The sequence below is a fragment of the Streptomyces sp. NPDC093544 genome, from assembly GCF_040683495.1.
GTDB lineage: Bacteria > Actinomycetota > Actinomycetes > Streptomycetales > Streptomycetaceae > Streptomyces.
On record NZ_JBFBEA010000020.1, the window covers coordinates 1 to 195,225 of the forward strand.

A 195,225-nucleotide genomic window follows, 5' to 3' on the forward strand; every position below is an offset into this window, starting at 1 on the left:
AGTCCGGATCTCCCGGATCTTGAAGTCCATCGCATCCCCTGAACTGGGGTGTTGCGACGACCACTAGAACGGAAGAAGAGAGGGGCGGGCCTTCGAGCTGCCCTGCCGTGAAGTGTCCGCGTGTCATGCGGCCCACTTCTGAACGTACGGCCGACGAGGTGAACGTACGGCGGCAGTCCAGCCAACTCCCCGCACGGGCCTGCTCCTTGGGACGCCATGGATCGCATACTCGCTGAGGTTCCTTACGGCACTTCCAGGGAGGCAGACATGGCCCTTACCACCCGTCGCAGAGCCCTCACCACCCTCGGCGCCGCCCTCGCGGGCTCCGTCGCGCTGCCCGCCACGTCCGCACTGGCGGGTGAGCAGAAGCACCGCCCGCGGCCGCTGTGGCGAGCCCACGCGCACAACGACTACGACCACCCGCGCCCCCTCTTCGACGCCCTCGACCACCGCTTCGGCAGCGTCGAGGCCGACATCTACCTCGTGGGCGACCAGCTCCTCGTCGCCCACGACCCCGTCGACCTCGACCCGGCCCGCACCATCGAATCCCTCTACCTCACCCCCCTCGCCGCCCGTGTGAAGGCCAACCATGGCTCGGTGTACCGGGGTTACCGCACGCCCCTGCAACTGCTCATCGACATCAAGACCGAGGGCTCCTCGACATACCTCGAACTCGACCGCCATCTGCGCCGCTACAAGAACCTCTTCACCACGTACAAGCACGGTCGTGTGTACCCCGGCGCGGTCACCGCCGTGATCTCCGGTGACCGTGCCGCCCGTACGCCCATGGAGGCCCAGAGCGTGCGGCGCGCCTTCTACGACGGTCGGCTCGCCGATCTCGGCAGCGCGGCGCCCGCCTCCTTCGTTCCGCTGATCAGCGACAACTGGACGCTCAACTTCACCTGGCTGGGCAACGGACCCTTCCCGGCCGCCGAGCGTGAGAAGCTGCGCGGCATCATCTCCGCGGCGCACGCGCGTCGGCAGAAGGTGCGGTTCTGGGCGACGCCCGATCTGGCGGGCCCGGCTCGTGACGCCCTGTGGACCGAACTCCTCGCCGCCGACGTCGACTACTTCAACACCGACGACCTCGCGGGCCTCGAAGCGTTCCTGGACGCGCGCTAGCTCCCGGCAACGCGCATACCCAAACGCACGCTTGAGCGATCGCACGCCTGGTCGCAGACACCACACGTTCGGGGGACACGTCAGCCGCCCGGACGAACCCTCCGCTACGCGACACTTGCGGCCGAAAGCCGCGATGTCGACGTGGCGGAGGAGGTTGACGATGGCCATTTCCATCTCTGTGGTGGTACTGCTCCTGATCCTCGCGGTGGTCTTCGTGCGCAACGGCGCACTGAAGCTCTCGCACGCCGTGGTCTGCGTGCTGCTCGGCTTCTATCTGGCGAGCACGAGCATGGCGCCGACCATCCATGACGGGCTCACGGCGACGGCGGACATCGTGAGCAGCCTCAAGCCGTGAACCCCCGGCGGTCGATGAGGCGCCCGGTCGGCTGTGGCATCAGGGGCTTGAGAAAACGCCGATGGCGTTCGGTACCGGGCGCTCGGCGCCGCCGCTGGGGTGGTTGACGACGCTGACGGCGCTCGACCCTGGCTGCTCGGCGACCATCGTGGTGGAGCCGCCGCCGTCGAGACTGAAGGCGTCGACGGAACCCAACTTCTGCATGGTCTCCGCGACTTCGGCGATGGTGAGTCCACTTTGGTACTCGGGCGCGCCGTCGAGGGCAAGCAGATACAGGCGCCGCCCGCCGTCCGCGATGCCCACGGCGGTCCGTACGGCCGCGGTCGTGTTGTTGAGACCGGGCAACGGCAGGCCGTCGTCGAGCACCGGATAGCCGCCGAGCGCGAAGCGGTACGGGATCCTGGAGGTGTCCGCCACCAGACGGTGCCCCACCCGGATCGGCAGGCCCGCCGACAGCTTCCGCAACTGCTGGGCGCCCGCCTCGCGGCCTACCAGGACGGTCGTGCCGGCAGCGATGGGCCCGCTGCCGGGTGTGTTGGCCGTCGACACGACCCGTCCGTTGCGGACCGTCACCTCATAGGTGTCCGCACTACAGGGCGCGGCCCGGTCGGTGTCCGTGCCGCAGGTGGCGCGCACCCGGGAGACACTTCCCCAGTCCGAGGTGAACGCGCCGATCGAACCCACCGGCAGCGCGTACTGGTTGAGCCCGCCGAGCGGCCACTTCCCCTCGTAGCTGCGTACGTAGCCGTCGAGAGCCAGACCGTCCAGCCGTGCCTTGCGGTCGACGCCCACACCGAGCACGTCCTCGGTGGTCGTCCCCGGCGGCAGAGCCGGTCCGAAGCGCTGGCCGTCCGGGACCGCCGCTTTCAGGGCGTGTCCGCTCGCGATCATCGGGCCCACGCTCGCGCCCGTCGCCGTGACCCCGGGATGCTGGGTTTCCGTGATGTTGAAGAAGTCGCCGTTGACGCCCGCGACGGCACCTCGGGCGCCGGCCAGCTGGGAGACGGGCGCCCGGGACGCGACGGCTCCGGGGTACAGCAGGTCGACCCGCACATGTGGGTCGCGCATATCGACGGTCAGTACATGTGCGTGCGCCACACCTTTTGCGGCCGGGATGTCCATCTCCGTGTACTGGACGCCGGCTGCGATCCGCGTGCCGCTCGGCGCACCGCTGGCCGGTGCCGCCCCCACAAGGGCAGTACCGGCCAGCGCACTCGATGCCGCGAGAACCGTCAGTACTGTTCTGAAACGTCCACTGCGACGTGTCACCGTGCCCCCTGATGTCTCTGATGTCTCATCAACTGCCGGAGAACTCAAGGGGAGTTCATCAGACGGCGGGTGGCTGTGGCAGTGGCCACCCGCCGACCAGACGGGAACGGGTCAGAAAACGCACTCCTTCGGGTGCTTCCAGCGAGAAGCCGCTGCCTCGGCCCGCCACGACATCGACGATCAGCCGCGTGTGGCTCCACAGCTCGTACTGGCTCGTCGCCATCCAGAACGACACCGGCTCCTCGACTCCATCGACCTCCAACTCGGCGAGCAGGATGTCCGAGCCGCCGGTACGGAACTCGCCCTCCGGATAGCACATGGGCGCACTGCCGTCGCAGCAGCCGCCGGACTGGTGGAACATCAGCGGGCCGTGGATGTCCCGCAGCCGCCGCACCAGTTCGGCGGCCGCGGGGGTCAGCTCCACGCGCGGGGCGGGATCCATCGCAGCGGCTCTAGAAGAAGCCGAGCTTCTGCGGGGAGTAGCTGACCAGCAGGTTCTTGGTCTGCTGGTAGTGGTCCAGCATCATCTTGTGGTTCTCGCGGCCGATGCCGGACTGCTTGTAGCCGCCGAACGCCGCGTGTGCGGGGTAGGCGTGGTAGCAGTTCGTCCAGACGCGGCCCGCCTGGATCGCGCGGCCCGCGCGGTACGCGGTGTTGATGTCCCGCGTCCATACGCCGGCCCCGAGCCCGTACAGCGTGTCGTTGGCGATCTTGATGGCGTCGTCGAAGTCGTCGAACGACGTGACCGAGACGACCGGGCCGAAGATCTCCTCCTGGAAGATCCGCATCCGGTTGTCGCCCTCGAAGATCGTCGGCTGGACGTAGTAACCGCCCTTCAGCTCCCCGTCGTAGTCGACGCGTTCGCCGCCGGTGAGAACCTTGGCGCCCTCCTGCCGACCGATGTCGAGATAGGAGAGGATCTTCTCCAACTGGTCGTTGGAGGCCTGCGCGCCGATCATCGTGTCGGTGTCGAGCGGGTGTCCCGGCTTGATGAGTTCGGTGCGGGCGACCGCCGCCTCCAGGAACTCCCGGTAGTTTCCGCGCTGGATCAGTGCCCGGGACGGACAGGTGCACACCTCGCCCTGGTTGAGCGCGAACATCGTGAAGCCTTCGAGGGCCTTGTCGCGGAAGTCGTCGTTCTTGGCCCAGACGTCGTCGAAGAAGATGTTCGGCGACTTCCCGCCCAGCTCCAGCGTGACCGGCTTGATGTTCTCCGAGGCGTACTGCATGATCAGCCGGCCCGTCGTGGTCTCGCCGGTGAACGCGACCTTCGCCACCCGTGGACTGGACGCCAGCGGCTTGCCCGCCTCCACGCCGAAACCGTTGACGATGTTCACCACACCCGGCGGCAGCAGATCCGCGATCAGGCTCATCCAGTAGTGGATGGAAGCCGGAGTCTGCTCGGCGGGCTTGATGACGACCGCGTTGCCCGCGGCGAGGGCCGGGGCGAGCTTCCAGACCGCCATCAAGATCGGGAAGTTCCACGGGATGATCTGCGCGACGACGCCGAGCGGCTCGTGGAAGTGGTATGCGACGGTGTCGTCGTCCACCTCGCCGACCGAACCCTCCTGAGCGCGGATCGCCCCCGCGAAGTAGCGGAAGTGGTCGATGGCGAGCGGGATGTCGGCGGCCAGGGTCTCGCGCACCGGCTTGCCGTTCTCCCAGCTCTCGGCGACCGCCAGTTTCTCCAGGTTCGCCTCCATCCGGTCGGCGATCTTCAGCAGGATGTCGCCGCGCGCGGAGACCGAGGTGCGCCCCCAGGCGGGCGCGGCCGCGTGCGCCGCGTCGAGCGCGCGCTCCACGTCCTCGGCGGTGCCCCGCGCGATCTCGGTGAACGGCTGCCCGTTCACCGGACTCGGGTTCTCGAAGTACTGCCCACGCGCCGGCGGAACGTACTCTCCGCCGATGAAGTGGTCGTAACGCGCCTGGTAGGAGACGATCGCGCCGTCAGTGCCGGGCGCCGTGTAACGAGTCATGCGGGTCTGCCTCCCGGAGAAGCGCTGCCCGCCGTTGGGCAGCTCTCGCCGCGAGGCTAGAAGCGGCGACGTTGCAAGTACGTTGCGGAGCCTCTCGGGTCCCCCTGGGGTGCCGGCCGCGTCCTCGGCGGGTGCGCCGACGGCGAGGGAGCCGTCGAGTACGAGGGGGCGGCCGATTGTGAGGGAGCCGTCGAGTGCGAAGGGGCGGCCGAATGCGAAGGGGCGGCCGACAGCTCGGATTCCAGCGCGCTCAGGCGCGCCCGTACGGCCGCTGTCGGCCGCACGGCGGCCAGCGCCCGCCATACGTCGAGGTCCTCCTCGCCCCACGGAGCATGGGCCCAGTCCGCCAACAGGTCAGGATCGCGGCGGGCGATGAGCGCCATGCGCAGCCCGTCGGCGAGCCGGCGCCGCAACCGAACCACCGCCGGGGCCCCCGAACCGGGCAGCAATGGACCCGTGTACGCCGACGCGGCAGCCGTCACCGCACCGGTGCCGAGCCGCCGCTCGACGACCGCGACATCGGACTCGACCGGCGTCGTGAGCCGGTAGGGGCGCGAGTCCAGCAGCCCCGGGCCGAGCAGTCGACGCAGCCGGGTGAGCTCGGCGCGCAACGTCACCGGCGACACCGACTCGTCCTCGTACAGCGCGCACAGCAACTCGTCGCCCGTCAGCCCCTCCGGGTGCCGTGCCAGCAGAACCAGGATCTCGCTGTGCCTGCGGCTGAGCCTGACCTTCCGGCCGCCCGCGACCAGTTGAGCCTCGTCGCGGCCCAGCGCGGACAACTCGATGGAGTCGGCGGTGGCCCGCGGCGGTGCGAGCAACGCCAACTGGGACTCCGCGGCCCTCGCCACCGCCTGCACGAAACCGAGGCTGTGCGGATGCGCGAGCCCGTCCCCGCCGGTTATGTCGACGGCACCGAGCATCCGCCCGGTGCGCGGATCGTGCACCGGCGCCGCCGCGCACGTCCAGGGCTGGACGCGGCGGAAGAAGTGCTCGGCCGCGAACACCTGCACCGGCCGGTCCACCGCGACCGCCGTGCCCGGCGCGTTCGTACCGACCGAGGTCTCCGACCAGCGCGCACCGGGCACGAAGTTCATCCGCCCCGCCTGTCGTCGTGTCGCGGGATGGCCCTCGACCCACAGCAGCCTGCCCTGGGCGTCGCACACCGCCAGGAGATGCTCCCCGTCCGCCGCGAACGTCCCCATGAGCTCACGGAACAGCGGCATGACCCGCGCCAGCGGATGCTCTGCCCGGTAGGAGCCGAGATCGCCGTCCGTGAGCTCCACGCTCGCGGTGCCGTCCGGTATAACACCGGCCCGTGCCGAACGCCGCCACGAGTCGGCCACCACCGAACGGACCGGTCGCGGCACCGTGCCCGCCTCGGTGAACACCTTGTGAGCACGGCGCAGGACCCGCACCCGCTCGGCGGGATCGGCGCCCGGTTCCAGAGCCACCCATGGATCGGTCAACTCGGCCTCCCGGAAAGCGATGCGGCTGGCCCCATCGTCACGCCCGGTGCGGGTCCGGACAAGCTCTGTGACCATTCCTTCGGCCGGGCGGACAGCTGACGGGCCGGTGGCTCAGGCGAAGTTGACGAGCCTTATGAAGCGCGTCCAGTCCCAGTTCGGCCCCGGATCGGTGTGGTCGGTGCCCGGCACCTCGTAGTGGCCGATGATGTGCGCGCGGTCCTTGGGGATGCTGTATCTGGTGCAGATCGCCGCGGTGAGCTTGGCGGACTCCTCGTACAGGGCATTGGTGAAGTAGGCGGGCTGGTCCACCCAGCCCTCGTGCTCGATGCCGATGCTGCGCGTGTTGTAGTCCCAGTTCCCCGCCTGCCAGGCGATGTTGCGCTCCCTCACGCACTGCGCCACATGCCCGTCGGCCGATCGCACGAGGTAGTGGGCGGACACCTTCTTCAGCGGGTTCTGGAAGATGGACAGGGTGTCGGAGTAGTTCTCCTGGGTGACATGGATGATCACGTAGTCGAGCGGATAACTTGTCGGCCGACTGGACGCCGTGTAGTTGGACGTGGTCGCCGGAACCCATTCGGCGGGTGGGTAGTCGACGGCCACGGCCTGTGCCGTGGCTCGCGTGTCGGGGAGTAACGCGTAGGGGAGGGCGGCGAGGGCAGCGCCCTTCAGGACGCGTCGTCGGCTGGGGGACGATCTGGCCCGTTCCATGGGGCATCTGCCTTTCTGTGGGGTGGGGCGAACGCCCCGCGGGAGTGCCTTCGGCTCGGCACCGCGACGGAGAGCCGTGGCCTCAGCGCGGGTGAACCGTTGCCCAGTAGCGGAGAGCCATGGTCCAGTGCAGGTGGATCATGACCTCAGTGCCGGTGCACTGTGGCCTCAGTGCCGGAGAGCCGTGGCCTGAGCGCCGTACTGCCCCGTACCTTCAGGGCCGGATCGCCATCGCCTGAGTGCTGGAATGTCATCGCCGGTGTAGGGAAGACGGTCGGCTCACAGCCCGAGTGCCGCGGCCGTCCCGCGCAGCTGCGCGTGCAGCCCACGATGAGTCTCGCGTGCCGGCAGCCATTCCTTGCGGAGCTTGGCGACGCACGTGTAGTTGGTGTCGCAGACGTTGGCGAGCGGCGACTCGACCGCCTGGGTCGCGAACTGGTAGGCGTCCAGCTCGCTGAATCCGTAGTCGCGCACCAGCCATCGCACCAGGTCGAGCTGGGATATCCGGAACGCGTCCTCCAACGGGCGTGCGGAACCGGTCGAGATGATGTGCGTGTCGGATTCGATGCGCGGCCAGGGGGTGGCGATTCCCTTGAGCAGCTCGACGATCACCACTGTGTTCATCGCGCACTCGACGGCGACACCACAGGTCTCGCCCTCACCCTGCCGTGCGTGTCCGTCTCCGAGGCTCAACAGGGCGCCCTCGACGTTCACTCCGAGGAAGCAGGTGACGCCGGCTCGCATCTCCGGAGTGTCCATGTTCCCGCCGTGTGCGTCGGGCACCAGCGCGGAGCGCACCTCCAGGTTCGCGGGCGCCACGCCGACGGTCCCGTGCATCGGATCCATGGGCAGCTCGATCCGGATGTCACTCTCACGCGCGCGGAACAGTGCGGTGCGTCGCTCCCGGTCGAGCTGCCAGATCCACACGGTCTCCGGCAGCGGTGGCTGCAGCGTGGCTGTGGTGTGCGTGGAAGTAAGCGCTCCGAACAGGGGGACCGTCGTCGATGCCGCCCAGTCACGGGCCGGTTCGATCGACACGAAGTGCACCGCGACCGTGTCTCCCGGTTCCGCTCCCTCCACGTGGAAGGGTCCGGTCTGTGGGTTGAGGAAGGGGAACTCACAGACCTCGGACACCAGGTCCTTCTCGGACCGCACGCGCCCGGCGAAGCAGTCCTCCGTGTACAGGTCGAGGACGGTGCCGGGCGCGATCCGCGCGACGGGCGGCGCGCCACCGAACGTCCACGCGAACTCGCCGGGTTCGGGCCGCACGGTCAGGATTCGGGGATCGCTCATGGCTGCACGGCTCCGCTCTGCCGGGATCGGTTGACCGGGACACGCTGCCATCGGTCCGACGGCTGTGCCTCGCGTGAATCACGGTACGGCGCTTGTCGGTTGAGCAGGGGAGACGGCCGTGAATCAGTGGACAGGATCCGTACTGTGGACAACTCGGCCACCCGAACGGGGCGACAGGTGTCCGGCGACGGGCGTCCGGCAACAGGTGTACGGCGACAGATGTCCGGCGACGGGCGTCCTGACGTAAGCCCGCGGCTTGCTGGGGCTGACCTCTGCCGACCGCCCGCTAAGAGCGCCCTGCCACCGCCGCCGGATCATCGAGCACAGCCCGTACCACCGAGTGCGCCGCGCCCAGCAGTGGTCCTTCCGGCCCCAGTTGCGAGACGGACACGGCGCAGGCGGGGCCTGCCGTGCGCCGCGCCAACTCACTCTCCAGCGTCGGCAACAGCCATGGTGCGAGGCCGGACAGCGCTCCGCCCAGCACGACGGTCTCCGGATCCAGCAGATTGACCGCCCCGGTCAGGGCGATGCCGAACGCGGTTCCGGCTTCGCGCAGCGCACGTCGTACGTCCGCGTCACCCTGGGCCGCCCGCTCGGCGAGCAGGCCGACGCGGTCCCCGCCAGGTTCCAGCCCGGCGGCACGCAGGACGGCCTCCTCGCCGGCGTACTGCTCAAGGCAGCCGCGTCCACCGCAGGGGCACTCCGGACCCTCCGGCCGGACCGGCACATGCCCCAACTCGCCAGCGAAACCGCGCGTTCCGCGCAGCAGTCGCCCGTCCACGAGCACTGCCGCTCCGATGCCGATCTCCGCCGACACATGCAGAAAGTCGCGCGGAGTCGCGTCCCCGAGCCAGAGTTCCGCGAGGCCGCCGAAGTTGGCCTCGTTGTCCACGGTCAGCGGCAGCTCGCCCGGCAGCAGTGCGCCGAGGTCGGTGTCGTGCCAGTCGAGGTTGGGGGCGCGGACCACGGTCCGGGCGTCCCGCGCCACCAGACCGGGCACGGCGACCGCGAGGCCCGCGGGCCACAGCCGCTCCCGCTCCGCCTCGGCGATTACCTGACGGACCATCGAGGTCAGTTCCGCGATCACGGGCTCGGGCGCCCGGCCGCGATTCGTACCGTGCCGTACCGCTCGTGCCCGCACCTCACCACGCAGATCGACCGCGCACACCGCGAGATGGTCGACGCCTACTTCCGCGCCGATCCCCGCCGGACCGTGGCCGCTGACGGCAAGCGCCGAGCCGGGCCGCCCGACCCGCCCAGGCCGCTCGGGTCCCAGCTCTTCGAGGAGCCCCGAGCGGATCAACTCGTCCACCAGCGTCGAGACGGCCGCCCGTGTCAGACCGATGTGCGAGGCGACGGCGGCACGTGACAGCGGCCCCTCGGCGCTGACCGTGTGCATGACCCGGGAGAGGTTGCGGCGGCGCATGCCCTGCTGGGTGTCGGGCAGGCGCCGGCCGGAACCGTTCGGATGGGCCTCGTGCAACGGTACGGTCATGCCTCTCTCAGTCCTTGTGCGGCCTGTCCGTTCAGGCGGTCCGCTCTCAGTCCTTGTGCGGCCCGTCAGTTCAGGCGGTCCGCGTCAGTTCCCTTTCGGCTCCCGCTCCAGCAGCGGGGCCGCGTCGGAGAGTACCCCGGCGATCCTCGCGAGCGTCTCCTCGTCCCGCTCCACGGCGTCGAGAACGGGTCCGCGAGCCGTGTTCCAGCGCCGGGCGACCGCGGCCGGGTCCTCGCCGGTCAGTAGACCAGCGGCCTGGGCCGCGGCGCCCAGTGCCACCAGCTCCCTGGCCTCCGGTACTTGAACCGGCCGCCCCGACAGACGACGTACGGTCTGCTGCCAGGCCGCACCCTGGGCGCCCCCTCCGATGAGCAGCAGCGGCGCTGAGCGGTCGGCGTCCGGGTCGAGCACCAGGTCGAGGGCGCCCAGCAAGGAGTGGACGGCACCGTCGTACGCCGCCTGGAGCAGCTGCCCGCCGGTCGTGTCGTGCCGGAGCCCGTGCAGCAGCCCCGAGGCGTGCGGCAGGTTCGGGGTGCGCTCACCGTCCAGGTAGGGGAGGAGCGTCACTCCCGTGCTGGGCTCGACGGCCTCGCGGTCCAGGCCAAGCAGCGCGGCGACGCGGTCGACGGCGAGTGTGCAGTTCAGCGTGCACGCCAGCGGGAGCCAGTCGCCGCGCGCGTCGGCGAAGCCGGCCACCGTGCCGGTCGAGTCGGCGGGGCGCCGCGTAGAAACCGCGTACACCGTGCCCGAAGTGCCGAGGCTCAGCACCGGCGTGCCGGGGCGCAGCCCGAGTCCGAGCGCGGCGGCCGCGTTGTCGCCGGTGCCGGCGGCGACCAGCGTGCCCCTGGAGAAGGGCAGCTCCCCCCTGGCATGCACGGTTCCGGCCACCTCGCCGGGCCGGACCACCCGGGGGAGCAGAGCCGGGTCGAGGCCGACGTGCGCGAGGATCTCGTCGTCGTACGCCTCGCTCCCCGATGCCCACCAGCCCGTACCGGAGGCGTCGCCGCGGTCTGTGGTGCCCTGTCCCGTGAGACGTTCGGTGAGGTAGTCGTGGGGCAGGCGCACGGACGTGGTCGCGCGGACGGCGTCGGGCTCGTTCTCGGCCAGCCAGGCCCACTTCGTGACCGTGAAGGAGGGGCCCGGCACGCTGCCGGTGCGCTCGGCCCAGGCTTTGGGGCCGCCCAGCTCCTCCACCAGCCGACGGGCCTGTGGCGCCGAGCGGACGTCGTTCCACAGCAGGGCCGGGCGTACGGGGTCGCCCTGGGCGTCGAGGGTGACGAGGCCGTGCTGCTGGCCGCCGATCGACACCGCCGCGGCCTCGCGCGCCGCGTCGCCGCACTGGTGCAGCGCCTCGCAGAGCGCGTCCCACCACTGCCTCGGGTCACTCTCGCGGCCCGCTCCGGTGGTGACTGTGTGCGGTGCCTGCCCCCTCGCCACGACCTGTCCGGTCGACGCGTCGACGACCAGGGCCTTGGTGGACTGGGTGGACGAGTCCACCCCGACGACGAGCGGACCCTCGGCTGCTGACATCGCTTCTCCCTCTTCCGCGGCTCCGCGGGGTCGGCCTGTTTTCGGGTGCCCCGGACCACTGTGACCCGGGTTTCGCACCTTGTCCCTGCCCTGAGACAAGCCTGTCGCTGCCTTCAGACTGGTTGTCTCCGCCTTCAGACACCTTGTCTCTTCCCATTGTCTCTTCCCAGGGATGCCTCCGCATACTAATTTGTTAAGCGCCATGACGAAATAGTCGGAGCCAGCAAGGAGCCGCGATATGAACTACCAGCCCACCCCCGAGGACAGGTTCACCTTCGGCCTGTGGACCGTCGGCTGGCAGGGAAGGGACCCGTTCGGCGACGCCACCCGGCGTGCCCTGGACCCGGTCGAGTCGGTGCAGCGCCTGGCCGAGCTCGGCGCCCACGGAGTGACCTTTCACGACGACGACCTGATCCCTTTCGGGTCCTCGGACAGCGAGCGCGAGTCCCACATCAAGCGGTTCAGGCAGGCCCTCGACGCGACCGGCATGAAGGTGCCGATGGCTACCACGAACCTGTTCACGCACCCCGTCTTCAAGGACGGCGCGTTCACCGCCAACGACCGTGACGTACGCCGCTACGCCCTGCGCAAGACGATCCGCAACGTCGACCTGGCGGTCGAGCTGGGCGCCCGGACGTACGTCGCCTGGGGCGGCCGTGAGGGTGCCGAGTCCGGCGCCGCCAAGGACGTACGCGTCGCACTGGACCGCATGAAGGAGGCTTTCGACCTTCTCGGCGAGTATGTGATCTCGCAGGGGTACGACCTGAAGTTCGCGATCGAACCGAAGCCGAACGAGCCGCGCGGCGACATCCTGCTGCCCACGGTCGGCCACGCCCTGGCCTTCATCGAGCGCCTTGAGCGTCCGGAGCTGTACGGCGTCAACCCCGAGGTGGGCCACGAGCAGATGGCCGGGCTGAACTTCACGCACGGCATCGCGCAGGCCCTGTGGGCGGGCAAGCTCTTCCACATCGACCTCAACGGTCAGTCCGGCATCAAGTACGACCAGGACCTGCGCTTCGGGGCGGGCGATCTGCGCTCGGCGTTCTGGCTGGTCGACCTCCTGGAGAGTGCCGGTTACGCCGGGCCGAGGCACTTCGACTTCAAGCCGCCGCGGACCGAGGACCTGGACGGTGTCTGGGCATCGGCGGCGGGGTGCATGCGCAACTACCTGATCCTGCGCGAGCGTTCGGCCGCCTTCCGTGCCGACTCCGAGGTCCAGGACGCGTTGCGTGCCTCGCGTCTGGACGAGCTGGCACAGCCCACCGCCGCGGACGGCCTGAAGGGGCTGCTCGCGGACCGCGCGTCCTTCGAGGACTTCGACGTGGAGGCGGCCGCCGCGCGCGGGATGGCCTTCGAGCGGCTGGACCAGCTGGCCATGGACCACCTGTTGGGTGCGCGAGGCTGATCTGCGGGGAGATTGGGGGCCGGCGCTTGGCGGGTGCGGGCCCTCGCCTCCTTCTGTCTGTCCCTGCTGCTTTCCGCTGCTCTCCGGGCGGAATTCTCCGGAATCGTGCGCTCCATGGCATGGGCCCGTATCAACTTCCCCGCAGGGGTCGCCTCATGACCGGTTCGAGGCGACTCTTGATGGTATGGCCATGCCGCCCTTACCGCCCCAGCCTCCTCGGCCACCGGGAGGAACACCGCCTTCTGGAGGCGGTGGTTTCGGCCCACCATCGTCTGGAGGCTACGGGCCTCCACCACCCGCCGGCTCTGGCGGCTACGGTCCGCCTCCTGGAGGCTCCGGCGGCTACGGTCCACCGTCAGAGGGCGGCAGTTGGCCACCCGGGCAGGGTGGGGGAGGCTGGCAGCCACCGCAACCGCCGGGATCACCAGGTGGACCCGACGGACACCGTGGAGGACGGCGCCGCAGCACGCTGTTCCTTGTGCTCGCCGTACTCGTGGGCCTCGGAGTCATCGTCGTTGTGGCGTTGGTGGCCACCAACGGAGGTGGCGAAAAGGACAAGAAGTCACCCACGGAGAGCAGCGGGAGCACGCGATCGCCCACTCCGTCGTTCAGCATCCCGTCCGAGTTGCCCAGCGGACTGCCGTCCTTGCCCTCAGAATTGCCGAGCGAACTGCCTTCGGAACTGCCCAGCGAGCTACCGTCCCTGCCCTCGGAACTACCGAGCGGCCTGGAATCGCTCTTCCCGACCCTGGCCGACGACGAAGTGCCCTTCTACTTGCTGAGGACGGGCGACTGCTTCGACACGAACGACAGCCGGCCCGGGCAGGCCGCCAAGCGCTCGTGCGGCACCCCGCATGATGCCGAAGTCGTGAAGGTGACGGAACTCAACGGCAGTTACACGACCGACGCAGCCCTCCAGAAGGCCGCGTCGGCCCTGTGCGAAGCCCCTCTGGAACGCAGGGCGGCCCAACAGCCCGCGGGCACGATACGCGGCACACTCGTGCAGTACCCGGACCCCGGAGGCTACGAGGTCGGCATCGACAACGTCGCCTGCAGTCTCGCTGCCGACATCGGCAGCGGTACCCACAAGCTCACCAAGCCGCTGACGTGAACGGCACGCGTGCGTGGCCGATGTTCGAGGCTCACGCGCGCGTGCCGCACGAAGGGGTCCTTGAGGGGGTGGGGTTCAGATACCGCGAGGCAGCCGCACGTACGTGACTGTCGTCTCGATACCGCTGTCCACCAGTCGGCCCTGCGCGTCGAACGCGCCGGTCCCGTCGGTCATTCCGAAGTCGTTGTCGTTGATGAGGGCGAGCGTCCTGTCGTCCACGCGCGCGACGCCCTCGATCTTGCCGGGCACCCCTTCGACCGTGCCCAGGTCCACGACCAGCCGCTTGCGCAGCACCGGTACGCCGGAGGCCGCCGGGTCGTCGAGCTGCTCCAGGGAGGGGGACGTCGTGGCGGTGTCCCACCGGCTGCCGAGGATGTTCGCGCTGCTGGCGAGCTTGACCGACTGAAGGCGCGCCGCCTTGTCGGTGCGCTCCTCCACGAGCAGCTCGTCGCGGCCGACGGCCACCACGGAGGAGATCTTCAGCTCCGAGGTGTCGTCCTCGCTCGGGTCGACCACGTTCACCGGGTCGAAGCGGTACGCGTACTCGGCGGTGACGGCCCGCTTCTTCGGCGAGAAGCGCAGCAGCCGCGTCGTGAGGGAGGCGTCTCCCGCGTCGCCGTCCGGCAGCGAGAGCGGGCTCTGCACCGCGAGCACCAGGTCACCGCCGGGGAGCAGCGCGAGCCCTTCGAAGCCACGGTTGATTTTGCGGTGCAGCAGGACGGAGGGCAGCGCCTCGACCACCGGGTAGTCCGTGCCGGTCAGGTTCAGCCCCTTGGGCACATAGCGCGTGAGCACCTTCCCGCGCGCGGAGACATGGATCAGCGAGGGGCCGTACTCGTCGACGAGCCAGAACGTGCCGTCCGCGGCCCGCACGATGCCCTCGGTGTCGACACCGTTCGGGTTGTACGTGAGCGGGGTCTGAGCGTCATAGGAGTACGGCGCCTCGTCGCGCGCCGCCTGGTCGGGCAGTCCGGTGACGGGCTTTCCGCCGGACGTGGTGATCGGGATCGCGTCGAGCACCTTCACGGTGTCACCGGACACCCGGATCTTCACGATCGCCGGGTCGAAGCCGGGCACCGGGAACGTACGGCGCTTGGTGCCGTCCACCTTGATCTGGCCATTGGGCCCGCGGTCGGTCACCGTCCAGAACTCGCCCTTGCGCCCGGCCGGGTAGATGTCGCTGCCGATACCACCGAGGTCCACGCCTCGGTCGTCGGCCACGGTGCCGGGAAGCAGCGCGTTGCTGAAGGTGCCCAGCGGTATGTCGCCGAGCGTCGCGGTGCCTGTCACCCGCGCCTGCGACGGGTGCCCCTCCGCGCTCGCGGTGCCGGTCACCATGAGGGCGGCCACCACGGCGAGCGGCACGCCCGCGGCGACGGATCGGCGGACGCGGCGCCGGCTGACGGCGTGCGGGGACATCTGGCCTCCTGGGACACAAGTTGACTGACAGCGGCCAGAGTTCGCCCCGGCACCAAACGCAGCATGATCCCTAAGTGAACGTGGCGCGTCAACCACTCGTCGGATCGCCGCTCAGGTCCTCTTCGGCCAGGGCGAGAGCCGTTGCGGGATCCCCGACCGCCGGCCCCGCGGGGCTCCACAGGCCCCGCTCCTTGCGATACGGCCACCACCGGCCGTCGCGCCCCAACCGCAGTTGAGCCGACGCGCCGACCGTGCTCCAACGGTTGTGCGTGGCACGCAACCGCGGCCGCTCGTGCTCGTCCCAGGCCGACTCCAGCGCGGCACGCGCGCGTGCCAGAGAGTCCGGCTCGACGGTCCACTCGTCCTCAAGGACGGACAGCGCGGCCACGCCGCCGTACCGCCAGGCCCGTACGGCGAATTCCAGCTCCTTCGCGTCGCGCCCCGAACCGTCGGCCAGCCGCTGGGCGATCGCGGTCTCCGGGTGGTCGGCAGCAATCCGGACCGCGTCCTGGGCGGGCGTCAACTCGGCCTCGATCGTCCGCTGTCCGTGCCCGGGACGGAGCGCCTCGGCGAGCAGCCGATACGCCTCGCCCGCAGTCGCGGCGGCCAGGAACTCCAGGGCGGCCGGTTCGACTCCGGGCGCCGGAGCGGCCTCCGTGTCCAGGGAAGGCGGCTGTCCCGGCCCCTCGGGCAGCGCCGGAACGGCAGGCAGCGGCGGAAGGATGTCCCCGGCCGCGTAGGCCTCGGCGGCGCTTACGCCCTCCGGGCAGGGGTTCGGCGTTTTCGCCTGCTCCTTTGCGGGTGCGCTGCCACGCGCCTGAAGCTCTTCCAGGAGGGTGCGTTCGTCCCGCCCCCGCATCAGCAGCAGGACGAACGGATCCCGGTCCAGGAGTCGCGCCATCTGATAGCAGAGCGCGGCCGTGTGCCCGCAGTGGTCCCAGGCGTCGCAGTCGCACTCCGCCTCCAGATCGCCGAGTCCGGGCAGGAGTTCGACTCCGGCGGCCGCCGCGTCCTCGACCAGATGCGGAGGCATGTCGCGGTCGAGCAGCGCGGCGATGTGCCCCGCGCGTTCGACGGCCATGACCAGGAAGCGGTCCCACTGTTCCTCGGACAGTTCCTGAAGCAGCACATCCGCCCGGTGCGCGGTGCCGTCGCGGTCCTGTACGACGGCCGTGATGCGCCCCGGACGCACCGAGACGGCACCCACCGCTCCGGCGCGCGCGAGCCTGCGGCCCGCCTTCACCTGCGCGGTGTCCAACGCTGCGTCCTCCAGTGCCTGCAACCAGGCCCGGCCCCACCAGGTCTGCGCGAAACTGCGCCCGGGCGCGGGCGGCAGCGCCGCAAACGTGCGTTCCCTGTCGCGATCCGTCATCGTGCTCCCCCTCGAAGCTCCACCAGGTCGGCCAGCTCGGCATCGGTCAACTCGGTGAGTGCCGCCTCCCCGGCGCCGAGCACCGCGTCCGCCAACTGCTGTTTGCGCCGCAGCATGTCGGCGATCCGGTCCTCGATGGTCCCCTCCGTGATGAACCGGTGCACCTGCACGGGCCGGCTCTGGCCGATGCGGTACGCCCGGTCCGTGGCCTGCGCCTCGACGGCCGGGTTCCACCAGCGGTCGTAGTGCACGACATGCTCGGCCCGCGTCAGGTTCAGCCCCGTGCCGGCCGCCTTCAACGACAACAAGAAGACAGGGATTTCGCCCGCCTGGAAGCGATCCACCATCGCCTCGCGCTCGCTGATGGGCGTCCCCCCGTGCAGGAACTGTGTCGACACACCGCGCGCCGCCAAGTGACTCTCGATGAGGCGCGCCATTCGCACGTACTGCGTGAAGACCAGAACGCTCGCTCCCTCGGAGAGGATGGTGTCGAGCAGTTCGTCCAGCAGCTCAAGCTTCCCGGACCTGCCCGGGATCTTCGGCCGGTCCTCCTTGAGGAACTGCGCAGGATGGTTGCAGATCTGCTTCAGTCCGGTCAGCAGCTTCACGATCAGACCCCGCCGCGCCATGTTGTCGGCGCCCGAGATCTCCGCGAGGGTCTCGCGGACCACGGCCTCGTAGAGCCCGGCCTGCTCTTTGGTGAGCGATACGGCGCGGTCGGTCTCGGTCTTCGGAGGCAGCTCGGGTGCGATGCCCGGGTCCGACTTGCGGCGGCGCAGTAGGAACGGTCGTACGAGCTGGGCGAGCCGTTCCGCCGCCGCCGGATCCTGGCCGCCCTCGACGGCCTGCGCATACCGCGTACGGAAGGTACCGAGCCTGCCGAGCAGCCCGGGAGTCGTCCAGTCGAGGATCGCCCACAGCTCCGAGAGGTTGTTCTCCACCGGCGTGCCGGTGAGCGCCACACGCGCGCGTGAGCCAATTGTGCGCAGAGCTCGTGCCGTCGCCGAGTACGGGTTCTTGACGTGCTGGGCCTCGTCCGCGACGACCATGCCCCAGGTCGCCTCGGCGAGCCGTGGCGCGTCGAGGCGCATCGTGCCGTACGTCGTGAGGACGAACTCCCCGTCGGCCAGGCCCTCCAGGCTGCGCCGGGAGCCGTGGAAACGCCGTACGGGGGTGCCGGGGGCGAACTTCTCGATCTCGCGCTGCCAGTTGCCCATCAGGGAGGCCGGACAGACCACGAGTGTGGGGCCCGCAGCCGACTCGTCCCTCTGTCGGTGCAGATGCAGCGCGATCAGCGTGATGGTCTTGCCCAGGCCCATGTCGTCGGCGAGACAGCCGCCCAGTCCCAGGGAGGTCATGCGGGCGAGCCAGTTGAGTCCCCGAAGCTGGTAGTCCCGCAGCGTCGCGGTGAGGGCGGCGGGCTGCCCGACCGGCTCCTGCGCCTCCGGGTCCGCCAGCCGCTCCCGCAGCGCCGCCAGCCACCCCGTGGGCCGGACGTCGACCGGGAGGCCGTCCACCTCCGTGGAGCCCGTCAGAGCGGCACTCAGCGCGTCGATGGGCGTGACCTTGCGGTCCTGCTGTGCCTGAGCACGTCGTACTTCCTGCGGGTCGACCAGCACCCACTGGTCGCGCAGCCGCACCATGGGCCGGTTCGCTTCGGCGAGCCGGTCCAATTCCTGCCGGGTGAGCTGCTGATCGCCCAGCGCGAACCACCAGTTGAAGGCGAGCAGGGCGTCCGCGGACAGAAACGAGGGCGCGTCCGAAGAGGCGTTGGCCAGGCCTTTCTCGTCGTCCGGCGGACCGATGACCGCGCGTGCGGTCAACTTCTGCGCCAGCTCCTTCGGCCAGTGCACGTCGATGCCCGCCAACGCCAGCGTGCGGGCACCCTCACCGAGGAGTTCCGTGACGTCCTCGTCGGCGAGTTCGACGGCGTCCGGAACGGCTGCCGACAGCAGGGGAGCCAGCGGGTCCCAGGCCCGGACCGCGCGGCGCAGCGAGAGCAGGGCGGCCATCCGCGCGCGCGGGCCGAAGGGCGAGGCGTCGGCCCAGACGGCAGAGGCGTCAGCGACGAGCGTCGGATCGCTCACACTGTGCACCTGCAGCACCGCGTGGAACGGCAGCCGGGTCTCCTCCGACACGGCCGACGCGAGTCCCGGGACCTCGACGCGCAGAGAAATCCGTACGTCCGCGTCGTGCCCTGCGGCGATGTCCGCGACCCAGGCGCGCTGCTCGGGCACGTGCTGCGGCTCCTGCGCCGCGAAGGCGTGACCGCCCGCCGCGATCCCCGCCGCGGGCGAGCGCGGCAGCGCGTCGGCGACCGCGTCGAGGAAGGCACGCAACAGCCGCTCCGGATCGGGCAGCCGCAGCGGTTCATCGCCGTCCACCGGCACCGCGTGCGCATGGGGCGGCATCGCGGCGGCCAGCTCACGGACCCGCTCCAGGTCCTCCGGTCGCAGCGGACCCGCGCGCCAGGTGTCGTGGTCGTCGACGGTCAGTCCGGGCAGCAGCAGTCCGCGCGCGGCGAACTGGAGAGCGAGCACGGCGGCCGCGCCCCAGAACGAGGTCGCCCGGTGCGCCTGCGCGGCGGCACGCGTGCGCGTGAGGACCGGCAGAGCGGCACGCACGGGCAGAAACACGGCGGGTACGGTCACGAGGTCGATGCCCTCGTCCGCGGGCAGGACGACGGTCAGATCCTCTGCGGAACCGGACGCCACCTCGGGAGGAGCGTCGCCGTTCGCGTGCCAGAAGGCGACGCTGCCGGTGCGGGACAGGTCGGCGGGTACGAAAACGGCACAGCAGCGGGCCAGTTCAGCGATCTCGGCGGGAGTTGCCGCAGGAATCCTCTGCACAGCGATGACGCATTCCTCAAATTTGACTACCGGGCGGGTCGCCGAGGGTACAGCACTCCGGCTGACAGGCAAGAACGGCGGAGCCGTTGCGCGGGTCGCCTTCTGCCGGGGGTGACACCGGGCAATGTTCGTCATCCACCGGGACACGGCTTGCGCGCCCAATCGCGGGGCCAGGGAGATGCCCGCCCCGTCTGCGGTCGCCCAGCCTCTGGTGCGCGCGCACTGCCGAGAGTTGGGTATCCACTATACGGATATACGGATGCCTGGGCTCGTCGACTCCTGGCGACAGGCCCTGCGCCACATGCATGAGGGCGGGGAGCCTCTCAGGGTTGGCTAGGGGTCGGGCCTCAGGGTCGTATCAGGGTCTCGGTCCGGAACCGTGGGAGGCGCGGACCCGTTCTCAGGACAGAGAGCGGCATTAGCCGCGAAGGAGGCGACACATGTCGAAGAAAGCGAAGATCGCCGCAGGGGGTGTGGCGGTCGGGCTCATCCTGCTGATCTGGCTGCCCTGGTGGGCCGCCTTCCTGATCGTGCTGGGAGTCCCGGCGGCCGCGTACCTGGCGCTGGACCCCTCGCAGCGGCGCAGGCTGCGCCGCGTCACGCGCAAGGAGATCGGTCGCTGAGGGGCCACCGATCGGTTACGCCTCCGCCCAGCGCGCCGGAGCCGACCACAGCACCGCTCGCGGGCCCGCCATCGGCGCCGTCCGCGAGTGGGGTTGTGCTCCCGGCTGCCACGTGTCGCCGCGCCCGGCGGCAGCCCGGAAACTCAGGGCGCTCATCCCAGGAGGATCGTGTTGTGCGGGTATCGCGTATCGCGGTCGCTCAGCTGGGGCGTACCGCCATTTTGTCGAGGGCGTCCAGGAGGCCGGGCAGCTCCGGACCGCGTCCGACGGGCAGGACTTCTCCGGGCTCCTCGTCGAGGAGGACGAAGGCGATGTCGTCGGTTCTGGCGACCAACGACCAGCCTGGGCCGTCGGCGCGCAGGGTCCGGGCGTCGGTCGTGGCGAAGGCCGAGCGGACGCGGCCGAGCGGAGGTGGCGTGTCCACGTAGGAGCGTGCCTCCGCCAGGACCCTGCGGATACCACTGAGTGGCTCGTCTTCGGTGCTCTCGGTCCGGTCCGAAGGATCCTCAGGGGCTTCTTCGGTCGGCGCCTCGCCGTCCGGCTTCACGAAATCCGCGTCGTCTATCTGCTCTCGCCAGGTCGCCCACTGCAGCGCGATCTCGTCGGCGCCGAGGCGCCGTTGGGCCGGGCCCCAGGTGGTGGTGTCCGGCGGGCGCAGTGGGGGCCGCTCCGTGAGCTCGGGCCCGGGGTCGTGCGGGGCCGGTACCCCTGGGGCGGCGACGGCGACGTCAAGGGGCCAGCCGGGCAGCGCGGAGACGACCGTGCGCTCGTCCGGCGACAGATCGTGTTCCATGCCGCAGTCCCAGGTGGCGATGGCGACGGCGACGAGTGAGACGTCGTCGATGACAACAGTCCACCGCGCGCCCTCGCCGTCCTGGCCGATCACGAGACCGTACCCATCGGCCAGGGGTGCCAGGTCGAGCGCCGCGCAGGCCGCCGGGTAGTCGTCCCCCAGCACGCTGGGGAACTTCGCCGGTGTCAGCAGCACCGCCGTCAGCACAAAAAGCGCGTCGTCGTCCACGGTGGCGATGGCGTCATCGTCCGTCCCGGCCATCCCAGCCTCCCCATCGCCTACGTCCGTCGGCGCACCCTAATGCGATCGGAAGGCGCTTGTCACGAGTGCCAAGCGCAGTCAGAGCTGCGGCTATCAGGCTGGACAAGGCGCAACGACCGTCCGGAGCCCTTGCCCGTCACACGGCGGGCAGTCCGAGCAGTGTCCGGGCCACCGTCTGCGTCGACTCGTCACGCTCCCGTGCCAGGGCGATGACAGCCCGGCAGGCCAGCTCGTTCACGCCGAACGACAGAGCCTCCGGCGACACCCAGGCCGCGGCCTCTTCGATTCGGTCCTGGTCATCCTCCGCGCACGCCGATACGTACGCCGCGGCCGCCTCGAACAGGTTGTGCGTGGCTTTCTGCGGCCGTCGTGCCGCGGGCTGTCCTTCCTCGGACCGCTCGGCCGTCTTCCTGCCCCACGTCTTGCGGAGTCTGCCGAATATTCCGGACATCTGGCCGCCTTCCCCCGTGACGACCCGAGCGGGTCGTCGCTCATCGCTCAACTAATGCTACTCAACGTAGAGTTGGAGCCTCGGCGGCAGAAGAGGGTCGCGCCGGTGAAGCGGCACGACCGACTGGAAGGGCGAGAGCGTTCGCCGAGCCTTCGGAGTGGCCCAGGAGCTGATGGCCACCTGGTACCCGCACCCGTCCGCGCCCGAACTGTGCGCGGCAGACGGTGGGGAGATCAAGGGCTTCGCGGACGGCTGTCGCGTCCCCGAGCCAGGCATACCTCCGGCGCCCGGCATCGCATCACCCGTCTCCCTCGCCGCTCCCGTCGAGTGAGTCGATCGTGTCCCGCAGCCAGGCGAGTTCGGCCCGGCTGGTGGCCCGTGCAATGGTGAGGATGCCGCGCCGGAAAGGATCGTCCAGTTCCTCGGCGCGCAGCGGTCTGTCACCTTCGTAGAAGAAGCTCGCGGGCTCCTCCAGGAAGGCGAGCCTGCGCCGCAGTACGACGGCCTGCGCCGCCGGGTTCTCCAGGTGTCTGAGGAAGGCGAGCACGGTGAACCAGCGGTTCTCGTCGGTGATGTCGCGCCGCGCCGGTTCCGCCAGCCGGTGACGCAGTTCGCGTCCGCCCTCCTCGGTGAGTGTCAGAACGTGACGCGGAGCCGCCACGGATCCGGGCTGCGTCGCCCGGGCCAGCAAGCCGGCCTGCTCCAGTCGCTTGATCGCGGGATACAGGGTGCTCTCCGCCACGGGCTTCACATGGCCTGTCAGCGCGGTGATGCGTTTGCGCAGCTCATAGCCGTGCAGCGGGGCGTCGTACAGGAAACCGAGGATGGCCAGCTCGAGCATGACCACATTCTGCCGCACTCTCGCTGTACATCGCTTCATCTATACATCGTGTCCGATGTATTCTCCTGAAGGCGCGAGAAAATGGTGAAGCGGCACAGAGGAGAGCGTGATGAGACAGGCCGAGTTCGACGGCAAAGGAAGCCAGATCCGCTGGACGGAGACGGCGGGTGCCGAACCGGCGCGCGTGTACGTCCATGGGCTGGGGGCGGCATCGACGGTCTACAACGCGCACATCGCGGCCCGGCCCGAACTGGCAGGCCGCCGCACCCTGTTCGTCGATCTGCCCGGCCACGGCATCAGCGACAGACCCGCGGACTTCGGCTACACGCTGGAGGATCACGCCGATGCACTGGCGGCGGTTCTGGACGCGGGCCGCGTCACCGGGGCGGAGTTCGTCGCGCACAGCATGGGCGGCGCCGTCGCCATCGTGCTCGCCCATCGGCGGCCGGACCTCGTCGCGCGGCTGGTTCTCGCGGAGGCCAACCTCGATCCGTACCCTCCGGCCGTGGCGGGCAGTAGCGGCATCGCCTCGTACGAGGAGGACGACTACGTCGAAAACGGCGGCCACGCGCGCGTGCTCGACAAGGTCGGCGCCTCCTGGGCGGCCACCATGCGCCTCGCCGACCCGCGCGCCCTGCACCGCACGGCAACCGGGCTCGCGCGGGGCACGAAACCCACGATGCGCCACATGCTCCGAGACCTGACGGCGGACCGCGTATATCTCCAGGGCGAGCTGAGTGGCGAACTCCCGGGCAGGGAGGGCCTGGAGGCCGCCGGAGTGCGGGTGGTGACCGTGCCCGACGCAGGGCACAACATCATGTTCGACAACCCCGATGCCTTCGTGGCGGAGGTCGCCGGAAGGGCCTGAGGCGTCAGTGGCGGCATGCGGCCAGCGCGAGGAACCGGCTGTCCTCGTCGACGTATGACGTCATGTCCCAGCCGGAGCCGGCAAGCAGGGGGCGCAGGTTGGCCTCGTCGCGCAGGTCGTCCGGAGTGAGTCGCCGGCCCTGGCGGGCCGCGAGTGCCGCCCGGCCGATCGGGTGGAAGAGCGCCAGGACCCCGCCGGGCCGTACGACTCGTGCCAACTCCCGCAGATTCTCCGCCGGGTTCGGCAAGTGGGCGATAAGGCCTGCCCCGAACACCGCGTCCAGCGACTCGGTACGCAGGGGCAGCCCGGTGACATCGGCGAGCAGTAGCTGCCCCTCGCGGTCCCGTCCGGCCCGCACGGCGGCCTCCAGCATGGCTGGAGTCAGATCGGCCCCCAGGACCACTCCGGAGGGCCCCACGGCCGTTCGCAGTGGCGGCAGGGCGCGCCCCGTGCCGCAGCCCGCGTCGAGCACACGGGCGCCCTCACGCAGCCCCAGTTCGGCGACCGCTGCCGCATACGCGGGACCGTCGTCGGGGAACCGGGTGTCCCAGTCGGCCGCGCGTGCCCCGAAGAACTCCTGGACATGTGTGTGATGGTCGCTCATGTTCCGCATGATCCCTCACCGACACGAAGTACGACCCGACGCACACGTTCGAGCGGGACACGATCGTTCAGTTGCACCTCTCCGTCATATTTCAACACCTTTCGAAATGCGCCCCCTTGGTGCGCCCCTGCCCGGACTAGCGTCCCTGAGCCATGGGACACCTGGACCACGCAGCCTTCGGTTGGCTGACCCCCGTGCTGTCGTACGCGATGGCCTGCATCGGCGCCGCCTTAGGGCTGCGCTGCACCGTCCGCGCGCTCGGTGCCACGGGGCGGTCGCGCCGCAACTGGCTCCTCGCCGCGGCCTCGGCGATCGGCACCGGCATCTGGACGATGCACTTCGTGGCGATGCTGGGCTTCAGCGTCAGCGGGACGGAAATGCGCTACAACGTGCCGTTGACCATCGTCAGCCTGCTCGTCGCCATGGTCGTCGTCGGCGCGGGCGTCTTCGCCGTCGGTTACGGCCGCGACCGCGGTCGAGCCCTTGCCCTCGGCGGGCTCACCACCGGCCTTGGCGTCGCGAGCATGCACTACCTGGGTATGGCCGCGTTGCGGCTGCACGGCGACGTGCACTACGACCCGGCCCTTGTCGGGCTCTCCGTCGTGATCGCCGTGGTCGCCGCCACCGCCGCCCTGTGGGCGGCACTCAACATCAAGTCGCCGGTGGCGGTCGCAGTCGCCTCCCTCGTCATGGGAGGGGCCGTGAGCAGCATGCACTACACCGGAATGATCGCGGTGAGCGTGCGTGTCAGCCCCTCCGGCGAAGCCCTGCCCGGGGCCACGGCGATGCAGTTCATCTTCCCCCTCGCCGTCGGCCTCGGGTCCTATCTCTTCCTGACAGCGGCGTTCGTCGCCCTGTCGCCGACGACCGGTGAGCGCGAGGCGTCCGCGTCGGCCCAGCGGCCGGTCGAGACCATCGCCCGCTAGCGGCGGCCCCCCCCGGGCCGGCAGGCACGACCCGAAACCATCCGAGCGAGGAGGCCATGCGTACACCCCGTAGGACCCCCAAGGCCGGCGCCGAGACGTCGACTCAGCCCCCGGCCCGAGGCCGGCGCGCGCACGCGGGCCCGCCGGCCGACGAGCGCGTGGACGGCGACGAGACCGCCACCGGGCCGCCGCCACAAGCACCCCCGCGCGTGGGTACGTGGCGCATTCGCCCCCGCACCGTACGGGCCAAGATCGTCTGTCTGTTGATGGTGCCGGTCGTCTCGTTGCTCGCGCTGTGGGCGTACGCCACAGTGACGACCGCTCAGGACGTCGCACGGCTACGGCAGTTGCAGAGCGTGGACTCGACGGTCCGCGCACCGGTCGACGCCGCCGTCGCCGCGCTCCAGACCGAGCGCGCGGCCGCCGTCCGGTATGCGACCGCACCCGCCGCCGCGCAGGAGAAAGACCTCAAAGAGCTGGCCAGGCGCACCGACCGCGCGGTCGCGAAGCTCCGACTGGGCGAGCACAACACCGTCGCCGACGGCGCCGACCTGCCCGCCGGAGTGGCCGCGCGCCTCGACGCCTTCGTCACCGGAGCCGAGCGGCTGCGATCCCTGCGCGCCGCCGTACTGGACCGGCGTAAGGGATGGGACGACACGTACAGGACATACACCGGAACCATCTCGACCGCCTACGCCGTGGACGGCGCACTCACCGGCATCCAGGACGCAGAACTGGGCTCCGACGCGCGCGTGCTGCTCGAATTCTCCCGGGCAGGGGAGGCGCTCGCCCAGGAGGACGCGGTGCTGTCCAGCGCCCGGCTGGCCAGGACTCTCGACGGAGAGCGGTTGCGGTTGTTCACGGGGGCCGTCGACACCCGCCGTACGCTGACCGACGCCGCTGCGGCGGATCTCAGCGGGTCCGAACGAGCCGCCTGGGACAACCTCGTGGAGGGGAGCGCGTACGCCGACGTGCGCGCCGCCGAGGACAAGGTGCTCGCGGCCCAACCCGGCGGCAAAGCGATAGCCGCCGCGCCGGAAGCCGACTGGAACACCGCCCACGCGCGCGTGCAGAACGCGATGCGGACGATCGAGGAGAACGCGGCCCGCGGTGTCGCGGACCGGGCCGACCCGTTCACACGCGGAGTACTCACTCCGGCCGGTGCCGCGGTCCTGCTCGGACTCGCCGCGGTCGTCGCGTCGCTCGTCATCTCGGTACGCATCGGACGCGGACTCGTCGTCGAGCTGGTGGGCCTGCGCAACAGCGCCCTTGAGATCGCGCGTCACAAACTCCCGCAGGCCATGCGCAAACTGCGCGCGGGAGAGGAGATCGACGTCCGCGCCGAGGCCCCGCCCGGGCCACCCGCCGAGGACGAGGCCGGACAGGTCGCGGAGGCCCTGGGCACCGTGCACCGAGCCGCCCTCCGCGCCGCCGTCGAACGCGCCGAACTCGCCGGCGGAATCTCCGGGGTCTTCGTCAATCTCGCCCGCCGCAGCCAGGTTCTCGTGCACCGTCAGCTGAACCTGCTGGACAGCATGGAGCGCAGGTCCGATGACCCCAACGAGCTGAGTGACCTTTTCCGGCTGGATCACCTCACCACCCGGATGCGGCGCCACGCGGAGAGCCTGATCATCCTCTCCGGGGCCGCGCCTGGCCGTGCCTGGCGGATGCCGGTCTCGCTGACGAACGTGGTCCGCGCGGCCGTGTCCGAAGTCGAGGACTACGCGCGCGTGGAGGTTCGACAACTTCCCGAGGCACCGGTGGTGGGTGGTGCGGTGGCCGACCTCACCCACCTCCTGGCGGAGATCGTCGAGAACGCCGCCCAGTTCTCACCACCGCACACCCGAGTCCGGGTCAGCGGCGAGCCCGTCGGCAACGGCTACGTCGTGGAGGTGGAGGACCGGGGGCTTGGCATGGGCAAGGAGACGCTCGCCGAGGCCAATCACCGGATCGAGCAGTCCGAGGCGCTCGACCTCTTCGACAGCGATCGGCTCGGCCTCTTCGTGGTGAGCAGGCTCGCGGCCCGGCACGGCATCAAAGTGCACCTGCGGACCTCGCCCTACGGCGGTACCACCGCGGTCGTTCTGCTGCCCACCACCCTGCTGCACGGCGGCGCGGCGGAACGTTCCCCCCGCAGGGCCGGCACGGAAAGGCCCGCGGAACGCGAGTACGCGCGCGTGTCGGCCGCGCCGGAGCCGGACTCCGTCCAGGCCGTCACCGAGCGACCCGCATTGGTGCCGCCCATACAGACCGCCGTGGAAACCCCGGCCAACGGTTCGCCCGAGAACCCGCCGCCAAGAGTCACCACGTTGCGGCTGCACCGGCCTCCGGAGGAGCCCGAAGAGTCCGACGACCTTCCCCGGCGGGTGCGGCAGGCGAGTCTCGCGCCCCAACTGCGCGAACAGCGCTCCGAAGAGCCGCTCGAAGCAGCGGGTGACCGCACCGACGATCAGCGAACTCCCGAACTCGTACGGGATCGCATGTCGGCCTACCGCGACGGTTGGGCGCGCGGCAGCGGCCGGCCACCCGGCCTCCGTGCCACACCCGACCCCGAAGCGGGCAACGACAGCAGTGAAGGAGACCCCGCATGATCCAGGATCCGAACATGAGGGCCGCCCCGCAGTCCGGCGAACTCGACTGGCTGCTGGACGACCTGGTGCTGCGCGTGGCCGAGGTGCGGCACGCCGTGGTGCTGTCGAACGACGGACTCGCGGTGGGCGCGTCCACCGCGCTGGAGCGTGAGGACGCTGAACACCTCGCCGCCGTCGCCTCCGGTTTCCACAGCCTCGCCAAGGGTGCCGGACGGCACTTCGGTGCCGGGGGAGTACGTCAGACCATGGTGGAGATGGACGACGGCTTCCTGTTCGTCGCGGCCGCGGGCGACGGCTCATGCCTTGCTGTCCTCACCGCCGTGACAGCCGACATCGGCCTGGTGGCGTACGAGATGGCGCTGCTGGTCAAGCGGGTCGGCGAGCACCTCTACACGCCGGCGCGCGTCGGCGCACAGCCGCCCGCAGCCGGATGAACGAGGACGGTCGGAGCAGATGACCGAGGACACGTCGGGCGCCCTTCAGCAGGAGGGCAGCCAGTGGTACGACAACGAGGCCGGCCCCCTCGTCCGCCCCTACGCGATGACAGGTGGCCGCACCAAACCCGGCCCTACGGGTGTGCGCTTCGACCTGATCGCCCTTGTCACGCTCGACACGAGCGCACCTGGCGTCGACGACGACACCTCACTGGGACCGGAACACCGGGCCTTGATCGAACTGTGCCGTATCGAGACACAGTCGGTGGCCGAACTCTCCGCCGACGCCGACCTGCCGGTGGGCGTGGTCAGGGTGCTCCTGGGCGATCTACTGGAACTGGGCTGCGTCACGGTGAGCCGCCCGGTGCCTCCCGCCCAACTGCCCGACGAGCGGATCCTCCGCGAGGTGATCGATGGACTGAGGGCGCTCTAGATGAGCCAGGCAAGGAAGAACGAAGTCAGCGACAGCCAAGTAGCCAGTGAACCAAGTCGCCCTGTCTTGCGCCCATTTGCTGGCACATCCGGATACCGGATGAGCGGGAGGCGGCCCCAACGGACTAATAACGGTCCAATCCCTCGTAGGGGGACCGGAGTTGTCATGATGCTGACTTCGCGCACCCGCACAGAGCTACCGACCCGGACCCCGCACGGACGTACCCACGTCGACCGTTGCGGGCACTCCCGAGAGAAGTGATCGATGGTCTCCGAGAACTCCGATGCCTCGGATGGTGACATGACCGCCCTGGCATTGAAGATACTGGTCGCCGGTGGATTCGGCGTGGGCAAGACCACCCTGGTGGGCGCGGTCAGCGAGATCAGGCCGCTACGCACCGAGGAACTGCTGAGCGAGGCGGGACAGTCGGTGGACGACACCGACGGCGTGGACCAGAAGGTCACGACTACCGTCGCCATGGACTTCGGCCGGATCACCATCAGGTCCGGTCTCTCGCTCTATCTCTTCGGAACCCCCGGCCAGGACCGGTTCTGGTTCCTGTGGGACGAGCTCTCACAGGGCGCCCTCGGTGCCGTCGTCCTCGCGGACACCCGGCGGCTCGAGGACTGTTTCCCCGCGGTGGACTACTTCGAGCACCGGCACATCCCGTTCGTGGTGGCCGTCAACTGCTTCACGGGCGCCCGTTCCTACGGCGCTCAGGACGTGTCCCGTGCCCTCGATCTCGATCAGGGCACGCCCGTGGTGCTCTGCGACGCCCGTGACCGCGACTCCGGGAAGGAGGTGCTGATTCGTCTTGTGGAGTACGCCGGGCGGGTTCACACCGCCCGGCTGCTCGACTCCGTCGGCTGAGACACCTCGCGGCCGCTCCGAAGGGCCTTGGCCCGTCCGCGGGCGGATCGCGACTCTCAGTCGGCCACCGCGGCGTAGGCCAGAACCTTGCTGATCCTTACGCGCACGAGGAGTTCACCGGGAGTCCCGTTGCGCTCACCGAATTCCGCGGCCCGCTCCTCGCCCATGTAACGGGCGCCGATCCGGGCGGCCCAGTGCCGCAGTTCGTCGAGATCCTCCGAAAGCTCGGCCCGTCCCTCGATGACGACGAAGTCGAAGGGCGGCCGATCGTCGTCCACACACAACGCGACCCGCCCGTCCCGGGCCAGATTCCGTCCCTTGACGCTCTCCTTCGAGGTGTTGAACAGCAGGTCCTCACCGTCCAGCAGAAACCAGATCGGCGCCACATGCGGTCTTCCGTCGGCTCGGACGGTCGACAGTTTTCCGGTGCGGGTTCCGTGCGAGACGAACGCCCGCCATTGCTCGTCGGTCATCTTCTGTGCCATGCCCCCATCCTCCTTGCCGGGGCAGCGGCTGTGGTGAAGGCTGGCTGGTCAGATCCTCCGGTCAGGGGGAGAGACACCACGGGGAGACCGGATCATGGCGCAGACGGGACTCGGCTGGTTGCTGGACGACCTCACAGAGCGCGTCGCACACGTACGGCACGTGCTGGTGCTCTCCAACGACGGGCTGGTGAGGGGCGCGAGTACGGGACTTCGGCGTGAGGACGCCGAACATCTCGCAGCCGTCTCGTCAGGTCTGCACAGCCTCGCCAAGGGCTCCGGCCGCCACTTCGGTGCGGGTCAGGTGCGCCAGACGATGATCGAGTTCGACGACGCGGTGCTCTTCGTCACCGCGGCGGGCGCCGGCAGCTGTCTGTGTGTTCTCAGCGCCGCGGAGGCCGACATCGGCCAGGTCGCCTACGAGATGACCCTGCTCGTGAACCGTGTCGGCGAGCACCTCGGCGTGGACGAGCGACATCCGGAGAGCGCACCCGTCGAAGACCTCTGACCTGCGCATACGTCGTCACGGCCCGAGTTATCTACAGGCTCGACGCGAGATCCGCCGAACCGGCTACGGTTTTTCCCGAGGCAAGCGCACGCCAGCGCGAGCAACTCGTACGACGGGGGAGAATCGCCATGTCCGGCAACACCATCACGGCCATCACGCAAACCGCCACGTCTGCGGTCGGCACCTCCGTGCCCGCCACTCCTGCCGCAGACCCGGCAGGCACAGGGACACGCCGACCGACCCTCGCGCTCAGCCGTGCCGCGCGAGAACTCGACCTCAAGCGCGGTGAGTTCGACCTAGCGGTACACCTCGGGTGCGTCCGGACCATCCCCGACGAAGGGGGAGGAGGACGCCGAGTCTCCCGCACGGAGATCGACCGGGTGCGCTCCGAGGACGGCTATCCCAAGGCCCTGCGGGATCGCGTCAAGGCCGTGGGCACGACCGAGGGAGCCGCTCTTATGGAGGTGACGACCGCCAGGTTCACGCGTCTCGCGCGGCTGGGTCTGGTGGTTCCGGTGAAGTTCTACCTCAACCGTTACCGGGCGGTCGTGTGGCTGTATCGGGCGGAAGAGCTGCGGCAGTTCGCGGCCGACAAGGACAACGCCAGGCTGCTGAGCGGCCGTACACCCGAAGGGCTCCGGGACCAACTGGACGAAGGCCTGGACCTCCGTCCCCGTAACTGGCGGGGGCGCCACATGGGATTCCTGTTGCGGCAGAGCGAGGATTCCTGGGAGCGGGCCGCGATCGTGGCGTCCCTGCTCGACCCGGTCGACGTCGCCGAGATCGTCAGGGATCCGCACGAGCGCGCCTATGTGAACCGGCTCCGGCCCGAACGCGCCTCCCACGGCACACCCGACTCTCCCGCTGCACAGACCGCTTCACGGATCATGACGGCCGGCGATCCCGACGAGATCAGCTGGCTCCGGGCAGACCTGGGCCAGCTTCTCGCCGAAGCCCGCGATCTTCGCCCTGCTCCGCGCCCTGCGCCAAGGGCTTCACAGCCGACTGCCGCACAGGCGACTCCTTCACCCTCGATGGCCCCGCAGCCGATGCCCTCCCGGCCGGGGCCGATCGCCCCGCCGGACCGCCCCAAGCCCGAGGAACCCGAGGAGCACGAGCGACCGCGGAAGCTGCTCCGCTGGCTGCGCCGCAAGACCCCCTGACCATCAGAGCACCAGAGCACCAGAGCACCAGAGCACCAGAGCACTTCGCTACAGAGCTCTGAAAAGCCCCTCCTGGACAACCGAGACGAGCAATCGGCCCGCCTGGTCATAGATGCGTCCGCGGGCCAGCCCGCGACCGCCCGTCGCGATCGGGGACTCCTGGTCGTACAGGAACCACTCGTCCGCCCGAAACGGCCGGTGGAACCACATGGCGTGGTCCAGCGACGCCATGTCGAAACCTCGCGGACCCCACAGCGGTTCCACCGGAATGCGCACGGCGTCCAAGAGGGTCATGTCGCTCGCGTACGTCAGCGCGCAGGTGTGCACGAGCGGGTCGTCGCCCAGCGGCCCGACGGCGCGCATCCACACCGCGCTACGCGGCTCGGCGTCCTTGATCTCCTCGGGCGTCCAGCGGAGCCGGTCCACATAGCGAATGTCGAAAGGCTGGCGCCGTGCCATGCGCTCCAACGCTTCGGGGAGCGCGCCCAGATGCTCCTTGATCTCCTGCGCCAACGTCGGCAGCGATTCCGGATCCGGGACCTCGCGGGCCGGCGGCAGCTGATGTTCGAAGCTCCCTTCCTCAGGCTTGTGAAAGGAGGCGGTCAGATTGAAGATCGTGCGGCCCTGCTGCACGGCGGTGACGCGACGGGTGGTGAACGACCGCCCGTCCCGGACCCGTTCGACCTGGTACACGATCGGCACGCCCGGGATTCCCGGGCGCAGGAAGTACGCGTGCAGAGAGTTCACCGGCCGGTCGCCTTCCGTGGTGCGCCCGGCGGCGACCAACGCCTGGCCGGCCACCTGGCCGCCGAACACCCGCTGCAGTGACTCCTGCGGGCTGCGGCCACGGAAGATGTTGACCTCGATCTGCTCCAGGTCGAGCAGATCGACAAGGCTCTCGGCTGGATTCGTCATGTGTGGGATTCTCCTGTGCTCACAACTGGCCGACGTCGGTGACCCGGACGACCGCGAGGCCCTCGGCATCGGAGGCCGCGAGATCGACCTCCGCGCTGATGCCCCAGTCATGATCGCCATTGGGGTCGGCGAAGGTCTGCCGGACGCGCCACAGGCCGTTCTGCGGCTCCTCGACAATCGACAGCAGCTTGGGGCCACGGGCGTCGGGGCCGGTGCCGAGGTCCTCGTACTCGTCCCAGTACTTGTCCATCGCCTCCCCCCAGGCATCGGCGTCCCAGCCGGAGTCGGCATCCAGCTCACCGAGCTCGTTCACATGGTCGAGGGCTGCGAGTTCGACGCGCCGGAACATGGCGTTACGGACGAGGACGCGGAAGGCGCGGGCGTTCGCGGTAACCGGCTTGACCTGGTCGGCCTTCTCCTGGGCCTCCTCGGCCGTCATCACCTCGGGGTTGGCGAGCTGCTCCCACTCGTCCAGGAGGCTGGAGTCGACCTGACGCACCATCTCGCCCAGCCAGGCGATCAGGTCCTCCAGGTCATCGGACTTGAGGTCGTCCGGGACGGTGTGCTCAAGGGCCTTGTAAGCACTGGCGAGGTAGCGCAGGACGATGCCCTCGGTACGGGCGAGTTCGTAGTGGGAGACGAACTCCGTGAAGGTCATGGCCCGTTCGTACATGTCACGGATGATGGACTTCGGCGACAGCGGATGGTCACCGACCCACGGATGGCTCGTGCGGTAGACGTTGTAGGCGTGGAAGAGCAGCTCCTCCAGCGGCTTGGGGTACGACACCTCCTGGAGCCGCTCCATGCGCTCCTCGTACTCGACGCCGTCCGCCTTCATCGCCCCCACGGCCTCACCGCGCGCCTTGTTCTGCTGGGCCGCGAGGATCTGCCGCGGATCGTCCAGCGTGGACTCGACGACCGACACCATGTCCAGAGCGTACGAGGGGGATTCGGGCTCCAGGAGCTCGAACGCGGCGAGCGCGAAGGTCGACAGCGGCTGGTTGAGCGCGAAGTCCTGCTGCAGATCGACAGTGAGCCGCACGATGCGGCCCTCGGCGTCCGGCTTGTCGAGCTTCTCGACGACGCCGCCGTCGAGAAGCGAGCGGTAGATGGCGATCGCCCGCCGGATGTGCCGCAGCTGCTGCTTGCGCGGCTCGTGGTTGTCCTCCAGCAGGTGCCGCATCGCCTCGAAGGCGTTCCCGGGCCGGGCGATCACCGAAAGAAGCATCGTGTGGGTGACCCGGAATCGGGAGGTCAGCGGCTCGGGCTCGGAGGTGATGAGCTTCTCGAAGGTGTTGTCCGTCCAGCCGACGAAACCCTCGGGAGCCTTCTTGCGCACCACCTTGCGGCGCTTCTTCGGGTCATCGCCGGCCTTGGCGAGCGACTTCTCGTTCTCGATGACGTGCTCGGGCGCCTGAGCGACGACGAAGCCCGCGGTGTCGTAGCCCGCGCGTCCGGCGCGGCCGGCGATCTGGTGGAACTCGCGGGCACGAAGGGTCCGGACCCGGGTGCCGTCGTACTTCGTCAGCGCCGTGAACAGCACGGTGCGAATGGGGACGTTGACGCCGACGCCGAGGGTGTCCGTACCGCAGATGACCTTCAGGAGACCCGCCTGGGCCAGCTTCTCCACGAGCCGTCGGTACTTGGGCAGCATGCCCGCGTGATGCACGCCGATGCCGTGGCGGACGTAGCGGGAGAGGTTCTGGCCGAACTTGGTGGTGAAGCGGAAATTGCCGATCAGGTCGGCGATCCGGTCCTTCTCCTCACGGGTGCACATGTTGATGCTCATCAGTGCCTGCGCCCGCTCCACGGCCTGCGCCTGTGTGAAGTGCACGATGTAGACGGGAGCCTGCTTGGTCGCCAGCAGCTCGGTGATGGTCTCCGTCAGCGGCGTCAGCACGTATTCGTAGGACAGCGGCACGGGCCGGGTCGCCGAGCGGACCACCGACGTGGGACGGCCGGTGCGCCGAGTGAGGTCCTTCTCGAACATCGAGACGTCGCCGAGTGTCGCCGACATCAGGATGAACTGCGCCTGTGGCAGTTCCAGGATCGGGATCTGCCACGCCCAGCCGCGGTCGGCCTCCGCGTAGAAGTGGAACTCGTCCATCACGACTTGGCCGACGTCGGCGTGCTTGCCGTCGCGCAGCGCGATGGAAGCCAGCACCTCGGCGGTACAGCAGATGATGGGGGCATCGGCGTTCACGGAGGCGTCGCCGGTCAGCATGCCGACGTTCTCGGTGCCGAACATCTTGCACAGCTCGAAGAACTTCTCCGAGACGAGCGCCTTGATCGGCGCGGTGTAGAAGGTGACCTCGTCGCGGGCGAGCGCTGCGAAGTGCGCCCCCGCGGCGATCATGCTCTTGCCCGAGCCGGTGGGTGTCGAGACGATCACATTTGCACCCGAGACCACCTCGATCAGCGCCTCCTCCTGGTGGGGATAGAGGGTGAGACCGCGTTCCCCGACCCACGACTCGAAGGCTTCGTAGAGGGCGTCGGGGTCTGCGGTCTGCGGCAGCTGATCGATAAGGGTCACGCACCCATCTTGCCTGTGAACCCACTCGATGGGGGAATCGGATGCTCGTCCGAAGATCGCGAACGCTACGCTGTGGCGCCGACGCAGCGTCAGCGCATGCGGGCAACTGGACAGCGGCACAAGAGGAATGGGGCGGGGAACGGCCATGATGGGACCAGCACACTCACTGTCGGGAGCCGCGACGTGGCTCGGCGTCGGAGCGGCGGCGGCCGCCGCCGGTCATGCCATGCCCTGGCCGGTCCTCCTGGTCGGCGCGCTGATCTGCGCGGGCGCCGCGCTCGCCCCCGACCTGGACCACAAGGCGGCCACTATCTCGCGCGCCTTCGGACCCCTCTCCAAGTGGATGTGCGAGGTCGTCGACAAGCTTTCGTACGCCGTCTACAAGGGAACACGCAAGCCGGGCGACCCGCGCCGCTCAGGCGGGCATCGAACGCTGACGCACACCTGGCTATGGGCGGTGCTGCTCGGCGCGGGCGGTTCGGTCGCCGCGATCACGGGAGGCCGCTGGGCGGTCCTGGCCATCCTCTTCGTGCACCTGGTGCTCGCCATCGAGGGGCTGCTCTGGCGGGCGACCCGCGGTTCCAGCGCAGATGTCCTGGTGTGGCTGCTGGCCGCGACGAGCGCCTGGATCCTCGCGGGAATCCTGGACAAGCCGGGCAACGGCGCGGACTGGCTGTTCACGGACCCGGGGCAGGAGTACCTGTGGCTCGGGCTGCCGATCGTCCTGGGAGCCCTGGTCCACGACATCGGGGACGCCCTGACGGTCTCGGGCTGCCCGATCCTGTGGCCGATCCCGGTCGGTCGCAGGCGCTGGTACCCGATCGGCCCGCCCAAGATGCTCCGTTTCCGGGCCGGCAGCTGGGTGGAGCTCAAGGTCCTGATGCCGGTGTTCATACTGCTGGGCGGGGTGGGGTGTGCGGCGGCGCTCAACGTTTTCTGAGTGACCGGGGTCTTCTGAGTGACCGGGTCACGCGGTCATGCCGTACCGGCCCCGTTACTGCTCTGGTCCCCGCCCCCGTACCGCCGCTCGAACTGAGCGATCCGCCCCTCCGTGTCCACCGTCCGTGCCTTGCCCGTGTAGAACGGATGGCTCTCCGAGGAGATCTCGACGTCCACGACGGGGTAGGTCTCGCCGTCGTCCCAGTCGATGTTCCTGTCGCTCGTCGCGGTGGAGCGGGTGAGGAAGGCGTAGCCGGCGGCGCGGTCGCGGAAGACGACGGGGTGGTAGTCGGGCTGCTTGTCCTGCTGCATGGTGGATGCTCCTTGCGGGGGAGTGGTGGGGCCCGGTCAGCTCTACGGGGAGTCCTCGTCGACGATGTGCATCGCGGCCTCCTCGGCGGAGGCCGCGGCGCCGTCGATCCCTATGTCCGTGGCGAAGAGCTCGCTCTCCTCGTCCTCGTGAGCTCCTTCGTCGGGGGCCACGAGACGGCCGGAGCGGAGGTCACCCACCTCGTTGTCCAGAGGTTCGCCGTCGGTGTCCTCCAAGTCGCCGATGCCGTCTCCGTCTGGTTCGGCGATGTCGGGGACTTCCTCGGAGAGACGTTCGTCCAGGGTCTCGCCCTGCTGGCGTTCCGCCGCGGTCACCCCGGAGTGCTCCACCGCCCAGGGCCGCTCCGGCGGGGACCAGCCCCGGTCGAGGGGATCACCGACGCCGTCGGAGTCGAGGGTGTCCTCGGCGTCGAGCAGCCCCTCGTCGTCCTGTACCTCGGATCCGTCGGGCTGGTAGACGTCGTCTCCCCATCCGTCGGAGCTGTCCACGGGTACCTCCAGGTGGTGCGGGCCGGGCCCGGTAGCGCCGCGCTCGACGGCGGGCGCGCGGGCCGTTGGACACAGGCGTCGCCCGGCGCGAACCGGGTGGTTTCGGGGGGTTCCCCGGGCCGGTGTCCACATCCAGCCTTCCACCCCCCTTCGGCACCGCGCAACGGCACACGGCCCGACCAGGTGCGCCCATGGGTGTCCACGGGCGCACCTGGACCGGCTCGGCCCGCTCACTCACCCGTGCCAGGACCGCCAGAGCGCCGCGTACGCACCCTCGGCGGCGACCAGCTGGTCGTGGCTGCCGAGTTCGCTGATGCGGCCGTTCTCGACGACAGCGATGATGTCCGCGTCGTGAGCGGTGTGCAGTCGGTGGGCGATGGCGACCACGGTGCGGCCGTCGAGCACGCGGGCCAGGGAGCGTTCCAGGTGACGGGCCGCACGGGGGTCGAGGAGCGAGGTCGCCTCGTCCAGGACCAGTGTGTGCGGATCGGCGAGCACCAGCCGGGCCAGCGCGATCTGCTGGGCCTGGGCCGGAGTCAGCGCCAGCCCACCCGAGCCGACCTCGGTGTCCAGGCCGCCGTCCAGGGCCTGGGCCCAGCCGTCCGCGTCGACCGCGCCGAGTGCCGCCCACAGCTCGGCGTCGACGGCACCCGTCCGGGCGAGCAGCAGGTTGTCGCGCAGGGAGCCCACGAAGACGTGGTGCTCCTGGTTGACCAGGGCCACGTGCGAGCGCACCTCCTCGGCGGGCATCCGCGACAGCTCGGCGCCGCCAAGGGTGATCCTGCCGTCCCGGGGCGCGTAGATCCCGGCGAGCAGGCGGCCCAGCGTGGACTTGCCCGCGCCGGACGGGCCGACCAGGGCGAGCCGGGTGCCGGGCGCGACCGCCAGGGAGACGTCTCGCAGGACGTCCACGCCGGCGCGGTAGCTGAAGTGCACCTGGTCCGCGCGCACGTCACGCCCGTCCGGGGCCACCCCGGGGTCACCCGCGGCGGGCTCGATGTCCCGGACTCCGACCAGCCGGGCCAGCGAGACCTGGGCGACCTGCAGCTCGTCGTACCAACGCAGGATCAGTCCCACGGGGTCGACGAGCATCTGCGCGAGGAGCGCGCCCGTCGTCAGCTGGCCCACGTCGATCCAGCCCCGCAGGACGAACACCCCGCCGATCATCAGGACCGAGCAGAGGACGGTGACATGGGTGACGTTGACGACGGGGAAGAGCACCGAGCGCAGGAAGAGCGTGTAGCGCTCCCAGGCGGTCCACTCCTTGACCCGGCGATCCGACAGGTCGATGCGGCGCTCGCCCAGCCGGTGGGCCTCGATGGTGCGCCCGGCGTCCACGGTCTCGGCGAGGACGCTCGCCACGGCGGCGTAGCCGGCGGCCTCCGAGCGGTAGGCGGACGGTGCGCGCTTGAAGTACCAGCGGCAGCCGACCACCAGGAGCGGTACGGCGACCAGCACGGCGGGGGCGAGCGGCGGTGCCGTCACCGCGAGTCCGCCCAGCAGCAAGGCGACCCACACGACGCCGATGGCCAGCTGCGGCACGGCCTCGCGCATCGCGTTGGCGAGCCGGTCGATGTCCGTGGTGATGCGGGACAGCAGGTCGCCCGTCCCGGCCCGCTCCAGCACGCCGGGCGGCAGTCCCACCGATCGTACGAGGAAGTCCTCGCGCAGGTCGGCCAGCATCCGCTCGCCGAGCATCGCGCCGCGCAGCCGCACCTGACGTACGAACACGGACTGTACGACGAGGGCGAGGACGAACAGCGCGATCGTGCGTTCCAGATGGAGCTCACGCGCCTGGTCCGAGACCCTCTCGACGACCGAGCCCAGCAGGTAGGGCCCGGCCATCGAGGCCACGACGGCCACGGTGTTGACGGTGACGAGCAACAGGAAGGCCCGGCGGTGCCGTTGGAACAGTTCGGCCACGTAGGCGCGTACGGTCGCGGGGGCGCCGACGGGCAGCGTGTTCGCCGTCGTCGGGGCCGCCGGATCGTACGCCGGTGGCGCCAGGCCGATCATGCGGTCTCCTCGATTTCTTCCAGTACGTCTTCGAGCACGTCTGCGTCGATCTCTTCCAGCTCTTCCAGCGCGGCTTCTTTTTTGAGTACGGCTGCCAGGGCGCCGCCCGCGGAGGCCTCCTCGTCGGTCTCCCGGGTCACCACGGCGCGGTACCGCGCCTCACTGTGGAGCAGCTCGCGGTGTATGCCGACCGCCGCGACCTCGCCCTCGTGCACCAGCACGACCCGGTCCGCGTGGTCCAGGAGCAGCGGCGAGGAGGTGAAGACCACTGTGGTGCGGCCGGTGCGCAGGGAGCGGACACCGTCGGCGATCCGTGCCTCGGTGTGCGAGTCGACGGCGGACGTCGGTTCGTCGAGGACGAGCACCTCGGGATCGGTGATCAGCGACCGGGCCAGTGCGAGACGCTGGCGCTGGCCGCCCGAAAGGGAGCGGCCGCGTTCGGTGAGGCGGGCGTCCATCGGATCCTCCGTGTCCAGCGACCCCTCGCCGAGCGCGTCCAGCACGTCGCCGCACTGCGCGGCCGCCAGCGCCTCGATGGCGGTCACCGCGCCCGAGGAGGGCACGTCGAGCAGCTCGCGCAGCGAGCCGGACAGCAGCACCGGGTCCTTGTCCTGGACGAGGACGGCGGTGCGGGCCGAGTCGAGAGGCAGTTCGTCCAGCGGTACTCCGCCGAGGAGCGCCGACGTGCCCTCGACGCCGGGATGTCCGCCCAGCCGCTCGGCGAGCAGGCCCGCCACGTCCGGGTCGCCGCACACCACGGCGGTGAGCTGCCCGGCGGGCGCGAGCAGGCCGGTCGCGGGGTCGTACAGATCCCCGGTCGGCGCCTCTGCCGCTAGTGACCCGTCGCTGTCCATGGCGCGTTCGAGAGACAGCACCCGGGCTGCGCGCTTGGCGGACGGGCGCGAGAAGGAGTACGCCATGGCGATCTCCTCGAAGTGCCGCAGCGGGTAGGTGAGCAGCATGACCGCGCTGTACACGGTGACCAGTTCGCCGACCGTGATCCGGCCGTCGCGGGCCAGACCCACGCCGTGCCAGATGACGGCGATCAGCAGCAGACCGGGCAGCAGCACCTGGATCGCGGAGATCAGCGACCACATCCGGGCACTGCGTACGGCGGCGTGGCGGACTTCCTGGGAGGCGCGGCGGTAGCGGTCGAGGAACAGTTCCTCGCCGCCGATGCCGCGCAGCACCCGCAGGCCCGCGACGGTGTCAGAGGCCAGCTCGGTGGCGCGGCCGGCCTTCTCGCGCTGGAAGTCGGCGCGCCGGGTGGCGCGGGGCAGCAGCGGCAGCACGGCGAGTGCCAGGACGGGCACGCCCACGGCGACGAGCACGCCGAGGGCCGGCTGGTAGACGACCAGACCGATGCAGACCAGCACGATGGTGAGCGCCGCCGCCGTGAACCGGGACACCGCCTCCACGAACCAGCCGATCTTCTCGACGTCACCCGTGGAGACCGCGACGATCTCGCCGGCCGCGACCCGGCGGGTCAGCGCGGAGCCGAGCTGGGCGGTCTTTCGGGCCAGCAACTGCTGGACGCGTGCGGCGGCCAGGATCCAGTTGGTGACCGCGGCGCGGTGCAGCATGGTCTCGCCCAGCGCGATGCCGGCGCCGCACAGCACCATCACCCCGCCGGTCAGCGCCAGCCGTGTGCCGGAGCGATCGACGACGGCCTGGACGGAGAGGCCTACGCAGAACGGCAGCCCGGCGACCGACACGAAGTGCAGCAGCCCCCAGGCGAGGGCCTTGAACTGCCCACCGAGCTGGTTCCGGCCGAGCCACCACAGGAATCGGGGACCCGAGCGCGCGTCAGCCACTCCCGGGTCGGGGTACGGAAGGTCTTGAATCTGCATGACGTCCCAGTGGCTCGTGTCAGGGGGTGGGGGAAACCGTGGCCGTGGAATCCGCAGTCGATCGACCGCGAAGCTCGGCAACTGTTGGCAACAAACCGTGAAAGGTTCGCGTCGGAGCGTGGTCGAAAGCAAACGATTTTTCGCCGCAGGGCAAGGAATCGGCCTCGCTCTACTGCCGCATACCCGATCGGCTTCGTCCTGTTGGGGTGATGGGCGACAAGGGGGATCTGAGGGCCTGCGCGAGGTGGGTGTGAAGGGAGGGGCCATTGCGGTCGGCGCCAACTCCCCGTAGAACACCGCCCATGAGAAGACGGATCATCATGTCCATGCTCTCCGGAGTGACCCTCCTGGCGAGCACGCTCCTCGGGGCGAGCCCGGCGTCCGCCGCCCAATCCGCCGACCCACCCGCCGAATCCGCCACCCAAGCCGCCGACCCGCCCGCCGAGTTCGGCACCGACTGGCACGACCCGCTGACCGCGGCACCGCCCGTCGCCAAGCCCGACACGCGCTCATGTGAAGTCACTGTCGCCCAGGCACAGTTCAAGGACTTCACGCCGTACGAGGGCAACTACGCACCACCCGGCGACTGCGGTGACCGATGGAGCAAGGTCGTGCTGCGGCTCGACGGCAAGGTCAAGGGACGGCAGTACGACCGTCTCGGCTACCTCCACGTCGGCGGCGTCGAGATCTTCCGTACGTCGACTCCCCAGCCCTCGCCCGACGGCATCGAGTGGTCCGTCGAGAAGGACGTCACGCGGTACAGCGACACTCTGCGCGCCGAACAGCCCGTCGAGATGCTCATCGGCAACGTTGTCGACGACACGTACACCGGCGTCATCGACGTCAAGGTCACCCTGACGTTCTACGCCGCCGAAGGCACTCCTAAGCAGGCCACGGCCACGGCCGCGGCTCCCGACCGCGTCCTCACCCTCCAGGACGGCGCCCTCACCACACCGCGCAACAGCGAGCGCATCGTCGCCGAGGTGTACGCGACAGGGTCGGGCGGCGGCTGCGAGGAGTACTGGTATCTGACGGTGCCCGACTCGGCGCCGTACTCCTGCAAGGCCGACAACGGCCCCTACCGGGAAGTGCAGATCAAGGTCGACGGCCAACTCGCCGGTATCGCGGAGCCGTTTCCGACCGTATGGACGGGCGGCTGGTCCAACCCCTTCCTCTGGTACGTGATTCCGGGTCCGCGCGCCTTTGACATCAAGCCCATCGAGTACGACCTGACGCCGTTCGCGGGGCTCCTCAACGACGGTCGCCCGCACCGGATCGATGTCTCCGTCGTGGGTGTCCCCGAGGGGCAGACCGGATGGAGCACACCGGTCAACGTTCTCGTCTGGCAGGACGCGAAGAAGGTACACGTGAGCGGCGCGCTGACAGAGGTCAAGGCGGGCACTCTCGCCAACTCCTCTACGTACACACCCTGTTCGGAACACCGTCTGGACACCCAAGGAAGTCACCGGCTGACGGTCGCCGGGTACGTGGACACCTCGCACGGCCGAGTGAAGACCACGGTGAGCCGCAAGCTGGCGAACACCTCCGTGCACCGCTGGACCGACGGCGAGAACACGGACGGACTCAAGGCCACCTGGAGCGACGATGAGACGGTCACCGTCGACGGACGGGGGCCGGCCACGGTGACCCACACGCAGCGCACCTACACGATGGACGGGACGACCACGCTGGGCGCGGGCGACCGGTTGCGCACCGTTCTGACACTCGGCGACCGGGCGGTGGTCGACGAAAAGCGCGGCGGGCGGCGCACCGCGTGGTCACGGCTAGACGACACCTACGCAGGCGACACGACGTATACGGCGAACGTGCCGCGCGACCAGCGCCACGCGGTCGGTACGACGAGTGAGCGCTACCGGCTGTACGGCTCGGCCGGGTGCTATGACCGCACCCTGGCCACCGTGCAGGGCCTATTGACGGCGGACCGCGGCAACTGCTGAGGCAGCAGAGGCGGCAGAGGCCCCGGGGAGGAAGAGCGTGTCACGTCCATGATTTACGTGGACGTGACACGGAGGTCTCCAGCGGAATCAATCACTCCTCAATAGTGATCACCGCGGAAGCACTTTTCCGCATACCAGAAGTCGTTCGGAGGAGTGCCCCGTGCCGCCGTCAGTACCGTCCCCGCGACGCGTCGCACACATACTGCGTACCTCACTGTTCGCGCAGGTCGCCTGCGCGCTTGTGCTCGGAATCATCGTCGGAAAGCTGTGGCCCGACACGGCCGCGGAACTTCAGCCGCTCGGCGACGGTTTCACCCGGCTCATCAAGACGATCATCTCGCCCTTGGTGTTCTGCGTGGTCGTCGTCGGTATCGCGAAGGCCGGTGACCTCAAGGCGTTCGGCCGGATCGGGCTCAAGGCCCTGCTCTGGTTCGAGGTCGCGAGTACGGCGGCCCTGTTCATCGGTCTCGTCGCCGCCAACGTCGTCCAGCCCGGCTCGGGGATGAACGTCGACCCGTCCACGCTCGACACCTCGGCGGTCGACGCGAAGACGGGTGGCGGTTCACTGCCCTCGACGACAGAGTTCGTCCTCAACGCGCTTCCCACCAGTTTCATCGGCGCCTTCGCCGAGAACGAGCTCCTCCAAGTGCTCATCCTGGCCTGCCTGGTGGGCGCCGCGCTGCTGCACCTGGGTCACAGCAAGGTGCCGCAGGTCCTGCCCGCCATCGAGCAGGCCCAGGAGATCATCTTCGCGGTCGTCGGCTTCATCATGCGGCTCGCCCCGATCGCGGTGTTCGGCGCGATGGCTGTCCTCATCGGTCAGTACGGGCTCGGCGTGATCGAGACGTACGCCAAACTGATCATCCTGTGTTACGCAGCCGCCGCGCTCTTCATCGCGCTGCTCGGAGTCGCGCTCAAGGCGGTCACCGGGCTCAGCCTCTGGAAGTTCGTCCGCTACATCCGTGAGGAGATCCTCCTCGCGCTCGGCACCGCCTCCACCGAGTCGGTCATGCCGCGCGTGATGCAGAAGCTGCGCCGGGCCGGCGCCCGTGACGACGCCGTGGGTCTGGTGCTGCCGACGGGCTACTCCTTCAACCTCGACGGCGCCTCGCTCTACCTGTCCATCGGCACGCTGTTCATCGCGCAGGCCGTCGGTGTGGACCTGAGTCTTGGCCAGCAGATCACCGTGATCCTCGTGCTCATGCTGACCAGCAAGGGCATGGCGGGCATTCCCGGTTCGGCCTTCCTCGCGCTGTCCGCGACCGCGTCCTCCCTGGGGGCCATCCCTGCCGGCGCCGTCGCTCTGCTCCTGGGCGTCGACCGCATCATGGACTCGATGCGCGTCGTGACGAACCTCCTCGGCAACTGCGTCGCCGTCTTCGCCGTGTCCCGCTGGGAGGGTGCGCTGGACGCGGACCGGGCGAAGAAGGTGCTGGACGGGGAGATCGTGTTCGTGGAGGAAGGCGAAGCGGAGGACCCGGAGGCGCCGGTACAGGAGCCTCGGCCGGCCAAGGTCGACGTGCCCGCACAGGCCGCTGAGGCCGACGCACGGGCGGAGGCCGCCGAGGTCGACGTACCGGCACAGGCCGCTGAGGCCGACGTACCTGAACAGGCGGCTGAGGCGGACGCACCCGCTCCGTCGGCCAAGGAGTCCGCAGCCGAGGTCAGCTGACCGAAGGTGGTCCCCGATCGGGCCGCAGCGCCGACTCCAGCACTACGGAGCCGGTGCCGCGGCCCACTGGCGCAGTCCCATTGGTGTGGCCCCACCGTGCGGTGCGGTGTACGGGGACCTCAGCAGCCGTGCCCCCGCGCCGGCACCCCGTCCACCAGCGTGTTCAGCAGTCCGCCGAGCACCTCGCGCTGCTCGTCCGTCAGGGGAGCGAGGATCTCGTCCGCGGCCGATCGGCGCGCGGCGCGCAGCTCGCCCAGTGCCTTGCGCCCCTCGTCCGTGACCTCTATGCGGATCACCCGCCGGTTGGTGGGATCAGGGACCCGGCGCACCATGCCGCTCGCCTCCAGACCGTCGACCAGAGTGGTCACGGCACGGGGCACCACCTCCAGGCGCTCGGCCAGATCAGCCATGCGGGGCGGTGAGCCGTAGTGCGCGAGTGTGCGGAGCAGGCGGGACTGGGCCGGTGTGATGCCCAGCTCGCGATGCTCCAGATGGCGCTTCTGGATGCGGTGCACTCGGCGCGTCAGCCGCAGCAGTTGCTCGGCGAGCAAGCCGTCGACATCGGGGGTGGTCATGTGGGAACAATATCAGGACCTTGTTCATTGTGAGTATAGGTAACAGTGAGCTATGCTCCGCAGGCGTCACAATTTCCGTAAGCCGTGATCACCGATCACCGATCACCGATCACCACAAGTCATCGTCGTCTCACCTCCCGTAGGAGCCCATGCGTCCCGACCGACCCACTTGGACCCCGTCACCTGCCGACAAGGAACAGCCGCGTAAGGGAAAGCCGCGTGCCGGCAATGAGCAGTCGCGTGCCGACAATGAACAGCCGCGGCAGGTGCGGCGCATCCTGAAGCTCTTCCGGCCCTATCGGGGCCGTCTCGCGGTCGTCGGCCTGCTGGTCGGCGCCGCGTCCCTCGTCTCCGTCGCCACGCCCTTCCTGCTGAAGGAAATTCTGGACGTGGCGATCCCGCAGGGCCGCACCGGTCTGCTGAGTCTGCTCGCGCTCGGCATGATCCTCAGCGCGGTCGTCACCAGCATCTTCGGCGTGCTGCAGACCCTGATCTCCACGACCGTCGGCCAGCGCGTCATGCACGACCTGCGTACCGCTGTCTACGGCCGGCTCCAGCACATGTCGCTCGCCTTCTTCACCCGGACCCGCACCGGCGAGGTCCAGTCCCGCATCGCCAACGACATCGGCGGCATGCAGGCGACCGTCACCTCCACCGCCACCTCGCTGGTCTCCAACCTCACCAGCGTCGTCGCCACGATCGTGGCGATGCTCGCGCTGGACTGGCGGCTCACCGCCGTCTCGCTGCTGCTGTTGCCGGTCTTCGTCTGGATAAGCCGCCGGGTCGGCCGCGAGCGCAAGAAGATCGCCACGGAGCGCCAGAAGCAGATGGCCGTGATGGCCGCCACCGTCACCGAGTCGCTCTCCGTCAGCGGCATCCTGCTCGGTCGCACCATGGGCCGCGCCGACTCGCTCACGAAGTCCTTCGGGGACGAATCCGAGAGCCTTGTCGACCTCGAAGTGAGGTCGAACATGGCGGGCCGCTGGCGCATGGCCGTCATCACCATCGTCATGGCCGCCATGCCCGCCGTCATCTACTGGACCGCCGGCATCGCCTTCCAGCTCGGCGGCCCGACCGTGTCGATCGGCACCCTCGTTGCCTTCGTCTCGCTCCAGCAGGGCCTGTTCCGTCCGACGGTCAGCCTGCTGTCCACCGGTGTGCAGATCCAGACCTCGCTCGCGCTCTTCCAGCGCATCTTCGAGTACCTCGACCTCCCTATAGACATCACCGAGCCGGACAACCCGGTACACCTCGACCGTGTCAAGGGCGAGATCCGCTTCGAGGGCGTCGAGTTCCGCTACGACGACACAAGCGGCCCGATCCTCGACGGCATCGACATCACCGTCCCCGCGGGCGGCAGCCTCGCCGTCGTCGGCCCGACCGGTGCCGGCAAGTCCACCCTCAGCTATCTGGTGCCGCGGCTGTACGACGTCACGGGCGGGCGGGTCACGCTCGACGGCGTCGATGTCCGCGACCTGGACTTCGACACGCTCGCGCGCGCGATCGGCGTCGTCGCCCAGGAGACGTACCTCTTCCACGCCTCGGTCGCCGAGAACCTGCGCTTCGCCAAGCCGGACGCCACCGACGAGGAACTGCGGGTGGCGGCGCGGGCCGCCCAGATCCACGACCACATCGCGTCCCTGCCCGACGGGTACGACACGGTCGTGGGCGAGCGCGGCCACCGGTTCTCGGGCGGTGAGAAGCAGCGCCTCGCCATCGCCCGCACCATCCTGCGCGATCCGCCGGTGCTCATCCTCGACGAGGCGACCAGCGCCCTGGACACCCGTACGGAGCATGCCGTGCAGGAGGCCATCGACGCGCTGTCGGCCAACCGGACCACGCTCACCATCGCGCACCGGCTGTCCACCATTCGGGGTGCCGACCAGATCGTGGTCCTCGATGCCGGTCAAGCGGTCGAACGGGGCACGCACGAGGAGCTGTTGGAGCAGGACGGGCGCTATGCCGCCCTCGTCCACCGAGACGCCCAATTGGAGCCGACAAGATGAAGATATGTCGGGTTTATAGGCATTAGCGGGTTACCGTGCCCGCATGCAGATGAACACTCCGCCACGGAGCACGATTCGACTGACGCGTCGGGGCCGGGGCGCCCTCATCGCGACCGGAGCCGTCGTGGCGGCCACCGCCGTGGCGGTGCCGCTGCTGAACACGGGGGGCCAGGAAGCGCCGCCCGCGGCCCTCGTGGTCCCGGAGGGCTGGCGCTCGGGTCAGATCTACGACGCCGTCGACAAGGTTCTCCGGATCCCGCCGGGCACTGCCAAGAAGTCGCTCGGGAAGGCCAACCTGAAACTGCCGAACGACGCGGAGGGCAACCCGGAGGGCTACCTCTTTCCGGCGACGTATCCGATCGACAAGAAGTCGACTCCGGAGTCACTGCTGTCCTTCATGGTCAGCACCGCGAACCAGAAGTTCAACAAGGCCCCGATCGCGGCCGGGGCGCAGCGCAACGCGATGAACGTCTACCAGGCGGTCACCATCGCGAGCATCGTCCAGGCCGAGGCGGCGACCAAGGAGGACATGGGGAAGGTGGCCCGGGTCATCTTCAACCGTCTGGAGAGGGGCATGCCGCTCCAGATGGACTCCACCATCAACTACGCGCTGAATCGTTCCACCCTGAACACGAACCAGAACGACACGAAGATCAACAGCCCCTACAACTCGTACCAGCGCATGGGACTGCCGCCGACACCGATCGCCAACCCCGGCGATGAGGCGATGCGTGCGGCGATCGCTCCGACCCCGGGTGACTGGCTGTACTTCGTCACGGTCAAGCCGGGCGACACCCGCTTCACGGTCAGCTACGAGGAGCACCTGAAGAACGTCGCCGAGTTCAACCAGAACCGGAAGAACACCTCCCCGAGTCCCACCCGCTGAGCTGTCGTACGGGGCATCAGACGGCGACCGGCGCTCCCGCCAGCAGCCGCCTGATGTCCCGGACCGCGGCGCGCCCGGCCCGGTTGGCGCCGATGGTGCTCGCCGAGGGGCCGTACCCGACGAGATGGACTCGCGGATCGGCGACCGCCCGCGTTCCCTCGACACGGATGCCGCCGCCCGGCTCGCGCAGTCGCAGGGGTGCCAGATGGTCGATGGCGGGCCGGAAGCCCGTCGCCCAAAGGATGACGTCGGCGTCCACGTGACGCCCGTCGTCCCACGCGACACCGTCCGGTGTGATCCGGTCGAACATCGGCTGCCGGTCCAGGACACCGTCGTGCAGAGCCTGCCGGATCGCGTCGTTCAGTGGCAGCCCGGTCACCGAGACGACGCTCTGCGGCGGCAGCCCCTGACGGACCCGCTCCTCGACCATCGCCACAGCCTCCCGGCCGAACTCCTCATTGAAGGGCCCCTCACGGAAAACGGGCGGCCGACGCGTCACCCATGTGGTCCCGGCCGCGTACGGGGCGATCTCCATCAGATGCTGCGTGCCGGACGCGCCGCCGCCCACGACGATCACCCGCAGTCCGGCGAACTCCTGAGGGCCCGGGTACTGCGCCGTGTGCAACTGCCGCCCGCGGAAGGTCTCCTGACCGCGATAGCGGGGCCAGAACGGCCGGTCCCAGGTACCCGTGGCATTGATCAGCGCGCGTGCTGACCAGTTCCCGTCCGAAGTTTCCACGAGCAGCCGGTCCCGGGAGTCCTCGCGCACCGCGCGTACGTCGACCGGGCGGCGTACGCGCAGGTCGAAGGCGCGCTCGTACGCGTCGAAGTACTCCGCGATGACCTCGGACGACGGGCGTGCCGGGTCCGCGTCGGCGAGTTCCATGCCGGGCAGGGAGTGCATCCCGTGCACCTTGGCGTACGTCAGCGAGGACCAGCGGAACTGCCAGGCGCCGCCCGGACGCGGCGCGTGATCGAGGACCACGAAGTCCCGCCCGGGCTCGAAGCCGGTGCGCCGCAGGTGATAAGCGCTGGACAGGCCGGCCTGACCGGCGCCTATCACCACGACGTCGACATCGACGTCGACAGCTGTGCCGGTCTCGGCGTCGACTTCGTGTGCTTGTACCCCGGTGTCGTTCACGCTTCTGCTAACCGGACCGGGGTCCGGGATCTTCCCGGAGGACCCAGTCGTGGCTACGACTCCTGTCTGGACGCCGGGCGCGGCGGTGGACGGCGGCAGGTCGCTGTTGAAGCAGGCGTGAGCCCCGGCGTATGAGCGAGGATTGCGGCATGTCCGATGCCTTCACGACCCGAGTCCTGAACGTCGCCACCGGTTCCTCGGAGAGGGTCGTCGACCTCACCCGCGACTGCGAGGCCTTCCTCAGGGAGGCGGCAGCCGGCCGTGACGGCCTCCTGAACGTTTTCGTGCCCCACGCGACCGCCGGCATCGCGATCATCGAAACCGGCGCCGGCAGTGACGACGACCTCCTCATCGCCCTGCACTCCCTGCTCCCCGCGGACGACCGCTGGCAGCACCGCCACGGCAGCCCCGGCCACGGCCGCGACCACGTCCTCCCCGCCATCGTCCCGCCCCACGCGACGCTGCCGGTGCTGCGCGGGAGGCTGGAGCTGGGGACGTGGCAGTCGGTGTGCCTGGTGGATACAAACCGAGACAATTCGGACAGGATGGTCCGGTTGTCTTTCCTTGGATGAGGCCCAGGCTTGACGACTCGAAATGCGGTGCCCGGCCGCTCCGAACGGAGTGCGTCCCCGTGGCTGGTTGTGACAGGGAGGACCCTCCAGGAGTGGCCTTCCGTGTGTCCCCGTCACCGCGGTCCGTCCAGGCGCGCTCGATGTGCGGCAGGGCGATGCCCGAGGTGCCTCCGACGAAAGACTGCGGCCACGCGCGACCACCGTCCGGCCGACCACCGTCCGGCCGACCACCGACCGCCGACCGCCGACCACCGACCACCGACCACCGACCGCCGACCGCCGACCGCCGACCGCCGACCGCCGACCACCGTCCGGCCGAGCGTCGACCGGCCGACCGCCGGCCACACGGTGCGCGGTCGGCCAGTGCATGGGCCGGTCGGGCGACGGCCGACAGCACGGCGGCGCCGGGGGCTGGCGTGGTCACGGTGTTCTCCTCGCTCGTGCCGTCCAGCTCAGTGCGGCGGCTCTGGCCAGGTGAAGGTGTGCGCGTTCCTCGGGAAATCCCGGCCCGCGCATGCGGACGTGGTGGAGATGCAGCAGGTCCGGGAGCAGGTCCTGCGGGGGCAGCGTCCCCGCACCCTCAAGCGCGCTGCGATAGGCGGCCAGCGCGGCGCGGCGTGCGGACCAGCTCGCGATGACGCGCGCGTCCAGCACCGGGGTGCCGGGGGCCCGGTGTGTGACGAGGGCGGTCGTCAGGGCGATGGTCTGGTCGTAGACCGCTCGAGGTGGGGCGCTCCTGTCCGTGTGGGTGTGCCTGACCAGCCAGCGCATCGCCTTCGCGTCGTCCCCGAGCAGGCCGACGGCGATGTCCACCATGCTCGCGGCGGTCACCGCACGAGCGTCGGGAGCGCCCCCAGCGGCCTGCGCGGTCAGCTGGGCGAGGACGGCGGCTGCGTCGGCGGCGAAATACTCCTCGGCCGCTTCCATCGCCGCGGGGCCGCCGAAGCGTGCGGCCTGCGGGTAGTAGGTCTCCAGGCTCGCGTGGGTGATCAGGCCCGCGTGCCGAAGCCGCCGGGTCCACTCGCCGATCTGCCCGACAGCGATGCCGAGTGAACCGGGCGCGCAGGTCAGCCGGAGGCGTAGGTGGTCCTCGGGATCGCGGTGGCGAACGAACCACCAGCGGGGCTCCCCCAACTCCCCGAGCAGGGACGGCAGATGCCGGGTCAGGAGCGGATCCTGACGGTCGCGGTGCCCGTGCAACCTGATGGAGAGCAGGCTGCCGCAGCCAGGCAGAAGGCCGTGCTCCCGACCGACGACGTCGCCCGATCCGCGGACCGGTGCGCAGGTCCGATCCACAGCGGCCAGGGGGATGACGATCTCGTGGGCGTGCCCGCCGGTCCAGCCCAGGTCCCCGGGCTTCGGTGCGGCACGTAGCAGCGCCTTGCCCTCGCGCTCCACGTGGGTACGGAGCAGGGCCCGGTGCGAGGGCTCCGCCAGGTCCAGGTTCATGCGCCGGTCTCCGTCGCCCAGGTACACGTGCTCGGGCAGGAGAACTTCACGACGCCACTCGGCCAGGGCCTCGTCCCACTGCGGCCACGGCGTCCGTGCGTCGGGCAGGTCGTCGATGCCGAGTGTCCAGCGGGCCGGGGACAGCAGGGTGCGCCCGTAGCGCAGTGCGGGGAGGAACGGCAGGCTGGAAACGGCGGCTCCCCACGAGAACCCGGTGCAGGGGACGGCCAGTGCCACCGGTGCCTCGATCAGGAACCGCGCCAGCGGATGGGTGTGGTGGGTCAGATCCACCGCGTTCAGCAGCATCGTGTGCACCGGGCGGCGGCGGGAGACCGAGACCAGGTGCAGTTGCTCGGCATCGGCGGTCACCGCCAGGTCCGTCACGGGCAGCCGGCCCGTGTCCGGGCCGTGGTAGTCGCCGAGGGGGATCACCAGCTCCGCCACCTGCGGGGCGTGCGCGACGTTCACCGAGCGTATGTACAGCGGGGTGGTACTGATCTGCGCGATCAGCGCGTCCTGTTGTACGCCGGGCAGGCGGGCGTACACGTCGGTCATCCGGCGGCGGTCGTCGGCGTCGAACAGGTGGAGAAAGCGCCCGGTGGCCGTTCCGGCCGCGCGGGCCACCCCGACGACGTGCAGCGTGAACTCCCCTTGTTCCAGGGCGGATACGCTCGCGGCGTGGATCCGCACGGTCACCTCGGTGCTCGGCTGCACGGGCCCGCCTGGATCCACCACCGCCAGTTCGTCGATCGCGGCATCATCGAGTCGGACGTGGTGGCGGCGCCGCGTCGCGGCGGTGTACGCGAGCCTCAGCAGCCGGCTGTCGCGGGCGGTCAGCGTCGGGCCCGTCGACGCGGCTGTGGACCCGAGGTAGCCGGATGGGTAGCCGAGGAGGTCGATGGCGTCCAGGACGGGTACCGCCGCTCCCGGACCGTAGTGCTCAAGGAAGCGGCCATGCCAGGCGACCCACTCGGGGCTCAGCGTCGCCCGCGGCGCCAGGCGCGTGAGCACCGCGGCGGCCGACGCCGCCTCCTCGGCCACCGCCTCCGGTATCACCAGGTCCCAGTCCAACCGCAGGTCGAGGGCGAGCGCGGGTCTCGCGGTGGGACAGAGCCGTGTCATCGCGGCCGTCACCCGTGCGCGTTCGGCGCGGGCGCCCGCAGGGGCGGCGGTCGCGTCGTCGTGCCGTGCCAGTCCTGCCGCGACCTCAGACAATGCGGTGGCTTCAACCGCGGGCTGGTGCCGTAACTGTTCGAGCAGGGCGGCGATCGGGTCGGAGGCCGTGACAGCAGGACGCAGACTGGTGATCAGGAATCTCTGTCGTACCAGGTTCGCGAGCAGGTTCTCGATCGCGGTGGGCGAAGCGGCTGGGAAACCGACGGCGAGCGTTTCGGCAAGAACTGCCCACACAACCGGCGCCCGCGCGCCGTCCATGGCCATGCGGACCGGCCCGGTCGCGCGTATCCCCACGTGCACGGGGTCGCCGTCGTTCGCACTGCTTGAGCGGTGCTCGACCATCAGGCGTCCGTCGCGCTCGAACGCGAGACTGGAAGCGAGCAGCGTCAACTGGGGCCGGAGCGCACGGTGTTCCTCCAACCGGTCGACAAGAGCCGCGGTCCATGCCGCGTCCGGTCTGGTGACCGCCCGGTGGCCGGTGCCCGCACGCAGCACAGGAGCGGCCCCTGTGCGGGCGGCCCCGACACCGGCGAACAGGCCGAACGGAGTGGCGCGTGAGCGGGCGCGCAGCAGGTAGCGCACCACTGAAAGCACAGCGCGCCGCACGGCGAGGTCAGGCACCGGCTCGCCGACGCATATCTGGTGCACCCGTCTCGCCAGGTCCGGGCTGGAGAACTCGACCGCGGTGGCGAAGTCGGTTGCCTGCCACATCTGTTGAAGCCACGCCCGCCACGACTCCTTGTGCGCGGACGGGCCGGTCAGGTCCGGCCAGACCATCGGGTGGTCGGGACGCCAAATTGCCGCCCGAACCACGGCCGCATCGACATGGCGGTACAAACGGCCCTCCAGCAGCACAACGGTGTTGTCCTCTATTTTTCTCCAAAACCGCCCGGTGCCGAGGGCGATTATGGGTCATGGTCATTGTGGCGACTGCGGCGCCACTCCGGTGCCGCAGTCGCCATGAGCCGCTGATCTGGCTGAATGTCGTCCAACTAAACGACGACGTATGGGCTGTTGACGCACATGCGGTCTGGCTTAGCGTGGGCGCCACACACGGCAAGCGGCACATTCCCATCACGTTTGCGAAGGGGAGAAAATCATGACTGCTGTATCTCCTGAGAAACTCGCCGATGAGGAATTCGGTGAGCTCGAAGAACTCCAGGTGATCGATTCCAGTGAGCTGAAGCTCGGCGCGGCCTACCACACGTACACCTACATCGCGGCGGAGAACACGGAGGACATCCCCGACTAGGACGTGCGGGAGGCAAGGCAACTCTCCGACGGATGAGACCGGTGAGACGAGGAGGTGGGTCGTGCCGTCCAGCCAGTCGGCGGACCGCACCCGCACCGACGTCCTGTTGATCTTCCCGCCGCAGACCGAGGCCAGGTTCTTCCCGTATCTGAGCCTGCCTTACCTGACCGGCCATCTGCGGCGCCGGGGGCGGCGGGTTCACCAGGCCGACTTGAACATCGCTGTGCTCCACGAACTGCTGGGATGCCCTGCGCTGCTGGACGACGCGGTCCGCGCCCAGGACACGGGCGACGACGATAAGGCCGTGAGCGACTGGTATCGCCGAGCGGTGGCCGACGTCTTCGCCGCGCACATCGGCGAGTTGCGTGCCCACGTCCTGCACAAGGAGCCGGCCGGCGAGCTGGGCCCGGACCGCGCGGTCCGGCTCGCCACTCTTGCCCTCGAACTGCTGGTCCGCGACACCCTCTTGGTACAGACCTGGGAGGACCTCGGCCGGCTCGACGATGCCGTACGCCAGGCCGCGGACCGCCCACCCGCCGCGTCGGGCGTACCGGTCGTAGCGCTGCACCGCCTGGTGACCGGGCTGCTCGGCCGGCATCGCCCCCGGGTGGTCGGCCTGTCCGTGGCGTTCTTCAGCCAGCTCGCACCCGCGCTGCTGATCGCCGCCTGGGTCCGGCGGCTGGCGCCGGAAACCCGGATCTGTCTGGGCGGTCAGCAGGTGATGCTCCGCCACGACAGCCTTGCCCGGCTGCCCGGAGTCCGGGAAACGGTCGACGCCCTGTGCCCGACCGCCGGGGAAGAGCCGCTCGAACGCTGGCTGGACGCGCTGGACGGGACGGTTCCGCTCACCGCCGTGCCCGGCATGACCTGGCTGCCACGTTCCGGGGCCGGGCCGCGCACGGGGCCCGCGGTGACCCTGCGCTTCCGTGACCTCGGACCACCCGACTTCACCGGACTGCCGTTCCGCTCCTATCTCAGCGAAGCCCTGGAGCTCGCGATCGTCTCGTGCGTCGGCTGCTACTGGGGGCGGTGCGCGTTCTGCTCGTACGGCAACCGGTCGCTCCCGCAAGGCGGTTACCAGCAGGGCACCGCGACCCAGATCGCCGACGCCGTGGAGGCCGTGGTCCGTGCCACGGGCACCCGGTACGTGTCGGTCGCGGACGAGAACACCAACCTGCGGCTGATCCAGAAAGCGATGCACGCGGCACGCGAACGCGGCATCCGGGTCCGGTTCGGCGTTCGCAGCCGGCTGGAGGGTGCCCTGACCGACCCGGGGTTCTGCCGCGACCTCGCCTCGGTCGGCTGCGCGATGATCTCGGTCGGCTACGAGGGCACCTCGCAGCGCCTGCTGGACCGGATGGAGCGGGGCGTGCGCGCGGCCGACTACCAGCGGATCCTCGACAACCTCGACGCGGCGGGCATCGCCGTCCGGTTCACCGTGATGGGCCAGGTCCTGGACGAGACGCCCGGCGAGTTCGAGGCATCCCTGCGCTTCCTCGTCGACAACGAGCGGCGGATCGGCATCGACGCGCTGGAGCTGATGGTGGCGGAGCCCGGCAGCAGACTCGTCGGCAGCCCGGAGGACTACGGGCTCGCCCTCGACACCTCGGACCGCCTCGCGGGCAACCCCGAGCTGAGCTACCTGGCCGGCCGGGTCGGCCACCCCCTGTCCGTCCGCGGCGGCCCGACGCGCACCGAGGCACTGGACCGGCTGACACGGATCTTCCGCACCGTCAGACCGGGCCGTGTGAACGCCTCGGAACCCTCGCACCCCGCCCCGAACGGCCATCGCACGCACGCCGTCGCGACCCTGCGCCCCCACACGTGGGTACGCACCGTGCCCGCGTACGCAGACGACCGTACGGCAGACCGCGTCACCCTCGCCGACCTCGTCCGGGAGCGGTTCTACGCGCTCCCCCGCAACGACGTGGAACAGCGCTCCGACGGTCTGCTCACGGCCTGTACCGACCGCGGCAGCCGGCTGCTGGCCCGCCTGGCCGACGCGGCGGCGGGCGCCCCCGACCCGGCACATTCAGCCGACCCGGCCCCCTCAGCCAGGAGCTCGTCATGACGCAACGGCCGCGCACCGCACCCGGCGGCGCCCGAACCGTCACCGAAGCCCCCCGCCGGATGGGCCTGGGGGTACTCATGGACATGCCGTGGGGTGGCGGACGCCTCGGCAGGCGCGGCATCGGATTCCTGGAGAGCGACGACGGCGGCGGAGACATCACCGACCGGGTCCGCGCCTTCCTGCGCCGCCATGGCGGGGACTTCGCCTACTCGGCCCTCGCGTTCCAGCCGCGCTCACGCGCCCGCGTACGGACGGCCGACTACGTGCGCGCGTACGACCGCTTCTTCGAGGCGGTGCCCGCCGGGACGGCCCGCGCCTTCCACCAGACCGAGCTGAACATGGGCACGCCCGAGCGCTACGACCGCCGCCCGGCCGCCGAGTTCACCAACGAACTGGCCGCCCGCTACGGCTTCTCCTGGGTGGTCGAGGACCTGGGCATCTGGAGCCTGCGCGGCATACCGATGCCCTATCCGCTCCCGCCGCCGCTGACCGAGCCGGGCCTGGAGATCGCCACCCGGAACGTGGCCGAGGCGGCCCGGCTGCTCGATCCGCCGCTGCACGTCGAGTTCCCCGGCTTCACAGAGGGCGGCTCGTTCGTCCTGGGGCACATGGACGCCTTCGAGTACTTCGCCCGGCTGGCGGAGGACGCCGACGTGTGGGTGACGCTCGACGTCGGCCATCTGCTCAGTTACCAGTGGCTGAGAGGACGTACCGGAAAGAGCATGTACGACGGGATCGAGGCCCTGCCCCTCACCCGTTGCCGCGAACTGCACCTGTCGGGCTGCCAGATCGTGGGCGGCAAGTTCCGCGACCTGCACCACGGCGTGCTGCTGGACGAGCAGTTGGAGCTCACCGAGTATCTGCTGCCGCGCTGCCCGAACCTCCTCGGGGTGTCCTACGAGGACCCGATGTACCGCGAGGACGGACAGCTGGTCGAGAAGTCCCGGCGGAACTACGCGCGGCTGCGGGACCTGGTCGCCGCCTGGCAGCGCGGGGAGGCGGCATGAGCACGGTGGAGCCGGGCGCGTCGCTGGACGGCGAGCGGCTGACCGACCTGCTCATGCGCCTTCTGCTGGACGCGGACCTGCGGGCCCGACTCGCCGACGAGGGCGCTGAAGCCGTGGCGGCGGATCCCGGCGAGCTGGAGTGCCTGGCCTCCGTCGACCTGGCCGAACTGGACACCACCGCGCGTCGGCTGCGCTCCCAGGTCTGGCGGCCAGGCAGTGGCGGCAGCCTGGCAACCACGTTCCCGCGCAGCCTGCGGCTGCTCCAGGACGCCGGTGCCACGGAGTCCGGCCTGCTCACCGGCTTCCTCGGCTCACCGCACTTCGCCCGGTTCCGGCTGATCCCGTACACCGCTCCCGGGTTGTCGGCGGAGGAGGCGTTCGCGTCCTACCTGCTGGATGCCGCCGGGGCAGGGGCGGTGCGCGACACCGTGACCCACGAGCTGATGATCGCCCTGTTCACCGCGCTGACGTGCGAGCAGCCGCTGTCGTTCGTGATCGAGGCCGAGGGAATCGTCCCCACCGACCGAGGCCACGCCGCCCTGCGTACGTACGTGGCGGCGTCCGTAGCCGCCTGGGGGGCCACCTCACCGGAGCGCCCCGAGGCAACTGAGCACACCGCGAACGCGGAAGCAGTGCACTACGCGTACTTCACCACGTCCGCCGGGCTGGCTCACGGCGTGGTGTCCGGGCGGGTGGCGGCGGCCTTCGAGGCCGAACCGGCGGCCCGGCGCGAGACCGCGCGGCGGGCGCTGGCACGCCGCGGACTGTGGTGACGGGGAGAGGAACCGCCTTGCACATCGTGTTGGTGGACATGCCGTGGTCGTCGCTCGATGCGCCGTCCCTCGCACTCGGCATTCTCAAACGCCGGATCCTCGACGTCTTCCCCGGCGGCGCCGCGGACGTCGAGGTGGTGCACGCCAACCTCGACTTCGCCGACTGGGTGGCCGCTCGTACGGAATACGGCTTCGAGGAGTACGACTTCTGCTCGACCTCGTACTTCTCCGGACACAGCGAGTGGATCTTCTCGGCCGCGCTCAACGATCAACCGCGTTGGCGGGTGGCCGAGTTCACCGAACACTTCGGCGGGAAGATGCCGAAGCACATGCTGGCCAAGGCGCGGGAACTGCACGAACTCGCGCCGCTGTTCGTCCGGGAGACAGCCGCCAAGATCGCCGCCACGGCACCGGACGTGGTCGGCTTCACCACCACGTTCGCGCAGAACGCGGCGACCCTCGCCGCGGCCCGCGTGGTCAAGGAACTGGCACCCGACACCACCACCGTCTTCGGCGGCGCGAACTGCGACGGCCCGCAGGGAGCCGCGCTGCACCGTAACTTCCCCCACGTCGACTTCGTGGTGCGCGGTGAGGGCGAGATCGCGTTCCCGCGGCTGCTCGCCGCGCTCCGCGACGGCGACGCCGACGACCTGGCAGCCATCCCCGGCCTGTGCCGCCGCGACCCGCACGGCCGGTCCGTGGCACATCCCATGAACGCCACCCCGCTGCCCCCGGGGGCACTGGTCACCCCGGACTACGGCGACTACTTCGAGCGGCACGCGCGGTCCACCGCGGGCGGCTGGGTGGAGCCGCGGCTGGTGGTGGAGGGCTCACGCGGCTGCTGGTGGGGCGAGAAGCACCACTGCACCTTCTGCGGCCTCAACGGCTCGTTCATGGAGTTCCGCAGCAAGGACCCGCGGCGGTTCGTGGACGAGATCCTCGGCCTGGTCGAGCGCCACCGCGTACTCGACGTGTGGGTCACCGACAACATCCTCGACATGTCCTACCTCAACTCCATGGCCCCGCTCCTCCAGGAGAGCGGGTACGACCTGCGGCTGTGCTACGAGATCAAGTCGAACCTGCGGCGCGAGCAGCTGGCGACGCTGTACGCGGCCGGAATCAGCTACGTGCAGCCCGGCGTGGAGAGCCTCAGCAGCCGGGTGCTGAAGCTGATGGACAAGGGGGTGACCGGCTGTCAGAACGTACGGCTGCTGCGGGACGCGGAGACCGTCGGGATCAACCTCAGCTGGAACTACCTCTACGGCTTCCCCGGGGAGACGGAACAGGACTACGACGAGATCGTCGACCAGCTGCCCGCGCTGCACCATCTCGGACCACCGGCCAACTCCACCCGCCTGAAGGTCGAGCGGTTCAGCCCCTACTTCGACCGGCCGGAACTGGGCTTCGGTGAGCTGCGCCCCGCCTCGCACTACCACCACATCTACGACCTGCCACAGGACGAACTCGCCGACCTGGTGTACATCTTTGACTCACCGCACCAGGGCATCGCCGGCGCATGCCTGGACCGGCTGCGCACAGCCGTCGCCGACTGGACGCAGGCGTACCCGCGCAGCCGCCTGACCCACTGCGACCTGGGCACGCACATCGTCCTGGTCGACACCCGGCCGGACTTCTCCTGGCGGCTTCTCGACCTCACCGACCCGCTCGAAGTGACGGTGTTCCGGCTGCTCGACACGCCGCACAGCCCGGCGGCGCTGCTGCGCAAGACCGCTGCCCGATATGCGGACGCGCGGGAGTCGGCAGGAGAGGTGACAGAAGAGCGCATCGCCGAGCTGCTGGCGCGCTGGCGCGCCCTCGGCCTGGTCTTCGCCGACGGCGGCCAGTACGTGCAGGTCGCGCCCGCAGTGGCCAACCAGGACCTGCTGCGGCTCGACGGCGCCGGACTGCACGGGGAGGACATGTCGCTCGTCCCCGCCCTGGCGGCCCCGGCCGGGGGAGACACCCGATGAAGCCGGAGCTGACGCTGTGGAGGGACCGCGATCCAGCGGCCATGCGCCTGCCGGGGATGCGTTACGGCACCCTCGAAGGGCCGCCGGACGATCCGGTGAACGCCGTCGCACAACTCGCCTCCGCCGGCGTCCAGTTCGTCCAGGTGCAGGAGCCCGTGGACCTCACCGATCCGGATGGTGCGTCCGCGGTCGCAGTCTTCCTTCTCGTCCGGGAACTCACCAGCCACGGCATCGCGGTGGACTGGACACTGCGCATGGCAGACCCGGCCCAGTGGCGGGCGCTGAGCCATCTGCACCCCCCGGCAGCCGTCTTCCACGGCTCCACGGGACAGGAGAACGAGGAACGCGTGGTCACCGCGTGGCGCGACTCGTTCCACATCGCGAAGTGCGGCTACCGCCGCGGCCCCGGCTTCCTGGAGATCCGCGACCACCGCTGGGGCTCCTTCCGGCGCCTGGTCGTCAACGCCCCTCGGAGCACGGGCTTCCAGGGGCTGCTGGACGGCGTCCCGGCGGTCGCGTCGGCGTCGACGGAGCGGGTCCTGGAGCGTCACCTGCGCGAAAACCTGGTCCATCGCGCCGGGCGCTACTTGTGGTGGACGCCGTACCGCCTACGACGCTGGCCGCTCAGCACGACGATCCCGTAGGAACCTCTCGACCCACCGTTCCGTCAACACGTCGGCCTGACGCCTGATCCCCGGCGCCGGCACCGAGGCGGGCGCGCCGACACCGAGGAAGTCGAGGCAGCCCAGCAGGCCTGCCTCGTAGTCCGCGACCAGGTCCTCGTAGATGACGGTATGCGGGGAGATACCGTGCCGGCCGAAGTAGTCCTCCCAGACCGACGCCTCGCGGTCGAGCAGCCGCAGATGTCGGCAGATCTCCTCATAGCTGTATCGGGGAGCGGCGCGCGTGCTCCCCTCCGGCAGAAAGGTCCCGTCCAGGATCCAGACACCGGTCTGCTCAGCCAGGGTGTACGACACGGCCTGCCGCAACCGGTTCCTGCGTTGGATCCAGATGTACCGGGGTGCCTGGAGGATGTCGTACGGGTCGACCTCCAGGCTCCTGAGGTGCCCCGCGGAGATCCGCAGCCCGAACACGCCGTTGGGGCTGGTCCGGTACGTCATCAGCTGCCGCACATAGCCTGCCGCCAACTCCCGCGGATCACTGGAGTCGAATTCCCACCGCTCCAAGTAGTCCAGCACGAAGGCGTCGGCGAGGTAGTGCTCGGCGAAGCCGGCCAGCTCGGTGTGCCACAGGGCGCGGGCGAGCATGTTGCTGCCGCACCTGGGGGTCGACGCGAGCACGTAACGGACCGGCGGCAGACCGGTGAATGGTGGGAAGTCGAACTCCGGACCGTTGGTCCGATAGCGCAGCACCATGGGAACACCTTCGCACCCGGCACGAATGGTTGTCACCGGCTCCGTAGCGTTGCGGGCGCGGTGCACAACAGCGACCTGGATCGCACCGGCGCCGGACGAGGTGCCTTGATCACACCGAGCGGCCCGCATTCCGGCCGCGCTTCGGTGTTGGCTACTGTCCGCTCTGCGTCCTACGCGCAGAGGTCGGAACGACCTCACATACACGCCCGCTCGGTAATCCCTGAGAAGACCTAACTGCCCGCGGTCACGGCCTTGAGGGCGTCCAGTGCCTCCCGCATCAGCAGCGACAGCTCGCGGTTCTCGTCCGCCGCGATCCAGCGGTGGAAGCCGACTTTGAAGAGGGCGACCCCTGCCTCGGCGGCCAGGCTCGCGTCCGGTTCCGTAACGCCGTGCCGGCGCAGGGTGTCGGCGAGCGCGGCCGAGGTCGAGGCGAGCTTGATCAGGTCGCGCTCCTGGAGCTCGGGGTTCGACATGATCACAGCCTGTCGGGCGCGTACGAAGTCGCGTTGGTCGGCGAGCATCTCGGCGATCGCGTCAAGACCCGCGGCCAGAGCGGCGATCGGCGCCACGGATTTCAGGGCAACGGAGACCGCCCCCACAAACCGGTCCTGAAACTCGCCGGCGGTGGCGAACAGTACCTCGCGCTTGTCGGCGTAGTGGTTGAAGAAGGTCCGCTCCGTGAGCCCGGCGCGTTTGGCGATCTCCGCCACGGTTGTCTGCTCGAATCCGCGCTCGCTGTAGAGCTCCAGCGCCGCTGTCGCCAGGCGCCCGCGTGCGTTCGGCTCCCATCTACCCATGGGCGGATCTTACGCGATTGCAGTAGCTGCAATCGGATGTAGGGTCGATTGCAGTAACTGAAATCAAATCTTGGGGTTTCTCATGCGCATCTTTGTGACCGGCGCGTCCGGCTTCATCGGCTCCGCTGTCGTTCCCGAGCTCATCGGCGCGGGGCACCAGGTCAGCGGGCTCGCCCGCTCCGATTCCTCCGCCGCCGCGCTCACCGCCGCCGGCGTGGAGGTCGTCCGCGGCACCCTCGACGACCTTGAGGTTCTGTCGGACACGGCCGCCAAGTCGGACGGGGTGGTCCACCTCGCCTTCAATGGCGAGCGCGCGTTCACCGGCGATTACCAGGGCGCCGCCGATGCCGATCGCCGCGTCGTCGACACCTTCGGCGATGCGCTCGCCGGCACTGATCGCCCCTTCGTCCTCGCCACCGGCTTCATCGGCTTCCCGAAAGGTCGCGCGGTGACCGAGCAGGATGCGCCCATCCTCGACGGCTCGCCGTATGTGGTTCGGTCGGCCACCGCCCAGGCCGCGCTCGCGTTTGCCTCGCGGGGCGTCCGCTCATCAGCGGTGCGGGTCTCTCCGACCGTCCACGGCGAGGGGGACCACGCCTGGGTGCCGCACCTGGTCGCCACCGCCCGCGCCAAGAACGTCTCCGCCTACATCGGTGACGGCGCCAACCGCTGGCCGGCGGTCCACCGCCTCGACATTGCACGGCTGTTCCGCCTGGCCGTCGAGAAAGCGCCCGCCGGTTCGGCGCTGCACGGCGCCGCGGAGGGTGGCGTCGCCCTCCGCGACATCGCCGAGGCGATCGGCCGCCACCTCGACGTACCGGTGGCCTCCGTGGACCCCGAAGCCGCGGAGGAGCACTTCACCTGGCTGAGCCCCTTCATGAGCCTCGACGTCCCGGTGTCGAACACCTTGACCCGCGAACTGCTCGACTGGCAGCCCACCCACCCCAGCCTGCTCGAAGACCTCGCCAAGGGCCACTACTTCCAGACCCCCGCCACCACCTGACCAGCCCCAAAGACGCCACCTACGTCGTACGCGACCTTGCACACGAGGTCGTGCCTCGACAGCTACGGCAGGGGGGTGGGCGCCGAGGCGAAGTCCTGCGTCCTGGTACTGGTGGGCGTGCGCGCGAAAAGCACCACGGAGCGGAAGGGACCAGGCCAAGTCGGCCTGGTGCGTGGGCACCAGGACACGTGAGCGGCTGGTGCCGGTGCACCAGAGGAAGACAGCGACGGGAGACGATGCCCGGCGCGGCGCCGGAGGGAAGTGTGGGAGGCGCGTGAATCGCGCGCATTCCCCCTTGCCTAACGGCGTCTGGAGTGATCGACAGATGGCGACATTTCTTTACCGGATCGGACGGTGGGCCTTCCTGCGGCGCCGGCTCGTGCTTCGTCTGTGGCTGGGTGTCCTGCTGGTGGCCGTCGCGGCCGCCGCTGTGGCGCCGGCCGGGGAGGAAGAGGACCTCTCCATGCCGGGCACCGAGTCGCAGAAGGCGTTCGACCTGCTGGACGCGCGCTTCCCCCAGAGCAACTCCCAGGGTGCCGAGGCCCGTTTGGTGTTCCAGGCCCCGGATGGGCAGCGGGTGACGGCCAGGGAGAACAAGGCGGCCGTCGAGGACACGCTCGGCTCGCTGGTCGGGGGAGATCAGGTCGCGTCGACCACCGACCCTTACGAGACAGGGGCTGTCAGCGAGGACGGCACCATCGCCTACTCCACGATCACCTACACCGCGGACGCCGTCGACCTGACCGAGCCGACGAAGAGCGCCCTCGGGGACGCCGTTCGCCAGGGCCGGAACGCGGGGCTGACCGTGGAGATCGGCGGCTCGGCCCTGGATTCGGAAGAGGAACCGGGCGGTACGACGGAGATCATCGGCGTGGCGGTGGCGGCGGTCGTGCTGGTGCTCGCCCTCGGGTCGCTGGTCGCGGCCGGATTGTCGCTGTTGACCGCCTTCTTGGGCGTGGCCATAGCCTTCGGCCTGGTCTCCGCGCTGGCCGTTCCCCTGGGTCTGACGTCCACTGTCGCCATCCTGGCGCTGATGCTGGGTCTTGCGGTCGGTATCGACTACGCACTCTTCATCACCTCCCGTTTCCGCGACGAGCTCGCCCAGGGCAGCGAGCCGGAGGAGGCCGCAGGCCGGGCGGTCGGCACGGCCGGATCCGCCGTCGTCTTCGCCGGCGCGACGGTCATCATCGCCCTGGCCGGGCTGGGGGTCGTCGGAATCCCCGAACTCACCAAGATGGGCATGGGCGGCGCGGGCGCGGTAGCCCTTGCCGTACTCGTCGCACTGACCCTGGTCCCCGCGCTGTTCGGCTACTTCGGCCGGCGGGTGCTGTCCCGCCGTGTCCGCAAGGCAACCCAACCGGGAAGCGAGCACCCGCACTTGGTGCCCAACGCGGCCGGCCGATCTGGGCTCGGTACCCGCTGGGCGAGGTTCGTGCTGCGCCGGCCGGTGGCCGTGCTGATGATCGCCGGACTCGGTCTCGGCGCCGTCGCCCTACCGGCGCTGAGCCTCGAACTCGGGTTGCCAGGAGACGAGTCCAAGCCGGTGGAGACCACCCAGCGCCGTGCCTACGACCTGCTGTCAGAAGGCTTCGGCCCCGGCTTCAACGGCCCGTTGACCGTGGTCGTGGACACGGCAGCGTCCTCGGGGTCTGCGGATACCCAGGCCACCACGGACCTCGTCGTCAAGACCGTACGGGGAGTGGACGGGGTCGCGTCGGTCGGTGATCCGGTTCTCAGCCAGACCTTGGACACGGCCGTCCTCACCGCCGTCCCGCAGACCGCGCCGAACAGTGGCGAGACCAAGGACCTGGTGCACGCGATCCGGGATGCGGTCTCCGGCGTCGAGGCCGACACGGGTGCCGGCATCCTGGTGACCGGCACCACCGCGCTGAACATCGACATCTCCGAAGCCATGTCCGACGCCCTCATCCCCTATCTGACCGTGGTCATCGGCCTGGCGGTGCTCCTGCTGCTGGTGGTCTTCCGCTCGGTCCTGGTCCCGGTCAAGGCCGCGCTCGGCTTCCTGCTGTCGGTGGGAGCCGCCTTCGGCGTCCTCGTCGCCGTCTTCCAGTGGGGCTGGGCGGCAGACCTGCTCGGCATCGAGCAGACCGGACCGGTCATGTCGCTGATGCCGATCCTCATCATCGGAATAGTGTTCGGCCTCGCCATGGACTACGAGGTCTTCCTCCTCACCCGGATGCGGGAGGCCTACGTCCATGGCGCGTCCCCCGGCGAGGCAATCGTCAACGGTTTCCGGCACAGCGGACGCGTGGTGGCCGCGGCGGCGATCATCATGATCAGCGTGTTCGCCGGATTCATCGGGCTGAACAGCCCGACCATCCAGACGATGGGCGTCGGCCTGGCCTCCGCCGTCGCCTTCGACGCCTTCGTCGTCCGCATGGCGATCGCACCCGCGGTCCTGGCACTGCTCGGCCACCGGGCCTGGTGGCTGCCCCGTATCCTGAACCGCGTGCTGCCGAATGTGGATATCGAGGGTGAGGCACTGAGCAGGCAAGTCCCGGCCTCCGCGACCGAGTTGGACGCAGCGGTGCCGCGGCTCCCCGTCGGCCGGGACTGAGCCGGGCCATGACGAACACGGGTGGCGGTGGCCCGCGACCACGCGGCACGTGGTGGCGGGAGGGGGCGATCACGGCGACGGCGTTCGCGCTCTGTCTCCTCGGCGGCGTGGTGCAGGACGACGGCAGCACGCTGTCACCGCCGCCTGCCGCCGCCTACTTCATCGCCGTGGTGTCCTGTGCCGTGCTGCCGGTGCGGCACCGGGCGCCCCTGGCCGCCATGGCGGCCACGACCGCGTGCGGCGTGCTGGTGCCGCCCTTGGGCCTCCTGCTGAGCCCGCTCATCGTGGCCCCCGCCGTGATCACCGCCTACTCGCTCGCCGTGCGTACCGAACGGCACGCGGCGAGCGCGGTGGCGCTCACTTCCGCAGCGTTGCTGGTCGCCTTCACCCCCTTGCTCGGGGCTCTCTCGTGGAAGGACGCGAGCCGGATGGGACTGGTGGCGGCGTTCCCGCTGGTGGCCGGTGTACTCGGTCACTCGGTGCAGAACCGACGGGCCTACCTGGCAGCCGTGGAGGAGCGGGCTCGGCGGGCCGAGAAGAGCCGGGACAGCGAGGCGCGCCGGAGAGTGGCCGAGGAACGGGTGCGCATCGCCCGGGAACTGCACGACCTCGTGGCCCATCAGATCACCCTGGCCAACGCGCAGGCCATGGTCGCCGCCCACCTCTTCGACACCCGCCCGGAGCAGACCCGCAAGAGCCTGAAGGAACTCGTCGAGACCACCAGCGACGCCCTCGACGAACTGCGGGCCACGGTCGGTCTGTTGCGTCAGTCCGGGGACGCGGCCGCGCCCGCCGAACCGGCGCCCGGGCTGTCCCGGCTCCCCACGCTCCTCGAGTCCTTCCGCCGCGCGGGTCTGGAGGTGTCGGTGCACCAGGAGGGCACGGTCAGGCCGTTGCCGCCGGGAGTGGACCTCACCGCTTACCGCATAGTCCAGGAGGCCCTGACCAACGTGACCAAGCACGCCGCTACCGGTAGCGCCCGGGTGCGCCTCGCCTGGAACCGCGATCGCGTGACCATCACCGTCGCCGACGGCGGAGGGGGTGCCCGTACGGCGCCGAACGCGTCCACGGGAACGAGTGCGTCCACGGGAACGAGTGCGTCCACTGCGCCGGACCGTCCGCCCGGTTACGGTCTGATCGGGATGCGCGAACGTGCCACCGCGGTCGGGGGACACCTCTCCGCGGGCAGGCGCCCGGAGGGCGGCTTCCTCGTCTCCGCCCAACTGCCCCTCCCGCCCGCCAAGGACACGACGCGGAGAACTGACGGAGCAACAACCATCGAGGGGCGGATGGCCCACGGAGCGACAGGCGACGGACGTACTGCCGACGGAGAGGCCGGGGATGCGCCGTGACGCTCCGGGTACTGCTTGCCGATGATCAGGCCCTGCTGCGCGGTGCCTTCCGGATGCTTCTCGACTCCGCCGACGACATCACCGTGGTCGGCGAGGCCGCCGACGGCAGGGAGGCGGTGAGACTCACCCGGGAGCTGCGCCCGGACGTGGTGGTCATGGACATTCGTATGCCCGAGGTGGACGGACTCACCGCCACGTCGGAAATCTGCGCGGACCCGGAACTGCGTGCCAGCCGCATCCTGATCCTCACCACGTACGAGACCGACGAGTACGTCGCTCAGGCGCTGCGCGCGGGAGCCGGCGGCTTCATCGGCAAGGGCATCGGGGCCGAGGATCTGCTGGACGCCGTGCGTACGATCGCCGACGGCGACACTCTTCTGTCTCCCGCCGCGACCCGCTCCCTGGTCGCCCGTTTCCTGGCCACACCGGACGACGCCCCGCCGCACCACCCCGAACAGCTCGCCGTGCTCACCCCGCGCGAACGCGAGATGGTGGCTCTGGTCGCGACCGGCCTGTCCAACCAGGAGATCGCCGAGCGAATGTTCCTCAGCCCCTTCACCGTCCGCGCCCACGTGCAGCGCGCCATGACGAAGCTACAGGCCCGCGACCGCGCGCAACTCGTCGTCATCGCCTACCGGACGGGCCTGGCCCACACCGCCCCCGACGGCAACACCGACGACCTGTCGTAGTCCGATACCGGGCCCCTCTGCGGCTCCACGCGGCTGGTCGCGCACACCTCGCTGCTGCCCGGCCCGGAGACGTTGGCGAACTCGGTGATCGCCTCGGCGTGGTGGACGATCTGATTGACGCGGCCGACGGGACCCAGCAGCGGAGCGCTGACAGCGTTCCCGTACCGGCCCTGAAACACTCCGGGCCGCTCGCTCACCTCCATGCCGTGGCGCTGCAGCGCCCTCACATGGGCTGTGCCCCTCGGGCGGCTGACTATCAGGTCACAGCATCGGGGCGAATTCGGGCAGCGTAAGGGCTGAGTGGGCCGGTCGTGTTGTTGCGGAGGGCATGGTGACGAGGTCACGCAGCATGGTGTTGCGTTGCTCCAGGGCCCGCGCCGTGGTGGGGAAGAGCGTGGCCGCACCGTTGTCGACCAGTGCCTGATTCACGGCTACGAACTCGCGAACTTCACGTTCGTAGGCGGCGAAGGCCGCAGTGTGGTCCCGGTTCGTGGACAGGGCGTTGGCGAGCATATAAGCACCGACCAGCGCAAGGCTTGAGCCTTGTCCGGTGAGGAACGAGGGTGCGTAGGCGGCGTCGCCGATGAGCGCGACTCGGCCGCTGGACCAGTGGGGCATACGGATCTGACCGGCCGTGTCGAAGAACAGGTCATCCGCGTCGCGCATGGCGTTGACCATGCCGGGGACTTCCCATCCCGCGCCTGCGAAGATCGTGGCGACCAGGTCCCGCTGGGCGTCGGGATTCCGAAGGGCGTCGGATGGCGGTTCTGGTTGGTGAAAGTTCAGGAAGGCGTGCAGCTCGTCGTTGTCCCCGACGGCGTAGAGGGCCGCGGCCTTTCCCGGGGTGTTCCACAACACGACCTCGCGGGAGAGCCCGAAGGTGTTCGGCATGGTGAATATGGCGAAGCAGTAGCCGAGGTAGCGGTGGAACTGTTCTTCTGGGCCGAACAGGGACTCCCGGGTATGTGAGTGCATACCGTCGGCGCCGACCACCAGGTCGAACGTGCGCCGTTGCCCACTGTGGAAAGTAACGTCGACCCCTTGTTCAGACTGGTCGAGGGTGTCGATGGAGTCGTTGAACAGGAATTCCACGTCGTCGCGGACCAACGAATAGAGGCTCGCGGCCAGATCCCCACGACGCACCTCGAGATCCTGTCCCTCGACACCGCCGGCAACGGCGCTCGGGTTGAGCGAGGCCACTTCGCTGCCATCGGCGTTGAGGAACGTGCAGCGACGCGAGTCGATGTGCGCGTCGTGCAGTTTCGGCAGTATCCCCATCCGCCGGACCACCTCTATCGCCGTACCGCGGACGTCAATTGGGTAACCACCGTCGCGCAGCGCGCCTGCCTTCTCCACCACGGTGACCGCGAATCCGGACCGGTGCAGCCAGTAGGCCAGCGCGGGTCCGGAGATGCTGGCCCCGGAGATCAGAACTTTGCGCTTCGCAGTGGTACTCACGTCCATGGACAGACCGGTAGGCGTCATGCCTGAGCTTCTTTCTTCGTGATACGGACAACGAGCAGTGACAATGCGGCTACGAGGCCGGCGATGGCGAAACCTGTGGCGAAGGCCGATTCGGTCGGACGGCCCGTCATCGGGTCGGCCCCGGCGGCGAGGACCGCGCCGCTGACCTGGGCGCCCAGGGCGACGCCGATCACGCGAGTCACCACGAGCAGGCTGGTGGCGATGCCGGTGTCCCTGGTCTCGACGGAGGTGGCGGTGCCGGCAAGCAACGCCGTGGTACCGACGCCCGCGGCGAACGCGGTAAGCACCTTGGCGAGGGCGAGTTGCCATGCCTCGGTGTGCAGGGAAGCCAGGGCGATCATCGTGGCCGCCGTGACGACGGTGCCCACGACGACCACGGCACGCGGACCGAAACGCCGCGCCGCGACCCCGCCGACCGAATCGCTCACCGCCCCGGCGATGGCGCCGGGCAGCAGGAACAGTCCGATCTCGGTGGTGCCGGCTCCGAAGCCGTACCCGTCGGCCGATACCCCGAACAGTTGCGGGAGCAGAAAGACCACCATCCCGAAACTGGTGGTGATGACGAAGGTGAGCACGCACGCATGCCACATTGCAGGCCTTGCCAGCATGCGTAGATCGACCATCGGCGAGGCTGCCCGGCGCTCGACGGCGACCCATCCGGACGCGAGGGCGGCCACGACCACGGCGATGGCACCGACCGCGAGTGGCGGCAGGCCGCCGTCCCTCGTCACCGTCACGAGCCCGAGCATGAACGCGAGCAATGTGCCGCTCAGCAGAACCACACCAGGCCAGTCGATCCTGTTGTCCGACTGGATCGGCGGATCATGCGGCATCAGCCGAGTCACGACCAACGTCGTCGCGATGATCGCGGTCGTCGGCAGCGCGAACATCCAATGCCAGGACAGCCCTTCCGCGAGCGGCCCCGCAAACAACATTCCCACCATGCCGCCGCCCGTGAACAGCGCGACGACCAGGCCGATCGCCACCTGTGACTCTCCTGCCGGGAGGTGTTTGCGCACCAGGATGAAGGAGAGCGGCAGCGCACCCACCATGACGCCCTGCAATACCTGACCGAGCAACAACACCGGCAGGTTCGGCGCCAGGCCGGCCAACAGACCACCGGCCGAGACCACGGCCATCAGCCAGACCAGCACCCGCTTTCCGCCGTAGCGGTCGCCGAGTTTGCCTGCGACGGGTGTCACGACCGCGCCGGTGATGAGTAACGAATTGCCGATCAACGCCCCTTCGGCAGGACTGACCTCCAACTCACGTTGCAGCAGGGGGAGCGCAGGCTCCACCACTGACTGCAGGGCCCCGAGGGCGAGTGCCAAGATGCCGAGGGCACCGATCGACAGTCTCCCGATGCGGACCGGGGAAACCACAGCTTCGGATGTCGCCATCTGTTGATCACTCCAGACGCCGTTAGGCAAGGGGGGATGCGTGAGATTCACGCGTCTCCCACACTTCCCTGCGGCGTCGCGCGGGGCATCGTCTCCCGTCGCTGTCTTCCTGTGGTGCTCCCGGACCAGCCGCTCAGGTCTCCTGGTGCCTACGCACCAGGCCGACTGGGCGGGCGCGCAAAGTGGCCACAGGGTTGGCGATGCCTGGCTCAAACGCCGGGTCAGCCTTGGATTCCTTGACGTGGCCGAGCCCGGATTGGCAAATACCCGATGAGCGGGTGAGTTTGTCCGGTCAGCCCAGTGACGCGCCCGCCGCGCGCAGGTCGTTCAGGGCCGCCAGGGCGTACTCGGCGAGCTCGTCCTGGGTGTCGGGGTCGGCCTCGGACCATTTGGCGTACCCCCGCTTGAAGGCGAGGAGGCCCATTTCGCCCGCGAGAGCCGCGGTCGGATCCGGTGCGCCGCGGGCGACCAGAGCGGTTGTCATGGCGGCCGCGAGGCTGACGCTCTTGAGGGCGTCACGCTCTTGAAGTTCGGTGCTTGCGGCGACGGCCGCCTTCAGGCGAGGGGCGAGCTCGCGATTCATGGAGCCCATCGCGCTGGAGGCGCGCTCGAGACCGGCGGCGACCGCTTCGAGCGGGCTGGCGTCATCGGGCGCCTCGGCGATCCCCTCGGCCAGCAGTCGGCTCAGCGTCTCCTGTCCGGCCACCAGCAGCTCGCGCTTATCGGGGAAGTGCCGGAAGAAGGTGCTTTTGGTGACTCCGGCGCGCTCGGCGATCTGCGCGACCGTCGTGGCGTCGTACCCCTGCTCGGTGAACAGGTCGACGGCAGCCACGACGAGACGTTCGCGTGCTCCTGGTTCCCACCGACCCATGGGTCCATCCTACGTGATGGGACTCTTGTCCCATCACCCTGCTAGTGTGATGGGACAAGGGTCCCATCACGTAGGGAGAGTTCCATGCGCGTCTTTGTCACTGGTGGCACCGGTCTGATCGGTTCCGCCGTCGTCGCCGAACTGCTCGGCAACGGCCACACCGTCCTCGCGCTCGCCCGCTCCGACGCGTCCGCGCAGGTCGCCGAGGCGGCCGGTGCCGAGCCGCTCCGGGGAGGTCTCACCGATCTGGACGTCCTTCGCGCCGGCGCTGCTCAGGCCGACGGGGTGATCCACCTGGCATTCGCCAACGACTTCAGCAGCCCGGACGCCCTCGCAAAGGCGGTCGCCGAGGAAAGCGCCGCCCTTGCGACCCTCGGTGAGGAACTCGTCGGCAGCGACCGCCCCCTCGTCGCCGTCTCTGGTACGCCCTATGCGCCGGGCCGCGCCTCCACCGAGGCCGACCCGGCGGCGACCGAGGGGCCGGTCGGTGGTCGTGGCCTCGCGGTCACGGCGGTCCTGGGCCTGGCCTCGCGCGGGGTCCGGAGTACGGCCGTACGCCTGCCGCGCACGGTTCACAACGAGGGCACGGGTGGGTTCGCCGGTTTGCTGACCGGCATCGCACGCCGGACCGGAGTGTCCGGCTACCCGGGCGACGGCGCACAGCGCTGGCCGGCCGTGCACGCGCTCGACGCGGCAGTCCTCTTCCGGATCGCCCTGGAGCAGGCTCCGGCCGGTACCTCCTGGCATGCCGTGGCCGACGAGGGAGACAAGGTGAGTGACATCGCGGCGGTCATCGGCCGACGGCTGGGCCTGCCGGTCGAGCCGGTGCCATCGGAGACCTACGGTCCTCTCGGCCCGGTCTTCGCGGCCGACCAGCCCTCGTCCAGCACCCACACCCGGCAGACGCTCGGCTGGGAACCGAAGCACCCCAGCCTTCTGGATGACCTGGAGAACATCCAGCCCTGACCAGCGGTCGGGAACCAGCAGGATTCGCGGGTGATCTTCGTGGTCTCGCCCGCCGGGCTCGAGCGCTGCTACCAGGCGCGGGCGGACATGCCGCCCGGCCCCAAGGACATCTCGCTGATGAAGAAGATCATGGCTGACTTCGGCATCGAATCGCAGTTGCCGCCCGAGGTCGCCCGGCCATGAGGATCGCGATCATCGGCGCCGGCGTCGCAGGTCTCGCCACCGGGAAGGTGCTGACCCAGGCCGGCCACGAGGTGCGGGTGTTCGACAAGGCCCCGGACGTCGGCGGTGTGGAGCCGGACTCGGCGCTACCCGGGCGTGACGACGCAGAGCCCGAAGGCGCAGTATTCGCTCTCGGACTTCCCCATGCCCAAGAGCTATCCGGAATGGCCCAGCGGCGCCCAGGTGCAGGCCCATCTCGCCGCGTAGGCCGCAGAGTTCGGCCGCGAATCCGCCCTGTGCCTGAACACCGAGGTGACGGCCGGACTCCCGGTCGGCGACGGCGGCTGGACGCTGGAGACCCGCGACACCGTGGGAGCGGAGTCCGTCGCGGAGTTCGACCGACTCGTCGTCGCGAACGGAGTGTTCTGCGAACCCCTGGTCCCGGCCTACCCGGGCCTGGAGGAGTTCAGCGCGGCGGGCGGGCGGCTGGGCGCTGCCACCGAGTTCGATGACGTAGAAGAGGCCCGCGGCAAGCACGTCCTCGTCGTCGGGTGCGTCAAATCGGCCTGCGACATCGCGGCGGCGCTCAGCGGCGTCGCCGCCGGCACCGATGTGATCGCCCGTCAGCTGCTGTGGAAGGTACCGCGCAAGATCGGCGGTTTCGTCAACTTCAAGCTGCTGCTGCTCACCAGGCTGGGCGAAGGACTCTTCCGCTGTCTGCGACCGCGCGGTTTCGAGAGGTTCCTGCACGGCCCGGGCAACGGCCTGCGCCGCCGGATGATCAACTCAATCGGCTCGGTCTCGGTACGACAGTTCGGCCTCGCGAAGCTCGACCTGGTTCCGGCCGGCCACATGGAGGACATCGTCCGCGGAGCCATCGGGCTGGCGAGCGAGGGCTTCTTCGAGGGCGTCGCGGACGGGAGCATCACCGTCCACCGCGACCGGCTGATCACGCGGCTGCCGGCCGGGCCCGACGGCCCCGCGACCGAGTTGAGCAACGGCAGGACGCACCGCGCCGACCTCGTGCTCAGCGCCACCGGGTTCACCCAGGGTGTGCCGTTCCTGCCCGAGGAGACCCGGCGCCAACTGCTCGACGAGCGCGGGAACTTCATGCTCCACCGGCAGATCCTGCCCCTCGGCGTTCCCGGGCTCTACTTCAACGGGTACAACTCCTCGTTCTTCAGCCCGCTCAACGCCGAGATGGCGGCCCTGTGGATCGCCGCCGACCTCGCGGAGGCGGTGCCGCTGCCCGGCCCCGGGGCCATGCGCAGGACTGTCTTCGAGCAGCTGGCGTTCATGGACGAGGCCACGGACACGCATCACTGCCGCGGCACCAAGATCATTCCGTTCTCGATTCACAACGTCGACGCGGTGCTCGGCGACCTCGATCTGAACATCGGCGCCACGATCCGAGCCTCGCGCTGGCTGGGCGCGGTCGATCCCGCGGCCTATCGGCGGATGACCCCGTTGCTGCTGCGGCGGCTGACACCGAGGGGCCGCGACCTGATCCCGGATCCACCGGCCTGATGCCTGTGGACAGCTTGTCCGGAAACGAAGAGGTGCCCAGCGACCTGCGATGACGGGGTTTCTCCAGGACCACGTCAAGCACCATCGGCAAGGCACTGCCGCGATGTAAGCCTCTGATGCCTCGGTGGCGGTCTCAACCCCCTGTGATCGGCGGGAACGCCTGAGGCGGCCTCATCGCGGGGTGATCGCCGCCTCGGCTGCCGCCTTGATCCGGGTGCCGAAGCCGTCGGCGTCCTTGCGTGCGGCGGCGAGCGCCAGGCCGACGAGGACCTTGCCCAGACCGTGGCCTTCCAGAACGTTGAAGATACGGACCCGGGTTCTGCCGTCGGCCAGCGGCTCCAAGTCGTAGCCGCCCTCGCGTGCCGTCAGGCGGTTCTTCGACACCTCGGCCCAGCGGATCTTCACCGGGGCTTCGAGGGCGGTGATACGGAACTCCCTGGCGCTCTTCATCCCGGCGTCCTTGACCGTGCTCCGGAAGACGGTGTCCACGGTGGTCGGGGCGTCGGGGATCCGCTCGATCTTCAGTACTCGTGGGCTGAACTGCGGATCGTTGCGTCCGTCGGCGAGGTAGGCGAACACTTCCTCGGCGGGCCGGTCGACCTCGATCGTCGCTTCGAACTGTCCTGACATGGGCACTCCTGATGCGTCGAGTCGCAACGCCGCGTGCCCCCTTCGCCCCCTTCGGTAGACGGCCGCTGGATCGCCAGGCTGCGGGGGAGCCGCCTCGCGCGCGCGTAAAGGAACGCGGAGGCCGCGCCGTACCGCCCGTCCTGTCGTAGCGGCATCGCGACCCTACGGGACCCCCGGGCTTCTCGCGCGGCGAGCGGCACGACCCGGGGGGCGATCCCCGACTCGGTCCCGAAGCGGAACCCGACTCGGTCCCACAGCGGAGTCCGCCGCGTCGCGGCGGGGCCTCTGACGTTCTGGGCATGGGCCTCGGTGGCTGTGCGCCGGCGCAGAGCTCGACGGCCGGAAGCCGCGCCGTCGACTCGCTGCCGAGGAGGTAGGTGCGATTGTCACAGTCCGCGCCGATCCCCGCGCGGACGTCATTTTCATTGACACCGAGGCATTGGCGAAGGTACATACCAATCACCCTTGCGAGAGCGCTCTCAAGAGCTAACGGCGCTCACTCAGGCTTGCCAGGCAGCACGTCAGGATCCGCAGGACCCCGCCCTGTTGAGGAGACACCATGCCGAGCAACTCCCCGTGGCTGGCGCATCGGCAGCCAGCACGGCACAAGCCAAGAACCTCGTTTGTCATCGCATTGCTGGTCGCCCTGCTGGCGGCCCTTCTGGTCTCCGTGGCCCAGCCGTCCGCCCACGCGGTCGACACCCTGCTCTCGCAGGGGAAGCCGGCCACCGCCTCGTCCACGGAGGCGGCGGGAACCCCCGCCTCGGCCGCCGTGGACGGTTCCACCACCACAAGGTGGTCGAGCGCGTTCAGTAACCCGCAGTGGCTGCAGGTGGATCTCGGTGCCACAGCCCAGATAAGTCAGGTGGTGCTCAACTGGGAGGCCGCCTACGGGACCGCCTTCCAGATCCAGACCTCCGCCAACGGCACCACGTGGACCTCGATCTACTCCACCACCACCGGCACGGGCGGGGTGCAGACGCTCAATGTCACCGGCTCCGGCCGGTACGTCCGCCTCTACGGCACCGCCCGGGCCACGCCGTACGGCTTCTCGCTCTGGGAGTTCCAGGTCTACGGAACCGGCGGCACGACGCCCCCGCCGGACGCCTTCTGGGGTGACACGAGCGCCATCCCGAACCCCCAGAACGCGGTCACGGTGGCGATCCTCAACCGGACCAACGGCGCCTACCCGGACAGTCAGGTGTACTGGAGCTACAACGGTCAGACGCACTCCATCGCGGAGCAGCGCTACTTCGACATGCCCGCCAACTCGGCCGGCCGGATGTACTTCTACGTCGGCTCACCGACCAGCCAGTACTACGACTTCATCGAATTCACCATCGGCGGCGGCGTGTTCAACGGCAACACCACCCGCGTGGACGCCTACGGCCTGCCTCTCGCGATGCGACTGCACTCCTACGACGGCTACGACGTCCAGGTCGGGGAGACCCAGGCCTTCTTCGCCAAGTCCCGCACCCAGGTCTTCCAGGACTTCATCAACGCCGTGCCGCAGCAGTTCAAGGTGCTGGCGCAGAGCCAGGCCCCGTACCGCATCATCGCCCCGGGCAGTGACGCGAGCTTCAAGCCGGGCGGGGTGAACGCGAACTACTTCACCTCCTACGCCCAGTCGGTCGGCGTCAACGAGACGACGCAGTACATCTTCGGCTGCGCCGGCAGCATGGCCAGCAACCCCAACATGTGCGCGGCGCTCAACCGGCACGTGGCCACACTGCCGTCCTCGGGTCAGTCGGACCCGAACCAGTACTACCTGTCGGCCCCGGCCAACTACTACGCCAAGTTCTGGCACGACAACGCCATCAACAAGCTCGCCTACGGTTTCCCCTACGACGACGTCGCGAGCCAGTCGTCCTTCATCTCCCACGCCAACCCGCAGTGGCTGTCGGTGGCCGTCGGCTTCTGACCGAGACAGTCCGTCCCCGCCCGTACGTTGCTCGCCGCAGCGCACGGGCGGGGACGGGCGCCCGTACGCCATGGGACATGGGACATGGGACATGGAGACCTTCCCGGAGAAATCTCTGAGGCGGTGCGCCGGGCGGCGAGAGACACTCATGCTCATGGATGACACAAGACGCTTCAGCCGGGCGGCAGTTGAGTGGGCGGCCGGAAACGCCCACGCCGCCCCGGCGGCGCAGGAACTGGGCGCCGGCCTGCGCATGGTCGTACTCGTCGAAGGTGTCAGTGATCAGGCCGCGCTTGAGGCGCTGGCTGGGCGTCGCGGCCGGGATCTCGACGCGGAGGGCATCGCGATCGTGCCGCTGGGGGGCGCGACAAGCATCGGAAGATTCCTGAAGCTCTTCGGCCCACAAGGCCTCGGACTGCGGCTGGCGGGCCTCTGCGATGCCGGCGAGGAGCCCTACTTCCGGCGCAGCCTGGAGCAGGCGGGACTTACCTCCAACGCTTTCTACGTCTGCGAAGCGGACCTCGAGGACGAGCTGATCCGCGCTCTCGGCGCCGACTCGGTCCAGCAGGTCGTCGAGGAACAGGGCGAGCTGCGCTCGTTCCGCACCTTCCAGAAGCAGCCGGCCCAGCGCGAGCGCGCCGTGGAGCAACAGCTCCGGCGCTTCCTCGGCACTCACAGCGGCAGGAAGGCACAGTACGCACGCGCGCTCGTGGAGCACCTCGATCCGGCCCGCGTGCCGCGCCCCCTGGAGCTCCTGCTCGCGGATGCCGTCGCCTGATACTTCCGAGGATGCCCCGGCCTTCAGGCCGGAGGGCACCGTCGCTGCCAACTCCGCTTGATACCCACCCGCTCCTCCTGGGCGATGACGACCACCTTCTCCACTGCCCCGGCCAGGTGAAACCCCTGCCCCGCCGAGCCTGAGTGGCTCCGTGCGCGCCCAGCCCATGGATTTTACGGGCGAGAGCCGGCTGGCCCAGTTCACCCACCCCCACGACGCGAAGTTCTACTGGTCTAGGGGCAGCGTTCCGGAGCTGCGCTGTTCCGGTCCCCCGGTACGTTCCTCGCGGGACTTCGTTCGGCCGTTCCGGGGGTGGCGCTCACCCATTGAGCACCAGGGTGGACGTAGGTGCCGACGCGGGTGGGGGCGTACCTGTCGCTGGCCATGGCACTCGTCAACGGCCCAGCCGCTGGCGGGCTTGGCGTTGGCGAAGAGCGCTGCCGCTGGGCCGGAGCAGCGGCAGGCCCGCCGGCCCGGCACACATCCGGTCGAAGACCTGCTGGTAGCCCAGCCGCGGCGAGCGCGGCCTCCATCACCTCTTGCCAGGACTGCGAGGCCGGCGCGGCGGCGACGAAGTCGGACACCCATCCGTGCCGCTCGACGATCTGCGCTCGGGTGAGGCCCTCGGTGGGTGCGCCGAGCGCGTCACCCACCGCATGTCCGATGAGTGCGCCGTAGACGCGTTCGAACGATGAAGTCACTGGCATCTTCCTCGCGCTTCGTGCCTCCGAGGTCATGCAAGACGTTTTGCGCGCCAACTCAAGCTCACGCTCCAAAGGTCGTCAAGAGTCTTGACGTAGCTCGCAGGGAAGCCTGGAAACTACCGCTTAATGCTTGGTTTACCTCTTGACAATGCCAGGTTGGCGGGATGAATGTGACGTCCACGCCACGCCAAACGTTTTGCATGGAGGTCGAGTTGTCTCAGGTCGGCATGACAGAGGTCGCCTCACAGGCCGGGGTGTCGGTCACCACGGTTTCGCACGTGCTCTCCGGACGTCGGCCGGTCGCCGAACGCACTCGCAACCGGGTCCTCGCGGTGATCGAGGAACTCGGATACCAGCCCAACACCCTTGCTCAGGGCCTGCGGACTCGCCGGACCATGACCGTTGGGCTGCTGGTCCCTGATCTGACAAACCCCTTCTATCCGATGGTGATGCGCGGCATGGACGACGCTCTGGTGTCGGCCGGGTACCGCACGCTGGTCGGCAACACGGACGGACACCGCGAGCAGGAACTGGCTTTCCTGCGGGACATGGCGACACGGAATGTCGACGGTGTGGTCATCGCGCCGTTCCAGCTCACCCGCAAGGACCTTCTCGAGCACACCAAGGCCATGCCTCTGGTCCGGCTCGGTGGAGGCCCTTTCGACGCCGATCTCGGCGATCTGGTCCGCAGCGACGACGAGGGCGGCATGGCCCAGGCAGTCCGCTACCTCCTCGAACAGGGGCGCAGCCGGGTCGCGTACGTCGGCGGCACCGCCCACGCCGGCCCCAGCGACCTGCGCGAGAGGGGATTTCGCCGCGCGCTGGGCGAGGCCGACCGGCAGGTGGACGAGGACCTTGTCGTCCGGGGCGACTTCACCCGAGACGCCGGCCGGGAAGCGGCAGAGGTCCTGCTGGACCGGGAGGAGCGGCCGGACGCCATTGCCTGCGCCAACGACCTCATCGCCATCGGGGTACTCGACGCCGCCCGCAAGCGCGGCCTGCGGGTGCCGGACGAGCTCGCTGTCACCGGCTACGACGACATCGACGCTGCGTCCCTGACCATCCCGGAGCTCACCACGGTGGTCAACCCGGCACGCGAGGTGGGGCGCGCCTGCGGCGAGGCCCTCCTGCGGCAGCTGACCGCCGAGGACGCCGAGCCCGCCAGAGAGCTCGTCATCGCCAACACCCTCGTCCGCCGGGAATCGGCGTGAGCGCCGAACCCCCGAAGCCCACATCGCCCATGGACCAAGAGGAGCAGAGAACGGTGCACCACACTCACCAGGCCCACGATCCGCGCGAGCTGCTGCGTTGGGAACTCGCACAGCGCAAGGAGAGCGGATACGCGCTCGGCGACCTCGCCTCGGCCGGGCAGCACGCGGCCGACGGCGCAGACGCCGCCGAGGCCCGTCGGATCCTCGACGCTCTCAACGCGGCAGGCCGCGACGAGACATGGGCCTACGAAGAGCCCGAGGACCTCGGCGCCATTCTCGCGACACTGCCCGACCCCGGTCCGGTGACCGCCATCGGCGACGCCGAGCTCCGTGACCGGGTTATGGGGGCGTGGCTCGGCCGCTGCGCCGGATGCAATCTTGGCAAGCCGGTCGAGAACGGCGACCACTGGACCGCCCAACATCTGCGCAGTTACCTGGAGCTGGCGGACGCCTACCCGCTGCGCGACTACATCCCCGTCCTGGACCCCATGCCTGAGGGCTTCGAGCTGCGTGAGTTCTGGCCGTACACCACACGCGGCCGGATCGCGGAGAGCGCACGCGACGACGACATCGACTACACGATCCTGGGCCTGCACATCCTGGAGGAGTACGGGTTCTCCTTCACCACCGCCGACGTCGCCGCGGAGTGGCTCGACCGGCTCCCGTACACCCAGACCTTCACCGCCGAACGCGTCGCCTACCGCAACCTCGCCATCGGGTACATGCCCGACCGCGCGGGCACGATCGACAACCCCTACCGCGAATGGATAGGCGCCCAGATACGCGCCGACATCTTCGGCTACGTCAACCCGGGCAACCCCCGCGCCGCCGCCGAACTCGCCTACCGCGACGCCACCCTGTCGCACACGGCCAACGGCGTGTACGGCGAGATGTGGTCGGCGGCGCTGGTGGCCGCCGCGTTCACCGGCACCGCACGCCAGGCCGTCGAAACATCCCTCACCTGCGTCCCGCCCGGCAGCCGCCTGGCCGAAGCCGTTCAGTTCGTCCTCGACCGGCACACAGCCGGGGACACCTGGAACGAGGCGTGCACAGCCATCTGGGAGCGCCATGGCCACTACTCCTGGGTCCACACGATCAACAACGCGGCCCTTGTCACCGCCGGACTGCTGTGGGGCGACGGCGACTTCACCGCCACCATCGGACTCACTGTGCAGGGCGGCTGGGACACCGACTCCAACGGCGCCACCGCCGGCAGCGTCGCGGGAATCATCTGCGGCGCCAAGCGGCTGCCGCCCCACTGGGTCGAGCCCTTCCACGACACCGCGCGCAGCGCCATCCGCGGCTTCGACCGTTCCCGCATCTCCGACCTAGCCGAGCGCACCGTCCGGCTGGTGACCAGCAGATGACCGTCCACCGGCCCTTCACCCATCACCGCGGACACCAGAATTCGGAGGCCGCCGCCATGTCTGCACCACTCTCACGCCGCCGGTTCCTGCAGCTCACCGGCATCGCCGCCGCGGGGGCGACGGCGCTGACCGCCTGCGGATCAGGCAGCGGGGCCTCCGCCAACCAGATCACCTTCTGGGATTCGTTCGCGAGCAAGGACATCGAGAAGTACTTCCAGCAGCACTTCGTCGACGGCTACAACAAGTCCGCGGCCGGCCAGAAGGCCCTAAAGGTCCACATGACCGTCAAGCAGGTCGACACCCTCGACCGGCTCACCCAGACCGCCGTCGCCTCCGGCAGCGGCCCCGACCTCATCGCCACGACCGGCCCCGCCCAGACGCTGAACTACGTCGGCAACGGCAACCTCCTGCCCCTGGACGCCTACGCGGAGAAGCTCGGCTGGCAGGACGCCTTCCTCCCGTGGGCCCTGGAGGCCGGCCGCGTCGGCGGCAAGCTGTACTCGGTGCCGGCCCAACTCGAGACCATGAGCGTCTTCTACAACCCGGCCACGCTCAAGGAGCACGGGTGGAAGCCGCCGACCACCCGGGCCGAGTTCGAGGACCTGTGCAAGGACGCCAAGGACAAGGGCATCGTGCCGGTCGGCGCGGGAAACGCGGAGTGGAAGGCGGCAACCGAGTGGCATGTGACCTGGGTCTGGAACACGTTCGCCGGGCCCCAGGCCCTCTACGAGGCGCTCACCGGCAAGCGCAGGTGGACCGACCCGGTCTTCGTCGACGCGATCGACCTGCTCAAGACCTGGTTCGACAAAGGCTGGTTCGGCGGCAGCACCGACCGCTACTTCACCAACAAGTTCACGACCCTCTATGAGCAGCTGGCCAGCGGCAAGGCGGCCCTGGACTTCTCCGGATCCTGGACCTTCAGCGAGATCGGCCCGTACTTCGGCAAGTCGGCCGGCAATGACGCGACCTGGGACTGGGCACCACTTCCCTCCCTGAGCAGCAGCGTGCCCGCAGGAGTGCAGCCGCTGTCGATCGGTACCGCGTACTCCATCAACAAGGACTGCAAGCACCCCGCCCAGGCTGCCGAGGCTCTCGACTACTTCGCCGCCGATCCCGGCCGCCAACTCGGCTACCTCTCTTCGACCGGCATGGCACCCGCCCCCGTCACCATGACGGCCAACGACTTCCCCAAGAGCATCGACCCGCGGATAAAGCGCCAGTACCTTCAGCTCAGTGAGGCCAAGGACATCGGCTACACGACCTGGACCTTCTGGCCGCCCAAGTCGGACACCTACGTCTTCGAACAGATGGAAAAGGTCCTCACCGGCAGCCTCACCCCCAAGGACTACTGCGCCGGCCTGGACAGGCTGTTCCAGCAGGAGCTGAAGGCCGGCAAGCGGCCGCCCCTGCCCGCGCCGAAGGGCGCGTAAGCCATGGCCGTCCTGCAAATCGACCGCCCCAAGGCACCCCCGGCACCACCGCCTCGCAGCGCCCGGCGCGCCAAACTGCGCCGCACCGCCATCGGCTACGCGTTCATGGCGCCGCTGCTCGCGGTGAACGTCCTCGTGATCGCCGTACCCGCCACCTCGTCGATCTGGTACTCCTTCACCGACTGGACCGGCCTCGGCCCGGCACACTTCGTCGGTCTGGACAACTACCAACGCCTGTTCGGCGACGCCGAGTTCCACAACGCGCTGTGGCACAACACCCTGTGGACGGCGTTCTTCCTCACAGTGCCCATGGCCATGGGCCTGTTCGGAGCGTTCCTGCTCACCCGCATCAAGCGGTTCCACATGTTCTTCCGCATCGCCTACTTCATCCCCTACGTCGTCGCCACCGTCGTCTCCGGATCACTCTGGGAGAGCCTGCTCAGCCCTGACTCGGGCATCCCGCACGCCCTGCCCTTCCTCAACGACGTGAACTTCCTCGGCGACCCGCATCTGGCCCTCGGCGCGGTCGCGTTCGTCAACACCTGGCAGTGGTGGGGCTTCCTCGTGGTGATCTTCCTGGCCGCGATGCAGGCGGTGAACCCGTCGCAGTACGAGGCGGCCCGCCTGGACGGCGCGAACCTGTGGCAGGAGTTCTGGCACATCACCCTGCCCGCCATCCGGCCGACGCTGATGTTCCTGGGCCTGATGACCGTCATCTGGTCATTCCTGATCTTCGACTACATCTACATCCTCACGCAGGGCGGCCCCGCCGGCTCCACCGACGTCCTGGGTACCCTGCTCTACCGCAGCGCCTTCGCCAACCAAGAAGCCGGCTACGCCGCATCGATCGGCGTCGTCATGGCTCTGATCAGCGTGATCGCCGTGTCCGGCTTCCTCTACCTGCGCCGCCGGGGGTGGGACATTTGAGCACCACGACATCCCCGCGCACATCCGCCAAAAGCATCACACCCGGCCGGTACGCGGTCTACGGCGTCCTGCTGCTCCTGGCCCTCTTCTCCATCGGCCCGCTGCTGCTGTTCGCCCTCAACGCGCTCAAGACCCGCTCCGGGCTCGCCGCCAGCCCGCTTGGCCTGCCCACGCACCCCCAGTGGCACAACTTCATCGACGCCTGGCAGCAGGCCAACATGGGCATCGGCCTGCGCAACAGCGCCATCGTGGTGATCGCCACCGCGCTCGGCGTGTGCGTCATCGCCAGCTGCGCCGCCTACGCCCTGAGCCGCCTGCGCATACCCGGCAGCAACGCCTTCATCTACTACCTGCTCCTCACCACAGCTCTGCCGCTCCAGCTCTTCCTGGTCCCGCTGTTCTACCTGTGGACCAACCTCGGGCTGTACGACAGCCTGTTCGGCCTGATCATCATCTACTGGGCCGTTTTCAGCCCCTTCGCCACCCTGCTCATCCGCTCCTTCATGGTCGGCCTGCCCAAGGAGTACGAAGAAGCAGCCCGGCTCGACGGAGCGGGCGAATGGCGGGTGTTCGCCCGCGTGGTCCTGCCGATGGCCTGGCCCGGCCTCCTGACGGCCGCACTCGTCGCGGGACTTCAGGCCTACAACGAGTTCCTGCTCGCGGTGACCTTCATCCAGAGCAGCGACAAGATGCCCGTCTCCACCTCGTTCTACAACTTCAAGTCCGGCTACACCCAGGACTACACGCTCGTCAGCGCCGGCGGACTGATCATGGTCGTCCCGGTTCTGATCGCCTTCCTGCTCCTGCAGCGCCGCTTCATCGACGGCTACACCTCGTCGGGCATGACGGGCTGACCACCGACCGCGCCTGAATACACAGTCACGACTCTCCCAGGGACAAGGAGAACGGCATGGCACATTCCAGAATCAGAGCCGCACTCGCCGGATCGCTCGGCCTCGCACTGGTCATACCCCTTACCCTCGCCTCGAGCGAAAGCTCGGCGGAAGCCACCAGCACGAAGGCGCCGACGGCGAAGCCCGCAACCGCCAAGCGCAGCACCGACTTCCAGAACCTGAATGGGTTCATGTGGTACTACAACACGTACTTCGGCTACAAGTACACGGATATCGAGAAGGACCTGGACAACCTCAAGAGCCGCGGAATCCGGGTACTCGGCTTCTTCAGTCCGTACAACGGCGACAAGAACACCTGTGACGGCTGCTCCCCGCTCGACTTCTACTCGGTCTCGCCGCAGAACGGCACCATCCAGGACTGGAAGAAACTGGTCGCCGCGGCCCACCGCAAGGGCATGAAGGTGGTCTCCTACTTCGTCAACATCTACATGGATGAGAAGTCGGAGTACTTCAAGAAGGCTGAGAGGCAGTACGCGGCCGGCGACCGTACCTCGCGCGAAGTCAGCTCCTTCCACTGGACCACGAACCCGAAGGACCCGCTGCCCAGAGTTCAGATGGGCCCGGCCAGCCAGAGCAAGTGGGCGTACAGCAAGACGGCCGGCGCCTACTACTGGAAGCTGTGGTTCGGCCCCGGATTCGACTTCGACCTGCCCACCAACACCGCCGAGGTGAAGCGGATCGAGAAGTTCTGGCTGGACACCGGCATCGACGGATTCATGTGGGACGTCGGCACGCTGGACCCAAGCTGGAAGGACGTCGCGGTCGACCTGCCCAAGTCCTACACCAGTAACGACAAGTGGCTGACCTTCGAGAAGGGCACCCCGTCCCAGGAGGACGATTTCCACAAGTACGGGATCAACTCCTGGTTCAACTACAAGGACAGCGACACAGTCAACGACTACTCCCGGATCATCGACGGCACCGTCGATGCCGACGGACTCGAAGCCGCACTCCACTACACCGACACCGCCCGCAAGATGGGCGCCACCACGTATGCCTGGAGCATCTGGGGAGACGACCCGGAGAAGAACCTCGACCCCCACACCTACCCCACGTATCCCAAGGACGACGTGATGCGGGTCCAGGAAGCCGCACTGCTGGCAGGTGCCGGAATCACCTACGGTTCAGGCATGTATGACCAGTACATCCGCTGGTCGCCCACGTTGAAGTCCCGTTGGGAAAGGGTGCTGCAGACCGTCAACACCAACAAGGCCCTGCTGCCGGCAGCCAGCCGCACGCGAGTCACCGTCGGGGACGACCCGAGGGACGCACCGGACCCGAAGACCTACGCCATGCGGCGAACCAGCGAGGACGGCAAACAGACGGCCCTGCTCGTCTACAACTTCAGCGACACCGCGAAGGAGGTGACCGTGGACTTCAAGGACACGGGCATCGACACTACGCAGACGCCGAAGGACCTCTACAACGGGGGCAACGCTCCCGCCATCACGGACAGGAAGTACACGATCAGCTTGCCGGCCTACGGATTCAAAATCCTCGACGTGACATCTCGCTAACCGGCTGTCCCGGCGACGAGATGGGCGCCTGTCTCGTCTCTGCTGAAGCGGTCACAGGACAACGGCACGTTCGGGGCCGGTACGAGTCGGGCTGACCCTGGAGCCTCCGTCACCACGAGAATGGCGCGGAGTTCGCCGTAGTGAAGCCGAACTTGCGCCAGCGCCTGGGGCCCGTCTGGGATGCTGGCGCGGTGTCGACCACGCCGCGGGTGCCCGAGCCCGTCACCCCGGACGCACCGGTGGTCCTGAAGCGGCCGTTGCTCACCCAGCAGTGGCTGGATCTCGCCTTCATCCACTGGGCGGTCGACCCGGGCGACGTCGCCGGGCTGTTGCCGGGGGGAACCGTACCCGACACGCTCGGCGGGGTGAGCTATGTGGGCCTGGTCGCCTTCCGGATGCACCGGGTGGGCTGGTTGCGGTCGCCGGGAGTGCCGTACTTGGGGACGTTCCCGGAGACGAACGTGCGCCTGTACTCGGTGGACGCACATGGACGGCGCGGTGTGGTGTTCCGGTCGATGGACGCTTCGCGACTCGTGCCAGTGCTGATGGGACGGGCCGGCTTCCGGCTGCCGTACGTGTGGTCCCGCATGGCCGTCCGTACCGCCGACGACATCGTCACCTACACCAGCTCACGACGCTGGCCCGGGCCGCGCGGCGCGTACAGCCGTATCGTCCTGCGCAAAGGTGAACGAGTTTTGGAACCAACCCAGTTGGAGCACTTCCTGACAGCACGTTGGGGTATGCACAACGTCTTCCTCGGCGACACCGGATACCTTCCGAACCAGCATCCGCGCTGGCCGCTGCATCGCGCAAAGCTGATCAGGTGCGAGGAGAACCTCGTCGCGGCCGCCGGAGTGCAGGCGCCGCTGGGCGAGCCGGTCAGCGTGCTGTACTCGCCGGGTGTGCCGGTCCGGCTCGGGCGGCCGGTCCGGCCGGGCGGTATCCCGACCCCTTGAGCCTCGGCAGAGCGGTCGTCCCCATTCAGGACAGGTCGATCGGGCCGGTCCGGTCGATGAAGCGTCCCGAGCCGGCGCCGGGCTCTTCGGTGGCGAGGCTGACGATCGCGTCGGTGCCTTCGGTGACGGACTGAGGGCCGCTGTGACCGTTGAGATCGGTCGCTGTGTAGCCGGGGTCGGCGGCGTTGACGCGAATGTCCTTCAGACCCTTGGCGTACTGAGTGGTCAGCATGGTGAGGGCCGCCTTTGAGGCGGTGTAGAGAGGCGAGACGACGGAGGACTCGATCCGGGACGGGTCGTGGGTGATGGCAAGGGACCCCATCCCGCTGCTGACGTTGATGACGACCGGGTCCGGCGACCGGCGCAGCAGCGGGAGGAAGGCTGTGGTCGTCCGGACCACACCGAAGACGTTGACATCGAAGACGCTCAGAGCGTCCGCGCCGGTCAGATCGCTGGGATCGCCGTGGGGGCCGTGAACTCCGGCGTTGTTGATCAGAACGTCGATCACGCCTTCGTGCGCGGCGACGTCGGTCGCCGCGGCGGCGACAGAGGCGTCGTCGGTGACATCGATACGGACGAAGCGTGCGCCCAGGGTGGTGGCGGCCGCGGCGCCCCGTTCCGGATCGCGGGCTCCCATGATCACGGTGTGGCCGAGGGCGATGAGACGGCGGGCGGCCTCGTAGCCGAGTCCCTTGTTGGCTCCGGTGATGAATGTGGTGGTCATGCGTCGATCGTGCGCGCGGCACCGGTGCTTGGCCAGGGACGCTCCGACCGTAGGAACGGCAGTACCAGGACCGAGAAGGAGTGGGGCAGGATGGAGGACATGGCGACGAAAGAGGACGCTGGACTGGGCGCGACGATCCGCGCCTGGCGAGAGCGGCTGTCCCCGTCGACCGTGGGCTTGCCGTCCGGCCGGGCACGCCGCGCGATGGGCCTGCGCCGTGAGGAACTCGCCGAACGTGCCGGTCTGTCGGTCGATTACCTGGTGCGCCTGGAGCAGGGCCGGTCCACGGCGCCGTCGGCCCAGGTCGTCGCCTCCCTCGCGCACGCCCTGCGACTGACCACCACCGAGCGCGATCACCTCTACCGCATGGCTGGGCTGGTAGCGGCGAACGACGATCCGATCCCCGATCGCATCCCGCCGGGAGTTCACCGCGTACTGAACCGGCTCGGAGACGTCGCCGTCGCCGTGTTCGCCGCGGACTGGCAGATGATCTGGTGGAACCCTGGGTGGGCGGCGCTTCTCGGCGACCCGTCGACCTCGCCACCGGAACTGCGCAACTTCGCTCGCGAGAGATTCCCGGTCGATTCCGACGACGTACGCATCGCCTCGTGGCCTGTGTTCGTACAGAACAGCGAGGACTCAGACCTCGCCATCGTGTCCGACCTGCGCCGCGCCACCGGCCGCTTTCCCCACGACGCACGCCTGGCAGAGCTGGTCCGGGTGCTCACCGCGGGCAATCCGACCTTCGCCCGGCTGTGGGCGAGCGGAACGGTGGCCGCACACCGCGAGGACCGCAAGACGATCGACCATCCCAAGGTCGGGCTCGTCGAAGTGGACTGCGATGTACTGACCGACGGTGATTCCGACCTCAAAATCGTGATCCTGACGGCATTGCCCGGCAGCGCGGACGAGGCGAAGTTGAGGCTCGCCATGGCTGCCGATACCGACCCCCATACAGACACCGACACCGACAGCACACCCGCGCCGACCTTCTGACCGGTCATCTCAGAGTTCCGTACCCCAGTCCCGGTTCTCGATGCTCTCCTTCAGCGAAGCCAGGAAACGGCCGGCATAACCCCCGTCCACGGCCCGGTGGTCGAACGTCAGGGCGAGGTTGCCCACCGGGTGCACGACCACGGCGTACGACCCGTCGGAGGCGGGGATTGCCACCGGTCGTGGCCGTACGGCATCGGTGGCCAGGATGGCCACCTGCGGCTGGTTGATGATCGGCGCGGTGAGGAGGGTGCCGTACGGGCCCGGGTTGCTGATTGTGAAAGTGCCCTCGGCGAAGGCGTCCGGTTCCAGGCGGTGCGCCCGGGCCCGGCCTGCGAGGCCCGAGATCTCGCGGGCCACGGCTCGCAGACGCTTGTCCCCGGCGTCCTTGACGACGGGGACGACAAGTCCGTCGGCGTCCAGGTCCACGGCGATTCCCAGGTTGATGTGGCGGTGCACCAGCAAGGCGTCGTCACCGACGCTGGCGTTCAGGTGGGGGAAGCCGGCCAGTGCGTCCACCACCGCCCTGGCGACGAAGGGAAGATAGGTCAGGCTGAAGCCCTCCGTCTCCCGCCATGTCGCGGCTGCCGCGCGGCGTGTTCGGTCCACGCCGTGGAAATCGACCTCGATGGCCATCAAGGTGTGTGGCGACGTCGCCTTGGAGCGGACCATGTGTTCGGCCGTACGGCGGCGGATGTTGCTGAACGGCACGGTCAGCGGCGTGTGACGGGGCGGCGGGTCGGCGATGGTGGCAGGGGTCAGGCCCTTTGGCGGGCGCGCGATGGCTGGGGTCGGGCTCTTCAGCGGGGACGCGGTGGCCGGGGCCTTCGGCGGGGGTGCGGTGGCCGGGCCCTTCGGCAGGGGTGCGGTGACCGCTGCCGCCGCCATGACATCGGCCCGGGTGATCCGGCCGTGCGGCCCGGTGCCTGACACCTGGTCGGGCGACAGCTTCTTCTCGGCGAGCAGCCGCCGGACCAAGGGCGTGAGTGTGCCGTGCCGGGGTTCGGCGGCGGCCTGGTCGGCCCGCCCGTCGGCGACGTCGGCCCCGGCCTCAATCCCGCCCCCATTCCCGGTCCCGCCCCCGGCTCCGGTCCCGGCTCCGTCAGGGCTCCCGCCCGTGGTTTCGGCAGTGACGATCACGGCGAGCCGTGCGCCCACCGGCACGGTCTCGTCCTCGTTGACGACGATCTCACCGAGCGTTCCGGTGACGGTGGCAGGGATCTCGGTATCCACCTTGTCGGTGGACACCTCGAAGAGGGGTTCTCCCTCGGTCACTTGGTCGCCGGGCTTGCGCAGCCAGCGGGTCACTGTCGCCTCAGCCACCGTCTCGCCGAGCTGGGGCATCGTCACATCCATCGGGTGTGCTCCTTCCGGCCGCGGGTCACCACGACAGGGCGACGTACTTGGACTCGGTGAACTCGAGAAGTCCCTCGTGACCGCCTTCGCGGCCGATGCCGCTCTGCTTCGTCCCTCCGAACGGGGCGGCCGGGTCGGAAACGACCCCGCGGTTCAACCCGACCATGCCGCAGTCGAGTTGCTCGGACACCCGCAGGCCGCGGGCCAGATCGGAGGTGTAGACGTACGAGACCAGGCCGTACTCGGTGGCATTGGCCAGCCCGATCGCCTCGTCCTCGGTACTGAAGCTGACGACCGGAGCGACGGGTCCGAAGATCTCCTCGCGCAGCACCGGGGCGTCCGGTGGTACGTCGGCCAGGACGGTCGGTGGGTAGTAGAAGCCGGGGCGCTCCGGGGGCTTGCCGCCCGTCACGAGCGAGGCGCCGGCCCGTACGGTGTCCGCGACCAGCTGGGCCACCTTGTCGCGGCTCTGCGCGTTGACCAGCGGTCCGAGTTCAACTCCCGCTTCCAGGCCCGGGCCGACCGTGAGGGCTTCCATGGCAGCCGCCAGGCGACGGGTGAACTCGGCGGCCACCGGCTCCTGGACGTAGAAGCGGTTGGCTGCCGTGCAGGCCTCGCCGCCGTTGCGCATTTTCGCGACCATGGCGCCGGCCACGGCCTGGTCGAGGTCGGCGTCCGCGAAGACCAGGAACGGGGCGTTGCCGCCGAGCTCCATCGAGCAGTTGACGACCGTTCTGGACGCGGCCGCAAGCAGCGTGCGGCCGACCTCGGTGGAACCGGTGAAGGAGAGCTTGCGTACGCGCGGGTCGTCCAGCATCGCCGAGACGACGGCGCCGGAGCGGCGGGACGGCAGCACGTTCACCACACCGCCCGGCAGGCCGGCCTCCTCGAAGAGGGCGGCGATGGCAAGGGCCGTGAGCGGTGTTTCGCTCGCGGGTTTGAGTACGACGGTGCAGCCGGCCGCGAGTGCCGGACCGATCTTGCGGGTGGCCATCGCGGCGGGGAAGTTCCACGGGGTGACCAGTACGGACACACCGACCGGTTGGCGCAGTACCAGGATCTTGTTGTTGCCGGACGGGGCGGTCTGCACGCTGCCGAGACCGCGTACGGCCTCCTCGGCGTACCACCGGAAGAACTCGGCGGCGTACGCGACCTCGGCCCGGGCGTCGGCCAGCGTCTTGCCGTTCTCCAGCACGATCAGCTCGGCAAGCTCCTCCGCCTGACGGATCATCAAGTCGAAGACGCGGCTGAGGAGTTCCGCTCGCTTGCGCGGCGCGGTGGCGGACCAGGCGGGAAGCGCGGCCGCCGCCGCGTCGACGGCGGCGAGCGCGTCCTGCGTGGTCGCGTCGGCGGTGTCGGCGATCTTCTCGCCGGTGGCCGGGTCCAGAACGTCGATACGGGAGCCGTCACTGGAAGGCCGCCAGCGGCCGCCGATGAACAGTTCGGTGGGCACCGTCTCGGTCTTCAGCAGCGCCGGTGTCTGCGACAAGTGGGTTGAGGTCACTGGTCCATCGCCTTCTGGACGGTCTCGGCGATGCGGTCGACCGAGGGGATGGCCAGGTCCTCCAGCGCATCGGCGGCGGGCAACGGGATGTGCGGGGTGGTGATGCGTACGGGGGGTGCGTCCAGGTCGAAGAAGTGCTCTTCGACGACGATGGACACCAACTCGGCGCCCCAGCCGCACAGCCGGGGGTTCTCCTCGACGGTGAACAGCTTTCCGGTGGCGGACACTTCACGCAGGATCGTCTGGGTGTCGAGCGGGACCAGGGAGCGTACGTCGACCACCGTGCAGTCGATACCGGCGCCGGCGAGCCGCTCGGCCGCCTCCAGGCTGCGCGGCACCATCGTGCCGAGTGCGACCAGAGTGGCGTCCTGCCCCTTGCGCAGCACCTTGGCGGTGCCCAGCGTGTCGACGATCTCCCCGTCGGGCACCTCGCCGCGCACCGGGTAGAGCGCCTTCTGCTCAAGGAAGATGACGGGGTCGGGGTCGCGGACAGCGGCGGCCAGCAGGCCGACGACGTCCACGGCACTGGAGGGCACGACGACCTTCAGACCCGGCACGGCCATGGCCCAGTTCTCGACGGTCTGCGAGTGCTGGGCACCGAACCGCAGTCCACCGCCGTTCCCCGCGCGGATCACCAGTGGGAAGGTGACCTGGCCGTTGGTCATGTACCGGCTCTTGGCTATCTCGTTGACGACCATGTCCCAGCAGACCGCGAAGAAGTCGCTGAACATGATCTCGGCTATCGGCCGCAGGCCGGTCATCGCGGCGCCCATCGCGGCGCCGAGGATGGCCTGTTCACTGATCGGGGTGTCCCGGACGCGCACCGGCCCGAACTCCTCCAGGAGCCCGACCGTGCTCTTGAAGACGCCGCCGGCCTCGGCCACGTCCTCGCCCAGGAACAGGACGTTGCGATCCCGCCGCATCTCCTGTGCGATGCCGCGCGCGACGGCCTCGCGATAGGTCAGTTCCGCCATGACGATCCTCCGTCCGCCCACACGTCCTTGAACAGCAGCTCGGGACCCGGCACTTCGCCGGCCTTCGCCTCTTCGGTGGCCTTGTCGACAGCCGCCTGTGCCTCCACCTCGATGGCGTCCAGTACGGAGCTGTCGGTGCCGGCGTCGATCAGTCGCGCCCGGTACATCGGCACCGGGTCCCGGGCCAGCCAGGCATCGACCTCCTCCTGGGGTCGGTACTTGGCCGGATCCGCCCGGGAGTGGCCGCCGTGCCGGTAGGTCAGGGCCTCGATCAGGGTCGGTCCGCCGCCGCTCCGCGCCTTCTCCAGAGCGGCTACGGCTGCCTCGTGGACGACGTCGGCGTCGTTGCCGTCGATCAGGATCGGTTCGAGGCCGTAGGCACTGGCGCGGTCCGCTGCCGGCTGCTTCACCGCGGTGATGCTGGTGGTGCGGGTGTACTCCATCCACAGGTTGTTCTCGCAGACGAACACCACCGGCAGCTGCCAGATCACCGCGAAGTTGAGCGCCTCGTGGAAGGCGCCGATGTTGGTCGTGCCGTCGCCGAAGAACACCACGGCGACCTGCCCGGTCTCCTGGTACTGCGCGCTCCAGGCGGCTCCGCACGCGATGGGCAGATGGGCGCCGATGATCGCGTACGAACCCATCACGCCGTGCTCGACGCTGGTGAGGTGCATCGAGCCGCCCTTGCCGGCCATCAACCCGTTGGACCGGCCGAGCAGTTCGGCGAGTACCGGGCCCATGGGGACCCCGCGGGCGAGGGTGTGGGCGTGGCCGCGATAGGTGGCGAAGGTGTAGTCGTCCGCGCGCATCGCGACGCCGAACGCCGCCGCGATGGCCTCCTGGCCGAGGGAGAGGTGGCTGGTGCCCTTGACGAGGCTCTGCAGGAACAGGTCGTAGGCGCGTTGCTCGAAATACCGCAGCTCGACCTGCATTCGGTACAGGGCGAGTCCGGTGGTCGGTTCCATGATCTTCCTCCTCAGTACGGCTCCGTATGACTCGGTACGACTCGGTGCGGCTCCGTATGGCTCGGTCCGACTTGGTGCGATTCGGTACGACTCAGTACGGATTCGCGACGAAGAGTTCCTGCGCCGGGAACCTCGTGAGCACCTGGGGTCCTTCGGCGGTGACCACGACCTCCTCCTCGATGCGCGCGGCGGAGAAACCGTCCGAGGCCGGGCAGTACGTCTCCAGTGCGAAGACCATGCCCTCCTGGATCTCGACGGGGTTGTCCAGGCTGTTGAGCCGGCTGATGATCGGCCGCTCGTGCAGGCCGAGCCCCAGGCCGTGCCCGAACTGCAGCCCGAAGGCGGCCATTTCACTGGCGAAGCCGAACTCCGTCGCGGCCGGCCAGACCCGGGCGACCTGGTCCGTGCCGACACCGGGCTTGACCACTGCGATCGCGGCGTCCATCCACTCGCGTGCCCTGGTGTAGGCGTCGCGCTGGGAGGCCGTCGAGCTGCCGACGCCAAAGGTGCGGTAGTAGCAGGTCCGATAGCCGTTGTACGACTGGATGATGTCGAAGAAGGCCTGGTCGCCGGGGCGGATGATGCGGTCCGAGAAGTTGTGTGGATGCGGGTTGCAACGCTCGCCCGACACCGCGTTGATGGCCTCGACCTGATCCGAACCCATCTCATACAGCCGCTTGTTGGCGAGAGCGACGATCTCGTTCTCCCGTATGCCGGGCTTGAGGGCCTCGACGATGTCCTGGTAGACGCCGTCGACCATGGCCGCGGCCATCGACAGCAGGGCTATCTCGTCCTGGGACTTGATCTGACGGGCGTCGAGCATCAACTGCTGTGCGTCCACGGGCTTCAGGCCCTGGCGCTGCATCTCGAAGAGGAACGGCGGCTCGACGATGTCCACACCTACGGGGAGATCGGCGACGCCCGCGTCCTCCAGCATGCCCTTGATCTCGTGGACCGCCGAGCGCATCAGCCCTGCCTCGGGGGCGATGGCCCCGCGCAGCCCGAGCATGCCGGCTCGCGAGTTCTCCGGCCGCAGCCATGGCGCGTACAGCTGGTGGTGACGGGCGGCGGAACCGAAGTCCCACAGGACGGGTTCGCCGCCGTCGCGGGTCAGCAGGGTGTAGCGGCTCATCTTGTCGCCGAGCGCGCCGCCGATCCAAGTCTGCGTCGTGTAGCGGATGTTGTAGAAGTCGAAGAGCAGGAAGGCCCCGCACTCGCTGGAGTCCAGTGCGGCGCGGGCACGGCTCAGCCGGTAGGAGCGCAGCCGGTCGTAGTTCACGCGCTCCTCGTGGTCGACCGCGCTGTGGCCGTACGCGGGTATCGGGCGCGGGGTCATGACTCGACCGCCAAGCCGTCGTCCACCACCACGTTCTCGGGCTCCAGCGTCACGCCGGACCGCCTGGCCTGCTCCAGGATGAGGGTCGCGAAGTCCTCGTCGGTGTGGCCCGCGCCGATCGCACCGGCCACGAGCTGCGCGGTGGCCGAGGCCAGCGGCATCGGAACTTCGAGAGCGCGGGCCTCGGCCAGGCCCAGGTCGAAGTCCTTGCGCAGCAGGGGCATGGTGAACGTCGGCTTGAAGTCCAGGTTGACCAGCGCGGGCGACTTGTAGCGGGTGAAGACCGAGCCCATCACCGAGTCGTTGAGGAAGGCGAGGAAGGCGGCACGGCTGACGCCGCCCTTCTCCGCGAGCAGGGTGATCTCGGCGAGGGACTGGGTGACCACGCCGAGGAAGATGTTGTGCGCGATCTTGACCAGGCGGGCCACCTCGTCGTCGCCGACGTACGTCACTCCGCGGCCCAGCGTGTTGAGCAGCGGCTCGACCTGGTCGAACACCTCGCGCGGCCCCGAAGCCGCGATGGTCAGCCGGCCGGCCGCGATGACCTTGGGGTTTCCGCTGACCGGGGCGGCCAGCAGCGCCGTGCCGCGCTTGGCGGCCTCGGCGCGTACCTGGGCGGAGGCCTGCGCGGACACCGTGGAGCTGTCGATCAGCACACGGGGGGCCGAGTCCGGGTCGGTGAGCACACCCCCGGGGCCGGTGGTGACCTCCTCCAGGTCGGCCGAGGCCGACACCATCACGAACACGACATCGCGGTCCGCCAGATCCTGGGGCCGGTCGACGACCGTCGCCCCGAGCTCGGCCAGCGGCTCGGCCTTGGCGCGGGTGCGGTTCTGGACGGCGACGTCATAGCCCGCGTCCAGGAGGCGGGCGGCCAGCTGGTAGCCCATCCGACCGATGCCGATCCAACCGATACGGGGCGGGTCCTCGGCGACGTACGTCATCTCTCGTTCCTCATCTCCGGGAGGGGAAACGGCGGGGAAACGGCTTGGTGAAGCAGACGTGGTTGCGCTCGTGCTTGCATTCGATTGCAGCCTTGGATCAAGCGAGATTCACCCGGATGGGCTTCTCGGTGATGCAATCGATTGCCATCATGCTGAGCCCGTCGTACCGGGCCTGTCAAGAGTCGACGTGCGTCGGCGTGTGACCAGTCATGGCGATCGATTGCGATGCGCCTGCCGCGATCCCTACACTTCCCGGGTGAGCAAGCGCCCGACCATGTCCGATGTCGCCCACCTCGCCGGTGTGCACATGGCCACGGCCTCCCGAGCCCTGAACCCGGCCACCAGCGGCCGGGTCAACGCGGCGACGGCCCAGCGGGTCAGGGCGGCGGCGGAGCAGCTGGGGTTCACCCCCAACAGCGCGGCCCGGAGCCTGCGTACCAACCGCTCGTTCACGGTCGGTGTCCTGCTGCCCGACCTCACCAACCCGCTGTTCCCCCCGATGGCGCGCGGGATCGAGGAGGTCCTGAATCGCCGCGGCTACACCGCGCTGCTGGCCAACACCGACAACGACCCGGGCAAGGAGCGGCGCCAGTTCGAGGCGTTGAGGGGACGGCAGGTCGACGGTTTCATCGTCGCCACCGCGCAGCGGGAGCACCCTCTCCTGGAGGAGGCCCACCAGGCGGGGGTGCCGGTCGTCCTGCTCAGCCGCTGTACGGACCGGACGATGTTCCCGTTGGTCGCCGGGGACGACGGCGCCGGGGTCACGCTGGCCGTCGAGCATCTGGTGGCACAGGGGCATCGAGCCCTGGCCCATCTGGCGGGACCGCAACGGCTGTCCACGGGTGTGGCTCGCGCCCGGGCGTTCCGCCATGCCGTCGAGGCCGCCGGGATCCCCGCCGGGCAGGCGCCGGTCGTCGTCAGCGAGGCTTACACGGTGCGGGCGGGCGAGCTCGCCGCCCGTGAACTGCTCGATCAGTACCCGGGTGTCACGGCGATCGTCGCGGGCAATGACCTGATCGCGCTCGGTGCGCTGCATGTTCTGCGGGAGCGGGGCCTGCGCTGCCCGGAGGACGTATCGCTGGTCGGGTTCAACGACATGCAGTTCGCCGACGAGTTCCAGCCGCCGCTGACCACCGTGCACGTGCCGCACCTGGATCTGGGAGCGGAGGCGGCGCGGCTGCTGCTGGAACGGCTGGACCGGCCCGGCGGGTCCGGGGACGGGGCGCCGGTGGCCAAGACGATCCTGCTGCCGGTGGATCTGGTGGTACGGAACTCGACGGCGGCGCCGGTCAGCGAGAGCGCGCGCGGCCGGTCGTGGCCCGTGCCACGAGGGTGACCTCCAGGCTGACCGGCTCCGGCTCGCCGACCGGCAGGCCGTTCTGCGCCGGCAGCAGTTGGTCGACGGCCACGCTGCCCAGTCGGCTCAGCGGGACGGCCATGGTGGTGACGGCCGGAGTGGTGTAACTGGCCAGCTGCGTGCCGCCCCAGCCCACCACGCTGACCTGCTCGGGGACCCGGACGCCGAATTCGAGCAGGCGGGCGGTCAGGCCCAGCGCCATGACGTCGTTGAAGCACACGACGGCCGACGGCAGCGGCGCACGCACCAGCTGCTCGGCCGCCAGCGTGCCGGACTCGAACGTCGGACGGTTCGCGGCGGTGACGTCTATCTGCAGTCCGGTCTCCGCACCGGCCGCCACGATCGCGCTCTGCCGGTCCCGCGCGGCCCATGAGTTGGTCGGCCCCGCGAGATAGAGGGCGCCGGTGTGGCCGAGGTTGCTCAGATACTGGGTGAGCAGCCGCATCCCCTGAAGAGCGTCGACGAGGACGCAGGGGTAGCCCTCGACCCGCCGGTTCACGAAGACCGTCGGGCGCAGACCGCCGGCCGATCCGATCTGCTCGTCCCGCAGCAGGGAAGAGAAGAGAAGCAGCCCGTCCACGTCCTTGGCGAGGGCGTGGATCAGCTTCTCCTCGTCGTCCGCGTCGTCGTCGCTGTCACCCAGCAGGGCCGCCAGATTGTGCCGGCGCGCCTGATGCTGTGCGGCCTTGACCATCTCGGGGAAGAGCGGGTTGGCGAGGTTGGGGACGACGAGGCCGATGTTGCCGGTCCTGCCCGTGGTGAGAGCCGTGGCCGCCTTGCTTGGCACGTAGCGCAGTTGCTCGGCCGCGGCGTACACCTTCAGCCGGGTCTCCTCGCGGAAGAGGTCGGGGGAGGTGAAGACCCTGGAGACGGTCGAGGCGGAGACCCCGGCGACCCGCGCCACATCCCGGATGGTGGACCGGTCAGCCATTGTCTCCAACACCTCTGATGTGCGATTGCGGTGGACAGATCCTATGCGTTTCCCAGCCGTTCCCTATGTCGTCGGCCGACTCCCGGAGGCGCCCTCCGAGGCGGTGGCCACCGGCTGGGCGCCGTCCAGGAATGGGTAGTCGATGTAGCCGCGGTCGTCGCCGCCGTAGTAAGTCGACGGGTCGGCGGTGTTGAACGGGCCCCCCTCGGCCAGGCGGCGCGGCAGATCCGGGTTGGCGAGGAACAGCGCACCGAAAGACACCATGTCCGCGGTGCCGTCCACCACAAGTGCCAGTTGCTCGGGCCCCGTTGTCGACGGTGCGGTGAACGGGTTGAGGACGAACACACCCGACCACAGCCGGCGCAGCTGCCGGGTGAGTTCGCGGTCGGGTCCCTCCGCCACGGCGAGATAGGCGAGGTCGAATCCGTCGAGAGCGCCGACCAGGGCGCCGTACGTCCCGGAGCAGTCGTCCTCGACCATGTCGTTGTACGGGTTGCCGGGGGAGAGTTGGACACCCACCCGGTCCGCGCCGATCGCACCGGCCACCGCCTTGGTCGCCTCGACCGCGAAGCGGATGCGGTTCGTGGTCGAGGCGCCCCATTCGTCGGTGCGCCTGTTGGAGTGGGGGGAGAGGAACTGGTGGATCAGGAAGCCGTTGGCGGCGTGCAGTTCGACGCCGTCGAAGCCGGCGGCCATGGCGTTGCGGGCCGCGGCGGCGAAGTCCCCGATCGTCGCGGTGATCTCTTCCTCGCTGAGCTCGCGGGGCTGTACGCAAGCCTTGGGCCCCTGGCGCGTGAACACCTGGGCGTTCGCGGCGATCGCCGACGGGCCGACGGGTGTCAGGCCGTCCGGCAGCAGGCTGGGATGTCCGATCCTGCCCGCGTGCATCAGCTGCGCGAAGATGGTGCCGTCGGCCTCGTGCACCGCTTCGGTGACGGCACGCCAGGCGTGGACCTGCTCCGGTGAGTAGAGACCGGGCGTCGCGGGATAGCCCTGCGCTATCGCCGACGGCTGGATCCCCTCGGAGACGATCAGGCCGGCCGAGGCGCGCTGGCTGTAGTACTCAGCCGTCGAGGGCCCCGGGCAGGCCCCCGGACCGTACGCCCGGCTTCGGCTCATCGGGGCCATCACGACGCGGTTGGGCAGACGCCGGCCGCCGAGGTCGATCGGATCGAAAGCAGTGGGCATCTCAGTTCTCCTCCTCGGTGGTGTCCGGCTCCGGCCACACCCCCAACTGGCGGACGAGCGCGAGTTCGTCGACGAAGAACCAGGCCTCGGCGATGAGACCGTCCTGGATGCGCCACTGTCCGACTTCGAGGACCTCGACCTTGTGGCCGGTCGCCGGGATCCCGTAGAGGGCGCCGCTGTGCGTGCCCCGGATCAGCCAGGTCGCCCACACCCGGTCACCTTTGGCGATGATGTCGAGAATCTCGTCCTCGCGGTCGGGTATCGAGTCCGCGGTGTAGTTGGGACCGCCTCCGGTCTTGAGTTCGGCCAGGTTGGCCATGCCCATGCGACCCGGACGGAAGTCCTGGACGGTGTACGTGCCGCGTTCCGAGAACGGCAACGCGCGGAACTTGAGCACCAGTTGGATGTTGGAGCGTTCCTGCGGGGTCAGCGTGGGATCGCGCAGCGCCTTGTCGATGGCGGGGAGTGCCACGGAGGCTCCTCTCATGTCAGTGGCCGAGGCTCAGTACGAGCGCTCGGCTTTCGTCGGTGACGGCCACCGCCTGTGCGTGCGATGGGTTCGTCAGCGCCAGGTATTCGCCCTCGCCGACGGTCAGTTGGGAGTCGGGCAGATCGAAGCGGTAGCGGCCGGACAGCACATAGACCGCGGTCGTGGCGGGCTCGGGCGTCCAGCTCGCGCCGGCGCTGTCGCCGTCGCGCAGCAGAATCCGTAGGTCCGTGCGTGTGGTGGTGGAGTCCGCGAGGGTCGCCGTCCGGCCGGAAGCCGGAGCGCCGCCGGGGTGCACGAGTGCGGCCGGTCCCGGGCCCGAGTCGTCCAACAGGCGGGTACGGGCCTGCTCGTTGACCTGTACCCACAGAGGGCCCGGCTCCCCGGGGGTGCCGAAGATCTCGGGCATGCGCCGGAAGACCTCCTCGAAGCCCGCGGGGGCGAACAGGACCAGGGCGCGCGCCTGTCCGTCGAGCACCTCGAACTGATGGGGCGCACCCCGGGGCACCAGCAGGAATCCGCCGGGTTCGAGCTCGTACGAGGCATCGCTCACCGTGAGCCGGTAGGTCCCGTCCAGCACATAGAAGCACTCCACCGCCTCGTCATGGACGTGGCATCCGACCATGGCGCCCTTGGGGCTCTCCGCCTCCGTCAGGCTGAAGGCGCCGCCGGTCGCGGAACCGTCGGCGAGGATCCGGAAGTCATGCCCGGGCACGCTGACGGGGCTGATGTCACGGGCGGCGATCACATGTCCCGAAGCTTCGGGGAAGCCGAAGGTCATGTCAGACGACGGCGCTGGCAGGGGAGGCCGCGTGGGTCTCCTTCTCGACGGTGTACAGCGAGGGAAGGGCGGGGAACTCCTGCCACTGCCGCTGCGACTGCATCCGGCGGAACTCCTCGTCGTGGGCGGCGTCGAACTGCTCGGCCGAGTCCCAGCCGGCGACGTTCACGTACCGCAGACGGGTCGTCGAATCCAGTGAGCGGTGCAGCTTGCGCCACTGGAACCCCGGCTTCTTGAGCATGTAGTCGTCGATCTCCGCCCACAGGGCGAGGAACGCGTCCTCCCGCCCCACGGGGACCTCGAAACAGTTGATGAAGATGATGTCCGTCATCTGTGTGGCTCCTCGGGCTCGCGTCCTTGCGTGTCACCGAAATCGGTATTCAACCGGTTGCACGATGATGTCCAGGGGTGGCTGCCAGTGTCAAGCCGTAGGTCTGCAACAACCGTTGACCCCCTGTATGGCGCGTGGTACCACTCAATGCAACCGCTTTAAAAACTGCAGAAGGAGTCCCTGCCATGCGGTTCTCGATCTACCTGAACCCGCAGACCCGTGGAGCAGAGGAGGACGTACCCATCATCGAGACGACGGTCGAGCAGGCCGTCCGCGCCACCCGGGCAGGTGTTCAGGGCATCGCGCTCACCGAGCACCACTTCTCCGGCTACAACACCTACGGCAACAACTTCATGCTGGCCTCCCACCTGAGTTCCCAGGTGCCCGACAGCACGATGTTCCTGCTGGCCGTGGCCGTCCCCACGCTGCACAACCCGATGCGCCTCGCGCAGAGCTGCAACCTGCTCGACATCATCACCCGCGGCAACCTCATCGTCGGCTTCGCGGCCGGCGGATCTCCCGTCGAGTACGCCGGACTGGGACGCGACCCCTCCGTACGCCACGAGCAGATGATGCACAACCTCGAGATCATGGAGCGGGCGCTCGACAAGAAGCCGGAGGATCCGCCCTACGAGTGGGCCACCGCCTTCGAGAAGGGGTCGCTGCGCACCAGGATCATGCCGGCCGCCTATAACGCCTCCCGGCCGAAGTTCGCACGCGCGACGCAGAACGACGAGGGCGTCCTGTGGACCGGCCGCAAGGGCTGGTACCTGTTCACCGCCCGGGAGACGGCCGACGTCATCGGCCCCCGCCTCAAGCTGTACACCGACGCGCTCGCCGAAGCGGGGCACGACCAGGACTTCATCGAAGAGCGCCTGGACTGGAGCCTCGTACAGAAACAGGTGATCGTCCGCGAGACCGACGAGGAGGCCGTCGCGTTCGCGCGGGCCCGCATGGAGGAGATGGGCGCCCACCAGAAGAAGAGCTTCGCCATGACCGGCGACATCAAGGACAGCGCCCACCTGAAGAGCGTTGTCGGGGTCTCCCCGCAGAACCCGGACGAGTTCCTGCAGCGCGCGATGATCGTCGGCAGTCCCGCGACGGTCGCCGAGCAGATCAACGCCTTCGCCGAGGTGGGGGTCCGGCACATGTCGCTGCTCTTCAACTTCGGCTTCATGACGCCTGCGGAGTCCGGCCGGTCCCTTGATCTCTTCCTGGACGAGGTGCTGCCGCAGTTCGGCGAGGCATCGAACCCATCGGGCAACTGATGGGCACCGCCGCCTCGTTCGGGCTGCTCGAACTCCGCCTCGTCATCGCCGTGATCATGGTTTTCCACGGTACGCAGAAGCTCTTCGGCTGGTGGGACGGCGGCGGCCTCGACCGCGCCGAGAAGTTCTTCGGCGCCCAGGGCTTCCGGCCGCCGCGGCTGATGGCCCTCGTCGCCGGCGTCACCGAGACCACCGGCGCCGTGCTGCTGGGCACGGGCGCGCTGAGCGTCCTGGGCACGGCCATGCTCACCGGCGTACTCACCAACGTCACGGCGCTCCACCTGCGCAACGGGCTCGACGGCAAGAAGCACGGCTTCGAGTTCGAGCTGATGATCCTGGCCGGTGTCGTCGCGGTCGGCTTCTGCGGACCCGGCAAGTGGAGCATCGACCACTGGCTCGACCTGCCCCGCGGCGCGCCCTGGGGTCCGGTCGCCGTGGCCGTGGGGGTGCTGGGCGGCCTGATCGTGGTCGCCACCCGCAAGCCCGTGGACAAGGAAGCGATGGCTACGGTCCCGGCGCGCGGCCGCTGACCCGAACCACCCCCTCGACAGGACAGAGCGCATCACGATCTGAGGAGCGTACGCAGCGCATGGACATCTCTCAGCCCGTCGGCAGCATTCTCGCCTCGCTGGACGGCGAGTTCGAAGGAACGGTGGTACTCCCCTCCGACCCGGCCTACGAGCAGGCGCGCCGTGTCTGGAACGCCACCGTCGACAAGCGTCCCGCCGTGATCGCCTACTGCGAGTCGACCGCCGACGTCGCGCTGGCCGTCCGCGCGGCCCGGACGGCGCAGGTCCCCCTCTCCGTACGCGGCGGAGGACATCAGGTCGCGGGACTCGCCGTCTGCGACGCGGGTGTTGTGGTGGATCTCTCCCGGATGCGATCGGTCGTCGTCGACGACGACGGTACGAGCATCCGGGCGGGCGGCGGCTGCCTGCTCGGCGACGTGGACAAGAAGGCTGCCTCCATCGGCCGTATCGTCCCCGCGGGAGTCGTCTCGCACACCGGACTCGGTGGTCTCGCCCTGGGCGGCGGATTCGGCTGGACTTTCCGCAACTACGGCCTGACCTGCGACAACATCACGGGTGCGGAGGTCGTCACGGCCGACGGAACGGTCGTCCACGCGGGCGAGAAAGCGGACGCCGACCTGCTCTGGGCGCTGCGCGGCGGGGGCGGCAACTTCGGTGTCGTCACCGAGTTCACGCTCGCCACCCACCCCCTCACGGACGTGCTGCTCGGGCAGGCCGTCTTTCTGCTCGACGACCTTCCGCAGGCGCTGGCGCACTACGTCGCCACCATGGAGGCCGCTCCGGACGAGCTGACCGCCATCTGCATCATCTGTGCGGCGCCGCCGATACCCGGCGTACCGCCGGAGGTCGTCGGCCGCCCGGTCGTCATGATCAACGCGGTGTGGTCGGGCGATCTGGACGCCGGGGCCGAGCCGGTAGGGCTGCTTGTCAACAGCGGTGCGCCCGTGGTGAGTTCCGTGGTGCGGATGGCCTACGTCGCCGTGCAGTCCATGCAGGACGACCTCCATCCGCACGGGCGCCGCAACTACAACAAGTCCCGCTACCTCGACCGCGTCGACGAAACCGCGATCAAGGCCCTGCTGGAGGCAGGCCGACGACTGCCCGGACAGCACTCGCAGATCGAGGTGCTCCGCCTCGGCGGAGCCGCGAGCAGGGTGCCCGCGGACGCGACCGCCTTCGCGCACCGCGACGCCGCGTACATCCTCAACGTCGTCGCGGCGTGGACCTACCCGGCAGGCACCGACACCCACATCGGATGGGCCCGCGACACCTACACCGCGATGGACGGCGTCGGTTCCGACGCCGGATACATCAACTTCTTCGACGCCGAGCCGGATCGCGTCCGCAGCGTCTACCCGCCCCGGACCTACGAGCGGCTGCGCCGCATCAAGAGCCGGCTGGACCCCGAAGGGGTCTTCCGCGGCAACGTTCCCATCGAACCGGCGCCCCAGGCGTCTTGATCACGGGCGCCGCCCGTCCCGCTGTTTCCTCCGGTCCGATCACGGGCGTTGCCTATCTCGCGCGGCCGCCCACCCCGCTGTTTCCTCCGGCCTGATCCGCCGGACAGCCCCCCGCCTCTGCCTGCGTTGTCCGCGGCCTCTGTTCGCGGTGTCCGCAGGTGAACCTTCAGCCCTTCCCGACAACCCTTGGATGCGGCATGACCGACACCACGAGCCCACCCGTCGCCGGCAGAGGCCTTCCCGTGGCCACGTTGATCGCCGGCTGTCTCGCCGTCTGCCTCGCTCAGACCGGCCTCGCGATCCCCGCCACGCTCAACGGACTCTTCCAGACCGACCTTGAAACCACCGGGTCGCAGCTGACCTGGATCTCGGACGCAACTCTGTTGCCGGTCGCGGTACTTGGGCTGACCTTCGGCGTGTTCGGCGACCTGTTCGGACGCAAGCGCCTGCTGATCGGCGGGGCGCTGCTGATGGCGGCCGGTGAGGCGGCCTCGGCCGCGGCGAACAGCGTCCACTTCCTGTGGGCCGGCCAGGCGCTGGTCGGCGTCGGAGCCGCGGCGATCTTCCCCAGCTCCCTCGCCATGATTGCCGTCGGTACCCGCACCAACAGGCAGCGCGCCACCGCGATCGCCGCCTGGTCGGCCAGCCTCGCGGGCGGCGGCTTCGTCGCACCACTGCTCGGCGGCATCACGGCCAACTACGGCTCGTGGCGCTGGGCACTCATCATCGTCGCCCTGATCGGGCTGGTCAGCGCGGCGGTGGGCTTCATCGCGCACGACTCGAGCGCGCCGCTCGGCCGCTCGCTCGACGTCAAGGGCCAACTCGCCATAGCCATCGGCCTTTTCGCGCTCCTGTACGCCGTCATCCAGGGCCCGTCCGACGGCTGGGACTCCGCCGGTGTCGTCCTGGGCTTCGTGGTCGCGGCCGTCTTCCTGACTCTGTTCATCGTGGTCGAAATGCGCTCCAGGGCCCCGCTGTTGCAGCTGCACCTGTTCAAGCACCGCGCGTTCGCACTGTCTTCGGTGGTCGCGGTGGTCGGCATGTTCAGCTTCATCGGCACCTGTTACGCGCTCAGCATCCGGCTCGGCCCGATCCAGCACCAGAGCCCCCTGCGTACCTCGGTGGCCTTCCTGCTCACCAACGGACCCACCATGGTGCTGGCTCCGATCACCGCCGTGCTGCTCGCCCGAGTCGCCGCACGGTGGCTGCTGAGCAGCGGCTTCCTGCTGATAGCGGTCGGCGATGTGCTCCTTGCCCGGCTGTCGATCACGGATCGGGCGCTGCCTTCGCTGATCGTGCCGCTGATCCTCGTCGGCATGGGCTTCACCCTCGCCGTCTCGTCGATCACCGCCACCGCCGTGAACACCGTGCCCGTACGCCTCGCGGGCATGGCCAGCGCGACCACCAGCCAACTGCGCGATCTCGGATTCACCCTGGGCCCTGCCGTCATCGGCGCGATCGCCCTCAGCCGTGCCGCGAGTGAGTTCGGCAACTCCCTGGCCACCTCGCAGCTGCCGGAGGGGGTCAAGGCCGCGGCCGGGCAGGTCGCGGCGGCGGGCGGGCCGCTCGCCGTCAACTCGCTGCCGCCCCAGTCGCCACCCGGGGGCGCGGTGCCGCTGGCCCTGGACGCGCTCGGCCACGGTTACTCGGTCGGCTTCGTGGTCTGCGCCTGTGCCGCGCTGGTGTCCTGCCTGCTCGCGGGCCTGGTGCTGCGCGGTGGCCGACCCAAGGTGAACGTCACCGAGTCGGACGTCGAGGACACGGACACCAGCCCCGAACCCGCGGCCGCCTGACCCCATCCTGGCGCAGATCTTGGGGTAACGGCCGCGGCGAGTACGCGATCGCCCGGGCGCGTGTCCGTCCGCCTTTCGGCGGGCGGGCGCGCGCCCTTCGCTGTCCGGCGTCGGCACCTTTTGCCGTCCCGACGCCGGCGCCTCCGGCCTGTCCCAGCCCGTGGCGGAACAGCCGACCGGACCGGTCAGGATTCGAGAAGCGCCGGTCATCGTGCCGGAGCTAGCGTGAAGGTCATGGACATCACGGTTCACGTGAGTTCGTCTCCGGGCCCTTCTCCGGGCCCGACAGTTCCACCGGGTCGATGTGACCCACGACTTCAGGAGTGACCATGACCAGCTCTGCCACCCAGGGGATCAAGACCGTGCTGCATCCCGTGTCCGACCTGACGAAGGCCAAGGCGGTGTACGCCGCCCTGCTCGGCGTAGAGCCGACTACCGACGAGTCCTACTACGTCGGCTTCGAGGCCGAGGGGCAGCACATCGGGCTGGTGCCGGGCGGGGGACCGGAGGGCATGGCCTCACCGGTGGCCTACTGGCACGTGCCGGACATCGAGGCGAAGCTGGCCGAGGTGATCGCCGCGGGTGCCACTGTGAAGGAGCCCGCGCACGATGTCGGTGGCGGCCGCCTGGTGGCCGCGGTTGTCGACCCCGACGGCAACGTCCTCGGGCTGATTCAGGACCAGTGAGGGCCGGCCCTCACTCCCGTGCTCGGCGGCGGCGCGCTGCCGCTTGAGCGGGGTGACCGTTACGTCGCGTACGCCGGTTCGTCCCGCGTACGCCGGTTCGCACAGCATGCGCCAGTTCGCATAGCATGCGCCGGTTCGACCTGCGTGCACCCGCGGGGCCGTACCTCTAATCCGTCCGACGCCTCGGCCGGGTGCCCCACCCCGGCCGACACCGCTGATCAGACAGCCGCCGAACCGTTGCCCGCGACCGCGCCGACGAAGTAGAACCAGACGTACTGCTCGAAGCTGGTCAGATCCGAGCCGGGCGACGGCGGAGACCGCGAAGGCGGGCCGCCCGACAGATGGAGACGCGATAAGCATGGTCACGAAGAAGGACACGCAGTCGCCTGCGCCGCACGTAGCTGCCGACAGCCACGACATGATCCGTGTGCACGGCGCGCGCGTGAACAATCTCAAGGACGTCAGCATCGAGATCCCGAAGCGTCGGCTGACGGTCTTCACCGGCGTCTCCGGCTCGGGCAAGAGCTCGCTGGTCTTCAACACGATCGCGGCGGAGTCGCAGCGGCTGATCAACGAGACCTACAGCGCCTTCTTGCAGGGCTTCATGCCGACGCTGGCGCGGCCCGAGGTCGACGTCCTCGACGGACTGACCACCGTGATCACCGTCGACCAGCAGCGGATGGGCGGCGACCCCCGCTCCACGGTCGGCACCGCCACCGACGCCAACGCGATGCTGCGCATCCTCTTCAGCCGGCTCGGCAAGCCGTACATCGGCCCGCCCAGCGCGTACTCCTTCAACACTGCCTCGGTCCGGGCCAGTGGTGGGATCACCGTCGATCGCGGTGCGGCCAAGACCAAGACGGTGAAGGCGACCTTCAACCGCACCGGCGGCATGTGTACGCGCTGCGAGGGCCGGGGCGCGGTCTCCGACATCGACCTCACGCAGCTCTACGACGACTCCAAGTCGCTCGCCGAGGGCGCCTTCACCATCCCTGGCTGGAAGTCGGACAGTCAGTGGACCGTGCAGGTCTATGCCCAGTCCGGTTTCGTCGACCCGGACAAGCCGATCCGCGAGTACACCAAGAAGGAATTGTGGGACTTCCTCTACGGGGAGCCGGTCAAGGTCAAGGTCAACGGCGTAAACCTCACCTACGAAGGGCTGATCCCCAAGATCCAGAAGTCGTTCCTGTCCAAGGACAAGGCGGCCTTGCAGCCGCACATCAGGGCTTTCGTGGAGCGGGCGGTCACCTTCACCACCTGCCCTGAGTGCGACGGCACCCGGCTCAGCGAGGGGGCCCGGTCGTCGAAGATCAAGCGGATCAGCATCGCCGACGCCTGCGCGATGGAGATCCGCGACCTGGCCAAGTGGATCCGCGGCCTCGACGAGCCGTCGGTGGCGCCACTGCTCGCCGCGCTGCAGCAGACCCTCGACTCGTTCGTGGAGATCGGCCTCGGCTACCTCTCGCTCGACCGGCCGTCCGGCACGCTGTCGGGCGGTGAGGCGCAGCGCGTCAAGATGATCCGCCACCTCGGCTCCTCGCTCACCGATGTCACCTATGTCTTCGACGAGCCCACCATCGGCTTGCACCCCCATGACATCCAGCGGATGAACGACCTGCTGCTACGGCTGCGGGACAAGGGCAACACGGTCCTCGTCGTGGAGCACAAGCCGGAGACGATCGTGATCGCCGACCATGTCGTCGACCTGGGCCCCGGCGCCGGTACGGGGGGCGGCACCGTCTGCTTCGAGGGCACCGTCGACGGGCTGCGGGCCGCCGGCACCATCACAGGCCGCCATTTCGACGACCGGGCCGCCGTCAAGGAGACGGTACGGAAGTCGACCGGGACGCTGGAGATCAGGGGCGCGACGACGCACAACCTGCAGGGCGTCGACGTCGACATCCCGCTCGGGGTGCTGACCGTCGTCACGGGCGTCGCCGGTTCCGGCAAGAGCTCGCTGGTGCACGGGTCGATCCCGGCAGGTGAGGGTGTGGTGTCGGTCGACCAGGGCGCGATCCGCGGCTCGCGGCGGAGCAACCCGGCTACGTACACGGGGCTGCTCGAACCGATCCGCAAGGCGTTCGCCAAGGCCAACGGCGTCAAGCCGGCGCTGTTCAGCGCCAACTCCGAGGGCGCCTGCCCCAGCTGCAACGGCGCCGGCGTGATCTACACCGACCTGGGGATGATGGCCGGCGTCGCCACCACCTGCGAGGACTGCGAGGGGAAGCGGTTCGACGCGTCGGTGCTCGACTACCACTTCGGCGGCCGCGACATCAGCGAGGTGCTCGCGATGTCGGTGACGGAGGCCGAGGAGTTCTTCGGCGCGGGCGAGGCGCGCACGCCGGCCGCCCACGCCATCCTCGGCCGGCTCGCCGACGTCGGCCTCGGCTACCTCAGCCTCGGCCAGCCGCTCACCACGCTGTCCGGCGGCGAGCGGCAACGGCTCAAGCTGGCCACCCACATGGCGGAGAAGGGCGGCGTCTACGTCCTCGACGAGCCGACCGCCGGCCTCCACCTCGCCGACGTCGAGCAGCTGCTCGGCCTCCTCGACCGGCTCGTCGACTCCGGCAAGTCGGTCATCGTCGTCGAGCACCACCAGGCGGTCATGGCACACGCCGACTGGATCATCGACCTCGGCCCCGGCGCAGGCCACGACGGCGGAAAGATCGTCTTCGAGGGCACACCCGCCGACCTCGTCGCCGCCCGCTCCACCCTCACCGGCGAGCACCTCGCGGCGTACGTGGGCGGCTGAGCGGGGGAGGCACAGGGCTTCAGCAGGGCCGAGCACCCTTCTGTTCTCCGTCCCGCGCTCTTTCTGTTCTCCGCTCCGCGCCCTTCCTCCGCCTGCGCCCGGTGTGGGCAACGGCTGCGGGGGAAGGGCGCCGACCGGCTAGTGCCCGCTGGAATCGCGGAGTTGGGACTCGATGGCGCCGGCATCGGAGGCGGCGCCGACGGATGCGCGGTTGCCGTAGAAGTCGGTGCGCCCGGCGGCCGCACCACCGCTGTTGATGGCGGGACTGGTGGGCAGCGGTCGGTAGTCACCCGCGCTGCGGTCGGTGAACTGCGGGTCGGCCAGGATGTCGCCGGTGCCCAGGTCGTCACCCAGGGTGCCCTGGATCACGTTGTGGTCGTGCGGCCAGGCGTAGTCCTTCAGCACGGAGCCGCCGGACATCTGGATGATGTTGCCGGTGATGGTGAGCCACGAGTCCTGCGGCGTGGGGCCGGCCTCGCGGTAGTAGTAGATCGCGAAGAGCCGTGACTTGTCGCCGCGGTCACGGACGATGGTGTTGTGGGCGACCAGGTAGGCGTCCGGGTGGGTGGTGGTGTCGTAGGCCAGGAACTGCTGGTAGTCGTCACTGATGTTGTACGTCAGGTGGACATCGGCGGTGGTGGTCTCGGTGACCTCCGTGAAGCCCTGTGAGCCCAAGGACAGGTTGTGGTCGATGGAGATGTCGTCCTTGGGGTGGTCGAAGCCCTCGATCTCCACTGCGCCGCCGTCGGCTCCGTAAGGGCTGTCGGTGGAGCGGCAGTTGATGAACTCGTTGGCCGTGACCCGGGCGTCACTGTTGTTGATCGAGATGCCGATGGCGCCGTAGGAGGCCTCGGAGCCCGAGTCCATGCCGCGGAAGGCGATCTTGAGGTCGTGGAAACTGTTGTGCGCGATGAGCGTGCCGGTGGCGTAGGTCTTGACACCGAGGCCGACCTGCGTGAACTCGTTGTCGTGGATGTACGCGTCGGTGGCGGCGTCCGTGAGGGCGATCGCGCCGCTCAACTCGTACTTCGGACCGCGGATACCCACGCCGTCGGCGTTGTCGAACACCACCCCGTCGGCGAACTTCAGCTGGTCGACCACGACGTGCGGGGCCGACAGCTGGAGCATGTTCCAGCCGGTCGGGTTGGTGAGAGTGGGCGCGGCGCCGGTGCCGTACGCGGTGACGGTGATCGGTGCGGCTGCGGTACCGGTTCCGTTGATGGTGGCGGTGCCGGTGAAGGTTTCGCCGCGGCGCAGCGCGATGGTGTCGCCGGGCCGGAAGTCGGCGGCGGTGATCCGGGCGAGGGTCTTCCAAGCGGTGGCGGAACTGGTGCCCGCGGCTTGGTCGTTGCCGTTCTCGGCGTCGAGGTAGAAGGTCCGACCGCCCTTGGTGTGCGGGGCGGGGCCGGAGTGCTGTGTCCTTGCGCCGACCGGGGTGCCGGCGACGGTAGCCGTGGCGGTGGCGGTGGCCACGGCGGTGGATGCGGAAGCGGACGAGGATGCGGATGCGGGCGCCGCGGTGACCGTCAGTGCCGCCGCGGTCAGCCCGACGGCGAACAGGACTGCGGCCGCCGGGCGCGTCACAGGAGTGCGCGGTACGGGAGCAGGAGAAGACAAGGGGTGCTCCAATCGAGGTGGTTGAAATGGACTGCCGGCCCGTGAGGTGCCTGTCGGTTGACGCGTGTCAGCGCCGACTGGGTCGTTCTCGCGGTGTCTTCCGGTAGGGCTTGGGGTTGTCGCCTGCCGACGTGGTCCCGCGGTACGCACCCGCTGGCTCGGTCTCGCGTGGGGGACCGGCCAGGAGGGTGGCTAGCGGCTGGACCGCGGGGCTGGGATGCCGTGCGCGGCGGCCGTACCGGCCGAGGTGATGGCGGCCACGGTGATGTCGGCCAGGGACCCGGCCGAGGGAACGCCCGCTGAGGTGACAGTGTTCGGGTAACCGGCCGACGGGCCGCCGCCGTACGGTGTGTCGGCCGATGGAGCAGGCGAAGTGGCCTCAGGGTTCGGTGTGTTGGTCGGTGGGGCAGGTGAAGTGGCCTCAGGGGTGCGTGTGTTGGGCGAGAGGCCGGGCGAAGCACCCTCACCCCACGGCGGGTCGGTCGGGGATCCGTCGCCCATGGGCGACGGCGAGGGCGCGCTGCCGGTCAATTCTTGCTCCCGGTCGTTGCGACCGAAGCGACGAAATAGCGCTGCAGGGCGAGCAGGATGATGGCTGGGATCACGGCGAGGACCGCGGTTTCCGCGAACACCCGGCCGTAGTCCGTACTGAACGCGTTGAAGGTCTTGGCGATGGATACCGGCGCGACGTCGTTGCTGTCACTGGTGGTGACGAGGATCGGCCACAGGTACGCCTGCCACTGGAACAGGAACAGAATCAGTCCGGTGCCGATCAGCGCGGGCCTGGCCAGCGGCAGGTAGATCCGGGTGAAGATGCGGGGCCAGCCGGCTCCGTCGACCCGGGCGGCTTCGGCGAGTTCGGTGGGGACGCCCAGGAAGAACTGGCGCAGCGTGAAGATCGCCAGGCCGTTGCCGAGGCCTGGCAGCACCAGCGCGGGGATGCTGTTGGTGAGGTGCCAGTCGCTGAAGGTGTGGGAGAGCGGGATGGCGATCGCCTCGAAGGGCACCAGGAAGCTGAGGACGACCATGGCGAAGACGAACTTCCGCCCGGGGAAGTCCACAACGGCCAGGGCGAACGCGGCCAGCGCCGAGATGGCGATGCCGAGGACGACGGTGACGGCGGCCACGATCACCGAGTTGGCGAGATTGCGGCCGAAGCCGTTGTCCCAGGCGGCGTCGAGGTTGCGCAGCGTGAAGTCCCGGGGCCACAGCATGTGCCAGTTCAGCGAGGAGTTGCTCGCGAACGTCTCCGTCGAGCTGCGGAACGTGCTGGCGATCAGCCACAGCACGGGCAGCAGGAAGGCCAGCGCCACCAGAACGGCGACCACGCTGAGGACGATCCGGCCGGCCCGGGAGCCGTCGCGGGCACGGCCCTGGGGAGCGGTACGCCGACGGCCGCCGGCGGAAGCGAAGGTGCGGCTCATGGTCACTCACCCTCCGTGCTGCGCAGCAGCCTGAACTGCACCGCGACGATGACGATCATCAACGCCAGCAGGACCAGGAGCTCGGCTGCCGCGGTGTGCGGGTCGGCCAGGTCGAAGCTGTTGTGGAAGATGTCGTACATAAGGAAGTTGGACTTCTGCTCGGGCCCGCCGTTGGTGAGGATCTGCATCGGCGCGAAGAGCACGAAGTTGGAGACGGTGTCGGCGACCAGTACGAACAGCAGCGGTCGGCGAAGCTGCGGCAGGGTCACCGACCAGAACTGCCGCAGTGGCCCGGCGCCGTCCACCTCGGCGGCTTCGTAGTACACCTGCGGGATGTCGTTGAGCCCGGCGATCAGGAAGATCATCCAGTAGCCGACGCCGATCCAGCTGGCGATCAGGATCAGGCTGCCGACTACCTGGTTCGGCCCGGTGAGGAAGGGCTGCTGCGCGATGCCGACGCTGCCGAGCGCCGCGTTGACCGGGCCGTCGGGGCGCAGCGCGATGCCCCAGACGACCGCGGAACCGGTCATCGGTACCGCGGCGGGCAGGAAGATCAGGGTCCGCCATAGGCCGGTGGCGGGCAGGTTGCGGGTGAGCAGCACCGCGAGCGCCAGGGCGACCACGATCTGCAGCGGGTTCACGATCACGTTGAACAGCAGGGTCTGCTGCACCGAGGTCCAGAACTGGTGCGAGTGCCACAGGGCGGTGAAGTTGGCCGCCCCTGCCCAACTCGGTGGCAGGGTGCTGCCGGGCAGGCTGGTGTGGGTGGCGTCGTTGACGGCCTGGATGACCGGCACCAGCCGCAGTACGACGATCAGCGCGAGCGCGGGTGTCAGGAAGAGCGCGGCCGCGGTGAGATTGCCGATGCGGCGACGGCGGTGCAGGGTGCGGGTGGGCGATGCGGGCGGCGGGGTGGCCCGTACGGCGGGCGGTCGAGTGGTCGAAGTCATGTCGGTGGTCCCTCCCGCCGACCCGGGATCGTCCGTCCGGGGCCGGTCGGCGTTGCGGGGAATAGGTGGTGCGGGGGGTGTGCCTTCAGGGCTTGGCAGGACTCGAAGGCTTGGCGGGAAGCGGGGCGTGCGTCGCTCAGCGCGAAATCGGGGAGCGCTAGCGGTACTTGGCCCACGCCGAGTCGATCGTGCTGGTCGCGGAGGCCAGCGCGGACGTCGCCGAAGCACCGTTGGCGATGTCCTCGAAGGTCCGGCCGAGGGTGTCCTCGAACTCCACATAGCCGGCGGTACGGGCCCGCAGCGTCGCGGTATGGGCGAGCTCGTACTTGGTCAGGTCGACCGCGCCGGCCATCCGCGGATCGCTGAACACCGGCTCCCGGTAGAACCGCGCGGTGCCGACGGTGTTGGAGGGGGGTACCGACAGGCTCGGCATGTACTGGGCGAAGCCGCCGTTGTCGAGGGCCATGAACTTCATGAAGATCTCGGCGGCGGCCGCGTGCTTGGTCGCCCGGTTCAGGCCGAGCGACCAGCCGCCGGTCGGGGTGATGGCCTTGCCGCCGGCGAAGTAGGGGTAGGCGGCGACGCCGAACTCCAGCGTCTTCTCACCGGTGAACTGGCCGGCCCACCAGGGACCACCGGGGAAGTACGCGACCTGCCCCGAGGCGAACATTTCCGGCGTCTGGGCGACCGGCACCCCACGCGGCGAGATCTTGTCCTTGAACAGCGAGCCGTACCAGGTCATGGCCTTGGTCCAGCCGGCGTTCTCCAGATCGGGCGTCAGATTGCCCTTGCCGGTGGCGCCGGAGCCGCCGCCCAGGCTCTCGGCCAGTGGCTGGAGCTGGTAGTAGCGGTTGACCTGGTCGAACAGCAGGCCCCACTTGGCCCCCGCGGCCTGCGCCTTCTTGGCGTCGGCGGTCACCTGCTCCCAGGTCATCCGGGCGTCGGCCTGGTCGGACGGGAAGGGGATGCCGGCTTTCCGTAGCAGCGTCTTGTTGTAGTAGAGCAGTTGGCTGGAGGTCTGGTACGGCATCGCGACGAGCTTGCCGTCGCTGGTCGCGGCCTCCAGGGACATCTTGTCCACCTGGCCGGACAGGCCGGGGAACAGCGAGGACAGGTCGGCCAGCCAGCCGCGTACCCGGTAGGCGTCGGTGCGGGGCATGTCGACGTCGAACAGGTCCAGGGTGCTGTCCTGCCGGCTCAGCCTGGTGCTGAGCACGCTGTTGAACTGGTCGAACGGTACGGACTGGTAGTCCACGGTGATGGTGGGGTGCGCCTTGTGGAAGGCGGCGAGGACCGGCTTGATGTCGTCCGCGGAGTAGGCGGAACCGGCGTAGGTGATGGTGACCGGACTCGCCGGATCCTTGAGCTGCCCGGCGGCGGTCAGCCCGGCGGGCTGCGCGGTGGATGTGGTGCCGGAGCCGCAGCCTGCGGCGAGCAGGGCGGTGGCGCCGACGGCCGCCATCGCGGTGAACGACCTACGGGTGAGCGGTTGGTGAGCGAAGTGCTCCGCGGCGTCCGTCACCCGGCCGGTGAACCTCCCGGTGCGGAAGTCGCCCTCGGGGGACCCGGTACGGATCTCGCCGCTGGGGAACCCGGTGCGGAATTCTCCCGCGCGGAGCCTCTTGTCGGGCGGCGGCACCGCACGCGGTCCCGGGACAGGCGCTCTCTGGGAGCGGGAATGCTTCATGACGGTCCTCTCTGACGGTCATGGGAGGCGTGGAGTCACTCGCCGGCGGGGGCACTGGCCACGGCCCCGGTCACCCGGTCGAGGAACAGCCGGCCGAAGCCGGCGACGTCGGTGTCGACCGCCACCGAGGCGTTGGTGGGCCCGGGTGGCGGCGCGAGGGCCAGGCCGCGGTCGGCGATCACCAGGCCGCGGGCGAGTTCGCTGCCCGGGTCGGTGGCGACGTAGGCGCCCTCCCAGGTCAGCAGGGTGGGGTCGATGACCGCGGCGACGACCAGCGGATCGTGGAGGAAACAGGCGTCGCGATGCTCGGCGCGCAGCGGGAACGCCTTGGCGAGGAAGTCGATCCAGGCCAGCGCGCATTCGCCGGCCCAGCGGCCGAAGGCGTCGCCGCCCCGCAGTACGGCGGCGTCGGCGCGGGTGAGCCGTACCCGCGAAGTCTGGTCGATACCGACCATGCGCAGCTTGGCTCCGCTGGTCAGCACCATGGCCAGGGCCTCGGGGTCGACGTAGGCGTTGAAGTCCCCGACGACGGTGATGTTCTGTGCGTAGCCGGTGGCGGAACCCGCCATCATCACGATCTCGGCGACGTTGTCGGCGAAGGCCGGGTCCAGGCGCAGCGCGAGCGCCAGGTTGGTCATGGGTCCGATGGCCACCACGGTGATCTCGCCGGGGTGGGCGGCGGTGATGTCGACGAGGAACTGTGCGGCGCTCTGCGGGCTGGTGGGGCCCCGCCGTTCGGCCGGTGCGGTACGGGCCACGGGCCGGTCGCCGATCACGTCGTCGAACAGCGCCCGGACCGGGGCCATGTCGCGCAGCAGCGGGCGGTCGGCGCCGCGCAGCACCGGCAGATCGGGGTGTCCCATCCGTTCGGTCAGCCGGCGTGCCACGTCGACGCCGGCGTCGACCTCCACGTTGCCGTTGACGACGGTCAGCCCTTCGACCTGGAGTTCCGGCGAGCGCAGCGCCAGGGCGATGGCCAGGCCGTCGTCGATGTCGGAGCCGGGCTCTCCCAGCCCGGGGTCGGTGTCGATAACGATCCTGCGGGCGGCGGTCATGAGGCCACCTCCTGTTCGGGTGCGGCGGATGAGCTTGCGGATGTGGGCGCGGATCCCGTACGGCGCGGTCCGGCGTCGTCGTGGGTGGCGCTTTCATGGCCGGCCGGTACGTCAGCCGTGTCCGCGTGAACGGTCCCGTCACCGACCGGGGGTTCGGCGCCCTCGTCAGTCGTACGTTCCAACGCGACGCGCACCACGTCCGTACGCCGTGCCAGCTCGGCGACGGTGATCCCGTCGAAGCCGCGGACGGCGCTGCGGACCACGCCCCCGGTCGGCGCCACCAGGCGCTCGGGGATCGCGGCGGACCCGTGCAGTGCGCCAAAGACGCTGCCGACGGTCGCCGCGGTGGAGTCGGTGTCGCGGCCGGCCCGTACCGCCAGGGCGATGCTGCGGACGAAGTCGCCCTCGCCCCACAGCAGCGCGGCGCTGATGGTGGCCGCGTTGTGCAGGGTGTGGACCCAGTTGTAGGCGCCGAGGGTCCGCTCGATCCAGGACAGCGCCTCTTCGGCGGTCGCGCCCTGCTCGGCAAGACCCAGCAGTTCCGCCTGACTCGCGTGGAGCCGCGAGCCGACCGGTACCGCGGCCAGCGCGCTGCGCAGAGCGGGAAGTGGACCGTCCGCGGTGAGGGCCGCCGCGACCAGCGCCGCCGCCCACATCGCGCCGTAGATGCCGTTGCCGGTGTGCGACAGGACCGCGTCGGTGAGCGCGAGGCGGGCCGCGGCCCGGGGGCGGCCGGGGTGGATGTAGCCGTAGGCGTCGGTACGGATCAGTGCCCCGATCCACTCCCGGTACGGGTTGTCGACGGTGGCGGTCAGCGGCGGCAGGTGGCCGGTGACGAGGTTGCGGTACGCGGCGCGCTCGGCGGTGAAGGTCTGGGTGAAAGGGATGCGATCCAGCCACTCGCGGGCGATGTCCTCGGTGGTCAGCCGGTGCCCGTAGGTCTCCAGCAGGTGCAGGCCGAGAATCGTCCAGTCCAGGTCGTCGTCGCGCGGGACGGCGTCGAACCGGCCGGCTGCCGCATCCGGCGCGGATTCGTGCAGGTGGCTGACGCCTTCGGGCAGCGTCTCCAGCAGCGGTACGTACCCGGTCTGCGGCCATTGCCCGACCGCCCGCAGGTAGATGCCGACCTCGGTGCCGGTCAGGCCCTCGACGGGCTTGCCCATGGTGTTGCCGACGCAGCGGCCCAGCCAGGCGCCGGCTGTCCGGTCGGGCACGTCGGCCGGAGCCGGTCCTGTCCGGTCGACGGCCGGTTCGGGCGGCAGCGCGGCCCACACGGCGGACGGTTCGGACGGCTCGTCGTAGGGCCAGTCCGCGGCGCGGGGGAGGGCGGCCAGTCGGGTTCGGATCCCCGACAGCGCCGCGTCGTCGGACCGCGCGGCGGCGGCGCGGGCCTCGGCCAGCAGGCCGCTCGCGTCGTAGCCGGAGCCGGCGAGTTGTTCGGCCTCGTCGGGGACGAGGTCGCGGGGATCGAGTACGTCGTGCACGTGCGGGGCTCCTCAGGCTGATTCGCGGATGACGAGGTTGTGCTGGACCAGGACCCTGCGGGCGGTGCCGGCCGGATCGGCTATCCGGGCCAGCAGTTGTTCGCCCGCCACCCGTCCGATCTCCTGTGCCGGTACGCGCACGGTCGTCAGGGACGGGCTGACCAGGCTCGCGGCGTCGATGTCGTCGACGCCGATCACGGCCACGTCGGTGGGGACGGCCAGGCCCAGCGCGCGGGCCGCGTCCAGGGCGCCGATCGCCATCAGGTCGTTCGCGCAGAACACGGCGGTGGGCGGGCGGGGCTGGTCCATCAGGGCGGCCATCCCCTTCGCGCCGGACTCCCGGGTCCAGTCGCCCACGGCCTCGGCGGCCCGCAGCGGCCGCAGCCCGTGGGCGCGCAGCGCCTCTCGGTAGCCGTGCAGACGGCTGGAGCCGGGTGCGGTACGCGGTGGGCCGGAGATGATGCCGAGGTGGCGGTGGCCCTTCTCGTACAGGTACGCCACCGCGTCCGCGGCGATCCTCTCGTCGTCGGAGGACACCACGTCGGTGGAGGTGCCGTGGCGGGGTGCGCCGACGGTGACCACATGGGCCCCGGACGCCCGCAGCGGCTCCAGTTGCCGGTCGGACACGTCGACCGCGGCGACCACGACACCGTCCACTCGGCGTTGCACGGCCTCGCCGAGGAAGGCGTCGACCGGTGGAGCGCCGGTGCCCACGTCGGCCAGCAGGACGACATGGCCGCGTTCGGCGACCGCCTGCTGCAGACCGCGGGCCAGCGCCGGATAGAACGGGTTGGTCAGGTCCTGCACGACCAGGGCGATGGTCCGGCTGCGCCGGCCGGTCAGGCCCGCGGCGAAGAAGTTCTGCTGGAAGCCCAGTTCCTCGATGACCCGGGTGACCTTGCGGTGGGTCGCTTCGGACACCGGGCGTCGGCCGGACAGGACGTGCGAGACGGTGGTCTTGCTGACTCCGGCTCGCTCGGCGACGTCGGAGATCGTGGGCGGTCCCTTGACGGGTTCTCTGGCCGTGCCTTCATGCAACCCGGTTTGCGCACGCCTCCTCTTGGGGGCACTGTCTGCGTCGTTCACGTGCACTCCTTGATTACAAACCGGTTTGCGTGACGTTTCGGTCAGCCTCCGCCATGACTGGGCCGCAGTCAAGACCCTGGGTGGCCGGAATTCATCCCTGCCGTTCGGCGGCACGTTCGGCGGCACCTTCGGCCCGGGACACCGGTCCGCACCACGCCGAGGGCGATTGTTAGCCTTGGTTGTGATCGGTTTCCCTGTACCCGCACCCGGCCCTGGCGCCGTCCCCGGCCAAGGCTCGTGATGAGCGTCGGCGGCTCCTTCCCGCTCGGTGCCGCGACCACGCTCGCCGAACTCGCCCGGGATCCACATCCGCGACTGGCGTTGCTCCGTGCGCGGGAGCCCGTGTCCTGGCTGCCCGAGCTGGACGGCTGGCTGGTGACCCGGCGCGACCTCGCGCTGAGCGTGATGCGGGACGACACGACGTTCACCGTCGACGACCCCCGGTTCTCCACCGCACAGGTCGTCGGCGCGAGCATGCTGTCCCTGGACGGTGACCAGCACGCCCGCCACCGAGAGCCCTTCACCGCACCCTTCCGCCCCCGGGAAGTACGTGACGGCTTCGCCTCGTTCATCGAGCGGGAGACCGACCGGCTCATCACCGCACTGGAACCGGCGGGCGCCGTCGAACTACGACGTGCCTTCGCCGGCCCGCTCGCCGTCGCCGTCGTGACCGAGGCACTCGGACTGGTCGGCACCACCGCGGCCACGGTCCTTGCCTGGTACGACTCGATCGTGCGCGCGGTTTCCGACATCACCGCCGGACACGAGGCGGGGACCGCCGGCGCCGCGGCGTACGCGGAGCTGCGGGCCGCCGTGGAAGCCACCGTCGCGGACCGGGGCGCATCGTCGCTCCTCGGCTCCGCCGCCGGGCAACTGACGGTGCCCGAAGTGGCGTCCAATGCCGCGGTGCTGATGTTCGGAGGCATCGAGACCACCGAGGCGATGATCACCAACGCGCTGCTGCACCTGCTGCAACGCCCCGACCAACTCGCTCTCGTCCAGGCCGACTTCGGCCTGCTGGACGGCGCGATCGAGGAATCCCTGCGCCTCGAACCCGGTGCGGCGGTCGTCGACCGCTACGCCACCTGTGACACCGTCCTCGGCCCCGCCACGATCCGCCGCGGCGACCTGGTCACCGTCTCCCTGACCGGCGCCAACCGCGACCCGGACGTCTTCCCCGACCCCGACCGCTTCGACGTCCGCCGCGAGAACGCGCGTCTCCAACTGGCCTTCGCACACGGCCCTCACTACTGCCTCGCCGCGCACCTCGCCCGCCTGGAGACCCGCATCGCCCTCCAGCGCCTTCTCGAGCGCCTCCCCGCCCTGCGCCTCGACCCGGACCGCCCCACCGCCGCGATCGGCTTGGTCTTCCGCAAGCCCTCCACTCTGCATGTGCTGTGGGACAGTCCTGCCTGAGTGCCCTCCAGGCGTCGCGGCTGATTCCTTCGGAAGCCTAGAGATCGAGCGTCAGTACCGGAGAGTCCGACCGGCTCACGCAGATCATCATCGTTGTGGCGGTGGGACGCTCGGACGGATCGATCACCGTGTCCCGGTGATCGGGAAGTCCGGCTGTCACCCGTGTCTCGCAAGTGCCGCAGTAGCCCTCCTCGCAGGAATAGGGCACGTCCGGCAGTTTCTCCCGGACGACCTCCAGTACCGAGCGGTCGGCGGGCACTGTCATCCGTAGCCCCGAACGAGCGAGCACCACCTCGAACTCACCGCTCTGCAAACCGGATTGATCCAGGGGCCCGGAGGCGGCCGTGGCGAAGCGCTCCAGGTACGGGGTCCGGGGCGGGTCGGCCGCGCGGCACAGGGCCGTCACCGCGTCGAGCATCGGCTGCGGGCCGCAGGCGTAGACGGCGTGGGCGGGCGGGGTGGCGGCGAGCTCGGCCGCCAGGTCCGGCAGCCCCGCCTCGTCCTGGGGCACCAACAGCACCCGGTCCCCGCCCAGTGCCACGAGCTCCGCCGCGTAAGCCAGACGTGACCGGTCGCGGGCGCCCATGACCAGCCGCCAGGGCAGGCCGCGTGCGTTGAGCTCGCGGGCCATCGGCAACAGCGGGGTCACGCCGATGCCGCCGGCCAGCAGCAGGTAGCCCGCCGCGGGTACCAGGGGGAAGCGATTGACCGGCCCGGCAACCTCCAACTCCCGCCCCACGAGCGCGGTGTCGTGGATCTCCCGCGACCCGCCGCGCCCGTCGGGCACCCGATGGACGGCGACCGTCCACGCCTCGCTGTCCGCCGGGTCTCCGCACAGCGAGTAGGACCGCCGCAACCCCGACGGCAGGGCCATCTCCACGTGCGCCCCCGGTGCCCACGACGGCAGGGCGCCGCCGCCGGGCCGGGTCAGCCGTAGCTCCACCACGCCGCGGGCAACCCATCGGGCCTGCCGGACCAGGAGTCGTACGGTGCCCGGCGCGATCACGGGCACTGCGTCGGAACACTCGGCGGGCTCAGAAGACACCGAAGTACTCTCGCTGTTCCCAGTCGGTGACCTCTTGGTCGAAGCGGGCGATTTCGGCGCGCTTGATGCTCGTGAAGTAGGCCACGAAGTCCTTGCCGAGGCGGTCCGCCAGCACCTCGTCCGCCTCCAGCGCGGTGAGGGCCTCGCCCAGTGAGCGGGGCAGCGGCTCCGCCCGGGTGGCGTACGGTTCGTCGGCCGCGGGACCTGGGTCGAGGCCGCCGGCCACTCCGTCGAGCCCGGCGGCGAGCTGGGAGGCGAGGTAGAGGTAGGGATTGGCCGCGGGCTCCCCGATCCGGTTCTCCAGCCGCGTCGATGACGGTCCGTCACCCAGTACACGCACCATCGCCCCGCGGTTGTCGCGCCCCCACACCGCACGGTCGGGGGCCAGCGACAACGAGCGGAAGCGCTTGAAGCCGTTGAGGGTGGGTGTGGAGAACGCGCTCGTGGCCCGCGCGTGCCGCAGCAGTCCGCCGAGGAAGGCGGTTCCGTACGGCGACAGCCGCGGGCCGGATGCGACGCGGTCGCCGGAAGCCTCGGGGGCGAAGCCCTCTACGGATTCTCCGTTGTCCTCCCTGGCGAAGATGCCCGTGCCGTCCCGCAGCATGCTCTGGTGCAGGTGCCATCCGCTGGAGAAGACTCCGGGGAGATGGGGGCGGCACATGAAGGTGGCGTGGTGGCCGTGGCGGGCGGCGACCTGCTTGACGGCGCTGCGCAGCAGCACCATCGCGTCGGCCGTGCCCAGCCCGTCGGCGGGCTGGAGAGTCAGCTCCACCTGGCTCGGGCCGAACTCGACCTCCATGCTGCGCAGCGGCAGCCCCAGGCCCTCGATGTTCGAGCGGAGGATGTCGAGGATGGGGTCGAGTTCGTCGTACCGCAGCTCACTCAGATACTGGTGGCCGTGGTTGAGCATGCCGACCTCGGGCGCGACGCCCGGCTGGCCGAGGTCGCCGGGGCCCAGGCGGGGGTCGGCGAGCCGGAAGAGGTGGAACTCCACTTCCAGGCCGGTGCGGTAGGTCAGGCCGTCGGCCTGGTCGAGGACCGTGCGCAGCAGCCCGCGTGTGCACAGGGGGACCGGCGCTCCGGAGGTGAAGCGCAGGTCGCACAGCAGCCAGCCGGTCCCCGGCGACCAGGGCAGCATCCGGAAGGTTCCCGGGTCGGGCACCATCACCATGTCGGCGGCGCCGCGCAGTTCGGGTAGCCCGAGCGGCGTCTCCTTGGTGAACAGCGGGAACACGGTCCGCCCCGAGGTGTCCTTGGCGAGCAGGGACGAGGCGATGCCGGTGCCCTCGCGCAGCACGTTGGGCAGTTCGCCCACGGTGACGGTCTTGCCGCGCAGCAGCCCGTGCTGGTCGGCGAAGACCACCCGTACCACCGTCATCTCGCCGGATTCGGCGCGAGCGCGTATCTCGCTTGCCGCGGCGGTCTGTTCGGCGGTCCACAGGCCGTGGCGTTCGATGAATCCCACGCCGCTCAGCCGTCCGTTTCCAGAGGGTGCGCCCAACTGCTTTCGGCGCGCTGCTTGGCGGTGGCGGTCGTCCAGTGCTCCTGCCAGCCGTCCGTGGGGCCGATGCCGTCGAGGGTGACCGGGCCCTGGACCCGCGCGGCCTCCTTGGGAGGCAGCACCAGGGGCGGGTCCTCGCCGCGCTCGACGGCGGAGATGGCCTCGCCGAGCATGCGGCGGTACATCACGATGACCTTGTCGGAGCGGCCCAGGTGCTCGCGGGTGCGGTCCTGGATGGCGCCCTGCCCCTCCACCGCCCACTGGTCGTGCACGTTGATGTCGGTGCCGAGACCGGTGTACGTCGTCGTCAGTTGCTCCGCCGGGTCGTAGCCGTAGTTGTTCGCGCGGCCGAAGCGCGGCCGGTAGTCGGGCAGGGTGACCGCGCCGACCCGCTGCCGGCGCATTTCCTCCTGGTCCACCGGACCTCCGACACTGCTGAACAGGGCGTACCAGTAGCAGGAGTTGTCGTCGATGGGCACGTGCCACTGGGTGATCGCCGTCTCCGCGTCGAGCGGGATGTGGAAGGCGTGCGGAAGGACCTGGTGGGTGATGCGGACATGGGTGCGGCTGCCGTCCATCGGCAGGCCCTGGGTGTCGGTGCCGTCGAGGGTGCGCAGAGCGGTGATGCGGATGCCGTACGGGGTACGGGTGGCGCCGATGTCGGGCCTGCCGTACTCGCGCAGGATCTTCGTCATCGGCAGGTCGGTGCCCTGCGAGGCGGCGCGGAACTGCTTGCCATAGCTGTCCTCGGGATCCTCGTCCTGGAAGAAGCGGTGGAGGTAGGAGGCGTGGGCCGGGTCGATGCCGACTTCCAGGGCCTGGAGCCAGTTGCACTCCAACAGGCCCTTCCAGGCGAAGGTGTGGTCGGCGGGCGCCCGGAAGCAGTCCAGGGCGGGCAGTTCGGGCGGTTCGCCGGGGCCGAGGTAGCCCCAGAAGATCCCGTTGATCTCGCGCACCGGGTAACTGCCCAGCCTGACGCGTGACTTGAGGGGACTGTCGGCCGGCTCGGCGGGCGTGTCCAGACAGGAGCCGTCGCGGCCGAAGAGCCAGCCGTGGAAGCAGCAGCGCAGTCCGCCGTCCTCCAGCCGGCCGTGCGCCAGGTCGGCACCGCGGTGCGGGCAGCCGCGGTCGACCAGGCCGAGTTCGCCGCTGTCGTCGCGGAACAGCACCAGGTCCTGACCCATCACCTTGGGCGCCACCAGGGGCCGTACGCCGTCGAGTTCCTCGCTGAGAGCTATGGGTTGCCAGTAGCGGCGCATCCATTCACCGGCCGGGGTGCCGGGGCCGGTTCGGGTGAGCCGCTCGTTCTCTTCCTCGCGCATGGGACGCCTTTCTGTCGATGGGAGGAGCCGTGAGTCGGGTTCACCCGCAGCAGTGGTCCGGAGCCGCCGCCGCGGGCCGTGGCGCATGGCAGGAGACGGGCGCCGGCACGTCGAGGGCCGGATTGCGGTCGAAGAACCCGTCGGGCTCAAGGCGCAACCGCGCCCTGGCCACCGGCATCACCGGCCACTCCTCGGGGCGCGGGAAGTGATGCGAGCCGACCGTGGCCCACAGCACCAGGTCCGTGCCGTCCAGCGAGCGGTCCTCCTCCTGCCACTTGTGCACGCCGTCGGCGCCCGGCTCGGCCTGGTTGGGGTACTCCCCGGCGACGAACCGCCGGTCCGGGTCGTAGGCGGTCGCCCACAACTGCCGCCCCACGAATGGGGCTCGGCGTGCGCACACGCTGTCCTCCCGTACCGGCAGCACCGCCGTGTTCTCCAAATGCACCCGGTAGGCGGTCGGTTCGCCCATCCGGTTGCGGGCCTCGGTGCTCTCCACCCGCCAGTGCAGCGCGCGCGACGGGTCGGTGCGCCGGCCGCCCTCGGCCTCGCTGAGGATCGAACGGTGCACCGTACGGGCGGCGTTGCCGTACGGGTCGAGCTCAGGGTCGGTCTCGTGCTCGGCGGTGACCTCGACGAGCCGGTTGCGGGAGCCGTCCACCGCCATGTCGAGGCGGACGCTGAAGAAGTGCTGATGGTTGGTGACCGCGACGTTCGGGGCGACCCGCCGGGCGTACGGGGTCTCCTCGCCCTCCGCCACACCGGTGGCGGAGAGGATGCCGGTCATCTTGATCTCCAGCATCACCGAACCGTCCTGGTACAGCGCCCAGTAGAAGCCATAGTCGTAGTTGGCGACCGTGGCGAACGCGGAGATGATCAGCCGGCGCGAGCGGCGTACCTCGGTGCGGCCGGAGCGGCCGTCGTGGTGTTTCCAGAGGATGCCGTCGTCCTCCTCGTGCACGCAGACGGCGTTCGGGATGAGCCGGGGGACACCGTCGCCGCCGAGGACCGCGGCGTCGAAGTACTGGATGACGCCCAGACAGTCGCAGCCCAGGGCAAGGGAGTTGGTGAGCGGGCCCGCGCCGTACTCGCCCCAGTCGAAGAAGTTCTTGCGGTACTGCGTGGAAGCGGTGTCGAAGTAAGGGACGTACATCTCGTTGACCGCGGCACGCCGGATCACCTGCCGTGGGCCCCGGCCCGCCGCGTCGAAGGACAGGTCGTGCAGCACCAGTCCTTCGCGGTGGCTGAAGCCGACCCGCACCGACCACCCCTGCCAGTCGATCCGCTGACCGGTGACGGTGAAGCTCGGCCCCTGCGCCTGGACGACCTCCAGCGGCCTGAGGCCCGGACGCTCGGGCACCACCCCGGCGGCGAAGACCCCGGACTCCTCCGACAGCGGGACCAAGCCGTGGTCCTCGATGTGCAGAACCTCCATGGTCTCCATGTCGATGATCGGCACCACGCCCTGCACCGGGCGGGCATAGCCGTTGTCGTCCTCGGAGGTGCGGTGCCAGACACTGCCCCAGGTCAGCCGGCGGCCCGCGTACTCGGGCGGTTCGAAGCCGCCGATCGACTCCGGGTCCACCATCACCAGTGACACGTCACGGATGCCGCGCAGCGCCAGTGCTTCCCGGAAGCGCGGGTCCGCCCGGCACACGGCGGCCGCCTGCCGGGCCTCCTCGGAGGAACAGCCCGGACTGCGCACGTCGAGCTCACGCCAGGCGGTGCTCCGCGGCTTGTCGCCCAGTTCGAGGCCGACCTCGTAGGCGATACGTGCGGAGGGGCAGAGCACGACCCCGCGGGCCCGCCGGGTCTCGCCGGGGGCGGCTCCGCGTGCATGGTCCTCGTCGAGGGTCACGCCCCAGAAGCGGGCGTCCTCGGTGACCCGGTCGTCGGCCCTCAACACCTTTGCGGCGACGGCCAGTTCGGCGAGGGTGAGCGGGTCCAGCGGATGCGGTGCCTCGGCAGGTACGGGTTCGGGGGCGAGGGTGCTCACAGCGGGTTTCCTTCCGGGGTGTGGTGCGTGGTTCCGCCGTCGGCGCGCGGATCGGCCGCGCCGTCCAGCCGGCCGTCCGCGGTCAGCCGTACGGCCTGGGTGTGCCCGGCGAGATCGGTGCGGCCGGTCGTGACGACGACCGGCAGTCCCGACGGGAACGCGGTCGTGGCGACGCCGGCCGATTCACCCGACGGGAACGCGGCCGGTACCGACCGAGGCTCCGCCAGCAGGGTCTGTGTCTCGTGGCCGATGTCGCGGGCGCCGGTCACCCAGCGCGGACGGTCCAGCACAGCGGCGGGGTCGGCGGTCGGATCCATCAGTTCGGGCACGGTCTGGGCGAGGATCTGCGGCTGGGCCCGGCCGCCCTGGCAGCCGGCCGCGAGCAGGAGATCGTCGGACCGTCCGAGCACGGGACACAGGGTGTGCGGCGGCCGCAACCCGGGGCCGATGAGGGCCGGATGACCGGGCCGCAGGCTGAACGCCGAACCCCGGTTGTGCAGCACGATGCCGGTGTCCGGATCGCAGATGCCGGAGCCGAAGGTCTGGTAGACGCTCTGGACCAGGGAGACGGCCAGTCCGGTCGAGTCCACGGCGGTGATCGCGACAGTGTCCCCGGCGGGCCGGAAGGGCGGTTTCGGCGGCTGGGCACCGGCGAGTGGAGCCGGCCTCAGCAGTCCGTCCAGATCGGGTGCGCCGCCGCGTGGATCGCCCAGCAGCCGGTCACGGGCCGCCGAGGCGTCCAGGCAGCGGGCGACCAGGACGCCGGTCCGCTCCGGCTCGGAGAGCTTCGCAGCGGCGGTCGCGGCCTCCAGCAGGGCCAGCAGGCTCGCGCCCTGGCTGGGCGGGGGCGCGGCCCACCAGCGGGTACCGGCCGCGTCGAGCACCAACGCCTCGACGCTCTCCGCGTGGTGGGCCGCGAGGTCGCTCGCGGTGAGCGGGCTGCCGGCCCGGCGCAGCCCGTCCGCCAACGCCTCCGCGACCGCTCCCCGGTAGAAGGACGACGGATCGTCCGCGAGTGCGCGCAGTACGGCGGCCAGGCGCGGCTGCGGAAGAGGGGCGCTCTCGTCCAGCGGCGCCCCGTCGGCGCCGGTCAGCAGGGTGGTGAGCCCGGGATCCATGGCGATCTGCGCGACCCGTTCACGCGCGGCGCGGGCCAGACCCGCCGAGACGGTGGCACCCTCCTGTGCCAGTATGGCGGCGTCCAGCAGGGCGGCGGCCAGGGCACCGGGAGTGCCGTGTGCCTCCGCGAGCGCGGTCCAGCCCGCCACCACGCCCGGCACGGTCACCGTCTGCGGGCCCTGCGCGGGCATGCGTTCGTCCGCGGCGCGCAGCGCGTCGACGTCCACGTCGTGCGCGGCGGCGCCCGCCGACAGCACCGCCCGCACCGTGCCGTCGGGGGAGTGGACGAGAGCGATCAAGTCGCCGCCCAGGGAGCACTGGTGGGGATAGACGACGGTGAGGGCGGCCGCCGCCGCCAAGGCCGCGTCCACCGCGTTGCCGCCCCGCTCCGCCGCCTGCCGGGCGGCTGTCAGCGCCGCCGGGTGCGGTGCGGCCAGGATCAGCCGGGGGGCGGTGGTCACGCCTCGTCCCTCGGCCATAGCACCGTGCGCGAAGGGGCGGCCTCGGCGCCCTGCAACGGCAGGGGGAGGGAGAGCATGTCGTAGACGCCGGCCGGTGTGTGCAACAGATCGACCACTTCCAGGATCAACACATCCGCGCCGCACAGCAGTTGATGGGTCTCCCAGTGGGTGGTGTAGGCGACGGCCTCTATGCTCAGGTAGTCGATGCCCGCGGTGCGCACCCCTGCCTCGATGAGACGCTCCGCGCCGTCCGGGGCCAGTCCGACCCACTGTCGGGCCTTCCACGGGCTGCGCAGTACGCCCTCAGAGTTGCTGGTGCGCAGCAGCACCCGTTCCTCGTCGCCGAGGCCGGCCGAGTCCAGGTCGGCGGCGGTGATCTGCTCCTTCACATGGGTGAGGTCCAGCACCCGTGCGGTGCCGTTGAGCGCGGACAGGTCGAGCCGGTCGACCGTCTTTCCGCCGTCGATGAAGTGGGCGGGGGCGTCGATATGGGTGCCGGTGTGCGCGCCGATGCGCCAGCGGCTGACGTTGGAGGGGTCGCCGGCGGTGCGGGACTCGACGATCTCCACCTCGGGGCGGCGGCCCCAGTGCAGCATGCCGGGGTGGATCGGGACGGACACGTCGATGGCCTTGGTGAAATCAAGAGTCATGCATTGCTCCCATTGGATGCGGATATCATGGAAGTGGATCCAAAATAGAATCGCCGTGGACGCCGGCTACCGCGTGGCAAACTGCTCCACCACCGCGCACCCTCCGACCGACCCCGAGAAGGGCTTGACCGACTCCGATGACCCCCCAGACTGACGACGGCCCCCTCGTCGACGACATCGCGGCCCGTATCCGCGCGCGGATCATGAACGGTGAGCTGGCGATCGGCAAACCCCTGCGCCAGGCGGCGCTGGCCACCGAGTTCGGGGTCAGCCGTACGCCGGTGCGCGAGGCGCTGCGTCAGCTTCAGAACGGCGGGCTGATCGAGATGCAGCCCAACCGCGGCGCGGTGGTCCGGGTGCCCGCTCCCTGGGAGGTGCGCCAGGCGTACGAGGTGCGCGCCGAGTTGGAGGGCCTGGCCGCCCGGCGTGCCGCCTCGCGTGTGACGGAGCGGCATCTCAGCACGCTGCGCGAGCACAACGCCGTCCTGCGCGAGGCCGCCGAGCAGGCGGCCGGTGGCAGTCCCGCCACCACCGCTGCCAACGACTGCTTCCACACGGTCGTCTGTGAGGCGGCCGACAACCCGTGGCTGAGCCGGATGATCGACCGGATCAACGAGACCTTTCCGCGCAACGTCTCCTCGCTCGCCCTCGCCGGCGACGAGCGCCACCGGAAGCTGAACATCCGCGAACACGACGCGCTCATCGAGGCGTTGACCGCCCACGATGCGGACCGCGCGCAGGAGGTCATGCGCGAGCACGTCATCAGCGCGGGCGAACATCTGACGGCCTGGTACGAGCGCCGCTCGCAGACCGTCTTCCACGGCTGAGCGGATTCCGGGTGACCCGGTGGCGTGATTCACCAGGCGCCCCCGGGAAAGAGCAGGGCCGGGGACAGGAAGTCCAGGTCCGGGCGGGCGGTCCCGCACACGAGATCGGCCAGTGCCTCGCCGAGCGCCGGACCGAACTTGAAACCGTGTCCCGAGCAGGCCGACGCCACCATTACCTGCGGCAGGCCCGGTATTTCGCCGACCACGAAACGCCGGTCGGCCGTGTTCGTGTAGAGGCATGTCAGGCTCTCGGTCACCGCACCGGCCCCGGGCAGCACCTGGGCCACGGCCTCGGCGAGCAGGGCGAGTTCGGCCCCGGTCGCCGCGGGACGGGCCGAGTCCGGATCCCAGGCGGGGCCGCTGTCCAGGCCCGCCTTGAGGCCACGGCCGTCGGCCGCCGGGAACCCGTACAGCAGCCCCTGCGGCAGATCCACCGAGAAGCTGCCCAGACCTGACCGGCCCAGCGGCCCCGCAGGATCGGCGGCGAAATAGGCGTTGACGATACGAGTGACCGTCAGATGCGGTGCCAGCGACGGGACTTGGGCCGCCGTCCAGGGGCCGGTGCACAGCAGCAGACGCCGGGTGCGCAGCACTGTGCCCGGGGTGCGCACCACCACCTGGTCGCCGTCCGGCTCCCAGCCGATGACCGGGGTGCCGTCCGAGATGGCGGCTCCTGACCGTTCGGCCAGGGCGAGTTGGGCCCGAAGGGCCTCCTGTACGTCGATGATCCCGGCCCGAGGGTCGTGTACCGCACCGAACCCGGCGGGCAGCCGCAGCCCCGGGAAGATCCGCGCGGCCTCCTCGGCACCGACCTGCCGGCAGCCCGGGCCGCGCAGCGGGTCGGGGCGGTCCAGCGGTGCCGCGTACAACCCCCCGGTGACGTCGACCAGTTGGGTCTTGGAGGCGTGCTCCAGCTCCTCCCAGGCCTGGTATGCGGTGTCCACCAGACCGTCCCAGTCGGGGTGGGGATAGGCACGCCGGATCATCCGGGTCGCACCGTGCGAGGACCCCAGGTCGTGGCCCAGGGCGTACTGCTCCAGGCCCAGGACGTCGAGCCCGCGCGCTGCCAGCCCGCGCAGGGCGGCACCTCCGTGCACGCCGAGACCGACCACGATCGCGTCGCGGATCCGGGAGTCGGGGGTCGGGGCGCGACGCACGGGGGTGAGCACGGCGTCGGCGCCGGCGCCGATGAGGATTCCGGACTGCTCCTGAGACAAAGGCGGTTCGGGCGCCGAGGGTGTGGCGCCGGACCCGGATGCGGACGGCGCGGCGTCGAGCCGGGGAGCGGAGGTCGTGGTGCCCGGCCGGCTCGCTGTGTCGGATGCCCGCGGTGTACGCCCGGTGGGCATGGCGCCGGACGGGCGTCGCTCCTTCACCGAGTCCCCGGCCGTACTCCGCGGGCGGGCGGTCTCACGCACGGCCTCGACCAGAGCGTCCACGTCCGCATCGTCGTTGTAGACGTGCACCGAGGCCCGTACCACCTTGGTCAGGCCCCGGGGATCCATGTCCCAGCGGCCGTGCGCCGCCGGCACCGCGATCAAATGGACCCGGCGACGGGCGAGTTCACGCTGTACGTCGGTCGCGTCCAGCCCGTCGACCACGAAGGTGACGATGGCTCCGTCCGCGGCCGGCGGGTCGGTGATCTGTACGCCCGGGACGGCGGCGAGGCGTTCGCGCAGCGCGGCGGCGACCGTCGCCAGATGCCGGGCCACGGTGTCGACGCCCAGGGCGCTGAGGTCGGCCAGCGCGGCACCCAGGCCCAGGCGCAGGGCGTGCGCGGCCTCCCACAACTCGAACCGCTTGGCGTCCGGGACCAGTTCCCAGCTCCGTTCGGCGATCCACCGGGCGCCCCGGACGTCGGGCGCCTCGGGGATGAGACGGTCCAGGAGAGGGCGGCGCACCGCGAGCAGTCCGGTGCCGCGCGGGGCCCGCAGGAACTTGCGGCCGGTCCCGATGAGCAGGTCGCAGCCGATGGCGGCCATGTCGACCGGCAACTGGCCGAGCGACTGCGTCGCGTCCAGCAGGAAGGGCACTCCGTGGGCCTGGGTCAACGCACCGATTCCGGCGGCGGGTTCGACAAGACCCGAGGAGGTCGGCATATGGGCCGCGGTGACCAGGGCGGCGCGACCCGCGCGCAGCGCCGTCTCCAGGGCCCCCAGGTCCACCGCGCCGTCGGGCCCGTTCGGCAGCAGTTCGACGCGGACACCGTGGTCGCGTTCGGCCGACAGCAGTTGCAGGGCGCTGCTGACGTAGCTGGAGCGGGCGGCCAGCACCCGGTCACCGGGGCGGAGCCGCAGCGCGGACACCGCGCGCTGCCAGCCGGCCGTCGCGCTCTCGACGAGGGCGACCTCCTCCGGCCGGGCGCCGAGGAGGTCGGCGACGCGGGCGTAGACGGCTGACAGGGCCGGGGCGGCGTGCTGGGCGGCTTCGTAGCCCCCGGACAGGCTCTCCGCCCGGAAGTGCTCGATCACCGCCTCGACCGTTCCGGTGGCGGGGAGTGCGGCGCCGGCGGCGTTGAAGTGGTGGCCGGTGAAGGAGCCCGGCGTGCGGGTGCGTTCGGCCGCGACGTTCAGCGGGCGAGTCTGCGGCGCGAGGGGCGGTGACGCGGGGTGCGAGGAGGCGGTCCGGGTCGTCACGGGGGCGCTCACAGGGCGATCGTGATGCTTTTGAGCTCGGTGAACCCGTCGACAGCGGCGTCGCCGAGGTCTCTGCCGAGGCCTGACTGTTTCATCCCGCCGAAGGCCACGGCGGGATCGAACTCGTTGTACGTGTTGACCCACACCGTGCCCGCCTCCAGTGCGGCGGCGGTGCGGTGGGCGCGGGCCAGACTGCCGGTCCACACACCGGCGGCGAGTCCGTACTCGCTGTCGTTGGCCAGCGCTATCGCCTCCTCCTCGCTGTCGAAGGGGATGATCGTGGCGACCGGGCCGAAGATCTCCTCCCGGGCTATCCGCATGTCGGGGGTGACACCGGTGAACACCGTCGGCCGCACGAACCAGCCGGGCCCGGGCAGCGGTTCACCTCCCACGGCCATTTCGGCGCCCTCTGCGCGGCCCAGCTCGACGAAGCCGGTGACGCGGTCGTACTGCTCCTGGGACACCAGCGGACCGATGTTGATGCCGCCCTCCAGGCCGGGGCCGATCCGCAGCGCCTCCACGGCCGGCGCCAGCCGGTCCAGCAGCTCCTTCACGACCGTACGTTCCACCAGCAGCCTGCTCCCGGCGGTGCACATCTGCCCGGAGTGCCCGAAGACCGCGCGCACGGCGTTCGGGACCACGGTGTCCAGATCGGCGTCCGCGAACACGATGTTGGGGGACTTGCCGCCCAGTTCGAGGGTGAGCCGCTTCACGGTCGGCGCCGCCGCGGCCATGATCAGCCGTCCGACCTCGGTGGACCCGGTGAAGGACACCTTGGCGACGTCGGGATGGGCGACCAGCGCCGCACCCGTACGTCCATCACCCGTCACCACGTTGACCACCCCCTCGGGCACGCCCGCCTCCAGGCAGAGCGCGGCCAGCCGCAGCGCGGTGAGCGGGGTCTGCTCGGCCGGTTTGACCACGACAGTGCATCCGGCGGCGAGGGCCGGGGCGACCTTCCACGCGGCGATCATGAAGGGGAAGTTCCACGGCAGGACGGCGGCGACCACACCGACCGGCTCACGCACGCTGTAGACGTGCCGGTCGGGGGCGGCGGCGTGCACGGTGCCCGTCAGCCGGGTCGGGGTGCCGGCGTAGTGGCGGATGGCCTGCAGGCCCAGGTCCACGTCGCCGCGTGCCCGTTCGATGGCCTTGCCGTTGTCCAGGGTGTCCAGGACGGCCAGTTGTTCCGCGTCCCGCTCCACCAGGTCGGCGAGGCGCAGCAGTACGTCACGGCGTTGCCGGGGCGGGAGTCCGCGCCAGCGGCGGTCGCGGTGCGCTGCGGTTGCGGCGGCGACCGCGGCGGACACCTCCTCGGGGCCCGCCTGGGCGATGGAGGTGAGCTCTTTCCGGGTGGCCGGGTCGAGCACCGGGATCCGTTCCCGCGCGGTGCCCGTGGTCCAGGCGCCGCCTATGAGCATGGGCTCGCAGTCCGGCAGTCGGGGGATCGTGATGGTGGGGTCCAAGGGGTTCTCCTTCTGGGGGCCCGAGGGGGAGGGCGTACGCCGGCGGTCGCGATCCGGGCCTCAGGCCCGCAGCCCCGGACGATGAGCCGGATCGGGCCACGGCTCGCGGACCGCCGCGGAGACCGCCTTGGCGGTGGTGAGGACACAGCGGTCGAACTCCGCCTCGCCGTGCTTCGCGTCGGCGTCGGTCACGTCCCGGCCCCAGACGCCGGTCTCGCTGACCTGGTCCATGCGGTAGTCCCAGAAGGAGTCGACGTCGACATGGGAGGTGGCCCGATCCATCCGGACCAGCTTCGGCGCCAGATGCAGCATCACGGATGTCTCGAAGAAGTTGGCGTGCATCAACGCTCTTCCATAGGTGACGTGTCCGTCGACCTCGGGCCCCGGGTACATCGTCACGTACCCCAACGCCCGCACCCGGGCGTCCCGGTGACGGACCCTCAGCTTCTCGGCCGAGACGTCTAGCGCGCCGTTGTTCCAGATGTGCCCGTTGAGCAGGATGAACTGCCGTATCCCGGAGGCATACAGGGAGTCGATGACGTCCTCGACGACCGCGATCACGGTCTCCGGGCGTAGTGCCACCGTCCCGGCGAAGTCGCCGTGGGACGCCGACACCCCGAAGCTGAGGGGCGGCAGGACGGGTACGCCGGTCAGGGCGGAGACCCCCAGGGCGACCGCCTCGCAGATCAAGGTGTCGACGGTGAGCGGGAGATGCGGGCCGTGCTGCTCGGTGGCGCCGACAGGGATGATGACGGTGTCCTGGGCGACGGCCGTGGACGCCGCCTCCTGCCAGGTCAGCTCCTCCCAGCGAACCGGCGATCCGGTGCCGCCCAACTGCGCGGCCAGTTCCGGGACATCAAGGCCGGTGGACACGGTCCCTCCGGTGGACCCGGTGACGAAGTCGGACATCTCTCTCCTCTCTTCGGAGCCGGTGGTGTTCACCACTGGCGCCGGCTCTTCTCGGGCAGCAGGTCAAGGGCGCGCAGCGGGACGGACTCGTCCCCTTCGACGGTGGTGACCCACACGGTGGCGTCCGGGCAGTAGTCGCTGATGAGTTCGCGGCACACCCCGCACGGGGCGATGATCCGGAACCGGCCCGCCGGTTTGATCTGCACCGAGACCACGGACGCGATGTCCAGCGCCGCCCCGGCGGGCAGCGCGCCCCGGGCGGTTCCCATGGCGACCCCTTCGGCGCAGATCGAACTGCGCCGGCAGGAGCCCTCCACATGGACGCCGGTGTGCACGTTCCCGTCCGTCGTACGCAGCGCGGTCGCCACCTCGTGGCGGCCCGACTGCCAGACTCGGGTCAGCAACGCCTGGGCGGTGGACAGGAGTTCGGCGTCCCCGGCGCTCATCGACAGCGGGGTGGGCACGGGACGGACATTCGTGGCGCTCATGTCGGCAGGCCCAGCAGCCGGGCCATGTTGCCGCCCTCGATCAGTGCCCGGTCCTTCTCGTCCTCGACCGCCTTCGCGATCTTCATGCGCTCCAGGTCGAAGTCCGAGCCGGGCCACTCACTGCCCAAAAGGATCTTCTCGGGCCCCAGCCGCGCATAGGCGCGCTTCACATCGCTCATCAGCGTCGCCGACGTCTCCAGGTACACATGTGGCTGCCGCTCGGCCACGATGATCGCCTCCGGCACGTTCCACACCGCCCCCATATGCGCGATGATCGTCGGCACCTCCGGGTGGTCCCGAGCAATCTCCTCGATGGCCAGCGGCGCGCAGAACGCGTCGTCAAGGGCGTTGACCAGGACCAGCAGACCGCGCCGGGCGCACGCCTCGAACACCGGGTCGAGGAGGCCGTGGTCGGCGACGTGGTAGCCGTGCAGACTCGGGTGCAGCTTCAGGCCCACCAGGCCCGCGTCGGCCATCCGGTCGATCTCGTCGATCGCGTCGTCGGCCTGCGGCAGCACCTGCCCGAAACCGAAGAAGCGGTCCGGGTACGCGGCCACCAGCGAGCTGATGAAGTCGTTCTCGATGCGCTGCGCCAGCGAGCACACCATCGCCATGTCCACCCCGGCGGCGTCCATCCGGTCGAGGATGCGCCGGGGTTCGAAGGGTGTGTACGGCGGCGGCGCCTGACCCTTGCGGGCTCCCGTCAGGTAGTCCGAGCGGCCGCGGACGTCCTGCGTGGTGTTGTACGCGTCGATGATCAATGTGGTTCCTCACTCACTGGAGCCAGGGGAGCCCTGGCACTGGTCGACACCAGGGGCAGATGGCAGCGCACACTCCGCCCCGGCGCGATCTCCCGCAGTTCAGGCCTGCTGGTGCGGCACTCGTCCACGGCGATGGGACACCGGGTACGGAACAGACAGCCGTCCGGCGGATTCGCCGGGTCGGGCAACTCGCCCTCCAGGACCCGCTGTTCACGGGGCTCCCCGGGCCGCAGCACGGGAACGGACGACAACAGCGCACGGCTGTACGGGTGTGCGGGCGCGTCGAAGAAGGAGTCCCGGGAGGCGACCTCGACGATCTCGCCGAGATACATGACGGCGATCCGGTCCGCGATGTGCCGTACGACGCCCAGGTCGTGCGAGATGAACAGCATCGTCAGGTCCCGGTCCCGCACCAGGTCCGACAACAGGTTCAGCACCTGCGCCTGGATCGACACGTCCAGCGCTGACACGGCCTCGTCGGCCACCACGAACTGCGGCGAGGAGGCGAGCGCCCGCGCGATACCGATGCGCTGCCGCTGACCGCCGGAGAATTCGTGCGGCCTGCGTCGGCCGGCCTCTGCGCCAAGACCGACCAGGTCGAGCAGCTCGTCCACCGCCTTCGCGGCCTCCGCCCGGGTGGCGCCGCGCGCCCGCAACAGCGGTTCGGCGACGATGTCGGTGATCCGGCGCCGCGGATTGAGCGAACCGAACGGGTCCTGGAAGACCATCGCCAGCTCGGCGCGCGTACGGCGCAGTCGTTGTCCCCGCAACCGGGTGAAGTCGGAGCCGCCGAACTCGATCCGGCCAGAGGTGGGCTCGATCACCCGCAACAGGGCCCGGCCGAGGGTGGACTTGCCGCACCCCGACTCGCCGACCAGGCCGAGCGTCTCGCCCCGGAGGATGTCGAGATCGACGTCCCGGAGCGCCCGGACCCGGCCACCGGCCCGCCCCGGATACTCGACCCGCAGTTCGCGGGCCCGAATCAGCGTCTCGGCGGTCATGAGCTGCCTCCCTGTGCGCGAGCCGTGACCCGCGCGGGACCGGGCAGGACACAGGCGTCCAAGTGCCCGTCTTCTCCGTGCCGTTGCCGAAGTTCGGGGCGCTCGACGCACGCGTCGTGCACGAACGGACACCGGGGTGCGAAAGCGCAGCCCGGCGGGCGGTCCACCCCGGTCAGCGGACTGCCCTGGATGGTCGGCAGCCGTCGTACGACAGGACCGTCGATCGGCGGCACCGAGCCCAACAAGCCCATCGTGTAAGGGTGTTGGGGGCGGAACAGCACCTCCTCCCGCAGCCCCTGCTCCACGATCCGGCCCGCGTACATGACAGCCACCCGGTCGGCGATCTCGGCCACGACTCCCAAGTCGTGGGTGATCAGCAGTACGGAGGTGCCGTGGTCGCGCTGGACCCGCTTGAGGACCGCGAGTACCTGTGCCTGGATCGTGACGTCGAGAGCCGTGGTCGGCTCGTCCGCGATCAGCAGGGCCGGGTCGTTGGCCAGGCCCATGGCGATCATCACGCGCTGCCGCATGCCGCCGGACAGCTGGTGCGGGTAGGCACGCGCCGCGCGAGCCGGGCCGGCGATACCGACCTCGCCGAGCAGTTCCACGGCACGGGCCGTCGCCTGCGCGCACGGCACTGCACGGTGGGCGCGGATCATCTCGGAGACCTGGGCGCCCGCCCGGTGCAGCGGGTTGAGGGCGGCAAGCGCGTCCTGGAAGACGACCGCGATCTCCTTGCCGCGCACGCCACGCAGTTCCCGCTCCGATGCCGCGACAAGGTCGCGTCCGGCGAATTCCGCCGTGCCGCTGATGTGGGTGCGCGGGCCGCGGTTCAGTCCGACCAGACTCATCGCGAGCGCGGATTTGCCGGACCCCGACTCGCCGACCAGCGCGAGGACTTCGCCCTGCCGCAGGGTCAGATCCACGCCGTCCACGGCGGGCAGTCGGCCGGCCCCGACGTCGAACCGGACGCGCAGATCACGGATGTCCAGCACAGGTGCGGGATCGGGTGTACCCGTGTCCGGGGTGTGCTCCAGAGCGGCCGTCATGAGTCGCCGCCCACGGCGACCGCCGCCGTATGGATCAGGTCGGCGACGCGCCGCGGCCACACCAGCGTCGTGTAGTGACTGCCCGCCACGTGCTCGACGGTCGCCTTCATCCGCGCCGCCATGTCGTTCTGGATCTCCGGGCGCAGCGTGCGGTCGTCGTCGGCGACCAGGTACCAGCTGGGCAGGGTGCGCCAGGCCGGGCTACCGGACGGCTGGGCGAAGATGAGGTCCTCCGCCTTGCGCCCCTCCGCCTCGACGACGGCCCGCTGCTCGGTGGAGAGATCGGAGCCGATCTCGTCCCAGAACTCCTGGCTCGTCTCCGACTTCCACTCGCCGTTCGGGCCGCGCCGCATGTACTTGGATATCTCGGCAGGCTCGTACCGCTCGACGATCTCGCTGACCGTCTCGCCCGCGTCGGGACCGAACGCGGCGATGTACACGAGGCCCTTGACCCGCGGGTCGCGGCCGACGTTGGAGATGACCGCGCCCCCGTAGGAGTGCCCGGCCAGCAGTACGGGACCCGTCGTCTCCGCCAGGGCGGCCGCGGTGTTCGTGACGTCGTCCACCAGCGAGGTCATCGGGTTGGTGACGGTGAACAGCCGGTGGCCCCGGGCGGTCAGCAGGGGCGCCACCGCCGACCAGGTCGTCGGCCGTCCGCCGGCACCGTGGACCAGCACGATGTCCATACGGGTCATCCTTTCCGTAGCCGCGGGTCGAGGCCCGTGTAGAGCAGGTCCACCGCGTGGTTGACCAGGGTGAACAGCAGGGCGATGGCGAGGGCGGCGCCCTGCACGACGGGGTAGTCGCGCTGGAGGACCCCCTGCACCAGCAGGCGGCCCACCCCGGCGTACGAGAAGACCGTCTCGGTGATCACCGAACCGCCCAGGAGGGACCCGAACTGAAGCCCCAGGACCGTCACGATGGGCAGCCAGGAGTTGCGGAGAACGTGGTGACGGATCACCACGCCCTCGCTCAGGCCCTTCATACGGGCGGTCCTGACGAAGTCGTCGTCGAGCACCTCAAGGACCGAGGCGCGCACGATCCGGGTGATGAACCCGGCCATCGACAGCGCCAGCGTGACGGCGGGCAGGATCAGGTGCTCGATCCAGGGCCACACCAGTTCGGGGCGGTCCTGGAGGATCGCGTCGAGCAGGACGAAGTTGGTCGTCGGGTGGTAGTCGAGGGTGCTGGGCAGGCGGCCCAGGACCGGCAGCCAGCGCAGCCAGACGCCGAACACGACGATGCCGAGCACTCCGAGCGCGAACCAGGGCAGCGAGAAGCTCACCGTGGCCACGGCCCGGGTGGCGGTGTCGACCCAACCGCCCTTGCGCAGCGCGGCGATCACGCCGGTGACGACGCCGAGCAGGACGGCGATGGTCATCGCCGCGAGCGTCAGCTCGATGGTGGCCGGGAGGGCGTCCCCGAGCAGCCCCAGCACACTGTTGGACCCGAAGAACGAGGTGCCGAGGCGTAGATGCACCAGGTCGTTGAGGAAGGTGCCGTACTGGGTGAGCAGCGGCCGGTCGAGACCGAGTGCCTGGTTGACGCGCTCCTCGTTCGCGGACACCTCGGCCGCGGACAGGCTGTTGCCGCCCGCCGACAGCGAGGTCGCCGGTGAGCCGGGCAGCAGACGCATCGCCAGGAACACCAGGCTGGCCAGCGCGAACAGCACGACAGGGATGGCCGCGAGTCGTCGTACGACCAACAGGACGGCGCCCGTCGCCCACTTCGGCCGGTGCAGGCGGAGGGAAAGGGCAGCGCCCAGGGACGTACTCATACCGTCCCCCGGGGATCGAGGGCGTCGCGCAGGTCGTCGCCGACGAAGTTGCAGGCGACGACGAAGAGCAGGGTGAACGCCGCGGGCAGGATGACCAGTCGGGGCGCCGTGTAGAGGAACTCCTGTCCCGCCTGGACCATGTAGCCCCAGTCGGGCTGCGGCGGCTGGATGCCCAGGCCCAGGTAGGAGAGGCCGGCCGCGAAGCCGGCTGCGACCGAGAGCGTCATGACGACCTGGGCCAGCATCGGTCCGGCGATGTTCGGCAGCAGCTCCCGCGCGAGGATGCGTGGGGTGCGGGTGCCACCGAGCCGGCAGGCGACGACGTAGTCGCGGGACGCCTCGCGTGCCGTCAGCGCGCGGGCCAGCCGGGCCAGACCGGGTGCGAGGGAGACGCCGATGCCGAAGACGAGGCTGACGGTGCCCGGCCCGGCCACCGCCACCAGCAGGATGACGAGCAGGATGGACGGGAAGGCGAGAGCGAGATCCACGAGGCGCATCAGGACCTGTTCGACGACACCGCCGGAGTATCCGGCGATGAGCCCGATCCCGGTGCCGGCGACGGCGGCCAGCGCGGTCGCCGCGAACGACACAAGCAGCAGCGGGCGAGCGCCGTGCACGAGCCGGGCCAGCTCGTCCCGGCCCAGGTCGTCCGTGCCGAGCGGATGACCCGAGGAGCCCAGCGGCAACAGCGCCGACGGAGTCTGACGCAGCGGGTCGGCCTGGACCAGAAGAGGACCGACGGCCGCCACGAGGATCAGGGCGATCAGGACGAGCCACGCGAGCATGGCCGGCCAGGACCGCGCCACCCCGCGGCGGCGCAGTGCCGCGAGGACGGCACCCCTTGCCACGGGAGACGGGGGTTCGGGAGGCCGGACGGCCGTGGTGTCCGCCGCGGCCGCGGTGTCAGACACTCGCCTTCTCCATATAACAGCGGTGGTTGGCCAGCGCGCTGGTGTTCATGTCCTTCACGTTCGAGCCGCTCACCACGAGGTTGGCGAAGCAGGCCAGCATGGAGAGCACCATGTAGTCCTCCGCCCAGCGCCGCTGGATGCTGGTGTAGGCGGCCGTGCGCTGCTTGCCCTCGGGGAGGTTCTTCGCCGTCACCAGGTCTTTCGCCAGCGAGTCGACACCGTCGAGGGTGTCCATGCCGGTGATCGTCGCGCCGTACAGCCCGGTGGGACTGGCCATGGCGCCGACCATGTCGTTGGCGTCGGGCACGTAGGTGTTGCGCTCCCAGATCATCAGGTCGTGGTAGTCGTCTTTGCCGTCGAGCAGGCGGGTGAAGTAGGTGGCGGGGTCGACGGACGTGGTGGCGACCTTGAACCCGACGTCGCTGAGGTTCTGGGCGACTATCTGGGCGGCCTTCGGATGCCAGGAGTCGCTGGCCGCCATGAGCTTGATGCTGCGTCCTCCGGCGCCCGCCTCGGCGAGGAGCTTCTTCGCCTGGGCGACGTCCTGGGTGCTCAGGTCGGCGAGGCTGGTGTCGTAACCGCTCTGCGCGGGCGGGATGGCGTATCCCCCGGGCAGGGCGCCGACGCCGTAGAACGCCTGGCTGAGGATGGCCTCGCGGTCGATGGCGAGGTTGATGGCCTGGCGGACCTTGAGCTCGGGAACGCGCCGGGCGTCGATCATCATGATGGCGTCGGCGTTGTACGGCGTTTTGTAGACGGTCACCGAGTCGTCCGCGCGCAGCTGGGAGGCCGCGGAGAACGGCGTGAACTGGGTGGCGGATATGTCGCCGCTGAGCAGGGAACTGACGATGGTCGACGGGTCCTGGACCTGGCGCAGCACCAGCCGGTCGACGGGCGGTCTGCCGAGCCGGAAGCCGTCGAAGGCCGTCAGAGTGATGGACTGGCCGGAGGTGGCGGCGGAGAAGGCGAAGGGACCGGTGCCGACGAGGTGCTTGCCGATGTCGGCGCCGTACTTCTCCAGCGCGGCCTTGGAGATGACGCGACCGCCGATGTCGGACAGCTGGCCGAGTGCCGTCCGGTCCGGCGCCTTCAGGACCATCTTGACGGTCAGGTCGTCCGGGGCGGTCAGCGAGGCGACGTTCGCGCCGAGGTCGGACAGCGGCCGGGTGGCGCCCTTGGGAAGTGTCCTGTCGTTCTCGTCGAACTGCCGGCCCAGGCTGGCCAGGACGTCGGCCGAGGTCAGCGTGGTGCCGTCGTGGAACTTGACGCCGTCGCGCAGGGTGAAGGTGTAGGTCAGCTGGTCGCCGGAGATGGTCCAGCTCTTGGCCAGGTCGGGCGTGGGTTCGTTGGTCTCGAAGGAGATGAAGGTCAGGCCACGGCAGATGCAGTCGACGGCCATCCAGTCGCCCAACGAGGTGTAGAAGGACGGGTCGTTCACCGCACTGGTGGCGTCGATGGCGAGGGTCAGGGTGCCGCCGCTGCCGCTTCCCCCGGCGTCGTCGGCCGCGGCACCGCAGGCGGTCAGCAGTGCGGGGAGCCCGAAGCCGACTCCGACTCCGAGGAGCCCCGCGCCCCGGAGCATGGTGCGACGGGAAACCGCGGGTGATCCATGTGACTGGTCCGACTGATCCGACTGATCCGGCATGTGGCCCTCCTTGGGCACCGATCCTCAAAGAGTGGATCTAATATTGACTAGATTGGATCCAATAACATGCTCAGTGGTCGCAGATTCCTCCTCGTGTCCCAGGTGTTAAAGGCGCGTGAACCGGAGCTGTGCGGGTGCGCGCCGCCCGTCAGTGGTCGTGGCGGCGCATCAGCTCGGGCCAGACCACGGGATCATGGCCGGGAACGAGTTCGTAGCCGCGTTCGGCGGCGATGCTCTTGAGTCGGCGGATGGGCTCCACCGTCCGCGCGGGATCGACCCCGATGGACGCGCCGATGGCACGCTCGTCCTCGATGTTCTCGGTGAGGTCGGCCGCGTCGAAGGCGAACACGAAACCGCCGCCGTCCGCGAGGTCCACCACGAAACTCTGGTGTCCGGGGGTGTGCCCGGCGGTCAGTACGGCGGTCACCCCGGGGGCGATCTCGCCGTCGCCGTCGGCCTGCTGCCAGTCGATACGGGGATCGTCGAAGTCGACCCGGAAGATCGAGTTGCGCTCCACCTCCGGCTGCCCAGAGAGTCCGTACGTCAACTCCGCGCGCTGCACATGCACCGGCACCCGGCCCGCGAAGTGCTTCAGCCCGCCCGCATGGTCGGCGTGCAGGTGGCTCACGGCCACCGCGTGGATCGTGTCCATCGCGATGCCGGCCGCGTCAAGGGCCTCTTCCAGCGGCTCGCCCGGGCCGGGCAGGATCGGCTGGTAGGCGGGGGAGCCGTAGAAGCGGCGTCGCAGTGCGGGGTCCCGGATCAGCGCCGTGTTGAACCCGGTGTCGAGCAGCAGCCAGCCGCCGTCGCACTCCAGGAGAACGGCGGGTACGGGTTCGCGCAGCCGCTCCTCGTAGGGGGCGCCGTACACCGAAACCGACTTGGGTAGTTCCTCCCAGCCGAGCAGCAGCGGCACGACCCGTCGCACACCGTGCTGTGTCACGTGTAACCCCTTGCTGGTAGAGAGGATCTAGCGCCGGGAGAAACCGTCGTTGAGGATCCATAATCTATACAACTGGATCCAAAAGCAGGTTGCTGGTAGGTAAAAACGCCCGCACACGGCAAACGCCTCGGTGCCCGCCGGACGAGCGGCGGGCACCGAGGCGAGCGATGACTACGAGGAGGTCCCGCCGGTCACGTCGGAGATCCTCCACCTTTGGTTGGACCCGGAGTTCGGCGTCCACATCGTGACGGCGGATCCGTCGGCGGTGGCCTGACCGCCCACTTCGAGGAGCCCGCCGGTGGCGGCGTTGACCAGGGTCCAGGTGCCGTCGCCGGTGGTCGACGCGATCCACTGGACGGCCTTGTCGCGCCGACCGGTGTCCGCTTCCAGTACCGGTGAGCCGTCGCGAACGGCCAGGCGCTTGCCCTCCGTTGGGTTGGTGACCGCATACCGCTGTCGGTTGCCGGTGTCGTCGCCGACGGGGCGCAGTTGCCACCGCTGACCGGTGCCGGCCGTGTCCGCGCCCGCGGTCCTGATGACGAGCTTGGTGCCGTCGTCCGCCACGGTGAGCGCCTTGCCGCTCTGCACGCCGGTCAGCTCGTAGGCGTGGCCCTTCTTCAGCAGGGCGGCGTCTTTGGCGACGCCGGACACGCCCTTGACGAGGAAGGAGGTCACGGACTGGGCGGGCACCGTGAGGGTGGCCTGCCTGCCGGTGACCGCGACGGGGGCCTGTCGTTCGAGCTTGCCGTCGGCGCTGGTCACGACGGGCGTCACGGTCGCGTTGCGGGCGATGTGCCCGAACTTGGACAGGTCGATCGTCACCGCGCGGGCGTCGGCGGTGCTGTTGACGTGGACGACCGTCGCCGCGTTGCCCTTTTTGGCGACCGCGGCGGAACTCGACGTGTCATTGGTCTTGATCAGCCGGTCACCGGGCTTGATGTAGTGCGTGAAGTTGCGGGCGGTGTCGAACTTGGTGTTCGTGTACACCGGGCAGCTGGCCAGGGTGTCCGCCGAGGTGCAGCTGAAGGGGAGCTGGATACTGCCCCAGTTCCCGCCCTTGGCCGACTCCCCGCCGGGCTTCATGTTGTCGTAGTCCTCGACGGGCTGCCAGAACACCCAGGCGCGGGGCTCCAGTTCGCGCAGGTCGTCGACCATCTGCTGGGCAAGGCCGAGGCCGGGTCGCATGTCCGTGAAGCTCTGTCCGTCGCCCCAGTCGCCCTCGACCTCGCTCATCCACAGCGGCTTGTCCGCCGACTTGGCCAGGTCCCGAACGCTGGTGCGGCCGCCGGTGCCGTATGTGTGCACGTTCATCTGGGCGACGAGATCGCGTACTTCCTGGGGGTAGGTGTTCCAGTTCTGCGCGAAGAGGCTGGGGTTGGTCTCGTCCATCGCGGAGATCTCCGTGCCGGTCTTCGCCTTCTTCAAGGCGGGGGCCAGTGCGCTGATCACCTTCTGCTGGAGTTCGGGGCCGATGTGCGCCCCTTCCTGACGGCCGCCCACCGGCTCGCCGTCGGCTCCCAGACGCGTGCTCCAGTAACCCGTGTTGGGTTCGTTGAACGGGTCGAGCGTGTCGACCTTGATGCCGTGCGCCTTCTCAAGCCGCTTGGTCGCGCCCGCCAGATAGGCGGCGAAGTCATCGACGGAGTCGGTCCTGAGCTGGTCGGCGTTGGCGTTGAACCCGCCTGAGACGTAACCGCTGTTGGTCATGAACCAGGGCGGCGAGTTGCTGAACGTCTCCCAGTGGGTGATGTCCTTCTTGATCCGGTCCACCCACCAGCGCTGGGTCGCGTCGGCGTCCGGGTTCCAGTCGGCGTCGTCGTCCGCGCTCCACCAGTCGGTGTCCTCGCGAGTGGTGCCCTCGGACGCCTTCCACCAGCCCTCGACCGCTCCTCCGGCACGCAGGTAGTCCGGGACGTCGGGGGCGTTGCCGCCGCCTATGTTGTAGCGGGCGATGTTGAGGGCGAGGCCGTCGTCGCCGAAGAGGAGCCCTGCCAGCTTCTCGCGGATCTCCGCCGGGTAGTCGCCGGTCGCGTTGGCGAACCACACCAGACTGGTGCCCCAGCCCTCGAAGCTCTGAGCCTTGTACGAGGGGTCGGGCTGGACGGTGACAGCGGCCGCCGTCACCGTCTCGGCGCTCGTCGGTGGGGCGGTGACCAGGGCTGCCCCGGTGGCCAGGGCGGTGACTCCGATGGTTCCCAGAAGCCGTCTTGTGCGGGTACGGCGTGCCAAGGTGTGCTCCCAACTCGTAGGTGGTCGCTTCAACGGACCGTCGTGCCCCACGGGCCCAGGGCAAAGGGTGTGTCCCACGGGCACAGGGCACGACGGTGTGCCCCTCGGATCAGGGGGTCAGAGAGCGGGCTGTCGCAGTACGGCGACCTCCCGCGGCGGCAGGACCAGCGCACCGTGCTCGTCCGCCCGGCCGACCAGGACGTCCCCGGTGAGGCCGAGCAGCGACACCGGCTCGTCGGTCCGGTTGACCAGGAAGAGATAACGGCTGCCGCCGCCGCGTCGTACGGCCAACTCGACGCGGCCGCGCGCGGCTTGGGGAAGCTCGCTGTCGATGCCGGCATGGGCGAGCAGTCCCGGGAGCAGAACGGCGAGGCCGTCCGTACCCAGCCGGGTGGAGACGTAGGCCGCCGAACCCCGGCCCACCGTACGGCGGGTGATCGCGGGGCGCCCGGCGTACGTACCGTCGCGGTAGTGGGCCAGCACCTCCGCCTCGGGATCGGTGACGCTGATCCGGTCCGTCCACAGGGTGCCCGTGACGCCACCGTCGAGTTCGACCGTGTCGCCGTCGAGCAGCGGACCGAACTCCTCGACGCGGATGCCGAGCAGCTCGCGCAGGGCTCCCGGATAGCCGCCGGGCCAGACGTGGTCGTTCTCGTCCACGACTCCGGAGAAGTACGTGGTGACCAGGTGGCCGCCGTGTTCGACGTACCGCGTGAGTTCCTTGGCCAGCGTGGCGGGGACCATGTGCAGTACGGGCGTGATCAGCAGCTCGTAGCGGCCGAGGTCGGCCTGTGCGGTGATGACGTCGGCCCGGATGCCGAGGGCGAGGAGGGCGGAGTACCAGTCGAGCCCTTCCCCGCGGTAGTCGAGGCGGGAGGTGGGGTGGGAGTCCTGCTCGCTCGCCCACCACGACTCCCAGTCGAAGACGATCCCGACGCGGGCCGGCTCGCGCTCGGTCCCCGCGACCGGGGCCAACGCCCCCAGGGTCCGGCCGAGTTCGGTCACCGCGCGGAAGACCTCGCTGTCGGGTCCGGCGTGCGGCACCATCGCCGAGTGGTACTTCTCGGCGCCGGCCGCCGACTGGCGCCACTGGAAGAAGCACACGGCGTCCGCACCGTGCGCGACGTGCAGCAGCGAGTCGCGGGCCAGTTCGCCCGGCCGCTTGGCCACGTTGACGGGCTGCCAGTTGACCGCGCTGGTGGAGTGCTCCATGAGGAACCACGGACGTCCGCCGGAGACACCGCTGGTGAGGTTGGCGGAGAAGGACAGCTCGTCCCGGTCCTGGGGGCCGGGCGTGACGTAGTGGTCGTTGGAGACGAAGTCGATCTCCTCGGCCCAGTCGGCGTAGTTCATCCCCTTGGTGCCGCCCATCACCATGAAGTTGGTGGTGACCGGAACCTCAGGCGTGATCTCGCGCAACACACCCCGCTCCGCACGGAGATGCTCCTTCAGCGCGTCGGAGGAGAAGCGCTTGAAGTCCAGCTGCTGCGTGGGGTTCGGGTGGGAGGCGGCAAGACGGGGCGGCAGGATCTGGTCCCAGTCGCTGTACTTCTGCGACCAGAACGCGGTGCCCCAGGCGTGGTTGAGGCCGTCGAGCGTGCTGTATCGGGCGCGCAGCCAGTCGCGGAAGGCGTGGGCCGCGTCGTCGGAGTGGTCGTATACGTTGTGGCAGCCCAGCTCGTTGGAGACGTGCCAGGCGACCAGTGCCGGGTGGTGCGCGTACCGCTCGGCCATCTTCCGCACCAGGCGCAGCGCGTGGGCGCGGAAGACCAGCGAGGTGGGCCGCCAGTGCTGCCGCGCCCCCGGCCACACCGTCTCACCGGAGGCGGTCACCGGGAGGATCTCCGGGTGTGCCGTGGTGAGCCAGGGCGGTGGGGACGCGGTCGCGGTGGCCAGGTCGACCCCGATGCCGCCCGCGTGCAACAGGTCCATGATCTCGTCGAGCCAGGAGAAGTCCCACTCGTCCTCGGCCGGCTGGATGCGGGCCCAGGAGAAGATCCCCACGGAGACGATATTGACGCCGGCCTGGCGCATCAGCCGTACGTCCTCCTCCCACACCTCGCGCGGCCACTGCTCCGGGTTGTAGTCGGCGCCGTACGCGAGACGTGGAGTGGGGTCACCGTCCGGCCCGTGCAGCTGGGACAGGAGGGTGGAGATCATGGTGGTCCTTCCGGTGTGTCACAGGGGTGGCGTGCGGGCTTGCCTCGACTACTCGACGGTGAAGCCCTGTTCCTTGCCGTACTTGATGGAGGCGTCCTGCCAGGACTTCAGGCCGGCGGAGAGCGGGGTGTCGGAGATGTAGGCCTTGCCGACGGTGTCGTTGAAGATCGAGTTGGCGTACTGCTGGAAGGGCAGGTACGACCAGTCGTCGGCGACGTCGGCCGCGGACTCGGCGAAGATCGCATTGGCCTTCTGCCCGCCGAAGTACTCGAACTCCTTGTTCTGGAACGAGGAGGCCGCGAGTTCCGCCTTGGTCGCCGGGAAGGCGCCCTCGTCGATGCGGGTCCGGACGCCGGCGCCGGAGTTGGCGTACTCGACGAAGGCGTAGGCGAGTTCCTTGTTCTTGCCCAGCGTGGGCAGCGCCAGGGAGCTGCCGCCGTTCTCCGCGCTCGCCTTGTCGCCCTTGGTCCACTGCGGCATCGGAGCCGCCCGCCAGTCACCGGCTGCGCCCGGCACACCGGTGACGAAGTTGGCGGGCATCCAGGCGCCCGTGGCCAGAGTGGCGATGGTGCCGTCGCCCAGGCCCTTGTACCAGTCGTCGGTCCAGCCGTTGATCGGCGAGACGAGCTTCTCGTCGATGAGCTTCTGCCAGGTGTCGGTGTACTTCTTGGCTCCCGCGTCCTCGAAGTTGATCGACACCTTGGTGCCGTCGACCTTGTAGGGACGCGAACCGGCCTGCCACAGCATGCTGGTGGTGAAGCCCGCGTCGCCGGCGTCGTTGGCTATGTAGACCTTGGGGTCGGCCTCGTGCAGCTTGCGGGCCGCCTCGACGTACTCGTCCCAGGTGGTGGGGACCGCGACCTTGTACTTGTCGAAGACCTTCTTGTTGTAGAACAGCGCCATGGGGCCGGAGTCCATCGGCAGGCCGTAGACCTTGTCGCCGTCGCTCACGGCGTTCCACGGACCAGGGGTGTACTTGGCGGCGAGCTTGTCGGCGCCGAAGGGTGCCAGGTCGCTGAGACCCTTGGTGAGGGAGTACTGCCCCAGCGCGAAGTACTCGACCTGTGCGACGTCGGGGACGCCCTTCCCGGCCGAGATGGCGTTCGACAGAGCGGTGTAGTGCTTGTCGCCGGACCGCTCGCTGACCAGGTTGATCTTGACGTTGGGGTACTTCTTCTGGAAGTCGGCGGCGACCGACTTGAGCGTGGGCTCCCATGCCCAGACCGTGACCGTGCCGCCCTTCTTCAGGGCCGCCTGGATGTCCGAGGCGGAGACCGCCTTCTGGCCGGAGCTGTCGTCGTCGGAGCCGCCGCACGCGGTGACGCCCAGGGCGAGGGTGGACAGGAGGGCGATGCCGCGCAGCAGGCGGCCGGTGGTTCTGCGCATGGAGGTGCTTCCACTTCTTTGTGGGTGGGACGGGCGAGGGTTGAAGAGGTGAAGCTGAGGGGTGTGGGCGGGGGGGATTACTCCTTGACGCTTCCGGCGGCGAGACCGGACTGCCAGTACTTCTGGAGGAACAGGAACGCGGCGATCAGCGGCACGATGGTGAGCAGCGAACCGGTGATCACCAGGTTGAAGATCACGTCGCCGCCGATCGTCTGGGCCTGGTTGTTCCAGGCGTCCAGGCCCAGGGTCAGGGGGTACCAGTTCGGGTCCTTGAGCATGATCAGCGGCAGGAAGTAGTTGTTCCAGGTCGCGACCGTGGTGAACAGCAGAACGGTCACGGTGCCGGGGGCGAGCAGCGGCATGGCCACCTGGAAGAAGGTGCGCACCTCGCCCGCTCCGTCGATACGGGCGGCTTCAAGGAGTTCGACGGGGATGGCCTCGCTCGCGAATACCCACATCAGATACAGGCCGAAGGGCGAGACGAGCGAGGGGATGATCACCGCCCACGGTGTGTCGGTAAGACCCATCTTGCTGAACATCAGGAAGGTGGGCACCGCCAGCGCGGTGCCCGGGACAGCCACGGCACCGATGACCACGGCGAAGATGGCGCGCTTTCCGGGGAAGTTGAATTTCGCCAACGCGTAACCGCCCAGGATCGCCAGGAAGGTGGCACCGCCGGCGCCGAGCACGACGTACAGCAGGGTGTTCAGCAACCAACGGACGAAGATGCCGTCGTGGTAGGTGAACGTCTGGCTGATGTTGTCCCAGAGGGCGAAGTCGTTGCTGAACCACAGTCCGGAGGAGTCGGCGAGTCCCTCCTGGGTCTTGGTGGCGCTGATGACCAGCCACACCAGGGGCACCACTGTGTAGAGCAGGACCAGGCCGGTGAGCACGGTCAGCAGAACGCTGCGCTTGGGGCGACCGGGAACGTGCTTGCGGCGCGTGCGCAGACGGGGCGTGCTTCTGGAACCGCCGACGTTCTGAGCGGGTGCGAGCTGGGAGGCGGTGGTGACGGAGCTGCTCATGGTTCACGCTCCCTTGCGCATGCCGCGGAGCTGCACGACATAGGCGATGACCATGGTGATCAGCCCCATGATGATGGCGACCGCCGCGGAGTAGTTGTGCTGCTGGCCGTTGAAGGACAGCGAGTACGTGTAGAAGTTCGGGGTGTAGTCCGTCGTGATGGCGTTGCGCGCCAACGGCCGCAGGATGCTCGGCTCGTTGAAGAGCTGGAAACTGCCGATGATCGAGAAGATCGTCGCGATGACGAGGGCACCGCGGATGGCGGGGAGCTTGATGGCGGTGATGATGCGGATCTGCCCGGCGCCGTCGATCTCCGCTGCCTCGTGGAGGGAGTTTGGGATGACCCGGAGCGCGGAGTAGAAGATCAGCATGTTGTAGCCGACGAACTCCCAGGTGACGATGTTGCCGATCGACGCCAGGATCAGGTCTGTTGAGAGTGGGTCGGGCAGCGTGACGCCGAAGGCGTCGTTGATGTCGCCCACCAGGCCGAAGCGGGTGCCGTACATGAAGCCCCACATCAGCGTGGCGACCACGGCGGGCACGGCGTACGGCAAGAAGATCGTGATGCGGAAGAAGTCCGTGCCGTAGAGGCGTCTGCTGTCCAGGGCGAGGGCGACCAGCAGGCCGATGCCGAGCATGATCGGCACCTGGACGGCCAGGAAGAGCGAGACCCGGCCGAGTGAGGCCCAGAACTGGTCGTCCTTGAGCGCCTGTTGGTAGTTGTCCAGGCCGACGAAGGTGTTGCCGCCGATCAGTTGGTCCCGGAACAGGCTGAGGTAGATCGAGTACACGATCGGAGCCAGGAAGACGAGAGCGAACACGGCCACGAAGGGGCCGATGAATCCCCACCCCGTCCAGGAGCGGCGGTCCCGTTTCGCCGGCGGCCGGTCCGGATGCCGTGTTGCCGCCGCAGGGGGCTGAAGCGTCGTCATGTCGTTCCTCGCTCGTCCATCTCGGAACCGGCGTCGCACGCCGCCGCGATGTTTACGCAAACATCGGGCTCCGGAGAGAGCCGCGGGCTGTTATGTTTACGTAAACATCTGATGGCGGCATGTCTACACTGCCCCAATGTCGGTGGTCAAGAGTCGACTTGAGCAACAAAGAGCAATCGCGACTTGTGCAACAAGGAGCAACCGCGACCGGGGTAGCAAGGGAGACAGGTGGACACCGCGGACGGCGCTTCGGCGAGTACGGATCGGGTACGCATGCGCACCGAGCAACGGGCCGGGCGTCGCGGACAGAGCGTGTCCATGGCCGATGTCGCCCAACTGGCCGGCGTCTCCTCGCAGACCGTCTCCCGGGTGTCCAACGGCTACGCGGGCGTCAATGAAGAGACCCGGCGGCAAGTGCTCGCGGCCATGAAGGAGTTGGGCTACCGGCCCAACAGTGCTGCCCGGGCCCTCAAGCGCGGCGAGTTCCGCACCATAGGTGTCATCACCTTCAACCTGTCCACCACGGGCAATATGCGAACCCTGGAGGCGATCGCCACGTCCGCGGCGCAGGAGGGTTACGCCGTCACGCTCCTGCCCGTCGCGGTGCCCACCCAGGACGAGGTGCGCGGCGCCTTCTCCCGGCTGGGAGAGCTCGCCGTCGACGCCGTCATCGCCATCATGGAGGTGCACCTTCTCGACGCGGCGACGATCTCCCTGCCGCCGCACGTCCAGGTCGTGGTCGCCGACTCGGACGCCGGTGACCGCTACAGCGTGGTCGACACCGACCAGGCCATGGGGGCGCGTGCGGCCGTACGTCATCTCCTGGACCTGGGGCATCGCACGGTCTGGCATCTCGCAGGACCCGAGGAGTCCTTCGCGGCCACGCGCCGTGCCGATGCCTGGCGCGCCGAACTCACCGAGGCGGGGCGCGACTTGCCGCCCGTCGTGCGAGGTGACTGGTCGGCGGAGTCCGGCTATCGCATGGGGCTGCGACTCGCCGACGAGGAGTCCTGTACGGCGGTGTTCGCCGCCAACGACCAGATGGCACTGGGTCTTTTGCGGGCCTTGCACGAGCGCGGCCGGAAAATCCCCGACGACGTCAGCGTCATCGGCTTCGACGACATCCCCGAGGCCGGTTCCTTCCTGCCTCCCCTGACCACCGTCCACCAGGACTTCGCCGAAGTGGGACGCCTGTGCGTCGAGGGTGTTCTGCGGCGGATGCGCCACGAGGGTGCGGAGCACGGGACCACGCTCGTACCTACGAGACTTGTGGTGCGTGAGAGCACCGCACCGGCTCCGTAGAGCGGTGCGGTTGACGCCTTTTTGAAGGTGCGTCAGGGAGCCTTGGTGCGGGGTCGGAGCCCGCGAGCGGTTTGCGGTGGCTGACGGTATTCCGCAAGGGGCCTGAGGTGGCGCGGCTCTGCTGAGTCCGGCGCCCGCACTGCCGCCTCGCCCTGAACGTGGTCACCGCCTGGCGGGCCCGTTCGGGGACGTCGCCAGGCCACGGACCCCTTCATGCGCGCCGGCCGTGCCTGGCCCCTCCGGGTAAAAGGCCCGTCATGAAATACACGTCACCTACCTTGACACCATACCTACTAAGAAGGTTTCTTGGTCTCAAGGCGACCGGACGTGGTGAGGGAACGTTCCGCAACGGGACTGCGGAAGAACCTCATTTCGACCGATCGCGCACATCCTTACGCCCCGTTCTGCACCAGCCCGCCGACCAGTCGGTCGTGTACGGCTGCGCACTGGACAACGGAGGACCGCGATGAAGATCGCTCCGTTCGACGAGAACGCGTTCAAGATGGACCACCCCAGGGGGACGGTCTCGTTCAACTATCTGCTCATGGGTGACCGGAGCAAGCCCATGGAGAACTACCGCTACATCCTGGGCCGCCAGGAAGCCGACTTCCGCATGCCCCGGCACTGCCACACCTTCGAGCAGATCCGGCTGCCCCTGGTGGGCGACATGAACCTCGGCGAGCAGGGGATCCTGCATGAGGGCGAGGTCGGCTACTTCCCCGAGGGGCAGACGTACGGCCCGCAGGACGACCCGCTGACCGACCCCAAGCAGATCCAGCTCGTGCTGCAGTTCGCCGGAGCCTCCGCGCTCGGCATGGGCGCCGGCCGGGGCCGGGGCCCCGACAACAAGGAGGCCCAGGCCGAGCGTCGTCCGCAACGGGACCAGAAGTTCCCCAAGCCGCGCTACAACGGCGTGGTGATCAGCAACCCGGACCACCTGAACTGGCTGCCGGTGACCGGCTGGTCAGGCGTCAAGCGCAAGCCCATCGGCACCTACACCGAGCGGCAGTTCTGGATCGAGTTCCTCAAGATCGAGGCCGGTTCCGAGTGGGTGTCGCAGAGCGAGGCCGCCAAGCGCCTGACGGTGGTGCTTTCCGGCGCCGGCACGGTGGAGGGCACCGAGGTCGGCAGGCTCGGTGCGGTGGAGGCCGACCCGGGAGAGAAGGCCCGCTTCGCGGCCACCGAAGAGCTGGTCCTGTTCACCGTCGGCCTGCCCCCGATCCAGCAGCCGGTCGAGCCCGACGACGACAAGTTCATCACCGTCGTCACCGACGGCGGCATCCGGTTCGAGAACGCCAAGGACGCCGCCGGCGGTTGAGCACGGCCTATCAGGCAGCGGCCCGGGGACACGGACCGCGCGTGCCTTCCGGGCCCCGCCCCGCCCGCTCACCTCACCCGGCGTGATGGACAACGTGACGCGCCGAGCACCGTCCTTCCCCCCTGCACGCGTGCCAAGCCGGCGCCCTGACTCCCCCACGAAGGAGAGCCCCGGCCTCACCTGCTCTATCCGACCACTCCCACACCGACATGACACAAGGAGCGACAGACATGAGTGGACTGAGCGTGACCCAGGCTTCGGAAATCGTGGACGCGGCCCTGAGCCACGCACGTGAGCTGGGACTGCGTCCCCTGACGGTCACCGTGCTCGACCCGGGCGGCCACCCGAAGGTCGTAAAACGCGAGGACGGGGCGGGGATCCTGCGCCCGGGGATCGCCCACGCCAAGGCCTGGGGCTCCCTCGGCACCGGCCAGGGCGGCGCCGTCGGAGCCCGCCACGCCACCCGCGACCCGGCCTTCTTCGCGGCGCTGGCCTCGATCTCCGAGGGACGGGTCGCCTCGTCCAAGGGCGGTGTGCTGATCCGGGACGAGGACGGCGAACTGCTCGGCGCGGTCGGCGTCAGTGGTGACCGGCCCGACAACGACGAGGCCGTCGCCGTCTTCGGCGTGCAGAAGGCCGGCCTGGTCGCCGACGCGGGCTGACCGCTCCGGGCCTGAACGGGGCTGACCGCTCCGCCCCTGAACGGGTGAGACCCCTACACCCCTACCCCACGGCATCGAACTCGCCGTACAACCAAGCACTTTCGGCAGCGTAGAGAAGTTTCAACCGCCTCTTGCTCGGCCCACAGGGCACCACGGGCTGCTACGACCAGCACTTCGAGGCGAAGTGCCGTAGGTCGGGGCGCTGAATTCCTCGACTCGACTCGATTCATTCGCCAAGGCGGAACAGACGACATCGGTGGCGGGACGGCCGTCGACTGTTCGTTGCTCTGTCCGCCGGACGTGAATGCGATGCACGTCGGAGAGTTCGGACCAAGCCGTGTGAGCGTCCGCGAGCCGCGAGATCGGGACCTGAAGAGTCGCGAGATAGGGACCTGAAATGAACAACCGAAGCAACGGCGCTTCATCGAAAGTACTGTCCGGCTCCGTGAGACGGCGCTTGGGCGCCGTCACAGCGGCGATCGCGCTGACGGCGGCCGCGGGCTGCGCCGGCGGCTCCAATCCCGGTGCGGGGGACCAGATCACCGTGTCGGTGTCCATAGCGGCGCCGGCGAATGCCCCGATCTTCCTTGCCGACGAACTCGGATACTTCGAGGACGAAGGCCTCGACGTCAAGGTGCAGATCATCGCGAACGCGAGTCTCCAGATCGCCACAGGAAAGGTGCAGTACGGCGCCGTCAATACCACCACGGTTGTCCAGGCGGCGGCGCAGGACACGGATCTGCAACAGGTGTGTGTGACGCAGGTGGACCCCTCGTACATCCTCGCGGTGAGCAATGTGGCATGGGACCGGAACAACATGAACGAATCCATGTCGCTGAAGGAGAAGCTGGCGGCCCTGGAGGGCGAGAACATCACGGCGATCGGTGGCCGTACCGTCAATCCCGGCGCGAAGCTGCTGGAAAGCCTGCTGAAGAAGGAGGGCCTTCCCGCGGAATCGATCGGCGTGCTCTCGCAGGCCAGCACCGCCGCATCGACAGCCGCGTTCCAGAAGGGCCAAGTGGGCCTGGTCTTCCAGCCGCAGCCGATCCCCGACCAGGTTCTTTCGGTGGCGCCGGGCCGCATCATCTACGACACCGGGAGCTCCGACCTGTTCTCCGAGCTGGACGGAGTCTCCTGGTCCGGCATCGGTTCCTCGACGAAGTACGCCTCAGAGCACCCCGATATCAGCGAGAAGATCTGCAACGCCGTCGGCAAGGCAAACAACTACCTGGACGAGAACCCCGACGAGGCCGCGAAGGTCCTGCACAAGGACATGAACTCCTTCGACGAGAAAGTCCTCGCGGACAGCATGGAGACCTACAAGTGGGCCAAGGACGCCTCCATGAGCGAGGAGCAGTTCGCCAAGAGCGTCGAAGTCCTCGCCGGACTCAAGATGTTCGACCAGCCGTCCGCGGAAGTGGTCGAAGGGGCCTACACGTCGGACTACCAGAAGTGAACCGGAGCGGAACGCCGGCACGGCTTGTGCTGACGCCGGGGCAGGGACGAGGCGGAGGAAGATATGCAGGACCTCAGTACTGAGCGGCCGGCGGTGATCCTCGGGGATCTCACGCACCGATTCGTGACTCCGAGCGGAAAGATGATGGACGTCCTCCAGGACGTTTCCGTCACAGTCCGTGAAAAGGAGTTCTTCACCGTCGTCGGGCCCAGCGGGTGCGGAAAAAGCACCCTGTTGAACATCGCGTCCGGTCTGCTCCAGCCGACCGACGGAACCATACGGTGTCTCAAGGGCGACCGGGAACTGGACAAGCTGGAGATCGGATACATCACCCAGGACTCCAATCTCTTCCCCTGGTTCACCGTGATCGAGAACATCATGATGCCGCTGGAGATCCGCAAGGTTCCCAAGCAGGAGCGGGTCGAGCGCGCCAGGGAATGGATCAAGATCGTCGGCCTGGAAGGCTTCGAGAACCACTATCCGCGGCAGCTTTCCGGGGGTATGCAGAAACGCTGCTCCATCGCACGCACCATGGTCTACGAGCCCGAAGTGCTGCTCATGGACGAACCCTTCGGCGCGCTCGACGCGATCACGAAGCAGACGATGCAGAAGACCGTTCTGGACCTGTGGCAGCGGCGGCAGACCTCGGTCATCTTCATCACCCACGACCTGACCGAGGCGATCGCCCTCTCGGACCGTGTCGCGGTCATGACGGGGCGCCCCGGCCGGATCAGGCGGACGGTGGACATTCCTCTCGACCGGCCCAGGGACGTCTTCAACATCACGGACCTGGCGACTTTCCAGGAACTGCGGCACGAGCTGTGGAGCCTGCTCGAAACCGACATCGAAACCGATCACAAGGCCTGAGAAGAAGGAGAGCACGATGGCTGTAGTCGGCGAACAGGAACCACTCACCATGCGACGGGGCCGGGCGGTCCGGCCGAAGAACTCCAACGGGCGTCCACGCGGACGCCACGGCACCATGGTCATGCTCGGGCAGCTCGGCATCGTGCTGCTGTTCCTTGGGGTCTGGCAGCTCTTGAGCGGCCGAGTGATCGACTACTTCCTCATCAGCAACCCCGTCGACGTCATAGCCAAGCTCTACGACGTCCTCGGGGACAGCACGATGCACGGTCACATCATGGCGACCGGCCAGGAGCTGGTCCTCGGGTGGGCGCTCGGGGCGTCCGCGGGTGCCGTGATGGGCTGGGCGCTCGGCGCGTTCAAGACCGCAGGCGAGATCATGGAGCCGATCCTCAACGCGATCAACGGGATTCCCAAGGTCGCCCTCGCACCGATGATGCTGCTCTGGTTCGGGCTTGGGATGGGCTCGAAGATCGCGATCGCCAGCATGATCGTGTTCTTCCTCGTCTTCTTCAACGTCTACTCGGGCATGCGCAACGTGCCGCAACCGCTGGTCGAGGTGGCTCGGTCCATGGGCGCGTCGCGCATGTTCGTGGTGCGCAAGGTGGTTCTGCCGTCCGTCAGCGTTCCGCTGTTCGCCGGGCTGAAGGCCGGTGTGTCGTTCGCGATGATCGGAGTCATCGCCGGCGAGTTCATCTCGGCGGACAAGGGCCTGGGTTACTACTCCATGACCTCGACCCAGCAGTTCGACCCGGCCGGACTGTTCGCCGCGCTGGTGATCATCGTGGCGATGGTGGTGTTCGGGAGTTCGCTCATCGGTGTCTTCGAGCGGCGAGCGCTGAAGTGGCAGCGCAACTGACCGGGTGACGTAACCGAGGGGGCCCAGCGGTCTTACGACGGCTTGCTGGGCTCCCGCCGGGCCGGTCCCGGCGCCGCGCCGCGCTGACAGGACCCGTCGCGGATCGCAGAGACACTTTGGAGAGGTTCGTATGCCTTCCTGGTCGCCGAGTCGCGGGGGCGGCGGCGTGAGCGGCCGCGGTGTCGTCGTCAAGCAGACGACGGCCGTCAGCGTCGTCTACGTCGCCGCCGTCTTTCTCAACGTGATGGACACGACGATCGTCAATGTCGCTCTGCCGAGCGTCGGCCGCGCGTTCTCGGTCCCGTCCACCTCCGTGAACGCCGTCTCCATCTCCTATCTGGTCAGCCTTGCGGTGTTCATTCCGGCGTCCGGCTGGCTCGGCGACCGGTTCGGCGGAAAGCGGATCCTGCTGACGGCCCTGGCGGTGTTCACGCTGGGGTCGGCATTGTCCGGGCTCGCAACGAGTCTCGGTGAACTCATCGCCTTCAGGCTGCTCCAGGGGGCGGGCGGCGGCATGCTCGTCCCGGTCGGCATGGCCATGATGCTGCGTAGTTTCCCGCCGGGGGAGCGCGTACGCGTCTTCGCCGTACTCAGCATGGCGAACGCCGTCGCCCCGACGGTCGGTCCGTCGCTGGGCGGCCTGCTGGTGACGGAGTTGTCGTGGCGCTGGGTGTTCTTCGTCAATGTCCCGGTGGGCTGCGCGGCGATCGTGTTCGGTGCGTTGTTCCTCAGCAACTCCGTCGAGGAGGAGCCGGGAAGGTTCGACCTCCTGGGGTTCCTGCTCGCGGCGGCGGGTCTGGCGCTGGCGATGTACGGGCTGACGCAGGGCCCCGACCTGGGGTGGACGGCCCGTCCTGTGCTCGTCGGCCTCGTGGTCGGTGGCGCGCTGCTGGGCGTCCTGGTGGTCGTCGAGTTGCGTTCCCGCGCGCCGCTGATCGACATCCGCCTGTTCCGGGACCGGCTGTTCCGCTCGGGCAGCGTCGTCATGGCGCTGGAATCGGTCGCCTTCCTCGGTGTGATCTACACGGTGTCGCTTTATCTCCAGGACGGGCGCGGACTCAGCCCGCTGGCCTCGGGCCTGAGTATCCTGCCGCAGGCTCTGGGCGTCATGACCGGCTCCCAGGTCGCCAGCCGGTTGCTGTACCGGCGTCTTGGGCCGCGTCGGCACCTTGTCGTCGGCGTGCTCGGGTCGAGCCTGTCCATGGCGTTGCTGGCGGTGTTGAGTGTTCGCGGGCCCCTGTGGCAGGTGTGGGTCATCCTCTACCTCGTGGGTTTCGGGGTCGGCCAGGTGTTCGTGGCGACCCAGGCGGTGTCGTTCGCGACCATCTCGTCAGCCAAGTCGGGCCGGGCGGCGACACTGTTCAACGCCGGCCGGCGGCTCGGGGGCGCCGTCGGTATCGCCGTGGTGACCACCGCCCTCGTTCTCGTGGGCGTGGACGCGCCCGCCGACGGGGCGCCGGCAGCCGATGTCACCGCCTACCGGGTGGGATTCCTCGTCGCCGCGGCCGTCAACCTGCTGGCCCTGCGGGCGGCGTGGGTGGTCCGCGACGCCGACGCGGCGAGCACCATTCCGGAGGCCCGTCCTCGCAAAAGCCGAGCCAGATCGCAGTGAACGATGGCCGGGACCACGTGACCTCGGCCGCTTACGCGAGCACGGCTTCTGGTTTCCTATGGGATTCTGAAACCTAAACTTGGCCTGGCGGCGCGACAGTCGCGTCGGGCCGCGCGACGGAAGCCCATACCCGCGCCAAAACCCCCACAAAACCACTTCAGTTGCCCACTCTTGCCGAATGTCTTGACGCCGGCCCGTGTCTGTCGCAGCATCTCCCCGCAAATATCCTATGGAATCCAGGGGGAGTTGTGACGCTGACGTCGTACCTCCGCATCAGGCCTGTCCTGTCCAGTGCTGCCGTCGTGGCGGTACTCGCCGGTGCCTCGGCGGGATGCACTCTCAAGAACTCCGGGGAACCGGCCGGAGGGAGCGTGGCCTCCACGCAGGGCACGGGGAACGGGACGGCCGACCTTGCCGACGGCTCAGCCGTCAAGGTCGCGCTCGTGCCGGGCGGCGCTCACCCGTACTTCCAGCCGTGGAAGACGGCGGGAGCCGCCGCGCGCGACGAATACGGCCTCGGGGGCGTGACGTTCGACGAGACCGCCGAGTGGGATCAGCAACAGCAGAACGACCTGCTGTCCACTCTCGCGGCGCGCGGTTACAACGCGTTCGGCGTCTTCGGCGTCTCTCCCACCGACATCAACAGCACGTTCGCCGATCTCAAGGCGCAGGGCTTCGCGGTGGCTTCACTCGGTTCATGCCCGGCCGGTGACGTGAACAAGGCCGACTTCTGTCTGTCCACGAACGTCGAGCTCGCCGCCTACCGCGCGGCCCGCGCCACCATCGACGCCATGGGCGGCACAGGCACCCTGGTCCATCTGACCGGCAACAACGTGGACGCCAACACCCAGCTCCGGATCAAGGGCGTGGCCGACGCGGTGAACGAGACCAAGGGCAAGGTGAAACTCCTGCAGACGGTCACCGACATCGACAAGGACCTGCAGACCGCGCAGAAGGCGGTGTCGGACCTCCTGGCCGCCAAGGGGAACGAGATCCAGGGCATCGTCACCACCGCCTACAACCCCGCGGTCGCCGCCGCCGAGGCCGTGCGGAGTTCGGGATCCAAGGCGAAGGTCGTGGCCATCGACGACGACGCCAAGATCATCAGCTCGATCAAGGACGGCTCCGTCAGCGCCACGGTCGTACAGAACCCGACGGGTCAGGCGGATGTGGGCACTTGGGTGCTCGCGCTGATGCAGAGCAAACAGTGCGTGATGCGCAGCCCGGGCGTGGTCGTGGACTCCGGATCCTTCGTGGTCACCAAGGCGAACGTCGCCGACTACGCCAAAGCGCGGCAGAGCAAGACCGCCGAACTCAAGACGCAGTTCGCCGACAAGCTCCTCAACTGCGGCTGACTCGAAAACTGCGGCTGCCCCGAATGTCGCCACGCACATGCCGCGCCAACACGGCCACCGACGACGGCCATTGACCACGGCCACCGACCAAGGCCATTGACCAGGAAGAGCCGGACACCGCAATGAGCATCATCACGAGCGCCACGGCCAGGCTGGCCGACATCCCCGTGGAGCAGAACCGCACTGACGCCGTCCAGGCGTTCATCAAGCAGGAGACGATATTCGTCGAACTCGCCACCGACGACGGCCTGGCCGGCATCGGTTACAGCTACACCATCGGCACCGGCGGCTCCTCCGTGCTGGCACTGCTGCGCGACCATCTGCTTCCCGCCCTGCCCGGTCAGGACGCCCGTAACGTCGAGGCCCTGTGGCAGCTGCTGTTCGCCCGGACGCGGGCGACCGCCGTCGGAGCCATCACCTCGCTGGCCCTCGCCGCGGTCGACACCGCCCTGTGGGACCTGAGATGCAAGCGGGCCGGCGAGCCGCTGTGGCGGCTGGCGGGCGGCCACCGTCAGGAGATACCGCTGTACGACACCGAAGGCGGCTGGCTGCATCTGAGCACCGAAGACCTGGTCAAGTCGGCCGTGGCGGCCCGCGACGCAGGATGGGCCGGCGTGAAGATCAAGGTGGGCAAGCCGCACCCGGCACAGGATGTGGAACGGCTGCGCGCGGTGCGCGAGGCCGTCGGGCCCGCGCTGCACATCATGACGGACGCCAACCAGTCCCAGACGCTGTCCTCGGCCGTGCGACTGGCCTCGGCGCTCGAACCCCATGGCCCGTTCTGGTTCGAGGAACCGATGCCGGCGGACGACGTGAGCGGCCATGCCCGGTTGGCCCGCGCGACCAACGTACCGATCGCCGTGGGGGAGACCCTCTACTCGCTCGGGCAGTTCCGCCAGTACCTGGAGGCCGGAGCCGCCTCCGTGGTGCAGGTCGACGCGGCCCGCGTCGGCGGCATCACCCCCTGGTTGAAGGTCGCCCACCTGGCAGAGGCGTACAACGTCATGGTCTGCCCCCACTTCCTGATGGAACTGCACGTGAGCCTCGCCGCAGCGGTGCCCAACGGCCAGTACGTCGAGTACATCCCGCAGTTGAGGGCCGTCACCCGCACCGAACTCACCGTGCGCGACGGGCGGGCGGTGGCGCCCGACGAGCCGGGAATCGGCATCGACTGGGACCACGACGCGATCGACGACCGGAGGGTGGCATGACCACCACCTCACCGCCACCGGCGGACATCGACCGGGCACCGGCGCCACAGCGCAGGACGCCCCGCCGGCGCATCCTGGCCCCCCAACAACTGGGCCTGCTCGGGCTCGTCGTCGGGCTCGTCATCCTCTTCGGCCTGCTCCGCCCGGCGTTCTTCGACGCCAGACTCGTCCTCTTCCCGCTGCTGCGCGACATCTCGACGCTGACCGTGGTGGCACTGGCCCAGATGGTCGTCCTGTCCGTCGGGCACATGAACCTGGCCGTGGGCCGCATGGCCTCGTTCGGCGCCCTGTTCGCCGGGCTCGGCTACGACCGCTTCGGACTGCCGCTGTCCGTGGGCCTGTTGGTGTGCCTGGTGGCGGGAGCGGTGATCGGCGCCCTGAGCGGATGGATCATCGCCCGCACCGGTGTGAGCTCCTTCGTCGTGACGCTCGCCATGGACTTCGCCCTCCTCGGGCTCGTGTCCCTGCTGTACTCCTCGCTCACCGAGAACGCCGCCTTCACCAGCACGCCGTCCGGTATGACGGAGCTGCGCCAGTACTCGCTCGCCGACATCTGCGTCGGTCCCGTCTGCGGCTCACCGGCGATTCCGCAACTGGCCCAGTTCACCGTGCTTGCCGTCCTCGGACTCGGCTTTCTCTACCGCTACACCCGTACCGGCAGGGAGCTCCTGCTGACGGGCGCCAACCCGGCCGCCGCGGAACTCTCGGGCATCCCCACCGCCCGCCGCGTCATCACCGCACACATGCTGTCCGGTCTGCTCGCCGCGCTCGCCGGGTTCATGGCCGCCGTCAGCACGGGAACCTTCCGGGCCTCCATCGGGGAGGACTTCATGCTGCCGTCGTTCCTCGGAGCCGTCCTCGGCGGCACCCTGCTCACCGGCGGCGTCGTCTCGGTCATCGGCGCGCTGCTTGGCACCTCGCTCGTCGGCGTCATCCGTAAGGGTCTCGACCTGCTCGGTGTGGGGCTGGAGAGCCTCAACATCTACCTCGGCTGTGTGCTGCTGCTCGCCCTGTCCGCCGACCGGGTGCGCCACATCGTCAGCTACCGAAAGGTGGTGCGCTCGACATGACGACGCCCGCAACTCCCGCTCCCTGGAAGGCCGAAGTCCTCTCCTCGCTGCGCCGCTTCTCCCGCTCCACCTCGCTGACCCTGCTCTGCGTCGTCGTGGCCGGGTACATCGGTCTGGGCGTGGCGTCGTCCGGTTCGTTCTTCGAGGGCAACTCGGTCCGGACGTTCCTGCAGTACCTGGCGACTCCCATCCTCATCGGGCTCGCGCAGATGGTCTGCTTGTGCGTCGGACAGCTCAATCTCGCGGTCGGTGCCCTGGGCGGATTCACCGCCTGTGCCATGGGAGTTCTCATGGCCGACGCCGGTATGCCCGCCGGACCGGCCGTCGGGATCGGCGTGTTGACGGCCACGGTGATCGGCGCTCTCACCGGTCTGTTCATCGTGGTCACCCGCATCAACGGGTTCATCGTCACGCTCGGCACCATGACCATCCTGCTGGGTGCGCAGTACCGGCTGGCCGGGACGCGTACCGTCGACGGCTACTCCGCGACCCTGCGCGATCTGGGCACGGCCGCGCCCGCGAACATCCCGCTCGTCCTCGTCACGGCGCTCGCCGCGGCCGTCCTCCTCGCCGTGTTCATGCACCGGGGCATCGCGGGACGGCGGCTCCTCGCGGCGGGCGGCAATCCACTGGCCGCGCGGCTCTCCGGTATTTCCACCGACCGCCAGATCATCCTGGCGCACACCCTGTCCGGCCTGCTGATCGGAGTGGCCGCGCTGATCGCGACCGCGTCGCTGCCCGGGGTCAATCGCAGCGTCGGCGGCGACTGGCTCCTCCCCAGCTTCGCGGCTCCCATCATCGGCGGGGTGGCCCTGACCGGCGGGTCGGTGGCGGTCCTCGGGACCGTACTGGCCGCCTTCGTGATGCGGCTCATCGACTCCGCACGTGCCGAGTTCTCGCTCGATCCGAGCTGGGTCAACTTCCTCATCGGCGTCGTCGTCCTTGCCACGGTCGTCGGGGGCCGCCTGCACCAGTCACACCTCGGCACCGCACGCCCGCACAAGGACGGGCAACCGCCCCCCGACAACCGGGCGGCGCCCGCCACCACCCTGCCGAGCACCGGGGGTGCCCAGTGAACGACGTACTGCTGGAGTGCGAGGACATCGTCAAGGTCTTTCCCGGAGTGCGCGCCCTGGACCAGGTGGCCCTGCGCCTCACAGCCGGCTCCGTGCACGCCCTGCTGGGCGAGAACGGCGCCGGCAAGTCCACCCTGATCAAGGTGCTGACCGGGGTTCACCCGCCGGACGGTGGCCGTCTTCTGCTGCGCGGCGGCGAGGTGCACTTGCGGACCCCGCTGGACGCCACCCGCGCCGGCATCGGGGTGGTGCACCAGGAGCGCAATCTGATTCCCGCCTTCTCCGTGGCGGAGAACATCACGCTCCTGAAGCCCCCCTCACGCCGCGGCCTCATCGACCGCGCGGCCATGACCGAACCGGTCGAGCGTTGTCTCCGGGACGTCGGGCTCGACCTGGACCCGCACACACCCGTCAGTGAACTCTCCGTCGCCCAGCAGCAGTTGGTCGAGATCGCCAAGGCGCTGCACACCGACAGCCGGGTACTCCTGCTGGACGAACCGACCGCGTCCCTCTCGCCGCAGGAAGCCGAGCGGCTCTTCGAGGTGATCCGGCGACTGACGGCCCGGGGCACCTGTGTCGTCTTCGTCAGCCACAAGCTGGAGGAGGTGTTCGCGGTCTGCGACACCGTCACCGTGCTGCGCGACGGGCACTCCGTGCTGCGGTCGGCCCCTCTCGCCGAGCACACGCACGACGAGATCGTGAGCCTGATGGTGGGCCGAACCCACGAAGCCTCCGCACTCTCCCCGCGAACGGTGGACCCGACGGCGGAACCAGCCCTCTCCCTCACGGGTGTGGCCACCGCCGCGGGCCACGCCGACATCGGTCTGGCGGTGCGACCCGGGGAGATCGTCGGGCTGTACGGCCTCGTCGGCGCCGGCCGCAGCGAACTGGTCCGAGCCGTCCTCGGCCTCGACCGCGTCACGGCCGGAGAGGTCCGGGTGTACGGCGAGCCGGCGAGGATCTCCTCGCCACGGCAGGCACTGCACGAGTACGGCATCGGCTATCTCACCGAGAACCGCAAGGAGGAAGGCGTCTTCCTCGAACAGCCGATTCTGCGGAACATCACCGTCACCGTGTGGAAGAAGCTGGCGCAGGCACTGGGGTACGTCTCCGACAAGCGGGAAAGAAGCGTCGCCGAGGACCTCGTGGAACGCCTCGGCATCCGCATCGCCTCACTGGAGCAGAACGCCGGTGAACTGTCCGGCGGCAACCAGCAGAAGGTGAGCCTCGCCAAGTGGCTTGCGGTGGACACCCGGCTGCTCGTCGTCGACGAACCGACCGTCGGCGTCGACGTCCGCACCAAGCACGCCTTCCACGAACTGATCTGGGAGCTCGCCCGGGACGGCCTGCCCATTCTGCTGATCAGCAGTGACCTCGGCGAGATGGTGACGCTGGCCGACCGCATCGTCGTCATGGCGGACTACCGGATCCGGGGCGAGATCAGGAACGAACACGACTACGAGCGGATGAGCGGCCAGGTCATCCGCCTCATCCATGGACAGGGGAACGCACTGCGCGACTCGGACCGCGATTCCCAAGTCCCTATATGATTCACAGGCTTTACCTGGCCCGGAATGCTCAAGGGGAGGCATGACATGTTGTCGGAAGAGCCTCACGCTCATGTGCCGGACGGCGCGGCCACCGACGCTGTCCCGCCGCCCCGGGTCCTGCCTCAGCGCCAGGCCCTCGCCGACAGCGTGTACGAAGCCATCAAGGCCATGGTGATGGACCACCAGATCAAGCCGGGAGCCCGGGTGGGCATCGAGGCGCTCGCCCGCACCCTGGAGGTGTCACCCACGCCGGTACGCGAGGCACTCGCTCGGCTGGAGGCGGACGGCCTGGTCACCAAGCGGTCCCTCGCCGGCTATCGCGCCACCGACCTCCTCACCGTCGAGGGCATCGTGGAGCTCTTCGAAATGCGGCTGCTGCTGGAACCGCACGCCGCGGGGCTGGCGGCCGAGCGGGCCAGCGAGGCCCAACTGGACCGGATAGAAGCGCTCATGGAGGAGATGCGGGGCGAGCCCGAGGAGGGCGGCAGCTATGCGGTGTACGGGCGGTTCGCCGCTCTCGACCAGCAGTTCCACGACGCGCTCGCCACGGCGACGGGGCGGGGTCTGCTCGCGGACGCCGTCGAGCGCCTCCACGCGCATCTCCACATCTTCCGTCTCAGCGCCATCGCGGGTGCGGGCCCGGCGACGGTCGCCGAACACGACCGGATCCTGCGCGCCGTACTCAGGCGCAACGCCGACCGGGCCGCTCAGTCCATGAGGGAGCACTTGCAGAGCAGTCTGGAGCGCCAGTTGATCTGCTTCCGCGAAGGAAACTGAACAGGCGGACACCCCACGTCCACGTGGGACCGCGCCCCGCGTCTACGTCGGACCCGAGCCCCGCGCCGCAAGCTCCGGCGTCTCGCGCAGCCGGAAGCCCACGCCCCACTCCGTGGTGAGCAGGGCCGCGCCGCGCGGGCCGAGCTGCCGCCGAACATCGTCTGGAGCTACCCGGACCCGCTGCCCGCGGTGGCCGCCATCGAGGGACGCGTCGCCTTCTGCAACGAGGTGGTCGACATCACGGTGGACGGCGAACGGCTAGATCGCCCTGTCACGCTGTTCAACGAGCAACGAGCAACGAGCAACGAGCAACGAGCAACTCGCACCGCGGCCGTCGGCGGACGGCGGACGGCGGCGTCGTGCCGCCGCCCTCCGCGGGAGACCGGGCCTGAACCAGGGTCAGAGTTCTCCGCCGCGCTCCAGGGGGATCTTCTCGCCCGCTTCGACGGGAACCGGCAGCCGGTTCTCTGTCGGCGGGAGCGGGCAGGTCGCCAGGTCGGTGTAGGCGCAGGGGAGGTTGCCGGCGCGGTTGAAGTCGACACTCACCCTGCCCTCGCCGTCGGGGGGAGCGATCTGGAGGGCGCGGTTCGCCGCGTACGTGGTCACGCCGGAGGTCTTGTCCGTGAACAGCACACTCAGGCTGCCCGGGACCCTGCCGTTGAACGCGGTGAGCCGGTGCGGTGTGCCGTCCAGTTCGAACTCGACCTGGCCGGGGGAGTCGTAGACGTGCTCCAGGCCCTCGACGGCGGCGCCGACGGTCACCTGGCGCGGTTCGGCGAAGGGCAGGAACCGTCCGGGACGGACCCAGCGGGGGTCGGGGGCGTAGGCCGGGGTCTGGGTGAAGGCGGTGCGCAGCGCGCTGTCGGGGTGGCGGGGACGGACGATGTCGTGGCCGCCGCGCTTGGCGACCTCGATCACCGCGTCACCCCAGCTCGCCTCGACACTGGCCCGTTCGGCGATGACCCCGAAGTCGTACCGGCCGCGTACCGCCGTGCCGTCGACGGTCAGCTCTTCACCGTCGGCCAGCTCGACCACCACCCCGTCGACGGTGCTCGACCAGGCTCCCGGGGCGTCCTCGAACCGAGCCGGCTCCGCACTCAGCCAGCGCAGGCTCGTGATCGCGAGAAACCCGTGCGGACCGGCGAGCACTCCCTCCTTCGCGGTGTGCCATTGCTCCCACTCCTGTACGAAGCTCACCAGGTCGACGTCTTGGACTGTCATGCCCGCTCCCTCGTGTGGCACCCGAGGCGGACAGGCGCACGCCCGTCCGCCGCACTCGTCTGCTGATTGCAACTACCGCACCCCCGTAGGTCATTCCGCATTGCCGGAGAGATCAGTCCGCGATCGCCCAGGGCACGTCGGTGGCGGCCATGTCGCTCGGGTTTCTGAGGGGGCTGTCGAGCGATTTCCGGGGCCCGTCGACTCATAAGCCGGACTTATGAGGTCATAGATCGAACCCGACTACAGACTTAGGCTTGCCTTAGTTTAGGCTTCGCGGCGAGTACGTCTGTTGTCGCTCGAAGGGAACCTGAACATGCCTCGCCCTCTGCGGGTAGCCATTGTCGGAGCCGGCCCCGCCGGGATCTACGCTGCCGACGCGCTGCTGAAGTCCGCAGTGGCGGCGACCGAGCCCGGTGTCTCCATCGACCTCTTCGAGCGGATGCCGGCCCCCTTCGGACTGATCCGCTACGGCGTCGCCCCCGACCACCCGCGGATCAAGGGCATCGTCAAGGCCCTGAATCAGGTGCTCGACAAGCCCCAGGTCCGCCTCTTCGGCAACGTCGACTACCCGGGCGACATCAACCTCGACGATCTGCGCGCCTTCTACGACGCGGTGATCTTCTCCACGGGCGCGACGGCCGACCGGGCGCTCGACATACCCGGTATCAACCTCGACGGTTCGTACGGTGCGGCGGACTTCGTCTCCTGGTACGACGGGCACCCGGACGTGCCGCGGACCTGGCCGCTGGATGCCGAGAAGGTCGCCGTCCTCGGCGTCGGCAATGTCGCCCTCGACGTGGCCCGCATCCTGGCCAAGACGGCGGACGAGCTGCTGCCGACCGAGATCCCGCCGAACGTCCACGACGGCCTCAAGGCCAACAAGGCGCTGGAGGTCCACGTCTTCGGCCGTCGTGGCCCCGCGCAGGCGAAGTTCAGCCCGATGGAGCTGCGGGAGCTTGACCACTCCCCGAACATCGAGGTCATCGTCGACCCCGAGGACATCGACTACGACGAGGGTTCGATCGCGGCCCGGCGCGGCGAGAAGCAGACCGACATGGTCGCCAAGACCCTGGAGAACTGGGCCATCCGCGACGTCGGCGACCGGCAGCACAAGCTGTTCCTGCACTTTTTCGAGTCGCCCACCGAGATCCTCGGCGAGGACGGCAAGGTCGTCGGCCTGCGCACCGAGCGCACCGCTCTGGACGGCACCGGCAATGTCAAGGGCACCGGCGAGTTCAAGGACTGGGACCTCGGCGCCGTCTACCGCGCCGTCGGCTACCTCTCCGACAAGCTGCCCAAGCTGCCCTGGGACGTCGACTCGGGCACGGTCCCGGACAAGGGCGGCCGGGTGATCGAGGAGACCGGCGAGCACCTCCGGTCGACGTACGTCACCGGCTGGATCCGGCGCGGCCCGGTGGGTCTGATCGGCCATACCAAGGGCGACGCCAACGAGACGGTGGCCAGCCTGCTCGACGACCACGGCAACGGCCGCCTGCACACCCCCGCCGCACCCGCCCCGGAGGCCGTGGACGCGTTCCTGGCCGAGCGGAACGTCCGCTACACCACGTGGGAGGGCTGGTACCGCCTCGACGCCGCGGAGAAGGCACTCGGCGAACCGCAGGGCCGCGAGCGCGTGAAGCTCGTCGAGCGCGAGGAGATGCTGGACGCGAGCGGCGCGTAGAACCTCGGAGCGCGGCGTGTGACCTCCCGGCCGTATCGGCGCAACTTCCGCTCCTGATCCGCAAGTCGTCGTCGAGGGCTGTCGATCCGGGTGTCTCCTGTTCGACGTAGGGGTGAGAGACGGAAACGGCGAACCCGAGGAGTACGACGATGCCGAAGCTGCGCGTACACAACATCACGATCTCGCTGGACGGCTTTGCCGCCGGCCCCCACCAGCGGCTGGAGTATCCGCTCGGTGAGGGCTTCGGAGAGGACATGCACGCATGGATGTTCGCCGCCATGCGTGACCGGGCCGAGGGTAAGACAGGGATCGACGTCGATCACGTCGCCCGCGGTGAGGAGAACATCGGGGCCACCATCATGGGGCGCAACATGTTCGGGCCCCAGCGAGGACCCTGGCCGGACGAGACCTGGCGCGGCTGGTGGGGCGACAACCCGCCCTACCACAACGACGTTTTCGTGCACACGCACCACCTGCGGCCTTCGCTGGTGATGGAGGGCGGGACCACGTTCCACTTCACCGACGAACCCGTCGAGACGGTGCTGGAGCGGGCGTTCAAGGCGGCGGCGGGCAAGGATGTGCGGCTCGGCGGAGGGGCGGCCACCGTTCAGCAGTACCTGCGCGCCGGTCTGATCGACGAGCTGCACCTGGCCATCTTCCCGACTCTCCTCGGGAGGGGCGAGCGCCTGTTCGACAACCTGGGGGACGGGGTCGACGGCTACCGGGTCGCGGAACTGGTCAGCTCGGCGGCCGTCACGCACGCCAGGCTGGTCCGTCGCTGACCAGCCCGCCATGGCCGGCCGGCCCGTCCCGACGGACGAGGCTCATGCGCCGCCGTAACCGCCAGACCGGTAGGTGCGCATGGCCGCGCTGACCGGAGCCAGGACTCCTGAGACGGCGGCGTCGATCAAGACCCGGGTGCGCCCGCGCGCAAGCCGTCCATGACCAGGTCCAGCAGTCGTCGGGCGCGCGGCTGCCACTCTCCGTGCGGGTCGATCTGCCAGAGTCCGGCGATGGCGAGCATGAAGTCGTCGTGGGTCACCCCCGGGCGAATGGTGCCCGCCTCTTCGTTCGCCTTCAGCAGCAGGGTGATGGCCGAGGTCACCGGGCCGTACCCCACCTTGGCCAGGGTGCCGTGCGGCGGGCCGGCGGTCTTGCGCAGCGCGTCGGCCAGGCCGGCCTTGGCCATGGCGTACTGGGCGAGGCGGTCCATCCACTCCCGCAGGGCTTGGTCGGGAGCGCGGGTCTCCAGCAGCTGGGCCGCGGTGTCGGCGACCTGCTGCACCTCGTAGCGGTACACCTCGAGGACGAGGGCCTCGCGGTTCGGGAAGTTCCGGTAGAACGTCCCCTGCCCGACGCCGGCCTTCTTCGCGATCACGCTCAGCGGGGCGTCCGCCGCGCACGTCAGCTCCGTGAGAGCCACTGCGAGGATGCGCTCGCGATTGCGTTGGGCGTCCGAACGCAGAGGGGCGCCCTTGTCGCTCGTGTCCACGTCGTTCGTGTCCTCGTCTGGCTGCACACGTCCTCCTTCCGGCCGGGTCTTGCTAAGCGGACAACTGTCCGTTAGGTTAAAGGGCTACCGGACAGCTGTCCGCTTAGAGTCCACTGTAGCGGCAGAGCAGGCCAGTGCGGCCGATTGATGTCCATTGCCACCGACTCCGCCACCCGTAGTGCTACGCGAAAGAAGGCCGATTCATGGCCCCCGCGACGTCGAGCGCCATCACCCTGAACATCAACGGGGAGAAATACACGCTGCCTGTCGACCACCGCACCACCCTGCTCGACGCGCTGCGCGAGCGGCTGGATCTGACCGGTACCAAGAAGGGCTGCGACCAGGGCCAGTGCGGCGCCTGCACGGTGCTGCTCGACGGGCGCCGGGCCCTGTCCTGCCTTCAGCTCGCGGTCGCCGCCGAGGGGCGGGAGGTCACCACCATCGAAGGTGTGGCGGACGGTGAGCGGCTGCACCCCGTCCAGCAGGCCTTCCTCGACCTCGACGGCTACCAGTGCGGGTACTGCACACCGGGGCAGATCTGTTCCGCCCTCGCGGTGATCGAGGAGCACGCGGCGGGCTGGCCGAGCGCCGTGACCGCCGACGTCCGGCCCGAAGCGGAGGTCCCGCCGCTCACCGCCGACGAGATACGCGAGCGGATGAGTGGCAACCTGTGCCGCTGCGGCGCTTATGTGTCGATCGTGCGGGCGGTCGAGCGGGCCGCGCAGGCTCAGACGGCCGAGAGTGGAACCCAGACCGAGGGGGCGGCGGCATGAGGGAGTTCGACTATCAGCGCGCCTTCGACGTCTCCGGCGCGGTCGCCCTGCTCGACGCCGACCCCGAGGCACGCTTCCTCGGCGGCGGCACCAACCTCGTCGACCTGATGAAGGCCGGCGTGGAAAGGCCCGCCCGGCTCGTCGACGTACGCGAACTGCCCCTCGACCGGATCGAGTTCACGCCGGAAGACGGTCTGCGCATCGGCGCGACGGTCACCAACAGCGACCTCGCCGCCCACCCCGAAGTACGCCGCCACTACCCGGCGTTGACGCAGGCCGTCCTGGCCGGCGCCTCCGGTCAGCTGCGCAACATGGCCACGGTCGGCGGGAACCTGCTTCAGCGCACCCGCTGCGGCTACTTCACCGACCTGGCGAAACCCTGCAACAGGCGTGCCCCCGGCAGTGGTTGCCCCGCCGTCGAGGGCGAACACCACAACTCCGCCATCCTCGGAGCCTCCGAACACTGCGTGGCCACCCACCCCTCGGACATGGCGGTGGCGCTCGCCGCCTTCGACGCCGTCGTGTCGTACGAAACGACGGACGGGCCCGGCGAGTTGCCGCTCGCGGAGTTCTACCTCCCCGTGGGTGACACCCCTCATCTGGAGACGGCACTGCCGCCCGGCGCACTGATCACCGGCGTCACCCTGCCGCCGGCGCGGGTCGCCGCCAACTCCCGCTACCGCAAGGTGCGCGAGCGAGCCTCGTACGCCTTCGCCGTCGGCTCGGTCGCCGCCGCTCTCGACATCCAGGGTGATGTCGTACGTGAAGTGCGCCTGGCCTTCGGAGCGGTGGCGTCCCGGCCGTGGCGGGCCTCGGAGGCCGAGCGGGTGCTGACCGGGGGACCGGTGAGCGCCGAGGCGTTCGCCGCAGCGGCCGACGCCGAACTGGCGGCCGCCGAAGCGCTGCCCCACAACGGATACAAGGTGACCCTGATCCGCAACCTCGTCGTGGCCGTGCTGACCGAACTCACCGAGGAGGCGACCCGATGACGACGCCGACCACGACGACCGGAGCCGCTGCCGTGACCCGAGCCGTCGGCACCGCCCACACACGCGTGGAGGGCAGGGCCAAGGTCACCGGAGCGGCCCGCTACGCCGGAGAGATTCCCTACGCCGAACTCGCCCACGGCTGGCTGGTGTTGTCGACCACGGCCCGCGGCCGTATCCGCTCGGTGCAGGACGCGCCCGTCCTCGGGATGCCAGGAGTTCTCACCGTCCTGCACCACGGGAACGCCCCGCGCCTCGACGTGAACTACACGAACGCGTTCGGGCGGCCCGACCCCGTGCTGCAGCTCTTCCAGCACGACCGCGTCCCCTTCGTGGGCTGGCCGGTGGCTCTGGTCGTCGCCGAAACGTCCGAGCAGGCGAGGGAGGCCGCCGAGGCGCTGGTGGTCCGGTACGACGAGGAGCCGCACGACGTCGCGTTCTTCCCCGGGCGCCCGGGGACGTACACACCGGAGGACTCGGAGACGGCGAAAGGGGACCTGGAGTCCGAACTCGCCGCGTCCGCCGTCGTCCTGGACGCCGAGTACACCACGCCGGAGGAGCACCACAGCCCCTTGGAGCCGCACGCGGCGATGGCGCGCTGGGACAACGGCCGACTCGAAGTCGTCGACTCCAACCAGGGCAGCGGGTTCGTGGCGGACGAGCTCGCGAAACTGTTCTCGCTCGACCGGGACTCGGTGCGGGTGCGGTCCGAACACGTCGGCGGTGGCTTCGGAGCCAAGGCGACCCGTCCGCACTCGGTCCTCGCCGTGATGGCGGCGACTGTCCTGCACCGCCCGGTCAGGGTCGTACTGACCCGCCGTCAGATGTTCTCGCTGGTCGGCTACCGCAGCCCCACCGCGCAGCGCGTCCGGCTCGGTGCCGACGCCGACGGGCGACTGCGCGCGTTCGACCACCAGGCGCACAGCCTGACCTCGACCGTCCATGAATTCGTCGAGAACAGCGCCAACTTCGGGCATGCGATGTACGACGCCGATGCGCATCACACCGTGAACCGTGTCGTACGGCTCGACGTGCCGACGCCGAGCTGGATGCGCGCGCCGGGCGAGGCGCCGGGCTCGTTCGCGGTGGAGTCCGCGCTCGACGAACTCGCCGAGAAGTGCGGCATCGATCCGATCGAGCTGCGCGTACGCAACGAGCCCAGCGTCGGGCCCGTCTCCGGGCTGCCGTTCGCCAGCCGGAACGTCCTCGCCTGCTACCGGGAGGGCGCCCGCAGGTTCGGCTGGGCGGACCGCGACCCGCGTCCGGGCGTCCGCCGCGAAGGGCGCTGGCTGCTCGGCACCGGTATGGCGGCGTCCGCGTTCCCTACGCTCTCCGCACCGTCGACGGCGGCCGTGACCGCGGAGTCGGACGGTACCTTCACCGTGCGGATCACCGCGGCGGACATCGGGACGGGGGCGCGCACCGCGCTCACCCAGATCGCCGCGGACGCGCTGGAGGTGGGACAGGGGCGGGTACGGGTCCGGATCGCCGACAGCGATTTCGGTCAGGCGATGATCGCAGGCGGCTCGATGGGTACCCGCTCCTGGTCCTGGGCGATCACCGTCGCCGCGGGCGAGCTGCGTGAGCAACTCGCCCTGGGCGGCGGCATTCCACCCCAGGGGATCACCGCACGGTCGGACACCGCCGAAGCCGTCCGCGCACTCTCGAAGAAGGAACGGAACGCGTTCGGGGCGCAGTTCGCCGAGGTCGCGGTGGATGTCACCAGCGGTGAAGTACGCGTACGGCGGATGCTCGGCATCTTCGCAGCGGGCCGCATCGTCAACCCGCTGACCGCACGCGGACAGTTCATCGGCGGAATGGTCTGGGGGCTGTCCATGGCGCTGCACGAAGAGGCGGTCAGGGACCAGGCCTCCGGCGGCCATGTCGGGGCCGACCTCGCGGGCTACCACTTCGCCGCGCACGCCGACATCCCGCCGATCGAGGCGGACTGGGTGGACGACCCGGACCCCGACGACCCCGTCGGAATCAAGGGCATCGGGGAGATCGGGGTTGTGGGCGGCGCCGCGGCGATAGCCAACGCGGTGTGGCACGCGACCGGCGTACGCCAGCGAAACCTGCCGATCCGGCCCGACCGCGTGCTGATGGCGACTGCGGGCGGACATGCTTGACCTTGCCGACGAGCTGAACCAATGGGCCGAGGAGGGCCGGGACTTCGCCGTCGCCACCGTGGTGTCCGTCGGCGGCAGCGCGCCACGCGATCCCGGCGCCGCCCTCGCCGTCGACGGCCATGGCACGGTCATCGGCTCGGTCTCCGGCGGCTGCGTCGAAGGGGCGGTGTACGAGCTGTGCGTCCAGGCGCTCCAGGACGGCCACACGGTGCTCGAACGGTTCGGCTACAGCGACGAGGACGCCTTCGCGGTGGGCCTCACCTGTGGCGGGGTCATCGACGTCCTGGTCACGCCGGTGAGAGCCGACGCGCCGGACGGGAAGGTGTTCGCGGCGGCCCTGTCGGCCGCCGCGCGCCGGGAGGCGGTCGCCGTGGCCCGGGTGGTCCGCGGTCCGGCCGAACTGCTCGGCGGGTCGCTGTTGGTCCACGCCGACGGGTCACACGACGGGAAGCTCGGCGGCTCGGACGGCTCGTACGACGGCGGTCTCGGAGGCCCCCACACCGACGACGGCGACGACCTGCCGGCTCTGGACCGGACGGCGCTGGCGGAGGCCCGCGCGATGCTGGACACCGGTCGCACGGGCACGGTCGAGATCGCGGAGGACGGATCGCGCTGCCCGGGCGGAGTGACCCTGTTCGTCGAGACAAGGGTGCCGCCGCCCCGCATGATCGTGTTCGGTGCCGTGGACTTCGCCGCGGCGCTGGTGCGGGCGGGGAGGTTCCTCGGCTATCACGTGACCGTGTGCGATGCCCGGCCCGTCTTCGCCACGCGCCTCCGCTTCCCCGAGGCCGACGACATCGTGGTCGACTGGCCGCACCGCTACCTCCGGAGCACGGGGACCGACGGGCGCACAGTGCTCTGCGTGCTCACGCACGACGCCAAGTTCGACATTCCGCTGCTGGAGACGGCCCTGCGGCTGCCTGTCGCCTTCGTCGGCGCGATGGGCTCGCGCCGCACCCATGAGGACCGTGACCGCCGGCTACGCGAAGTCGGGCTCACCGACGCCGAGTTGGCCCGCCTCCGGTCCCCGATCGGGCTCGACCTCGGTGCCCGTACGCCTGAGGAGACCGCCCTGTCCATCGCGGCGGAGATCGTCGCGGCCCGCCGGGGAGGGACCGGCGTCCCGCTGACCGGCTCGGGGACGCCGATCCACCGTGACGTGGACGGGAAAGAGGCCGCGGCCCGCACCGAGGCGGCCGCGTGACCCGCTGCCGGGGTCGGCGAGGGAATCTCAGGAAGCTGGAGCCGAGTCCACGAGCCAGTCGTACGCGGCCCGTGCTGTGAATTCGGCCTGGCCGCCGCGTAGCAGCAGCCCCGCCGTGGCGAACTGCGGGTCGTCGGCCTGGGCGGCGACGTACGGGATGGCGATGCAGCGCATCCCGGCAGCGTGCGCGGCCGCGGCGCCCGGCGCGGCGTCCTCCAGGACCACGCAGTCGGCCGCGGACGTCCCCAGGCGGCGTGCCGCCTCCAGGAAGACGTCGGGTGCGGGCTTGCCGTGCGCGACCTCGTCGGACGAGACGACGGTCGGCAGGTAGGAGACCAGTCCCGTGCCGGTCAGGATCGCCTCGATGGCCTGCGGTGAGGAGCCTGAGGCCACGGCCATCGGGACGCCGTCGCCGGCCAGCAGCTCCACGAACTTCCGCATCTCCGGGTACACGCGCGTGGAGGCGCGGGCCAGCGCCAGATAGCGGCGGTTCGTGTCGGCGAGGAGGGTGTCGAGCGGGACCGCCAGGCCGTAGCGCTTCTTCCAGAGGCCGAGCGTCTCCTGGACGCTGATACCGACGTAACTCTCGTGATCGGACCAGGTGAAGTCGGCGACGCCGTGCTCGGAGAGCGTCTGCCGGCCCGCCTCGAAGTAGTTCGGCTCGCTGTCCACGAGCGTTCCGTCGAGATCGAAGATGACTGCGGTGCTGCCGAGAGTGCTCATGGGTTCCAGGATGCCAATGATCGGCTCGGCGCCGGGCTGCCGTGGCCGCCGGCGCTGTGGATGCGGGTGGTGAAGCGGCCGGTCAGTTGGTTCCTCTGGTTCCTCGTTCGGCGCGACCGGTCAGTTCCTCGCGGTGCGGCCGGTCAGTTCTTCGCGGTGCGGCCGATCGACTCCACCAGCGGCAGCAACCGCTGCGGGACGCGCTCGCGCAGTGCCACCTCCGTGCGGGTGCGCACGACGCCCGGCATGCTGATCAGCGCCTGGATGACGTCTTCCAGGTGCGCGTTGTCGCGTGCCACGACCCGGGTCAGCAGATCACCGCCACCCGTGATCGAGAACGCCTCGATGATCTCCGGCACGGCGGCCAACGCGTCGCCCACGTCGTCGAGATGACCCTGCGTGACCTCGATGTGCACGAAGGCGAGCACGGGGTGGCCGAGTGCCGCGGGGGACAGGGTCGGGCTCGTACCGGTGATCACTCCGTCCCGCTCCAGCCGGTCGAGGCGGGCCTGAAGGGTGCCACGGGCGATGCCGAGCGTGCGGGCGTACTCGCGCACGCTGGTGCGTGGCTGCTCCAGCAGCAGCCGCAGAATACGGGTGTCGAGCTCGTCCACGGCCATGGTCCGTCTTCCTCCTGCCGCCTCGGGTGATCACTCCCGACTGTACCAATGGCTCAGCTTGCGGCGAGTCCGTTGAACCAGTACCCGGCTGCCACCAGGCCCTCGCGGCCGACGGGGTTTGGAGCGGCATTCCGCGGTCAGCCGTAGAGGTGGACCATCCGCCGAGGACAAGACGGATCAGTTGAAGGACGACCCGAATTCCGTCTCATGCGAGAGGTCCACGGGTTCCGTCTCATGCGAGAAGGTCACGTGAAAAGTCATGAGAAACGGTCACGAGAAAAGGTCACACGACGACGCTTGGGAGCGAAGGATGTGCGCGGAACACCGGACGAACCGGATGTACTCCACCAGCACGGTGGCTGTCCCGGAGCAGCCGCGCTCAGGGCCGCGCAGTCCCGCCGAGGCGCGCCTGGAGGTCCGGCGCGCGCTCGAAGGGCGATTCCGCGACAGCGGCACACCTGGTGACGAAGACGCCGTCAGCGACGCCTTGCTCGTGGCCTCCGAGCTCACGACCAACGCGATTCGGCACGGGGGCGGTGTCACGGACTTCGAGGTCACGCTGGGCGACCGCGAAGTACGCCTGTCGGTGAGTGACCGAAGCGAGCAACTGCCCTTGACCGTACGCGGTGGCGACGAGCCGGGGGACCTGCGGGTGGGAGGCCATGGCTGGCCGATCGTCTGCCGTCTCGCGCGCGATGTCGTCGTCTCGGATCTGCGCGCGGGAGGAAAGCGCATCACGGCTGTGGTGCCCCTCTCGTCGTCCTGAGGCTTTCCGCCTCGTCGTCCTGAGGCTTTCCGGAAAGCATCGGTCTCGTTTCCGTCTTTCCGCCGGGGGTATTCGTGAGGCGCCCCCGTATCCCCCGGCTCGCAGCGCATATGCCTCGCGTCCGAAACCGTGCGAAGTGAGCCTGCGTAATCACGTGTCCTTTCGTACGAGCCTGGCTTCCGGACGTGGATCGCGGAAGAAATGAACGGCCCTGTTTGACCGGAGGAATGCCGGGCAACTGGATTTCGTGCTTCGGACCGGAGGCGCGCCAGCGGGAGTGGTATGCCGCGCGGCCGCCTTCCGTCGGCCCGACAACACCGCGTCCCGCGGTCAGACCCAGACAGCACCGTGGAGGAGCGATTCCGCATGCTCACTGACGTATCCGCACGCCTTTCCGCCGGCCCCGCCCCCAGCGGGTCCGCCACCAAACGACCGTACGACGACGCACCGGACTGCGCGTCGGCTTTCGCCCGGCTGGTGGAGCTGAGTGAGGGGCCCGAGCGCGACCTCATCCGCGATGACCTGGTCGAGTCGTGGCTGCCGATGGCTTATCGCATCGCGGGCCGCTTCCGTGACCGTGGCGAGTCGATCGAGGACCTTCGGCAGGTCGCGGCACTGGGCCTGGTGAAGGCCGTCGACCGTTTCGACCCGGAGCGCGGGGCCTTCGAGAGCTACGCGGTACCGACCATCACCGGCGAGATCAAGCGCCACTTCCGCGATCGTATGTGGGCGTTGCGGGTTCCGCGACGCGTGCAGGAACTCAGGAACAAGGTGCGGGTCGCACGTCGCGAGCTCTCCCAGCTCCCCGGCTCCCCCGAGCCCACGACCGCCGAGATCGCCGCCCACACCGGTCTCTCGGAGGACGAGGTCGGCGACGGGATGGAGGCGATGGAGAGCTTCAGCACCCTCTCCCTCGACGCCGAACTGTCCTCCAGGGAGGACGGCTACAGCCTTGCCGACACGCTCGGCGCGGCCGATTCCTCCTTCGACACCGTGGTGGACCGCGAGGCCGCGAAGCGGGGGCTGAGCCGCCTGCCCGAGCGCGAACGCGCCATCCTGTACATGCGGTTCTTCGAGGACATGACCCAGAACCGCATCGCCGACCGGCTGGGTATCTCCCAGATGCACGTCTCCCGGCTCATCAGCAACAGCTGTGCCCGCATACGCGCCGAGGCGCTCGACGACGAGGCGCGCAGCCAGGAATCCGGGGGACCGACGCAAGCCGCCTGACCGGTCGGCTGCTTCTGCTTGCCTTCGCTTTTTCGCTTGTTCTTGCTTGTTCTCATGTGACCAAGGAGTACGGACATGCTGATGCCCCATCCGGAGACGCTGCGCGGGCTCGTGGCGGAGTACGAGGCGCTCACTGCCCAGGAAACAGTGGACGGTACGGAAGGACCGGGCCGACGGGCCCAGGATCTGGCGTACACGCTCTGCGTCTCGACGGGTACCCGCGATGTGCGGACGGCGCTGGCGGCGGCCCGTCGTCAACTCGTGGGCGAGACCGCGGTGATGCCCGCGATGAGCGACTGAGACCAGTCAGGGGCGCACCGGCGACTGAGCCGAACCACTGGAACAGGGAGGAAAGTTGACGGTCTCGGGAGACGAAGCAGCCACCGGGAACGGCGGGCGGGATGAGACCCAGGAAGAGGGGGCCGACCGCAGGTGGAGTGAGCTCATCCAGGAGATCAGGGTGGCTCAGACGGGCGTGCAGATCCTGTTCGGCTTCCTGCTCACCGTCGTATTCACTTCGCGATACGGGCAGTTGGCGCAGCTGGACAAGACCATCTACATCGTCACAGTCCTCCTTGGTGCCGCCGCCACGGGTGCGCTCATAGGTCCCGTGGCCCTGCACCGGATCGTCTCCGGGCGGCGCGTCAAACCGCAGGCGGTGAGGTGGGCTTCACGGCTGACCTTCGTAGGACTTGTTCTGCTCCTCGCGACCATGACCTCCTCGCTCCTGCTGATTCTCCGGGTGGCCACGCACGACGCGTACGTGCCGTGGCTCGTCGCCGGGGTCGTCGCCTGGTACCTGTTCTGCTGGTTCGTCCTGCCCATGTGGGTGCGCTACCGGTACACCAGCGACTGACACATCAGCGAGCGCGCCACGGACCTGCCGAGTCACGGACCGGGCGAGCCGCCGACCAACCCCCGACACCAGGAGTACCTGTGCACGAGTCTCTGTGGAACTACACGCCCACCAGTGGTCACACCCCTGACGACGACCTCACCGGCTACGCGGTCGAGGCCACGGACGGGCACATCGGCACCGTCGACAAACACTCCGGCGACGTCGTCGCGCAGTACATCGTGGTCGACACCGGTGTGTGGATCTTCGGCAGGCAGGTCATGCTGCCCGCCGGCACGATCGTGGGCATCGACCACGAGGCCAAGAAGGTCCATGTGTCCCGCAGCCAGGCCGAGATCAAGGCGTCACCCGAGTTCGACAAGGACAAGCATCTGGGCGACCCCGCCTATCGCGACCAGCTGGGCGGCCATTACGGATCCGGTCACTGAGGCCGACCGGCGCCGGGACAGGAACGGCAGATCACCAGGGCAAGAAGGTGTGCACGTCCTTGCCGTCGGGCCGCAGCACCACGCTGACCTGGTCGCTCAGGGTGTGAATCAGGTGCCAGCCGATTCCGCCTCCGCCCTGCCGCGGATGGAACGGGCGGGGTGCGGGCGGGGTGGTACTGCTGTCCCGCACGGTCACATGGATGCCGTCGAAGGTGCGGCGCATGTGAAGTTCGAAGGGACCTGGGGCGTACTGGACCGAGTTGGCGACGAGTTCGGTGACCACCAGCAGGATGTCGTCCCAGTGCTCGACCGCGCTGGGCGGTGACGCCCGCGCGAGCGTGGTCAGATAGGTTTCCGCAGTCAGGCGTGCATCAGTCACGTTGCGCAACTGGCCTGCGAAGGTTCTGGAGAGCGTCTCGATCCCCTGTTGCGACGGTTTCCTGTCCCCACTCGGATCGCTTGCCATCTCGCCTTCCCGTGTGGGCTCCTCCACGGTCTCCCCGGACGTGGACCTTGTCCCCCTTGTCGGGGGCTGCCTATGCCGTGGTGTCCCGGGACCGCCGAGCCGCCCGCCGCCACAGTGAACGCCGCTCAGCCTCACTTGTACCACCCCAGACTCCGATGCTCTGGCCCGTTTCGAGGGCCCACTTCAGGCACTCGTCGCGGACCGGGCAGCCCTCGCAGACGGCTTTCGCCTCGTTGATCTGCAAAATCGCGGGGCCTGTGTTGCCGATGGGGAAGAACAGGTCGGGGTCGACGGTGCGGCATGCCGCGGATTCGCGCCAGTTGCTCATGAGGGCCTCCTGCGCTCGCAGTCGTGTGGATCGGTGCGGGTTCGTTCGGTGTTCGGGTCACCCGGGATGGCACAGGTGAAACAGAAATGAGCCGCTGACCCGAATGTCCTGTCCGCGCGTGACCCGAATGTCCTGCTGAAAACCGCCTGCTTGAACATTGAGTTACCAGGGAAAGCGGATCCGAAGCGCGGCCGGTGGTGTGCCGGCGCCGGGCGAGCGGCAGTCATCTGTCAGCGAGTAAGGAGGTGGGACATGGCGCAGGAACCCGACGACGTCTGGGAGCGGTTCGCCATCGGCTTGGCAGAGATGGCGCGGGATCTGCTGGCCCAGGACTCGGTCCAGGCCACCCTGGACCGGATCGTGGCGCACGCGTCGGTGCTGATCAGGGGAGTCGACGAGGCCGGGATCCTCACCGTGCGTCGCGGTGAGGTGCACGCTCTGTCCGCGACGAGCGACCTCGTGCGCACTGCGGACCGGATCCAGCAGGACCTGCGGGAAGGGCCGTGCTTCGACGCCGTCATCGACCGCCGACAGGTCTACACCATCGAGGATCTGCGTGAGCCGCACGATCGCTGGTCCCGCTTCGCCCCCGAGCTGAGGAACCTCGGCATGGGGAGCACCTTGGGCTTTCTGCTGTTCACCGAGGACGACGAGCTCGGCGCACTCAATCTCTACTCCCGCCGGCCGCACACCTTCGACGAGCCGGAACGGCGCGCGGGCTGGGTGCTCGCCTCGCACGCGGCCGTGGCGTTCTCCGCTGCCCGCACGCACCAGCAGCTCAGCCATGCCCTGGAGACACGTCACGAGATCGGTGAGACCATGGGCATCCTCATGGAGCGCCACGGGCTGAGCGAGGACACGGCCTTCAAGGTCCTCAAGAAGGCCTCCCAGGACCGCAACATCAAACTCCGCGACATCGCCCGCCAGATCTGCCGGACCGGCGAGAAGCCCGACTGACCGCACCCGCGGCGCACGGCGCTACGACACCCGGATCCCGACGATGCACGTGTCGTCGTCGGTGTCCGACCTGCTGTACGTGAGGAGCCGGTCCAACTGGTGGTCCAGCGTGCTGGAAACCGTGCGAGCGGTGGTCAGCAGCTGGGCCATCGACTCATCGACCGACCGGTCGCGCCGCTCCACCAGCCCGTCCGTGTACATCAACAGGGTGTCCTCGGCCGCCAGTTGAACCTCGTCCTCCTCATACGTGGTCTCGGCCACGGCACCGAGCAGAATCCCCTTGAGGAGGGGCAGCGGGTTCGCCTCCGTGTCACGGACCAGAACGGGCGGCAGGTGACCGGCCCTTGCCCACCGCAAGGTGCGCCGGGCCGGGTCGTAGAGGCCGCAGACCGCCGTGGCCGTGATGGAACCCGTCAGATGGTGCGCCACGATGTTGAGCCACGACAGCAGCTGGCCGGGACCCGCACCCGTCACGGCGAGTCCACGCAGCGCGTTCCGCAGGACCACCATGCTGGTCGCCGCCTCGATCCCGTGACCGGCCACGTCGCCGACGCACAGGAGCACCAGCCGGGAGGGCAGGACAACGGCGTCGTACCAGTCGCCGCCCACCAGTTGCTCGGTCTCCGCCGGGCGGTAGCGGACGGCGACCTGGAGCCCCGGCGCCTTCAACGGGGCCTGGGCCGGGGGCATGATCGCGTGTTGCAGCTGCAGGGTCAGCCGGTTGCGTTCGTGCGCCTGCTGCTCGCTGTGGGCGAGCTGGTCACGCGTCGCCGCGAGCGCGACCTCCGTCCAGTGCTGGGCAGAGATGTCCTGGCAGGCCCCTCGTACGATGAACAGCCGGTTCTCGGAGTCGAGCACCGGCTCGGCCACCACCCGCAGATGCCGGGTCACCCCGTCCGGGCGCTGGAGCCGGAACGCCGCCGTGGCCGGCCGCCGGTGGTGGAGGAGGGTGCGCAGAAAACGGCCGATCGCGACGGCGTCGTCCGGGTGCGCGTGTGCGGCCAGGTCCTCAAGGGGCACGGGCGTGTCGGAGGCGGAGCGCCCGTACAGGCTGAAGAGCGTGCCGTTCCAGGTGATCTCGCCGGTGAGCAGGTTCTCCTCGAAGCCGCCGATCCTGCCGAGCCGCTGGGCGTGCTGAAGCAGGCTGGCGAGCCGTGCGGTCTCGTCCTCGATACGCCACAGGAGCAGCACGCTGTCGCCGTGCCGGCTGAGGCTGATGTCGGCCACGCTCGACAGCGGTACCTGGTCGACCAGGGCCGTGAGGTCGATCCGGTGGGTCCGGAAAGGCTCACCCGTGGCGTAGACCCGCTCGACGTGTTGGAAGAGTTCGCTCTCCCCGGCGGCCAGCGGATAGGCCTCCAGCAACAGCGCTCCGTTGACGACGCCGCGGGGCCGGCCGGCGGGGTCGAGGAACCGGCTGTTCACATGGCGGATCCGGAAGTCCGCGAGCTGTCCGCCGTCGTCGAGATGGGGTTCGAGGATCAGCGCGGGATCGTGCAGGCCGTCGACCAGATCGATCAGCTCCGCGACACCGGGCGTGACCTGCGGGCCGTTGGCGTTCGTACGGTCGCTCAGGAGCGGGCGGCTCTCCAGCGTGTGGGCGCACAACTCGGCCAGCGCCTCGACCTGGCGGGCGACCTGGGGCGACTGCGGTTCCAGGGGGGAAGGCCACGCGATTTCGAGGACGCCGTGGATACGGCCGCCGACACCGGCCGGGGCTGCCACCCTCCCGCCGTACGGGTAGTGGGTGCGCCCGATGGTCGGTTGGCCGGCCTCGCTGAGTGACGCGGTCCACTGCGTCGTACGACCGGACAGGGCCCGGCGCGCCACCGTCGCCACGCCGGGCGGCACATAGCGCCAGCGTTCAGCTTCCGCCGCGGAGAACCCCGCGCTGCCCGCCAGGGTGAGACAACCGTCGGCGCCGACCGCCCAGATGGCCACGGCCACCGCGCCGAGCGGGGTCAGGGCGTGCTGGAGCAGCGAGTCGGCCACCGACTGGGTGTCGTCGGCGGCCAGCGCACCGCTCTCCGCCTCCCGCAGCCGTACCCCCGGGGAGACGTCCTGGGCGCCGTTGGAGGCGGCCGTGGCGGCGAGGAACGTACTGGTCACCTCGGACAGCCGGTCGCGCGCCGCCTGGTTGATGACGTCGACGGCGAGTTCGAGCAGGCCCAGGTTGCCCTGCTCGGTCAGCTCGTCGAGCTGTCGGGCGGCCTGCGCGGGGCCGCAGCCCAGGCGTTCGATCAGGATGCCCTTGGCGAGCTCGATCAGGGCGCGGCCGTCGGCTTCGGCCTGAGCGGCCTGCACCTCGCGACGTAGCCGCTCCACCGTGGCGGCGAGTCTGCCCACCATGGACGTCGACGCGGCGTCGCCCAGGCCGTCCGTCGGTTCGGCCGTCCAGGTACCCGGGGGCTGTTCGGGAGTGCTCACGGTGCGGTTGCTCCTCGGCTGGGACGCCCGCGGGGGCGGGGGAGAGGGGTGCGGGGAAGGCGCCCGGCCGGCCGTCCGGACCGGCGGGCGCCATCCGGTGTCACACGCTCAGCCAGCGCCGGACGCAGGCGATGAGGTCGTCGGTGTCGACCGGCTTGGTCACATAGTCGCTCGCGCCCGACAGGAGACTCTTCTCCCGGTCGCCGGGCATCGCCTTCGCGGTGACCGCGATGATGGGCAGGTCGGCGTACTGCGGCATTTTGCGGATCTCCGCCGTGGCGGCGTACCCGTCCATCTCCGGCATCATCACGTCCATCAGGATCACCGCGATCTCCGGACGGCTGAGCAGGGTCTCGATGCCCTTCCTGCCGTTCTCCGCGTGCAGCACCTGGAATCCGTGGAGCTCCAGAATCCCGCTGAGGGCGAAGAGGTTGCGGGCGTCGTCGTCGACCACGAGCACCGTGGTGCCGTGGAAGGCGTCGCCGACGATCCGCGCGTCCTGGGGCTGCGGCTCCTCGGCGCGGACCAGCGGGAGCACGGCCCCCGGTTCCTCGGCGGAAAGATGCAGGGCGATGCGCTCGCGCAACTCGTCCAGGCTGGAAAGGAATTCCAGCGTCCGGGGACCGGACCGGGACTGCAGGGCCTGCTCCTGGGCGAGGTCCACGCGACTGCCGCTGTGGACGAGCACGGGGACGCTCGCCAGGGCCGAGTCGCCCTCGACGGCCTCCAGGAAACTGGCCGCCTCCCCGTCCGCCATGCCGAGTTCGAGGACGACGCAATGGCAGGCTCCGGCGGCCAGCGCACTAGCCGCCTCGTGCGCACCCACCACCGTGATGACGTCGACCGTCTCCCGGGTGTCGCTGTCGTCACGACTGCGGGTGAGATCTCCGACCGCGCTCTCGGCGACGAGCGTGAGCAGACCGCGTGGCCGCTCCTCGACGACCAGCAGCCGACGCCGGTTCTGCCGGGGCAGGCCGGCCGGAGCCTGCGCCGGAATGGCCGCCCTCACCACATCGGCGGCGTCCTCGCGCGGCGCGGACTCCGGTGTCCGGCTGCCGCTCAGGAGTTCCTCGAAGTCGGGACGGGCCACGGGCAGGAAGAGGGTGAAGGTACTGCCCTGGCCTGGCGTGCTGTCCACGGTGACCTGGCCACCGAGCAGATGGGCGATCTCGCGGGTGATGGAAAGACCGAGACCGGTGCCGCCGTACTTGCGGCTCGTGGTGCCGTCGGCCTGCTGGAACGCACCGAAGATCGTTTCGAGTTGCTGTTCCGGGATGCCGATGCCGGTGTCCTTCACCCGGAAGGCGATGACGGTGCCGGCGCGCAGCACCCCCTGCGGGATCTCGTGTGCGGTCGCCGGTTCGATACGAAGTTCGACGCGTCCCTGCTCGGTGAACTTGACCGCGTTCGACAGCAGGTTGCGCAGGACCTGACGCAGCCGGGAGTCGTCGGTGAGCAGGTCGTCGGGCGCGCCGGGCGCGGTGGTGATGGTGAAGTCCAGGCTCTTCTGCGAGGTCATGGGCCGGAAGGTGGCCTCGACGTACTCCAACAGGCGGCGCAGCGGGACCTGTTCGGGGGAGAGGTCCATCTTGCCCGCCTCGACCTTCGACAGATCGAGGATGTCGTTGATCAACTGGAGCAGGTCCGAGCCCGCGGAGTGGATGATGCCCGCGTACTCGACCTGCTTCGGCGTGAGGTTGCGCGAGGGGTTCTGCGCCAGCAACTGGGCCAGGATGAGAAGGCTGTTGAGCGGGGTCCGCAGCTCGTGGCTCATGTTCGCCAGGAACTCGGACTTGTACTTGGAGGCCAGCGAGAGCTGCTGGGCACGTGCTTCGAGTTCCTGCCGGGCCTGTTCGATCTGCAGGTTCTTGGCCTCGATGTCCCGGTTCTGGGTGACCAGGAGCGAGGCCTTGTCCTCCAGTTCGGCGTTGGAGCGCTGCAGTTCGTCCTGCTGGACCTGCAACTCCTCGGACCTGGCCTGCAGTTCGGCGGTCAGACGCTGGGACTCGCCCAGGAGCTCGTCGGTGCGGGCGTTGGCCACGATGGTGCTGACGTTGACACCGATGGTCTCCATCAGCTGTTCCAGGAAGGTCTGGTGGACCGGGGTGAAGTGGGTGACCGAGGCCAGTTCGATCACGCCGAGCACCTGCTCCTCGACCACGATGGGCAGGACCACCAGAGCCGTCGGTACCGTCTGCCCGAGTCCCGAGGAGATGGTCACGTACCCCGGGGGCAGCTCGGCCACCGTGATGGCGCGGCGGTTCCGGGCGGCCTGGCCGACGAGTGAGCGGCCCATCGGGATGCGAGCGGGCCGGTCCGTGTCGTTGGGATAGCCGTAGGACCCGACGAGCCGGAGTTCCGTCCCGTGCGCGGACTCCTCCGCGAGGTAGAAGGCGCCGTACTGCGCGGTGACCAGCGGGGTGAGCTCGTCCATGATCAGATCGGCCACGATGTCGAGGTCGCGGTAGCCCTGCATCAGCCCGGAGACGCGGGCCAGGTTGGTCTTCAGCCAGTCCTGCTCATGGTTGGCCCGCGTGGTCTCGCGCAGGGACTCGACCATGGAGTTGATGTTGTCCTTGAGCTCGGAGACCTCGCCCGACGCCTCGACGGTGATCGAGCGGGTCAGGTCGCCCTCGGCCACGGCGCTGGCCACTTCGGCGATCGCCCGCACCTGGCGGGTGAGGTTGCCCGCGAGTTCGTTCACGTTCTCCGTCAGGCGCTTCCACGTACCGGAAACGCCTTCCACCTCGGCCTGGCCGCCGAGCCGGCCCTCGCTGCCGACCTCCCGTGCCACCCGGGTGACCTCGGCGGCGAAGGCGGAGAGCTGGTCGACCATCGTGTTGATGGTCGTCTTGAGTTCAAGGATCTCGCCGCGGGCGTCCACGTCGATCTTCTTGGAGAGATCGCCCTTGGCGACAGCGGTGGTCACCAGGGCGATGTTGCGGACCTGGCCGGTGAGGTTGTTGGCCATCGAGTTGACGTTGTCGGTGAGGTCCTTCCAGGTGCCCGCCACGTTGGGCACATGTGCCTGCCCGCCGAGCCGGCCCTCGGTGCCGACTTCGCGTGCCACGCGGGTGACCTCGTCGGCGAAGGCGGACAGCGTGTCGACCATCGTGTTGATGACGTCCGCGAGCGCCGCGACCTCGCCCTTCGCCTCGACCGTGATCTTCTGGGAAAGGTCTCCCTTGGCCACGGCCGTCGCCACCTGGGCGATGGAGCGGACCTGACCTGTCAGGTTCGACGCCATCACGTTGACGTTGTCGGTGAGGTCCTTCCAGGTGCCCGAGACACCTCGTACGGTGGCCTGTCCGCCCAGATTGCCCGCGGTGCCGACTTCACGGGCGACGCGGGTGACTTCGTCGGCGAAGGCGGAGAGTTGGTCGACCATCGTGTTGATGGTGTCTTTGAGTTCGAGGATTTCGCCGCGGGCGTCGACGGTGATTTTCTGGGAGAGGTCTCCCTTGGCGACGGCGGTCGCCACCTGGGCGATGGAGCGGACCTGGGCGGTGAGGTTCCCCGCCATGAAGTTCACCGAATCGGTGAGGTCGCGCCAGGTGCCCTTGACGCCCTTGACGTCGGCCTGTCCGCCGAGACGGCCGTCGGTGCCGACTTCGCGGGCGACGCGGGTGACTTCGTCGGCGAAGGCGGAGAGTTGGTCGACCATCGTGTTGATGGTGTTCTTGAGTTCGAGGATTTCGCCGCGGGCGTCGACGGTGATTTTCTGGGAGAGGTCCCCCTTGGCGACGGCCGTGGTCACCTGCGCCACGTTGCGGACCTGGGCGGTGAGGTTGCCCGCCATGAGGTTCACGGAGTCGGTGAGGTCACGCCAGACACCGCCGACGCCGGGCACTTGGGCCTGTCCGCCGAGGCGCCCTTCGCTGCCGACTTCGCGGGCGACGCGGGTGACTTCGTCGGCGAAGGCGGAGAGCTGGTCGACCATCGTGTTGACGGTCTCTTTGAGCTGCAGGATCTCACCGCGGGCGGGGACGTCGATCTTCTGGGAGAGGTCTCCCTTGGCGACGGCTGTGGCCACCTGCGCGATGTCACGGACCTGTGTGGTGAGGTTGCCGGCCATCGCGTTGACCGAGTCCGTCAGATCGGCCCAGGTGCCGGAGACTCCGGGGACCTCCGCCTGCCCGCCCAAGGTGCCCTCGGTGCCCACCTCACGTGCCACGCGGGTCACTTCGGAGGTGAACACGGACAACTGGTCGACCATCCCGTTGAACACGGTGGCGATGTCGCCGAGGAGGCCACCGGCATCGTCGGGCAGACGTGTGCCGAAGTCCCCGTCGCGCACGGCGGTCAGGCCCGCCAGCAGCTGACGGAGCTCCTGCTCGCCAGGTGTTCGGCTCGAAGGCCCGGTCGCTGTCACGGTCATGCTTACCCTCGTTCCGCTCCCCAGGAGTCCCGGGATGGGACTCGGAACCACGCCGGACTCACGCACGGTCTATGTGTAGTCCGCAGCATTTCCGCAGAATCACGGATGCGCCCGCTGAGAAAATACGCCGCAGGCTAACCCAGGAATCATCCGATGAACAAAGTGGTGGCCGGAACTCCCGCGTGGCCAAGAAAGTTTCAAGGAACGAGGCATAACCAGGGGAGATGGGGATACACATGACCCTCTCGGTCTGCCCGGGCCCGGGGTGCCTCTGGTGCCGACGGGGGCTGCACACAAAGATCCCGCCGTGCCGGGGGCCACCGGGTGAAGGGGTGACCGCCGGGACGGCGGGATCGGAGCCTTGGAAGGCGCGGACTCAGGCGACGGCCGGATCCATCAGTCCTGTGCGAAGACGCTTGATGATGCGGGTGATCAGCCGGGAGACGTGCATCTGCGAGATGCCGAGCTCTTCGCCGATCTGCGCCTGGGTGCGCTCTTCGACGAAGCGCAGGTGGACGATCAGACGCTCGCGGTCGTCGAGTCCGGCGATCAGCGGAGCCAGCGAGTTGAAGTCCTCGACGAGTTGGAGCGCGGGGTCCTCCTCGCCGATGAAGTCGGCCAGCACGCCTTCGCCGTCTGCCGCGCCGTTGCTGGTGAGGGCGGCGTCGAGCGACGTGGAGGTGTAGGCGTTCGACGCCTTGCGCGCCTCGATGACGTCTTCCTCGGACAGGGACATCAGCTCGGCCAGCTCACGGGTGGTGGGCATGCGGTCCAGCCGGGTCTGCAGCTCCTCCGTGGCCTTGGCGAGCTCGACGCGGGCTTCCTGTAGACGGCGCGGTACGTGAACCGCCCAACTGGTGTCGCGGAAGAAGCGCTTGATCTCGCCCACGATGTAGGGAACGGCGAAGGAGGTGAACTCGACCTCTCGGGTGAGCTCGAAGCGGTCGATGGCCTTGATCAGGCCGATGGTGCCGACCTGGACGATGTCCTCCATGGAGTCGCCGCGGCTGCGGAAGCGGGAGGCGGCGTAGCGGACCAGGGAGAGGTTCATCTCGATCAGGGTGTTGCGCGCGTACTGGTACTCGTGCGTGCCCTCTTCGAGGATGGCGAGCCGGTCGAAGAACTGGCGGGAGAGTTCACGCGCGTCCTTCGGCTTGACCTTCGACGGGTCCTCGATGAACGGAAGCGCCAACTCGCCGCCCATCTCGTCCACTTCGGCCGTCCGCTGTGCCGTGGCCGTTGTCTCCAGCGCCGTCACGGCTGCCATGCCGCCCACCCCAAATCCTCGAAGGTATCGTTGACACAGCTCGAATGCCCCGGTTGCCAGAGATCACACCACCGGGTTGCCGAGAATTTCGGGAGGGCCGTCGCGACGCGGTCCGGGCCGGTCCTTCGGGGAGCCGGTCGCGGTTCGGAGTGGCCGGGTACCCTGGGCGCCGAGAGCCGGGGCCGCGATGGCTCACGGCGGGCCGGCGGGAGGCGGGGGTGGACATGGCGTACGGCGTCGACGGGTCGCCGGCGAGCGCTGCCTCGCCCGAGCTCGACGGAGCTGTTCTCCGGCTCTACGAGCTCGCGGAGCGTCCTGGCATCCGGCTCGTCGGCGAGATCAGCCCGTCCACCCGGCCTGTCTGGCGGCAGGCCCTGGAGCAGCTTTCCGGCCAGTGCGAGCACGTCTGCTTTCTGGAACTGTCCGCGATCACGTTCGTCGATGTCGCCGGTGCCTGCGAACTCGCGCGCACCGCACAGGGCTTGAACGACAGACGGCGCCTGGTCCTGGAACGGCCGCCGCCCGAACTCCCGCGGATTCTCGAGCTGTTCTGGCCGGAACTCCGGACGATCGAGGTGGCGGCATGACGACCTCGGCCACCCGGATAGAACCATTCGTTCATCCCGCGCTCTTCTACCGCAGTGACCAGGAGTACGTGGAGGGGACTGTGCCGTTCCTCCTGGACGGCATGGCCGCCGCTGAGCCGGTCGCCGTGGCCGCGCCCGTCTCGCGGCTGGATTTGATCCGAACCGAACTCGGCACGGCCGCCGCCGGCGTGCACTTCGTCGACATGACACAGGCCGGGCGGAACCCCGGCCGCATCATCTCGTCGGTCCTACGGAAGTTCGCCGACGCCTGGACCGGCCGCCGCGTCCGCATCATCGGGGAGCCGATCTGGCCCGGCCGCACCGAGGTGGAGTACCCGGCCTGCGTTCAGCACGAGGCACTGATCAACATGGCCTTCCAAGGGCGCGAGGTGACGATCCTGTGTCCCTACGACGCGCGGGCCCTCTCCGCCGACGTGATCGCCGACGCGCACGCCACGCACCCCGTCCTCATCGACGGGGGCCGGGAGCGGGCCAGCACCGCCTACGCGCTGGAGCCGGTGCTCGCCCGCTGCAACGAGCCCCTGCGTCATCCACCAGGAGCGGCGACGGTCCACTTCGACACGGATGACCTGCCCACCTCTCGCGATTTCGCACTGCACGAGGCACGGGAGCGGGGGATGAACCGCGCCCGTCTGCAGGATCTGGCTCTGGTCGTCGCGGAGCTGACGACCAACAGCGTGATGCACGGAGGCGGTTCGGGAACGCTGCGGATCTGGGCCGAGAGTGAACAGATCGTCTGCGAGGTGCAGGACGACGGACACCTGGCCGACCCGCTGGCCGGCCGACACCCGGTGCGTCCCGAGCAACTGGGCGGCCGTGGCCTGTTCCTCGTCCACTTCCTCTCCGACCTCGTCCGCGTACATACCGGCGAGAACGGGACGACAGTCCGCAGCTACGTCGCCCGCAAGTGAGCTGCGCTGCCTGACGGGTATCGGGCTCGGCGTGCGGACATAGCAGGTACGGGAAGGTCCGGACCCGGCAAGGGGTCCGGACCTTCCCGTACCTGCGACGGGTCCGTCTGGAATGTCACCGCGTGGAATGGTGCGCCGCTAGGGGGTGTCGTTCGGCTGGGCGTCATGGGCCGCCTGGCGTTCGGTGTGGGAGTTGGCCGTGGCCAGAGTTCCGCCCGAACTCTCAAGGTGTGCGCGCACGAACCACTGGAACTGCTCGAGAGAGCGCAGCTGTTCGATGAGGAGATCCTCCGTCACCGCGTCGCTCTTGCCGACCTCGGTCATCGCCGCGCGGTGGGCCTCGATGATTCCGGTGTAGACGAGGTCGAGGGCACCGAGGTGGGCGATGGCGTCGGCCCGTCCGACACCGTAGTCGTCCCACGTCCGCTCGGTCACAAGAACGCCCGGTGTGCCTTCCGGTACCCCGCCGAGGGCGGAGATGCGTTCGGCGGCGTCGTCAGCCATTTCGCGCACTCGATCCACCTGAGGATCGAGCATTTCGTGCACGGCGATGAAATGAGGGCCTACGACATTCCAGTGAACATGCTTCAACGTCAGAGAAAGGTCGTTGAGCGCATGCAGGCGCATACGCAGCAGATCAATGATCACTCCACCCTCGTGCGTGCTGAGCCCGGGGATCGTGTACTTGGGGGATGCGGACTTCGCCATGTTTCTTGTCCTTCCCGGCAGAAATTCTCGAACCGGCTGCCGTACCCACCCGCGTAAGAACCGGAGGAACCGGAAACGCGGGAAGCATCGGTATCAGCCTCCGAGACCTCAGGTGCCCCGGTTCTATCGAGCTACACACCAAGCGTCTGCCGTCATCGGCCACCGCAATGGTCCGTTGGTCGGCTACTTGACCGGCATCACCCTCCTGTAGTGGGCCAATGGCCCAGTGATTTGAGCACGAGTTGAGCCGTTGTGCCTGCGGATGCTTATCTGTGCTGTATCCATGCACAATCGGCGCCGCGCAGCGCCGGACGGCAATGACGCCGTACCGGACCGCGGCGCTTCGTCGTGTCCGCGAGTTCCCGCTACCCGGGCGCCCGCGTTCCGGCGGGAGGCAGTTGAGGGGGCGGGCGAAACGCTGTGATGAGGATGCTCGTGGCTCCGGATCCGGGGCATGTCAGGCTGAGGAACTCGTGCCGTGCCGTCGTCGGCATCGGTTTCGCCGTCGCCGTGGCGGAATTCGCCGGACTGTCCCTGACGGCTTCCATCACCGGGGGACTGGCGGCACTGCTCGCTCTCTTCACGGTCGCCGACGGGACGGTGCGCGCCCAGCGGGTGACCACTGCTCTGCTCCCGGCCGTCGGATTCCCCGTACTGGCCCTGGCGACCCTGCTGCACGGCGTGACCCCGGCCCGGGACGTGGCCTTCCTGCTGGTGGTCTTCGGTGGGGTGTACGCCCGTCGCTGGGGTCCCCGGGGGCATGCGCTCGGGATCTTCGCGTTCATGAACTTCTTCATCACGCAGTTCCTGCACGCCGTCCCGGAGCAACTGCCAGAGCTGTACGCCGCCGTGGGCCTGGCCCTCGGCGCCGCCGGCCTCGTACGTTTCGTTCTCTGGCCCCTGGAGCGCGGTGCGGCTCCTCCCGCTCCCGCGCCCCGGCCGCTGCCCGGCACCGGACTGGCTCGCCCCACCACCCGGCAGGCTTTCCAGGCCACGGTGGCTTGCGCCTTCGCGCTGATCCTCGGCCAGGCACTGTCCGAGGACCGCTGGTACTGGGCAGTCGGCACCGTCTGGTGGATCTTCGTCAACACGGTTTCGCGCGGCGAGACCCTCGTCCGCGGATTCCGCCGGGTGCTGGGCACGGTCGTGGGGATTGTCGTCGGCATGCTGATCGCCATCCCGCTGCACGGGGCGCCGGTACCGACCGCCGTCCTGGTCGCGGTCTGTGTCTTCGGGATCTTCTACACCGCCGCGGTCTCGTACAGCTGGATGGTGCTGGCGGTGACGGTGATGGCGGGACTGCTCTACGGCCTGCTGGGAGTTCTGGTTCCCGGCCTTCTCGTACTGCGTCTGGAGGAGACGGCCATCGGCGCGCTGGGAGCCACGCTCGCCGTGATTCTCGTGCTGCCGGTCACCACCCACGCCACGAACGACGCGTGGATCCAGCGCGCGCTGCGCTGTGTTCATGAGGCAACCGCCGAAGCCGCCGCCCGCCTGGCGGGCTCGCAGACAGCGGATCCCGCACCGCACGCGGCCGAACTCGAAGTGCTGCTGGCCCGTGTCCGGATGGCGCTCGCTCCCCTGGTGCACCCGCTCAACCCGTTCCGCGCACGCAAGGCACGGGCCGCCCAGGTCATCACGCTGCTGGACGGCTGCGCCCGCGAAGTGCGCGGCCTGGTGGCCGTCGCCGCCGACCCGGACGCGAGCCACGACGCCCGCCTCGTCGCTGCCTGCAGCCGCGTCAAAGCGGCCGTGGAGGCCCTGACGGTCAGCGAGAGAGGACGTCGCGGGCCGGCGAACGCCGCCGACACCCTGCCGCACCCCGCTGCCACCGAGCCCGCACTCGCGCACCTGCACAGCCTGGAGCGGGCGCTCGCCGAACTCGAGGTCCCTTTGCGCAGCTCCCGCTATTCCCCGTTGGTCGGCGCCTGAACGGCGGCTCACACCGACGGTCGCCAACTGGTGCCGCCCCTCGGCTCAGCACGGGTGCACCGTATACGGTCCCCTGGCCCTCACCGCCGCCCCGGACGTCCGCACGGGCAGCCCCTGACACCCGCGTGCCGCCGCATCGACGCGGCGGTGGGGACCAACCCGTCGGCGGCTATGCCGTAACGCGCCCTGACCGCACACGCGGGCACACCCGGCCCGTACTCCGGCGTTCGCCCGCATCCACACCCCGGAACGCGTGCTTCCTGTTGCGGCCACGCCCCCGTGCGCGTCCCAACTCATCAGCGCCTGACGTCGGGGCATGGACACCAAACCCCGGAATGGGGCACTTTTTCGGACACGCGGAGGGTGGATCAGCACACCGGCTGGGTAACTCCGCGGCTATCAGACGCACGGAGCCCGCGGACCGTGCGGGAGCGACCCGCGGGCCGAACCCCTTGGGGGTGGCACCATGCGCAATTTCCTTCACGGAACCGGACATGGAGAGCGTTTCACCGACGACGGATACGCAGGACTACCGGCGCCGTGGTGGGCCGGGGAGCCGGGTGGGTGGCTCGAGCGGACTCCGGACGGCGGTGGGGGAGAGGCAACGGGTCCAGGCGGCCGTGGAGCCGCGGGCTCGACCCCGGGCGGCCGTCAGGAGAAGGGTACCGATCCGCGCGGCCGTGGAGGCGAAGCCGCTGATCCGGGCGCGAGGTACGTGCAGGCCGGCACGGGCACGGTCGCTGCCACCGGCACCGGCACCGGCGCCTGCCCCTGGCCGACAGGTCGATCCGCTCCGGCGACAGGCCTGCGGGAGCGGCCGGTGGTCGACGGTTCCGACGAGGACTCCGCGGCCCCCGGCGACGTCACCGTGCCGGCCGTGCGGCTCCCCGCCGGCCACTCGCCCTCAGCGTACGAACTCCACCGCGCCGCCGCTGAGTTCCTCAGCCTCCACCACACCGAGGAACGCCTCGGGGACCCGGCCCGGCGGATCGCCGCCGCGCACGCGGAGATCGCGGAGACAGGGACGTACCGCCACACCACCGAGGAACTCGTCTTCGGTGCCCGCGTCGCCTGGCGCAACGCCAACCGGTGCATCGGGCGGCTCTACTGGCACTCCCTGTGCGTACGCGACCGCCGCGACGTGCGGGACACCCGGGATGTCGCCGAGGCGGCGGCGGACCACCTGCGGGAGGCGACCCGCGACGGCCGGATCCGCGCGCTCATCACGGTCTTCGCCCCCGACGAACCCGGTCGCCCGGGTCCGCGGATCTGGAACGAACAGCTCATCCGGTACGCGGGTTACGCCCGCCCCGACGGCGGTGTGACCGGTGATCCGCGCAACGTGGGGCTCACGTCGTACGTCCAGCGGCTGGGCTGGCCCGGCGGCCCCGGCACCCCCTTCGACGTACTGCCGTTGGTGATCCAGGGCGCCGAGGACAAGCCCTGCTGGTTCGCGCTGCCACCGGACGCGGTGCTCGAAGTGGAGCTCGCTCACCCCGAGTACCCCTGGTGGCGCGCGCTCGGACTGCGCTGGCACGCGGTGCCGGCGCTCGCCAACATGTGCCTGGAGATCGGCGGCATCTGCTACCCGGCCGCGCCCTTCAACGGCTGGTACATGGGCACCGAGATCGGCGCCCGCAACCTCGCCGACACCGACCGCTACAACCTCCTGCCGCACATCGCCGAGCGCCTCGGCCTCGACACCCGTACCGACCGCTCCCTGTGGAAGGACCGGGCGCTCGTCGAACTCAACCGCTCCGTCCTGCACTCCTTCGACCGTGCGGGCGTCACGGTCACCGACCACCACACCGAGTCCCGGCGTTTTATCACCCACCTCGGCCGCGAGGAGGGCAAGGGCCGCCGGGTCGGCGCGGACTGGTCGTGGATCGTCCCGCCCATCTCGGGCAGTGCCACACCCGTCTTCCACCGCACCTACGAGGCGGTGGAGCGGCGACCCGCGTACGTCCACCACCCGGAGGCACACGAACGGGCCCGTGGCGCGATCCTGGTCTAGGACTGCTCCAGGACAGGTGTAGGACCTGTCCGGCCGATCATGCCGGACAGGCCCTGGACCGCGGATCATGGACTGCTACCGTCGCCCCCGACAACGCGGGAGCGAGAGGGGACCCCAGTGGCAGACGGCGGCAGGCGGCAGCAACGGGCGTTCATCGGGTCGTTCACGGCGGCGGGGGGCCTCGGCGTCCTCACCGCGACCGTGGACCCGGTCAGCGGCGCACTGACCGTCCTGAGCGCGGTGGACGGTGTCCCCGACCCGTCGTACCTCGCCCTGTCACCCGCCGGGGACATGCTGTACGCGGTCAGCGAGACGGCCGACGGTGCGGTGGCCGCCTACCGCGTGACCGGCGAGAAACCGGAGCTGACGGGGGCGCTCGTGAGGGTCGGCGGCAGCGGCCCGACACACCTCAGCGTCTTCGCCGGACACGTCCTGACCGCCAACTACGGCTCCGGCAGCGTCAGCGCCGTCCCCGTCCGTGCCGACGGCGGGCTCGCGGGCGCCGCCTCCAGCGTGCTCCAGCACACGGGCTCCGGCCCGCACACCCCGCGCCAGCACGGCCCGCACGCCCACCAGGTGCAGTCCGACCCGAGCGGTCGCTGGGCGGTGAGCATCGACCTCGGCACGGACTCCGTACGGGTGTGCACGCTGGACGGCGGAAAGCTCACGGTGCACCGCGAGACAGCGCTGCGCCCCGGTTCCGGACCCCGGCACCTGGTCTTCCACCCGCGCGGCGAGCACGCCTACGTACTCAACGAACTCGCGCCCACCGTCACCGTCTGCCGCTGGGACGCCGCCGAAGGCGCGCTGCGGCCCGTCGGCGAGACCTCGGTGCTGTCCGGCGTACCGGACGGCGACGCGTACCCGTCGGGCATCGTCGTGTCGCCCGACGGCCGCTTCGTCTGGACCGCGACGCGCGGTCAGGACGTCGTCTCCGTGCTCACGCCCGACGCGATGGGCGAGGGGCTGCGGCTGGTCGCCACGGTGCCCTGCGGCGGCACTTGGCCCCGCGCGCTGGCCCTGGACCCCTCGGGGCGCTTCCTGTACGCCGCCAACGAGCGCTCCGGCGACGTGACCTGGTTCGCGGTCGACCCCCACACGGGCGTACCGAGGCGGGGCGGCTCGGTGGACGCTCCCGCGGCCTCCTGTGTGGTCTTCGGCTGACCTCGCGGCAGGCGGCAGGCGGCAGGCAGCGGCACGCAGCAGCATGCACGCGAAGGGCCCGCTCCTGCCATGGCGAATTCCAGGGGTCGTCGCAACACGTGATCACTGACGTGTGGTGGCGAGCAGTTTAGACAGACGCTCGGCTGGGGTTTCCCAGCCGAGCGTT

At 69.5% G+C, this 195,225-nt stretch carries 166 protein-coding genes and 3 pseudogenes; 85 read left to right on the top strand and 84 right to left on the bottom strand.

What is annotated here, in order from left to right; all coding sequences use genetic code 11:
- Positions 1–267 precede the first annotated feature (267 nt).
- Positions 268–1,122 (top strand): phosphatidylinositol-specific phospholipase C/glycerophosphodiester phosphodiesterase family protein, encoded by an 855-nt coding sequence (locus AB0N66_RS28305; protein ID WP_365440204.1) that lies wholly within the window; start codon positions 268–270, stop codon positions 1,120–1,122.
- A 160-nt stretch (positions 1,123–1,282) separates the two neighbouring features.
- The gene (locus tag AB0N66_RS28310; RefSeq protein WP_365440206.1) at positions 1,283–1,477 is read left to right on the top strand and encodes a hypothetical protein; all 195 of its coding nucleotides are present in this window, start codon (positions 1,283–1,285) and stop codon (positions 1,475–1,477) included.
- A gap of 39 nt (positions 1,478–1,516) precedes the next feature.
- Here the strand turns inward: AB0N66_RS28310 and AB0N66_RS28315 are convergent, their stop codons facing one another.
- The 8 genes from AB0N66_RS28315 to xylB form a co-directional block, all read right to left on the bottom strand.
- A complete protein-coding gene (locus AB0N66_RS28315; RefSeq protein ID WP_365440208.1) occupies positions 1,517–2,746 on the bottom strand; it encodes a phosphodiester glycosidase family protein in 1,230 nt (409 codons plus the stop codon).
- A 58-nt stretch (positions 2,747–2,804) separates the two neighbouring features.
- Positions 2,805–3,188: a DUF779 domain-containing protein gene (locus AB0N66_RS28320; RefSeq protein ID WP_365440210.1), complete on the bottom strand. Its 384-nt coding sequence runs from the start codon at positions 3,186–3,188 to the stop codon at positions 2,805–2,807.
- A 10-nt stretch (positions 3,189–3,198) separates the two neighbouring features.
- Positions 3,199–4,722 (bottom strand): aldehyde dehydrogenase, encoded by a 1,524-nt coding sequence (adh, locus tag AB0N66_RS28325; protein ID WP_365440212.1) that lies wholly within the window; start codon positions 4,720–4,722, stop codon positions 3,199–3,201.
- 56 nt (positions 4,723–4,778) lie between these two features.
- Positions 4,779–6,191 (bottom strand): GAF domain-containing protein, encoded by a 1,413-nt coding sequence (locus AB0N66_RS28330; RefSeq protein WP_365440214.1) that lies wholly within the window; start codon positions 6,189–6,191, stop codon positions 4,779–4,781.
- A 111-nt stretch (positions 6,192–6,302) separates the two neighbouring features.
- Entirely contained in the window at positions 6,303–6,902 is a 600-nt protein-coding gene (locus AB0N66_RS28335) for an N-acetylmuramoyl-L-alanine amidase (RefSeq protein ID WP_365440216.1), read from the bottom strand.
- Between the two features lie 279 nt (positions 6,903–7,181).
- Positions 7,182–8,195 (bottom strand): acetamidase/formamidase family protein, encoded by a 1,014-nt coding sequence (locus AB0N66_RS28340; RefSeq protein ID WP_365440218.1) that lies wholly within the window; start codon positions 8,193–8,195, stop codon positions 7,182–7,184.
- Between the two features lie 286 nt (positions 8,196–8,481).
- Positions 8,482–9,690, bottom strand: a complete 1,209-nt coding sequence (locus AB0N66_RS28345; RefSeq protein ID WP_365440220.1) for an ROK family transcriptional regulator — start codon at positions 9,688–9,690, stop codon at positions 8,482–8,484.
- Positions 9,691–9,774: 84 nt separating this feature from the next.
- Positions 9,775–11,220, bottom strand: a complete 1,446-nt coding sequence (xylB, locus tag AB0N66_RS28350) for a xylulokinase (RefSeq protein ID WP_365440222.1) — start codon at positions 11,218–11,220, stop codon at positions 9,775–9,777.
- A gap of 238 nt (positions 11,221–11,458) precedes the next feature.
- Between xylB and xylA the strand changes: the two genes are divergently transcribed.
- Positions 11,459–12,625, top strand: coding sequence for a xylose isomerase (gene xylA, locus AB0N66_RS28355; RefSeq protein WP_365440224.1), 1,167 nt, complete (start codon positions 11,459–11,461; stop codon positions 12,623–12,625).
- 478 nt (positions 12,626–13,103) lie between these two features.
- A complete protein-coding gene (locus AB0N66_RS28360; protein WP_365440226.1) occupies positions 13,104–13,736 on the top strand; it encodes a hypothetical protein in 633 nt (210 codons plus the stop codon).
- A gap of 75 nt (positions 13,737–13,811) precedes the next feature.
- Here AB0N66_RS28360 and AB0N66_RS28365 read toward each other — a convergent pair whose 3' ends face one another.
- From AB0N66_RS28365 to AB0N66_RS28375, 3 genes are all read right to left on the bottom strand, one after another.
- Positions 13,812–15,155 (bottom strand): esterase-like activity of phytase family protein, encoded by a 1,344-nt coding sequence (locus AB0N66_RS28365; RefSeq protein ID WP_365440228.1) that lies wholly within the window; start codon positions 15,153–15,155, stop codon positions 13,812–13,814.
- A gap of 88 nt (positions 15,156–15,243) precedes the next feature.
- Positions 15,244–16,527 carry an SWF or SNF family helicase gene (locus AB0N66_RS28370; RefSeq protein ID WP_365440230.1) on the bottom strand — a complete coding sequence of 428 codons (1,284 nt, stop codon included), beginning with the start codon at positions 16,525–16,527 and terminating at the stop codon, positions 15,244–15,246.
- Positions 16,524–19,376, bottom strand: a complete 2,853-nt coding sequence (locus AB0N66_RS28375; RefSeq protein ID WP_365440232.1) for a DEAD/DEAH box helicase — start codon at positions 19,374–19,376, stop codon at positions 16,524–16,526. Before AB0N66_RS28375 ends, AB0N66_RS28370 begins: the two co-directional genes overlap by 4 nt.
- 115 nt (positions 19,377–19,491) lie before the next feature.
- Between AB0N66_RS28375 and AB0N66_RS28380 the strand changes: the two are divergent.
- Together AB0N66_RS28380 and AB0N66_RS28385 are read left to right on the top strand one after the other, a co-directional pair.
- Positions 19,492–19,713, top strand: a pseudogene (locus tag AB0N66_RS28380) (hypothetical protein); the annotation flags it as partial.
- A 103-nt stretch (positions 19,714–19,816) separates the two neighbouring features.
- Complete coding sequence (locus tag AB0N66_RS28385) at positions 19,817–19,999, top strand: hypothetical protein (RefSeq protein ID WP_365440234.1); 183 nt, start codon at positions 19,817–19,819, stop codon at positions 19,997–19,999.
- 199 nt (positions 20,000–20,198) lie between these two features.
- Here AB0N66_RS28385 and AB0N66_RS28390 read toward each other — a convergent pair whose 3' ends face one another.
- Positions 20,199–21,053, bottom strand: coding sequence for a hypothetical protein (locus AB0N66_RS28390; protein WP_365440236.1), 855 nt, complete (start codon positions 21,051–21,053; stop codon positions 20,199–20,201).
- Between the two features lie 136 nt (positions 21,054–21,189).
- On the bottom strand, positions 21,190–21,504 hold the full coding sequence (locus AB0N66_RS28395) for a hypothetical protein (protein ID WP_365440238.1): 315 nt from the start codon (positions 21,502–21,504) through the stop codon (positions 21,190–21,192).
- A 172-nt stretch (positions 21,505–21,676) separates the two neighbouring features.
- On the opposite strand from AB0N66_RS28395, the gene AB0N66_RS28400 reads away from it, so the two are divergent.
- Positions 21,677–21,835 carry a hypothetical protein gene (locus AB0N66_RS28400; RefSeq protein ID WP_365440240.1) on the top strand — a complete coding sequence of 53 codons (159 nt, stop codon included), beginning with the start codon at positions 21,677–21,679 and terminating at the stop codon, positions 21,833–21,835.
- Here AB0N66_RS28400 and AB0N66_RS28405 read toward each other — a convergent pair.
- On the bottom strand, positions 21,803–22,345 hold the full coding sequence (locus tag AB0N66_RS28405; protein ID WP_365440242.1) for a PadR family transcriptional regulator: 543 nt from the start codon (positions 22,343–22,345) through the stop codon (positions 21,803–21,805). The two genes, AB0N66_RS28400 and AB0N66_RS28405, sit on opposite strands and share 33 nt — an antisense overlap.
- Before the next feature lie 109 nt (positions 22,346–22,454).
- On the opposite strand from AB0N66_RS28405, the gene AB0N66_RS28410 reads away from it, so the two are divergent.
- Entirely contained in the window at positions 22,455–23,213 is a 759-nt protein-coding gene (locus AB0N66_RS28410) for an alpha/beta hydrolase (protein ID WP_365440244.1), read from the top strand.
- 4 nt (positions 23,214–23,217) lie between these two features.
- Here AB0N66_RS28410 and AB0N66_RS28415 read toward each other — a convergent pair whose 3' ends face one another.
- The gene (locus AB0N66_RS28415; protein WP_365440246.1) at positions 23,218–23,817 is read right to left on the bottom strand and encodes a class I SAM-dependent methyltransferase; all 600 of its coding nucleotides are present in this window, start codon (positions 23,815–23,817) and stop codon (positions 23,218–23,220) included.
- Between the two features lie 152 nt (positions 23,818–23,969).
- Here AB0N66_RS28415 and AB0N66_RS28420 point away from each other — a divergent pair, with 152 nt between their 5' ends.
- From AB0N66_RS28420 to AB0N66_RS28440, 5 genes are all read left to right on the top strand, one after another.
- Entirely contained in the window at positions 23,970–24,743 is a 774-nt protein-coding gene (locus AB0N66_RS28420; RefSeq protein WP_365440248.1) for an MHYT domain-containing protein, read from the top strand.
- A gap of 56 nt (positions 24,744–24,799) precedes the next feature.
- Positions 24,800–27,334 (top strand): nitrate- and nitrite sensing domain-containing protein, encoded by a 2,535-nt coding sequence (locus AB0N66_RS28425; RefSeq protein WP_365440250.1) that lies wholly within the window; start codon positions 24,800–24,802, stop codon positions 27,332–27,334.
- Positions 27,331–27,768: a roadblock/LC7 domain-containing protein gene (locus AB0N66_RS28430; protein ID WP_365440252.1), complete on the top strand. Its 438-nt coding sequence runs from the start codon at positions 27,331–27,333 to the stop codon at positions 27,766–27,768. Before AB0N66_RS28425 ends, AB0N66_RS28430 begins: the two co-directional genes overlap by 4 nt.
- Positions 27,769–27,787: 19 nt before the next feature.
- Positions 27,788–28,201, top strand: a complete 414-nt coding sequence (locus AB0N66_RS28435) for a DUF742 domain-containing protein (protein ID WP_365440254.1) — start codon at positions 27,788–27,790, stop codon at positions 28,199–28,201.
- A 264-nt stretch (positions 28,202–28,465) separates the two neighbouring features.
- Positions 28,466–29,071, top strand: coding sequence for an ATP/GTP-binding protein (locus AB0N66_RS28440; protein ID WP_365440256.1), 606 nt, complete (start codon positions 28,466–28,468; stop codon positions 29,069–29,071).
- A 56-nt stretch (positions 29,072–29,127) separates the two neighbouring features.
- On the opposite strand, the gene AB0N66_RS28445 is transcribed toward AB0N66_RS28440, so the two are convergent.
- Positions 29,128–29,556 carry a PPOX class F420-dependent oxidoreductase gene (locus AB0N66_RS28445; protein ID WP_365440258.1) on the bottom strand — a complete coding sequence of 143 codons (429 nt, stop codon included), beginning with the start codon at positions 29,554–29,556 and terminating at the stop codon, positions 29,128–29,130.
- 94 nt (positions 29,557–29,650) lie between these two features.
- Between AB0N66_RS28445 and AB0N66_RS28450 the strand changes: the two genes are divergently transcribed.
- Both AB0N66_RS28450 and AB0N66_RS28455 read left to right on the top strand, forming a co-directional pair.
- A complete protein-coding gene (locus AB0N66_RS28450; protein WP_365440260.1) occupies positions 29,651–30,061 on the top strand; it encodes a roadblock/LC7 domain-containing protein in 411 nt (136 codons plus the stop codon).
- A 128-nt stretch (positions 30,062–30,189) separates the two neighbouring features.
- Complete coding sequence (locus AB0N66_RS28455) at positions 30,190–31,224, top strand: DUF6397 family protein (protein WP_365440262.1); 1,035 nt, start codon at positions 30,190–30,192, stop codon at positions 31,222–31,224.
- A 48-nt stretch (positions 31,225–31,272) separates the two neighbouring features.
- On the opposite strand, the gene AB0N66_RS28460 is transcribed toward AB0N66_RS28455, so the two are convergent.
- Both AB0N66_RS28460 and AB0N66_RS28465 read right to left on the bottom strand, forming a co-directional pair.
- On the bottom strand, positions 31,273–32,139 hold the full coding sequence (locus AB0N66_RS28460) for an acyl-CoA thioesterase II (RefSeq protein WP_365440264.1): 867 nt from the start codon (positions 32,137–32,139) through the stop codon (positions 31,273–31,275).
- Between the two features lie 19 nt (positions 32,140–32,158).
- On the bottom strand, positions 32,159–34,672 hold the full coding sequence (locus tag AB0N66_RS28465) for a DUF3516 domain-containing protein (protein ID WP_365440266.1): 2,514 nt from the start codon (positions 34,670–34,672) through the stop codon (positions 32,159–32,161).
- A 145-nt stretch (positions 34,673–34,817) separates the two neighbouring features.
- On the opposite strand from AB0N66_RS28465, the gene AB0N66_RS28470 reads away from it, so the two are divergent.
- Positions 34,818–35,612, top strand: coding sequence for a metal-dependent hydrolase (locus AB0N66_RS28470; protein ID WP_365440268.1), 795 nt, complete (start codon positions 34,818–34,820; stop codon positions 35,610–35,612).
- 35 nt (positions 35,613–35,647) lie between these two features.
- On the opposite strand, the gene AB0N66_RS28475 is transcribed toward AB0N66_RS28470, so the two are convergent.
- The 4 genes from AB0N66_RS28475 to AB0N66_RS28490 form a co-directional block, all read right to left on the bottom strand.
- Complete coding sequence (locus tag AB0N66_RS28475) at positions 35,648–35,923, bottom strand: type B 50S ribosomal protein L31 (protein ID WP_365440270.1); 276 nt, start codon at positions 35,921–35,923, stop codon at positions 35,648–35,650.
- Positions 35,924–35,965: 42 nt separating this feature from the next.
- Positions 35,966–36,430: a DUF5709 domain-containing protein gene (locus tag AB0N66_RS28480; RefSeq protein WP_365440272.1), complete on the bottom strand. Its 465-nt coding sequence runs from the start codon at positions 36,428–36,430 to the stop codon at positions 35,966–35,968.
- Between the two features lie 234 nt (positions 36,431–36,664).
- Positions 36,665–38,446 carry an ABC transporter ATP-binding protein gene (locus tag AB0N66_RS28485; RefSeq protein ID WP_365440274.1) on the bottom strand — a complete coding sequence of 594 codons (1,782 nt, stop codon included), beginning with the start codon at positions 38,444–38,446 and terminating at the stop codon, positions 36,665–36,667.
- A complete protein-coding gene (locus tag AB0N66_RS28490; RefSeq protein ID WP_365440276.1) occupies positions 38,443–40,296 on the bottom strand; it encodes an ABC transporter ATP-binding protein in 1,854 nt (617 codons plus the stop codon). Before AB0N66_RS28490 ends, AB0N66_RS28485 begins: the two co-directional genes overlap by 4 nt.
- Before the next feature lie 302 nt (positions 40,297–40,598).
- Between AB0N66_RS28490 and AB0N66_RS28495 the strand changes: the two genes are divergently transcribed.
- Both AB0N66_RS28495 and AB0N66_RS28500 read left to right on the top strand, forming a co-directional pair.
- Positions 40,599–42,254 carry a peptide-N4-asparagine amidase gene (locus AB0N66_RS28495; RefSeq protein ID WP_365440278.1) on the top strand — a complete coding sequence of 552 codons (1,656 nt, stop codon included), beginning with the start codon at positions 40,599–40,601 and terminating at the stop codon, positions 42,252–42,254.
- A 160-nt stretch (positions 42,255–42,414) separates the two neighbouring features.
- Positions 42,415–43,926, top strand: a complete 1,512-nt coding sequence (locus tag AB0N66_RS28500; RefSeq protein WP_365440280.1) for a cation:dicarboxylase symporter family transporter — start codon at positions 42,415–42,417, stop codon at positions 43,924–43,926.
- Between the two features lie 119 nt (positions 43,927–44,045).
- Here the strand turns inward: AB0N66_RS28500 and AB0N66_RS28505 are convergent, their stop codons facing one another.
- Positions 44,046–44,501 carry a MarR family transcriptional regulator gene (locus AB0N66_RS28505; protein ID WP_365440282.1) on the bottom strand — a complete coding sequence of 152 codons (456 nt, stop codon included), beginning with the start codon at positions 44,499–44,501 and terminating at the stop codon, positions 44,046–44,048.
- Between the two features lie 149 nt (positions 44,502–44,650).
- Here AB0N66_RS28505 and AB0N66_RS28510 point away from each other — a divergent pair, with 149 nt between their 5' ends.
- The gene (locus AB0N66_RS28510) at positions 44,651–46,507 is read left to right on the top strand and encodes an ABC transporter ATP-binding protein (protein ID WP_365440284.1); all 1,857 of its coding nucleotides are present in this window, start codon (positions 44,651–44,653) and stop codon (positions 46,505–46,507) included.
- A gap of 43 nt (positions 46,508–46,550) precedes the next feature.
- Positions 46,551–47,393, top strand: coding sequence for an endolytic transglycosylase MltG (gene mltG / locus AB0N66_RS28515; RefSeq protein WP_365440286.1), 843 nt, complete (start codon positions 46,551–46,553; stop codon positions 47,391–47,393).
- Between the two features lie 16 nt (positions 47,394–47,409).
- Here mltG and AB0N66_RS28520 read toward each other — a convergent pair whose 3' ends face one another.
- Positions 47,410–48,459, bottom strand: a complete 1,050-nt coding sequence (locus AB0N66_RS28520) for an NAD(P)-binding domain-containing protein (RefSeq protein ID WP_365440515.1) — start codon at positions 48,457–48,459, stop codon at positions 47,410–47,412.
- 224 nt (positions 48,460–48,683) lie between these two features.
- Between AB0N66_RS28520 and AB0N66_RS28525 the strand changes: the two genes are divergently transcribed.
- Positions 48,684–49,106 (top strand): secondary thiamine-phosphate synthase enzyme YjbQ, encoded by a 423-nt coding sequence (locus tag AB0N66_RS28525; RefSeq protein ID WP_365440288.1) that lies wholly within the window; start codon positions 48,684–48,686, stop codon positions 49,104–49,106.
- A gap of 420 nt (positions 49,107–49,526) precedes the next feature.
- Here AB0N66_RS28525 and AB0N66_RS28530 read toward each other — a convergent pair whose 3' ends face one another.
- Positions 49,527–52,508 carry a lantibiotic dehydratase gene (locus AB0N66_RS28530; RefSeq protein ID WP_365440290.1) on the bottom strand — a complete coding sequence of 994 codons (2,982 nt, stop codon included), beginning with the start codon at positions 52,506–52,508 and terminating at the stop codon, positions 49,527–49,529.
- A gap of 322 nt (positions 52,509–52,830) precedes the next feature.
- Here AB0N66_RS28530 and AB0N66_RS28535 point away from each other — a divergent pair, with 322 nt between their 5' ends.
- From AB0N66_RS28535 to AB0N66_RS28560, 6 genes are all read left to right on the top strand, one after another.
- Positions 52,831–52,983: a hypothetical protein gene (locus tag AB0N66_RS28535; protein WP_365440292.1), complete on the top strand. Its 153-nt coding sequence runs from the start codon at positions 52,831–52,833 to the stop codon at positions 52,981–52,983.
- Between the two features lie 61 nt (positions 52,984–53,044).
- Complete coding sequence (locus AB0N66_RS28540) at positions 53,045–55,054, top strand: radical SAM protein (protein ID WP_365440294.1); 2,010 nt, start codon at positions 53,045–53,047, stop codon at positions 55,052–55,054.
- The gene (locus tag AB0N66_RS28545; RefSeq protein ID WP_365440296.1) at positions 55,051–56,061 is read left to right on the top strand and encodes a DUF692 family multinuclear iron-containing protein; all 1,011 of its coding nucleotides are present in this window, start codon (positions 55,051–55,053) and stop codon (positions 56,059–56,061) included. The genes AB0N66_RS28540 and AB0N66_RS28545 overlap by 4 nt, the downstream gene beginning before the upstream one ends.
- The gene (locus tag AB0N66_RS28550; RefSeq protein WP_365440298.1) at positions 56,058–56,834 is read left to right on the top strand and encodes a hypothetical protein; all 777 of its coding nucleotides are present in this window, start codon (positions 56,058–56,060) and stop codon (positions 56,832–56,834) included. Before AB0N66_RS28545 ends, AB0N66_RS28550 begins: the two co-directional genes overlap by 4 nt.
- Before the next feature lie 26 nt (positions 56,835–56,860).
- Positions 56,861–58,804 carry a RiPP maturation radical SAM C-methyltransferase gene (locus AB0N66_RS28555; protein ID WP_365440517.1) on the top strand — a complete coding sequence of 648 codons (1,944 nt, stop codon included), beginning with the start codon at positions 56,861–56,863 and terminating at the stop codon, positions 58,802–58,804.
- On the top strand, positions 58,801–59,448 hold the full coding sequence (locus AB0N66_RS28560; RefSeq protein ID WP_365440300.1) for a DUF5825 family protein: 648 nt from the start codon (positions 58,801–58,803) through the stop codon (positions 59,446–59,448). Before AB0N66_RS28555 ends, AB0N66_RS28560 begins: the two co-directional genes overlap by 4 nt.
- On the opposite strand, the gene AB0N66_RS28565 is transcribed toward AB0N66_RS28560, so the two are convergent.
- Positions 59,413–60,180 carry a Stf0 family sulfotransferase gene (locus AB0N66_RS28565; RefSeq protein ID WP_365440302.1) on the bottom strand — a complete coding sequence of 256 codons (768 nt, stop codon included), beginning with the start codon at positions 60,178–60,180 and terminating at the stop codon, positions 59,413–59,415. The two genes, AB0N66_RS28560 and AB0N66_RS28565, sit on opposite strands and share 36 nt — an antisense overlap.
- A gap of 230 nt (positions 60,181–60,410) precedes the next feature.
- On the bottom strand, positions 60,411–60,977 hold the full coding sequence (locus tag AB0N66_RS28570) for a TetR family transcriptional regulator (RefSeq protein ID WP_365440304.1): 567 nt from the start codon (positions 60,975–60,977) through the stop codon (positions 60,411–60,413).
- A gap of 82 nt (positions 60,978–61,059) precedes the next feature.
- Here AB0N66_RS28570 and AB0N66_RS28575 point away from each other — a divergent pair, with 82 nt between their 5' ends.
- The 4 genes from AB0N66_RS28575 (at position 61,060) to AB0N66_RS28590 (ending at position 66,599) form a co-directional block, all read left to right on the top strand.
- Entirely contained in the window at positions 61,060–61,980 is a 921-nt protein-coding gene (locus AB0N66_RS28575; protein WP_365440306.1) for an SDR family oxidoreductase, read from the top strand.
- A gap of 325 nt (positions 61,981–62,305) precedes the next feature.
- Complete coding sequence (locus tag AB0N66_RS28580; RefSeq protein ID WP_365440308.1) at positions 62,306–64,558, top strand: MMPL family transporter; 2,253 nt, start codon at positions 62,306–62,308, stop codon at positions 64,556–64,558.
- An 8-nt stretch (positions 64,559–64,566) separates the two neighbouring features.
- Positions 64,567–65,910 carry a sensor histidine kinase gene (locus AB0N66_RS28585; protein WP_365440310.1) on the top strand — a complete coding sequence of 448 codons (1,344 nt, stop codon included), beginning with the start codon at positions 64,567–64,569 and terminating at the stop codon, positions 65,908–65,910.
- Complete coding sequence (locus AB0N66_RS28590; RefSeq protein ID WP_365440312.1) at positions 65,907–66,599, top strand: response regulator transcription factor; 693 nt, start codon at positions 65,907–65,909, stop codon at positions 66,597–66,599. The genes AB0N66_RS28585 and AB0N66_RS28590 overlap by 4 nt, the downstream gene beginning before the upstream one ends.
- A 261-nt stretch (positions 66,600–66,860) precedes the next feature.
- Here AB0N66_RS28590 and AB0N66_RS28595 read toward each other — a convergent pair whose 3' ends face one another.
- From AB0N66_RS28595 to AB0N66_RS28605, 3 genes are all read right to left on the bottom strand, one after another.
- Positions 66,861–68,084 (bottom strand): FAD-dependent monooxygenase, encoded by a 1,224-nt coding sequence (locus AB0N66_RS28595; RefSeq protein ID WP_365440314.1) that lies wholly within the window; start codon positions 68,082–68,084, stop codon positions 66,861–66,863.
- Positions 68,081–69,484 (bottom strand): MFS transporter, encoded by a 1,404-nt coding sequence (locus tag AB0N66_RS28600; RefSeq protein ID WP_365440316.1) that lies wholly within the window; start codon positions 69,482–69,484, stop codon positions 68,081–68,083. Before AB0N66_RS28600 ends, AB0N66_RS28595 begins: the two co-directional genes overlap by 4 nt.
- Before the next feature lie 292 nt (positions 69,485–69,776).
- Positions 69,777–70,355 (bottom strand): helix-turn-helix domain-containing protein, encoded by a 579-nt coding sequence (locus AB0N66_RS28605; RefSeq protein ID WP_365440318.1) that lies wholly within the window; start codon positions 70,353–70,355, stop codon positions 69,777–69,779.
- A gap of 84 nt (positions 70,356–70,439) precedes the next feature.
- Here AB0N66_RS28605 and AB0N66_RS28610 point away from each other — a divergent pair, with 84 nt between their 5' ends.
- The 4 genes and pseudogenes from AB0N66_RS28610 to AB0N66_RS28625 all read left to right on the top strand — a co-directional run bounded on the left by AB0N66_RS28610 (position 70,440) and on the right by AB0N66_RS28625 (position 73,010).
- Positions 70,440–71,321: an SDR family oxidoreductase gene (locus tag AB0N66_RS28610; protein WP_365440320.1), complete on the top strand. Its 882-nt coding sequence runs from the start codon at positions 70,440–70,442 to the stop codon at positions 71,319–71,321.
- A gap of 30 nt (positions 71,322–71,351) precedes the next feature.
- A complete protein-coding gene (locus AB0N66_RS28615) occupies positions 71,352–71,504 on the top strand; it encodes a hypothetical protein (protein WP_365440322.1) in 153 nt (50 codons plus the stop codon).
- Positions 71,501–71,566: pseudogene (locus AB0N66_RS28620) on the top strand (hypothetical protein); the annotation flags it as partial. The gene AB0N66_RS28615 and the pseudogene AB0N66_RS28620, both read left to right, overlap by 4 nt.
- A 229-nt stretch (positions 71,567–71,795) precedes the next feature.
- Positions 71,796–73,010, top strand: coding sequence for a monooxygenase (locus tag AB0N66_RS28625; protein WP_365440324.1), 1,215 nt, complete (start codon positions 71,796–71,798; stop codon positions 73,008–73,010).
- Between the two features lie 171 nt (positions 73,011–73,181).
- Here the strand turns inward: AB0N66_RS28625 and AB0N66_RS28630 are convergent, their stop codons facing one another.
- Positions 73,182–73,640 carry an SRPBCC family protein gene (locus tag AB0N66_RS28630; protein WP_365440326.1) on the bottom strand — a complete coding sequence of 153 codons (459 nt, stop codon included), beginning with the start codon at positions 73,638–73,640 and terminating at the stop codon, positions 73,182–73,184.
- Positions 73,641–74,199: 559 nt separating this feature from the next.
- Between AB0N66_RS28630 and AB0N66_RS28635 the strand changes: the two genes are divergently transcribed.
- Together AB0N66_RS28635 and AB0N66_RS28640 are read left to right on the top strand one after the other, a co-directional pair.
- Entirely contained in the window at positions 74,200–75,561 is a 1,362-nt protein-coding gene (locus tag AB0N66_RS28635) for a beta-1,3-glucanase family protein (protein WP_365440328.1), read from the top strand.
- Positions 75,562–75,715: 154 nt separating this feature from the next.
- Positions 75,716–76,339, top strand: a complete 624-nt coding sequence (locus tag AB0N66_RS28640; RefSeq protein ID WP_365440330.1) for an ATP-dependent endonuclease — start codon at positions 75,716–75,718, stop codon at positions 76,337–76,339.
- A 233-nt stretch (positions 76,340–76,572) separates the two neighbouring features.
- Here AB0N66_RS28640 and AB0N66_RS28645 read toward each other — a convergent pair whose 3' ends face one another.
- Positions 76,573–77,076: an ADP-ribosylglycohydrolase family protein gene (locus AB0N66_RS28645; protein ID WP_365440332.1), complete on the bottom strand. Its 504-nt coding sequence runs from the start codon at positions 77,074–77,076 to the stop codon at positions 76,573–76,575.
- 179 nt (positions 77,077–77,255) lie between these two features.
- Here AB0N66_RS28645 and AB0N66_RS28650 point away from each other — a divergent pair, with 179 nt between their 5' ends.
- The 7 genes from AB0N66_RS28650 (at position 77,256) to AB0N66_RS28680 (ending at position 85,365) form a co-directional block, all read left to right on the top strand.
- The gene (locus AB0N66_RS28650) at positions 77,256–78,254 is read left to right on the top strand and encodes a LacI family DNA-binding transcriptional regulator (RefSeq protein ID WP_365440334.1); all 999 of its coding nucleotides are present in this window, start codon (positions 77,256–77,258) and stop codon (positions 78,252–78,254) included.
- A gap of 53 nt (positions 78,255–78,307) precedes the next feature.
- Positions 78,308–79,621: an ADP-ribosylglycohydrolase family protein gene (locus tag AB0N66_RS28655; RefSeq protein WP_365440336.1), complete on the top strand. Its 1,314-nt coding sequence runs from the start codon at positions 78,308–78,310 to the stop codon at positions 79,619–79,621.
- A gap of 56 nt (positions 79,622–79,677) precedes the next feature.
- Positions 79,678–81,051 (top strand): extracellular solute-binding protein, encoded by a 1,374-nt coding sequence (locus AB0N66_RS28660; protein WP_365440338.1) that lies wholly within the window; start codon positions 79,678–79,680, stop codon positions 81,049–81,051.
- A 3-nt stretch (positions 81,052–81,054) separates the two neighbouring features.
- Complete coding sequence (locus AB0N66_RS28665) at positions 81,055–81,978, top strand: sugar ABC transporter permease (RefSeq protein ID WP_365440340.1); 924 nt, start codon at positions 81,055–81,057, stop codon at positions 81,976–81,978.
- Positions 81,975–82,832: a carbohydrate ABC transporter permease gene (locus AB0N66_RS28670; RefSeq protein WP_365440342.1), complete on the top strand. Its 858-nt coding sequence runs from the start codon at positions 81,975–81,977 to the stop codon at positions 82,830–82,832. The genes AB0N66_RS28665 and AB0N66_RS28670 overlap by 4 nt, the downstream gene beginning before the upstream one ends.
- Positions 82,833–82,888: 56 nt before the next feature.
- Positions 82,889–84,409: an alpha-amylase family glycosyl hydrolase gene (locus tag AB0N66_RS28675; protein WP_365440344.1), complete on the top strand. Its 1,521-nt coding sequence runs from the start codon at positions 82,889–82,891 to the stop codon at positions 84,407–84,409.
- 191 nt (positions 84,410–84,600) lie between these two features.
- Complete coding sequence (locus AB0N66_RS28680) at positions 84,601–85,365, top strand: DUF2071 domain-containing protein (RefSeq protein ID WP_365440346.1); 765 nt, start codon at positions 84,601–84,603, stop codon at positions 85,363–85,365.
- A gap of 25 nt (positions 85,366–85,390) precedes the next feature.
- Here AB0N66_RS28680 and AB0N66_RS28685 read toward each other — a convergent pair whose 3' ends face one another.
- Complete coding sequence (locus tag AB0N66_RS28685) at positions 85,391–86,089, bottom strand: SDR family NAD(P)-dependent oxidoreductase (protein WP_365440348.1); 699 nt, start codon at positions 86,087–86,089, stop codon at positions 85,391–85,393.
- A gap of 90 nt (positions 86,090–86,179) precedes the next feature.
- On the opposite strand from AB0N66_RS28685, the gene AB0N66_RS28690 reads away from it, so the two are divergent.
- Positions 86,180–87,085: a helix-turn-helix transcriptional regulator gene (locus AB0N66_RS28690; protein ID WP_365440350.1), complete on the top strand. Its 906-nt coding sequence runs from the start codon at positions 86,180–86,182 to the stop codon at positions 87,083–87,085.
- 9 nt (positions 87,086–87,094) lie between these two features.
- Here AB0N66_RS28690 and AB0N66_RS28695 read toward each other — a convergent pair whose 3' ends face one another.
- The 6 genes from AB0N66_RS28695 to AB0N66_RS28720 all read right to left on the bottom strand — a co-directional run bounded on the left by AB0N66_RS28695 (position 87,095) and on the right by AB0N66_RS28720 (position 94,161).
- A complete protein-coding gene (locus tag AB0N66_RS28695; RefSeq protein WP_365440352.1) occupies positions 87,095–88,438 on the bottom strand; it encodes a dihydrolipoamide acetyltransferase family protein in 1,344 nt (447 codons plus the stop codon).
- Positions 88,439–88,463: 25 nt separating this feature from the next.
- On the bottom strand, positions 88,464–89,942 hold the full coding sequence (locus tag AB0N66_RS28700) for an NAD-dependent succinate-semialdehyde dehydrogenase (protein WP_365440354.1): 1,479 nt from the start codon (positions 89,940–89,942) through the stop codon (positions 88,464–88,466).
- The gene (locus AB0N66_RS28705; protein ID WP_365440355.1) at positions 89,939–90,916 is read right to left on the bottom strand and encodes an alpha-ketoacid dehydrogenase subunit beta; all 978 of its coding nucleotides are present in this window, start codon (positions 90,914–90,916) and stop codon (positions 89,939–89,941) included. The genes AB0N66_RS28700 and AB0N66_RS28705 overlap by 4 nt, the downstream gene beginning before the upstream one ends.
- A complete protein-coding gene (locus AB0N66_RS28710; RefSeq protein WP_365440357.1) occupies positions 90,904–91,881 on the bottom strand; it encodes a thiamine pyrophosphate-dependent dehydrogenase E1 component subunit alpha in 978 nt (325 codons plus the stop codon). Before AB0N66_RS28710 ends, AB0N66_RS28705 begins: the two co-directional genes overlap by 13 nt.
- A 91-nt stretch (positions 91,882–91,972) precedes the next feature.
- Entirely contained in the window at positions 91,973–93,217 is a 1,245-nt protein-coding gene (locus AB0N66_RS28715) for a Xaa-Pro peptidase family protein (protein WP_365440359.1), read from the bottom strand.
- Positions 93,214–94,161, bottom strand: coding sequence for an NAD(P)-dependent oxidoreductase (locus AB0N66_RS28720; RefSeq protein WP_365440361.1), 948 nt, complete (start codon positions 94,159–94,161; stop codon positions 93,214–93,216). Before AB0N66_RS28720 ends, AB0N66_RS28715 begins: the two co-directional genes overlap by 4 nt.
- 256 nt (positions 94,162–94,417) lie before the next feature.
- Between AB0N66_RS28720 and AB0N66_RS28725 the strand changes: the two genes are divergently transcribed.
- Positions 94,418–95,497, top strand: a complete 1,080-nt coding sequence (locus tag AB0N66_RS28725) for a LacI family DNA-binding transcriptional regulator (protein ID WP_365440363.1) — start codon at positions 94,418–94,420, stop codon at positions 95,495–95,497.
- On the opposite strand, the gene AB0N66_RS28730 is transcribed toward AB0N66_RS28725, so the two are convergent.
- From AB0N66_RS28730 to AB0N66_RS28750, 5 genes are all read right to left on the bottom strand, one after another.
- Positions 95,451–96,449: a LacI family DNA-binding transcriptional regulator gene (locus AB0N66_RS28730; protein ID WP_365440365.1), complete on the bottom strand. Its 999-nt coding sequence runs from the start codon at positions 96,447–96,449 to the stop codon at positions 95,451–95,453. The genes AB0N66_RS28725 and AB0N66_RS28730 overlap by 47 nt on opposite strands.
- 63 nt (positions 96,450–96,512) lie before the next feature.
- Positions 96,513–97,637 carry an alkene reductase gene (locus tag AB0N66_RS28735; RefSeq protein WP_365440367.1) on the bottom strand — a complete coding sequence of 375 codons (1,125 nt, stop codon included), beginning with the start codon at positions 97,635–97,637 and terminating at the stop codon, positions 96,513–96,515.
- 1 nt (position 97,638) lies between these two features.
- Complete coding sequence (locus tag AB0N66_RS28740) at positions 97,639–98,109, bottom strand: ester cyclase (RefSeq protein WP_365440369.1); 471 nt, start codon at positions 98,107–98,109, stop codon at positions 97,639–97,641.
- A 16-nt stretch (positions 98,110–98,125) separates the two neighbouring features.
- Positions 98,126–98,905 (bottom strand): cupin domain-containing protein, encoded by a 780-nt coding sequence (locus tag AB0N66_RS28745; RefSeq protein ID WP_365440371.1) that lies wholly within the window; start codon positions 98,903–98,905, stop codon positions 98,126–98,128.
- Between the two features lies 1 nt (position 98,906).
- Positions 98,907–99,236, bottom strand: coding sequence for an antibiotic biosynthesis monooxygenase family protein (locus AB0N66_RS28750; RefSeq protein WP_365440373.1), 330 nt, complete (start codon positions 99,234–99,236; stop codon positions 98,907–98,909).
- Between the two features lie 185 nt (positions 99,237–99,421).
- Here AB0N66_RS28750 and AB0N66_RS28755 point away from each other — a divergent pair, with 185 nt between their 5' ends.
- The 6 genes from AB0N66_RS28755 (at position 99,422) to AB0N66_RS28780 (ending at position 107,725) form a co-directional block, all read left to right on the top strand.
- Complete coding sequence (locus tag AB0N66_RS28755; RefSeq protein ID WP_365440375.1) at positions 99,422–100,504, top strand: LLM class flavin-dependent oxidoreductase; 1,083 nt, start codon at positions 99,422–99,424, stop codon at positions 100,502–100,504.
- Entirely contained in the window at positions 100,504–101,034 is a 531-nt protein-coding gene (locus tag AB0N66_RS28760) for a DoxX family protein (RefSeq protein ID WP_365440377.1), read from the top strand. Before AB0N66_RS28755 ends, AB0N66_RS28760 begins: the two co-directional genes overlap by 1 nt.
- Positions 101,035–101,093: 59 nt before the next feature.
- Positions 101,094–102,494: an FAD-binding oxidoreductase gene (locus tag AB0N66_RS28765; protein ID WP_365440379.1), complete on the top strand. Its 1,401-nt coding sequence runs from the start codon at positions 101,094–101,096 to the stop codon at positions 102,492–102,494.
- A gap of 197 nt (positions 102,495–102,691) precedes the next feature.
- Positions 102,692–104,287: an MFS transporter gene (locus tag AB0N66_RS28770; RefSeq protein ID WP_365440381.1), complete on the top strand. Its 1,596-nt coding sequence runs from the start codon at positions 102,692–102,694 to the stop codon at positions 104,285–104,287.
- Between the two features lie 329 nt (positions 104,288–104,616).
- A complete protein-coding gene (locus AB0N66_RS28775) occupies positions 104,617–104,973 on the top strand; it encodes a VOC family protein (RefSeq protein ID WP_365440383.1) in 357 nt (118 codons plus the stop codon).
- Positions 104,974–105,331: 358 nt separating this feature from the next.
- Positions 105,332–107,725 carry an excinuclease ABC subunit UvrA gene (locus AB0N66_RS28780; protein ID WP_365440385.1) on the top strand — a complete coding sequence of 798 codons (2,394 nt, stop codon included), beginning with the start codon at positions 105,332–105,334 and terminating at the stop codon, positions 107,723–107,725.
- Positions 107,726–107,863: 138 nt separating this feature from the next.
- Here the strand turns inward: AB0N66_RS28780 and AB0N66_RS28785 are convergent, their stop codons facing one another.
- From AB0N66_RS28785 to AB0N66_RS28815, 7 genes are all read right to left on the bottom strand, one after another.
- Positions 107,864–109,309 (bottom strand): choice-of-anchor Q domain-containing protein, encoded by a 1,446-nt coding sequence (locus AB0N66_RS28785; RefSeq protein WP_365440386.1) that lies wholly within the window; start codon positions 109,307–109,309, stop codon positions 107,864–107,866.
- Between the two features lie 560 nt (positions 109,310–109,869).
- Positions 109,870–110,766, bottom strand: coding sequence for a carbohydrate ABC transporter permease (locus AB0N66_RS28790; RefSeq protein ID WP_365440388.1), 897 nt, complete (start codon positions 110,764–110,766; stop codon positions 109,870–109,872).
- Positions 110,767–110,768: 2 nt separating this feature from the next.
- Positions 110,769–111,716, bottom strand: a complete 948-nt coding sequence (locus AB0N66_RS28795; RefSeq protein WP_365440390.1) for a sugar ABC transporter permease — start codon at positions 111,714–111,716, stop codon at positions 110,769–110,771.
- A 157-nt stretch (positions 111,717–111,873) separates the two neighbouring features.
- Complete coding sequence (locus tag AB0N66_RS28800; RefSeq protein ID WP_365440392.1) at positions 111,874–113,403, bottom strand: extracellular solute-binding protein; 1,530 nt, start codon at positions 113,401–113,403, stop codon at positions 111,874–111,876.
- Positions 113,404–113,438: 35 nt separating this feature from the next.
- A complete protein-coding gene (locus AB0N66_RS28805) occupies positions 113,439–114,458 on the bottom strand; it encodes a nucleoside hydrolase (protein ID WP_365440394.1) in 1,020 nt (339 codons plus the stop codon).
- Positions 114,455–115,942 (bottom strand): ADP-ribosylglycohydrolase family protein, encoded by a 1,488-nt coding sequence (locus AB0N66_RS28810; protein WP_365440396.1) that lies wholly within the window; start codon positions 115,940–115,942, stop codon positions 114,455–114,457. Before AB0N66_RS28810 ends, AB0N66_RS28805 begins: the two co-directional genes overlap by 4 nt.
- 12 nt (positions 115,943–115,954) lie before the next feature.
- Positions 115,955–117,028, bottom strand: coding sequence for a LacI family DNA-binding transcriptional regulator (locus AB0N66_RS28815; protein WP_365440398.1), 1,074 nt, complete (start codon positions 117,026–117,028; stop codon positions 115,955–115,957).
- A 240-nt stretch (positions 117,029–117,268) separates the two neighbouring features.
- On the opposite strand from AB0N66_RS28815, the gene AB0N66_RS28820 reads away from it, so the two are divergent.
- Positions 117,269–118,444, top strand: a complete 1,176-nt coding sequence (locus AB0N66_RS28820; RefSeq protein WP_365440400.1) for a cytochrome P450 — start codon at positions 117,269–117,271, stop codon at positions 118,442–118,444.
- A gap of 37 nt (positions 118,445–118,481) precedes the next feature.
- Here AB0N66_RS28820 and AB0N66_RS28825 read toward each other — a convergent pair whose 3' ends face one another.
- The 6 genes from AB0N66_RS28825 to AB0N66_RS28850 are packed head-to-tail and all read right to left on the bottom strand — an operon-like array spanning position 118,482 to position 126,535.
- Entirely contained in the window at positions 118,482–119,489 is a 1,008-nt protein-coding gene (locus AB0N66_RS28825; RefSeq protein ID WP_365440402.1) for a PDR/VanB family oxidoreductase, read from the bottom strand.
- On the bottom strand, positions 119,479–120,954 hold the full coding sequence (locus AB0N66_RS28830; protein WP_365440404.1) for a glutamine synthetase family protein: 1,476 nt from the start codon (positions 120,952–120,954) through the stop codon (positions 119,479–119,481). The genes AB0N66_RS28825 and AB0N66_RS28830 overlap by 11 nt, the downstream gene beginning before the upstream one ends.
- Positions 120,955–120,959: 5 nt before the next feature.
- Positions 120,960–122,312, bottom strand: coding sequence for an aromatic ring-hydroxylating dioxygenase subunit alpha (locus AB0N66_RS28835; RefSeq protein WP_365440406.1), 1,353 nt, complete (start codon positions 122,310–122,312; stop codon positions 120,960–120,962).
- A 40-nt stretch (positions 122,313–122,352) separates the two neighbouring features.
- Positions 122,353–124,305 carry a primary-amine oxidase gene (locus tag AB0N66_RS28840; protein ID WP_365440408.1) on the bottom strand — a complete coding sequence of 651 codons (1,953 nt, stop codon included), beginning with the start codon at positions 124,303–124,305 and terminating at the stop codon, positions 122,353–122,355.
- On the bottom strand, positions 124,302–125,885 hold the full coding sequence (locus AB0N66_RS28845; RefSeq protein WP_365440410.1) for a gamma-glutamyltransferase: 1,584 nt from the start codon (positions 125,883–125,885) through the stop codon (positions 124,302–124,304). The genes AB0N66_RS28840 and AB0N66_RS28845 overlap by 4 nt, the downstream gene beginning before the upstream one ends.
- Positions 125,882–126,535, bottom strand: a complete 654-nt coding sequence (locus AB0N66_RS28850) for a cyclase family protein (RefSeq protein ID WP_365440412.1) — start codon at positions 126,533–126,535, stop codon at positions 125,882–125,884. Before AB0N66_RS28850 ends, AB0N66_RS28845 begins: the two co-directional genes overlap by 4 nt.
- Before the next feature lie 137 nt (positions 126,536–126,672).
- Between AB0N66_RS28850 and AB0N66_RS28855 the strand changes: the two genes are divergently transcribed.
- On the top strand, positions 126,673–127,362 hold the full coding sequence (locus tag AB0N66_RS28855; RefSeq protein ID WP_365440414.1) for a GntR family transcriptional regulator: 690 nt from the start codon (positions 126,673–126,675) through the stop codon (positions 127,360–127,362).
- A gap of 29 nt (positions 127,363–127,391) precedes the next feature.
- Here the strand turns inward: AB0N66_RS28855 and solA are convergent, their stop codons facing one another.
- From solA to AB0N66_RS28940, 17 genes are all read right to left on the bottom strand, one after another.
- Positions 127,392–130,010 carry an N-methyl-L-tryptophan oxidase gene (gene solA, locus AB0N66_RS28860; RefSeq protein ID WP_365440416.1) on the bottom strand — a complete coding sequence of 873 codons (2,619 nt, stop codon included), beginning with the start codon at positions 130,008–130,010 and terminating at the stop codon, positions 127,392–127,394.
- Positions 130,007–131,464, bottom strand: coding sequence for an aldehyde dehydrogenase family protein (locus AB0N66_RS28865; RefSeq protein ID WP_365440418.1), 1,458 nt, complete (start codon positions 131,462–131,464; stop codon positions 130,007–130,009). The genes solA and AB0N66_RS28865 overlap by 4 nt, the downstream gene beginning before the upstream one ends.
- Before the next feature lie 60 nt (positions 131,465–131,524).
- Entirely contained in the window at positions 131,525–132,373 is an 849-nt protein-coding gene (locus AB0N66_RS28870; protein WP_365440420.1) for a creatininase family protein, read from the bottom strand.
- A 29-nt stretch (positions 132,374–132,402) separates the two neighbouring features.
- Positions 132,403–132,861 carry a cytidine deaminase gene (locus AB0N66_RS28875; protein WP_365440422.1) on the bottom strand — a complete coding sequence of 153 codons (459 nt, stop codon included), beginning with the start codon at positions 132,859–132,861 and terminating at the stop codon, positions 132,403–132,405.
- Positions 132,858–133,622 carry an amidohydrolase family protein gene (locus AB0N66_RS28880; RefSeq protein WP_365440424.1) on the bottom strand — a complete coding sequence of 255 codons (765 nt, stop codon included), beginning with the start codon at positions 133,620–133,622 and terminating at the stop codon, positions 132,858–132,860. The genes AB0N66_RS28875 and AB0N66_RS28880 overlap by 4 nt, the downstream gene beginning before the upstream one ends.
- On the bottom strand, positions 133,619–134,623 hold the full coding sequence (locus AB0N66_RS28885) for an ABC transporter ATP-binding protein (RefSeq protein WP_365440426.1): 1,005 nt from the start codon (positions 134,621–134,623) through the stop codon (positions 133,619–133,621). Before AB0N66_RS28885 ends, AB0N66_RS28880 begins: the two co-directional genes overlap by 4 nt.
- The gene (locus AB0N66_RS28890; protein ID WP_365440428.1) at positions 134,620–135,672 is read right to left on the bottom strand and encodes an ABC transporter ATP-binding protein; all 1,053 of its coding nucleotides are present in this window, start codon (positions 135,670–135,672) and stop codon (positions 134,620–134,622) included. Before AB0N66_RS28890 ends, AB0N66_RS28885 begins: the two co-directional genes overlap by 4 nt.
- Entirely contained in the window at positions 135,669–136,358 is a 690-nt protein-coding gene (locus tag AB0N66_RS28895) for an alpha/beta hydrolase (protein WP_365440430.1), read from the bottom strand. Before AB0N66_RS28895 ends, AB0N66_RS28890 begins: the two co-directional genes overlap by 4 nt.
- Before the next feature lie 5 nt (positions 136,359–136,363).
- Positions 136,364–137,449, bottom strand: coding sequence for an ABC transporter permease (locus tag AB0N66_RS28900; RefSeq protein ID WP_365440432.1), 1,086 nt, complete (start codon positions 137,447–137,449; stop codon positions 136,364–136,366).
- Positions 137,446–138,360 carry an ABC transporter permease gene (locus tag AB0N66_RS28905; protein WP_365440434.1) on the bottom strand — a complete coding sequence of 305 codons (915 nt, stop codon included), beginning with the start codon at positions 138,358–138,360 and terminating at the stop codon, positions 137,446–137,448. Before AB0N66_RS28905 ends, AB0N66_RS28900 begins: the two co-directional genes overlap by 4 nt.
- The gene (locus tag AB0N66_RS28910; RefSeq protein WP_365440436.1) at positions 138,353–140,005 is read right to left on the bottom strand and encodes an ABC transporter substrate-binding protein; all 1,653 of its coding nucleotides are present in this window, start codon (positions 140,003–140,005) and stop codon (positions 138,353–138,355) included. Before AB0N66_RS28910 ends, AB0N66_RS28905 begins: the two co-directional genes overlap by 8 nt.
- A 148-nt stretch (positions 140,006–140,153) precedes the next feature.
- Positions 140,154–140,948: an N-acyl homoserine lactonase family protein gene (locus tag AB0N66_RS28915; protein WP_365440438.1), complete on the bottom strand. Its 795-nt coding sequence runs from the start codon at positions 140,946–140,948 to the stop codon at positions 140,154–140,156.
- A gap of 171 nt (positions 140,949–141,119) precedes the next feature.
- On the bottom strand, positions 141,120–143,177 hold the full coding sequence (locus AB0N66_RS28920) for a glycoside hydrolase (protein ID WP_365440440.1): 2,058 nt from the start codon (positions 143,175–143,177) through the stop codon (positions 141,120–141,122).
- Between the two features lie 117 nt (positions 143,178–143,294).
- Positions 143,295–145,337 carry a beta-galactosidase gene (locus AB0N66_RS28925; protein WP_365440442.1) on the bottom strand — a complete coding sequence of 681 codons (2,043 nt, stop codon included), beginning with the start codon at positions 145,335–145,337 and terminating at the stop codon, positions 143,295–143,297.
- A 48-nt stretch (positions 145,338–145,385) separates the two neighbouring features.
- Positions 145,386–146,723, bottom strand: a complete 1,338-nt coding sequence (locus AB0N66_RS28930) for an extracellular solute-binding protein (RefSeq protein ID WP_365440443.1) — start codon at positions 146,721–146,723, stop codon at positions 145,386–145,388.
- A 77-nt stretch (positions 146,724–146,800) separates the two neighbouring features.
- Positions 146,801–147,748, bottom strand: coding sequence for a carbohydrate ABC transporter permease (locus AB0N66_RS28935; protein ID WP_365440445.1), 948 nt, complete (start codon positions 147,746–147,748; stop codon positions 146,801–146,803).
- Positions 147,749–147,751: 3 nt separating this feature from the next.
- Complete coding sequence (locus AB0N66_RS28940; protein WP_365440447.1) at positions 147,752–148,678, bottom strand: sugar ABC transporter permease; 927 nt, start codon at positions 148,676–148,678, stop codon at positions 147,752–147,754.
- Between the two features lie 273 nt (positions 148,679–148,951).
- Between AB0N66_RS28940 and AB0N66_RS28945 the strand changes: the two genes are divergently transcribed.
- The 14 genes and pseudogenes from AB0N66_RS28945 to AB0N66_RS29010 form a co-directional block, all read left to right on the top strand.
- A complete protein-coding gene (locus tag AB0N66_RS28945) occupies positions 148,952–149,980 on the top strand; it encodes a LacI family DNA-binding transcriptional regulator (protein WP_365440449.1) in 1,029 nt (342 codons plus the stop codon).
- 466 nt (positions 149,981–150,446) lie between these two features.
- The gene (locus tag AB0N66_RS28950; protein ID WP_365440451.1) at positions 150,447–151,298 is read left to right on the top strand and encodes a hypothetical protein; all 852 of its coding nucleotides are present in this window, start codon (positions 150,447–150,449) and stop codon (positions 151,296–151,298) included.
- Positions 151,299–151,528: 230 nt separating this feature from the next.
- Positions 151,529–151,960 (top strand): heme-binding protein, encoded by a 432-nt coding sequence (locus AB0N66_RS28955; RefSeq protein ID WP_365440453.1) that lies wholly within the window; start codon positions 151,529–151,531, stop codon positions 151,958–151,960.
- 445 nt (positions 151,961–152,405) lie between these two features.
- Complete coding sequence (locus AB0N66_RS28960; protein ID WP_365440455.1) at positions 152,406–153,416, top strand: ABC transporter substrate-binding protein; 1,011 nt, start codon at positions 152,406–152,408, stop codon at positions 153,414–153,416.
- 63 nt (positions 153,417–153,479) lie between these two features.
- On the top strand, positions 153,480–154,283 hold the full coding sequence (locus AB0N66_RS28965; RefSeq protein WP_365440457.1) for an ABC transporter ATP-binding protein: 804 nt from the start codon (positions 153,480–153,482) through the stop codon (positions 154,281–154,283).
- 16 nt (positions 154,284–154,299) lie between these two features.
- The gene (locus AB0N66_RS28970) at positions 154,300–155,139 is read left to right on the top strand and encodes an ABC transporter permease (protein WP_365440459.1); all 840 of its coding nucleotides are present in this window, start codon (positions 154,300–154,302) and stop codon (positions 155,137–155,139) included.
- A 166-nt stretch (positions 155,140–155,305) separates the two neighbouring features.
- Positions 155,306–156,751 (top strand): MDR family MFS transporter, encoded by a 1,446-nt coding sequence (locus tag AB0N66_RS28975; protein ID WP_365440461.1) that lies wholly within the window; start codon positions 155,306–155,308, stop codon positions 156,749–156,751.
- A gap of 272 nt (positions 156,752–157,023) precedes the next feature.
- A complete protein-coding gene (locus AB0N66_RS28980) occupies positions 157,024–158,106 on the top strand; it encodes a substrate-binding domain-containing protein (protein ID WP_365440519.1) in 1,083 nt (360 codons plus the stop codon).
- A 122-nt stretch (positions 158,107–158,228) separates the two neighbouring features.
- Positions 158,229–159,317, top strand: a complete 1,089-nt coding sequence (locus tag AB0N66_RS28985; protein WP_365440463.1) for a mandelate racemase/muconate lactonizing enzyme family protein — start codon at positions 158,229–158,231, stop codon at positions 159,315–159,317.
- On the top strand, positions 159,314–160,387 hold the full coding sequence (locus AB0N66_RS28990; protein ID WP_365440465.1) for an ABC transporter permease: 1,074 nt from the start codon (positions 159,314–159,316) through the stop codon (positions 160,385–160,387). Before AB0N66_RS28985 ends, AB0N66_RS28990 begins: the two co-directional genes overlap by 4 nt.
- Complete coding sequence (locus AB0N66_RS28995; protein ID WP_365440467.1) at positions 160,384–161,463, top strand: ABC transporter permease; 1,080 nt, start codon at positions 160,384–160,386, stop codon at positions 161,461–161,463. Before AB0N66_RS28990 ends, AB0N66_RS28995 begins: the two co-directional genes overlap by 4 nt.
- Entirely contained in the window at positions 161,460–163,013 is a 1,554-nt protein-coding gene (locus AB0N66_RS29000) for a sugar ABC transporter ATP-binding protein (protein ID WP_365440469.1), read from the top strand. The genes AB0N66_RS28995 and AB0N66_RS29000 overlap by 4 nt, the downstream gene beginning before the upstream one ends.
- A 45-nt stretch (positions 163,014–163,058) precedes the next feature.
- The gene (locus AB0N66_RS29005; RefSeq protein WP_365440471.1) at positions 163,059–163,790 is read left to right on the top strand and encodes a GntR family transcriptional regulator; all 732 of its coding nucleotides are present in this window, start codon (positions 163,059–163,061) and stop codon (positions 163,788–163,790) included.
- A 141-nt stretch (positions 163,791–163,931) separates the two neighbouring features.
- Positions 163,932–164,075, top strand: a pseudogene (locus AB0N66_RS29010) (DUF427 domain-containing protein); the annotation flags it as partial.
- A 114-nt stretch (positions 164,076–164,189) separates the two neighbouring features.
- Here the strand turns inward: AB0N66_RS29010 and AB0N66_RS29015 are convergent.
- Entirely contained in the window at positions 164,190–165,011 is an 822-nt protein-coding gene (locus AB0N66_RS29015; protein ID WP_365440473.1) for a DUF1684 domain-containing protein, read from the bottom strand.
- A 313-nt stretch (positions 165,012–165,324) separates the two neighbouring features.
- Here AB0N66_RS29015 and AB0N66_RS29020 point away from each other — a divergent pair, with 313 nt between their 5' ends.
- Positions 165,325–166,692, top strand: a complete 1,368-nt coding sequence (locus AB0N66_RS29020; protein WP_365440475.1) for an FAD-dependent oxidoreductase — start codon at positions 165,325–165,327, stop codon at positions 166,690–166,692.
- Positions 166,693–166,841: 149 nt separating this feature from the next.
- Complete coding sequence (locus tag AB0N66_RS29025) at positions 166,842–167,474, top strand: dihydrofolate reductase family protein (RefSeq protein WP_365440477.1); 633 nt, start codon at positions 166,842–166,844, stop codon at positions 167,472–167,474.
- 125 nt (positions 167,475–167,599) lie between these two features.
- Here AB0N66_RS29025 and AB0N66_RS29030 read toward each other — a convergent pair whose 3' ends face one another.
- Positions 167,600–168,184, bottom strand: a complete 585-nt coding sequence (locus AB0N66_RS29030; RefSeq protein ID WP_365440521.1) for a TetR/AcrR family transcriptional regulator — start codon at positions 168,182–168,184, stop codon at positions 167,600–167,602.
- A 203-nt stretch (positions 168,185–168,387) separates the two neighbouring features.
- Between AB0N66_RS29030 and AB0N66_RS29035 the strand changes: the two genes are divergently transcribed.
- Genes AB0N66_RS29035 through AB0N66_RS29050 form a run of 4 tightly spaced genes read left to right on the top strand, consistent with a single transcriptional unit; the run spans position 168,388 to position 173,276 of the window.
- Entirely contained in the window at positions 168,388–168,957 is a 570-nt protein-coding gene (locus AB0N66_RS29035) for a 2Fe-2S iron-sulfur cluster-binding protein (RefSeq protein ID WP_365440479.1), read from the top strand.
- The gene (locus AB0N66_RS29040; RefSeq protein WP_365440481.1) at positions 168,954–169,946 is read left to right on the top strand and encodes a xanthine dehydrogenase family protein subunit M; all 993 of its coding nucleotides are present in this window, start codon (positions 168,954–168,956) and stop codon (positions 169,944–169,946) included. Before AB0N66_RS29035 ends, AB0N66_RS29040 begins: the two co-directional genes overlap by 4 nt.
- Complete coding sequence (locus tag AB0N66_RS29045; protein WP_365440483.1) at positions 169,943–172,072, top strand: xanthine dehydrogenase family protein molybdopterin-binding subunit; 2,130 nt, start codon at positions 169,943–169,945, stop codon at positions 172,070–172,072. The genes AB0N66_RS29040 and AB0N66_RS29045 overlap by 4 nt, the downstream gene beginning before the upstream one ends.
- The gene (locus AB0N66_RS29050; protein WP_365440485.1) at positions 172,065–173,276 is read left to right on the top strand and encodes an XdhC/CoxI family protein; all 1,212 of its coding nucleotides are present in this window, start codon (positions 172,065–172,067) and stop codon (positions 173,274–173,276) included. The genes AB0N66_RS29045 and AB0N66_RS29050 overlap by 8 nt, the downstream gene beginning before the upstream one ends.
- Before the next feature lie 27 nt (positions 173,277–173,303).
- Here AB0N66_RS29050 and AB0N66_RS29055 read toward each other — a convergent pair whose 3' ends face one another.
- A complete protein-coding gene (locus AB0N66_RS29055) occupies positions 173,304–173,999 on the bottom strand; it encodes an HAD family phosphatase (protein ID WP_365440487.1) in 696 nt (231 codons plus the stop codon).
- A gap of 143 nt (positions 174,000–174,142) precedes the next feature.
- Complete coding sequence (locus AB0N66_RS29060) at positions 174,143–174,619, bottom strand: Lrp/AsnC family transcriptional regulator (RefSeq protein WP_365440489.1); 477 nt, start codon at positions 174,617–174,619, stop codon at positions 174,143–174,145.
- A 337-nt stretch (positions 174,620–174,956) separates the two neighbouring features.
- Here AB0N66_RS29060 and AB0N66_RS29065 point away from each other — a divergent pair, with 337 nt between their 5' ends.
- The 5 genes from AB0N66_RS29065 (at position 174,957) to AB0N66_RS29085 (ending at position 177,899) form a co-directional block, all read left to right on the top strand.
- Positions 174,957–175,385 carry an ATP-binding protein gene (locus AB0N66_RS29065; protein ID WP_365440491.1) on the top strand — a complete coding sequence of 143 codons (429 nt, stop codon included), beginning with the start codon at positions 174,957–174,959 and terminating at the stop codon, positions 175,383–175,385.
- 366 nt (positions 175,386–175,751) lie between these two features.
- On the top strand, positions 175,752–176,615 hold the full coding sequence (locus AB0N66_RS29070) for a SigB/SigF/SigG family RNA polymerase sigma factor (RefSeq protein WP_365440493.1): 864 nt from the start codon (positions 175,752–175,754) through the stop codon (positions 176,613–176,615).
- A 75-nt stretch (positions 176,616–176,690) separates the two neighbouring features.
- On the top strand, positions 176,691–176,915 hold the full coding sequence (locus tag AB0N66_RS29075; protein WP_365440495.1) for a DUF5133 domain-containing protein: 225 nt from the start codon (positions 176,691–176,693) through the stop codon (positions 176,913–176,915).
- 55 nt (positions 176,916–176,970) lie between these two features.
- Entirely contained in the window at positions 176,971–177,471 is a 501-nt protein-coding gene (locus AB0N66_RS29080) for a DUF6328 family protein (RefSeq protein WP_365440497.1), read from the top strand.
- A gap of 80 nt (positions 177,472–177,551) precedes the next feature.
- Entirely contained in the window at positions 177,552–177,899 is a 348-nt protein-coding gene (locus tag AB0N66_RS29085) for a PRC-barrel domain containing protein (protein ID WP_365440499.1), read from the top strand.
- Positions 177,900–177,930: 31 nt separating this feature from the next.
- On the opposite strand, the gene AB0N66_RS29090 is transcribed toward AB0N66_RS29085, so the two are convergent.
- Both AB0N66_RS29090 and AB0N66_RS29095 read right to left on the bottom strand, forming a co-directional pair.
- Complete coding sequence (locus AB0N66_RS29090) at positions 177,931–178,365, bottom strand: ATP-binding protein (protein WP_365440501.1); 435 nt, start codon at positions 178,363–178,365, stop codon at positions 177,931–177,933.
- A gap of 70 nt (positions 178,366–178,435) precedes the next feature.
- Positions 178,436–178,693 (bottom strand): WhiB family transcriptional regulator, encoded by a 258-nt coding sequence (locus AB0N66_RS29095; protein ID WP_365440503.1) that lies wholly within the window; start codon positions 178,691–178,693, stop codon positions 178,436–178,438.
- Between the two features lie 252 nt (positions 178,694–178,945).
- On the opposite strand from AB0N66_RS29095, the gene AB0N66_RS29100 reads away from it, so the two are divergent.
- The gene (locus AB0N66_RS29100) at positions 178,946–179,650 is read left to right on the top strand and encodes a GAF and ANTAR domain-containing protein (protein WP_365440505.1); all 705 of its coding nucleotides are present in this window, start codon (positions 178,946–178,948) and stop codon (positions 179,648–179,650) included.
- Positions 179,651–179,671: 21 nt separating this feature from the next.
- Here the strand turns inward: AB0N66_RS29100 and AB0N66_RS29105 are convergent, their stop codons facing one another.
- From AB0N66_RS29105 to AB0N66_RS29115, 3 genes are all read right to left on the bottom strand, one after another.
- The gene (locus AB0N66_RS29105; RefSeq protein WP_365440523.1) at positions 179,672–182,023 is read right to left on the bottom strand and encodes a SpoIIE family protein phosphatase; all 2,352 of its coding nucleotides are present in this window, start codon (positions 182,021–182,023) and stop codon (positions 179,672–179,674) included.
- A 154-nt stretch (positions 182,024–182,177) separates the two neighbouring features.
- Positions 182,178–186,455: a HAMP domain-containing protein gene (locus tag AB0N66_RS29110; RefSeq protein ID WP_365440507.1), complete on the bottom strand. Its 4,278-nt coding sequence runs from the start codon at positions 186,453–186,455 to the stop codon at positions 182,178–182,180.
- Between the two features lie 376 nt (positions 186,456–186,831).
- Complete coding sequence (locus AB0N66_RS29115) at positions 186,832–187,659, bottom strand: RNA polymerase sigma factor SigF (RefSeq protein ID WP_365440525.1); 828 nt, start codon at positions 187,657–187,659, stop codon at positions 186,832–186,834.
- Between the two features lie 287 nt (positions 187,660–187,946).
- Here AB0N66_RS29115 and AB0N66_RS29120 point away from each other — a divergent pair, with 287 nt between their 5' ends.
- Together AB0N66_RS29120 and AB0N66_RS29125 are read left to right on the top strand one after the other, a co-directional pair.
- On the top strand, positions 187,947–188,309 hold the full coding sequence (locus tag AB0N66_RS29120) for an STAS domain-containing protein (protein WP_365440527.1): 363 nt from the start codon (positions 187,947–187,949) through the stop codon (positions 188,307–188,309).
- Positions 188,306–189,241, top strand: a complete 936-nt coding sequence (locus tag AB0N66_RS29125) for an anti-sigma factor RsbA family regulatory protein (RefSeq protein ID WP_365440509.1) — start codon at positions 188,306–188,308, stop codon at positions 189,239–189,241. The genes AB0N66_RS29120 and AB0N66_RS29125 overlap by 4 nt, the downstream gene beginning before the upstream one ends.
- A gap of 138 nt (positions 189,242–189,379) precedes the next feature.
- On the opposite strand, the gene AB0N66_RS29130 is transcribed toward AB0N66_RS29125, so the two are convergent.
- Positions 189,380–189,889 carry a DNA starvation/stationary phase protection protein gene (locus AB0N66_RS29130; RefSeq protein ID WP_365440511.1) on the bottom strand — a complete coding sequence of 170 codons (510 nt, stop codon included), beginning with the start codon at positions 189,887–189,889 and terminating at the stop codon, positions 189,380–189,382.
- Between the two features lie 489 nt (positions 189,890–190,378).
- On the opposite strand from AB0N66_RS29130, the gene AB0N66_RS29135 reads away from it, so the two are divergent.
- The 3 genes from AB0N66_RS29135 to AB0N66_RS29145 all read left to right on the top strand — a co-directional run bounded on the left by AB0N66_RS29135 (position 190,379) and on the right by AB0N66_RS29145 (position 195,059).
- Positions 190,379–191,881 carry an FUSC family protein gene (locus tag AB0N66_RS29135; protein WP_365440529.1) on the top strand — a complete coding sequence of 501 codons (1,503 nt, stop codon included), beginning with the start codon at positions 190,379–190,381 and terminating at the stop codon, positions 191,879–191,881.
- An 877-nt stretch (positions 191,882–192,758) separates the two neighbouring features.
- On the top strand, positions 192,759–193,895 hold the full coding sequence (locus AB0N66_RS29140; RefSeq protein ID WP_365440531.1) for a nitric oxide synthase oxygenase: 1,137 nt from the start codon (positions 192,759–192,761) through the stop codon (positions 193,893–193,895).
- 117 nt (positions 193,896–194,012) lie between these two features.
- The gene (locus AB0N66_RS29145; protein WP_365440513.1) at positions 194,013–195,059 is read left to right on the top strand and encodes a lactonase family protein; all 1,047 of its coding nucleotides are present in this window, start codon (positions 194,013–194,015) and stop codon (positions 195,057–195,059) included.
- Positions 195,060–195,225: the final 166 nt, after the last annotated feature.

Coding starts and splice junctions, on each gene's coding strand:
- AB0N66_RS28895 (WP_365440430.1), bottom strand. CDS start 136,358: ATGGACATCGTGCTGGTCCACGGTGCCGGCGGACGGCCGACGACCTGG.
- AB0N66_RS28460 (WP_365440264.1), bottom strand. CDS start 32,139: ATGACGAATCCAGCCGAGAGCCTTGTCGATCTGCTCGACCTGGAGCAG.
- AB0N66_RS28505 (WP_365440282.1), bottom strand. CDS start 44,501: ATGACCACCCCCGATGTCGACGGCTTGCTCGCCGAGCAACTGCTGCGG.
- AB0N66_RS29090 (WP_365440501.1), bottom strand. CDS start 178,365: ATGGCAAGCGATCCGAGTGGGGACAGGAAACCGTCGCAACAGGGGATC.
- AB0N66_RS28890 (WP_365440428.1), bottom strand. CDS start 135,672: ATGACGGCCGCTCTGGAGCACACCCCGGACACGGGTACACCCGATCCC.
- AB0N66_RS28760 (WP_365440377.1), top strand. CDS start 100,504: ATGGGCACCGCCGCCTCGTTCGGGCTGCTCGAACTCCGCCTCGTCATC.
- AB0N66_RS28820 (WP_365440400.1), top strand. CDS start 117,269: ATGAGCGTCGGCGGCTCCTTCCCGCTCGGTGCCGCGACCACGCTCGCC.
- AB0N66_RS28930 (WP_365440443.1), bottom strand. CDS start 146,723: ATGCGCAGAACCACCGGCCGCCTGCTGCGCGGCATCGCCCTCCTGTCC.
- AB0N66_RS28780 (WP_365440385.1), top strand. CDS start 105,332: ATGGTCACGAAGAAGGACACGCAGTCGCCTGCGCCGCACGTAGCTGCC.
- AB0N66_RS28485 (WP_365440274.1), bottom strand. CDS start 38,446: ATGATCGGCCTGGCGCCACCGGCGTACGATCCGGCGGCCCCGACGACG.
- AB0N66_RS28600 (WP_365440316.1), bottom strand. CDS start 69,484: ATGGCGACATCCGAAGCTGTGGTTTCCCCGGTCCGCATCGGGAGACTG.
- xylB (WP_365440222.1), bottom strand. CDS start 11,220: ATGTCAGCAGCCGAGGGTCCGCTCGTCGTCGGGGTGGACTCGTCCACC.
- AB0N66_RS28595 (WP_365440314.1), bottom strand. CDS start 68,084: ATGACGCCTACCGGTCTGTCCATGGACGTGAGTACCACTGCGAAGCGC.
- AB0N66_RS28645 (WP_365440332.1), bottom strand. CDS start 77,076: ATGACCTCGGAGGCACGAAGCGCGAGGAAGATGCCAGTGACTTCATCG.
- mltG (WP_365440286.1), top strand. CDS start 46,551: ATGCAGATGAACACTCCGCCACGGAGCACGATTCGACTGACGCGTCGG.
- AB0N66_RS29050 (WP_365440485.1), top strand. CDS start 172,065: ATGCTTGACCTTGCCGACGAGCTGAACCAATGGGCCGAGGAGGGCCGG.
- AB0N66_RS28335 (WP_365440216.1), bottom strand. CDS start 6,902: ATGGAACGGGCCAGATCGTCCCCCAGCCGACGACGCGTCCTGAAGGGC.
- AB0N66_RS28610 (WP_365440320.1), top strand. CDS start 70,440: ATGCGCGTCTTTGTCACTGGTGGCACCGGTCTGATCGGTTCCGCCGTC.
- AB0N66_RS28495 (WP_365440278.1), top strand. CDS start 40,599: ATGAGAAGACGGATCATCATGTCCATGCTCTCCGGAGTGACCCTCCTG.
- AB0N66_RS28665 (WP_365440340.1), top strand. CDS start 81,055: ATGGCCGTCCTGCAAATCGACCGCCCCAAGGCACCCCCGGCACCACCG.
- AB0N66_RS29040 (WP_365440481.1), top strand. CDS start 168,954: ATGAGGGAGTTCGACTATCAGCGCGCCTTCGACGTCTCCGGCGCGGTC.
- adh (WP_365440212.1), bottom strand. CDS start 4,722: ATGACTCGTTACACGGCGCCCGGCACTGACGGCGCGATCGTCTCCTAC.
- AB0N66_RS28875 (WP_365440422.1), bottom strand. CDS start 132,861: ATGAGCGCCACGAATGTCCGTCCCGTGCCCACCCCGCTGTCGATGAGC.
- AB0N66_RS29095 (WP_365440503.1), bottom strand. CDS start 178,693: ATGAGCAACTGGCGCGAATCCGCGGCATGCCGCACCGTCGACCCCGAC.
- AB0N66_RS28710 (WP_365440357.1), bottom strand. CDS start 91,881: ATGGAACCGACCACCGGACTCGCCCTGTACCGAATGCAGGTCGAGCTG.
- AB0N66_RS28730 (WP_365440365.1), bottom strand. CDS start 96,449: ATGGCTGACCGGTCCACCATCCGGGATGTGGCGCGGGTCGCCGGGGTC.
- AB0N66_RS28305 (WP_365440204.1), top strand. CDS start 268: ATGGCCCTTACCACCCGTCGCAGAGCCCTCACCACCCTCGGCGCCGCC.
- AB0N66_RS29025 (WP_365440477.1), top strand. CDS start 166,842: ATGCCGAAGCTGCGCGTACACAACATCACGATCTCGCTGGACGGCTTT.
- AB0N66_RS28690 (WP_365440350.1), top strand. CDS start 86,180: ATGGAGGACATGGCGACGAAAGAGGACGCTGGACTGGGCGCGACGATC.
- AB0N66_RS28635 (WP_365440328.1), top strand. CDS start 74,200: ATGCCGAGCAACTCCCCGTGGCTGGCGCATCGGCAGCCAGCACGGCAC.
- AB0N66_RS28560 (WP_365440300.1), top strand. CDS start 58,801: ATGAAGCCGGAGCTGACGCTGTGGAGGGACCGCGATCCAGCGGCCATG.
- AB0N66_RS29110 (WP_365440507.1), bottom strand. CDS start 186,455: ATGACCGTGACAGCGACCGGGCCTTCGAGCCGAACACCTGGCGAGCAG.
- AB0N66_RS28685 (WP_365440348.1), bottom strand. CDS start 86,089: ATGACCACCACATTCATCACCGGAGCCAACAAGGGACTCGGCTACGAG.
- AB0N66_RS28985 (WP_365440463.1), top strand. CDS start 158,229: ATGAGCATCATCACGAGCGCCACGGCCAGGCTGGCCGACATCCCCGTG.
- AB0N66_RS28395 (WP_365440238.1), bottom strand. CDS start 21,504: ATGTCCGGAATATTCGGCAGACTCCGCAAGACGTGGGGCAGGAAGACG.
- AB0N66_RS28340 (WP_365440218.1), bottom strand. CDS start 8,195: ATGAGCGATCCCCGAATCCTGACCGTGCGGCCCGAACCCGGCGAGTTC.
- AB0N66_RS28410 (WP_365440244.1), top strand. CDS start 22,455: ATGAGACAGGCCGAGTTCGACGGCAAAGGAAGCCAGATCCGCTGGACG.
- AB0N66_RS28450 (WP_365440260.1), top strand. CDS start 29,651: ATGGCGCAGACGGGACTCGGCTGGTTGCTGGACGACCTCACAGAGCGC.
- AB0N66_RS28575 (WP_365440306.1), top strand. CDS start 61,060: ATGCGCATCTTTGTGACCGGCGCGTCCGGCTTCATCGGCTCCGCTGTC.
- AB0N66_RS28470 (WP_365440268.1), top strand. CDS start 34,818: ATGATGGGACCAGCACACTCACTGTCGGGAGCCGCGACGTGGCTCGGC.
- AB0N66_RS28435 (WP_365440254.1), top strand. CDS start 27,788: ATGACCGAGGACACGTCGGGCGCCCTTCAGCAGGAGGGCAGCCAGTGG.
- AB0N66_RS28870 (WP_365440420.1), bottom strand. CDS start 132,373: ATGTCCGACTTCGTCACCGGGTCCACCGGAGGGACCGTGTCCACCGGC.
- AB0N66_RS29065 (WP_365440491.1), top strand. CDS start 174,957: ATGTACTCCACCAGCACGGTGGCTGTCCCGGAGCAGCCGCGCTCAGGG.
- AB0N66_RS28415 (WP_365440246.1), bottom strand. CDS start 23,817: ATGAGCGACCATCACACACATGTCCAGGAGTTCTTCGGGGCACGCGCG.
- xylA (WP_365440224.1), top strand. CDS start 11,459: ATGAACTACCAGCCCACCCCCGAGGACAGGTTCACCTTCGGCCTGTGG.
- AB0N66_RS28885 (WP_365440426.1), bottom strand. CDS start 134,623: ATGACCGCCGAGACGCTGATTCGGGCCCGCGAACTGCGGGTCGAGTAT.
- AB0N66_RS28370 (WP_365440230.1), bottom strand. CDS start 16,527: ATGACGGATCGCGACAGGGAACGCACGTTTGCGGCGCTGCCGCCCGCG.
- AB0N66_RS29015 (WP_365440473.1), bottom strand. CDS start 165,011: ATGACAGTCCAAGACGTCGACCTGGTGAGCTTCGTACAGGAGTGGGAG.
- AB0N66_RS28705 (WP_365440355.1), bottom strand. CDS start 90,916: ATGGCGGAACTGACCTATCGCGAGGCCGTCGCGCGCGGCATCGCACAG.
- AB0N66_RS28940 (WP_365440447.1), bottom strand. CDS start 148,678: ATGACGACGCTTCAGCCCCCTGCGGCGGCAACACGGCATCCGGACCGG.
- AB0N66_RS29020 (WP_365440475.1), top strand. CDS start 165,325: ATGCCTCGCCCTCTGCGGGTAGCCATTGTCGGAGCCGGCCCCGCCGGG.
- AB0N66_RS28800 (WP_365440392.1), bottom strand. CDS start 113,403: ATGAAGCATTCCCGCTCCCAGAGAGCGCCTGTCCCGGGACCGCGTGCG.
- AB0N66_RS28390 (WP_365440236.1), bottom strand. CDS start 21,053: ATGGCCGGGACGGACGATGACGCCATCGCCACCGTGGACGACGACGCG.
- AB0N66_RS29060 (WP_365440489.1), bottom strand. CDS start 174,619: ATGGCCGTGGACGAGCTCGACACCCGTATTCTGCGGCTGCTGCTGGAG.
- AB0N66_RS28475 (WP_365440270.1), bottom strand. CDS start 35,923: ATGCAGCAGGACAAGCAGCCCGACTACCACCCCGTCGTCTTCCGCGAC.
- AB0N66_RS28965 (WP_365440457.1), top strand. CDS start 153,480: ATGCAGGACCTCAGTACTGAGCGGCCGGCGGTGATCCTCGGGGATCTC.
- AB0N66_RS28580 (WP_365440308.1), top strand. CDS start 62,306: ATGGCGACATTTCTTTACCGGATCGGACGGTGGGCCTTCCTGCGGCGC.
- AB0N66_RS28990 (WP_365440465.1), top strand. CDS start 159,314: ATGACCACCACCTCACCGCCACCGGCGGACATCGACCGGGCACCGGCG.
- AB0N66_RS28935 (WP_365440445.1), bottom strand. CDS start 147,748: ATGAGCAGCTCCGTCACCACCGCCTCCCAGCTCGCACCCGCTCAGAAC.
- AB0N66_RS28310 (WP_365440206.1), top strand. CDS start 1,283: ATGGCCATTTCCATCTCTGTGGTGGTACTGCTCCTGATCCTCGCGGTG.
- AB0N66_RS28805 (WP_365440394.1), bottom strand. CDS start 114,458: ATGACCGCCGCCCGCAGGATCGTTATCGACACCGACCCCGGGCTGGGA.
- AB0N66_RS28765 (WP_365440379.1), top strand. CDS start 101,094: ATGGACATCTCTCAGCCCGTCGGCAGCATTCTCGCCTCGCTGGACGGC.
- AB0N66_RS28715 (WP_365440359.1), bottom strand. CDS start 93,217: ATGACCCCGCGCCCGATACCCGCGTACGGCCACAGCGCGGTCGACCAC.
- AB0N66_RS28695 (WP_365440352.1), bottom strand. CDS start 88,438: ATGGATGTGACGATGCCCCAGCTCGGCGAGACGGTGGCTGAGGCGACA.
- AB0N66_RS28735 (WP_365440367.1), bottom strand. CDS start 97,637: ATGCCCACTGCTTTCGATCCGATCGACCTCGGCGGCCGGCGTCTGCCC.
- AB0N66_RS28605 (WP_365440318.1), bottom strand. CDS start 70,355: ATGGGTCGGTGGGAACCAGGAGCACGCGAACGTCTCGTCGTGGCTGCC.
- AB0N66_RS29005 (WP_365440471.1), top strand. CDS start 163,059: ATGTTGTCGGAAGAGCCTCACGCTCATGTGCCGGACGGCGCGGCCACC.
- AB0N66_RS29120 (WP_365440527.1), top strand. CDS start 187,947: ATGGCGTACGGCGTCGACGGGTCGCCGGCGAGCGCTGCCTCGCCCGAG.
- AB0N66_RS28630 (WP_365440326.1), bottom strand. CDS start 73,640: ATGTCAGGACAGTTCGAAGCGACGATCGAGGTCGACCGGCCCGCCGAG.
- AB0N66_RS28565 (WP_365440302.1), bottom strand. CDS start 60,180: ATGGTGCTGCGCTATCGGACCAACGGTCCGGAGTTCGACTTCCCACCA.
- AB0N66_RS28945 (WP_365440449.1), top strand. CDS start 148,952: ATGCGCACCGAGCAACGGGCCGGGCGTCGCGGACAGAGCGTGTCCATG.
- AB0N66_RS28510 (WP_365440284.1), top strand. CDS start 44,651: ATGCGTCCCGACCGACCCACTTGGACCCCGTCACCTGCCGACAAGGAA.
- AB0N66_RS28455 (WP_365440262.1), top strand. CDS start 30,190: ATGTCCGGCAACACCATCACGGCCATCACGCAAACCGCCACGTCTGCG.
- AB0N66_RS28855 (WP_365440414.1), top strand. CDS start 126,673: ATGACCCCCCAGACTGACGACGGCCCCCTCGTCGACGACATCGCGGCC.
- AB0N66_RS28925 (WP_365440442.1), bottom strand. CDS start 145,337: ATGATCTCCACCCTCCTGTCCCAGCTGCACGGGCCGGACGGTGACCCC.
- AB0N66_RS28420 (WP_365440248.1), top strand. CDS start 23,970: ATGGGACACCTGGACCACGCAGCCTTCGGTTGGCTGACCCCCGTGCTG.
- AB0N66_RS29055 (WP_365440487.1), bottom strand. CDS start 173,999: ATGAGCACTCTCGGCAGCACCGCAGTCATCTTCGATCTCGACGGAACG.
- AB0N66_RS28430 (WP_365440252.1), top strand. CDS start 27,331: ATGATCCAGGATCCGAACATGAGGGCCGCCCCGCAGTCCGGCGAACTC.
- AB0N66_RS28550 (WP_365440298.1), top strand. CDS start 56,058: ATGAGCACGGTGGAGCCGGGCGCGTCGCTGGACGGCGAGCGGCTGACC.
- AB0N66_RS28970 (WP_365440459.1), top strand. CDS start 154,300: ATGGCTGTAGTCGGCGAACAGGAACCACTCACCATGCGACGGGGCCGG.
- AB0N66_RS28425 (WP_365440250.1), top strand. CDS start 24,800: ATGCGTACACCCCGTAGGACCCCCAAGGCCGGCGCCGAGACGTCGACT.
- AB0N66_RS28585 (WP_365440310.1), top strand. CDS start 64,567: ATGACGAACACGGGTGGCGGTGGCCCGCGACCACGCGGCACGTGGTGG.
- AB0N66_RS28720 (WP_365440361.1), bottom strand. CDS start 94,161: ATGACGTACGTCGCCGAGGACCCGCCCCGTATCGGTTGGATCGGCATC.
- AB0N66_RS28900 (WP_365440432.1), bottom strand. CDS start 137,449: ATGAGTACGTCCCTGGGCGCTGCCCTTTCCCTCCGCCTGCACCGGCCG.
- AB0N66_RS28535 (WP_365440292.1), top strand. CDS start 52,831: ATGACTGCTGTATCTCCTGAGAAACTCGCCGATGAGGAATTCGGTGAG.
- AB0N66_RS28525 (WP_365440288.1), top strand. CDS start 48,684: ATGTCCGATGCCTTCACGACCCGAGTCCTGAACGTCGCCACCGGTTCC.
- AB0N66_RS28445 (WP_365440258.1), bottom strand. CDS start 29,556: ATGGCACAGAAGATGACCGACGAGCAATGGCGGGCGTTCGTCTCGCAC.
- AB0N66_RS28910 (WP_365440436.1), bottom strand. CDS start 140,005: ATGCCGGATCAGTCGGATCAGTCGGACCAGTCACATGGATCACCCGCG.
- AB0N66_RS28545 (WP_365440296.1), top strand. CDS start 55,051: ATGACGCAACGGCCGCGCACCGCACCCGGCGGCGCCCGAACCGTCACC.
- AB0N66_RS28490 (WP_365440276.1), bottom strand. CDS start 40,296: ATGCAGATTCAAGACCTTCCGTACCCCGACCCGGGAGTGGCTGACGCG.
- AB0N66_RS28950 (WP_365440451.1), top strand. CDS start 150,447: ATGAAGATCGCTCCGTTCGACGAGAACGCGTTCAAGATGGACCACCCC.
- AB0N66_RS28365 (WP_365440228.1), bottom strand. CDS start 15,155: ATGTCCCCGCACGCCGTCAGCCGGCGCCGCGTCCGCCGATCCGTCGCC.
- AB0N66_RS28440 (WP_365440256.1), top strand. CDS start 28,466: ATGGTCTCCGAGAACTCCGATGCCTCGGATGGTGACATGACCGCCCTG.
- AB0N66_RS28570 (WP_365440304.1), bottom strand. CDS start 60,977: ATGGGTAGATGGGAGCCGAACGCACGCGGGCGCCTGGCGACAGCGGCG.
- AB0N66_RS29070 (WP_365440493.1), top strand. CDS start 175,752: ATGCTCACTGACGTATCCGCACGCCTTTCCGCCGGCCCCGCCCCCAGC.
- AB0N66_RS28405 (WP_365440242.1), bottom strand. CDS start 22,345: ATGCTCGAGCTGGCCATCCTCGGTTTCCTGTACGACGCCCCGCTGCAC.
- AB0N66_RS29035 (WP_365440479.1), top strand. CDS start 168,388: ATGGCCCCCGCGACGTCGAGCGCCATCACCCTGAACATCAACGGGGAG.
- AB0N66_RS28320 (WP_365440210.1), bottom strand. CDS start 3,188: ATGGATCCCGCCCCGCGCGTGGAGCTGACCCCCGCGGCCGCCGAACTG.
- AB0N66_RS28675 (WP_365440344.1), top strand. CDS start 82,889: ATGGCACATTCCAGAATCAGAGCCGCACTCGCCGGATCGCTCGGCCTC.
- AB0N66_RS28660 (WP_365440338.1), top strand. CDS start 79,678: ATGTCTGCACCACTCTCACGCCGCCGGTTCCTGCAGCTCACCGGCATC.
- AB0N66_RS29075 (WP_365440495.1), top strand. CDS start 176,691: ATGCTGATGCCCCATCCGGAGACGCTGCGCGGGCTCGTGGCGGAGTAC.
- AB0N66_RS28755 (WP_365440375.1), top strand. CDS start 99,422: ATGCGGTTCTCGATCTACCTGAACCCGCAGACCCGTGGAGCAGAGGAG.
- AB0N66_RS28835 (WP_365440406.1), bottom strand. CDS start 122,312: ATGCGCGAGGAAGAGAACGAGCGGCTCACCCGAACCGGCCCCGGCACC.
- AB0N66_RS29115 (WP_365440525.1), bottom strand. CDS start 187,659: ATGGGCGGCGAGTTGGCGCTTCCGTTCATCGAGGACCCGTCGAAGGTC.
- AB0N66_RS28530 (WP_365440290.1), bottom strand. CDS start 52,508: ATGGTCTGGCCGGACCTGACCGGCCCGTCCGCGCACAAGGAGTCGTGG.
- AB0N66_RS28770 (WP_365440381.1), top strand. CDS start 102,692: ATGACCGACACCACGAGCCCACCCGTCGCCGGCAGAGGCCTTCCCGTG.
- AB0N66_RS29100 (WP_365440505.1), top strand. CDS start 178,946: ATGGCGCAGGAACCCGACGACGTCTGGGAGCGGTTCGCCATCGGCTTG.
- AB0N66_RS28640 (WP_365440330.1), top strand. CDS start 75,716: ATGGATGACACAAGACGCTTCAGCCGGGCGGCAGTTGAGTGGGCGGCC.
- AB0N66_RS28790 (WP_365440388.1), bottom strand. CDS start 110,766: ATGAGCCGCACCTTCGCTTCCGCCGGCGGCCGTCGGCGTACCGCTCCC.
- AB0N66_RS28750 (WP_365440373.1), bottom strand. CDS start 99,236: ATGACGGACATCATCTTCATCAACTGTTTCGAGGTCCCCGTGGGGCGG.
- AB0N66_RS28385 (WP_365440234.1), top strand. CDS start 19,817: ATGTCGAAGAAAGCGAAGATCGCCGCAGGGGGTGTGGCGGTCGGGCTC.
- AB0N66_RS28775 (WP_365440383.1), top strand. CDS start 104,617: ATGACCAGCTCTGCCACCCAGGGGATCAAGACCGTGCTGCATCCCGTG.
- AB0N66_RS28955 (WP_365440453.1), top strand. CDS start 151,529: ATGAGTGGACTGAGCGTGACCCAGGCTTCGGAAATCGTGGACGCGGCC.
- AB0N66_RS28795 (WP_365440390.1), bottom strand. CDS start 111,716: ATGACTTCGACCACTCGACCGCCCGCCGTACGGGCCACCCCGCCGCCC.
- AB0N66_RS29135 (WP_365440529.1), top strand. CDS start 190,379: ATGCTCGTGGCTCCGGATCCGGGGCATGTCAGGCTGAGGAACTCGTGC.
- AB0N66_RS28995 (WP_365440467.1), top strand. CDS start 160,384: ATGACGACGCCCGCAACTCCCGCTCCCTGGAAGGCCGAAGTCCTCTCC.
- AB0N66_RS29045 (WP_365440483.1), top strand. CDS start 169,943: ATGACGACGCCGACCACGACGACCGGAGCCGCTGCCGTGACCCGAGCC.
- AB0N66_RS28345 (WP_365440220.1), bottom strand. CDS start 9,690: ATGACCGTACCGTTGCACGAGGCCCATCCGAACGGTTCCGGCCGGCGC.
- AB0N66_RS28400 (WP_365440240.1), top strand. CDS start 21,677: ATGGCCACCTGGTACCCGCACCCGTCCGCGCCCGAACTGTGCGCGGCA.
- AB0N66_RS29125 (WP_365440509.1), top strand. CDS start 188,306: ATGACGACCTCGGCCACCCGGATAGAACCATTCGTTCATCCCGCGCTC.
- AB0N66_RS28745 (WP_365440371.1), bottom strand. CDS start 98,905: ATGACCTTCGGCTTCCCCGAAGCTTCGGGACATGTGATCGCCGCCCGT.
- AB0N66_RS28850 (WP_365440412.1), bottom strand. CDS start 126,535: ATGACTCTTGATTTCACCAAGGCCATCGACGTGTCCGTCCCGATCCAC.